Genomic DNA, 224,095 nt, shown 5'->3' with positions numbered 1-224,095 from the left:
CCGCTGTCGGTCCTCGTGCGCGCCGACGAAGTGATCGAGTGAGGCCATGCCTTCCCCCCAAGGGCGCGCTAGCGCGCCCGGAGGCGGGGAAGGGCGATCGCATGTGATCTGGCGGATGTCTTGGGGCCGCGCCGCTCCAGCGGCGCTCATGATGCGTCGCTGGAGCGACGCGGCCCGAACGGCGGCGAAGTCCGGCTGCTGAATTCTCTTCCCCCGGAGGGGGAAGCTGCCCGAAGGGCGGAAGGGGGATGTCGAAGACGGATACCTGATGTGTTGAGGCATCCCCCATCCGGCGCTGCGCGCCACCTTCCCCCTCCGGGGGAAGGTAAGACCTCAGCGGCCCCAGGCGCCGGCTTGCGGCAGGTCGCCGCCGAAATCGGCGTGGGCGACGGGGCTGGCCGGCGGCAGCTTGCGCGCGGTGAAGCGTACCGTGAGCTCGCGCCCGTCCTCCGTGCGCAGGCGCAGATGGCGCAGGCCGAAGGCGCGTGCCAGATCGTCCGGCGCCATGCGCAGCTCGCCCGAGGCGGCGATCTCGCCGGGCTTCAGCAGGTAGCCGTCGATCTCGTAGGCGGCGTCGCCCAGCGTGCCCTCGGGCGAGACGAGCGTGCCGCTGCCGCGAAGCGCGCCGAGGTACTTCATTTCCGCCTGCGCGCCGCGGCGAAGCCCACCATGCGGCCGCCTTCCTCGTCCCACAGCCAGCAGCCGCTGGAGCGCAGCGCCGCGCCCAGCCCGAGCGTCGGCACCCGCCGCAGCGCCGGGCTGGCGTCGTGGCAGTCGGCCAGCCGGTAGTTGGGGATGCGCGCGTTGAGATGATGGACGTGGTGATAGCCGATATTGCCGGTGAACCAGCGCAGCAGGCCGGGCAGGCGCAGAAAGGACGAGCCGCGCAGCGAGGCCGCCTGCGCGCTCCAGGTGTCGCGGCGGAACCACTGGGTGCCCTCGAAGCGGTGCTGCACCGAGAACAGCCAGACGCCGATGATCGCCGCGACGACCATGATCGGCAGCTGCACCAGCGCGACATTGGCGAAGCCCAGGGTCAGGCCCATCGTCGTGAACAGCGCGAGCAGCGCCAGGTTGGTGAAGTGCACCGACAGGCGCTCGCGCCGCCACGAGGCGGGCGTGTCGAACGGCACGCGGTAGAGCGCGACGAAGACCAGCGGCGGCAGCAGCACCAGGGCGATCAGCGGATGGCGCAGCAGCCGGTAGCCCAGGCGGCGCAGCGGCTTGAGCGCGCGGTACTCGGCGATCGTCAGGCAGGTCGAGTAGATGTCGGCGCCGCTCTCGCGGCGATCGAGGTTGTTCCAGTTGGCGTGGTGCAGCGCGTGCTGGCGCCGCCAGCTGGCGTAGGGCGTGAGCGTCACCAGCCCGCACAGCCGGCCGGTCCAGTCGTTGAGCCCCCTCGAGCGGAACAGCGCGCCGTGGCCGCAATCGTGCTGCAGGATGAAGATGCGCACGACGAAACCGGCGGCGGGCAGCGCCAGCGCCAAGGTCAGCCAGGTCGAGATGTCGGCCAGGACGTACATCAGCGCGCACAGGCCGATGAAGCAGGCGAACGAGACGGCGATCTGTCCGGCGCTGCGGCCGTGATGCGGTGCCTGGTGGGCGCGCAGCGTGCGGCGGATCGAATCGGCGTCGGCGGCGCTCAACTGAGGTCGGACTCCTTGACCATGCGTTCGTGGCCGTCGTCGACGAAGCGCACGCGGTACTGGTTGTGGTCGCCCTCCGGCGGCATCAGGCGGACGACCTGGTAGCGGCCGGGGGGCACCGCCGAGACGATGCGCGAGGCGATGCGCACATAGTCGCCGACCTTGAACTTGTGTGCCTTCATGGCTCGCTCCACCGATCCGAGGCGTCCGAAAGCGGGCGGACGCGTCCCGTGCCGCCGCGGCCCCTGCCGCGTCGGCCTCCCGGGCACTCGACGCCAGGCGATCGTCGTTCAGAAGATGAAGGTCGTCGATCCGGTGTCAGGCACAGCCGCCACGGGCACTACCGGGCAGCTCCAGCGCGATCACGGGCCTTCGTGCGTGTTCGTGTGGGACGGCGGGTGACGTTGCGGCGGCTCTGATCCGCGCGCAACGGCGTGAAGCCCGTCGCCGTGCTGTAGAAATAGGCCCCGGCGGGGACAATTACAATGGCGGTGCCGTTCGGGCCACTGCTGTCATCCCGAGCAAAGCGAGGGATCTACGGCCGACCTGGATCCCTCGCTGCGCTACAGGGGCCGCGGACGGCCCCGAGGATGACGGCGGGGTGTCACCCGCGACCGGCAGGCGATAGCATCGGGCATGAGCGACGATGCCGGGCCGTGGAGCCTGTGGGACTTCGCCCGCCGCCATGCCGGCGCGCCGATCGGGCGCAAGGCGGCGGGCTATCTGTGGCGCTTCGACGTGGCCGCCGTCACCCTCGACGAGGTGGCGCAGCGCCATGTCGCCTATGGCGTCAGGCGCGAGCATCCCGGCGCGCATGTCTATGGCAGCCTCGAGCCGCGGTTCCGCGAGGCCTGCGAGCTTTTCGCCGAACGGCTGCGGCTGCTGGCCTATCTGCGGCTCACCGTCGGCCTGCCGCGGCTCGTGAAGCGCGTGCTGATGGCCGGCCATCACGTCGTGACGGCCGAAGGCATCGGGCGGCGGCGCACGCTCTCGCCCGAGGACATCGCCACGCTCGACATCGACTTCGCCCAGGACGCGCTGGTCGGCCCGCGCCTGCGGTTCGATGGCGTGACGGTGGCGGCCAGGGCCGGCGGCGCGCGGGTCGGCGCCGGGCGGCCGGCCGAGTACGACTGGGAGGCGTTCGCGCGCTGGGCTGGAGCCACCGCCTACAACGAGGGCTTCCCCGAGCGGAAGGCCGATTTCGTGCGCAAGGCGCAGGCCTGGTTCATGAAGCAATACGGCAACGAGCCGGCCCAGAGCACCATCCGCGAGCGCATCGACGCGCTCTACGCGGCGCACGGGATTGACCGGAAATCCCGCAAAACCTGATTTCCGGCATTTCCGGCTTACCGGCAGAAATTTCTTTGGCTCACTCCGCCGCGTCCTTTGACGACGAGGTGGCAGATGGCCCGTATCCGAACGATCAAGCCCGAGTTCTTCCGTCACCACGGCCTGTGGACGGCCGAGCGCGAGAGCGGCCTGCCGCTGCGCGTGGCCTTCGCCGGCCTGTGGTGCGCCGCCGACCGCGAGGGCCGCTTCCGCTGGCAGCCGCTGGTACTGAAGCTCGACGTGCTGCCCTTCGACGATGTCGACTTCGCCGCCGTGCTCGAGGCGCTGCTCAAGCACGGCTTCGTGCGCCGCTACGCAGTGGATGGTGCGGCGTACGGCGTCATCCCGAGCTTCGCCAGGCATCAGCTGATCAACAACAGGGAGAAGCCGTCGACGCTGCCGGCACCCGTGGACGACGCGTGCGGCACGCGTGAGGGCAATGCTGAAGCGGAAGGGGAAAGGGAAGGGGAAGGGGAAGGGAACGGCGTTCCGTCGGAGACGGCCGCGGCGGACGCGGCGACGGTGGTTTTCAACCAGGGGCGCCAATGGCTGCAGCGTGCGACCGGCAAGCCCGACGGCCAATGCCGCAGCCTGCTTGGCAAGTGGCGGCGCGACCACGGCGATGCGGCGCTGATCGCCGTGCTGGGCGCCGCGCAGCGCGCCGGTCCGATCGACGCCGTGCAGTGGATCGAGGCCGCCCTGCGCAAGCCACCGCGCGGCCCGACCGCCGCCAGCCCAGGCTTCAACCTGTGACCGACCCCATCGACCTCCTGATCCGCGAGGGCATCCATGTCCGCCAACAACGCGACGGCACGCACCGCACGCTCTGCCCCCGATGCAGCCCACACCGACGACACCGCACCGAGCGCTGCCTCAGCGTCACCATCGAGCGCGACCGGGCCGTCTGGCTCTGCCACCACTGCGGATGGAAGGGCGGGGTACGAGCCTTTGACCGGGCGCCTGCAGGGCCTGCTCGATGGACGGCATCTCGACGTCGCGCTGCTGGCGAGGCTTGGCGTGGGCGCCTGCGCGCGGCTGGGCGCTGACTGGATCGCCATCCCCTATCTCGAGGGCGGCCGGCAGGTGAACACCAAGTACCGCACCCTGGGCGCCGAGAAGCGCTTCAGCCAGGACAAGGGCGGCCGGCAGATCCTGTGGAATGTCGACTGCCTCGCCGATCCGACCTTCGCCGAGGAGCCGCTGATCGTCACCGAGGGCGAGCTCGACGCCGTGGTGGCGCTGCAATGCGGCTTCCCGCGCACCGTCAGCGTGCCCGGCGGCGCGCCGATGGAGGCGCTGGGCGCCGACGACTCGGGTCGCAAATACGCCTATCTCGACGCCGCCGAGGCGCTGCTCAAGGATGTGCGCCAGATCATCCTCGCCGTCGACGGCGACGGGCCGGGCGCCAATCTGCTGGCCGACCTGGCGCTGCGCCTGGGCAAGTCGCGCTGCCGCTGGCTGCGCTATCCGCCCGAGTGCAAGGACCTCAACGACGTGCTGATGCGCCACGACGCGCGCGGCGTACGCGAGGCGCTGCGCGATGCGCCGTGGTACCCGGTGCCCGGCATCCATCGCCTCTCGCAGCTGCCGCCGCCCGACGTCTCGCCGGCGCTGCCGATCGGCGTCGCCGGGCTCGACGAGCACTACCGCGCGCGACGCGGCGATCTGGTGGTGGTGACCGGCATCCCCGGCCACGGCAAGTCGAGCTTCGTCAACGAGGTGTGCTGCCGGCTGGCCTGGCGGCACGGCTGGAACACCTGCTTCGCCAGCTTCGAGCAGCTGCCGCAGCTCGACCACCGCCGCGCGCTCCGCTCGTTCCACGCCGGCATCGCCGAACGCGACATGACCGAGGCGCAGCTCGCCGCCGCCGATGCGTGGATCGAGAAGCGCTTCTCTTTCATGGTGCCCGACGAGGACGAGGACGTCGATCTCGCCTGGGTGCTCGAGCGCGCCGCCGCCGCGGTGCGCCGCTTCGATGCCGACGTGCTGGTGATCGACCCCTGGAACGAGATGGACCACGTGCGTCCGCCCGACATGAACCTCACCGAGTACACCGGCTTCGCCATCAAGCAGTTCAGGAAGTTCGCGCGCAAGCACCGCGTGCACCTGATCGTCGTGGCGCATCCCGCCAAGCTGCAGCGCAGCCGCGAGAGCGGCCGCTACCCGACGCCCAGCCTCTACGACATCTCCGACTCCGCGCATTGGGCCAACAAGCCGGAGCTCGGCATCGTCGTGCACCGCGAGAGCCTGGGGCCCGAGGGCACGACCACGATCAAGGTGGCGAAGGTGCGCTATTGCGGCGTGATCGGCACGCCGGGCGAGGTGAGCGGGCTGCGCTGGAACCGGGAGGCGACACGCTACGAGAGACAGGAGACGAACGATGCTTGAGGTGGTGATCGACGGCGTGAGCCTGCAAAGCCGCTGCGGCCTGCGAAGCGAGATCGACGCCATGGCCCGCGTGCTGGCGGCGCTGCCCCACGACACGCGCCGCCGGCTGGCGACGATCTTCTGCGACTCCAAGGCCTGCGCGTTCTACGACGTCGAGGTGCAGGCGCGGCGCTGGGCCGACGGGCTGGAGCAGCTGCTCGACGACGCGTTCTATCGCCTGCTCGGCGGCCACAACGGCATCGCCATCGTCGAGCGCCAGCCTGCCTGCGACGCGCCGATGCCGCCGCTGCGCTTCGCCGCGACCGGCGCCGGCTTCTACGCCTCGCGCGAATGGCTGACGCTGCGCTACGACACGCTGCGCCGCCACGGCCCGCGCTGCCAGTGCTGCGGCGCCACCGGGCCGGAGGCGATCATCCAGGTCGACCACATCCTGCCGCGCCGCGACCACCCCGAGCTGGCGCTCGACCCGGGCAACCTCCAGGTGCTGTGCCGGCCGTGCAATCTGGGCAAGGGCGCGGACGACACGACCGACTGGCGGCCGCGGATGGCGTGGGTGGAGGGGCGGTGGAGGGGGGATGATGAGGAAGCGCCTTTGGATTCAGCCTGTTGATGCTACCGAACGGTGCCCATTGCGATAGGGCTTGCGGTGACACCGGCGCTTGCGCAGCCTGTTGCGCGCAAATGAAGGCAGCGCGAGGAGTAAAGTCACGATGGCCAAAGCCTATTGGGTCGCCATGTATCGATCGGTCAGCAACCCGGATGCGCTGGCCGCCTATGCCGAGCTCGCCGGCCCGGCGATCACCGCCGCCGGCGGGCGAATCCTGGTGCGGGGAATGCCGACGCACCTCTATGAAGCCGGCCTCCAGCAGCGCACGGTGGTCATCGAGTTCGACAGCGTGCAGCATGCCCAGGCGGCGCATGACAGCCCGGCCTACCAGAAAGCCCTGGCCGCGCTCGGCGGTGGAGCCGAGCGCGACATCCGCATCGTCGAAGGGGTGTAGGCGTCGTCAACGAGGTCTGCAGCCGGCTGGCCTGGCGGCACGGCCAGGCACCGGATTCGCCAGCGTCGAGCAGATGCCGCACTCGACCGCCGCTGCGCGCTGCGCTCCTCTCACGCGGGCACGGCGGGAGCGCGGCGCAGATCGCGGCCGCTCCTTCATGGTGCCGGGCGAGGACGTCGATCTCGCCCGGGTGCTGGAGCGCGCCGCCGCCGCGGTGCGCCGCTTCGACGCCGACGTTCTGGTAATCGACTCGTGGAACGAGATGGACCACGTGCATCCGCCCGACATGAGCCTCGCTGTGCACGATCCTCACCCCCGTCATTCCGAGCGAAGCGAGGAATCTCCTGCCATGGCGCACCAGCACCGCGTCCACCTGATCGTCGTGGCCCATCCCGCCAAGCTGCTGCGCGCGCGCGACAGCGGCCGCTACCCGACGCCCAGCCTCTACGACATCGCCGACTCCGCGCACTGGGCCAACAAGCCCGACATCGGCGTGGTGATCCACCGCGAGAGCCTGGGCCCCGACGGCACGACGACGATCAAGGTCGCGAAGGTGCGGTACTGCGGGGTGATCGACACGCCGGGCGAGGTGACGGGGCTGAAGTGGAACCGCGAGGCGACACGGTACGAGAAATGAGTCCCGGCTAAGCGGAAGCCCTAAGGCCCTAAGGATGCGAAGTTTTTCCACCTCTCATTGTCAATAAGAGTGGACCGCGCCACCCTAAGGTTTGAACAATCAGGAAGCTCCTTCAGAGTTGCTTTTGATGCCTCGTAAAGCGCCTTTGGCATCCATGGGCTCAAAGTGATCTTCTCAATCCACTTCAGATCTATTGGGTGATCTAGAAACTCATTCCGATCTGTTTTGGAGGTATAAACAATCCGATACTCCTTCTCGTCCACGTACGGCTTCCTCTTGAGGAAAGGAAGATCATCTGTTTTAACTTTGCGAGACCCCATCTCCGTGAGCGTAGCATACCGCACACTTCGATGAGTAATGTCAGAATTGGACTTTAGAGAGTTAAGGAGTTTTGTCTTAAGGAATCTAATGCAAACACCATTGGCGCCGTGCGAAAAGACACGCCAATGATGATAGGTCTCGGTGCACTCGGCAAAGCACAGAGCAAGTACGCTCTCTGCTTTCGCTCGTTGCTTGTATACAGACATGTAGTAGGCATCGTTACGATCGTCCCATGTCTGCGGATTGAGAAGGGTAATCCTCTTGGAGCGCAAAATATGCAGCAAAGCCGTCAGATCGGTGTATCGATTCACGAACGTCGCCATACTCTCCCCCTTTCCTCTTCGCAACACCGTGAAAGTAGCTAGGATTTCCTCCTTCTCGGCGTGGATTCGTGATCAAAGTGTACGTTTATATCTCTATAACTTCTGCTGCTCTTGAAGTAGTTATTCCATTCGCCTTTTGACAGTTTGGCTTTGGCCATGATGCTCAACATGGTCTTTACAGATTGGTCAAAAATCTTTGCGGCACCCTTCTCCCGGCGCATGACGGTCTTAAGGGCGCTGCGATAGTCTGCACTCCCGCTTGTTGGCCACTTCCCCGAGCCGAGAAGATGGCGTCCAAAGACAGAAGAAAGGTGAAACACCCCATACAGACCGAGGTTGTATTTGCGTGACGACTCCGTGCCTACCATAAGTTCTGCATCCGTCTGCTGCTGGCAGTATTTGACGATTGCATCCGAAAGAACGAAGTGACCAGGGTCTATCTTCTCGAAGATGCTGGTGTACCAGTCATCGTCGAAAACCTTATACTTCTGCGCTCGAGCAACGGTCGGTTGTCTTAGGCACACTGCAAGGTAGGCTTGTCCTGCCTTCTCATTATTTATGATCTTGGATCGGTCAATGTTCTGATCCTTAAATTCGTTGGCCTTGCGTTCATAGTGAAGCCCAAACTGATCCTTAATTGCTTGTTGTAAATGGAGCTGCGAGCGCCGATTCGAAAATAGATCTCTGTTCTTAATAGAGTTTTGCTGGTTGGTAGCAAGTACAATGCTATCTGTGAATTCCGGAGCATTTGTTTCATAAATCTTGAGCTGTACCTTTACGTCAGCCCTCAGCTTTTTGTCTTCGCTTGCTCTTCGAAGGGTCATGGACGTCTGACACCCGTTTACGATTTGAGCGTTCTCCACTCTTATGTTGGCCTTACCGGGCTCCAAGACGGGATCAAACTTGTCGCACGTCATCGTGATCCCATTGTTCATGAACCAAAAAAATTTGGATCTATCGGGGTTGGTGCAGGATTCGTAGATCTCTGAGTTTACCTTGCCCCTGAGGCCCAGATGCCTCCGTATGTTCCTTTCAAAAATTGAGTTTTCCGGCTGTAGAGATGCGAGCCTTGCGAGTTCAGCACCCGTGACCGTGCATAGTATCGACCGCACCCCTTCACTAACGAGTTGAAGGACCGAACCCTTGTTTACGTCATACTCGATCTTGATCCGCTCATTGATTGGAGCTGCGCCGTCGGCAATCTGCATACGCTCGATGATCTCGATGGCGCCCAGCTCATGAAGCGTGAAAGCACTAAAGTACCGATTAGACCATTTTTGGATGAATCGTGAGCGCTCCTCCTGATATTCATTTGAAAGATCTTTCGCGCTACCTTTTGTGACCATATATACGCGCACGGTTAATTTGCTCGGACCATACTCTTGCAGCAAGTCGCGGATTTCCGTGATCTTATTGCGGAGAGCAACATTCTTCAAACCGGCAAGCTTGTCTTCATCTGCTTCAAATACCCATGATAGTCCATTGCTCAGGAGCACCAGTGAATTTGACGAGAAGCCTCCCGTCCTCTTTGCTTGCAGGAAGGAGACCGTTGCACTTTCGCTCTGAGAGTCGTCGTCAACATTTATCGTGTCTAGCTGCTTCTCCCCGCTACCTTCGATCAGCTCACCCTTAGGAATTTCACCCTCGTCTGTATCAAATAGTAGAGAGTGTACCCATGTGAGAAAGGCCATGTCGGGCGGCAGGGAATTGGCCTTGCTGATGCGCTTCACGCGCTCTTCAATGATGGTGTCTTCAATCAAGGTTGCCATGAATCCCCCAGCACGCTTGATGATATGCTTGCCTAGGCGCTGTTTACAAACCGCAACAAGCGGCGGATGAGTGCCAAGTGTAGCGTGTCGAGGAAGGATCGGGCGAGCTTGTCGTAGCGGGTGGCGACGGCGCGGTTGATCTTGAGATGGCCGAAGCTGCGCTCGATGCGATTGCGCTGTTTGTAGTCGCGCTTGTTCCAGCGGATGTTGCCAGTCCGGTTCGAGCGCGGCGGTATGACGGCACGGATGTCGCGGCGCTTGAGGTCATCGCGGATGGCATTGGTGTCGTAGCCCTTGTCGGCGAGCAGTGCCTCGGGCGCTCGCTCAGGCAACTCGATCAGGACCTCGTACGCCTTGCAGTCGGCCGCTTCGCCGGGCGTGAGGTGGAAGCCGAGCGGGATGCCGCCAGCGTCACAGATACAGTGAACCTTACTGGTGAACCCGCCCCGCGACTGGCCAAAAGCCTGTTCGCGAGTCCCCCTTTTGCGCCGGCGGCCGACACATGCCCCCGAACCGTCGTGCTGTCGATGCTGTGATGGCGGTTATCGGCCATCGCCTGGGCCAGCGTGGTGGCGATCGCCTCCCACACGCCGGTCTGGCTCCAGCGTCGGAAGCGCTGGTAGACCTTCATCCACTTGCCGTACTTCTCCGGCACGTCGCGCCACGGCGTGCCAGTGCGGATGCGCCACAGGATGCCGTTGATCGTTCCGCGCAAATCCTCGGGCGGTCGGCCGGTTCGCCGCTTTGGCAGCGTCGCCTGCAAGATCCGCCACTCACCTTCGCTCAGATCGCCACGGCTCACGCTTCCCTCCTTCAGAGGGAATCCTTGAATCAATCCGCGATTCAGCCGTCAATAGCTTTGTAAACAGCGCCTAGCGCATCTGTAGATTACTGATTTTGGAGGTTTGCCGCATGTTGTGCAACCAGAGATGGACGCAAAGGGTGCTCACGGTTGGCGTAGTGGGTAGCTCAATCGAGACCCTCGGCAACTAGCGAGGTAATAAAGGGCCACAGCCCTACCGGCGCCGGTCCTCCGACGTGTTCCTCGGCACTACCCGTAGCCATTCGCGCGTGCTCACGTGCCACCACCACCGCATTTGCCTCCAACCCCATTCACCCCGACAATCGCCGGCCGTCATCCTCCCGCCGCCGGAGTTCCCATGCTGGTCAACGCTCTCTTTCCCACGCGCGACATCGGCACCGATCCCGCGAAGATCCGCGACTGGGCGCAGGCGGTCGAGGGCATGGGCTATCACTGCATCGAGGTCGCCGATCACGTCTTCGGCGCGGCGCCGCGCGGCGATTGGAAGCCGACCTACAGCGAGCACGATCCGTTCCACGAGACCTTCACGACGATGGCCTTCATCGCCGCCGTCACCAAGACCATCAAGCTGTGCAGTGGCGTGCTGATCCTGCCGCAGCGCCAGGCCGGGCTGGTCGCCAAGCAGGCGGCCCAGGTCGACGTGCTGAGCGGCGGCCGCGTGCGCCTGGGCGTGGGCGTCGGCTGGAACCACGTCGAGTACGAGGCGCTCGGCATGGACTGGAAGACGCGCGGCGCGCGCCAGGCCGAGCAGATCGAGGTGATGCGCCGCCTGTGGGTCGAGGACTTCGTCACCTTCGAGGGCCGCTTCCACAAGCTGACCGACGTGAACATCCTGCCGGCGCCGGTGCAGCGGCCGATCCCGATCTGGTTCGGCGGCTCGTCCGAGGCGGTGATCAAGCGCTGCGCGCGGCTGGGCGACGGCTGGATGCCGATCCTCGCCCCCGACGCGCAGGGCGAAGCCAAGCTCGCGCTGCTGCATCAGCACCTGAAGGCGTTCGGCCGCGATCCCCAGACGTTCGGGCTCGAGGCCTGGCTGCGCATGCACGAGCCCGACGAGGATCTCTGGGGCAAGGCGGCCGAGGGCTGGAAGCGGCTCGGCGCGCAGATGGTGATGCTGCAGCCGATGTACCGCCTGACGACGTTCGACCAGCAGGTCGAAACCATGCGCCGCTTCAAGGCCGTGGTCGAAGGTTAGGCCGCAAGCCGGTTGTTACAGTAAATCAAGGCCATGATAATATTAACTGGCTTCGCCCAGTGAGGAGGCAGGCATGCTTCGCACGCGCGGAATGGTCTTGGCGGTTTCGCTGACGATGTTGCCCGCTTCCGCGTCGCTCGCAGGAACGCCAACCCAATGTACCGAATACGCGAGAATTGCCGCGGAGGCTCAAGATGCCAATGAGCTTTGTGGCGGACAGCGGAGAGGGCCACGCTGGAGTATCAATAGAGATCAACATTATCGGTGGTGCATGGCGGTCACGCCTGATGAGGCTGTTCGGGAAACTCAGTTTCGCGAAGTCGACCTGAGAGAGTGCAGGGCCAAGATACAGGCTTGTCGCAATTACGCGGACGAGGCGGTCCAGCAGTTCAGGGAGGCGCGGGACGCACTCAGGTGCGGGTTTGGAGGAGATCAGTGGAGTGGCAACAGGATCAATCACTTATACTGGTGCGTGCGTGTCTCGACGGAGGCCGCGAAAGGGCAGAGCGCCATTCGCTCTCGCATGCTTCGGGAGTGCCGGGCTATGCGACGTTGATCCGTTGGGCCATGGCGTAGGTGTCGCAGTCCACCGCAGTCGGCGGCAACCTCGGTCAAATTCCAGGAGGAACCGACATGTCCCGCTTCGTCCGAGCCGCCGCGCTCTCGCCAGCGCTCCTGTCGCTCGCTTCCGTCGATGCCGCTGCCGCCGTGGAATTTACGGTCACCTGCTCGACTTCCGGTGGGGCCAACGTGACGATTACCAATGACACCGGCATGCAGATACCGAAGGGGTCAAGACTCTTTATCGACTACCACGTCAAAGGGAAATTCGACCGGAGGGAGATTTTGACCCTGGATTGGGCCATTCCTGTGAATGGCCTGGAGCGACTGAGTTATCACGGTCCTGCGCTTTCGGCGTGCGCTGCCGTGGTGAAGTTTCCAGCGCAATATGAGCCGAGGGTCAATCCCCATACGAAGGGCCGCTAGACGCGAAGACGGCTAAGCTTGGAGGTGGCTCCGGGTTACAGAAGCCGGTAGCTTCCCGATGCTGTCATCGGTGACTGTGAGCCCTTCCATGCCCGACACCCACACGATCTACCAGGCGCCGCGCCGCGCCGCGCGGCCGGGCGAGACGGTGGTCACCAGCACCTGCGGGCATAATTGCGGCGGCCGGTGCGTGGTCAACGCGCATGTCGTCGACGATCGCATCGTCAAGATCTCGACCGATCCGGCGCGCTGGCGACCCGAGCTGCCGCCGCTGCATGCCTGCGCGCGCGGCGTCGGCCAGATCGAGCGCGTCTATCATCCCGAGCGGCTGCGCCATCCGATGCGCCGCGTCGGCCCGCGCGGCTCGGGCCGCTTCGAGCGCATCGCCTGGGATGAGGCGCTCGACACCGTCGCGGCCGAGATGCTGCGCATCCGCGCCGCCCACGGCAACGCCGCGTTCCTCGACGCCTCGCGCTCGGGCAACCTCTCGATGCTGCACAGCTCGGCCGGCGCCAAGCGCTTCTTCAACAAGTTCGGGGGATGCACGCTTCTGTGGTCGAACATGTCGGCCGAGGCCGAGATCTTCGCCGTGCGCGTCACCTATGGCGGCGACTACAAGAGCGCCGGCCGCGAGCCCACCGACTACGTCAACTCGAAGCTGATCGTGATGTGGGGCTGGAGCCCGGCCGACGGCACCTTCGGCACCGGCACGAAGGAATATCTGCGCGAGGCGAAGAAGGCCGGCGTGCGCATCGTCTGCGTCGATCCCCGGCGCACGCGCACCTCCGTCGCCTTCGCCGACGAGCACATCGCCATCAAGCCCTCGACCGATGCCGCCGCGCTCATTGCGATGGCCTATGTCATCGTCAGCGAAGGGCTGCACGACCAGGCCTATTGCGATCGCCACGTGCTGGGCTTCGATGAGGCGCATCTGCCCGAGGGGGCACCTGCGGGCGCCTCGTACCGCGCGTACCTGATGGGCGAGGCCGACGGCGTGCCCAAGACGCCACAGTGGGCGTCGGCGATCTGCGGCATTCCGGCGGAGACCATCCGCCGGCTGGCGATCGAGTTCGCCACGACCAAGCCGGCGGCGCTGCAATGCGGCTACGCGCCCGGCCGCACCGCCTTCGGCGAGCAGTTCCATCGCGCGGCCTATGCGCTGGCCGCCATCACCGGCAATGTCGGCGTCGTCGGCGGCAGCTCGGGTTGCAGCAACGGCGCCACCGGCCGCGCCGGCATCAGGAGCCTGCCGCCGGGCACCAATCCGCTGAACGCGCGCGTCTCGACGCCGCTGCTCGCCGACCTGCTGGCGCGGGGGCGCAGCGGTGGCTATCCGGCCGACATCAATATGATCTATTCGGCCGGCGGCGATCTCTTCAACCAGTGCCCCAACGCCAACAAGATGGCGGCCTCGCTCGACGGCGTGGAGTTCATCGTCGCCCAGGATCACTTTTTGACACCGACCGCGCGGCATGCCGACATCGTGCTGCCGGCGACGACCTTCTGGGAGCGCAACGACGTGCACACGCCGTGGGCCGGCGCCGGACACTATGCGATCTTCATGAAGCAGGCGATCGCGCCGATGTACGAATGCCGCAACGACATGGACATCTTCGCAGATCTCGCGGTGCGGGTCGGCATCGCCGACTACAACGACAAGAGCGAGATGGAGTGGCTGCGCGCGCTGACCGCCGACGCGGTCGACGATTTCGAGCAGTTTGCCGAGAAGGGCGTCGCGCGCTTCGCGCCGCCGGCCGACGCGGTGGCCTTCGCGCCGCAGATCCGCGATCCCGACAACCATCCGTTCAACACGCCCTCGGGCAGGATCGAGATCTATTCGACGACGCTCGCGGCCAGGCCCGATCCCTACGGCCTGGGCGCCATCCCGCCGATCCCGACCTGGATCGAGCCGGTGAGCCCCGATCCGCGCCACCCGCTGATGCTGTGCAGCCCGAAATCGCGGGCGCGCACGCATTCGATCCACGGCAACCAGGCGCAGCTCGCCAGGATCGATCCCGACGACGTCTGGATCAATGTCGAGGACGCCGCCGCGCGCGGCATCGGCAACGGCCAGATGGTGCGGGTGTTCAACGACCGCGGCGCCACCTTGCTGCCGGCCAAGGTGACGAAACGAATCGCCCGCGGCGTCGTTGCCATCAAGGAGGGCGCCTGGTTCACGCCCAACGGCAACGGCGTCGACACGCGCGGTTGCGCCAACGTCCTGGCCGAGGACCGCTCCGCCCCCAGCGGTGCGACGACCTACAACACCAACCTTGTCGAAGTCGAGCCGGCGTAGTCTCCCTCTCCCCGCGCGCGGGGAGAGGGTCGGGGTGAGGGGCTGATTCAGGTTGCGCACGACGGCGGTGCGCCACTTGATGCGACCCCTCACCCCAACCCTCTCCCCGCAGGCGGGGAGAGGGGGCGATCAGCGGTGCGACGACCTACAACACCAACCTTGTCGAAGTGGAGCCGGCGTAGTTTCCTTGCCTTCCCCCGGAGGGGGAAGGTGCCCGAAGGGCGGAAGGGGGATGTCGAAGCCGAACGCAGCAATCCGTTTTCGACATCCCCCTTCCGGCGCTGCGCGCCACCTTCCCCCTCCGGGGGAAGACAGGAGAATGACCATGCGGCGTCTCCTCACCAGCCTGCTGCTTGCGTTCAGCCTCGCTGCCGCCGCGCCGGCGTCGGCCGGGCAGTTCGTCACCATCGAGGGCGGCACGCAGGAATCGCCGGTGCGGCTGATCGGCTACATGGCGCGGCCGCCGGGCGAGGGGCCGTTCCCCGCCGTCGTGCTGCTGCATGGCTGCGGCGGCTTCCACGCCTCGATGATCTCCTGGGCCGACCGGCTGTCGCGCTGGGGCTATGTCACGCTCGCCGTCGACAGCTTCGGCCCGCGCGGCTTCAGCGAGCTGTGCAGCGGCCAGGTCAGCACCTACCAGTCGATCGATGGATACGCCGCGCTGCGCCATCTCGCCGGCAAGTCCTTCGTGCGCGCCTCGCGCGTGGCCGTGATGGGCTTCTCGCAGGGCGGCTGGGCGGTGCTCGAGACGCTCGACAAGGGCGTGATGGAGCATCTCTTCCCGCACCGCTTCCGCGCCGGCATCGCCTTCTATCCGCTGTGCAAGTACGCCTCGGGCATCATGAGCAAGCCGGTGCTGGTGCTGGCCGGCGGCGCCGATACCTGGACGCCGGCGTCGCAATGCCAGGCCATGGCCGCCGGCCGCAGCGAGCCGGGCTCGCCGCGCAAGGAGGGCGACCGCTCGATGGTCGAGCTGGTGGTCTATCCCGGCGTGCACCACGGCTTCGACCTGCTCGACGTCTCGCTCTCGCCCGGCCGCGGCATCACCGCCCACGGTCACCGCGTCGAGTACAACGAGGAGGCGATGCGCGATGCCATGCGCCGCGTGCGCGCCTTCCTCGAGCGCACGCTCGACTGATTCTTCTCTTCCCCCGGAGGGGGAAGGTGGCGCGCAGCGACGGAAGGGGGATGCCTCAACGAAATCGCTGTCCGTCTTCGACATCCCCCTTCCGCCCTCCGGGCACCTTCCCCCTCCGGGGGAAGGAAATCACGCCTGCTTCAGCGTGATGTGCCCCCGGGAACATCCCGGGCGTGCCGTTGTCGCTAGCATGCGCTCCGTCGCACTGTGCGACGGGGGCACACCATGTCCACCGAGCTTCTTCGGCAACGCATGATCGGCATCCTGCGCAGCACGCCGTGCCGGTCGATCGACTTCCGCGTCGGCGGCTTCCGGGCGGATCCTCCCGGATACGAGAGGATCGCCAGGCTGCTGGGGCCCCGGGGTCCGATCAAGATCGACATCGAAGCCAACGACGAGGGCATCGCGTCCTACGACAGCAAGACGAACACCGTGTCCTTTCCCGAGCCGGGCTACGGCAGGGATGTCGCCGAGAGGGCGCTCATCGTGCACGAGCTGACGCACGCGCTCGAGGACGAGAGGCGGCGCACGATGGGTCAGCTCGAGCTCGAAGTCGCCGCCTATGTCGCCGGCGCGCTGTACGCCCGGTACGCCCGGCAACAATCGCCCGGCGCGAAGCTGTCGTGGCCGTCGCGGGGTGCGGCCGCCGGGCGATCGGGACGGGCTCGAGGCCTCGAGCTGGTGGACGCGGACGGAGCGCCGGTCCCGACATGGGAGCAGCAGACCGAGCGCTTGGGGGCCGCCGCCCGCGCCGCGGCCGCCAGCCTCGCCGGCCACCCCGGCGCGACCCTGTCGGCGCCGTTGTACCAGGCCCTGGCCAGCGCGGTGCGCGATCACGACGTCTACGCGGGCTCCACGGACAAGAAGACGAAGACGTTCGACGGCATTCGCTAGATGGAGCCTGTCATCCCGAGCGCAGCGAGGGATCCAGGGAGATGCCTGGATCCCTCGCTGCGCTCGGGATGACAGTCAGACGCGCTTCAGCTTCCCCGGCACGACGCGGACCTTGCCGGGGCTGGCGCGCCAGATGGCGAGGGCGGAGAGCACGCTGCAGGCGAGCGCGATGATGAAGGCCAGGCGGTAGCTCCCGGTGGCGTCGTGGATCACGCCGGCGGCGTACGGTCCGGCCGCGCCGCCGGCGATCGAGGCGACGTTGATCATGCCGAAGATCGCCGCGAAGTGCTTGCCCTCGAAGATCTCCAGCACGATCGGCCCCATCACCGAGGTCAGCGCGTAGCCGAGGAAGCCCTGGGTGAAGACCATCAGATAGAGCAGCGCCGGCGAGGGCGCGTGCTCCAGGGCGATCAGGGCGGCATAGCAGATGGCGAAGCCCATGCAGCCGGCGGCCCAGATCGCCTCGCGGCCGATGCGGTCGGACAGCCAGCCGAGGCCGATCTGGCCGGGGATCGCCACGACGCTGACGATGCCCAGGCTCCAAGCGGCGAGCGAGGGCGTGAAGCCGATCTCGACCAGGTACTTGGTCTGGTGCACCTGCACGGCGTACCAGGCGAAGAGCGCGCAGAAGAAGCCGAGGTTGATCCACCAGAAGCGCGCGGTGCGCGCCGCGCTGCCGAGCGTCCATTGCGTGCCCGCCCATTGCGCGTCGACGATGTTGCCGGCGTTGCGCTTCGCCGCGGCCGCCGCGACCTTGTCGCCGTCGGGCAGCAGGCCGATATCCTCCGGCTTGCGCCAGACCAGCAGGTTCAGCGGTCCCAGCAGGCAGAGCACCAGGATGCCCATGGTCCAGCACGCCTCGCGCCAGCCGGCGCGCTCGATGATCGCCTGCAGCCAGGGCAGCAGCACGATGGCGCCGACGCCGACGCCGGAGAAGGCGATGCCGATCGCCATGGCGCGCTTGCGGGCGAACCAGTTGGGCAGGAACTGCGAATGGACCGTGAAGCTCATCAAATTGGCGCCGGCGCCGACGGCGACGCCGAGCAGCAGGTAGAAGTGCCAGGGATTGGCGATGTAGCGCGCCAGCAGCAGGCCGGCGGTGACCACGGCGACGCCGAGCAGGATCAGCACGCGCGGGCCGCGCCGGTCCATCACGCGGCCGCTGATCGGGCTGATGATCGAGGACACCAGGAAGCCGAAGGAGAAGGCGCCGGCGACCAGGCCGCGATCCCAGCCGAACTCGTCGATCAGCGGCGGCAGCAGCAGCGAGAACGAGGTGCGCGCCGTCACCGCCACCGCCATGGTGACGAAGGCGATCAGGATGATCGCCCAGCCGTAGTAGAACGGCAGGCGCTGGGGCCAGTTCATCCCTGTCATCCCGAGCGCAGCGAGGGATCCAGGCCGGCCGTAGATCCCTCGCTACGCTCGGGATGACAGAGGTGCAGCGGCGCTTCACCGCGCGCGACGCGCTCGATGTTCCCGACGATCACCGCCGTGCGCGCCTCGATCATGCCCTCGGTCCAGCCCGAGACATGCGGCGTCATGATCACGTTGCTCAACGCATGGAACTCCCTGGTCGCCGGCGCGGCCGGCCCCGGCGCCTGGGGATAGCGATACCACACATCGAGCGCCGCGCCGCCCAGCCTGCCGCTGCTCAGGGCATCGTGCAGCGCCGCCTCCTCGACGATCTCCGCCCGCGCGACGTTGATCAGATGCGCGCCCGGCTTCATCAGCGCCAGCCGGCGCGCGTCGAGCAGGCCGCGCGTCGCATCGGAGAGCGAGAGCGTGATGGCGAGGTAGTCGGCGGCGCGCAGCACCTCGTCGAGCCGCTGCGGCCCGCCGACGAAATCGACGCCCGCGGGCGGCTTCTCCTGCGCGCGCGTCCTGACGGCACACACCCGCATATCGAAGGCCCGCGCTCGCTTGGCCAGCGCCTCCCCGATATGCCCGAAGCCGAGGATACCCAGCGTCTTGCCGCCGAGCTCCGGCCACAGGGGCGGCGCCGGCGTGCCGATCGCCCACTGGCTGTCCCACACACCCTCGCGCAGCCGCGCATCGAGCCGGGCGAAGGAGCGGGAAAGCGCGATCATCGCGCCGATGATGTACTCGGCGATGCCGGCGTCGTGGCCATAGGCATTGGCGAGATGGATGCCGGGCCGCAGCGCCGCGCGCTCGATGCGATCGAGCCCGGCGCCCGGCACCTGCACCAGCTTCAGCTTGGATGCCACCTGCGCCATCGCCGCGGTGAAGCCCATCGACACCAGCACGTCGGCGTCGGGCAGGTGCTTCAGGATCCCGGTCTCGTCGCCGGCGACGACGGCCGACGGAATCGACAGCCGCGCCTGCACCGCCTCGGCGAAGCGCACGGCGAAGGATCCGGCGAAGGCGATCTTCATGGTCTGCCTCTTGTCCTTCCCCCTCCGGGGGAAGGTATGATTTTGCGATCCGCGCATGGGCGTGCACTATCGGCGCGGCGCTTCAGGCGCTCAATGACTTGCCGGGTAATCGTGGTTGCCGCGTCCTCTTCCTCCGCACAATACGATTTCATCGTCGTCGGCGCCGGCTCGGCCGGTGCCGCGGTGGCGCATCGCCTGTCGGCCGATCCGCGCCACAGGGTGCTGCTGCTCGAGGCCGGCCGCGCCAGCCATCCCTGGACGCGCATCCCCGTCGGCTCGGCGCGGCTGATCACCAATCCCGCGGCCAACTGGCTCTACAGCGCCGAGCCCGAGGCCACGACCAACGGCCGCCGCATCCCGGTGCCGCGCGGCAAGCTCTTGGGCGGCTCGAGCGCGATCAACGGCATGGCCTTCGTGCGCGGCCAGGCGCAGGACTTCGACACCTGGGCGCAGATGGGCTGCCGGGGCTGGGCCTACGAGGACGTGCTGCCGTTCTTCAGGCGCATGGAGGCCTACCAGGGCGGCGAGGGCGATGACCGCTTGCGCGGCCGCGACGGGCCGATCCCGGTGACCAATCCCAAGCCGCGCGAGCCGATCTTCCAGGCGCTGATCAAGGCCGCGGCCGAAATCGGCATCGCCCACAACCCCGACTACAACGGCGCGACGCAGGACGGCATCGCCATGAGCCAGGCGTCGATATCGCGCGGCTGGCGCATGAGCACGGCGCGCTGCTATCTCGATCCGATCCGCAAGCGCGCCAATCTGCATATCGAGACCGACGCGCTGGCCGAGGCGCTGCTGTTCGATGGCACGCGCTGCATCGGCGTGCGATTCTCTGGGCGCGAAGCCCGGGCGGCGCGCGAGGTCGTGGTCTGCGGCGGCACGATCAACTCGCCGCAGCTGCTGGAGCTTTCCGGCATCGGCCAGCCCGAGCGGCTCGCCGCGCTGGGCATCGCCGTGCGCCAGGCGCTGCCCGGCGTCGGCGAGAATCTGCGCGACCATTACGCGCCGCGCACGCGCTGGCAGGTCGGCGCGAAGGGCTACACCTACAACGACACCGCGCGCGGGCTGCGCATGGTGCACCAGGCGCTGCGCTTCGCCTTCCTCAGCCGCGGCCTGCTGGCCTCGGTCGGCGCGCCGCTGCGCGCCTTCGTGCGCTCGCGCGAGGGCCTGGCGGCGCCCGACCTGCTGCTCGGCTGGGTGATGATGCTGACCGAGCCCGGGCCAAGGGGCCCGCGCATCAGCCGGCAATCGGGCATGACCTGCTACGCCCATCCGATGCGGCCGGAGAGCCGCGGCACGGTGCACATCACGTCGGCCGACGCGCGCCAGCCGCCTTCGATCCGTTTCAACTTCCTCTCCGCGCCTGTGGATGCGGAGCTCACCGTGCGCGCCATCCGCATCGCGCGCTCGATCATGCACGCGCCGGCGATGGCGCCCTTGAAGCTCAGCGAGCTCAGCCCCGGGCCGGCGGCGCAGGGCGACGATGAGATCCTCGACTGGGTCAGGCGCACCGCCGAGACCACCTATCACCCGGTCGGCACCTGCCGGATGGGCCACGATGCCTTGGCGGTGGTCGACGACCGGTTGCGCGTTCACGGCATCGAGCGCCTGCGCATCGCCGACGCCTCGATCATGCCGACCCTGACCTCGGGCAACACCAACGCCCCGGCGATCATGATCGGCGAGAAGGCCGCCGACATGGTGCTCGCCGACGCACGGTGATTCTCCTCCCTTCCCCCGGAGGGGGAAGGTGGCGCGCAGCGCCGGATGGGGGATGTCGAAGACGGACATCGATTTCGTAGAGACATCCCCCTTCCGCCCTTCGGGCACCTTCCCCCTCCGGGGGAAGGGAGATCAATCCGACGGCTCGCCCTCGACCAGCAGCCAGGCGTCGGGGATGCGGGTGATGTCGGTGGCGGCGAAGGCGTCGGGCGCAAAGGCCCGCAGGCTGTCGATCAGCGCGATGACGCGGGTGCGCGACTCCCAGAAATCCATCTCCTGCGTCGCGAGGAGCGGCGCGGTCAGGTTGAAGCAGCCCACGCTCGACAAATACGGCGTCGGCGGATGGCCGGGATGGATCAGGATGTCGGTGCGCGCTTCGGTGTCGCCGACGCGGATCGCCGGCATCCTGAGCGCGCCGGCAATCTCGAGGTCGAGCGAATAGCCGACCGAGGCGTACTTCACGCCGTGCCAGTGGGTGTAGAGCGGATAGCGGCCCGGCGCGATGCGCCTGCCGTTGTTGGGCGTGCCGTTGTCGCCCGGCCCGATCGCCTCGCAGACGAAGCCGGCCAGGCCCGCGATCGGCGTGCCGTTCAGGAACGTCTCGTAGCGCCCATAGGTGCGCGACCTGCCGGCGTGGTGCTGCTGCGCCAGCCGACGCACTACGATGACCCAGGCGATATCGGGTATTGTCATTGTCATTCCGAGCGCAGCGAGGAATCCAGGCGGCTTCCGTGGATTCCTCGCTGCGCTCGGAATGACAGAGCGCGTTCGATCACGCAAGGAGGGTCGACGATGTCGATTGTTGAGGCGAACACATCTGCGTCGGACGCCCTGATCCCCTCCGGCGTCGCCTTCGCTGACGGTGCCTACATGCCGGTCGAGCAGCTCAGCGTCTCGGCGCTCGACTACGGCTTCACCCGTTCCGACGTCACCTACGACGTGGTGCATGTCTGGAACGGAAGCTTCTTCCGGCTGGAGCATCACCTCGATCGCTTCACCGCCTCGATGGCCAGGCTGCGCCTCGATCCGGGCCACGACCGCGCGGCGCTGCGCGCGATCCTCATGGAATGCGTGCGCCGCACCGGGCTGCGCGAGGCTTACGTCGCGATGGTCTGCACGCGCGGCCGCCCGCCGCCCGGCGTGCGCGACATCCGGCAATGCCGCAACCGCTTCATGGCCTACGCGATTCCCTTCGTCTGGATCGCCAGCGAGGAGAAGCAGCGCACCGGGCTGTCGGCGGTGATCGCCTCGCGCCCGCGCATCCCGGCGGTCTCGGTCGATCCGACGGTGAAGAACTATCACTGGCTCGACATGGAGATGAGCCTGTTCGAGGCCTACGATGCCGGCGCCGACACGGTGATCCTGCCCAGCCTCGAGGGCACCGTCACCGAAGGGCCGGGCTTCAATGTCTTCGCCGTGCGCGACGGCACCGTGCTGACGCCGGACAGTGGGGTCCTGGAGGGCATCACCCGCGGCGCGGTGATCGATCTGTGCCGGCGCGGGCGCATTCCGATCGAGGTGCGGCCGGTGACGGTGGCCGAGTTCCGCGACGCCGACGAGATCTTCGCCGCCTCGACCGCCGGTGGCGTGATGCCGGTGACCAAGCTCGACGGCCGCATCCTGGGCAACGGCGCCCCCGGCGCGCTCACCTCGCGCATCCGCGAACTCTACTGGGCCTGGCACCAGGATCCCGGCGAGACCACGCCGGTGGCGTACGCGTAACCTGTCATCCCGAGCGCAGCGAGGGATCCAGGCTGGCCCTGGATCCCTCGCTGCGCTCGGGATGACAGATCCTAAAAGAACACCGTGAGGTTCTTGGCCAGCAGCACGTTCTGGTGGATGTGGATCTCGCGCCGGGCGAGCTTCCAGTCGGCCGGGGTGCGGCGGATGCGGTCGCGGCGGTCGCCGACGAACATGTACTCTTCGTGCTCGCAGCGGTTCTGGTAGATCAGGAAGCGGCTGACGACGTCGACCTCGACCTCGCCGCCGGCATTGGTCCCGATCGCGCTCAGCTGCACGTTGCTGACCATGCGGCAGACGCGCGACAGCGGCTCCTCGGCCCAGTGCACGCCGGTGGCGATCTGCGCCACCCGCTTGCCCAGGGTCCACTTGCCTTCGTGGAACCAGCTCATGTGCCGATCGCGCGTGGTGTGCTCGCGCGAGGCGTGCTGCCCGGCCTTCACGTTGAAGCTCATCGGCATGAAGTACTCGAGATCCTCGGCCAAGAGGTCGAGCCAGTCCTCGAAGCGGCGCTCGTCGAGCAGGTTGGCCTCGTCGAACAGGAACTCCTCGATCTCGCGCTTGGTCTCGTAGTAGCGCGCGTCGCGGGCGAGCGTCCTCGTCATGAGGATCCTCCGGCGTTGCTGGAAGGTCTGGGCGGAATCGGGCCGCCCTGCTGCGCGAAGCAGCCGACGTCGATCACCGTGCCCGATATGGTGGCGGCCTCGTCCGACAGCAGGAAGGCCACGGCGTTGGCGAGGTCCTGGCCGTCCATCGGCCGGCCGGCCACGGTGCCGGGGGCCGGCCGGCGCCGGTACGCGGCGAGATCGCCGCCCGAGCGGCCGACGCCGATGCCCGAGACGATGCCGCCGCCGCCCGGGATGGCGACGTTCACCCGCACGCCCTGATGGAAATGGTCGTAGGCCATGGCGGCGCTCAGCGACGCGATGGCGCCCTTGCTCGCGGCATAGGCGGCCATGTTCGGCTTGCCCCAGCCCGCGCCCGAGCCGATGTTGACGATCGAGCCGCCGCCCCGGCGGATCATGTGCGGCAGCACCGCGCGGCACATCAGGTAGGTGCCTTTCAAGTTCACCGCGACGATGCGCTCGAACATCGCCTCGTCGGTGTCCAGCACCGTGCCCAGCGGGCCGATCGCGGCGTTGTTCACCAGCCCGTCGATGGCGCCGAAGCGCTGCAAGGTGTGATCGACGACGCGCTGCACGTCGGCCGCCCGCGAGACATCGGCTTCGAGCACGTCGGCCGCGACCCCGGCGCGGTCGAGCTCGGCCAGCACGGAGTCGAAGCCCTCGGCGATGCTCGAGGGCTGGCGTTGCCTCAGCCCCAGCGCGACCACCTGGTGGCCGCGGCGCGCCAGGTCGACGGTGATCGACTGGCCCAGCCCGAAGGTGCCGCCGGTGACGATGACGCTGGCCATGGCGATCAGTCCGCGACGCTCGCCGGCGCCTGATCGTCGCGGCCGAGCAGGGCGTCCCAGCCGGCGCCGTTCATGTAGTCGCGCCAGCGGCGATAGAACTGCCGGGGATTCTCCTCGCTGACCTGCAGGCTGACATTGCCCGGCACCGGGCCGCCGGTGCGCACCTTGCCCAGCGATTGCTGGTAGTTGAACGGATAGCGCCGGGCGATCACGCCGCGGCTGCCCGCGGTGGCGTAGTTCCAGTTCTCCATGTCGTCCTGCTCGGTCATGCCGGCGGGACCGGAGTAGCGCATGTAGTAGCGGCGCAGGAAATCCTTGACCTCCTGCGGCGCGTCGGCGTCGACCAGGAAGAAGCGCCAGGCCTCGGTCGATTCCGGCCCGTGCGGATGCCACAGGCAGAGATTGCGCGGCTGGTTGCCGTGGAAGGAGACGTTGGGATAGATCGTGCCGACGAAGGGCACCAGCCGGTTGCGCTCGGCGCCCAGGCGGCGCTTGCGCTCCTCGTGGCAGTGCCGGAAGTAGGCCGCGACCACCGGATTGTTCTGGTAGGTGTCGATGAACTCGGTGCGCTCCGGCATCAGCGCGCTGTGCACGCCGTGGCCGGCCGGGAAGTTCACCCAGACGTGCTGCGCCCTGTCGAGCTCGTTGTCGCGGCGGCCCTTCACGCCGGCCTCGGCGCTGGGGCCGATGCCGACCATGTCGACCGAGCGGTGGCTGACGTTGTGATAGGTGTCGCCGAGGAAATTCTCGGCGGCGAACTTCCAGTTGCAGGGGATCACCCATTTGTGCACCCCGAACAGCACCTCCGAGCCGCCCTCGCGGCCGTCGCGGCAATCCAGCGCGAGGTCGAGATGCGCCCTGGCGTCGCCCAGGTAGGTGAGGAAGTCGGGCGCGTCCTTGTCCCAGGTCGCCCACACCGTGCCCTTGTAGACGGCCATCTTCGCCACCTCGATCAGCGACCATTGCGCCTTGTCGAGATGGCCCTCGTAGAGTTGCTGGTACTGCGGCACGCCGAACAGCGTGCCGTCGGTCGAGTACGACCAGGCGTGATAGGGGCAGGTGAAGGACAGCGTGTTGCCGTGGTCGTAGAGGCAGACCTTCATGCCGCGATGCCGGCACGAATTGAGGAACACGTGCAGCCTGCGCTCGCGGTCGCGGGTCAGGATCACCGACTCCGCGCCCATGCGCGAGGTGAAGAAGTCGCCGGGCTCGGGCACCTGGCTCTCGTGGCCGACGAACAGCCAGGCGCGGGTGAACAGCTTCTCGAGCTCGTCCTCGAAGACGTCGCGCGCCGAGAAGATCTCGCGGGCGATCATGCCGCGACGCAGATCGATCATCGCGTCGTAACGCGAGCCGGGCTCGTTGGCGATCATCGGGCACCTGCCGTTCGAATTCTCTTGTCCGTCAGATGGACATGTGATCCATTGTATGGACTAAGGGCGGCGTGAGTCAACCGATGGGCCAGACGGCGGAGAAGGCCGACAACGTACGGGCGGTCGGGCGCGCGCTGGAGATCCTGCTCGCCTTCACGCCGCAGGATTTCGAGCTGTCGCCGGCCGACCTGCTCAAGCGCGTCGATCTCTCGCGGCCGACGCTGTACCGGCTGCTCTACACGCTCGAGCAGCAGGGCTTCCTGGCTTCCAGAGGCGAGCCGCAGCGCTTCCGGCTCGGACCCAAGGTCGGCCAGCTGGCCCAGGCCTGGTCGTCCGGCGCCGATCTCCCGGCGATCGCCCAGCCCGTCCTGCGCCGCCTGTGGAGCCGCACGCAGGAGACCGTGGCGCTGTTCGTGCCGCAGGGCTCGCTGCGCCTGTGCCTCGCCGAGCTGCCCAGCCCGCAGCCGCTGAACTACAAGCGCGGCGTGGGCTACACCGAGCGCATCGTGCGCGGCGCGACCGGTCGCGCCATCCTCGCCTTCATGGAGGTCGGCGCGCCGGAGCGCCGCCGCTGGGCCGAGCAGGCCGGCATCGAGCCCGCCCGGCTGGAGGCGGAGCTGGCGCGCACCCGCCAGCGCGGCTACGCCACCAGCGCCGGCGAGCTGATCGACGGCGCCGTGGCGATCGGCGTGCCGTTCTTCGACCGGCACGGTGCGGTCGCCGGCTCGCTCGGCATCTTCGGGCCGGCGGTGCGCCTGAACGCGGCGACGCAGCAGGAGAGCGCTAGGCTGCTCAGGCGCGAGGCGAAGGCGCTGTCCAGAAGCCTCGGCGGCGCCTGACTCAGCTCGCCGCCAGCGCCTGCGTCAGGTCGGCGATCAGATCGTCGGGATGCTCGATGCCGACCGACAGGCGGATCGTCGTGTCGAGCACGCCGATGCGATCGCGCACGGCGGCCGGCACGCCGGAATGCGTCATGGCGGCGGGGTGACTGGCCAGCGACTCGGTGCCGCCCAGGCTGACCGCCAGCTTGAAGATCTGCAGCGCGTTGAGGAAGGCGAAGGCCTCCTTCTGGCCGCCCTTGATGTCGAAGGAGAAGGTCGAGCCGGCGCCGGTGCATTGCCGGGCGAAGACCGCCTGCGCCGGCGAAGCCTGCTCGAGGAACGCCAGGTAGTGCACCTTCTCGACCTTGGGGTGGTCGCGCAGATACTCGGCGACCAGCCTCGCATTGGAGTCGGCGCGCTCCATGCGCAGCCCCAGGGTCTCCAGCGAGCGGCCCAGCATCCAGCAGGAATGCGGATCGAGCTGCGTGCCGAGGCTGCCGCGCAGCGCCTTGATCGGCGCGATGGTCGCCTGGCTGCCGAGCGCGGCGCCGGCGATCAGATCGGAATGGCCGCCGACATACTTGGTCAGCGAGTAGACCGAGACGTCGGCGCCGTGGTCGAGCGGACGCTGGAACACCGGTCCGAGCAGGGTGTTGTCGCACACCAGCACGGGGCGGAAGCCCTGGGCGGCGCCGATCTCGTCGGCGATCCGGCGCAGCAGCTGGATGTCGACCAGCGTGTTGGTCGGGTTGGCCGGCGTCTCGGTCATGATCACCGAGATGCGGCCCTTGCCGCGCGCTTCGTCCACGGCGGCGCGGATCACCGTCTCGTCGACGCCGTCGACGAAGCCGACGGCGGCGATGCCGAAGCCGGCCATGGTGTTGGCCAGCAAGGTCTCGGTGCCGCCATAGAGCGGCTGGGAATGCAGGATGACGTCGCCGGGCCGCGCGAAAGCGAGGATGGTAGTGGAGATCGCCGACATGCCCGAGGAGAACAGCACGCAGGACTGCGCGCCTTCGTAGACCGCCAGCCGGTCCTCGACGATCTCGCTGTTGGGATGGTTGAAGCGCGAATAGACCAGGCCGGGCGCCGTGCCCTCGGGCGGCCGCCGGCGCCCCGCGACATAGTCGAAGAAGTCGCGGCCCTCCTCGGCCGAGCGGAACACGAAGGTCGAGGTGAGGAACACCGGCGGCTTGACCGCGCCTTCCGACAGGGCCGGATCGTAGCCGTAGCTCAGCATCAGCGTCTCGGGCTTCAGGACGTGGTTGCCGATGCGTGTCTTCGACGGACGGGGCGCGACCATGCGGATTCTCCTGTCACGTGAGGGCGACAAGAGTGGATGTAGGTCGCGAGGCGCCGATTTGCGACGGAGCGCGGGACCTGTGCTGCGAAGCGCGAGAGCGCGAAGCAGGATGGCGGACAGGGCGGGATTCGAACCCGCGGTGGCTGTTACACCACGCACGCTTTCCAAGCGTGTGCCTTAAACCACTCGGCCACCTGTCCCGCAGGCGGGCGCAACCTACACATCGCGCGCCGGCCTGCCAAGCGGCCGAGGATGCGGTCCGAGGGGCGCCCTACTGGAACAGCAAGCGGGCGGTGTAGCCGTCCAGCGGCGGGCCGTTGTAGCCGCGGATCACCACCGTCTGCACGACGCGATCCGGCCCTTCGAGACGCTGCTCGATGTGCAGATTGGCGCGGACGTTGCCGGCGAAGCCGACGCCGCTGCCGCTCATCGTGGCGCAGCATTGGCGCTTGGCAGTGGCCGGACGCAGGCTGATCGCCGTGGCGCGCGCCAGCTGCATGCGCAGCGTGTCGAACAGGTCCGGCACGTCGCTGGCATCGACATGGCTGGTGACGTTGGTGACCACCAGCTCGCGCTCGTTGGCGCGCCACATCACGGTCGTGTTGTGGACCCGGCCCGAGGGCGTGAGCACGCTCAGCGGCACCGAGCCCGACCGGTTGGCCTGGGCCGCGGCTTCCAGCGCGCCCAAGGCGATGAAGGCTGAAGCAAGCAGGGCAAATCGCCAGGGTCTAGGCATGTCCGAGGCCTCGAATTCGCGCCGCCGGGATGGAGGGCGGCGGCGAGCGCAAGATGCAGGACGCAGGAGCCGGCGGGAATCCGGGTCGGGTCCGGAGCGGATCGTTCATGGCTCGCGCAGGGAGGGGGTTGTCGGCGATTGTCTTGTTGGGCCGATCGGCCGTTTATGGAGTCTACATGAATTTTCCCCGGATGCAGGCAATTATCGCCTGCGCGCTGTTATTTGCAGGTATTTTCTCAATCCCCGCATCAGCCTACGCCCAAGGCGCGATCGCGACCTGGAACTGTCCCAAGCGCCTGGCCCATGCGCGCGCGACCACGCCGTCGCCGGCGCCGGCCCAGTACCAGGCCGTGCAGGAACTGGAGCGCTACGTCGCCCAGCTCCAGGCCGAACTGGCTAAAAGTGAGCGTTTACGATCAAAGCGGGCACGGTCTTCACGCTAAGCTTTAACAGCCTTACTGAATCCTCTATGCTGTCAAACTGTCGACATAGGCCCTCACCAACTTCCGGCGAGATAACGTCGGAAGGAGAGACTTAATGATTAAGCGCTCATTTACTTCGATTATTTTGGCTTCTGGCATTGTTCTTTCCGGCGTTTTGGCAGCACCCGCTTTCGCGCAGAGCTACGGCGCCATGCCCCGTGGCGCCTGTCCCAAATCGGCATCCGCGTCCTATGTGCCGAAGGTGCACGTCCAGCATCAGACCGCCTACGAGGCCGCCTATTCGGCGCCCGTGCGCGAGACCCGGCGTCCGCGCCGCTCGCGCGGCTTCGGCTCGCCGTTCTGATTCAGGGCACCGAGCGCAAGCCCGGAGGCAGCTGTCATCCCGAGCACAGCGAGGGATCCAGGTCCGCCGTAGATCCCTCGCTTCGCTCGGGATGACAGAGCGAATCTGACCACACGCGCCTCCTCTAACCGACGGCGCCGCCCATCGCGCCTTCGCCCGGCACCGTCTCGGCGGTGCCCAGCGAGTGCGCATGCAGCGGCGTCGCCATCGCCTGAACCTCGGGCAGCACCGTCTTCGCGAACAACTCGAGGCTGGCGCGCGCCTCGGAGGCCGGCTTCGAGCCGTGCTGGGGATGCAGGATCAGGTACTCCAGGCTGATGCGCTCCTGCACGCGCGCGATCTTCTCGAGGATCTCCTCGGGCGTGCCGATGAGATGTGAATCCTCGCTGAGGATGCTCTCGTTCTCCTGCAGCTCGCGGCCCTGCCGGAAGGCCTTGGCGTAGTCCTCGTAGCCCGGCACGTTCTCGAACGCCTCGGCATTCCACACCGCGTAGTGATTGCGCGCCGCCCAGCCCTGCTCGGCGGCGTAGGTGCGGGCGCGGGCGATCTCGGCTTTGTCGGTCGAGCAGTGCAGGTACATCATCACGGTGGGCTGGTTGGGCGGCAGGCCGTTCTTGCGCCTGATCGCGTTGAAGCGGCCCACGCCCTTGGCCATCACGTCGAGCGACGTCGCGGTGACGAACATCTGGCCCAGCCCGAGTTCGGCCGCGACCTGCATCGAGGACGGCGTGTTGAAGGCGCCCCTGATGTCGCCGAACAGCGAGCCGCGATGGCGCGCCGCGGGCCGCACCGTGGTCGGCGGCACGGTGTAGTGCTTGCCCTTGAACTCGAAGCGATCCGAATCCGATCGCTTGAGGATCTGGATCATCTCGGCGAAGCGCTCGCGCGACTCCTCGCGCGCCACGTTGAAGCCGGCATACTCGTGGCTGGAGATGCCGCGGCCGATGCCGATATGCAGCCGTCGGCCGTCGAGCAGCAGGTCGAGCATGGCGATCTCGTGCGCCAGCTTCACCGGCTGCCACCACGGCGCGACGATCACCGCCGTGCCCATGTCGACGCGCTCAGTGCGGCCGGCCCAGTAGGCCAGCCATTGCAGCGGATTGCCCTGCATCGAATAGGGCGAGCCGTAATGCTCGGCGCACCAGATCGCGTCGAAGCCCAGGGGCTCGACCATGGCGCCGAGCTTCATCGTCTCCTCGTGGATCTCGATGTCGCTGGTGGCGGGCGGCTTGTGGTAGTCGCCGGCGAGCATGCGGTCCCAGTCACGGTGATTGTAGCTCGTGACCATCACGCCGACCTGCATGCGCGCCTCCCTCGGTGCTGGCGCGAGAGTCGGGCGCTCGTGCAACACAGGCAACACCGTCGTGCGTGACGTTTCGCGTGCCGGGAGAGGGCCGTGCTGAAGCAAAAGGAGTCTTTATTGGCCCGGGGTGCTGGCATACTTTGCTAGCGTGAGCCTTTCGTTCGGCCTGATTGATGAGGTTGCTCGTGACTTCCTACTGGTCAAACCTCTTCACTGTAGAAACCTGGGCGGCCTTCGAAAGCCATGGCTCCAACATTAGCGGCTTCCGCGAACGGCAACGCACTACAGCTCTGAAGATTCAGCCCGGCGATCGCTTCATCTGTTATCTTGTCCACGTGTCAAGGTGGTGTGGTGTGTTCGAGATTGTCTCAGCCATGTTTGAGGATCGGACCCCTATTTTTGCTGATCCAGATCCCTTTGTATTGCGGTTTCGAGTTAAGCCCATTGTTGCTCTGAAGCCCCAATTTGCCATTCCGATCTTTGAGCCGGACGTTTGGAATGGTCTCCAGATCACGCGTGATCTGCCGATTCGAAGCCAGAGCTGGGCACAACATGCAAATCTGCGAGGATCACTTCGCCCCCTAACAGAGGCGGATGGGTCATTCCTGATTAGTCGACTGCAGCGCCAAGCCATAGAGCAGCGGCTATTTGAGCTGACGCCACAGGAATTGCGTCGAGTCGGCGGGCAATCTGAAGTACGGACGCTTGATCGAAAGGTACTGGTAGAGGTACCCGAAGATCGACCTGAAGAAGCGTTGGAAGTCGAAGTCGATGTAGAAAGTACGCGCGAGTCCCATCTGGTACAGGCCAAGGTGGCTGAGATTGGCGCAAAGATGAATTTCCGTATTTGGATTCCGCGGAACGATAGGCAGAAAGTAAAGGCGATTGTAGGGGCCGCGCACCATGCGGCGTTTCTTGAGGAGCTTCCGTTGAATTATGACGATGCCACTCTGCGTACGATCGAGCAAATCGATGTGATCTGGCTTCGCAATCGGTCTATGACCAGAGCTTTCGAGATCGAGCACACGACGGCAATTTATTCCGGACTGCTTCGGATGGCGGATCTCCTTGCTCTTCAGCCAAACATGGACATCGCGGTTAGTATCGTTGCGCCGGATGCCCGCCGGGAGAAAGTGCTGAAGGAAATCAAGCGCCCAGTCTTCTCACTATTGGAGAGCGGTCCGCTCTACGAGAGCTGTTCTTACATTCCATATTCCGCAATCGAAAGCATCGCTGCCGAGCGCTTCCTTGCACACATGAATGAATCAATCTTGGAAGAGTACGAGGACTTCGCCGAAGAGGTGTAGTCGAGTGCCGTGTCTGAACGAGACCAGAAAACGCAGGCGACTCCTTCGTCGGTGGCTTGTTCTGCGCTCGGCTGATACGATTCGGCGCATCTGGAACAGCATTGCGTATGCCAAGCATGATTGATGTTATCGAAGAAGCCATGAAGACCCTGCGGCCGTGGATCGGCAGCGTGCGGGTGATCGAGGACGATGTGGCGCTGCCGATGGTCAGGCGCGTGGCGGCCACCTTCGACATCGATCCGGACTCCATCAAGCAGGGCGCCGAGCTGCCGCCGCACTGGTTCTCGGTGTTCTTCGCCGACATCGCCAGGCAGGGCCAGCTGCGCGAGGACGGCCATGCCCAGGGCGGCGTGGTGCTGCCGCCGATCCCGATGCCGCGCCGCATGGGCGCCGGGCGGCGGCTGAAGCTGATGGCGCGGCTGCGCGCCGGCGAGAAGGCGGTGCGGCGCTCGGAAGTGGTCGACATCGTGCCCAAGACCGGTCGCTCGGGCAGCATCTACGTGCTCACCCTGCGCAACACCTACGAGCAGGGCGGCCGCGTGCTGGGCATCGACGAGTTCGACGCGATCTATCGCGAGGCGACGCCACCGGGGCAGAAGACCACCGCCACCGTGCCGGTGAAGGCGCCGACCGACCAGACCTGGGCCGATCCGGTGCTGCTGTCGGAGACGCTGAACTTCCGCTACTCGGCGATCACCTGGAACGCCCATCGCATCCACTACGATTCCGACTATTGCCGCCAGGTCGAGGGCTATCCGCACACCGTGCAGAACGGCGGGCTGACCATGCACCTGATGATCGACGCGGCGCTGAAGCGCGCGCCGGGCGAGCTGCGCGGGCTCACCGCGCGGCTGACCTCGCCGCTCTTCGTCGGCGATACGGCGACGATCTGCGGCTTCGAGCCCCGCGACGGCAGAATGCGCGTCTTCGTCGCCGACAAGAACGCCACGCTGTGCGGCGAGATGGATCTGGAGTTCGGCTGATGGTTGCGTCGGCTCTTACCTTCCCCCGGAGGGGGAAGGTGGCGCGCGAAGCGCGACGGATGGGGGATGTTTCAACACCGACGGTGTCCGTCTTCGACATCCCCCTTCCGCCCTTCGGGCACCTTCCCCCTCCGGGGGAAGGTAGGCGATATGAGGAACGGCCATGACCGGCGGGCCGCTTGACGGCGTGCGGGTCGTCGACCTCACCACCGTCGTCGTCGGGCCGATCTGCACCCGCACCCTGGCCGACCAGGGTGCCGACGTGATCAAGGTCGAGGCGCCCGGCGGCGATTTGCTGCGCACCATGGCGCAGGGCAGCCGCCATCCCGGCATGTCCGGCAAGTTCATCAACTTCAACCGCAACAAGCGCTCGATCTGCCTCGACCTCAAGCAGGCCCCGGGCATCGAAGCGATGCGCCGCCTGATCGCGGGCGCCGATGTCTTCGTCAGCAACGTGCGGCCCGAGGGCCTGACACGCGCCGGGCTCGATCACGCCAGCCTGTCGAAGGACAACCCGCGCCTGATCCATTGCTCGATCCTCGCCTTCGGCCGCGGCGGCCGCTACTTCAACCGGCCGGCCTACGATCCCATCGTGCAGTCGCTGTCGGGCGTCGCCGGCACCTTCGAGCGCGCCATCGGCGAGCCGCGCTTCGTGCCCATGGTGATGACCGACCACACGACGGGGCTGATCGCCGCGCAGTGCATCGGCTTCGCGCTCTATCGCCGCGAGAAGACCGGCGTCGGCGAGGCGATCGACGTCCCGATGTTCGAGAACATGGCCTCCTTCGTGATGAGCGAGCATCTCGGCGCCGCAACCTTCGATCCGCCGGTCGGGCCCACTGGCGACGGCAGGCTGCTCAGCCCCGACTACCGGCCGCTGCCGACGAAAGACGGCTACATCACCGTCGGGCCCAACACCAACCCGCAGGCCTTCGCCTTCTTCGACGCCATCGGCCGGCCCGAGCTCAAGACCGATCCGCGCTTCGACAGCGCCGCCTCGCGCACCGCCAATGCCGCGGCCTACTTCAAGGTGCGCATGGAGGGCCTGGCGCAGAAGACCACGGCCGAATGGCTGGCGATCTTCGAGACGCTCGACGTGCCGGCCGCGCGCTACAACTCGATCGACGATCTGCTGTCGGATCCGCATCTCGACGATGTCGGCTTCTTCCGCGCCGAGGAGCATCCCTCGCAGGGAAGGATCCGCCGCACCCGGGTGGCCAACACCTTCTCCGGCGGCGCGCGCAGCGACGAACGCCACGCGCCGGTCATGGGCGAGCACACCGCCGACGTGCTGGCCGAGATCGGCTACACGCGCGAGGAGATCGACTCGATGATCGCATCGGGCGCGGCGCATGCCTTTTCGTCGTCCTGAGCGCAGCGAAGGACCCGGCGGTGTTCGAAGACGAACGCCTCCGTTTGGTCGTCGCACCGAGAGATCCTTCGCTTCGCTCGGGATGACGTCTGCTTGATGGGAGTCCTCCGAATGCCGCCCCGCCCCGACCTGCCGACCTGGCGCTCGTTGATGTTCGTGCCGGCGACCAAGCCGAACTTCATCGCCAAGGCGCACACGCGCGGCGCCGACGCCATCATCCTCGACCTCGAGGATTCGGTCGCGCCCAACGAGAAGGAGCTCGCGCGCCGCGCGCTGCCCGAGGCGGCCGGGACCGTGGCCCAGGCCGGCGCCGATGTCGTGGTGCGCATCAACCGGCCGATGGAGATGTCGGTGCCCGACATCGCCGCGGCGATCATGCCCGGCGTGGCCGCGCTGATGCTGCCCAAGGTGATGGGGCCGGAGCACGTCAAGCTGCTGTCCGAGATCGTCGCCGTGCGCGAGGCGGCGCTCGGGCTGAAGCCCGGCCACACGCGCTTCATCGCCATCGTCGAGACGCCCGAGGCGCTGCCGTCGCTGGGCGCCATCGCCGCGGCCGATCCGCGGGTCGTGGCGCTGGGCATCGGCGCGGAGGATCTGTCGACCGAGCTGGGCGGCGCGCCGACGGGCGACGCGCTCTATGTCTACGCCATGATGGTGGTGGCGGCGGCGCGCGGCGCCGGCATTCTGCCGCTGGGCTCGGTCGGCCGCTTCGCCGATTTCTCCGACCTCGAGGGCTATCGCGAGAGCCTGAAGCGCTCGCGCGGCCTGGGCTTCGCCTGCACCGCCTGCATCCACCCGCTGCACGTGCCGATCATCAATGAAGAATACGGGGTGAGCGTCGCCGAGGCCGATCGCGCGCGCCGGCTGCTGGCGGCCTTCGACGCTGCGGTCGCGGACGGGCAGGGCGCCGTGGCCTTCGAGGGCGCGATGATCGACCTGCCAGTAGCCGAGCGGGCGCGGCGTCTGCTCGCACGTGTGCGCTGAACAGTCGCCCGGGGCATTTCCCGCTTCGCGACTGTGGATGGGATGCTAGTCTGCGCCCCGACCGGAGGGCGCCATGTGGATCTGGCGGCTGCTCGGGCTCGCCTTCGCTGCCGTGGCGCTGGGCGCGCTCGCGGCGGATCTCTTCAACCGGACGAAGGGCGGCGGGTTCCGCCTCTCCTCGTTCTCCGAATCATGGTTCGCCGTCAGCCCCCGGGCGCTGGAGGCGACGCAGCATTTCCTGCGCCGCAATCTGCCCGACGAGGCCATCGCCTGGGTGGTCGAGCCGCTGTTCCTCGTGCCGACGGCGCCTCTGTTCGCGATCCCCGCGCTGTTCTGCCTGTGGCGCGGCTTCCGCCGGCGCAAGCCGAAGGAAGGCCTGGCGCGCATCTTCTATCACCGCAAGCGGTGAGGCCGCCTCCGCTGTCATTCCGAGCGCAGCGAGGAATCCTTGAAGATCCCTCGCTGTCGCTCGGGATGACGGAGAAGGGAGATCAGCCCCCGGTCTTCAGCGCCGCGAGGAACGCCGACTGCGGGATCTCGACGTCGCCGATCTGGCGCATGCGCTTCTTGCCCTTCTTCTGCTTGTCGAGCAGCTTGCGCTTGCGCGAGATGTCGCCGCCGTAGCACTTGGCCAGCACGTCCTTGCGCAGGGCGCTGATCGTCTCGCGCGCCACGATGCGCCCGCCGATCGCCGCCTGGATGGCGATCTTGAACAGCTGCTTGGGGATCAGGTCCTTGAGCTTCTCGCACAGCACGCGGCCGCGGCTCTCGGCGTGGCTCTTGTGCACGATGATGGAGAGCGCATCGACCGGCTCGCCGTTGACCAGGATGCTGAGCTTCACCAGGTCGCCCTCCTCGTAGCCGGCGATCTCGTAGTCGAAGCTGGCGTAGCCGCGCGTCACCGATTTCAGCCGGTCGTAGAAGTCGAACACCACCTCGTTGAGCGGCAGGCGGTAGACCACCATGGCGCGCGTGCCGGCATAGGTCAGGTCCTGCTGCACGCCGCGGCGCTCCTGGCAGAGCTGCAGCACCGAGCCGAGATGCTCGTCGGGCACGATGATGGTGGCCTTGATCCACGGCTCCTCGATGCGCTCGATGCGCATCGGGTCGGGATAGTCGGTCGGGTTGTGCAGCTCCATGGCGGTGTCGTCGCGCAGCGCGATGCGATAGACCACCGAGGGCGCCGTGGTGATCAGGTCGAGGTCGAACTCGCGCTCCAGCCGCTCCTGGATGATCTCCAGGTGCAGCAGCCCGAGGAAGCCGCAGCGGAAGCCGAAGCCCAGCGCCGCGCTGGTCTCGGGCTCGTAGTGGAAGCTGGCGTCGTTCAGGCGCAGCTTCGCCAGGGAATCGCGCAGTTTCTCGTAGTCGTCGGCATCGACCGGGAACAGGCCGCAGAACACCACCGGCACCGAGGGCTTGAAGCCGGGCAGCGCTTCGGCGGCCGGCTTCTTGTCGTCGGTGATGGTGTCGCCGATCTTGCAGTCCGAGATGGTCTTGATGCCGGCGATGATGAAGCCGACCTCGCCCGGCCCGAGCTCGGCGGCGTCGACCGGCTTGGGCGTGAAGTGGCCGACCTTGTCGATGTCGTAGGCCGCGCCGGTCGACATCATGCGGATCTTCATACCCTTGCGCAGCACGCCGTCCTTGACGCGCACCAGGGTGACGACGCCGAGATACGGGTCGTACCAGCTGTCGACCAGCATGGCCTTGAGCTGCGTGTTGCGCTCGCCCCTGGGCGAGGGCAGGCGCGCGACCATCGCCTCCAGCACGTCGTCGATGCCGATGCCGGTCTTGGCCGAGATCAGCACCGCGTCCGACGCGTCCAGACCGATGACGTCCTCGATCTCCTGGCGCACGCGGTCGGGCTCGGCCGCCGGCAGGTCGATCTTGTTGAGCACCGGGATGATCTCGTGCCCGGCCTCGATGGCGTGATAGGCGTTGGCGAGAGTCTGCGCTTCGACGCCCTGCGAGGCGTCGACCACCAGCAGCGAGCCCTCGCAGGCGGCCAGCGAGCGGCTGACCTCGTAGGCGAAATCGACGTGGCCCGGCGTGTCCATCAGGTTCAGGACATAGTGCTGCCCGTCCCTGGCCTTGTAGTTCAGGCGAACCGTCTGCGCCTTGATGGTGATGCCGCGCTCGCGCTCGATATCCATCGAATCCAGCAGCTGGTCGTGGAACTCTCGGTCGGCGATGGCCCCGCAGCGCTGGATCAGGCGATCGGCCAGGGTCGACTTGCCGTGGTCGATATGCGCGATGATCGAGAAATTGCGGATCTGCGAAAGCTCGGTCATCGCGGGCTGGGGTTCCGTGGCCGGGGTTCAGGATCAAGGGGGCGCGCGGGGTGTAGCGGGATCGGGCCGCCGCCGCAACCGCCGGGCCGGTCTGGAAGTGGGGCAGGGACGCCGAAAACACAAGGGATAGTGGCTTGCGCCGCCGCCGCCGGCGCGCGAGGCTCCTGGGCGACCCCGGAGGGCACCATGCAGACCCAGCCTCCCTTCAAGGTTTTCTGGCAGCCTGGTTGAACCAGCTGCCTGAGACTCAAGGAGTTTCTATCGGCCCGTGCGGTCGACTATGTATCCGTCAATGTGCTCGATGACGAAGCCGGCCTGGCCGAGCTCAAGGCGCTGGGCGCGCGCTCGGTGCCGGTGCTCTCGCGCGGCGACAAGTACACCTACGCCCAGAGCCTGAAGGCGATCGTCGAGTTCGTCGGCCTGGACGAGAAGACGAGCCCCGACCTGACGCCGGCCGAGCTGCATGCGCGGCTCGACAGGTTCATGGACGCGGCCATCGCGCTCCTGCCGCTGATGCCGGCCGACCGCCTGGACATCCACGTTCCGGGCCGGCCGCGCAGCTACCGCCACCTGTCGTTCCACATGTTCCGGGTGGTCGCGGCCTTCCTCGACGCGATCGACGGCATCACCCTGGTGCAGGACGCCTTCCGCGAGGTGCCGGCCGAGGACGCCACCATGGAATGGGTCGCCGACTACGGTGCCCAGGTGAGGCAACGGCTCGACGCCTGGTGGGCGAAGACGTCGGACCGCGACGGCACGGGCACGCTCGACACCTATTACGGCCCGCAGACCATGCATGAGCTGTTCGAGCGCACGACCTGGCACTGCGGCCAGCATGTACGCCAATGGATGATGCTGCTCGAACGCGAGGGCGTGCCGCACGCGCCCCCGCTGGGTGACGCCGATTTCGCCAGGCTGCCGATGCCACAGAACGTCTGGGACGGCTGACGCCTTCCCTGGCATCCGATCAGGGCTGCTTGAGGCCCGTGATGCTGATGACCTTGGCTGTCTTCCAGCGTTCCTCGTCCAACATGCGCTTGCCATCGACGGTCTTGCGAGGAATGTCGCCGGTTCCGTTGATCCGGACCCGGAAGGTGCCCTGGATCGTCTTGTTGTCGACGGTCTCGCTGATGAACGTGCCGTCGCCCTTGGGCTTGCGTGACGAAGTCTTGCCGCAACCTCTGGGCCAGGTGCAGGCACCGCCCACCAACGTGACGGTCGCCCGCAGCTCGGCCCCGCCGCCGAGGATCTGCTTGCCGTAGGCCTCGCGATTGCGGTCGTTGATCTCGATGATCGCCGTGATCGACTGCTGGTTCAATCCGCTCTCGCAGAGGCACGTGGCCTTCCACTCGACGGGCTTGTCCTGCGCGAGCGCCGGCGTGGCGCCGCTGAAGCCGATCAGGATGCCGGCGATGCCAACGAGCGAGCCGACACCCCATATGCGCGCAAACTTGATCATGGTCCGTCTCCCCCGGTCACGCTCACGCCGAGAAGCCTAGGGGACATTCACACGCACTGCAACGACTGCGCCAGACCGCGCGGATCTATCCGCGCAGCGTCCCGCCGGCCTGCTTCGCCACCTGGGCCACGACCTTCTGGCCGATGGCCTCGATCTGGGCGTCGGTCAGCGTCTTGTCGATCGGCTGGATGGTGATCGACAGCGCCACCGATTTCTTGCCATCGGGCACGCCGGTGCCGGCATAGACGTCGAAGACCTGCGCGGCGACGATCATCTGGCGGTCGGCGGCGCGCGCGGCGCGGCTCAGCGTCTCGGCCGCCACCGCCGCATCGACGATGAAGGCGAAGTCGCGGTCCAGCGGCTGCAGCGGCGAGAGCTTTAGCATGCTGCGCGCCTTGCTGCCCCTGGCCTTGGGCGGCGGCGGTGCGTCGATGAAAACCTCGAAGGCGGCCACAGGTCCGCGCAGGTCGAGGTCGGCCAGGATTTCGGGATGGATCTCGCCGAAGATTGCGAAGGGCCGGTCGCCCAGCAGCAGGGTGCCGCTGCGCCCGGGGTGGTACCAGGAAGGCGCCGCCGCCTTGGTCTGCAGGTTCTCGACCGGCGCGCCGATCGCCGCCAGCGCCGCCAGCGCGTCGGCCTTGGCGTCGAAGGCGTCGGCGTTGCGCTCCGGGCCGGTCCAGCCACGCTGCACCGCGCGGCCGTAGCGCACGCCCGTCGCGACGAAGCGCTGCCCCCTGGGCGTCGGGTCCTGGTAGGTCGGGCCGACCTCGAACAGGGCGGCGTCCCGCAGGCCGCGCGCCTCGTTGCGGCCGCAGGCCTGCAGCAGGTTGGGCAGGATCGACGGGCGCATCACGTCGAGGTCCGAGGCGATCGGATTGAGCAGCCTCAGGGTGTCGGGCACGCCGCCGAACCTCGCCGCCAGCGCCGAGGACATGAACGAGAAGCTCATCGCCTCTTCCATGCCGCGGGCGGCCAGCGCGCGCTTGGCCTGCGGCACGCGGCGCTGCATGGCGTCGCGCACCGGCTTGGGCATGGTCGCCACCTTGGGCATCGACACCGCCGGCAGGTGATCGAAGCCGAAGACGCGCGCGATCTCCTCGACGAGATCGGCCTCGCCCTCGACGTCGCCGCGCCACGACGGCACAGCGACGGTCCACGGCCCGCTGCCCGAGGGCTCGAAGCCGAGCTTGCGCAGGATATCGACCTGCGTCGCCGGCTCGACCACCAGGCCGCCGAGGCTGGTGATGCGATCGGGCCGCAGCATGTAGCTGCGCTGCCAGGCCGGCATGGTGCCACTCGATGTGAGCTCGCTGGTCTCGCCGCCGCACAGCTCGAGGATCAGGCGTGCGGCGACCTCGGCACCCCACCACACCGACTCCGGATCGATGCCGCGCTCGAAGCGGTAACGCGCGTCGGACATGATGCCGAGCTTGCGGCCGGTGGCCGCGACGCTCTTGGGATCGAAGTAGGCGACCTCGAGGAACAACTCGGTCGTCGTCTCCGACACGCCGGAATGCTCGCCGCCCATGATGCCGCCGATGCCGTGCACCGCCTTGGAATCGGCGATCACTGCCATGGTCGAATCGAGCGTGTAGGTCTTGCCGTCGAGCGCCAGGATGGTCTCGCCGTCGCGCGCCTGGCGCATGACGAGGTCGCCCGACAGCTTGGCGGCGTCGAAGACGTGCAGCGGGCGGTTGAGGTCGAAGGTCACCAGGTTGGTGATGTCGACCAGCGCCGAGATCGGTCGCAGGCCGATATCGCGCAGCCGCTTCTGCAGCCAGGCCGGGCTCGGGCCGTTCTTGACATTGCGGAAGTAGCGGCCGACGACGATCGGGCAGGGCGACCCCGGCTTGACCTCGTAGCCATGCGTCCACTTCACCGGGCTGGCATAGCCGCCGGCGACCTTGGCGAGATCCGGCAGCTTGCGGCGGCCGATGCCGGCAGCCTCGAGATCACGCGCAATGCCGATCACGCCCAGCGCCTCGGCGTGGTTGGGCGTGGCCTTGATCTCGATCACCGGATCGTCGAGGCCCAGCGCCCGCGCTGCCGGCAGGCCGATCGGCGTGTCTTCAGGCAGATCGATGATGCCGTCGTGATCCTCGCTCAGCTCCAGCTCGCGCTCGGACAGAAGCATGCCGTTGCTGTCCTCGCCGCGGATCTTGCCCGGCTTGAGATCCAGCCTGGTGCCCGGGATGTACAGGCCCGGCGCGGCGAAGATGCCCTTCATGCCGGTGCGCGCGTTGGGCGCGCCGCAGACGACCTGCACGACGCCGTTGCCGGCGTCGACCTTGCAGACCCTGAGCTTGTCGGCGTTGGGATGCGGCTTGGCTTCGACGACATGGGCCGTGACGAAGCCCTTGAGCTTCTCGGCGCGATCGATCACCTGCTCGACCTCCAGGCCGAGCATGGTCAGCGTCTGCGTGATCTGCTCCAGCGAGGCCTCTGTATCGAGATGCTCGCGCAGCCAGGAGAGCGTGAACTTCATCGTCCCAGCCCTCCGGTGAGGCTTGGCACGTCCAGCGGGTTGAAGCCGTAGTGGCGCAGCCAGCGCAGGTCGCTTTCGTAGAAGGTGCGCAGATCGGGGATGCCGTATTTCAGCATCGCGATGCGCTCGATGCCCATGCCGAAGGCGAAGCCCTGGAACTCGCCGGGATCGACACCGCAATTGCTCAGCACGTTGGGATGCACCATGCCGCAGCCCAGGATCTCGAGCCACGAGTCGCCTGCGCCGATACGCAGCTCGCCGCCCTTCCACGAGCAGCCGATATCGACCTCGGCCGACGGCTCGGTGAACGGGAAGTAGGACGGGCGGAAGCGCAGCGGCAGATCGTCGATCTCGAAGAAGGCGCGGCAGAAATCAGTGAGGCAGCCCTTGAGGTGGCCCATGTGCGTGACGCGGTCGATCACCAGGCCCTCGACCTGGTGGAACATCGGGGAGTGCGTCTGGTCGCTGTCGACGCGATAGGTGCGGCCCGGCACGATCACGCGCAACGAGCCGCCGGCGGCCAGCATCTTCTTGGTCTCGGGATCGAGCAACGTGCGCGACTGCACCGGCGAGGTGTGGGTGCGCAGCACCATGGGCATGCCGTCTTCGCGCGGCGGCAGGAAGAAGGTGTCCTGCATCTGCCGCGCCGGATGGTCGGGCGGGAAGTTCAGCGACTCGAAATTGAGCCAGTCGTCCTCGATGTCCGGACCCTCGGCCCAGACGAAGCCCATCTCGCCGAACACGGCGCAGACCTCGTCCATGGTCTGGCTCAGCGGATGGATGTGGCCCGTGCGCTCGGGCCGCGTCGGCAGGCTGACATCGATGCGTTCGTTCTCGAGCTTTGCGGAAAGCGCCGCGCGGTCGAGCTCGATCTTGCGCGCCGAGATCGCCACCTCGATCTCGCTCTTCAGCGTGTTGACGCGCGCTCCGAAATGCTTGCGCTGGTCCGGCGTCAGGCTGCCCAAGGTCTTCATCTGGCCGGTGACGCGCCCGCTCTTGCCCAGGGCGGCGACGCGCACGGCGTCGAGCGCACGCAGATCGCCGGCAGCGCCGATGGCGGCCAGCGTCTCGTCGCGGATGGTGGAGAGATCGTCCATGGCAGGATCCTCAAACGCTGAGGTCAGGACACGAAAAGGGGAGGCCGGTCGCCCGGCGCTCCCCTTCGCTTCGGATGGACCCGGCGCAGGGCCGGGTACGAGGTTCAGAGCGCGGCCCGGGCTTGTTCGACCAGGGCCTTAAAAGCCTCGGGTTCGCGCGCGGCGATGTCGGACATCACCTTGCGGTCGAGCTCGATGCCGGCCTTCTGCGCGCCGTGGATGAACTGCGAGTAGGTCATGCCGTGCTCGCGCACCGCGGCGTTCAGGCGCTGGATCCACAGCGCGCGGAAGTTCCGCTTCTTGGCGCGGCGGTCGCGGTAGGCGTACTGAAGGCCCTTCTCGACCTTCTCGACGGCGGCGCGGAAGACGTTCTTGGAGCGGCCCCGATAGCCCTTGGCGAGATCGAGAACCTTCTTGTGGGCGGCGCGGGCGGTAACGCCCCGTTTGACGCGTGCCATGTTGGGTGTCCTCCGCTCAGCCGTTGGGCAGGAAGTTGCGCTTGATCTTGCGCGCGTCGCCTTCGAAAGCGATCACCGTGCCGCTGGCCTGGCGCAGGAAGCGGTTGGACCGCTTGCGCATGCCGTGACGCTTGCCGGCGACGGGAATCTTCACCTTCCCGGTGGCCGTCAGCGAGAAGCGCTTCTTGGCAGCGCTCTTCGTCTTCATTTTGGGCATTTGCATCCTCGTTCAAATAGTTAGCGCCCCTCTGGGGGCGCTGCCGACGTGCTCGTCGGCGGGATGTTTCCGAACCGCCATGGCATGCCCTTTACGCCAGGCCGTCCGAAAGGACGCGGGGTTATACAGAGGCGGGGAGGGGGGCGCAAGACGCCCGAGGCACCCTCTGCACGGCTCAGACCCTGGTGTTGTCAGCCGGCGGTTGCGGCGTGGCGGGCGGCGGCGATGGCGGCGGCGGCAGGTAGATCGCCGGGCATCCCTTGGCGCGCATGGCCCGGACAATTGCTTCCTGCTCGCCTTTATAGCGGGCGATCTGCGGCGCGATGCTCTGGCCCGACATCGATGCCACCGGCAGGCCGAGCAGAATCACGCCGGCGATGTCGTTGGAGCGGGCCGTGCTCTGCTGGTGCGATGCCGTGGCCAGCGCCGCGTGCAGCCGCAGCGTTTCCTCGCCGAGCTGCTGGCACGACCAGCTCTGGTACGGCACCTCGCTGACGTAGGCTGGCTGGATGCTCTCGGGCGTTGGTGCGCACGCCGACGCCGCGCCAGCCAGTACGATGATGACAAGCCGCTTCACAGTGCAAGCTCCGCGTGTATGACTGCATCGTCATGCAGCTCTACGGGGCGGGACGGCTTTTCATCCCCGAGTGCTGGTGGCTTCCGCCTCATCGAGCCGCTCGCGTAGCCGCTCCAGCTCCGCCTTTAATGCCTGCACCTCCTCCAGCGTGCAGCCCGTGGCGCCGAGCAGGCCGTGCGGCACCGCCTCGGCCTTCTTGCGCAGCGCTTCGCCCTTGACGGTCAGGCCGATGCGGACCTGGCGCTCGTCGCTGGTGTCGCGCTCGCGGCGCACCAAGCCGGCCGCCTGCAGCCGCTTGAGAAGCGGCGTCAGCGTGCCCGAGTCGAGGCGCAGGCGCTGGCCGATCTCCTTCACCGAAAGCCCATCGGCCTCCCACAGCACCAGCATCACCAGGTACTGCGGATAAGTCAGGCCCAGCGGCTCGAGCAGGGGCTTGTAGACGCGGTTCAGCGCATGCGCCGTGGAATAGACCGCGAAGCACATCTGGTTGGACAGGCTGAGGGCGGACATCTTGGTCATGTCGGTAATATGTCGTCGTCAATTCTATTGCGCACCATTTATTTGTGCTTGGGTCAATCACGGTTATATGATGTCCAATTAAATTGTACACAATCTAATTTGGCGCTATATACCGGGCATCGTTTCTGCCCGAGGAGATATCCAATGTCCGTGAAGGTTCTGTACCGCACTTCCGCCACCGCCACCGGCGGTCGAGATGGCCAAGCCGCTACCGAAAGCGGCAGCTTTGCCGTCAAGCTGGCCACGCCCAAGGAACTGGGCGGCGCGGGTGGCCCTGGCAACAACCCGGAGGAACTTTTCGCCGCCGGCTATGCCGCCTGCTTCATCGGCGCCATGAAGGCCGTCGCCGGCGGCAAGGTGCCGGCGGATGCGAAGGTCACCGCGTCGGTCGGCATCGGCCCGCGCTCGGAGGGCGGCTTCGGTCTCGACATCGATCTGGCGGTGTCGCTGCCCGGCCTGCCGGCGGATGAGGCGCAGGCGCTGGTCGAGAAGGCCCATCGGGTGTGCCCGTACTCGAACGCGACCCGCAACAATGTCGATGTGCGGCTGAAGATCGTCTGAGGTCGCGTCCGCCTGGAAGGCGCCGGCATGGTCCGGCGCCTCTCGGCGCTGAGCGTTACTTGGTGGTCAGCACCATCACCATCTGCCGGCCCTCGAGCCGGGGATAGGTCTCGATCTTGGACAGGTCGGCGAGCTCGTCGCGTACGCGCTCGAGCACCTTCACCCCGAGATCCTGGTGCGCCATCTCGCGGCCGCGGAATCGCAGCGTGACCTTGACCTTGTCGCCTTCCTCAAGGAACGAGCGCATCTGGCGCATCTTGACGTCGTAGTCGTGGTCATCGATGCCGGGGCGGAGCTTGATCTCCTTGACCTCGATCACCTTCTGCTTCTTGCGCGCCTCGTTGGCCTTCTTCTGCGCCTCGTACTTGTACTTGCCGTAATCGCCGATCTTGCACACCGGCGGATCGGCGTTGGGCGAGATCTCGATCAGGTCGAGACCGGCTTCCATCGCCATCTCCTCGGCCTCGCGGACGTCGAGGACGCCCACCATCTCGCCGAGTTCGTTGATCAGGCGGACCCGCTGGGCCCGGATCTCTCGATTCACGCGCGGCCCGTCGCGGGTCGGCGCGGATTGCTGCATCGGCCTGGCTATCGCTGCATCTCCATCTCCGGTTGCCGCCGGCGGATATCGCCGGCAGCTCTCACACAACGCACGAAAGGGCGCGCCGTTACAGCGGCGCGCGCGCCTCCTCCTTCAATCTATGGACGGCGTCCGCCAGCGCAAGGGTTTCCTGCCGATCGCTGCCCAATCTGCGGATGGAAACCGTGCGGCCCCCGACATCGCGGTTGCCGACGGCGATCAGCACCGGCGTCTTGGCCAGCGAATGCTCGCGGACCTTGTAGTTGATCTTCTCGTTGCGCAGATCGGTCTCGACCCGCAACCCGGCTTCGGCCAACGCCTGCGCCACCTCCTGCGCATACCCATCGGCGTCGCTGACGATCGTGCATACCACCGCTTGCGTCGGTGCCATCCACAGCGGGAAACGGCCGGCGTAGTTCTCGATCAGGATGCCGATCATGCGCTCCATCGAGCCGAATATGGCGCGATGCAGCATGACGGGACGATGGCGCGCGCCGTCCTCGCCGACATAGGACGCGTCGAGACGTTCCGGCATGAGGAAATCGACCTGCAAGGTGCCGCACTGCCAGTCCCGGCCGATGGCGTCGCGCAGCACGAACTCCAGCTTGGGCCCGTAGAACGCACCCTCGCCGGGATTGAGGATCAGCTCGATGCCGGCGGCCTTCGACGCGTCGCGCAGTGCCGCCTCCGCCTGGTCCCACACCGCGTCGCTGCCGGCGCGCACCGGCGGCCGGTCCGAGAACTTCACGAAGAACTCGGGGAAGCCGAGGTCGCGGTAGATGCCGCGCAGCAGGTCGCAGAAGCGGATCGTCTCCGCCTCGATCTGCTTCTCGGTGCAGAAGATGTGCGCGTCGTCCTGCGTGAAGTTGCGCACCCGCAGGATGCCGTGCAGCGCGCCGGCCGGCTCGAAGCGGTGGCACGAGCCGAACTCGGCCAGGCGCAGCGGCAGGTCGCGGTAGCTCTTGAGGCCCTGGTTGAAGATCTGCACGTGGCACGGGCAGTTCATCGGCTTGAGCGCGAAGATGCGCTCGTTCGGGTTGGCGACGAACGCGCGCAGGCCCTCCTCGTTCTCCGAGATGTACATGTTCTCGCGGAACTTCTCCCAGTGGCCCGACGCCTCCCAGAGACGGCGATCCACGAGCTGCGGTGTCTTGACCTCGACATAGCCGCCGGCGTCCAGACGCCGGCGCAGGAAGGCTTCGAGCGTGCGCCAGAGCTGCCATCCCTTGGGATGCCAGAACACCATGCCGGCGGCCTCTTCCTGCTGGTGGAAGAGGGCCATCTCCCTGCCGATGCGGCGATGGTCGCGCTTCTCCGCCTCCTCGAGCTGCGTGAGGTGCGCCTTCAGCTCCTTGTCGCTGAAGAAGATCGTGCCGTAGATGCGCTGCAGCTGGGCGTTCCTGGCGTCGCCGCGCCAGTAGGCGCCGGAGACGCGCATCAGCTTGAACGCCTTGCCGAGCTTGCCCGTCGAGGGCAGGTGCGGGCCCTTGCACATGTCCTGCCACGTGCCCTGGCGATAGACCGTGATCTCCTCGTTGGCCGGCAGTTCGTCGGACCACTGGGCCTTGAAGCTCTCGCCGTGCTCGACGAAGAACGCCTTCAGCCGGGCGCGGTCCCAGACCTCGCGCTCGATCGGCAGGTCGCGGTCGACGATCTCCGCCATCCGCTTCTCGATCTTCTCGAAATCCTCGGGCGTGAACGGCTCGGCGCGCGCGAAGTCGTAGTAGAAGCCGCTCTCCGTCGCCGGGCCGAAGGTGATCTGCGTGCCGGGATAGAGTTCCTGAACCGCCTGGGCCAGCACATGGGCGGCGTCGTGGCGCAGCAATTCGAGCGCGTCGGGATCCTTCGACGTGACGATGGCGACCTTGGCGTCGCGCTCGATCGGCCGGCCAAGGTCGCGCATCTCGCCATCGACCTTCACCGCCAGCGCCGATTTGGCGAGGCCGGGACCGATGCTGGCGGCGAGCTCGGCGCCGGAGACGGGCTTGTCGAACGACCGGATACTGCCATCCGGCAAAGACAGATTGATCATGGGATGAACTCGGAGAACGGGAGGCAAGGAACGGGCGTGCCTGATGGCATCACCCTGAAAAAGCGCGCCGTCTCAAGGAGTTGCGCGCCAGGCCGGTCTGTCCCCTGGACATGCCAAAGGGTCCGGCCGCCTCAAGTTCGGTCGGTCGACGTTCGACGGTGCGCACCCCACAGGCGCGCGATGGCTCGGTCAAAGTCGATCATGGGCATGGAGGTACTGATGGCCCTCAGCGCTGTCAAGGTGTCGCAGGCCGATCCTCAGCGATAGATCAGGCAGCCGCGCGCCTCGAGATCGGCGAACCAGGAAGGCGCCTGAAGCGTGGTCACCCAACGCAGATCGATCTTCTCCAGACGCGGCAGCGTGGCCAGGGCCGCGGGCAGATGGGCCAGCGGATTGCCGCGCAGATCGATCAGCCGCAGCTCGCGCAGGTCGCCCACGGCCTGCGGCAAGGACGACAGCGCATCGTTGCGCAGGTGCAGCTCGCGCAGGCTCGTCAGCCGGCCGATCGCTTCGGGCAGCGACGTCAGGGGATTGTCGGTCACGCGCAGCTCGACCAGGCCGGTCATGCCGGTCACCGCTTCGGGCAGGGCCGCGAAGGCGTTCTGGCTGATGTTCAGGTAGCGCAGCCGGGTCAGCCGCGCGAGCGATCGCGGCAGATCGCTGAGGCGATTGTTGTGGAGATAGAGGAAGTCGCTCAGGCCTTCGATCTCGCCCAGCGCCTCGGTCAGGCTCGTGAGCTGGTTGTGGCCAAGATCGAGCATGCGCAGCCGCTTCAGGCGGCCGACACCGTCCGGCACCTGCGACAGCTCGTTCTCCGACAGGACGAGGGTTTCGAGATCGCTCCGATCCCACAGCGGTTCGGGTACCGCGCGAAGGCTTTGCTGGCGCAACGAGACGTGCTTGCCGGTCATCGACATGGGGGTGCCGGCGGTCCCATCAGGGCACGGCCATCATGTCGGCATAGAGCGCCACGGTTTCGCGCCCCATGCGCTCGACGCTGAAGCGCTCGCGGATATGGGCGCGGGCTCGGGACGCCAGCTGGGCGCGCGCCTCGGCGTCGAGCGACAGCGCGCGCTCCAGGCTGCGGGCCAGGGCCGAAGCGACGCCCGGCGGCGCGCTCCAGCCGGTCACCTGCGCGACCATCGCCTCGACCGCGCCGCCGGCGGCGTCGCAGACCGCCGGGCGACCCATCGCCTGCGCCTCGGCGATGACGCGGCTGAAGCCTTCGCCATCGCCGCCGGCGACGACGACATCGGCCAGCATGTAGGCCGCCGGCATGTCCTCGCAGTAGGACGCGATGGCGGCGCGGCCACCCAGTCCCTTGGCCTCGATCAGCGCCTGCAGGCGACGCTCGAAGGCCGTGGCCGGAGTCTCGCCGCCGACGAACAGGCAATGGACGTCGTCGCGGTCGAGCTCGCGCAGAGCGTCGACCAGGCGCGCCTGGCCGCGGTCCTCGCTCAGCCGCGCCGGGAACAGCACGATCCGGCGATCGTCCGGCAGGCGCCATTGAGTCGCCAGCCGGATCACGCGGTCCGGCCGCACGGTCGCCGGATCGAAGCGATCGAGGTGGATGCCGGGGCGGATGGTCAGCAGTCGCGCCTCGGGAAGACGATGGCGCTGGCGCAGGTCGTGCGCGACGTGGTCCGACACGGCGATCACGCGGTCGGCCGCCGCCTGCGCCTCGTCGAGCCAGCGATGCGTCCAGGCACCGGCGCCACTGGGCGCGTGTGCAGTTGCGACGTAGCGCCTGCCATGCTCGCGCGCCAGGCGACGTGCCATCCACGCCGTCGCGGGCGAGCGCGCGTGGAGAATGTCGATCTCGCGGCCGGCCATGGCTTCGCGCAGCCGGCGCAGGCCGGCATAGGCGGCGACCAGGCCGTCGGCGTCGAGCGCCACGTCGAGATGCGTGATCTTCAGGCGGCGCAGCTCGCCGGCCATCGCCTGGCCGCCGCCGGCGATCAGCGCCTTGCCGCCGGCGGCGACGAGCGCGGCGGCGGTGTCGATGGCCGCACGCGCGATGCCGCCGCGGTCGAGCGCCGGCACGAGCTGCAGCACGCTGGGCGGGCGGCTCGCCGTCGTTACGTCGGAGATGGTAGGAACGTCGCTCACGGGCGCATCCGCCCGGTACGATCATCGCTTGAGAGAACGAAGCCGTGACGACAGGCAGCGACCATCCGCAAACACTAACACGGGCCGACGGCGCGACAATCGCGTACCATGTCGTCGGCGGGCAGTTGCCCACAGTCATTTTCTTCGGCGGCTTCCGCTCCGACATGACCGGCACCAAGGCGACGTCGCTCGACGCCTGGGCGCGGCGCACCGGCCAGTCCTATGTGCGCTTCGACTATTCGGGCCACGGCCAGTCGGGCGGCGAGTTCACCGACGGCACGATCGGCGTGTGGCTCGAGGATTCGCTGGCGGTGATCGAGAGGGCCGCGCGCGGCAAGCTCGTGCTGGTCGGCTCCAGCATGGGCGGTTGGCTGTCGCTGCTCGCGGCCAGGCGGCTGGGTGCGCGCGTCGCCGGCTGGATCGGCATCGCCGCCGCGCCGGACTTCACCGAGAAGCTGCTGCTGGCCAATCTCTCGCCGGCCGACCGCGCCGAGCTCGAGCGCGACGGCCGCCTGGTGCGCCCCAGCCAGTACTCGCCAGAGCCGACGATCCTGACGCGCACGCTGATCGAGGAAGGCCGCAACCACCTCGTGCTCACCTCGCCATTGCGGCTCGACTGTCCGGTGCACCTGTTCCACGGCATGAAGGATCCCGACGTGCCGTGGCAGCTGTCGCAGCGCCTGCTCGAGCACATCGAGGCGCCCGACATCGCCTTTACCCTGACCAAAGACGGCGATCACCGCCTGTCGACACCATCGGACATCGATCGTTTGCTCGCCGCGGTCGAGGGGATGTGTCGGCGGGCCGACTGACAGGCTGTCCCGTTCAGGGCTTCTCGAACTTCGTCGCGGTAAAGGAGTTCTGCTTCGGCGTGCCGCCGCGCAGGCGAATCGCCTCGCTGATGCCCTTCATCATGGCGGTCCAGCTCGCCATCTGCGGGCCGGCGCCGGCCAAGCGCAGGACGAAGTTGCCGGGACGCGACACGCCCCTCGTGTAGAACATCACGCCCTCCTCCACGTAGTGGAAGCCGAACTCGCGGGCGCCATTCTCCGGATGCGATCCGTACTTGTCACAACTGATCGTCTGGATGTCGAAGTAGCTGTCGCCCGATGTCTCGCCGAAGCCCTTCGACAACGCGACCAGCGCGATCGAGCCGTTGTCGGGTCCCAAGATGTCGATGTCGTAGATGTCGCCGATCTTCGGATCTGTCGACGTTCGCTTGGTGAACTTGTTGATGGTGTTGAACGCGCCATTGTTCACCGCCGCATTGGGGCTCTTGGCGAACTCCAGCATGTACTCTTCGGGGCTGAGGTCAGCGGGCATTTTCAGGATGGTGACGGTATACTCGTCGTAGACGTAGGTGCCGCTGCCATCGGCCAAGGTCTGGAACTTGGCGCTGCTGTCGGCAATCGCCTTGAGCACGGTCGCATCGGTCGTCCACGTCCCGCCGCGCAGACGCTTGAAGCTGTCCTTGCGCAGGCGTGCGAGGTCGTCTTCGCGATCCGTCATCGCTGGATCTCCCCCTCGAAGAATCGAGAGGCTACACGCCGGCGGCGGCGGGAGTCTATGGCACCGGCGCGGCTGCAAGGATCGCGCGCAGGCCTTCGCGATAGGTCGGATAGGTCAGTTGCACGCCGAGCTCCTGCTTGATCAGCCTGTTCCGCACGCGCCGGCTGTCGGCGTAGAACGAGCGCGCCATCGGTGTCAGCGACGGCGCGATCCGGTCGTAGGGGATGGCCGGCGGTACCGGCTGGCCGAGCAACTCGAAGGCATGGGCGATGACGAGGGCGTTGGGCGCCGGCTCGTCGTCGGCGACATTGTAGAGCGCGCCGCCGCGCGGCTTCTCGATCGAAGCCGCGAGTGTCGCGGCGATGTCCTCGACGTGGATACGCGAGAAGACCTGGCCGGGCTTGTCGATGCGCCGCGCCGTGCCGGCGCGCACCTGGTCGATGGCGCTGCGGCCCGGACCGTAGATGCCGGGCAGGCGGAAGACGTGAACCGGCGCGCCGTGGCCCTGCCACAATCCCAGCCATTGTTGCTCGGCGACCACGCGCCATTGCGAGCGGTCGTTGGACGGCGCCAGCGGCGAGGTCTCGTCGACCCAGCCGCCGGCGGTGTCGCCATAGACGCCGGTGGTCGAGAGGTAGCCGATCCAGGCGAGAGTGCCTGCATGAGCATCGAGCCAGTCGCGATGCAGCCGAAACGCCGGATCGCCGTCGTGGTCGGGGGGAACCGAGGACAGGACATGGGTGACACCGGCGAATGCTTCCTGAGCGACGGGTTGCCGACCATCGAACAGCAGCGGCTCGATGCCGGCATCGCTGAGCGCCGCCGTGCTCTCGGGCGTGCGACAGGTGCCGACGAGGCTCCATCCACGTCGCCGCAGGCGAGCGGCGAGATATCGCGCACTGTAGCCGAGGCCGAAGCAAAGAAGGCGGGAGGTCATGCGTCACCCTTGCCCGGCGCGCCGTCCTGGCGCAAGTGTGCGGCAATGATCGCGCGTCCGCTCGTCCTCACCCTCATCGCCGCGCTCGCCGCGCCGGCCGCGCCTGCCTGGGCGCAGGGGCCGTCGCTCGATCCGGCGCGGCGCTACAGCGCCTGCATGGCCCAGGCGCGGGCCGAGCCGGTCAAGGCGCTGAACGCGGCGCAGGAATGGCTCAAGGACGGTGGCGGCATGGCCGCGCGCCATTGCATCGCCATCGCGCTTTACGGCGCCGGCCAGTTCGTCGAGGCCGGCGCGCAACTCGAGCAGCTTGGCCGCGAGATGACCGGGCAGAGCGCGCAGTTGCGCGCCGAGGCCTTCGCCCAGGCGGGACAGGCCTACCAGGCGGCGCGCCTTGGCGAGAAGGCGCTGTCGATGCAAAATGCCGCCATCCTGCTCGACCCGCGCAACGCCGACATCTGGGTCGACCGCAGCATCACCTTCGCCGCGGTGTCGGCCTGGCGCGAGGCGGCGTCCGACCTCTCGCGCGCGCTGCAACTGTCGCCCGACCGTCCCGATGTGCTGGTCCTGCGCGCCGCGGCCTGGCGCAACGCCGGCGATTCCGCCAAGGCGCTGGCCGACGCCGAGGCGGCGCTGAAGCTGGAGAAGGACTATCCCGATGCGCTGCTCGAGCGCGGCCTGGCACGCCGCCTGCGCAACGACCGCGCCGGCTCCGATGCCGATCTCAAGCGGGTGATCGCGCTGGCAGGCGAGGACAGCGACCTCGGCAGGCGCGCGAAGGACGCGATGCGCGGCGCCGCGCTGGCGAAGCAGCCAGCGCCGCCGCCACGCAGGCCGACCCAGCCGGCGAAGAAGTAACGCCTTTCCTTCTCCCCGCGACGGCGGGGAGAAGGTGCCCGAAGGGCGGATGAGGGGCTTCGCGGAGTCTCGACAGCGACGGTGCTTGTCATTGCGCGAGGAAGCCCCTCATCCGCCTCGCTGACGCTCGGCACCTTCTCCCCGCCTTCGCGGGGAGAAGGGAAGGCCCTCTCCTACCTCACCAGAAGCCCGCTGCCCTGCTTCAGCGCGGCGATGGCGCGCTCGCGCAGGCCGGCGTCGGTCGCGCTGCTGACGGGGTGGTCGATGATGGCGAAGGCATAGCCGGGCATGCCCAGCACCTTGGCCATCAGCTCGGCGGCGCTGACGAAGTTGGTGGTCATCACGCCGAAGGCGGGCACGCCCTGGCGCTCGGCGGAGACAGCGTCGTGCAGACTGCACGATGAGCAGGAGCCTCAATCGCCTATGCCCGAGATCACCGCGTCCCAGCTTCGGATCTCGCCGACGATGCCGGCCGGCGCCGGTGCGCTGTAGTTGGGCTTGGTGCGCAGCACCACATTGGCGACGCCGTACTCCTTGCGCAGCACATCCTCCATGTGGGCGAAGAAGGCCTTGCTGCCTTCCTTGCCGTTGGAGATGAAGCCCACCGTCTTGCCCCTGAGCGTGTCCAGCCGCGGCGCCTTCTGGCCCACGGGCGCGGTCTTCTCGGGCGTGGGATCGAGGACGCGGATGATCATGGGACGCTTCCCTTGACTGAAGGCGGCGGCTCGCAATCGACGCAGGCGCCGATCGGCAGGGTGACGGCGTGGCTCTTGTCGCCGAGCCAGGGCGGGATCACGGCGCCGAAGCCGCCGGCCGGCCCGCCGGCGGCGATCACCAGCAACTGGTCGGCCGACTGCATTGCCGGATAGACGCTGTCGCCGCGGTCGCGCACGACGTTGCCCTTGCCGACATCGGCCCATTCGCGGCGATGGATGCGCGCGCGCTCGTGGATGAAGGCGGCGATGTCGCTCTTGCTCCAGTTCGCCGTCTGCAGATGCTCGCGCAGCTGCCGCGGGATGATCAGCGCGTAATTGCCGGGATGGATCGAGTAGTGGCGCAGATTGGCGCGCATCTCGGCGGCGAAGGTCTCGAGGATCTCCTCGGGCTTCGTCGTCCACTCGTTCATGATCTGGCGCGGCGCGCCGGCGGCCATCACGGTCACCGCCGAGGCCTCGCGCGGCAGGCCGCGCTGCTCGGCCAAGGTCGTCCAGGCGAGGTCGTCCTCGTCCTCGGCGACGCAGTAGCTGAACTTGCCGGGGTGGCCCAGGGTCGAGCGGTCGATCGCGCCGGGGCGCACGTCCATCAGGTTGATCAGGCAGAGCCGGATGGCGCGGCCGATCACCGCCGTGGCGCGGTCGCTGTTGCCCAGCGCGTTGAAGCTGCCCGTGGCGCCGATCTCCTGGCGGATCGGGCCGTTGATCACCACCAGCACGGCGCAGCCGCCGGTGCTGGCCGTGGCGCCGTGCATCAGGAACTCCTCGCGCATCATCGCCATCCAGGCGGTGACGACGACCGGAAAATGCATCGGCAGGCAGCCGGCCATCACGGCGTTGATGGCGAGCTTCTCGGCGACGATCGGCAGGCCGCGCACCGGCTCGATGCCGATCAGCTGATCGGGCGTCATCATCACCCGCTCGAGGCAGGCCAGCACCGCGTCCTCGGTCGGCGGCACGATCGGCAACCCGTCGGTCCAGCCGTTGGCGTGGTAGAGCTCCTGCACCGAGGCGATGCTGTCGGCTTCGTAGATGCGCGAGGCGAGCTGCATCCGGCAAGCATAGCGCCCGCCGGCGATATGCCAATCGGAACCCGATGCCGCCGATTGTTGCGGTTACGGCATCAATCCGAGCGCGACCATCGCTGGCGCAGAAGCGCCAGCAGGCCCGACGCGGCCGGCGTCGGCTCACGCTCGCGCAGCGCGATCAGGCCGATGCGGCGCATCAGCCGCGGCTCGAGCGGCACCACCCGCAACTGGCGGCCGAGCGGCCCGCGCACCGCGCCGCGCGGCACGATGCCCAGCCCGACGCCGGCCGCGACGAAGCTCAGCAAGGTGGCGATCTGCGTCACCACCACCAGTTGCCGCAGCGGCGCGCCCGCCATCGCCGCCGCTGCGTCGATGGTGCGCTGGGTTCGCGAATCGCCGGGCAGCGCGACGATGGGTTCACCGGAGATCGCCGACAGGCCGAGCGTGCGGCGCGCGGCAAGCTTGTGGCGCGCCGGCAGGACGACGCAGAAGGTCTCCTGGCCCAATGGCGTGCCGATCGCGAAATCCGGCAGCTCGTCGATATAGCCGATGCCGAAATCGGCCACGCCGCTGCGCACGTCCTCGAGCACCGAGCCGTGCACGCTCTCGCGCACCCGGATCTCGACGCCCGGCCGGTCGGCGCGATAGCGCGCGATCAGGCGCGGCAGGACCGCACCCGCCACCGACATGACGCTCGACACGACGACCAGGCCGCGGCGTTCCTGCGCCACCTCGCGCACGCTCTGCACGGTGATGCGCAGATCGTTCAGCATGCGGTCGGCGACCGCGGCGAACTCGCGGCCGGCGGGCGTGACCTGCACGCGCCGCGTCGTGCGGTCGAACAGCCGCACGCCGAGCTCGGCCTCGAGATGGGCGACGGTGCGCGTCAGCGCCGGCTGCGAGATGCGCAACCGGGCGGCGGCGGCGACGAAGCTGCCGTACTCGACCAGGGCCAGCACCGCCTCGAGCTGGCGGGCGGTGAAATCCGGGAGGGCTGTGCGATTGAGCTCGACGCGCCTGCTCACGCCGGCGCCGCGATGTCGTAGCGGCCGCCGACGCGGAAGCGGTCGAGGTACATCGGCAGGATCGCCTCGGCGCTGCGCGGCTGGATGCCGAGCTCGGCGAAGCCCTGGCTGCCCGGCCGCACGACGTTGTCGCGCAGCAGCAGGTCGAGCTGGTCGCGGGTGATCGGCGGGCTGGGCAGGAACTCGGCGAAGAAGGCGCCGATGCGCACCGGGAAGGCCGGCAGGCTTACGATGCGGCGCTTCAGCCCGGTCATGCGCAGCGTGAGCTCGACCAGCTCGCGATAGGTGTAGATGCGCGGGCCGCCCAGCTCGAAGACGGCGAACTGCGTGCGCTCCTCGGCCAGCGCGCGCACGACGGCTTCGGCGATGTCGCCGGCATGCACCGGCTGGAAGCGCGCGGTGCCGCCGTTGAACACCGGCACGACGGGCAGCATGCGCGCGCTGAGCGCCAAGCGGTTGAAGAACTTGTCCTCGGGGCAGAACACGACGCTGGGCCGCAGGATGGTGACGCTGGGGAAGGCGCGGTTCATCTGGTGCTCGGCCATCGCCTTCGAGGCGACGAGCCGGTTGCCCGGGCGGTGGTTGTCGGCGCCCAGCCCGGAGATGTGGATCACGCGCGCCACGCCCAGGTCGCGCGCCGCCTCGGCGATGTGGCGCGAGCCGTCGTCGTGCACCGCCTTGAATTTCTGTCGGCCGCGCTGGATCTGGATGCCGCAGGCGTTGACCACGGCCTGGCTGCCGGCGATCGCCGCGCGCACCGACTGCGGGTAGCGCACGTTGGCCAGCACGGCCATCACCTGGCCGACATCGCCGGCCAGCTTGGTGAAATCCGCCAGCTGGGGATGGCGCACCGCGACGCGCACGCGATAGCCGCGGGCCGCCAGCGCGCGCACGATGTAGCGGCCGATGACGCCGGTTCCGCCGAAAACCGTGACCTGCCGGATATCCATGGACCGCCCCGCTGCCGAATGCCTTGCTGGCGGGCGTATAGTACAGCCGCGGCCGTGACGGAACAGGCGGGGCAGGGAGGTGCGACGATGTTGAGGTTCGATCACCTGAGCCTGGCGGTCTCCGACTGGCAGGCCTCGCGTCGCTGGTACGTCGAGGTGCTGGGGCTCAGCGTCGAGTTCGAGATGCCCGACCGCCGCTCGGTGGCGGTGCGCGACGAGCACGACTTCACGATCTTCCTGGCCGAGGGCCCGGTGCCGGCGCATCCCGAGGCCTTCGCGCTCTACTTCCAGGTCGACGACGTGCATGCGTCTTACCCGGCAATGACCGCCAGGGGCGCCCGCGACGGCCATCCGCCGAAGAAGGTTTTCTGGGGCTTCGGCGCCGAGCTGCTCGATCCCGACGGCTACGCCGTCCGCCTGTGGGACGAGAAATCGATGAATGGTTGACATTGCTGGGCCCGGCCATTAACCGATGCGCCGGTCGGCGGTCCGTGCCCTGGTGGCGGAATTGGTAGACGCGCTAGTTTCAGGTACTAGTGCCGCGAGGCGTGGAAGTTCGAGTCTTCTCCAGGGCACCACCGACCGCCATGACAAACCATCTTCACCGCGGTGACCTGCCGGCCGGTCTCGACCTTGGCCCGGTGGTCGCCATCGATTCCGAGACCATGGGGTTGAACCCCCATCGCGACCGGCTCTGCGTGGTGCAGCTCTCGTCGGGCGACGGCGATGCCCATCTCGTGCAGTTCGCGCGCGGCCAGTACCACGCGCCCAACCTCGCCGCCCTGCTGGCCGATCCCGACCGGCTGAAGCTGTTCCATTTCGCGCGCTTCGACATCGCGGTGATGCGCCACTATCTCGGCGTCGTCACCCAGCCGGTCTACTGCACCAAGATCGCCGCGCGCCTGGTGCGCACCTATACCGACCGCTACGGCCTGAAGGATCTGTGCAAGGAGCTGCTGGGCGTCGAACTCAGCAAGCAGCAGCAATCCTCCGACTGGGGCGCCGATACCCTGAGCGACGAGCAGATCGCCTACGCCGCCTCCGACGTGCTGCACCTGCACAAGCTGAAGGCCCGGCTCGACGTCATGTTGCAGCGCGAAGGGCGCATGACGCTGGCCGAGGCGGCCTTCCGCTTCCTGCCGGCGCGCGCCCAGCTCGACCTCGACGGTTGGTCCGAGACGGATATTTTCGCCCATTAGAAACAAAAACGCCCAGGGGATGAGACAAGTTGGCGTGAAAATTGCTTTGACATCGGATTGACACAGCCGGCTAGATGGCCGGCATGAGCGGGATGGACGCCTCGGACGTCGCCACGCCGCCGGTGGATCGCCGGACAGCGCGCCGCCAGCGATTCGTCGCTCGGCCTGCCGCGCCGCTTCCCTTTCTGGTCCGCTACAGCACCCACCTCCAGATCGCCCTGCCGTTCTTCGCCCTGTTCATCGTCATGGCCGGGCTGGTCTGGCCGCTGATGGACGGCGAGGTCGTGCGCATGCCGGTGGGCCGCGCGCCGCTGACCGGCGATCGCACGGACTATGCCAGCCTCGAGCGGCCGCGACTGAGCGGCGTGGATCGTGCCGACCAGCCCTATTCCTTGGCCGCTGAGCGCGCCACCCAGCGCGGCCGGGACGACACGGTCATCGACCTGACCGCGCCGCGCATCGAGCTGACGGCGCGCAACGGGCGACGCATCGAGGTCTGGTCCGACACCGGCCGCTTCGACCGCACCGAGAGCCACATGGAATTCGCCGGCCACGTCACGGCGCGCGACGCCCGCGGCAATACCGTGGTCGCCGAACGCCTGCGCGTCGATCCGCGCGCCGGCAGCATGGTCAGCGACCGGCCGATCCGCGGCGACGGGCCGGACGGCGAGGTCGACGCCGAGGGCATCGAGGTGCGCGGCCATGGCGAACGCGTGATCTTCACCGGCCGGGTGCGCCTGCTGCTGCGTCCGGGCGACGAGGAGCGTTGAGATGCGCTGGCCCGTCCTGCTCCTCGCCTGCCTTTGGGCCATGATCCCCGGCGGCGTCGCGGCGCAGTCGGGCGAACGGGCCATCGAGGTCACCGCCGACCAGGGCCTCGAGTGGGACAAGACGCAGAAGCTCTACATCGCGCGCGGCAATGCCCGGCTGACGCGCGGCCGCACCTCGATCGCCGCCGGCATCCTGCGCGCGTGGTACCGCGACGACGGCTCGATGCGCGGCCAGGTCTACAGCGTCGAGGCCGAGGGCGATGTGCGCTTCACGCGCGACGATCTGGTGGCCACCGGCGGCCGCGGCACCTACGACACCGACAAGCGCGTCGGCCGGCTGAGCGGCGCGGGGCTCGCCGTGAGCAGCGGCGACGCGCGGCTGAGTGCCGGCGAGTTCATCGAGCTGCACGAGGACCGGCGCGTCGTGATCGCGCGCGGCGGCGTGCGGCTGGCGCGTCCCGGCGAGGAGCTGCGCGCCGACCTGCTGAGCCTGCACTTCGAGCCGGTCGAGACCGGTGGCCGCGGCCGCACGCGGCTGGCGCGCGTCGAGGCCGAAGGCAACGTGCGGGTCACCTCCTGCGCCGGCACGGTGCAGGCGAACCGCATCGTCTACGACCCGCGCAGCGGCGATGCGCAGCTTTCGGGCGAGGTGCGGCTGACGCGCGGCAACGACCGGCTTGAGGGCGCGGCGGCCGAGATCAATACCAGGGACGGCTCGATGCGCGTGACCTCCGCGCCGCGCGGGCGCGTCGCGGTGGTGCTGGACAAGGGCGGCGCGCCGAAGGGCGCGCCGTGCCGGTGACGACGATGAAGATGTCCTGGGTCGCGGGAGCGTGGTGATGGAGTGGGCTAGGCGGGCTGGGCCCGGGACACCGGGCGGACCGACGCTGCGCGCGGTATCGACGGATAGCGGGCTCGAGGCGGTGCGCCTCGACAAGCGCTACAACCGCCGTCCCGTCGTGCGTGATCTGTCGCTCAGCCTGCGGCGCGGCGAGGTGGTCGGGCTGCTCGGTCCCAACGGCGCCGGCAAGACCACGACCTTCCACATCCTCTGCGGCCTGATCTCCGCCGATTCCGGCGCCGTGCTGCTCGACGGGCGCGACATCACCAAGCTGCCGATGTTCCGCCGCGCGCGCCTGGGCATCGGCTACCTGCCGCAGGAATCCTCGGTGTTCCGCGGCCTGAGCGTCGCCGACAATCTGCGCGCGGTGCTCGAGCTCACCGAGCCCGATCGCGCCGAGCGCGAGGCGACGATCGCGGCCCTGCTCGAGGAGTTCGACCTCGAGCGCCTGGGCGATACGCCGGCGGCGGCGCTGTCGGGCGGCGAGCGCCGTCGCGTCGAGATCGCGCGCGCGCTGGCGGCGCGGCCGCGCTTCATCCTGCTCGATGAGCCGCTGGCCGGCGTCGATCCGATCGCCGTCGCCGAGATGCGCGGCCTGATCGGCACGCTGCGCGAGCGCGGCATCGGCGTGCTGATCACCGACCACAAGGTGCGCGAGACGCTGGAGCTGGTCGACCGCGCCTATGTGCTGCACGAGGGCGCCGTGCTGGCCGCCGGTCCGCCGGCCGAGCTGGTCGCCGACGAACGGGTGATCGACACCTATCTCGGCAGGGGCTTCCGGCTATGAGCGGCATGGGACGCATGTCGCTCGGCCCGCGCCTGGAGCTGGGCCAGCGCCAGTCGCTGGTGATGACGCCGCAGCTGCAGCAGGCGATCAAGCTGCTGCAGCTCTCGCAGATCGAGCTCGCGACCTATGTCGAGGGCGAGCTGGAACGCAATCCGCTGCTCACCGAGCTGAACGGCGCCGCCCTGTCGGACGCGCCCGAGCCCGAGGCGCCCGCGCCGGTCGAGCCGATGCCGTCGGCCGACTCCGCGACGATGCTGCGCGACGGCAACGCGGCGCTGGACGACGGTCCGGTGGCGCATGACGGCGAGGAGCATCGCGACCTCGGCGGCGACGGCTCGATCTGGAGCGGCGTCGGCGCCGGCGGCGGCCATGGCGGCGCCGAGGACTGGACCGACCCGCTCGCGCGCCTGCCCGACGAGGAAGACTCGCTGGTGCGCCACGCGCTGCGCCAGATCTCGCTGGAGTTCACCGACCCGACGGAGCGGCTGGTGGCGGCGGGGCTGGCCGATCTGCTCGAGCCTTCGGGCTGGCTGGGCGGTGACGAGGCGGAAGCGGTGCGGCTGGCGCTGGCCGTCGAGCGTGACCGTTTCGAGGCCATCCTGGCGCGCCTGAGGCGGATGGACCCGCCCGGCCTGTTCAGCCGCACGCTGGCGGAGTGCCTGGGCGCGCAGCTTGCCGATCGCAACCGGCTCGATCCGGCGATGACGGCGCTGCTCGACAATCTCGATCTGCTCGGCCGGCGCGACCTCGCCGCCCTGCAGCGGCGCTGCGGCGTCGACGCCGAGGATCTCGCCGACATGATCGCCGAGCTGCGCGCGCTCGATCCCAAGCCCGGCCTCAAGTTCGATTCGACCGGCAGCGTGACGGTGATTCCCGATCTCTTCCTGCGTCCGGCGCGTCATCCCGAGCAGGGCGAGATCTGGGAGATCGAGCTCAACAGCGACGTGCTGCCCAAGGTGCTGGTCGACCGGCGCTACGCCACGACGCTGTCGCGCTCGGCGCGCGACAAGGAGGCGAGGGAATTCCTCGCCGAGCGGCTGCAATCGGCCAACTGGCTGGTCAAGGCGCTCGACCAGCGCGCGACCACCATCCTCAAGGTGGCGAAGGAGATCGTGCGCCAGCAGGAGGGCTTCTTCCGCAAGGGCGTCTCGGCGTTGCGGCCGCTGGTGCTGCGCGACATCGCCATCGCGGTGGAGATGCACGAAAGCACGGTCAGCCGCGTGACCTCGCACAAGTACATGGCGACGCCGCGCGGCACCTTCGAGCTCAAGTACTTCTTCACCGCGGCGATTCCCTCGCGCGGCGGCGCCGAGTCGGTGTCGGCGGAGTCGGTGCGCTCGCGCATCCGCGGCCTGATCGCCGTCGAGCCGGCGAACGAGACCCTGTCGGACGATCGCATCGTCGAGCTGCTGCGCGGCGAGGGCATCGACATCGCCCGCCGCACGGTGGCCAAGTACCGCGAGGCCATGCGCATTCCCTCCTCGGTACAGCGCCGGCGGGAGAAGTCCATCCAGATCCCGGCGGCAGCTTCTATTCACATGAACGGGAGGTGAAATGGTGACATGAGGCGTGCATTGGCCGGTGAAATGCGTCTACCGGTGGCTTGCGGCGTTCCTTGACTCAATAGGGTCACCTCCCTATGGTCCGCCGCCTTCCGGCCGGGGACGTCCCCTTTAACGTCACCAGGTGTGGCATGAATCTCACCATCAGCGGCAAGCAGATCGATGTCGGCGATTCGCTGCGCACGCACGTCGAGCGTGAACTCGTGACATCGGTCGGCAAGTACTTCGGCACGGCGGTCGAGGGATCCGTCGTCTTCTCGCGCGACGGCTATCGCTTCCGCGCCGATGTCAGCGTGCATATCGGTCGCAACATCCTCGTGCAGGGCCAGGGCATGGCGACCGACGTCTATGCCGCCTACGAGATCGCCGGCGACCATGTCGCCAAGCGCCTGCGGCGCTACAAGCGGCGCCTGCGCGACCATCATCAGCGCGTCGGCCGCAACGGCCAGGACCTGTCGGCGCGGCATGTCGTGCTGGCGTCCGAGCCGGACGACGTGCCGGAGCGCGAGCCGGTCGAGCCCGGCCCGGCGGTGGTCGCCGAGATGCGCGTGGATATCCCCACCCTGACCGTGGGCGAGGCGGTGATGCGGCTTGATCTCGCGCACGAACCCGCGCTGATGTTCCGCAACAGCGCCAACGGTCTGATGAACATGGTCTACCGGCGTCGCGACGGAAACGTCGGCTGGGTCGATCCCGCCAACGCCCCGCATTGAGTCCAGGGTTCGTGTTCGATGGCCTCTGACGACAAGAGCAAGACCGATTCGGCCGCCCACCCCCCGGGCGAGAAGGAATGCAAGCGGATGGATATCGCCACGCTGCTCAGTCCACGCTCGGTGATCGCCGAGCTGCGCGCCACCGCCAAGAAGCAGGCCCTGCAGGAGCTGGCCTATCGCGCCGCCGCCGCCAGCGGCCTGCACGAACGCACCATCATCGACGCGGTGTGGGAACGCGAAAAGCTGGGCTCGACCGGTTTGGGCGGCGGCATCGCCATCCCGCATGCGCGCATCGCCGGCCTGGACACGCTGCACGGGGTGTTCGCGCGGCTGGTGACGCCGATCGACTTCGACGCGGTCGACGACCGCCCGGTCGACCTGATCTTCATGCTCATCGCACCGGAAGGCGCCGGAGCTGACCACCTGACGGCGCTGGCGCGGGTGTCACGGGCGATGCGGGACAGGGGATTGGTGGAGAAGGTTCGCGCCTCGTCGAACGCGGACGCGATCTACGCATTGCTGACTGGCTACGCCCGCTCGCAGGCGGCTTGAGCCGCCGTCTCCCCGCGCCAGGGCGGGCAGACGGCGGGCGCATTCCTCAGTGAACCAGGGCCGGCTCGAGATCGTTCTGGCGCACCAGCGCCTGGGCGAGTTCCGTCGAGGGCGCGGTCGCCAGCGGGCGTCCGTCGGCGGCGAAGACGCCGATCGCGTGCATGCCGTCGGGCAGCTGGACGGGACGGAGATAGGCGACCTGCTCGAGGCCGAAGGCCGCGAACTCCGCGGGCGTCAGATTGGTCTTGGGGGCAGCTGTCGCAATCATGGTTGGAGCCCTCCTTGGGCGCTCGCTGGTACGCCTGCTCAACGCGGGGGACTGACTACTTGGTGCTCTGCGGGCCGACATCAATGGTCTGCACGCCCGATGCACGGGCTGTGCCAGCTTTGCCACCGGCCTTCGACGCGGTCTCGATCGGGATCGAGCGCACCTTGGGCTCGATCTTCGGTCGCACCAGGTCGATCGACAGCAGCCCGTTGTCGAGCCTTGCGCCGGCGATCTCGATGCCCTCTGCCAGCATGAAGCTGCGCTGGAACTGTCGCGCCGCGATGCCGCGGTGCAGGTAGACCCGGTCGGGGTCCTCCTGCTGCTTGCCGCGAACCATCAGCTGGTGCTCGGCGAGCTCGATCGTCAGATCGTCCGAGGTGAATCCGGCGACGGCCAGCGTGATGCGCAAGCCGTTCTCGCCAATCCGCTCGATGTTGTAGGGCGGATAGCCATCGGCCGGATGCTTGGTCAGACGATCAAGCGTACGCTCGAGCTGGTCGAAACCCAGCAGCAACGGCGAACTGAACAGCGAGACCCGTGTCGTCACGACACCCCTCCTCCTAGAGCGGGCAGTCAAGCGGGGACCCAAATCTGGCATCCCCACATGTTGAATGTGGCCCCGTATGGTGGCGATTCAAGGGTCTTGCCTGGTCGCCATTGCCATGAATCACGAAACCAGACTGTGGTACAGGGGCTCAAGTCCTGTCCCCGATGCCGGAGATTTCCTTGTCCATTGCCGTCACCATCGCGCTCGAAGCCGGCGTGCTGTCGATCGTCATGAACCGTCCCGACAAGAAGAATGCGCTCACCCACGCGATGTACGCCGCCATGGCGGACGCGCTGGAGCGGGCCGAGCGCGAGGCGGAGGTTCGGGTCGCCCTGGTGACGGGCACCGGCGACGCTTTCACCGCCGGCAACGATCTCGGCGATTTCATGTCGGCGCCGCCGCAGGGCGAGGATGCGCCGGTGTTCCGCTTCCTGCGCGCCATCTCCTCTGCGTCCAAGCCGGTGATCGCCGCCGTCAACGGCCTGGCGGTGGGCGTCGGCACGACCATGCTGCTGCATTGCGACCTGGTCTACGCCGCACGTTCGGCCACCTTCACCGCCCCTTTCGTCAACCTCGCGCTGGTGCCCGAGGCCGCGTCCTCGCTGCTGCTGCCGCAGCGCATCGGCCACGCCAAGGCGGCCGAACTTTTCCTCCTCGGGGCCAGGCTGGACGCAGCCGGCGCCGAGATTGCGGGACTCGTCACGGCGGTGTTCGATGATGCCGCGCTGGCGACGGAGGCGACGGACCGCGCCAGGGCGCTGGCGGCGAAGGCGCCCAACGCCGTGCGCCTCACCAAGGCGCTGATGAAGCGTCAGCCGGAGCCGGTGGCCGCGCGCATGGCCGAGGAGGCGCGCCACTTCGGCGCCCAGCTCGCCTCGCCCGAAGTCCGCGAGGCGATCACCGCCTTCACGCAGAAGCGCGCGCCGGATTTCTCGGCGCTGTCGTAGAGCATGCGGTCCTCGGCGAACGATTCCTGGTTTCGCTCGGAATGACGGAGCGCGCTGGCTACAGCTGCGTCGCGGGCTTGCCGCTGGGCGATGCCTCGGTTGCCGGCTCGCGATCGCGCAGGCGCGAGGCGGCCAGCTCGCCGGCCTCCTCGAGGATGGGATAGGCGACCGAGGTCAGATGGCCGTTGATGCGCTTCAGATCTCGCACGATGTCCATGTGGATCGAGCTGGTCTCGAGCGATTCCGGCCTTCCCTCGCGCAGCCGCGCGAAATGACTCTCGGCGGCGCGCTGCTCGGCCTCGCGGATCGTCGCCTTGCTCGCCAGCAGGCGCCGCGCCAGCACGATGTCGCGCGTGGCGAAGACGTTGTAGGCCAGCCGCAGATTGTCCATCACCAGCTGGTGGAAGGCGCGCAGCTCGGCCAGTCCCTGGGCCGAGAACGACAGGCGGTTCTTGGCCTTCTTGGCCGACAGCTCCATCAGGTTCTTGTCGATGATGTCGCCGACATGCTCGAGGTTGGTGACGAAGGTCAGGATCTCGGCGGCCCGGCGGCTCTCCTCGAGCGACAGCTCCGTGCGTGAGGCGCCGATCAGGTAGAGCTTGATCGACTCGTAGAGCTTGTCGACCGAGTCGTCGGCGTTCTCGATCTCCTTGGTGAGCTTCAGGTCGGCGCGCTCGATCGCCTCCATGGTCTGGCGCAGCATGCGCTCGACGTTGTCGCCCAGGTGCAGCGTCTCGCGCATGGCGCAGGCCAGCGCCTCGCTCGGCGTGTCGAGCACGGCGGCGTCGAGATAGCGCGGCGCGCCGGCGTCCTCGGCCACGGGCTTCTCGGGCAGAAGCCGCGACACCAGCAGCGCGACCAGGCCGGTGAGCGGCAGGAAGATCAGCGCCGTGGCGAGGTTGAAGCCGGTATGGAAGTTGATCACGACGCGCGCCGGCTCGGGCTCGAGCTGCGCGAGATAGTGTGCGGCGAGCGTCAGGAAGGGCAGGGCGATCACGGCGGCGATGGCGCGCATCGCGACATTGCCCAACGGCACGCGCCGCGCCTTGGCGGTCTGGCCCGCCTGGTCGAGGAAGGGCGCGATGGCGCCGCCGAGATTGGCGCCCAGCACCATCGCCAGGGCTGTCGTCAGCGGGATCAGCCCGGCGGCGGCGAAGGACATCACCAGCAGCACGATCGACAGGCTGGAATGCGCCAGCCAGGTGATGATCGCCGCCAGCAGCAGCGCCAGGGCCGGCTCCTCGCCCAGCGCACCGGCGACGACGGCGAAGGCCGAGGAGTGCTTCAGGGGCTCGGCGGCAGTGCCCAGCAGGCGCAGGGCGAGCAGGATCAGGCCCAGGCCGATGGCGATGCGCGCGATGTGCCGGAAGCGATCCGATTCGGAGCCGAGGAAGGCGAAGACGCCGGCCGCGATCAGCAGCGGCGAGACCCAGCCGATGTCGAAGGAGAAGACCTGTGCGGCGATTGTCGAGCCGACATCGGCGCCCAGCATCACTGCCAATGCGACCGGAAGGGCGATAAGCCCGCGGCCGGCGAAGGACGACAGCAGCAGCGCGGTGGCGGTCGAGCTCTGCAGCAGGCCGGTGACGAACAGGCCCGAGCCAAAGGCGGTCACCCGGTTGCGGCCGCAGGCCTGGATGGCGCGGCGCAGCATGGCGCCGAAGGCGCGCGTCATGCCGGTGCGCACCATGCGCACGCCCCACAGCAGCAGCGCCACCGCGCCGATGAGATCGATGACCAGCCGAAGACCCTGCATGATCGTCCCGGGTCCCTCCTTGCAGCGACGTATACGCTCCGGAATCGTTCGTTACAATTTTGTTACGACCAAAAAGTGGCGATGGCGCGGGTTCTGCTATGACTGTCCAGCGCAATGCCGCGCACGAGGTTCCATGTTTCCCGCTTCCGTCTCCTGGGCGCAGGTCGCGCCTGTCGTCCTGTTGCTGATCTCCAACGTCTTCATGACCTTCGCGTGGTACGGCCACCTGAAATTCACCGACAAGCCGCTGTGGCTGGTGGTGGTGGCGAGCTGGAGCATCGCCCTCATCGAGTACTGCTTCGCCGTGCCGGCCAACCGCGTCGGCCACGCCACCTACAGCGCCGCCGAGCTCAAGACCATGCAGGAGGTCATCACGCTCGCGGTCTTCGCCGTCTTTTCGGTGCTCTATCTGAAGGAAACGCTGACGCTGAACCACGTCATCGGCTTCGCCTTCATCGCGCTGGGCGCGTTCTTCGTCTTCAAGGGCCCGATCGGGTGACAGTCAGAGTAGCGCCGACGACCCGTCACGACTCTTCCGGGAATCGCGGCATCGGTGACAATGACTCTCACGATGCCGAGCGGCGAGGGGTTCGTCTCAGGACGGCTCGCGCTGCCGCTATCGACCTCGTCCTGCCGGCGTCGGCGTCAGCGATCCCGCGGGTAATCGATGCATCGAGGGCAGCGAGCCTGCGCTCACGCTCGTCCTCTCGGTGCTGCCAGTCGCGCATCGCCTCGCGCACTACCTCGCTGGTCGAAGCATAGGCGCCGGACCGCACCTTCCTCCGGATCAGCCGCAGCATCTCCGGTGGTAGCGTAATGCTGACTTTGGCGGCACTCGACATCTGGCGGTCCTCGGCTGTGAGCACCTATGTGGTAGGATAAAATCCTACCACAAGTCCTCGCCAGATGCGGGCCGGAGTATCGAGTCATCGCAAGCGTCGCGCCGAAGGCGACACGAGGCGCCAGCGGGAGCCGCCCCACCGGAAAGGCTGTCGTGTGCGGGTCGTCGACCTCGAGGCGCGTGATGCCCAAAAGCGGTTGGTTCATGCGGGGCGCGGCGTCAACAGGCGCAGCAGGACGGCCGTCGTGACGACGCCGGCGGCGCCGGCGAGAAAGTCCCATACCGAGGCATGGCGCCCCGGCGCCACGAGCTGGCCCAGCTCCATCATCGCGGCGTAGGCGCAAAGGCCGCCGATCAGCGGCGGCGCATGGCGACGCGCCGGCCAGGCGAGGCCGCCCAGCAGCATCGTGCCGGCGTAGGCGACGAAGTGCTCGATCTTGCCGGCAAGCCCGGTGCGCGGCAGCTCCTCGCCCGGCAGCCATGACAGCACAGCCAGCAGCAGCAGGCAGACGCCGAATGCGTAAGGCAGCGCGCGACGCAGCGCCGTGCTCATCCGTCCGACCATTTCGGCGTGCGCTTGTTGAGGAAGGCGTCGACGCCCTCGGCGAAGTCGGCCGAGTCAGCCAGCTGCTCGACGGCCTCGAGCTCCATCGCCAGGCCCTCCTCGAAGCTCATGCCGCCGCCCAGCGTAATGGTGCGGCGGATGGCGGCCAGCGCCGCGGCCGGCTTGGCGGCCAACGTCTCGGCATAGGCCTGCACGTGGCGCCGCAGATCGGCCGGGGCGACGATCTCGTCGACCAGGCCCCATTCGAGCGCCCGCGCCGCCTCGACCATGGTGCCGTCGTAGAGATAGCGGATGGCGCGCGGTCGGCCGATCAGCCGCACCAGCGCCTGCGTCGTGGCGATCGGCGGGATGAAGGCGATCCTGATCTCGGGCTGGCCGAGCTTGGCGTCGGCCGCGGCGAAGCGGATATCGCAATGCAGCGCCATCTCCAGCCCGCCGCCCACCGCCGTGCCGTGGATCGCCGCCAGCAGCGGCTTGGGCGCATTGCGCAGCAGGCGCACGATGTCGTGGCACAGCTCGGCCCAGGCGCGCATCTGCGGGCCCTTCATGGTGGCGAAGGCCTTCAGGTCGGCGCCGGCGCTGAAATAGCCGTCGACCGCGCTGGCCAGCACCAGTACGCGCGCGTCGCGATCGGCGAGCGCGGCGGCGATGGCGGCGCGCGCCTCCTCGACCATCGGCTGGGTGAAGGCGTTGACCGGCGGGCGGTTGAACTCGAGCCAGGCGACGCGGTTCTCGGTCCGTCGGCGGATGGCGGCGCCGGCCACGGTCAGCCCTGCGCTTCCATCGCCCGGCGGTGGGCGGCGATCAGGCCGGGCACCCGCTCGGGATCGGTGCGGCCCCAGCCGCACTCGCTCGACAGGCCGAAGCTGGGCACCACCTTGCGCGCTGCTGACGCGCGCAGCATGTCGCCGCGATGGTCGTCGTAGTGGATCAGGCCGAGATAGAGCGCGGTCTGCCTGGGCAGTTTCAGATCCTGCAGCGGCGCGAAGTAGGCATCGTCGCTGCGGTCCTTCGGCACGGGCAGGTGCAGGAAGTCGAGCGGGCGCGCCAGAAGCGGGATGAAGTCGTTGGACATCTCGACCAGGATCGCCGTGTCCCGGGGCATCACCAGGTGCTCGTCGCGCGGCGAGCCGTAACACAGATGCACGCCCATCTCGACACCGGCGGGCACCGCGTTGCCCAACCGCGCCAGTTGCGCGTTGATCTGCGCCTTGTAGTCGGCCGGCCGGTGCTTGAAGTAGTTCTCGAACACCAGCACTTCCTGGCAGACATCCCACTGGATCGACAGGTCCTGGTGCGCGATCGCCGCGCAGATCTCGCCGAGCGCCTTGAGCAGCGAGCGCTCGTAGGCCGGCAGGTAGTCGGCGAGCGCGGCGGGACTGACATACATGTAGCCCGAGGCCATTGGCGTCGGCAGCGCCACCTGGAAGCGGACGCCCTCGGGAATCGCGCCGGCGTCGCGCAGCCGCCTGAACACGGCGTAGGACTCGATCGCCGCCGGGGCGTAGCCGGTTTCGTACTCGACGGTCTTCGGATCGACGCCGGGCCTGAAGCCGATGCGCTCGCTCTCGCGGATCAGCTGGCCGTCCCACTGGTAGAGCTTGAGCGTCTCGGCGTCCTTGTCGATCTGCATGGCGGGATGATCGAGCAGCATCTGCTGCTGCCAGAAGATCCAGCGGTGGCGTTTGCCGGTCTCGCCGTCGGGGATGCGCTTCAGCCACGGTCCGAGCTCGCCGGCGACGGCGCGGAACACGCTCTCGGCATCGGCCATGGCGACGCTGCCGATCAGATGCACGCCGGGATGGGCCATCGCGTTCCCCCTCGCCTTGCCTGGACCGCAGCATAGGTCGCGTCGATAGCTTGAGGCTATGCCGATCGGACTGGTGCGCGATGGCCATGAACCCCTTTTCTCCAACAGCGGCCTTGTGCGCCGGGCTGCGATGATTTATATGACTGACCGGTCAGTCGAGAAATGCCATGGAACGTCGCACGAGCAAGCCCCGGCCCCGTGGCCGGCCGCCCCGCGCCCCGCAGGAGAGTGAGGCGCGGCGGCAGGCAATCCTCGATGCCGCGCTGGTCGAGTTCGCCGCCCATGGCTTCGCCGCCGCGCGGCTCGACGACGTGGCGCGCCGCGCCGGCATCGCCAAGGGCACGCTCTATCTCTACTTCGCCGACAAGGAGGCGCTGTTCGAGGCGCTGGTGCAGGGCTCGATCCGGCCGCTGCTCGACAGGCTGCAGCGCGTCGCCGATCTGCCCGACGTGCCCACGCGCCAGGTGCTGAAGCTCTTGTTCGCGACCTTCGCGCGCGAGGTGCTGGGCAGCGACCGCAAGCTGCTGCTGCGGCTGCTGATCACCGAAGGCGCGCGCTTCCCGCGCCTGGTGAGCTTCTACCACGCCGAGATCGTCACCCCCGGCCTGGCGCTGATGCGCGGGCTGATGGACCGCGCCGCCGCGCGCGGCGAGATCGCCAGCGATGCGCCGGCGCGCTTCCCGCAGCTGGTGATGGCGCCGCTCCTGCTGGCGGTGGTCTGGGACATGCTGTTCGGCCGCATCGCGGCGCTCGATGTCGAGGGCCTGATCGAGGCGCATGTCGGCCTGCTGCTGGGGGAAGGGGGGGCCGCGTCATGAAGCGCGCCCGCGTGATCGTCGTGGTCGTCGTGCTGCTGGCCGTGCTGGGTGGCGGCGCCTGGTGGTGGCTCAAGCGTGCCGCGCCGGAGGCCGGCTGGCAGGGCTGGGTCGAAGCCGACTTCGTCTTCGTCGGCGCCGACGAGGCCGGCCGCCTCGAGCATCTCGCGGTCGGCGAAGGCCGCCGCGTCGCAGCCGGCGCGCCGCTCTTCGCCATGGAGCACGCGCTGCAGGACGCCGATCTGCTGGCGGCGCAGGCGGCGCTGGCCGAGGCCCGCGCCCGGCTGGCGCGCATCGAGGCGGCGGCGCAGCGGCCGGAGGAGATTGCCGTGCTGCGCGCCAGCGAGGCGCGCGCCAAGGCCGCTTCCGACCTGTCGGAGGCCGAGTACGAGCGCTCGAAATCGCTGGTGGCGCAGGGCGTGGCCACCCGCGCGCGGCTGGAGCAGGCCGAGGCGGCGCGCGATCGCGACCGCGCGGCGCTGGCCGAGGTGCAGCGCCAGATCCAGGTCGCGGGCCTGGGCGGGCGGGCCGAGGACATCGAGGCGGCCAGGCGCGCGGTGGCGATGGCCGAGGCCCGCGTGGAGTCGGCGCAGACCAGGCTGAAGCAGCGCACCGTGATGGCGCCGGTCGCCGGCCTGGTGCACGAGGTTTTCTATCGTCCGGGCGAGGTCGTGCCGGCCGGTCGGCCGGTGGTGTCGCTGCTGCCGCCGGCCAACGTGAAGCTGCGCTTCTTCGTGCCGCAGGCGAAGCTGCCGGGCATCGCCGCCGGCCAGAGCGTGCGCATCGCCTGCGACGGCTGCCCGGCCGACCTCACCGCGCGCATCAGCTTCGTCGCCAGCCAGGCCGAGTTCACGCCGCCGGTGATCTACAGCCGCGACGAGCGTGCCAAGCTGGTGTTCCGCGTCGAGGCGTATCCCCAGCAGCCCGAAGCGCTGCGCGTCGGCCAGCCGGTCTCGGTGTTCGTGGTGCCGTGATGGAGGAACCCAGGCTCTTTCCTTCCCCCGGAGGGGCAGGGTTATCGCATATGAGCGAAGAGGCTGAAGAGAAAGGCATCTTCCCATCCGGCGCGTTTGATCTTGGCGCGCAGAGAGGTCTTGTCGGGATGGGCTCTGAGTGCGTTGAGAGCGAGCTTTCTGACGATGGCGATGTTCTCTGGCCCATGCCCGGCACGGTTCCTGGCGGCGTCCTCGTTGAGAACGACGTCGAGGACCCAGTGGAGTTGGTTCTCGATGGACCAGTGATCGCGCACGACGCGCAGCAGGCGCTCGGCGGAGAGCGGCGAGGAGAGCAGAAAGTAGCGGGTGATGGTTTCGGCAGGCTTGCCGGCGGGCTGCCGGCGCGTGTCGATGCGGGCGACGGCGGCGAGGCCCGGGAAGTTGAGCGTGCTGGCCAGGGTGGGATCGGCGGCGACGAGGGCGCGCCGGCTCTCGCGACGATCGTGAGCGATCGAGGGACGCTGCACGGCACGATCGCCGCCGCGCCGCGCGAGAAGGCGCTGGGCGGCGGCGATCAGGGTGGGCTGGTTGTCCTTGAGCGCCAGGGCGTAGTGGCCGTTCTGGGCGAGAATGGCGGCGGCGATGTCGCGGCGGCAATGCAGGGCATCGGCGGTGACGATGCAGTGCTTGAGCGACAGCAGGCGCAGGGCGCGCAAGGCGCCGGCGACCTCGTTGCGGCCGGGCGCGGTGTACTGCGCCAGCGCCAGGCGGGCATCGACCGCCCAGACGTTGACCAGGTGCAGCGGCGAGGTCCGCTTGCCGCGCGTATAGGCGCCGCGCACCGCCTTGCCGTCGATCGCCACCACACCGCCGAGATGGCGCCCATCGCCAGCGTGAAGCGCCGGAAGACGGCCTCGAAGGCCTTGGGATCGAGCAGGCGAAAGACGCGGCTGAAGGTGTCGTGGCTCGGTACGCCGTACTTGAGCCGCAGCACCTGGCGCAACGCGCCCTCCTTGGCTCGGCCGAACAGCGCCATGTCGGCGCAGCTCTCCGCTCCGCACAGCGTCGCTGCCAGGGCGATGAACAGCACCTCGGACAACTCGTGTCGCGCGTTCAGCGCCCGGGGATCGGGAACCGCCGAGAAAAACTCTCGAAACTCTTCCAACTGGCTCTCCTTCCGCAGTCGAGAGCCAAAGAATCTTTTTCTTTCTCCGGCGCAATTCCTTCCCTCTATTCATATGCGATTCCCCTGCCCGGAGGGGGAAGGTGCCCGAAGGGCGGAAGGGGATGTCGAAGACGGACACCGGCCTTGTTGAGACATCCCCCATCCGGCGCTGCGCGCCACCTTCCCCCTCCGGGGGAAGGTTAAGTGTCGGGTCGCGTCATGAACGGTGATGTCGTCATCGACGTGCAGGGACTCACCAAGTCCTTCGACGGCCGCGTCGTGGTGGGCGACCTGTCGATGCAGGTCCGGCGCGGGCAGATCTACGGCTTCCTCGGACCCAACGGCTCGGGCAAGACCACGACCATCCGCATGCTCTGCGGCCTGCTGACGCCGGATTCCGGCCGCGGCACCTGCCTGGGCTACGACATCATCACGCAAAGCGCGCTGATCAAGCGCCGCGTCGGCTACATGACCCAGCGCTTCTCGCTGTGGCAGGACCTGTCGATCCGCGAGAACCTCGAGTTCGTCGGCCGCGTCTACGGCCTCGACAGGCCCAGGCAACGCGCGCGCGCGGCGATCGAGCGGCTGGGCCTGCGGGGCCGCGAGGAACAGCTCGCCGGCAATCTGTCGGGCGGCTGGAAGCAGCGCCTGGCGCTGGGCGCCTGCATCCTGCCCGAGCCCGAGCTGCTGCTGCTCGACGAGCCCACCGCCGGCGTCGATCCCAAGGCGCGGCGCGAGTTCTGGACCCAGATCCATCACCTCGCCGCCGACGGCCTGACCGTGCTGGTCTCGACGCACTACATGGACGAGGCCGAGCGCTGCCACGCGCTGGCCTACATCGCCTATGGCCGCCTGCTGGCGCAGGGCACGGTCGACGAGGTGGTGGCGGCGGCCGGGCTGACGACGTGGACGGTCGCCGGCGAGGGCCTCAACGAGCTCGCGGACCGGCTCGAGCGGCTGCCGGGCATCGACATGGTGGCGCCCTTCGGAACCTCACTGCATGTCAGCGGCCGCGACGCCGAGGCGCTCGATCGGGCGATCGAGCCCTTTCGCCACGACCCGCGCTGGCGCTGGACGCCGGGCGAGGCGACCCTGGAGGACGTGTTCATCGACCTCATGGCCCACGCCGAGGACAATTTCTGATGCTGGGCCGCGTGCTGGCGATGTTCACCAAGGAGCTGCTGCAGCTGCGGCGCGATCGCATCACCTTCGCCACCATGATCGCGATCCCGCTGATCCAGCTGCTGCTGTTCGGCTTCGCCATCAACACCACGCCACGCAACCTGCCGACCGCCGTGCTGATGCAGGAGGACAGCGACCTGGCGCGCTCGATCCTCGCCGGCCTGCGCAACACCGCCTATTTCGACGTGCGCCGTGTGGCGCGCAGCGAAAGCGAGATCGACCATCTGCTGAAGTCCGGCGCCGTGCTGTTCGTCGTCGAGATTCCGGCCGGCTTCGCGCGCGCGGTGCGCCGCGGCGATGCGCCGTCGCTGCTGGTGATCGCCGACGCCTCGGATCCCGTGGCCACCGGCGGCGCGCTCAGCGCCCTGGAGACGGCGGTGAGCGGCGCGCTGTCGCGCGATCGCGGCCTGCCGCGGATCGTCGAGGGCACCAGGCTGTTCGAGGTGCGCCAGCACCGGCGCTACAACCCCGAGGGCTCGACGCAGCTCAACATCGTGCCCGGCCTGCTGGGCACCATCCTGACCATGACCATGCTGATCTTCACCGCGCTCTCGGTGACGCGAGAGATCGAGCGCGGCACGATGGAGAGCCTGCTGTCGATGCCGATCCGCCCGGTCGAGATCATGCTGGGCAAGATCGCACCTTATGTCGTGGTCGGCTTCCTGCAGGCGCTGCTCATCCTGGTCGCCGGCGTCTTCATCTTCGACGTGCCGGTGGTCGGCAATGTCTGGCTGCTGGCCCTGCTGACGACGCTCTTCATCACCGTGAACCTGTCGATCGGCTACACCTTCTCGACCGTCGCCGGCAACCAGCTGCAGGCGATCCAGATGTCGTTCATGTTCTTCCTGCCCAACATCCTGCTGTCGGGATTCATGTTCCCCTTCGCCGGCATGCCGCGCTGGGCGCAGTGGATCGGCGAGGCGCTGCCGGTGACGCACTATCTCCGCATCGTGCGCGGCATCCTGCTCAAGGGCGCGACCATGGCCGATCTCGGCACCGAGGCGCTGGCGCTCACCGGCCTGATGCTGGTGGCCATGACCATCGCCGTCACCCGCTTCCGCCAGACGCTGGATTGAACCCATCCGAGCGTCGCGAGGGATCTTTTCAGCCGTCTCGAGACCCCTCGCTGCGCCCGGGGAGCCAAGCGGGAACCGCATGCAACGGCGTTCGTGGTCGATTGAGTCGGCAAAACGGCGATTCACGCCGCAATTCCGACGCTGCAACGGTCGAAGATTCAACACGTTGCCTGCACCGAGCCTGTTGTGCCTTAAGGGGGCACCGATGCCACTGGACTGCGCCATCTTCACCCGCGTCACCCACATGCGCGTGGGCGACCGCCTCTATCCGATCGACAGCTACGAACAGGCGTCGACGATGTTCCGCGCCGCGCTCGAGTCGTGGGAGGGCCCGCTCGACGCGGTGCCCGGTCCGGCATTGTGCGACGAGGACGGCCACGAGCTGGGCTATGTCAGCCACAGCGGCCGGTGCTGGATCGGCCGGCGCGAGGATTCCCACGCCACCTGCGTCTACGCGCCCTGATTTCCTGCCGTCTGGGAGCGCCGGCGGCTCGCCGACATCCTCCCACGTGCCGGCGCGACACCGGCGGCCCCAAGGAGGTTCCTCACTGCGCTCGGGACGCATCGGCTCGGCTTTTCGCCGGTCCCCTGAAGCCATCGCGACTCGACTCGTCGGTGAGGTTGTGAAACCCTGACTGCACGTTCTCGTCGGACGTGCCTACCATCGGGGGAGCGGCAGCGTGGGGCTGCCGAAGCCAGCCATGAGGGATGCTCTCGCAGCCGCGCTGGTCGCGGCGGCCTTGTGCCTGTCGGCACCGGCGGGCGCGGGACCGTTCGAGGACGCCGACGCGGCTGCGCGTCGTGGCGACTACGCCACGGCGCTGCGCCTGTGGCAGCCGCTCGCCGAGCAGGGCGATGTCTACGCCCAGTTCAACATCGGCCTGATGCACTTCAACGGCCACGGCGTGCCGCAGGACCATGCCGAGGCGATGCGGCTGTGGCTGCCCATCGCGCTGCTGGGCGATGCGCTGGCGCAATACAGCGTGGGCTTCCTGTACGACAACGGCCATGGCGTGGACGAGGACGTCGCCGAGGCGCTGCACTGGTACCGGCTGGCGGCGGCGCAGGACCACGCCAGCGCCCAGAGCGCGCTGGGCGACTTCCACGCCGAGGGCCGCGGCCTGCCGCAGGACCAGGCCGAGGCCTTGCGCTGGTACCGGCTGGCGGCGGCGCAGGACGAGCCCGGCGCGCAATTCGCCATCGGCTACGCCTATGCGCTCGGCAAGGGCGTGCCGCGCAACGACGCCGAAGCGGTGAGATGGTATCGGCTCGCCGCCGACCAGGACGATGTCGGCGCACAGGTCAATCTCGGTCTCATGCACTACAACGGCCGGGGCGTGCCGCAGAGCGACGTGTTGGCCTATCGCTGGTTCGCGCGGGCCGCGGCACAGGGCGACGGCATCGCCGACAGGCTGCGCGAGATGGTCGCCGCGAGGATGTCGCCCGAGCAGCTGGCCGAGGCGGAACAATCGCACGAACGCAACCTGGTTGCCCGTCGCCGGCCATAGCCCCCGGTCATGGTCATCACTCCCTTCCCCCGGAGGGGGAAGGTGCCCGAAGGGCGGAAGGGGGATGTCGAAGACGAACTGAGGAGTCCGTCTTCGACATCCCCCTTCCGGCGCTGCGCGCCACCTTCCCCCTCCGGGGGAAGGGAGGACAGATCCAATCCCGTGCCCGGCATGACAAGAGGGTCGGCCCGTTCTACGGTAGGCGGAGTTCCCACCGGTGGAGGTGGCCATGCGCTTCGACAGGGACCGCTTTATCGAGGCGTGCCGCGAGGCCGTCGAAAGCGACGACAGCCACGGGGCGGTACGCGAGATCGTCGCCCGCGCGGTGTCGGAGCCGGGCGAGGTGATCGCTGCGCTGGGCGAGCCGACCAGAAGCGGCATCGTCACGCTCCATCGCAGCGAGAAGCTCACCATCCTCAACATCAACTGGCCGCCGTTCATGACGGTCACCCCGCACAATCACAACATGTGGGCGGTGATCGGCGTGTACTCCGGCTGCGAGGACAACATCTTCTGGCGGCGCCAGGGCGAGGTGATCGAGGCGGCGGGTGCCCGGGCGCTGCGCGTGCGCGACGCGCATCCGCTGGGCCGCGACATCATCCACACCGTGACCAATCCGCTGCCGCGCATGTCGTGCGCGCTGCAGCTCTACGGCGGCGATTTCTTTGCCGCGCCGCGCAGCCAGTGGGATCCCGAGACCTTGCGCGAGGAGCCCTATGACGTGGCGCAGCGGGCCCAGCAGTTCCGCGACGCCGGCGCGCGCTTCGGGCTGGCCGGCGCATAGGGAAGGGTCCCTGTTCCGTAGCGCCATAGCCGCGATCATCCCTGCCCCCGAGCCGCTTCGGGGAACTTCCGCGATGGGCGCGACAGCCGGGCAATTCCGCTTCGTATCGAGCCGGGCGATCGATGCCAGCCTGCGTGAGCGGTTTGATGTGGTGCGCGATCCGCTGTCGATGGCGGCATGGTGGTCGGCGGTCTTCCTGCGCGTTGAGCTGCTCGTGCCCCGCGGCCCCGATTTCGCCGGACTCAGCGTTCGCCTCCACAGAAGGGGCTTCCTGCCGCACACTTTCGAGTCCGCATCTGGTGTCAGGCTTGCGTTATTGCGTTTTCCGGACCTCGCTCTGGCGTGTGCGTGCCGGTTGCCGAGAAACAACGCAATAACGCAAGCCTGACACCGATGGCCGATGGGTGCCACGCGGGGATCGAGGCCGTGCTCACGGCGCGCGGCGTGAGCCTGGTGGCCGGCGGGGCCCGGTCGGCGCCGGTCGGCCGGGCCTGCGGCCGAGACACACGTTACAAATTCCCCCGGCCCGCGAAATCTGCGCGAGACGTTCGGCCGATACCTTGCCCTCCTCGACGACGTGCACGGCGCGCCCGTCACGTGAGCCAAGGAGTAGCCCCGATGCTGAACGCTTGGGTCCTGTCGCTGATCGTCTGCTCGGCGACGCCGCTGGCCGACGGCAGCTATTGCGAGACGCGGGCGGTGGATTACGCGCTGAGCCGCGAGCAGTGCAAGGTGGCGCTGGCCGCCGAAAAGCCGCGACTGAGGGCGTCGATGCGCCTGGAATGCACCGAAGACCCCGCGCTGTCAGCCGCCCTTGAAGAGATGGATGGCCCAGGCGATGGCGCACCACCCCTGTCGCGGGCAGACATCCGCCGCGAGCGGTAGGACCGAGGATCCGCCGGCTGCGTACCAGGAAAAAACCAAAGGGCCTAGCCCGGATATCTCAAAGGTAAAGGGTGCATCGGAGTCCTGCCTCTGAGAAAGTTGTTGTGCCGCAACGACTTTCGCGAACAGAGGAAAGAACCCCGATGCCGACAGAGTGTATCGCGGAATTGTTTGGCTTTGCAGCCGTGGAAAGACGCGTGGTCGCGGCGTCGTTCGACGGCGGGTCGATGACGTCGGATGCCGGCGGGCTGCTGCTGGGGGCGACGGACCGGGCGCTGGGTCTGATCGAGCGCTTTGCCGGCTGCTTCGTCGATCGTCGGAACCGCGAGTTGATCGAGCACGAGGTTCGTACCCTGGTCGGGCAGCGCGTCTATGGCCTGGCGCTGGGCTACGAGGATCTGAACGACCACGACTGGCTGCGGCACGACCCTGTGATGGCGGTGCTGGCGGGCAAGCTTGCGGCGCGGCGCAAGGACTGTGCGGCGGTGGCCGGCAAGTCGACGCTGAACCGGCTGGAGCTGAGCCGGCCGGAGCCGACGCGCTACCACAAGATCGGCCACGACGCGGCGGCGATCGAGGCGCTGCTGGTCGAGGTCTTCCTCGAGGCGCATGCCAAGGCGCCCGAGGAGATCGTGCTCGACCTGGATGCCACCGACGATCCGCTGCACGGCGCGCAGGAAGGCCGCTTCTTCCACGGCTATTACGGCCATTACTGCTACCTGCCGCTCTACGTCTTCTGCGGCCGCCACCTGCTGGCGGCCAAGCTGCGGCCGGCCAACATCGACGCCGCGGCCGGCGCACAGGAGGAGATCGCGCGCATCGTCGCCCAGATCCGCGCCCGCTGGCCCGCGGTGCGCATCGTGCTGCGCGCCGACTCCGGCTTCGCCCGCGAGGCGCTGATGGCCTGGTGCGAGGCCAACGCCGTCGACTATCTGTTCGGCCTGGCGCGCAACGCCCGCCTGGTCGGCGAGATCGCCGCGGAACTGGCCATGGCCGCTGCCGAGAGCACCATCACTGGCGCCCCGGCGCGCCGCTTCAAGGACTTCCTGTGGACGACGCGCGACAGCTGGAGCCGCAGGCGTCGCGTCGTCGGCAAGGCCGAGCATACCCAGGACGAGGCCAACCCGCGCTTCGTCGTCACCTCGCTTGGCCCCGACCGCGCCGGCGCCCGCGCTCTCTACGAGGGCCTCTACTGCGCCCGCGGCGAGATGGAGAACCGCATCAAGGAGTGCCAGCTCGACCTCTTCGCCGACCGCACCTCCAGCGCCACCATGCGCGCCAACCAGCTGCGCCTGTGGTTCGCCTCGTTCGCCTATGTCCTGCTCGACGGCCTGCGCCGCATCGCCCTGAAGACCACCGCCCTGGCCGATGCCACCTGCGGCTCGATCCGGCTGAAGCTGCTCAAGATCGGCGCCCTCGTCCGCGTCTCCGTCCGCAGGGTCAGGATCGCCATGGCCTCAGGCCATCCCTGGCAGCGCGACTGGGCCATCGCCTACCACGCCATGGCCGCCGACGCCTGACACGAACCAGACACCGCACAGCCGACATACCTTCCGCTCACCGCTTCCGGCGGCCTTCATCCGCGCTCGCGATCCGGCCAAAATCACCGATATCACTCAGACCATCACGCCACACACCCTGCGCCCATCACTCCACTCTCTCACTTCTTCCCTGTGAGATATCCGGGCTAGCGGTCGCCCGCTAAGCCCTTGTTTCAATTGGTGGAGCCAAGGAGGATCGAACTCCTGACCTCTACAATGCCATTGTAGCGCTCTCCCAGCTGAGCTATGGCCCCGAAACTCCCGGCCGGCGCTGGGGCGCCGACGATGCGCGACTAGATATGAAGCGTCCGCGCGGCGCGCAAGCGGATTCGGCGACCGATCAGGTCTCCTCGTCGCTCTGCTTCTCCTCGATGTCGACCTCGAGCGCCGCATCCTCCTCGGCCAGGTCGTCGGTATCCTCCAGCGCGGCGTCATCCGCCGCCTCGTCGCCCTCGACCTCGGGCAGATCGCCGCCGTCGAGCGCGACGCCGTCCACGACCTCCTTGACCTTGCTCTTGGCCGCGGCGGCCTTGGCGGCGGCTGCCGCGGCGGCGCCGGCGGCGGCCCGGCTGCGGCGCGTCTTCACGAAATCCTCCGGATCGTGCGCATGATGGCACTTCGGGCAGACGATCGGTGAATTGTTCAGGTCGTAGAACCGAGCACCGCAGCTCTGGCAGGTGCGCTTGGTTCCCCACGCGGCTTTGACCATCTCGGCCTCTTGCTCGATGCGGAATTGGATGGCTCGCCCGGAGCGGCAGCATGGCTCCCGGCGGCAGGTCCGCGCGTTTGCCATGCGTGCCGGTCCCTGTCAAAAGCAAATTGCCGCGCCCTTCCGCCCGCCCGGCCGGCGGAAACGCCTCGGCGAAGGGAGTCATCGACGCGATGCGTGCCGCCGCCGCGCACAAGCTGAAGTCCTCGCCCGTGCCCCGGCTCGAGGGGCGCGCGCGGCTGCCCGGCGACAAGGCGATCTCGCATCGCGCCCTGATGCTGGGGGCGCTGGCGGTCGGCGAGACCACCATCCAGGGCACCAGGGAGGGTCACGACGTGGTCGCGACCGCGACGGCGCTGCGCCAGCTCGGCGCCAGCCTGGAGCACAGGGGCGGCGGTGAATGGCGGATCCATGGCGTGGGCGTCGGCGGCCTGCACGAGCCCGACGACATCGTCCATCTCGGCGATTCGGGCACCCCGGCGCGCATGCTGAGCGGCCTGCTGGCCACGCACGACTTCACCAGCTTCGTCACCGGCGGGCCCTATCTGCAGCGGCGCTCCATGGCCCGGGTGATCGAGCCGCTGACGCGCATGGGCGCGCGCTTCGTCAGCCGCAGCGGCGGGCGCCTGCCGATGGCGATCGTCGGGCCGCAGATGGCGATGCCGATCGAGCACCGCATGTCGGCGACGTCCTCCCAGGTGAAGTCGGCGATCCTGATGGCCGCGCTCAACGCGCCCGGCGAGACCACGGTGATCGAGCCCGAGCCGACACGCGACCACACCGAGCTGCTGATGGAGGGCTTCGGCGCCACCTTGCGCCGCCAGCGCCTCGAGGGCGGCGCGCTCGCCATCACCGTGGTCGGCCAGCCCGAGCTGAAGGGCCGCGCCCTGGTCGTGCCCGGCGACCCCTCGATCGGCGCCTTCGCCGTGGTCGCGGCGGCGATGGTCAAGGGCAGCGATGTCACCGTCATGAATGTCGGCGTCAATCCGCTGCGCGCCGGCCTGTTCGAGACGCTGGGCGAGATGGGCGCCGACCTGACCTTCACCAACCGCCGCAGCATGGGCGGCGAGCCGGTCGCCGACATCCGGGTGAAGGGCGGCGAGCTGCGCCACGTCGACGTGCCGGCGAGCCGGGCGCCGACCATGATCGACGAGTACCCGGCGCTCGCCATGGCCGCCGCCTGCGCCGCCGGCACCAGCCGGATGGAGGGCCTCGCCGATCTGCGCGGCGAGGATGGCGACAGCCTGGCCGGCGTCGCCGCCGGCCTCGCGGCCAACGGCGTGCAGACCGAGCTGGGCGCCGACTTCCTGCATGTCCATGGCATGGCCGGCACCGTGCCCGGCGGCGGCCTGGTGAAGACCGGCTTCGATCACCGCGTGGCCATGGCCTTCCTGGTGCTCGGCATGGCCGCCCGCGCACCGGTGTCGATCGACGACGCCACGCAGATCGACATCGGCTTTCCCGGCTTCATCACCATGATGAACGGCCTGGGCGCCCGCATCGGCGACGCCTGAGCGGCGGCGCCCGGCTCGGAATGCCCTTGGTCGCCTCCGCCGGCGATGCCAACATCGCCGCCATGTCGCCGCTCAGCCCCGCCGACCGCCGCCGCTTCGTCGCCGGCACCGACCTGTTCCGAAGCTGCGCGCCGGCCGAGCTCGATCGCGTCGCCGCGCTCTTGCGCGAGAGGCGCTACGCCGCCGGCCAGACCATCTTCCAGCGCGGCGACGACGGCTCGGGCATGCTGTTCGTGGTCTCCGGCCAGGTGCACATCGTCGTGTCCTCGGCCGAGGGCCGCGAGATCATCCTCAACATCATCGAGCCCGGACAGGAGTTCGGCGAGCTGGCGCTGCTCGATGGCGAGAAGCGCAGCGCCGACGCCGTGGCGCACGCCGACAGCGTGATCCTGTCGATCTCGCATGCCGAGTTCATGCCGCTGCTGGCGCGCAACCCCGATCTGGCGGCGGCCATCATGCGGGTCTTGTGTGGCCGGCTGCGGCGCACCAGCACCCAGCTCGAATCGGTGGCGCTGCTCGAGCTCGGCGCCCGGCTGGCGCGCCTGCTGCTGTCGCTCGCCGACACCGTGGGCGAGGCCACCAAGGCAGGGACCAGGCTGCGCCTGCGGCTGTCGCAGAGCGAGCTGGGCCAGCTGGTCGCCGGCAGCCGTTCCAAGGTCAACCGCCACCTGATGGACTGGCAGGCCAGCGGCGTGCTGGCGCGCGACGGCGGCTTCATCGTGGTGCGCGACCGCGACGCGCTCGAGGACATCGCCGCGGCGCTGAAGGACTGAGCCGTGGATTGGCGCACCCGGCTGCTCCGGCTGCCGCCGCTGGCGCTGGGCATCGTCGCCGTGCTGGCGCTGGCCGCGGCGCGGCTGGTCGACCCGGCGCCGCTGCGCGAATTGCGGCTGGCGCAGTTCGACGCCGCGCAGCGCCTGATGCCGCGCCCGCTCGCCGACCTGCCGGTGCGCGTCGTCGACATCGACGACGCTTCGCTGGCGCGCATCGGCCAATGGCCCTGGCCGCGCGATCGGCTGGCCACGCTGGTGACACGCCTGCACGAGGCCGGCGCCGCCGCCATCGCGCTCGACATCGTCTTTGCCGAGCCCGACCGCCTGTCGCCGGCGCGCATCGTCGGCGAGCTGGCGCGGCGCGGCGGCGATCCCTCCCTGGTCGAGGCGATGGGCCGCCTGCCCGACAACGACGCGCTGTTCGCCGCCGCGATCGGCGAGGCGCCGGTCGTGCTCGGCATGCTGCTGACCGCAGGACGGGGCGCGCCGGTGCAGCCCAAGGCGTCGCTGGCGGTGATCGGCCCGCCGCTGGCGGGGCACGTCGATCGCTTCGGCGGCGCGCTGCCGCCGCTGCCGGCGCTGCGCGCGGCCGCGCGCGGCCTGGGCAGCATCAGCATCGGCGAATCCGATACCGCGATCGTGCGCCAGGTGCCGCTCCTGCAGACCGCGGGCGACACGCCGGTGCCGGGCTTCGCCGTCGAGGCACTGCGTGTCGCATTGGGTGAGACGACCATCGGCGTGCGCGTCGCGCCGGTCGGCGGCGGCCGCGACGGCGTGCGCGCGCTGCGCATCGGCCAGCTCGTGGTGCCGACCGCGCCCGATGGCCACATCTGGCTGCACGGCGTCGATCCTGCCGCCGATCGCGCGCGCTGGCTGTCGGCCTGGCGCGTGCTGGCGGGCGAGCAGCCCGACGACCGCACGCGGGCCGAGCTCGCCGCGCTGGTCAAGGGCCGCATCGTGCTGGTCGGCGCCAGCGCCGCGGGACTGGGCGATCTGCGCGCGACGGCGATGGCGCCCTATGTGCCCGGCGTGTCGATCCATGCCCAGGCGATCGAGCAGATGCTCGCGGGCTGGCATCTCGAGCGGCCGTTCTGGGCCGACGGCGCGGAGCTTGCCGCTCTGCTGGCGGTCGGCCTGCTGGCGACCTGGGCGGCGGCGCGCCTGCGCGCCATGCGCGCGCTGCTGGCCGCCATCGCGCTCGACGCCGTGCTGATCGGCGCGGCGTGGTGGGCCTTCACCGGTCCGCGCCTGCTGCTCGACGTGACGGCGCCACTGCTGGCGGCGGTGGTCGGCTTCTCGCTGGCGGCGCTGGGCCGCTATGTCGGCGTCGAGGTGCAGCAGCGAAGGCTGCGCGCGCGCTTCAGCCAGTATCTCTCGCCCGACGTCGTGCGTCGCCTGGTGCGTCAGCCCGGCCTGTTGCGTCTCGACGGCGAGCAGCGCGACATGTCCTTCGTCTTCACCGACATCGCCGGCTTCACCTCGCTCACCGAGCGCGTCGGTCCGCGCCGGCTGATCGCGCTGCTCGACCGCTATCTCGACACGCTGTGCGAGATCGGCGTGCGCCATGGTGGCACGATCGACAAGATCGTCGGCGACGCGGTGCACGTGATGTTCAACGCGCCGCTCGACCAGCCCGACCATGCCGACCGCGCGCTGGCCTGCGCACGCGAGATGGATGTCGTGGCGCAGGCCTTCGCGCGCGACATGGAGCAGCAGGGCGAGATCTTCGGCGCCACGCGCATCGGTGTCAGCAGCGGCACTGCCGTGGTGGGCGACGTCGGCGGACGGCGGCGGCTGGACTATACCGCGCACGGCACGGCGGTGAACCTCGCCTCGCGCCTGGAGGCGGCCAACAAGGCGCTGGGCACGACGATCTGCGTTTCCGGGGCGACGCGCGAGCGCGTCGAGGGCGAGATGCTGCGACCGGCCGCCCGCCTGATGGTGCGCGGCCACGCCGATCCGGTCGATGTCTTCACGACGATGCCGACGGGCGCGCCCGACTCCTTCGCCGAAGCCTGGAGCCAGGCCTACATCGCGCTCGCGACCGGCGAACCCGAGGCGCGCGCCATGCTGGTGGCGCTGGACGCCAGCCAGCCGAACGATCCGCTGGTCACCCTGCACCTCAAGCGCCTCGACGCCGGTGCCCGCGATGCCGTCATCGATCTGCGCGGCTGAAGCCCGATCCCTGGCGCGCCATCCTGTGCTTCCGATCCCCTTCCAACCCCCCCCCGGTGCCTCACTTTCAACCCCCCACCTCCCGCCAACGGGAGGTCGGGGGTTGGAAGGGAGGTCAAGACGCTCCGCTGGGGCTACGCGCTTGACCTGAGCGCGACCGGCGAAACGGGGTCGACGCAATGCGGGCTACACAGCCCGCCGAGTTGATGGCGATCGAGCTTCATCGTGGCCAGCGAGCGAGGCTCGGCACCGGGGTTGGGCTGTCGGCGCACCGTCTTTTTGGGGGACGGCCTGGGCATGGTCTTCAACGCCCATACCGTCGACGCCCACGATGAACGGCGGCGACGGCCTATCCTGCGACTTCACGGACCGTGATCCGGCTCCATCGGCCCCGCATCGGCGCCACTGGCGATGCGGTCCCCGGCTCGCCCGCCGTGCGCCCTCTCGATCAGAGCCACGGCGGCGGTGTGCTTGGCCGGTATATGCACGGCGCGGCCGTGCTGACGAGGCGGATTCAGTCTGTGCATAGTTCGCAATTTCTGTAAAGACGAAAGTATCTATTGCCAGAGGGGTTTCTAGCGCGCGCCGACGCTGGCCAGGGCGCGGTCGATCTTGGGCTGGCCCCAGACGCGCTTGGGTTGCGGCTTGTCGCCGGGCGCCTTGATCATGGTGCCTTCAGTCGCCGCGAGCGGCAGGGTTTCGCCGCCCGCGGCCACGGCGACGCGGCCCTCGCGTACGAAGACGCCGTACTCGCCGTCGATCGGCCCGGCGAAGAAGGCGGTGCCGCGCACGCCGAGCAGCGCGTGCGGCGAGCGGATCTCGACCCGGGCGTTGGGCATCGACTCGGTGCGCCCGCCGACGAAGAAGAAGCCGCCCTGCAGCGCGCGTCCCAGGAACTCGCCCTTGCTCGAAGCCGGGTCGAAGGCGAAGCGGTCGACGGCGAAGCGGGCATTGGGGCCGAGGTTGAGCGCCGTGCCGTCGTTGAGGCGCACCGCGAGCGTGGCGTCGGCCGCCGTCTCGATGACGTCCGCCAGGCGGATCACAGCGCCGGTACCCAGCGCCTGCCTGGCGCCGGCGGACTCCACCGTTGCCTTGCCCTGCAACGACTCGACCGTGCCGACGACCGGCTGCTGTGCCGCCGCCAATGGTGCGGTCAGGGCCAGAAGCGCCGCGATTCCCATCGCGGCCGCCATGCTGCTCCAGCGGGCCATGGTGTCCCCTCATTCGATAAAGTGAGCAAACGCTCGCAACGCTTGTTTGACTTAGGCGCAGACCGTGACCAAAGGATGGCGCGGATGATCATAGCACTCGACGGGCCGTCGGCGGCCGGCAAGGGCACCCTGGCCCGTCGCCTGGCGGCGCACTACGACCTCGCCCATCTCGACACCGGCTCCCTCTACCGCGCCGTCGGCGGGCGGGTGCTGCGCGAGGGCGGCGATCCGGCCGACGTCGCGCGGGCGGTAGCCGCTGCTGCGGCGCTGACCGAGGCCGACCGCCTGGCCGGCGATCTGCGCAGCGAAGCCGTCGGGCAGGCCGCCTCGAAGGTCGCGGTGATCCCCGGCGTGAGGGCCAAGCTGCTGGATTTCCAGCGCAATTTTGCCCGAAACCCACCCGGTGGCCGGGCCGGCGCGGTGCTCGACGGGCGCGACATTGGCACGGTGATTTGCCCGGATGCCGATGTGAAACTGTTCCTCACGGCGAGCCTCGAGGCACGCGCCGAGCGGCGATTCCGTGAGTTGCAAGCGGCCGGGGCGGCGCCTATAAAGCGCGCCGTTCTGGAAGAGATGACGTTGCGGGACCGCCGCGACAGCGAACGCCAAGCGGCGCCGCTGAAGCCGGCCCACGACGCGTTCGTGCTCGATACGAGCGATCTCGACGCCGATGCGGTTTTCGCCGCCGTCGTCGGGCACATCTCCGAAAGGACTCGTTCGCGCCGGGCCTGAAGCCTTCGGCAGCGCGAGCGGGAGTTGGGTACCGAAGGCTGCGGCCGGATGTGCGTGGAGAGAGCGCATGTCGCGGGCCGGCGGCGTCAACAGGCAGTGGATCCGCCGAATCAATCGGCTGGCCGACGGACAGCAACCTGGTCCGGGATCGTTGTGAAGGAGATGAAATGGCCAAACGTACCGCCTTGCGGGAAGCCGATCCCGCGACCGCCGATTTCGCGGCGATGCTCGATGACGCACTCGGCAACTCTTCTGGATTCGAAGGCCAGGTCGTGCGCGGCCAGGTCGTCAACATCGTCGGCGATTTCGCCATCGTCGACGTCGGCCTGAAGTCGGAAGGCCGCATCGCGCTTCGCGAGTTCGCCAATGGCGGCGGCGCGCCCGAGATCAAGACCGGCGATTTCGTCGACGTCTTCGTCGACCGCATGGAGAACAAGGACGGCGAGGCGATGCTGTCGCGCGACAAGGCGCGGCGCGAGGAAGCCTGGACCATCCTCGAGAAATCCTTCAACGACCAGCAGCGGGTCAACGGCGTGATCTTCGGCCGCGTCAAGGGCGGCTTCACCGTCGACCTCTCGGGCGCCGTGGCCTTCCTGCCGGGCAGCCAGGTCGATGTTCGCCCGGTGCGCGATGTGACGCCGCTGATGGGCACGCCGCAGCCGTTCCAGATCCTCAAGATGGATCGCCGCCGCGGCAACATCGTGGTCTCGCGCCGTGCCGTGCTCGAGGAGAGCCGCGCCGAGGACCGCAACCGCCTGATGGGCCAGCTGAGCGAAGGCCAGGTGCTCGACGGCGTGGTCAAGAACATCACCGACTACGGCGCGTTCGTCGATCTGGGCGGCGTCGACGGCCTGCTGCACGTCACCGACATCGCCTGGAAGCGCATCAACCACCCGAGCGAGGCGCTCACCATCGGCCAGCAGGTCAAGGTGCAGGTCGTGCGCTTCAACCCCGAGACGCAGCGCATCTCGCTGGGCATGAAGCAGCTGATGAGCGATCCGTGGGACGGCGCAGCGGCCAAGTACCCGGCCCAGGCTCGGGTCAAGGGTCGCGTCACCAACATCACCGACTACGGCGCCTTCGTGGAGCTGGAGCCGGGTGTCGAGGGTCTGGTCCATGTCTCGGAGATGAGCTGGACCAAGAAGAACGTGCACCCCGGCAAGATCGTCTCGACCAGCCAGGAGGTCGAGGTGATGGTGCTGGACGTCGACATGACCAAGCGGCGCATTTCGCTGGGTCTGAAGCAGTGCCTCGACAATCCGTGGGACACGTTCTCCGACAAGTACCCGGCGGGCACCGAGCTCGAGGGCGAGGTGCGCAACATCACCGAGTTCGGCCTGTTCGTCGGCCTGCCCGGCGACATCGACGGCATGGTCCATCTCAGCGACCTGTCGTGGGACCAGGCGGGCGAGGAGGCGATCCGCAACTTCAAGAAGGGCGACGTCGTCAAGGTCAAGGTGCTCGACGTCGACACCGACAAGGAGCGCATCTCGCTGGGCATCAAGCAGCTGCTCAACGACCCCTTCGAGAAGGTCAACGCCATCAAGAAGGGCGAGGTGGTCACCGCGGTGGTTTCGGCCATCCAGGAAGGCGGCCTCGACGTCACGGTTGCCGACGGCATCCCGGGCTTCATCCGCAAGACCGAGCTCAGCCGCGACCGCTCCGAGCAGCGCCCGGACCGCTATGCGGTGGGCGACAAGATCGACGCCAAGGTGACCAACATCGACCGCGCCGCGCGCCGCGTCGTGCTGTCGGTCAAGGCGCGCGAGGCCGACGAGGAGAAGCAGGCGATGGCCGATTACGGCTCGTCCGACTCCGGCGCCAGCCTCGGCGACATCCTGGGCGCCGCGCTGAGCCGGGCGCGCAAGCCGTCGGAGGAAGACGACGCCAAGTAGTCGCCACTGACGTTCATCGTCATTCGATACCGATGGCCGGCCCGTCCTCCAGGACGGGCCGGTTGTCGTTTCCAGTCCCCGCATCGGGCCGGCGGCAAAAACGCCAATGTTCCAAATGACTTAGGGTTGACGCTGGGGGGTTGCGTCGGCATACTGCGACAACCTGTTGAATTGTCCATCGAACGGAACCGATCCCGTCGCATGACCAAGTCGGAACTGATCGCCAAGCTGGCGGCGCTCAACCCGCATCTGTACCAGCGGGACGTCGAGCGCATTGTCGCGACGATCTTTGACGAGATCGCCGTGGCCCTGGCGCGCGGCGACCGCGTCGAGTTGCGCGGCTTCGGCGCATTCTCGGTGAAACAACGCGAGTCGCGCACCGGCCGCAATCCACGCACCGGCGAGACGGTGGCCGTGTCGCAGAAGCGCGTGCCCTATTTCAAGACCGGCAAGGACCTGCGCGACCGGCTGAACAAGAGCATTCAGGGCGGCGCTGGTGCCTCTGGTGCCGGCGCCCAGGCGCCGCGCAAGCCGGCGGACTGAGGCGACCGCGCCCGCCGCGAGGATGGCCCGCTTCGGCGGGCCGTTTCGTTTCAAGGGGATGGCGCGCACCTGACATCCCGCGCGAAGCAAGGGATCCAGGTCTTCGCGGACCACCGGCGTCCCGCCGGCATTGCCGTTGACTCACCGACAGAGCGCCGGCGAGACGACGGCGGTCCCACCGAAGACGCTGGGCGTTGTCGCCAGGGGCGGGCCTCGCGTAGGGTGGATCGATGAAGACGCTGTCGCGTATCCTTCTCGGGCTGTTCCTCGCCATCGGCGTGCTGGTGGCGGTCAGCAACCGCGAGCCGGTCGAGCTTGCCCTGTGGCCGCTGCGCGAGCGGCTGGTGGCGCCGCTCTTCATCCTGATCGTCTTCCTGCTGCTGGTCGGCGTGCTGGTCGGGCTGCTGATGGGCTGGTTCTCCAACCGCCGTCACCGCACCCGGGCGCGCCACCGCGGCGCCGAGGTCGAGCGCCTGGAGCGCGAGGTCGCCAGGCTGAAGGGCGAGCTCTCGACCTACACGGCGCGGGCCGAGACCGTCGAGCCGCCCAAGCCGGCCGACAGCCGCGCGCTGGCGCGCCAGCAGGCGCTGGTCGATCCCGATTCCGTGGTGCCGATCACGAGGGCGCGCTGATGCGCTTGCTCGATGCGGCGGCCGTGGACGCCGCCCTGGACGACATCGCCCTGGTCGATCGCCTGGAAGCGCTGTTCCGCATCGGCTGCGAGATGCCCGTCCGCCACCATCACCCGATCAAGGCGCCGACCGGCCCGGGCTCGTCCGATGCCATGCTGCTGCTGATGCCGGCGTGGAACTCGGCCGGCGCCACGCGGCGCCATATCGGCGTGAAGATCGTCACGGTGTTCCCGGACAACGGCCTGAGATCGCTGCCGGCGATCTATGGCCAGTATCTCCTGCTGTCCGGCGAGACCGGTGAGCCGCTGGCCCTGCTCGACGGCGCCATGCTGACCAAGCGCCGCACCGCCTGCGCCTCGGGCCTGGCCTCGCGCTATCTCTCGCGCCCCGACTCCCGTTCGCTGCTGATGATCGGCACCGGCGCGCTGGCGCCGCAGCTCATTCGCGTCCACTGCAGAATCCGGCCGATCGAGCGCGTGGCGATCTGGGGCCGCACCGCCGCGCACGCGCAGTCCCTCGCCCGCCAGCTGGCCGACAGCCTGCCCCAGGCGCTGGGCCGCGCCGTCGCGGTCACCGCCGTCAGCGACCGCGCCGCCGCCGCACGCGAGGCCGACATCATCTCCTGCGCCACGCTGTCGAAGACGCCGCTGGTCGAGGGCGCCTGGCTCAGGCCGGGCCAGCACGTCGATCTGGTCGGCGCCTATACGCCCGAGATGCGCGAGAGCGACGATGCCGCCGCCCGCGCCGCCCGCATCTTCGTCGACACCAGGGCCGGCGCGATGAAGGAGGCCGGCGACATCGTCCTGCCGCTGCGCGCCGGCGAGATCGGCGAGGACGACGTGCTGGCCGACCTCTACGACCTGACCCGCGGTCATCACGACGGCCGCAGCAAGGGCGATACGCAGTCGATCACGCTCTTCAAGTCGGTCGGCGCGGCGCTCGAGGATCTCGCCGCGGCGGAGCTCGCGGTGGAGCGGGCATGAGGATCGCCGCGGTCTCCGACATCCACGGCAACCGCTTCGCGCTCGAGGCGGTGCTCGAGGACATCGCGACGCGCGATGTCGACGTCACGGTCAATCTCGGCGACATCCTCTCGGGGCCGCTCGACCCGCTCGGCGCGGCCGCCGTGCTGATGCCGCTGAACCTGCCGACCATACGCGGCAATCACGAGCGGCAGGTGCTCGACGATCCGGCGGAGAAGCTGGGCAGGACCGATGCCTTCACCCGCGGCGTGCTCACGGCGAAGGAGCGCGACTGGATCGCCTCGTTGCCGCAGACGTTGCCGGTGTCCGACGAGGTGTTCCTCTGCCACGGCACGCCCACCAGCGACCTGGTCTATTTCATGGAACGCATCGACGGCGATCGCACCCGGCCGGCCGATCTGGCGACGGTCGAGCGCCACGCCGGCGATTGTCGCGCGGCGCTGATCCTGTGTGGCCACACCCATGTGCCGCGCAGCCTGTACCTGTCGGACGGCCGCCTGGTGGTGAACCCCGGGAGCGTCGGGCTGCAGGCCTATGACGACCTCGAGCCGTCACCGCATTGCGTCGAGGTCGGCTCGCCGCACGCGCGGTACGCCGTGATCGAGAAGCGTCGGCATGGCTGGCGGGCCCTGCATGTCGAGGTCGACTACGACTGGCAGGCCGCCGCGCGGCAGGCGGCCGGGCATGGTCGCGAGGATTGGGCGCAGCGCCTGCTGACGGGCTGGGCGTGAGCGGCGAGCCCGGCCTGCGCGACGCGGTGCGCGAGGACGCCGCGACGCTGACCGATCTGTTCCTCGCGTCGCGGCGGCAGGCGATGCCGTGGCTGCGCGAGGTGCATGGCGAGACCGAAACCCATTGGTGGATGGCCAACGTCGTGCTGCGCGATCTCAGCGTGCGCGTGGCGACGCTGGATCAGCGCATCGCCGGCTTCGCTGCGATCCGGCCGGGCTGGCTCGACCATCTCTATATCGCACCGGCGCATCAGCGTGCGGGGCTGGGTACGCGATTGCTGGCCGAGGCCAGACGCATCGGCGGCGTGCCTCTGCGGCTCTGGGCGTTCCAGCGCAATCATGCGGCGCGTGCCTTCTACCGGCGTCATGGCTTCATCGAGGAAGAACTCACCGACGGCGCCGGCAACGAAGAGCACGAGCCCGACGTGCGCATGATATGGTCCGCGCCATGTACGTCGTAATCGTCGGCGCCGGCATCGCCGGCCTGGGCGCGGCCTGGGCGCTCACGCGCCAGGGCCATCACGTCACCGTGCTGGAGCAGGGGCCGATTCCCAATCCGCTCGGCACCTCGGTCGATTCGCATCGCCTGATCCGCAGGCCCTACGGCACCGAGGTCGGCTACATGCGCATGATCACCGATGCCTATGCCGCGTGGAACCGGCTGTGGGCTGATCTTGGCGTCAAGCTGTGCGTCGACACCGGCTCGCTCTCGCTCACCACCGAAGATGGCGACCGCCAGGCCCAGTCGCTGCGGCTGATCAAGGCCGACGGCTTTCCGGTGGTCGAGATGGACGCCGCCGAGCTGGCCCGGCGCTATCCGCTGATCGATCCCGATGGCGTGAAGACGGCGTTCCTGTCGCCCGAAGGCGGCGTGCTGCTGGCCGATCGCATCGTCGCGGCGCTGGCGAAATGGCTCGGCGAGAAGGGCGCCCGGCTGCGGCCGATGTCGCGCGTGCAGGCGGTCGACGCCGATGGCGGCGCCGTGACCCTGGCCGGCGGCGAGCGCGTGGCCGGCGATCTGGTGCTGGTGGCGGCCGGCGCCTGGGTGCGCGAGCTGGTGCCCGGCATGGGCGAGTACGTCGAGCCGTCGCGCCAGGTCCTGGCCTATGTCGACCTGCCCGACGACCTGGCGACGGCCTGGGCGAGCCATCCTTCGCTGCTGTCGGTCGGCGAGGATCGCGGCTTCTACCTCGTGCCGCCGGTGGTGCGGCCCGACGGCAGCCGCACGCGGCTGAAGATCGGCGATCACCTGTTCAGCCGGGAGGGCGACGCCGCCAGCGATCCGCGCATCGCCGCCTTCGACGAGGTGCGCCGCGTGTGGGCGCAGGCGCGCGGCCGGCTGCGCAACCTCGATCGTTATCGCCTCGCCGAGGGCAAGGTCTGCTACTACACCGTCGATCGCCGCGCCGGCCGCGAGACGTTCCGCTCCCTGCCGATCGGCAAGGCGGCCTGGGCGATGTCGAACTGTTCCGGGCATGGCTTCAAGTTCGGCGCCTGCCTGGGCGAGGCCTTCGCCGACATGGCCGCCGGCCGGCGCTCGGCCGAGGCGTTCACGCGCTACGTCGCCGGGGAGGCGGCCTGATGTCGGTGGTGGCGTTGCGCAAGATCGTCACCTCGATCGAGGAGACGACGCACGACGGCGGCGCGCCTCTGGCGATGCCGGTGCGCAAGGGCGCGATCGGCGGCGTGGTGCGCAACCCCTATGCCGGGCGCCATGTCGAGGACATCGCGCCGATGATGGAGGCGCTCAGGCCGCTGGCCTTCGACCTGACGACGCGCCTGCTGGCGACGCTGGGCGTCGCGGGCAGGGAGGTCGACGGCTACGGCAAGGCGGTGATCGTCGGCATCGCCGGCGAGCTGGAGCACGCCGCGCTGTGGCATCAGCCCAGCGGCTGGGGCATCCGCGAGGCAATGGGCGGCGCGAAGTCGATCGTGCCCTCAACGGTGAAGGTCGCGGCCGCCGGCGCGCGCATTGACGTGCCGCTGCATCACGCGCACGCCGCCTATGTGCGCAGCCATTTCGACGCCATCGAGTTCGCGGTGCCCGACGGGCCGCGACCCGAGGAGATCGTCTTCGTCGTGGCGCTGGCGATCGGCGGCCGGCCGCATCCGCGCGTCGGCGGCCTGAAGGCCGACGAGATCAAATTGTGGGACGGCCAGCGCTGAGCGATCGAACGCAATGTCATCCCGAGCGCAGCGAGGGATCCAGGGAAGCCGCCTGGATCGCTCGCTGCGCTCGGGATGACAGGGGACTCCGAGCGGCTTGCAATCAGCCGCGATTGGCATATCGTTTGCGTACGAACGAGTTGCGTGTTGGTGCCCTTGTGCGGCGCACCAAGTTCTCATCATGCTCAGCGATCCTGTTGGGGAGACCGTCGTCATGAAACGCAGAACCATCCTCGCCCTGGCCGCCGGCGCGGGCGTGTCCGGTGCCCTTCCGGCATTGGCGCAGCAAGGGCCGATCCGCATCGGCGAGCTCAACAGCTACAAGAACTTCCCGGCCTTCCTCGAACCCTACAAGAAGGGCTGGGAGCTGGCGGTCGAGGAGTTCAACAAGGCCGGCGGCGTGCTCGGCCGGCAGATCGAGATCGTCTCGCGCGATGACAGCGGCACGCCGGCCGACGCGGTGCGCGTCGCCGAAGAGCTGCTGAGCCGCGAGAAGGTCGCCTTCCTGATCGGCACCTTCCCCTCGCATGTCGGGCTGGCGGTCTCCGACTTCGCCAAGCAGCGCAAGACGCTGTTCATCGCCGCCGAGCCGCTGACCGACAAGCTGGTCTGGGACTCGGGCCATCGCTACACCTACCGTCTGCGCGCTTCGACCTACATGCAGACGGCGATGCTGATTCCCGACGCAGTCAAGCTGAAGAAGAAGCGCTGGGCGATCGTCTACCCCAACTACGAATACGGCCAGTCGGCGACCGCGGCGTTCAAGAAGCTCCTGAAGGCGCAGCAGCCGGACGTCGAGTTCGTCACCGAGCAGGCCTCGCCGCTGGGCCGCATCGAGGCCGGCGCCGTGGCGCAGGCGATCGCCGACGCCAAGCCGGACGCGATCTTCAGCTCGCTGTTCGGTCCCGACCTCGCGAAGTTCGTGCGCGAGGGCAACAGCCGCGAGCTGTTCAAGGGCCGCGAGGTGTTCAACCTGCTGGCCGGCGAGCCCGAGTATCTCGATCCGCTGAAGGACGAGACGCCCAAGGGCTGGTACGTCACCGGCTATCCGTGGAACGAGATCACCACGCCCTCGCACAAGAAATTCCTCGACGCCTACCAGGCGAAGTTCAAGGACTACCCGCGCCTGGGCTCGGTGGTGGGTTATGCGACCGTGCAGTCGGCGGTGGCGGCGATCAGGAAGGCCGGTTCGCTCGACCAGGAGAAGCTGGTCGACGCCATGGCCGGGCTGACGCACGACACGCCATTCGGGCCGATCACCTACCGTGCGCTCGACCATCAATCGACCATGGGCGCCTATGTCGGGCAGATCGAGGCAAAGGGCGGCAAGGGCGTGATGGTCAACTGGCGCTACGTCGACGGCAAGGACGCGCTGCCGCCGGACGACGAAGTCAGGAAGATGCGGCCCGCCAACTGACTGGCCAACTGATCGGTGTCGTTCGCCTCTATCATCGCGCAATTGCTCAATGGGCTGGCCGGCGCGTCATCGCTGTTCATGGTGGCTGCCGGCCTGTCGCTGATCTTCGGCGTCACGCGCGTCGTCAACTTCGCGCACGGCTCGCTCTACATGCTGGGGCTCTACGTCGCCTACTCGGCGGTTGAGTTCCTCGGCCGCACGCCCCTGGGCTTCTGGGGCGGCATCGTCGTCGCCACGATCGCGATCGGCGCGCTGGGCGCGCTGATCGAGATCGGCATCCTGCGCCGCATCTACCGTGCGCCTGAGCTGTTCCAGCTGCTCGCCACCTTCGCCGTCGTGCTGGTGGTGAAGGACGTGGCGCTGGCGATCTGGGGCGCCGAGGAGCTGGTGGGGCCGCGCGCGCCCGGCCTGTCGCGCACGGTCGAGATCATGGGCCGCCGCGTGCCGCAATACGACCTGGCGCTGATCGCCATCGCGCCGCTCTTGCTGCTGGGCCTGTGGCTGGCGCTCGCCCGCACCCGCTGGGGGGCGCTGGTGCGGGCGGCGACCCAGGACCGCGAGATGGTGGGCGCCCTGGGCGTCGACGAGCGCAAGCTCTTCACCGGCGTGTTCTTCGTCGGCGCGGCGCTGGCCGGGCTGGGCGGCGCGCTGCAGCTGCCGCGCGAGCCGGCCAATCTCGGGCTCGACCTGTCGGTGATCGCCGACGCCTTCGTGGTGACGGTGGTCGGCGGCCTGGGCAGCATTCCCGGCGCCTTCCTCGCCGCCATCCTGATCGGCGTGGTCAAGGCGTTCTGCATCGCACTGGGCACCCAGAGCTTCTTCGGTTTCGAGGTCTCGTTCTCCAAGCTGACCCTGGTGGTCGAGTTCCTGGTCATGGCCGTCGTGCTGGTGATCCGGCCCTACGGCCTGCTCGGACGGCCGCCGGCGCAGCAGCGCGCCGTCGGCGAGATCACCACGCTGCCCGGCATGCCGGACTGGCGGCGTTGGCTGCCCTTCGTCGCGCTGCTGGCGCTGGTCCCCTTCGCCGCGCCCGACGATCGCTACCTGCTGGTGCTGCTCACCGACATCGCCATCCTCTCGCTCTTCGCCGTCAGCCTGCACGTGCTGATGGGCCCCTCGGGCATGGTCTCGTTCGGCCACGCCGCCTATTTCGGCGTCGCCGCCTATGCCGCCGCGATCCTGTTGCGTAAGGCCCAGCTGCCGATGGAGGTCGCGGTGCTGTCGGCCCCGTTCGTCGCCGGCGCGGTCGCGCTGGTCTACGGCTGGTTCTGCGTGCGGCTGTCGGGCGTCTATCTCGCGATGCTGACCCTGGCGTTCGCGCAGATCACCTGGTCGGTGATCTACCAGTGGGACTCGCTGACCGGCGGCAGCAATGGCCTCACCGGGGTCTGGCCGCCATCGTGGCTCGGCGCCAAGAGCGACTATTTCTGGCTCTCGCTGACGCTCTGCGCATTGGGCATCGGCCTGCTGTGGCGCATGCTGTTCTCGCCCTTCGGCTACGCGCTGCGCGCCGGTCGTGACTCGCCGCTGCGCGCCGAGGCGATCGGCATCGACGTGCGTCGCCTGCGGTGGTTCGCCTTCGCGCTGGCCGGCGCCTTCGCCGGGCTTGCCGGCGCGCTCTTCGCGTTCTCCAAGGGCAGCATCTCGCCCGAGCTGGCGTCGATCGCGCAGTCCACGGACGCGCTGGTCATGGTGCTGCTGGGCGGCGTCGAGACCATCACCGGTCCGATCGCCGGCGCGGCGATCTTCACCTGGCTGAAGGACGAGCTGGCGCGCAACACGCAGTACTGGCGCAGCGTCTTCGGCCTGGTGATCCTGGCCCTGGTGCTGCTCTTCCCGCAGGGCGTGGTCGGCGGTCTGGCGCTGCTGTGGCGCCGCGTGAGGCAGGCGGCATGAGTGCGCCGGTCCCCATTGCACCCGTCCTCGAGGTCGCCGGCCTCTTCAAGTCCTTCGGCGGCGTGCGCGCGGTCGACGACGTGTCGTTCGCCGTCTCCGCCGGCGAACTGCTGGCGATGATCGGGCCCAACGGCGCCGGCAAGTCGACCTGCTTCAACATGCTCAACGGCCAGCTGCCGGCCGATGCCGGCAGCGTGCACCTGCTGGGCCGCGATATCCTGGGCCTGAAACCGCGCGCGATCTGGCGGCTGGGCGTGGGCCGCACCTTCCAGATCACCGCGACCTTCACGTCCATGACGGTGCGCGAGAACGTGCAGATGGCGCTGCTCTCGCACCGCCGCGGCATCGGCTCATTGCTGTCGCGTGCCTCGGCGCGGCATGTCGAGGAGGCCGACGCGCTGCTCGAGCGCGTCGGCATGCGCGAGCAGGGTGACCGGGTCTGCGGCGTGCTGGCCTATGGCGACCTCAAGCGCGTCGAGCTGGCGGTGGCGCTGGCCAACGATCCGAAGCTGCTGCTGATGGACGAGCCCACCGCCGGCATGGCGCCCAAGGAGCGCATCGATCTGATGGCGCTGGCCGCCTCGCTGGCGCGCGAGCGCTCGGTCGCGGTGCTCTTCACCGAGCATGACATGGATGTCGTCTTCGCCCACGCCGATCGCATCATCGTGCTCGACCGCGGCCGGCTGATCGCCCAGGGCAGGCCCGAGGTGGTGCGCGCCGATCCGCAGGTGCAGGCGGTTTATCTCGGCAGCGGCGCCATGTTCGCTCACGAGGTGCAGGCATGATGCTGCATGTCGAGGGCCTGCACAGCCACTACGGCCGCGCCCACATCTTGGCCGATGTCGGGCTCGACGCGCGCGAAGGCGAGGTGCTGGCGCTGCTCGGCCGCAACGGCGCGGGCAAGTCGACGACGCTGAAGTCAGTGATCGGCCTGGTGCGGCCCAGCGCCGGCACCATCACCTTCGCCGGGACCCGCATCGACGGGCTGTCGCCCTTCCGTATCGCGCGGCTCGGGCTGGGCTTCGTGCCCGAGGATCGCCGCATCTTCACCGACCTCTCGGTGATGGAGAATCTCGAGGTCGGTCGCCAGGCGCCGCGCGCGGGGGCGCCGACCTGGACTCCGGATCGGCTGTTCGAGCTCTTCCCCAATCTCGGCCGCATGCGCGACCGGCCGGGCGGGCGCATGTCCGGCGGCGAGCAGCAGATGCTGACCATCGCGCGCACCCTGATGGGCAATCCGCGCTGCGTGCTGCTCGACGAGCCGTCCGAGGGCCTCGCGCCGCTGATCGTCGAGCAGATGGCGAGGACGATCCGCACGCTCAAGGCCGAGGGGCTGAGCGTCGTGCTGTCGGAGCAGAATCTGCATTTCTCGGCCATGGTCGCCGACCGCGCCGTGATCATCGAGAAGGGCCGCGTGCGCTTCACCGGCACCATGGACGAGCTGCGCGCCGACGAGAGCGCGCGCACCCAGTATCTGAGCGTGTGAACGTGATCAAACGATTTGCTCTTACCTTCCCCCGGAGGGGGAAGGTGCCGAAGGCGGATGGGGGATGTCGAAGACGGACTCCTGCGTTCGTCTTCGACATCCCCCATCCGTCAGCGCTATGCGCTGCCACCTTCCCCCTCCGGGGGAAGGTAGGGAGCCCGACATGAGCACGAATCCCACCACCATCGTCGGCATCGATGTCGGCGGCACCTTCACCGACCTGCTGGCGCTCGACACGGCGTCGGGCGCGGTGTCGCTGGCCAAGGTGCCGACGACGACCGACAACCAGGCCGTCGGATTCGTCTCGGCGATGGCGGCGGCCCATCTCGATGCGCGCGCGCTGCAGGCCATCGTGCACGGCACGACCACCACCACCAACGCGCTGCTCGAGCGCAAGGTGGCGCGCGTCGGGCTGATCACCACGCTGGGCTTCCGCGACGTGCTGGAGCTCGGCCGCCGCACGCGGCCGAAATCGTACGGCCTGACCGGCTCGTTCGAGCCGCTGATCCCGCGCGAGCTGCGCATCGAGGTGCCCGAGCGCATGGACGCCGAGGGTGGCATCGTCACGCCGCTCGACGAAGCCGCCGTGCGCGAGGCGACGCGCCGCCTGCTGGCCGACGGTTGCGAGGCGGTGGTGATCCACTTCCTGCACAGCTACATCAACCCCACGCACGAACGGCGCGCCGAGGCGATCGTTCGCGAGGCATGGCCCAACGACTACGTCACCGCGGGCCATCGCGTCGTGTCGGAGTATCGCGAGTTCGAGCGCGGCACGACGGCGGCCGTGAACGCTGCGATCCAGCCGGTGCTCGACCGTTATCTCGGCCGCCTCGAAGCGGAGCTGAAAGCGCTGGGCTTCGCGCGCGACCTGCTGGTGATGCAGGGCAATGGCGGCACGGTGTCGGCGCGCGCGGCGGCCGAGGCGGCGGCGCACACCGTGATGTCCGGGCCGGCCTCGGGCGTGATGGCCGCCGCCTATACCGGTCGCGCCTGCGGCCAGCCGGACCTGATCACCTACGACATGGGCGGCACCTCGACCGATGTCGGCCTGATCCGCGAGGGCGTGCCGCAGGTGTCGAGCGAGCTCGACCTCGAGTACGGCATGCCGATCCACGTGCCGATGGTCGACGTGCACACCATCGGCGCCGGCGGCGGCTCGATCGCCCATGTCGATCCATCCGGCATGCTGCGTGTGGGGCCGCAGAGCGCCGGCGCGACGCCGGGCCCGATCTGCTACGGCCGCGGCGGCGAGAAGCCGACCATCACCGACGCCAATCTCGTGCTCGGCCGGCTCAATCCCGACCGGCTTCTTGCCGTCGACAATCCCGTGTCGCTCGAGCACGTGCGCGGGCGCATCGCCGATGAGGTCGGCAAGCCCCTGGGCCTCGACTGGGACCAGGCGGCGGCGGCGATCCTGCGCATCGCCAACGATCGCATGGCCGGTGCGATCCGGCTGGTGTCGATGGCGCGCGGTCACGACCCGCGCGACTTCGCGCTGTTCGCCTTCGGCGGCGCCGGCCCGCTGCACGCCACGGCGCTGGCGCGCGAGCTGGCGCTGCCCAGGGTGCTGGTGCCGGCGCGGCCGGGCATCACCAACGCGCTGGGCTGTGTCGTCGCCGATCTGCGCCGCGACTTCGTGCGCACCATCAACAAGCCGCTGCCGGTGCTCGACGCCGCCGAGGTGCGCGCGACCCTGGAGGCGCAGATCGCCGAGGGCGAGGCGATGCTGGCGAAGGACGGCGTGGCGGTCGACCGCGTCGACCGCCTGCATCTCGCCGACATGCAGTTCCAGGGCCAGAGCCACATGCTGCAGGTGGCGCTGCCGCGCATCGACGTCAGCGTCGCCGAGCTGCGCACGATCTTCGAGGAAGCCTACTGGCGCCGCTTCGGCGTCGAGCTGCCGGAGATCCGCGCCGTGCTGGTCAACCTGCACACTGCGGTGATCGGCAGGCGCCCCGGCATCGACCTCGCCGCCCTGATGCGCGGCGAAAAGGCGAAGGACGCAGCCGCCGCCCGGACCGGCACGCGCGAGGTGTGGTTCGAGCGCGGCGGCTGGACCGCGACGCCGATCTACGCCCGCGACCGCCTGCCGCTCGACCAGCAGCTGGTCGGCCCGGCGATTCTCGAGCAACTCGATACAACCATCGTGGTCGAGCCCGGCGATCGGGTAAGCTGCGATGCGATCGGCAACCTCGTCGTGGAGGTCGCGCCATGAGCGCCATCGATCCCGTCACCTTGGCCGTGATCCAGAACGGTCTCGACCAGGTCTGCAACGAGATGGACCTCGCCTTTGTGCGCAGCGCCTTCTCGCCGGTGATCTCCGAGGGCATGGACCGCTCCGACGGCATCTACGACGCCGTCGACGGCGCGCTGATCGCCCAGGGCGAGCTCGGCCTGCCGGTGTTCGTCGGCACCATGCAGTTCTCGACCCGGGCGGTGATCGACCGGGTGAAGACGCATTACGACGGCCATGTCGATCCCGGCGACGTCTTCATCGTCAACGACCCCTATCTCGGCGGCACGCACCTGATGGACGTGCGCTTCGTGAAGCCGTTCTTCTATCGCGGCAGGCTCTTCGCCTGGCTGGCCAACACCGGGCACTGGCCGGATATCGGCGGCATGGTGCCGGGCGGCTTCTCGGCCAGCGCCACCGAGGTCGAGCAGGAGGGACTCCGCCTGCCGCCGATCAAGTTCTTCAAGAAGGGCGTGATGGACCGCGAGATCCTCGCGATCCTGATGAGCAACATGCGCATTGCCGACCAGCGCATCGGCGACATCAAGGCCCAGGCCGCCGCGCTCGACACCGGCGAGAAGCGGCTCACGGCGCTGATCGACCGCTACGGCGAGGACACGGTCAAGAGCGCCATCGCCGAGCTGCGCGAACGCTCGGCGCGGCAGATGCGGGCGAAGATCGCGACGATTCCCGACGGCGTGTACGAGGGCGCCTCGGTGGTCGATTCCGACGGCGTGGTCGACCAGCCGCTGCATATCCGCATGAAGATCACCAAGGCGGGCGAGCGGCTGGCCTTCGACATGTCGGGCTCGAGCCCGCCCTGCCGCGGGCCGATGAACAGCGTGATCGCCACCACCAAGTCGGCGATCTATCTCGCCATCAAGCACGTCTTCCCCGACGTGCCGATCAACGCCGGCACCTTCGAGCCGCTCGACATCGTCGAGCCCGAGGGCACGTTCCTTTACGCGAAGTACCCGCGGCCGGTGTCGGGCTGCGCCGCCGAGGTCAGCCAGCGCATCGCCGAGGCGGTGTTCGCCGCGCTCACCAAGGCGATCCCCGATCGGCTGTTCGCCGCACCGGCCGGCACGTCGGGCAATCTCGGCGTCGGCGGCTATGATCCGGCGCGCGATCGGCACTACATCATGTATCTCTTCACCGGCGGCGGGTACGGCGGCTCGTACGAGGGCGACGGGCTGTCGAATGGCTGCTCGACCATCGGCATCTCCAAGATGCCGCCGGTCGAGGTGCTGGAGCAGTACTACCCGATCCTGTTCGAGGAGTTCGCGCTGGCCGAAGGCTCGGGCGGCGCCGGCGCGCATCGCGGCGGCTTCGGCATCCGCTACGCCATCAGGATCCGTCGCGGCGAGGCGCGCGTGTCGATGGTGATGGATCACGGCCGCGTCGGTCCGCAGGGCGCGCTGGGCGGACGCGACGGCGGCGTCAACACCGTGCTGGTCGAGCAGGGCGGCAAGGCCTATCGCCCGCCGCACCTGTCGAAGGACCAGGACATCGAGGTCGGCCCGGGCGACGTCGTGCGCGTCTCGACGCCGGGCGGCGGCGGCTACGGCGATCCCGCCAAGCGCTCGCCGGCGCTGATCGAGCGCGATCTGCGGCGCGGCTACTACACGCCCGAGCAGGTGCGCACGCTGTTCGGCGTGCAGACCATGCCAAGAGCCGCAGAGTAATTGGGGCCGCCGGCGTCTCGCCGGCTCATGGCGGAAGAGCCGGCGGGACGGCGGCGGTCCCAGGAAGACTCAAGCCGCTCGCTTCAGCCGGCCGAGATTCTCGATCGTCGCGACGCAGGCCGCGGCGGCTTCGGCGCCCTTGACCACGAAATGGTGGCTGAAGAAGGCGCGGTGCTCGTCGTGCTCGTGGAAGCGCTGCGGCGTGAGCACGGCCGAGATCATCGGCACCTCGGTCTCGATCTGCACGCGCATCAGCCCGTCGATCACCGCGTCGGCGACGAACTCGTGGCGGTAGATGCCGCCATCGACGACGAAGCCCGATGCCACCACGGCGGCGTAGCGGCCGGTGCGCGCCAGCATCTTGGCGTGCAGCGGGATCTCGAAGGCGCCCGGCACCTCGTAGAGATCGATGCGGTCCTTGCCGTAGCCGCGCGCGGCCATCTCGGCGAGGAAGGAGTCGCGACAGCGATCGACGATGTCGCGATGCCAGCACGATTGCACGAAGGCGACGCGCGGGCCGTTGTCGTTGCGGGGATTGCTGCTGCTGTTCTGGATGCTCTGATTCACGACGGTCTCCTGGAGACGGTTGAATCAGGGCGCACGAGTCGACGAAAACGCGCGACTCGCCTGCGCGAATCGACGCGTCTACGCCACTTCGTTCTCTTCCATCCGGACTGTGACCGTCGGCCCCGGAATCGCACCGGATCTGCTGACCCTGCCGTACGCCACGCTGGCAGGCGCTCGCGGGCTTGCGCTCAACTCACTCAGCGCTTACCGCCGGTGGGGACTTCCACCCCGCCCTGAGAACGCACGCCGCACGACCAACGCTGTGCGGCGGACCGACACTACGACGGACATGCCCGCAGGGATCGCGCAATCTCGTCATGGCCGATTTGCGCACCGCGCTGGCGCCTATCGCGGGGCGAAAGTCGGGGCCGCCCGTGATAGCGTCGCGCCCGCGACAGGAGGTGACGGCGATGACGCTATCGGCCGGAGGGGGCAGATTCTACGCGATGCGTGGAGCGGAGCGTCTGCCCGTGCGCGCACCCATCGACGTGAAGCCGTTTCTTGGCAAGCCTGATCTCCATTGGAAGGTTGGGCGCTCGGCCTACGAACTTGCGACGAGCTGGTTGGCGGCTGACGGTGTGCCGACGGTCGTCCGCGCCGTCCTCGACCAGGCGCCTGAGTGGCGCTCGGCCTCGCTGAACGAGGCGGCATTCGAAAAGCAGGTCGAGCTGCGCACGAGAGGCGCAGCCAGCCAGACCGATCTGATGGCCTATATGAGCTTGGCCGATGGACCCGGAATCCTCGCCATCGAGGGCAAGGTGACCGAGACCTTCGGGCAGCGGGTCGACGATACCGGCATGTCGAAAGGGCAGAAAGCGCGCGCGGCCGATCTATGCGGCATGCTGGGAATTTCTATCGCCGATGCCGGCAGCCTCCGGTACCAGCTACTCCATCGCACTGCATCGGCCGTCATAGAGGCACAACGCATCAAGGCCCGGCATGCCATGATGCTGGTTCATTCGTTCGACGTGGGCCAGGCAGGACGCTCCGACTTCGAAACCTTTGCGCAAAAGCTCGGCGTTTCCGGCGCGGGTGCCAATCGAATCTCATCGTCGAAGACGATCGAGGGTGTCGAGCTCCGCCTCGCATGGGTTGCGGATCGCCCGCATCACCCGCGTGTCGAATACTTCGCCCTTGGCGGCACGATCGCGACGATGCCGGCCGAGTCCGGGGCGATGAAGCAGGGGCTGGGCGCCGATGACCTGATCCGCATGGTGCCGGCCCTGGCCGAGGTCGCCGACGTGCGCGGCGAGACGATCGAGCGCGTCGGCAGCAGCAATCTTACGGTCGATCTGACGCTGAAGCTGGCGCAGCGCATCGAGGCGCTGCCGCGCGCGGGCGCCGATGCGCCGGTGGGCGTGGTGGTCTCGCAGGGCACCGACACGCTGGAGGAGACCAGCTTCATCCTCGACTGCGTGCTCGATGCGGGCTTGCCGGTGAGCCTCACCGCGGCGATGCGCAACCCGCGGCTGACCTCGGCCGACGGCGCGGGCAACCTGCTGGCCTCGGTGCGCGTGGCCTCGTCGGCGTGGATGCGCCAGCATGTCGGGGAGATCGGTGTCGTGGTCACCTTCCTCGATCATGTCTATGCGCCGTTCGATGTGGTGAAGAGCGAGACCAGCCGCATCGACACCTTCCGCAGCCCGGCGACGGGCCCGCTGGCGACCCTGGTCGAGGATCGCGTCATCCCGCTGTCGCTGCCGGTGCGCGACTGGAAGCGCGCCGTCGACGCGGCGCTGGGGCCGAAGCCCTCGACGCGCCTGCTCGCCGCCGGGCGCAAGCCAGTGGCGCTGCTATGGGCGGCGATGGACGATACCGGCGGCCTGCTCGATGCGCTGCTCGCCGATCCCGGACACCTGGGCTACGCGGGTATCGTATTCGCCGGCACGGGCGGCGGCCATGTGCCTGAAGTCTTGGTCGAGCGCCTGGTCAGGCTGAACCGCTCGATCCCGGTGCTGATCGCGCCGCGCACCGGCGCCGGACCGCTGCTGGCGGCGACCTACGAAGGTCCGGGCTCGGAGATCGGACTGCGCCAGGCGGGGATGATCTTCTGCGGCCGCCTGCATCCGCTGAAGTCCCGCCTGCTGCTCGAGCTGCTGCTGCGTGCCGGCGTCGATCGCTCAGGCATCGCGCGCGTCTTCGCCTCGTGCGGCTGAGCGCGGCGATGGCGGGCAACACGATCCTGATCGCCGGCGCATCCGGCATCGTCGGCCGTGCCGCCGTGGCGCGGTTCAATGCGCTGCCGGGCTGGACGGTGATCTCGGTATCGCGCCGCGCGCCCGATCTCGAGGGACCGCACGAGCATCTCGCGCTCGATCTTTCCGACGCCGCCGCCTGCGAGGCGGCATCGGCCAAGCTCGCGGGCGTGACGCATGTCGTCTTCGCCGCGCTCCACGAACTGCCCGGCCTGGTGGCGGGCTGGCGCGAGACGACGCAGATGGAGATGAACCTCGCGTTCCTGACGAACCTGATGACGCCGCTCCTGCGCGTGACGAAAGATCTCCGGCACGTCACCTTGCTGCAGGGCACCAAGGCCTATGGCGCGCATATTGCGCCGATCAAGGTGCCGGCGCGCGAGCGCTGGCCGCGGCACCGGCACGCCAACTTCTACTGGCTGCAGGAGGACTGGCTGCGTGCGGCGCAGAAGGGCCGCGACTGGAGCTTCAGTATCCTCAGGCCGCAGATCGTCTTCGGCCACGGGCTGGGCAGCCCGATGAACATGCTGGCGGCGATCGGCGCCTATGGCGCGCTGTCGAAGGCGCGCGGCGAGAAGCTGCACTGGCCGGGCGGCCCGCCCTACGTCGCCTCGGGCACCTGCGCCAACCTGCTGGCGCGCGCCATCGAGTGGGCGGGCACCAGCCCGGCGGCGGCCAACGAGACCTTCAACATCACCAACGGCGACGTCTATGTCTGGCGCAATTTGTGGCCTGCGATCGCCCAGGCGCTGGGCATGGAGGAGGGCGAGCCGCGGCCGATGAAGCTGTCGGACGAGATGCCGACGCGCGAGGCACAGTGGGCGGCGCTGGCGCGGCGCCACGGGCTGCGGCCCTGGACCTTGCAGGAGTTCGTCGGCGACTCGTTCGTCTATGCCGATTGGCAGTTCGCGTACGGTCGCGAGCGGCCCGGGCCGCCGGTGATCGTGAGCTCGGTGAAGTCGATGCAGGCTGGCTTTCACCACGTCATCGACACCGAGGACATGCTGGCCGATTGGTTCGAGGAATTCCGCCGGCTGAAACTCCTGCCGCCGCTGTCGTGATAGAGCAATCCTGTCATCCCGAGCGCAGCGAGGGATCTAGGGCGCTGACTGGATCCCTCGCTGCGCTCGGGATGACAGCAGGCTGAACTACGCTCCAGGAACGGGCCATGATCCCGCGCACGCTGTTTCCCGCCGACTACGAGATCTTCCGTGACTCCGTGCGCCGCTTCGTCGCCGAGGAGATCACGCCGCACTATGTGCAGTGGGAGAAGGACGCGCGCGTGCCGCGCGAGGTCTGGCGCAAGGGCGGCGCGGCGGGCCTGCTGTGCTGCGAGGTGCCGGAGGAATATGGCGGGCCGGGCGGCGACTTCCTGCACAGCGTCGTGGTGATGGAGGAGCTGGCCGACGCCGGCGCCACCGGCGTGTTCTTCGGCCTGCATTCGGACATCGTCGCGCCCTACATCCTGAAGTACGGCTCGCCGCAGCAGAAGACACAGTGGCTCACGCGCATGGCCTCGGGCGAGGCGATCGGCGCCATCGCCATGACCGAGCCCTCGGCCGGCTCGGACCTGCAGGCGATCCGTACCACGGCGCGGCGCGACGGCGACGACTACGTCATCAACGGACAGAAGGTGTTCATCTCGAATGGGCAGCAGGCAGACCTGGTGATCGTCGCCTGCAAGACCGACGCCACCAAGGGCGCCAAGGGCATGAGCCTGATCGTCGTCGAGGGCGACCGGCCGGGGTTCCGTCGCGGCCGTCAGCTCAAGAAGCTCGGGATTCACTCGCAGGATACCTCCGAACTGTTCTTCGAGGACGTGCGCGTGCCGGCGGCGAACATCCTCGGCAACGAAGGCCAGGGCTTCACGCTTCTGATGAACGAGCTCTCTCAGGAGCGCCTGACCCAGGCGGTGCGCGCCATCACCGCGTCGGAGGCGGCATTGCGCTGGACGATCGACTACGTCCAGCAGCGCCAGGCCTTCGGCAAGCCGATCGCCGCCTTCCAGAACACCCAGTTCAAGCTCGCCGGGCTGAAGGCGGAGATCGTGGCCCAGCGGGTGCTGGTCGACCGCTGCATCGAGCTGCATCTGAAGCGTGCGTTCGACTCGGTCGACGCGGCGATGGCCAAGATGACGACCACCGAGCTGCAGGCGCGCGTCGTCGACGAGTGCCTGCAATTGCACGGCGGCTACGGCTACATGAGCGAGTTCCCGATCGCCCGCGCCTTCGTCGACGCGCGCTACGCCCGCATCGCCGGCGGCTCGATCGAGGTGATGAAGACCATCATCGCGCGCAGCCTGTTCGGGCGGTGAAGTACAGCTGTCATCCCGAGCGCAGCGAGGGATCCAGGCTGACACTGGATCCCTCGCTGCGCTCGGGATGACAGGTTGCTTAGCCTTTCGCCCATTGCACGATGAACGCCGCCACGGCGGCGGCGTCATCGAGGTCGAGCCAGCGATGGCCGTCGCCGTCCTTCCAGTCCGGGCGCGGCGCGGCGATGGCCAGCAGGCCGGCATCGTCGCCCGAGCGCAGCGCCTTGCCCTCGGCGGCGCGCCAGACCTCGATGCGCGCGTGCGGATGGTTGGTGAAGCCCTCGACCAGCACCAGGTCGACCGGTTCGAGCCGCGCCACGAGTTCGTCGAGCGTGGTCTCGGCGCCGGAGCGGTTCTCGCGCATCAGCGCCCAGCGCAGGTCGGAGGCGACCAGCACCTCGTGCGCACCGGCCTTGCGGTGGCGCCATGAATCCTTGCCGGGCTTGTCGACGTCGAAACCGTGATGCGAGCGCTTGATGGTCGAGACCGTGAGCCCGTGCCCGGCGAGCAGGGGGAGCAGCTTCTCCACCAGCGTGGTCTTGCCGCTGCCGCTCCAGCCGACGATTCCCAGGAGGTGCATCATTCCACCGTGACGAGTTGGGCCGAATTGCCGGCGCGCGCGACGGCGCGGCCGATGAGCGCCGCATCCGGCGTGCCGCCGGCGCGCAGCCTGTCGACCAGTGCTCCGGCGCGATCCGCGGCGATGCCGATCAGCAGGCCGCCGGATGTCTGCGGATCGAACAGCAGGTCGTAACCGGTCGACGTCTCGCGGCGATCGACGGCGCCGACCATGGCGACGTTCTGGGGCGCCAGCGTGCTGCGTGTGCCGCGCGCCAAGGCGGCGAGGGTGCCGGGCAGCGCCGGAAGCGCCGACAGCGAGATCTCGGCGTCGAGGCTGGAGGCGCGCAGCATCTCGACCAGATGCCCGCCCAGGCCGAAGCCGGTGATGTCGGTGCAGGCCGTGGCGCCGGCCTCGCGGGCCATCGCGGCGGCGCCGGCGTTGGACACCAGCATCGAGCGGATCGCCGCCTCGATATCGGTGCCGCGCGAATCGCCGGTCATGTCGGCGGCGAACAGGACTCCGGTCCCCACCGGCTTGGTGAGGATCAGCGCGTCGTCCGCACGCAGGCCACCCTTGCGCATCAGCGCCGTGATCTCGGCCGTGCCGTTGACCGTCAGGCCGATCGCCATGTCGGGACCCTCGATGGTATGGCCGCCGATCAGCACGGCGCCGGCGCGGTTGAGCTCCTCGACCACGCCGCGCAGCAACTCGCCGAGATCGCGTTCCTGCAGCGCGCCGCCGGCATAGGGGATCACCGCGGTCATCAGCGCGCTGTGCGCCCGCGCGCCCTTGGCGAAGAGGTCGGACAGCGCGTGCAGGGTGGCAACGCGGCCCAGACGCAGCGGATCGTCGAACAGCGCCGGGAAGTGGTCGACGCTCTGCAGCAGGGCGCGGCCCGGCGGCACGAGGATGGCGCTGGTGTCCTCGCCGTCGCGCACGCCCAGCGGAATGTCGTGGCGCGCCGGGATGTCGAGATCGGCCAGCGCGCGCCGCAGCGTGTCCGCACCGATCTTGGCGCCGCAGCCGGCGCAGCGCATCAGCATCGGCGCCGCCATCGCCGCCATATCGGGCATGGTCTTCTCCGGCAGATCGCCATGCGCGGCCATGCGTCCGCCGGGACGCAGGCGCTGGTACATCGCCATCCAGCGCGTGTCGATGCGCCGCTTCCAGCGCCACACCCAGTCGCCCTCGATCGACAGCCCGCCGCGCGAGGCCACGGCATGCCTGTCGCCGGTCGTGATCATGCTGAGGAAGCGGCGCTGCGGCCTGTAGCGCTCGAGCGGCCGATCCTCGGACGCCAGCAGGTTGTGCGCCAGGATCGGCCCTTCGCGCACCGCGAAGACGCCGGCCTTGGGCAGCGGCGAGGCGTCGAAGGCGGCGACGTCGCCGGTGGCGAAGACGTTGGCGTGCGAGACCGATTGCAGGCTCTCGTTGACGCGCACGAAGCCGCGCTCGTCGAGCGCCAGGCCGGTATCGGCGAGCCAGGCGGCCGGCGCGGCCTGCGTGACCCAGACGGTCAACGCACTGCGGATCGTCGCGCCGCCCTGCAGCGTCACCGCGTCGGCGTCGACCCGGGTGACCGGCTTGCCGAGCACGACATCGACGCCGCGTGCCTTCAGCGTGCGCATGAAGCTGCGGCGCACGGCCCGCGGATGCGTCGGCAGGATCTCGGCGTCGGCCGAGACCAGGGTGAAATGCGGCTGCGCGTCGCCCGCCGTCTTCAGCGCCCATTGCATCGACAGGCAAAGCTCGACGCCGCCCGCGCCGGCGCCGACCACGATAATGCGCTCGGGCCGCGACGCGCCCTCCCTGATCGCACGCCAGCGCGCCAGGAAGGCCGCCACGGGCTTGACCGGCAGCGCATGACGATCGGCGCCGGGGATGTTGAGCATCGACGGCGACGAGCCGATATCGAGCGCTACGGTGTCGAAGGCCACCGGCGGGCGGCTGCCGCAGATCACGCGCTGCGCGGCGAGATCGAGGCCGATCGCCGTATCATGGTAAAGCCGCGCGCCCGCGGCGCGGCACAGCGGCCGCAGGTCGATATGCGCCTCCTCGAAGCGGTAGTGATCGGCGACGAGGCCCGGCAGCATGCCCGAATACGGCGTGTCGAGCTCGCGCGCGATGACGGTCAGGCGCACTTCAGGCGAGCGCTTCATCGCCGCCCGGCGCAGCACCTCGACATGCGCATGTCCACCGCCCACCAGGACGACGTCGCGGCGCACCACGCTCGCGTCAGCCATTGGCGATTGGGCCTTTCTTCGAACCTCGATTGTGCTTAGGTGTCGGGGAGCACGGCGCTGCGGCCCGAGGCAGGGGCCGATTTCCCGCCGCGTCGGAGTGATTTCTTTTCGGCAACCCGGAACTATCCAGTCGAATGCACATTTAGAGCCATTGCTGGTTGTGAACCGTCGGTCTCATCCAGAGGTGGAGACGCCGACACGGAGCGGATGGTAGCCCGGCGGCGACCGCCATTCGCCACCAATTTCTTGAAGTCATTGCAGGATTCAATCCGCTTGCGAGACGCTCCCATCTCCTCTCGGCGCAGTCCCTCCGGAACGGGCGGCAGTGAACTGCAACGCCTGCAGGAGTGGCTCGAGCTCGCGCGGCAGTCGGCCGGGATCGTCCTGTGGGAATGGGACACCCGCGCCGGGCTCTTCAGGATCTCCGACCATTGGCACGAGGAGGGGTCCGTCGGCCAGCAGGCCGGATCGATCAGCCTCGACCAGTGGCTTCAGCTCGTCCATGTCGAGGACCGGCCGACCTGCGAGCGCTTTCTCGCCAGCCTCGCCAACGGCGCCGGCGTGCCGCAGCAGGCCGAGTTTCGCGTCCGCCGCCCGGATGGCTCGTTCGCCTGGCAGCGCGGCAAGGGTCGCATGATGCCCGGGCCGCGCGGTGCGGGCGGGTCCGTCATCGGCGTCCTGGTCGAGATCACGGCCGAGCGCGAGGCGCTGGAGCATCGCCATCAGATCGATCGCCTGGAGGCGGTGGGCCAGCTCACCGGCGGCCTGGCGCATGACTTCAACAATCTGCTGACGGTGATCCAGGGCAACGTCGACCTGCTGCACGACGATCTCGGCGACGACGCCGCCAGCGCCGCGATCCTCAGCGAGATCAGCGCCGTGGTCGATCGCGGCGCGGCGGTGACGCGCCGGCTGCTGCGCTTCGCCCGCTCCGACCTGCCGGCGAAGACGGTGTTCAATCCCGACCGGCTGCTGCGCGGCCTGCTGCCGCTGCTTGCCCATACGCTGGGCGGCACGGTGGCGCTGCACATGAATCTCGCGGCGCGCGGCGCGGCCGTGAGCGTCGATACGCGCGAGTTCGAGAACGCGATCATCAACCTCGCGATCAACGCGCGCGACGCGATGCCGGCGGGCGGCACGCTGGCGCTGTCGACGCGGCAGGCGTGGCTGCAGGCAAGCGACGTTGATGTCGAGCGCGGCGAGGCGCCGGGCGCCTATGTCGAGATCGCGCTCGCCGACACCGGTCACGGCATGCCGCCTGACGTGCTGTCGCGGATCTACGAGCCGTTCTTCACCACCAAGGCCGACAAGGGCACCGGGCTGGGCGTGCCGATGGTGGCGCGCTTCGTGCGCCACAGCGCGGGCTGCATGCGGGTGGAAAGCGCGGTCGGTACCGGCACGACGGTGCGGCTCTATCTGCCGCTGCCGGTCGCCGACGAGTGATCTCGTCTGCGCCCTTGCTCGCTGCGCTACAGGGGCCGCGGACGGCCCCGAGGATGACAAGGCGACTCAAATTTGTCGCGCGCTGCTCAAATTTCCTAACAGCTGGCCCGGAGAGGGAGCGGGCCGCAAATCTCTGGCTTGTCTATGGGGAGATTCGCCGAATCAGGCGGCGGCGCGGGTGGTGGTCTCGTGCGCCATGTACTTCTGCACCAGCTCGACGGTGCGCTCTGTCGGTCGAACCCACAGACGCCGCGCGTCGCCGGGATCGCGCTCCTTGGCGATGTAGCCGTCGCCCATCAGCTCGCCCAGTCGGCGCAGTGCCGTGGTCTGCGGCACGCCGGAGGCCGCGCACAGCGCCGACACCGGAACCTTCTGGCCGCTCAGCCGGGCATGCATCAGCTCCATGATCATGTTCCAGCCGGGCTCGTCCTTGAAGCCTTCACCCATGATCTTCTCGCGCGCCGCGCGCCCCTTGCGCTCGCGCAGCAGCCAATGGGCCTGGCTGGCGACCGTCGCGGTCGGCACTTCGGGCTCCGGCGTCGCCACCGGCACGACGGCACGGTTCGGCACCGGCTCGGCCAGCAGCTTGGTGACGCGCTCGGCCACCTGGCGCGGGCGCACCGGCTTGGTGAGGAAGTCGCTGGCGCCGATGCGCAGCGCGGCGACGGCCAGATCGATGGTCGCCTGGCCGGTCATGAACAGCACCTTCAGCGGCTGCTCGGCGGCGTGCGAGTTGGCGAGATCGATGGCGAACTCGATGCCGGACATGTCGGGCATGCGGATGTCGCTGATCAGCACCTTGATGGTCTCGTGCCGATCAAGCGCCTCGCGCGCGGCGGCGACGTTGGTGGCCGGGACGGCCGGGATGAAGTTGCGGGTGAGATAGCGCGCGAGTTCCTGGGCGCAGACCGGATCGTCGTCGAGGACCAGAGCCACCGGGTTCGCGGGTTCTGTTTCGCTGTGCATCGACATGACTTGTGCCCCACTGATCAAGAAAAGGAATGTCGACTGGACGAACGGCAAGATGGAATCGCCCGCGACTGCACGCTACGCGAGAAATGTCCATTCTGGACGGGACGCTCGCGGACCCTTGATTCACAGTCGAATCGGAGCCTTCGCGATGCGTGGAACTTGCTGCGGCAGACCACCCGAATCATCCCAAGTGTAAGTAAGCGACGCCTTCCAAAGGCTTCGAGTCGTTGGGAGAATCGACCAACCTTGAAGTGACTTTCCTGCGGTGTCGCTGCAGCGCCACCGAGCGGTGCGAACACAGCCAAACTGGACCTTTCGGCACCACGAGCGCGCTCGTTCGCACCGATGCGGAGCGGGATCGGTGCGTTCGGTCCGTGTTGGCGGTGGCTTCACCCCGCGTCGGACCGTACTCGAATTGAGTGCCGGCGTGCCGAGGCATAGATCGTCTGCAGCCCAACGCACACGGAGCTGCACGCCGATGTCCTTCAGATCTTTCGCCCGTCGAATCGCCGCGGCGCTCGCGCTGTCGCTCGCCGCCACCTCGGCGATCGCCGGCGATCTCGTCGTCAAGCAGGTGAGCGGCGACACCTTCCATTACAGCGTCGCGACGCCGGCCGACGGCCAGGTCGACGCCGACCGCGCCAGGATCATGCGCGACGCGCAGAAGCTCGCGGCGGCGATGGGCGCCGCCGGCTACGCCATCGTGCGCGAGAGCAGCCACAATGTCGGCGGCTCGCTCGTGCGCACCATCGACATCAAGCTCGACGGAGTGGCCCGCCGCTGATGTGAAGCCGCGGCCGTCACCATAAGCGGCGGCCGCGATCCGGAGACGATGAGCGGCGCATTTCTCCCGCCGCTCACCGGCCTCCGGTCGGGTGCAGACGCAATTGCCGCGTCCGTCCTCGCGCTTCGGCGGCGAGGAGCGCCGGTCTGACATTCAAGCAAAGGAATAATTGTCATGCGGATTCTCGCCAGGGCGCGCAGCGCGTTCGGATTGATCCCGGTTTGCTTCGGACTTCTGCTCGGCGCCTGCGGACAGGCGCCTGACCGCCCCACCCTGGGCCTCGGCCAGTTCGACACGATGTCCTACGCCGCGCAGCCCTCTGCCGCGAATGTCCCCTCGATGTCGATGCTGGCGCCGACCTCGTGGAAGGCGGTCACCGTCGGCGCCGACCGCTCGCTGTTGCTCTACGACAACGCCGCCAGCGACATGGCTTCGCAGCTGCAGGCCAGCGGCGCGCGCGTCGCCGTGCTGCATGCCGCCAACGGCTCGGCGCGTCGCGCCAACATCCAGGGCGCGCTGCGCGGCCTGGGTCGTCGCAACGGCGAGGCCTGCCTGGTGTTCGTCACCTCGCACGGCAACACCCGCGGCCTGCTGTTCCAGACCGAGGGCGGCCGCGCGCTCAGTCCCTCCGACCTAGACAGCATGGTCGATGCCGAGTGCGGCGACGCGCCGACGGTGCTGATCCTGTCGGGTTGCAACAGCGGCACCTACGTCACCTCGCGCCTGACGACGCGCAACCGTATCGTCATCACCGCGTCGTCGCGCAGCCGCGTCTCCTACGGCGCCAAGCTGAGCGAGCGTCACGTCAACTTCGATCGCTGCATCCTCAAGGCGATGAACGAGGGCGCGACCACCTGGGCCGATGTCTTCGCCCGCGCCAGAGCCTGTGCCGCCGAGCGCGAGGCCTGGCTGGGCGTCGCCGCCTCCGACCCGCAGGCTCACTTCGGTCGCGACGTCGCCCAGCTTCGCCTGCCCGGCCGTTGATCTCGACGAATCTGCCGCGGGTGGGGACGTCCCCGCGCAGGCTCCGTGTGCATCGGCGTCCCACGCATGGTCACACTTGCCCGGCCCGCGGCTGCCCCCGCGCGTGCCGGGCGCTTTTTTCATCGCACGTGAAATGCAGGCTGTTCGACGATTCGTCCAACTTGGACCCTTCGCGCGTTGAGTGCAGCGAGCCAGGCGCCTAAACCGGAAGTGCATCAACGGGAGATGGAAGCGATGCGCAGGAATTCAGTTCTCGTGGCCGACGCCGACACGATCCGTCGCGATCGTCTGATGGTCTGGCTCGGCGCGCAGGATGTCAGCGCGATCGCCGCGTCGGATGATGACGCCGAAGGGCTTGGCCGCGAACTCACGCCGCGCCTCGTCGTCTGCCGCCACGACCCGGTCGGCATCTCGCTGTGCCATTCGCTGCGCGAGCTGCCCGAGCCGCCGATGTTCGTCGTCGTCTCCGACGATCCGGCGACCGAGGAGCATGTCTACTTCGACGGCCGCGCGGTGGTCGCCGTGGTCGGCGCCCTGGTCGAGACCGGCGCGCTCGCCCGCTTCATCGACACCGCCTTGGGCGCCGCCGCCCGCCTCGATTCAGGCCGCAAGGGCACGCGGCGCGCCAGGGCCGCCAGCCGCGCCAGCCGTCTTCCCGAGCCCACCGTCGCCGCCTCGCGCGCGGTGCACTGAGCCTCTTTCCTCCCCCAGAGCGACTCGACGCGCCGGCCGCAGGGCCGGCGCTCTTTCTTTGGCCGCCGGTCGCCTACATGACTCCGTGCGATCAAGTCACACGGGCGACGGCTGAGTGCGCCCCGTCGCCAACTCGTGAGCCACGCCGATAAGCCCTATCGACTGGCGGCCGTTATGGGAGGGCGGCACTCGACCCATCTTCGGTGAGCGCGCCTGCGCAATCGCCGATAGGGGTCCACATGAAACGTCTCGCGATGATCGTCACATCGCTTTCGCTGCTGGCGCCGCTGTCGGCCCAAGCGGAGAAAGCCAATCCCATGCCGAACACCAGTGCCCAGCTCGCGCGTACCCTTGACGACATACGTCAGGTCGCACCGGGTCTCGAACGCTACGCGCAAACCCGCCTGTTTGGCGACCTGTGGAAGCGCCCTGACCTGTCGCCGCGCGACCGCAGCCTCGTCACGCTCGCGGCGCTCATCGCGCGCGAACAGGCGATCGAGATGCCGTACTACCTGAACCTCGCCCTCGATCACGGCGTCGCACCGAAGGAGATTTCGGAGCTCATCACCCACCTCGCGTTCTATTCCGGCTGGCCGAACGCTATGACGGCAGTCGCGGCGGCGAAGGAGGTCTTCACCCGGCGTGGGATCGGCACCGATCAGTTGGCCGCCGTGTCGCCGCCGCTCCTGCCGCTCGATGCGGCGGCCGAGGCGCAGCGCGCCGAGCGCGTCGGCCAGCAGTTCGGCACGGTCGCGCCCGGCATCGTACAGTACACGACCGACATCCTGTTCCGCGATCTGTGGCTGCGGTCCGATCTGGCGCCGCGCGACCGCAGCCTGGTGACCGTGAGCGCCCTGATCTCCGCCGGCCACGTCGGACAGATCCCCTACCATCTCAACCGCGCGATGGATTACGGCCTGACACAGGCCCAAGCGGCCGAAATCATCACCCATCTCGCGTTCTATGCCGGCTGGCCCAACGCCTTCTCGGCGTTGCCCGTCGCAAAGGACGTGTTCGAGAAGCGTCAGGCGCGATAGCGCAGCGCCTCGACCAGCAGCTTGAACGCGGCGGACGACTGGCGGCGGCTGGGATAGTAGAGGTGATAGCCTGCATAGGGCGGACACCACTCCTCCAGCACGCGTCGCAATCGTCCGCCAGCGATGTGGGGCAGCGCCTGTTCCTCCGGAACATAAGCCAGGCCGAGCCCGGCCAGCGCGGCGGTGAGCATCTGTGCCGTGTTGTTGCAGACGATCTGCCCGTCGACCCGCACCCTCAACTCGCGTCTGTTGCGCTCGAATTCCCAGGCGTAGATGCCGCCGTGGGTCGGCAGTCGCAGATTGATGCAGCTGTGGCCGATCAGGTCTTGCGGCCGCGTCGGCTCTGCCTTGCGCGCGAAGTAGGAAGGCGAGCCGACTACGGCCATGCGCAGGTCCGGCCCGATGCGCACCGCGATCATGTCCTTGGCGATCTGCTCGCCGGATCGCACCCCGGCGTCGAAGCGTTCGGCGACGATGTCGGTCAGGCCGTAGTCGATGATGATCTCGAGCTTGATGCCGGGATGGTCGCGCAGCAGCGGCGCCAGCTTCGGCCACAGGATCGTGTCGACCGCGTACTCCACCGTCGTGATCCGGATGGTGCCGGCCGGCTTGTCGCGGAAGTCGCTCAGCGCCTCGATCTCGCCTTCGATCTCCTCGACGCGCGGACCGACGGTCTGCAGCAGGCGCTCGCCGGCTTCGGTCGGCGACACGCTGCGCGTGGTGCGGGTCAGCAGCCGCACGCCCAGGCGCGTCTCGAGGCCGCGGATCGTATGGCTGAGCGCCGACTGCGACACGCCCAGCTGGGCCGCCGCCCTGGTGAAGCTGCGCTCCCGCGCCACCACGAGGAAGGCAAGAATGTCGTCCAAATCGCCGCGCTGCATTTATCGCCGCCACTCATCAGTCCATGCGGATTATGCCGGCTAGTTGCGCCGGGTGCGCGCGCTAAATCATCAGGCGCAGGCATCAGGGAGGCCGATCATGGAAATCAGGCGCGGCGGCTCGCAACCATCCGCCAAGGGGCCGACGAGTTTCTTCACCGGCACGGTGCGCGTCGATCCGCTGTTCCAGGCGGGCGATCCTGCGCGTGTGTCGTGCGCCTACGTCACCTTCGAGCCCGGCGCGCGCAGCAACTGGCACACCCACCCGCTGGGCCAGACGCTGATCGTCACATCGGGCTGCGGCTGGGTGCAGTGCTGGGGCGGGCCGGTCGAGGAAATTCGGCCGGGCGACGTGATCTGGACAGCGCCGGGCGAGAAGCACTGGCACGGCGCCAAGGCGACCACCGCCATGACTCACATCGCCATTCAGGAGGCGCTGGGCGGCAAGGCGGTCGATTGGCTCGAGAAGGTCGGCGACGACCAGTACCCGAGCTTCTGAGGGGAAGGGCTGGCATGAACATGTGGACTGCGACCCTCGCGTCGTTTCTCGTGACAGCGTCGCTGTCGGCAGCGGCCCAAGGGCCGGGACTCGACATCCAGCGCAACGGCTCGCTGCCCTCGGCCAAGGGCCCGGCGGACTATTTCACCGGCGCGGTGCGCGTCGATCCTCTGTTCCAGATGCCCGCGCCGTCGCGCACGCGCGCCGGCGTGGTGACCTTCGAGCCCGGCGCGCGCAGCGCCTGGCACACGCACCCGCTGGGCCAGATCCTCGTCGTGACGGCGGGCGTCGGCCTGGTGCAACGCTGGGGTGGCCCGATCCAGGAGATCCGGCCCGGCGACGTGGTATGGATTCCACCTGGCGTGAAGCACTGGCACGGCGCTGCGGCGACGACGGCCATGACCCACATCGCCATTCAGGAACACCTCGACGGCAAGGTCGTCGACTGGATGGAAAAGGTCAGTGACGAGCAGTACGGCCGACGATAATCCCGGTGCGGTGGACCTGGCGCTCGCGGCGGCGGAGCGCCGGGGATTTCGGCTCGGCGTTATCGGCCGGACCTGCGCACTTGTCGCTATCGCCGCCTTCTATCTGATCGCCATCTCGTGGCCCAACAATCTGCTCCCGGCCGCCGCGTTGCTGGCGGTCGCGGGCATCGGGCTGGTGCCCCTGGTACTGGTCGGCGGGCGCTACGAGCGCGCCGCGCGCTTCGTCATCTTCGCCTGCGACATGGCGGCGATCAGCGCTGTTCTGGCCTTCGCGCCGATCAGCACCGGCGGCGACGTTCCGCAGAACTTCGTCTTCCTGACCAGCCGGCCTGCCTACTACTACGTCGTGCTGGCGGTTTCGATCCTGTCGCTCTCGCCGGCGCTCGTGTTGTGGACGGGCTTGTGCGCGGTGCTCGGCATGACCGGCGCCACGGCCTGGATCATGTCCGGCATGGAGCAAGTCGTCAGCTATGGCGGCCTGCCGGCCTCGCCGACGCGCGATCAGTATCTCGCCGTCGTGCTGAACTTGAACTTCCTCGCCCTGCCAACGCGCGTCGCCGAGGCGCTGGTGATGGCGCTGTCCACCGGCATCGCCGCGCTCGCCGTGCATCGCGCGCGCAACATGGTGCGCGACCACGCCGCCGTCGAGGAAAAGCGCAACCGCGTGCAGCGGCTGCTCGGACGCTACGTGCCCGAGCAGGTGGCCGAGCAGCTCGTCGACAGCGGCCAGCTGGCGCCGCAGCTGCGCGAGGCCAGCGTGCTGTTCGCCGATATCGAGGGCTTCACCGGGCTGTCCGAGCGCCTCTCGCCGCACGAGCTGATCGCGGTGCTCAACAGCTTCTTCGGCGCCGCCACCGCGATCGTCGACGAACGCGGCGGCATCGTCGTGAACCATGTCGGCGACGCGCTCATCGCCGCCTTCAACACGCCGATCGCCGTTGCCGGGCATGGCGCGCGGGCGATCGATGCCGCCTGCGCGCTGCAGGCGCTGATGGCGGCGCGCGACTTCGAGGGACATCGACTGCGCTTGCGCATCGGCGTTGCCACCGGCCCGGTTGCGGCCGGCGCCGTGGGCGATGCCCGGCGGCAGACCTACACGATCTACGGCGATACGGTGAACCTGGCGCAGCGCCTGGAGCGGCTGAACAAGGATTTCGAGACGCACACCCTGGTCTGCGGCGCGACCTTCGCCGGCGCGAACGCGATGGAGCTCACCGCCGAGCGCATGGGGACGGTGCAGGTACGCGGCCGCGAGAGCGCCGTCGAGGTGTTCGCCCTGCGCTGAGGCTCAAGCCCTTCCGGCCGGCGGCAGGTCGTCGAGGCTGACATGGCGCGGGCGGTCGGACCGGGGCTCGTCCTCGGCCGGCGCCTGGACGATGCGGCCGCTGACGTCGAGCAGCAGCTTGACGAGTCGGGCCATGCCGGCGCCGTCGACCGGCGCGTGCATCACGGCAGTGAGCGACTTGCCGTCGCCGTGCACCTTGCCGGGCTGCGCCGGCTCGTCGCTGAGGATCAGCACGATCGGCTGGTCCTTGAGGTTCTGCAGCCAGTGGAACACCGCGACGCCACTGGAGCCGGGCTTGCAGATGACGATGCGCGGCGCCCTCTCGCCGTTGAGCGCGGCCAGCGACGTCTCCGACGACAGATAGGGGAAGACGTCCTGCGCGCCCAGCCAATGGGCGATCTGCCGCTCGCCCAGGGCGTCGTCGTCGACCACCAGTACCGCGTCCCGATCCATCCTGAACCTCGCAAACTCGATGGCTCAGGATTAGCCAGCACCGGGTGCGGCGGCCATGTGCGATCGGTCCGTCTTGGACGGGTCCGCGGCGCGATCGATCCGGGTCGGAACGGTGCAGCGAGGCTGAATCAGGCCGCCTGGACGGCGCTGGCGCGGCTGGGTCGCGCGCGCGGCAACAGCAGGGTCACCGTGGTGCCGGTCTCGGGATTGCTGGCGAGATCGATCGAGCCGCCCGATTGGCGGGCGAAGCCGTAGACCATGCTGAGCCCCAGGCCACTGCCGCGGCCGACCCGCTTGGTGGTGAAGAACGGCTCGAAGGCGCGGCGCAGCACCTCGGGCGTCATGCCGCCGCCGGTGTCGGTGACGCGGATGCGCACGTGGTCGCCCACCACCGTCGTCTCCAGATCGTCGGCGGCGGCCTCTCCCGCGCCGTGATTGTCGATGTCGATCAGGATCTGGCCGCCCTCGGGCATGGCGTCGCGGGCGTTGGACACCAGGTTGAGCATCGCCGTCTCGAGCTGGCCCTGGTCGACATGGATCGGCCAGGCCTCCTCGACGCTCGTCACCTCGAGCTCGATGTTCTTGGGCAGGAAGCGGCGCAGGATCGGCTCGATCGCCGCCATGGCCCCCTCGACCGACAGGGTGCGCGGCGCCGACGAGCCGCTGCGCGAGAACGACAGCAGATGGCCGATCAGCTCGGCGCCGCGCTGGCTGGCCTCGCCGATCGCCGCCAGCGGCTCGCGCGCGGCGGCGACGGCGCCGACCTCCTCGGCCAGGATCTCGGTGTTGCCGAGGATCACGGCCAGCGCGTTGTTGAATTCGTGCGCGATGCCATCGGCGAGCTGGCCGATGGCTTCGAGCCGCTGGGCGCGGCGCAGCTTCTCCTCGGTCTCCGCCAGCCGCGCCTCGGCGCGCCGCTTCTCGGTGACGTCGCGCACCAGCGACAGCCAGGCCGGCCGGCCCTCGAAGGTGATGCGATAGGGCATCACCTCGACGTCGCGGATGTCGCCGTCGCGCGTGCGGTGGCGCCAGAACTCGACGCCGCCGCGCGGCGAGCGGCCGGCGGCCATGGCGTCGGCGACGCGCGCGACATCCTCCGGCGGGCGGATGTCGGGCAGGCGCATGGCGAGGAACTCCTCGCGGCTGTAGCCGTAGGCGGCGATCGCCGCACCGTTGACCGACACGAAGCGCAGGCTCGTCTCGTCGACCACCCACATCGGGTTGGGGTTGTTGGCGAAGAGATAGCGCAGATTGTCGCGCGTCTCGCTCAGGCTGGCCTCGGCCTGCTTGTGCGCCGAGATGTCACTCAGCATCACCAGCGTGCCGTCGGTGTCGTAGCCCTCCGCCCGCATCGGCCGCATGCTGACCATGACGCTGAGCGCAGTGCCGTCGGCGCGCCGCAGGACGAGCTCGACCGGCCGCAGCGGCGGCTCGGCGATGATCGCGACGAAGGCCGGGCCGTCTTCGACGAAGGGGCCCATCGCCACGCCGCCGAGCTCCTCGACGGTGCGGCCGACCATCTCGGCGAAGCGCTGGTTGGCGTAGCCGATGCGGCCTTCGGCATCGAGCACGACGACGCCCTCGGCCGTGGTGCGCACGATCGAGCGGAAGCGCCCTTCCTGGCGCGCGGCGCGGGTTTCGGCGGCGCGCAACGCCGAGATGTCGCGCGAGACGCCACGATAGCCGAGGAAGGTGCCGTCGGCGGCGAAGCGCGGCCGACCACTGGATTCGAAGACGCGACCCTTGCCGGCGCGGCCCGAGGTGTACTCGAGCCCGGAGAACGGCCGGCGCGCGTCGAGGTCGGCCTTGTGCTCGCGCCAGCGGTGCTCCTCGAGCGAGGAGCCGGCGAGCTGCCAGCGCGTCATGCCCAGCACCTGGTCGGGCCGCTCGCCGCGTGCGCCGCTGGCCGGGTTCTCGAGCAAGGTGAAGCGGTGCTCGGCGTCGGTCTCCCACAGCCAGTCGCCGGCGATCTCGGTGAAGTCGCGGAAGCGGCGCAGGCTGAGGATGGCGGCGTTGCGGCGATGCATGCGCTCGACCAGGCCGGCGGCCAGCGGCGCCGCGTGGCGCAAGGCGTCGCGCGCCGGCCGCGGCGCCGGCGCCCCGGTGTGCAGGCAGACGATATCGACGACCGGATCGCCGGACAGCACGGTGAGCGCGACGACGCCCGGCGGCCACGCCGCGGCATCGCTGCCGGAATGCGCATCGCGCGTCAGCTGGGCGAGGGCGGGCTGGGCGCCGATGGCGCCGAGCAGCCGTCGCGCGTCGGCCGGCGAGACGGTCAGGCGATCGTCGCTCCAGCTCGTCTGGCGTGGCGCGCGTTCGCCCGGCCAGGGCTGGCGCGGCACGATCACGGCCGCCGCAGCGCCGCTCTGCTCGGCGGCGAAGCGCGCCAGCAGCGGCAGGGCCTGCGCCGGATCGACGACGGCATTGATCGTCGTCGCCAGCTCGGCGAGACGCTCGAACGGATCCGAGCCGGGTGTGGTGGTCAAGCGGACGATTTCCTCAGGGCCGCGACAGCGCCGAGGCGATCGCCTCGGCCAGCTCGGCGCGGCGATAGGGCTTGGGCAGCACCGGGTAGGAGCTGCCGACGCTGGCGAAATCCTCGGTGCGGGCGTGGCCGGAGGTCAGCAGCACCTTCATGTCGGGCCGCTGGCGCAGGGCGATGTCGGCCAGCGCCGGGCCGCTCAGCCGCCCGGGCATGCGCACGTCGGCGAACAGCAGGTCGATCTTGCGCCCGTCGCTCTCCAGCAGCTTGAGCGCGGAGTCGCCGTCATGCGCGTCGATCACGTCGTAGCCCAGGCGCTGCAGACCCTGGCAGGCGATGCGCCGCACCAGATCCTCGTCGTCGACGACGAGGATCAGGCGCCTGGGCGCTTCCTGAACTTGTGCGCTCATCATTCCGTCTCCGCGGCGGCGACCCGGCCGCCTAATCGTTCTGCCTGCTCATCTCTTGCTCGCCGCCGTCCATGCAGGCGCGCAGCACACCCTGGCCCTTCTCCGTCAGGCTGACCCACGACCGCCGTGCGTCGGCGCCGTCGGCGACCCGCTGCACCAGCCCCTGGTCGACCAGCTCCGACAGGCGCCGCAACGCGGTGCTCGTCGGCGCGCCCGACGCGGCGCACAGCGCCGACACGTGATAGGGCCGCTTCTGCTGCTCGGCGTGCAGCAGCTCCACCAGCATCACCCAGGCCGCGTCGGGATCGAGCAGGCCGGGCATCACCTTGCGTCGCTGCGCCAGCGACAGACGTTCCTTCTGCAACCAGATGCGGTTGCGCAGATCCGCGTCGCGCCGCTTCCAGCTGTCCTGCGCCGCCTCGACCCTGGCCGGCGTCTGCAGGCCCAGCAGCGTCCGAATCCGCGCCACCAGCTGCGCCGTGCGCACCGGCTTGGGGAAGAAGTCGACCACCCCCAGGCCCAGCGCCGCCACCGGCATCGCCATCTCCGAGCGGCCCGACATGAACAGCACGTGCGGCGCCTCGCCGTCGCGCTGGCGGATCGCCGCCGCGAGGTCCAGGCCGCTGAGTTCCGGCATCGCCACGTCGGAGACCACGACCTTGATCGAGGGCTGCCGGTCGAGCGTCGCCAGCGCCGGCGCCACACGCGTGAAGTGCAGCGAGGGCAGCCCCGAACGTCCCATCACGTCGGCCAGCGCACGCGCCGCCGTCTCGTCGTCGTCGACCACGATGGCGATGGGACGCGTCAGATCGCTCGTGTTAGGCTCCGCCATTCGTCACACCCGGCGTAGCTTCGAAACCTCTACAGTGACGCCGAATCTACCACGACACGTCAGGCTAAGGTTCAGTTATGTCCAATCTGAACTCTATTTGTCGTGCCGCATGTATATTGTTCGACCACAAATGGTGAGACACCGCGCTGCGGTGCAACCATGCCAGGCTGGATGGGAGACCCGGACATGACCGAGACGTCACCCGCGCATACCGGCGTGATGAACTCGCTGCGGCGCGTCATTGCTGCATCCGCCCACGAACTCAACCAGCCGCTGAACGCGATCCAGCTGCTCGCCGACAATGCGTTGGACGAGCTCAACGATTTCGGCGCCGGCGATCGCGACACCGAGGTGCTGTCGCTGGCGCAGCGGCTCGAGGCCATCGCCGATCAGGTGCAGCTCGCGGCCGAGATCATCCGCGGCTTCCGCGAGTTCGGTCCCGCCCAGGCCGGCCGTGTCGCCGGGCCGAGCGACGTGACCCGCCTGATGGACCGTTTCCAGCGCCTGTTCGCCAAGGAAGCCAAGCTGCTGGGCGTCGAGCTCGAGGTCGTCGTCGCCGAGGACCGGCGCTGCGGCGTCATCGACGAATGGCTGCTGCAGCTGGCGATGATCGAGCTGATCTCGGCCTGGGGAGATCGCGAGCGGGCGGCCGGCGATGCCAAGGCCCCGGTGCGCATCGAATACCTCGACGGCGAGGACGGCGCCCCGGCGGCGTTGGCGGTGAGCGGCCCGGCGCCCCTGCCGGCATCGGTCGCCGGCTCGGCGGTCGAGGCCTGGGGCAAGGCCCGAGGCTGCGGCACCCGTCCGGCCCAGGCCGGCGACAGGGTCACCCTCGAGCTGCTGCTGCCCGACTGATCATCGCGCCTCTCGCGGGAGGATGAGGAATTACCTTCCCCCGGAGGGGGAAGGCGGCGCACAGCGCCGGAAGGGGGATGCCGCAACAAATCCGGTGTTCGTCTTCGACATCCCCCTTCCGCCCTTCGGGCACCTTCTCCCTCCGGGGGAAGGCAGGATCAAGGCTGGCGCCGAGGGGCGGGCGGCGTGGGAGGTTGCCCCGCCGGGGCGAAAGGCGGTAGGGAATCGGCCCGTCTCGCGTGCGAGCCCCGTCTTTGACCAGCCCAACCGCTTCCCGCCTTCCCGCCGTCGACCGCGTCCTGCGCCATGCCGATACCGCGCCGCTGATCGAGCGCCACGGCCGCCTGCCCGCGACCGAAGCGGTGCGCTGGGCGCTGGCCGATCTGCGCGCCGCCAGGGCCGTCGCCGACGAGGCCGGCGTCGCCGCCATGGCCGCCCGCCGCCTGGCCGCCGAGATGGCGCCCTCGCAGCGCCGCGTCTTCAACCTCACCGGCACGGTGCTGCACACCAATCTCGGCCGCGCGGTTCTGGCGCGCGAGGCGCTGGAGGCCAGCGACGCCGTGCTCGGCGCGCCGTCCAATCTCGAATACGTCGTCGAGAAGGGCGCGCGCGGCGAGCGCGACGATCACGTCAGGGGCTGGCTGCGCAGGCTGACCGGCGCCGAGGACGCGGTCGTCGTCAACAACAACGCCGCCGCCGTGGTGCTGGTGCTCAACACGCTGGCGCTCGGCAGGGAAGTGCCGGTGTCGCGCGGCGAGCTGATCGAGATCGGCGGCGCGTTTCGCATGCCCGACATCATGGCGCGCGCCGGCTGCGTGCTGGTCGAGATCGGCACCACCAACCGCACGCATCTCAGGGACTACGAGGGCGCGATCGGCGAACGCACGGCGATGCTGATGAAGGTGCATCCCTCGAACTACGCCGTCGTCGGCTTCACCACGGCCGTGCCGGAGAAGGAGATCGCCGCGCTGGCGCGGGCGAAGGGCCTGCCCTTCGTCAACGATCTGGGCAGCGGCCAGCTGGTCGATCTCGAGCGCTGGGGCCTGCCGCACGAGCCCACGGTGCGCGAGGCGATCGAGGCCGGCGCCGATCTCGTGACCTTCAGCGGCGACAAGCTGCTGGGCGGGCCGCAATGCGGCATCGTCGTCGGCAGAAGCGAGCTGGTGCGCAGGCTGGCGAAGAATCCGCTGAAGCGCGCGCTGCGCCTCGACAAGGGACGGCTCGCGGCGCTCGAAGCGACCTTGCGTCTGTACGCCGATCCCGATCGCCTGCCCGAGAGGCTGCCGACCCTGCGCCTGCTGACGCGCGCCACCGCCGACATCGCGGCGCTCGCCACGCGCCTGCTGCCGGTCGTGACGCAGGTGCTCGCCGGCCGCGCGACGGTCAGCATCGAGCCGTGCCGCAGCCAGATCGGCAGCGGCTCGCTGCCCGTCGACCGGCTGGCCAGCGTCGCGCTGTCGCTGACGCCCGTCGGCAAGGTGAGCGGCGGCGTGGTCGACCAGCTCGCCGCCGCCTTCCGCGCCTTGCCCGTGCCGGTGATCGGTCGCATCGAGGACGGCAGCCTGAAGCTCGACCTGCGCTGCCTCGAGGACGAGGCCGGCTTCGCCGCGCAGCTGGCGGGTTTGACGTGAGAAGAGTCGTTGGTCTTTACCTTCCCCCGGAGGGGGAAGGTGGCGCGCAGCGCCGAATGGGGGATGTCTCAACAAGGCCGGTGTCCGTCTTCGACATCCCCCTTCCGCCCTTCGGGCACCTTCCCCCTCCGGGGGAAGGTAGGACCGAGGCACATCGGCCTTTTGCGATCGCCCCGCCCCTCCGGGGGAAGGCAGGTGCGTCATGATCGTCGGCACCGCGGGGCATATCGATCACGGCAAGACGACCTTGGTGCGGGCGCTGACCGGCATCGATACCGATCGGCTGCCGGAGGAAAAGGCGCGCGGCATCACCATCGATCTCGGCTTCGCCTATCTGCCGCTCGCCGACGGCCGCGTCGTCGGCTTCGTCGACGTGCCGGGCCACGAGCGCTTCATCCACAACATGCTGGCCGGCATCGGCGGCATCGACTTCGCGCTGCTCGTCGTCGCCGCCGACGACGGCGTGATGCCGCAGACGCGCGAGCATCTGGCGATCCTCGACCTGCTGGGCGTCGACCGCGGCGCCGTCGTGATCACCAAGGCCGATCTCGCCGGCGCCGAGCGGCTGGCGGCGCTCGAGGACGAGATCCGCATTCTGCTCTTGGACACCAGCCTGGCCGAGGCGGAGATCACCACCGTCTCGGCGCAGAGCGGGCAGGGGCTCGACGACCTGCGCGCGCGGCTCGAGCTGGAGGCCGAGGCGACGCAGGAACGCGCCACGGCGGGACGCTTCCGGCTGCCGATCGATCGCTGCTTCACGCTCAGCGGCGCCGGCACCGTGGTCACCGGCACGGTGTTCGCCGGCGAGGTGCGCGAGGGCGACCAGCTGGTGATCGCCTCGTCGGGCGCGGCGGCGCGCGTGCGCTCGCTGCATGCGCAGAACCGCGCGGCCGAGGTCGGTACGGCCGGCCAACGCTGCGCCATCAACATCGCCGGCCCGCAGATCGCCAAGGACTCGATCCATCGCGGCGACTGGCTGCTGGCGGCGGCGCTGCGCAAGCCCGCCGATCGCATCGATGCGCGCATCCGGCTGCTGAAGGACGAGCCGCGGCCCCTGCGCTCGTGGACGCCGGTGCATCTGCATCTCGGCGCCGCGCACGCCATGGCGCGGGTCGTGCCGCTCGACACCGACGCCATCGAGCCCGGCCAGCGCGCGCTGGTGCAGCTCGTGCTCGAGGCGCCGATCGGCGCGCTGCACGGCGACCGGCTGATCCTGCGCGACCAGTCGGCCCGGCGCACCATGGCCGGCGGCATGGTGCTCGATCCCTGGGGGCCGGCACGCTATCGCCGCCGGCCCGAACGGCTGGCCGCCCTGAACGCGCAATCCGACATCGATCCGGTCACGGCGCTGAAGGCGCTGACCGAGCTGGCGCCGCAGGTCGTCGATCTCGGCCTGTTCGGCATCGCGCGCAACCTCAGGCGCGAGGCGCTCGACGATGTCGTGGCGCATGCCGGCGCGGTGGCGCTGCCGGCGCCGGGAGTCGAGGGCGGGCCATTCGCCTTCGCCGCGGCGCGCTTCGCCGAGCTCGAGGCCGCGAGCCTGGCCGCACTGAAGGCGCATCACGAGAAGAACCCCAACAGCGCCGGCATGGAGCCCGCGAAGTTGCGGCTGGCATTGCCGACCCGCGTGCCGCCGGCGCCGTTCAGCGCCGTCTGCACGGCGCTGCTCAAGAGCCGGAAGGTCGAGGCCGACGGCCCATGGCTGCGCCTGCCGGGACACAGCGTGCGGCTCTCGCCGCAGGACGAACGGCTATGGGCGCGGATCGAGCCGGTGCTGAAGGCGGCGCGCTTCGGCCCGCCGCGCGTGCGCGACTTCGCCCAGGAATTCGACTTCGCCGAGAACCAGGTGCGCGATCTGATGCGCCGGCTGAGCCGCATGGCCGTGGTCTGGCAGGTGGCGCCCGATCACTTCTTCCTGCGCGACGCGGTGGCCGAGATGGCGCGCATCGTCGAGGAGCTGGCGACCACGGCGCCCGACGCCACCTTCAAGGCGGCGGAGTTCCGCGATCGCATCGGCGGCGGTCGCAAGGTGGCGATCCAGATCCTGGAGTTCTTCGACCGCGCCGGGCTGACCGCGCTGAAGAACGAGCGGCGCACCATCGACAAGGTGAAGCTGGACCGCTTCGTCAGCCGGGTCGGTGCTTGATCACGATCCGGAATGGGTGGCCGTGGCCAAGGACAGCATGCGGCTGCCGCTCGGGAGGGCAGGCGTCTCCAGCTTTCCGCTCGATGCCTTGGCGAAGCGCCCTCCTTCGCCAGGGCTTCGCAGGGCACGGCTTGGCACATGAGCGACGAGACCCGTCCAGCGGAGCGCGAAGCGGGGTGGCGGAAGAGAGTGGGAGTCGAACCCACGAAGAACCGTCCGACGGCCCTTACCGGGTTTGAAGTCCGGCCGCCCCACCGGGAGCGATTCCCTTCCCCGCGATCGTGTCGTGGGTGACACTACGACGTTCGACGCGGCGGGGAAAGTCATGAACAAAGTCGTCCTGGTCACCGGCGCGGCGCGCGGCATCGGTCTCGCCACGGCGCGCCGCTTCCTCGACGAGGGCTGGCGGGTGGCGATGCTCGACGTGCTGGGCGATGCGCTGGGCGAAGCCGTCGCGGCGCTCGACCGCGCGGGCGACACGCTGGCGCTGCCCGCCGATGTATCGCACCCCGATGCGGTGCTGTTCGCCGTGCAGCGCACGTTGAGCCGCTTCGGCCGCATCGATGCGCTGGTCAACAACGCCGGCATCGCGATCTTCAAGCCGATCCTCGACGTCAGCCTCGAGGAATGGCAGCGCGTGCTGGCGGTGAACCTGACCGGCCCGTTCCTGATGAGCCAGGCGGTGGCGCCGATCATGCGCGAGCAGGGCGGCGGCGCGATCGTCAACGTCACCTCGATCTCGGGCCTGCGTGCCTCGACCCTGCGCGTCGCCTACGGCACCAGCAAGGCGGCGCTGGCGCATCTCACGCGCCAGCAGGCGGCGGAGCTGGGCGAGTACGGCATCCGCGTCAACGCGGTGGCGCCGGGGCCGGTCGACACCGCCATGGCGAAGGCGGTGCACACCCAGGCGATCCGCGCCGACTACCACGACCACATCCCGCTCAACCGCTACGGCCTGGAGGCCGAGCTCGCGAACGCGATCCTGTTCCTCTGCGGCGAGCAGGCGGCCTACATCACCGGCCAGGAGCTGGCGGTCGACGGCGGCTTCGACGCATCGGGCGTCGGCCTGCCGACCTTGCGTGCCGAGCGGCGCAATACCTGATCTGCTACGCTGCGATTGGTGTCGATGTGCCTTGGTCTTGCCTTCCCCCGGAGGGGGGAAGGTGCCCGAAGGGCGGAAGGGGGATGTCGAAGACGGACACCGGTTTCGTTGAGACATCCCCCATCCGGCGCTGCGCGCCACCTTCCCCCTCCGGGGGAAGGGAAATCCAGATGCGAAAGCCCTGCAGGGCGGGGGACCACTTGAGAGGACGGCGCTGGTTCATCGGCCTTATGGGCGGCGGCGCGCTGGCGCTGACGGCGCCGGCCCGGGCGCAGACGGCCGCGCGGCGCATCGCGGTGCTGGGGCCGGCCGAGGAGCCGCGCTTCTCGCAGGTGGTCGACGGGCTGCGACGCGGGCTGCGCGAGCACGGCCACGCCGATGCTGCGCTGGCGGTCCTCGAGTACAGGGTGACGCGCGGCGATGGCGCGGCCGCCGCCGCCGCCGTCGCGCGGGCGATCGAGCGCGGCGTCGCCGTGCTCTTCGTCATCGGCTCGGAACTGGTGCGGGTGGCGCGGCGCGTATCCGCCGACCTGCCGATCGTCTTCATCACGCCGGGCGATCCGGTGGCCGCGGGGCTCGTCGCCAGCCTGGCGCGGCCCGGCGGCAACACCACGGCGATGACGTTCGAGTACCCCGAGCTCTCCGGCAAGCGCCTGGAGCTGTTGAAGACGATCGCGCCCGGCGCGCGTCGCGTGCTGGTGCTGCACGATCCGGCCGACGCCTCGCCGCGCCAGGGCCTCGCCGCGGCCCGCCGCGCATCGGCGCAGCTCGGCCTGACGCTGCTCGATGCGCCGCTGCGCGCCGCCGCCGATGTCGCGCGCGTGGTCGAGGCGCTGGGCGCCGCCGATGCGCTGCTGGCGATTCCCGGCGGTGGCACCCCGGCGCACTACCGCGAGATCGTCGCCGCCGCCAATGCCAGGCGCCTGCCGACCTTCTTCCACGCGCGCACCGGCGCGACGTCCGAGGCGCTGGCGACTTACGGCGCCGACGACCTCGACATCGCGCGCGAGGCGGCGCGCCTGCTCGACAAGGTGCTGAAGGGCGCCAAGGCCGGCGACCTGCCGGTCGAGCGTCCGACGCGGCTGGAGTTCGCGATCAACCTGAAGACCGCGCGGCTGATCGGCCTCGACATCCCGCCGATGGCGATCGCCCGCGCCGACCGGGTGATCGAGTAGGCCGTTTCACTCGAAGAGATCGTTGGCGCGCACGAGGATCGAGGGCGGCAGGGTCAGGCCCAGCGCCCGCGCGGTCTTCAGGTTGATCGACAGGGCGATCTCGGTCGGCTGGTCGACCGGCAGGTCGCCGGGCCTGGCGCCTTTCAGGATCCTGTCGACGTAGTCCGCCGCGGCACGGTAGTTGGCCGCGGCGTCGGCGATGTAGGACAGCAGGCCGCCGGCCTCGACCTGCTGGCGTTGCGACACCATCATCGGCAGGCGCCGCTCGGCGGCGAGCGCGATGGACGGCGGCACGAGCGCGGTCTCCTGGCCGGCGAGCCACCACGCGGCGTCGGCGCGCCAGTGCGTCAGCTCGGCGAACGCCGCGGCCACGCCCTCGGGGCTGCGCACCGCGATGAAGCGGACCTCGACGCCGATCTGCGTGACCGCGCGCTCGACCTGCCGGCGCTGCGGCGTGGTGTTGGGATCGTCGGGATTGAACAGCACGGCAATCCGCCTGGCGTGCGCGACGATCTCCTTCAGCAGCTGCAGTCGCTTGGCGGTGAGGTCGGTGCCGAGATTGGCCCGCCCGGTGACATTGCCGCCCGGCCGCGAGAGGTTCTTCACGAAGCCCTGGCCGATCGGATCGCCGACCAGGGTCATCACGATCGGAATCTCCTTGGTAGCGTTGATCGCCGCGCGCGTGGGCGGCGTGTTGATCGTCAGGATGACCGCCGGCTTCATCTGCACCAGCTCCGCCGCCAGCGCCGGCAGTCGATCGAGCTGCCGGTCGGCCGACTTGATGACGATGCGGGCGGAGCGTCCGTCCTCGTGGCCCAGCTCGGCGAGCCTGTCGATGAAGGCGGAAAAGGTCCGGTCCAGCGTGTGCGGCCGCAGCACGCCGATGATCGGCATCCTGCCGGCCGGCTGCGCCAGACCGGCGCGCGACAGCGCGAGCAGCCCGGCACCGGTGCCCAGCGCGAAGACGCGGCGCGGGATCATGCGTTGTTTCGCTCCCCGCCGCCATTGGATCGCCCGGGTGAAGCGTTGACAACAGGATTGTGCGGGCAGGTGGTTGATGTGATCGATGATCGCGCGTGGCGAGCCACCGTATACCGCGCCGTCATTTCCTACCTTCCCCCGGAGGGGAAAGGTGGCGCGCAGCGCCGGAAGGGGGACGGCTCAACGAAACCGGTGTCCGTCTTCGACATCCCCCTTCCGCCCTTCGGGCACCTTCCCCCTCCGGGGGAAGGCAAGAACAATCGACGCGTGCCCTCTAGCGATACAGGTGGCAGGCGACCAGGCGGTCGTCGACCTGGACCAGCGGCGGCGCCTCGATGGCGCAATGCGGCATGGCGTGCGGGCAGCGGGGATGGAAATGGCAGCCCGAGGGCGGGTCGAGCGGGCTCGGCACCTCGCCCTGCAGCACTGCCTCCTCCTGCCGCTCGTCGGGATGGCTCGGCAGGGCGGCGGCGAACAGCGCCTTGGTGTAGGGATGCCGCGCGTCGCCGGCGATCGCCTGCGCATCGCCGCTCTCGACGATCTTGCCGAGGTACATGACGACGATCTCGTGGCTCATGTGCGCCACGGCGGCGAGATCGTGGGCGATGAAGAGGTAGGAGAGCCCGAGCCGCGCCTGCAGGTCGCGCAGCAGGTTGAGGATCTGGGCGCGGATCGAGACGTCGAGCGCCGACACCGGCTCGTCGAGCACGACCAGCCGCGGCGACAGCACCAGCGCGCGGGCGATGGCGATGCGCTGGCGCTGGCCGCCGGAGAACTCATGCGGGAAGAGATCGGCCGAGCGCTCCGGCAGGCCGACCAGGTCGAGCAGCTCCAGGGTGCGGCGGCGCACCTCGGCCGCGCCGACCGTCTCGTTGGTGGTCAGCGGCTCGGCGATGATGGCACCGACGCGCATGCGCGGGCTGAGCGAGGCGTAGGGGTCCTGGAACACCGCCTGGACGGATTTGCGGTAGTGCCGGCGGCCGCTCTTGTCGAGCGTGCCGAGATCGCGCCCCTCGAAGAGGATGGCGCCGTCGGTCGGCTCCTCCAGCCCGAGCACCAGCTTGGCCGTGGTCGTCTTGCCGCAACCGGATTCGCCGACCACGCCCAGGGTGCGGCCCTGCTCGATGGCGAAGGAGATGCCGTCGACCGCGCGCACCGTGCCGCGGCCGCCGCCGAAGATGCCGCGCCGCGCGGCAAAGTGCTTGCACAGATCGGCGGCTTCGAGGACGGCGCTCATGCCACGGCCTCCGTCGCCGGCGCGGCCCGGGCTTCGGCGCCCTCTGCTGCCAGCCAGCAGCGCGCACTGTGCCCCGTGCCGACGTCGAACTCCGGCGGCGCCTCGTCGCGGCAGCGGGCCATCGCCGCCGGGCAGCGCGGCGCGAAGGCGCAGCCGGGCGGCATGGCGGAGAGATCGGGCGGCTGGCCGTCGATGGCGGTGAGACGCGCGCGGCTGTCGGTCATGCGCGGGATCGAGCCGAGCAGCGCCTTGGTGTAGGGATGCACCGGCTCGGAAAAGACCCGCGACACCGGCCCCTTCTCGACCATCCGCCCGGCGTACATCACGGCGAGCTGGTCGCACATCTTGGCGACGATGCCGAGATTGTGCGTGATGAAGATCAGCGCCAGCCCGTGCTCGCGCTGCAGGTCGCGCAGCAGGGCGAGGTACTGCGCCTGGATGGTGAGGTCGAGGCTGGTGGTCGGCTCGTCGGCGATCAGCAGGCGCGGCTCGCAGGAGATGCCGATCGCACCGACGATGCGCTGGCGCATGCCGCCCGACATCTCGTGCGGGAACTGCGTCACGCGGGTCGTGGGCGAGGCGATGCGCACCGACTTCAGCAGGTCGATGGCACGCTTCCAGGCGCTGGGGGCGCTGGCGCCCTCGTGCACGCGGATCGGCTCGCCGACCTGGTTGCCGATGGAGAACAGCGGATTGAGCGAGGCCATGGGGTCCTGCAGGATCATGGCGATGCGCTTGCCGCGCACGCGGCGCATCTCGGCGTCCGACTTGTCGAGCAGGTTCTCGCCCTCGAACATCATGCGCCCGCTGACGATGCGCGCCGCCGGCGGCAGCAGGCGCATGATGGTCAGCGCCAGCGTGCTCTTGCCCGAGCCCGATTCGCCGACGATGCCCAGGGTCTCGCCGGCGCCCAGGCTCAGCGTCACGTCGTCGACGGCACGCACGACGCGCGTGCCCTGCTGGGAGACGTAATGGGCGGACAGGTTCTCGAGCGACAGCAGCGGCGCGTTCGGCATGGCGGCGATCACAGCTGGCGCAGTTGCGGGTCGAGCTTCACCCGCAGCCAGTCGCCCAGCAGGTTGGCCGACAGGACCATCAGCATGATGCAGATGCCGGGCAGCACGGTGAGCCACCAATGGCCGACCATCAGGCCCTGCTTGCCGTCCGCCATCATCAGCCCCCAGGCCGGCTTGGGCGGCGGCACGCCGACGCCGAGGAAGGACAGCGCCGCCTCGGTGACGATCACGACACCGAGCATGAGGGTGCCGATCACCACCGCCGAATTGACCACGTTGGGCAGGATGTGGCGCCACATGATGACGCGGTGGGGACAGCCGGCGACGACGGCCAGGCGCACGAACTCGCGCTGCTTGAGCGACAGCACCTCGCCGCGGATGACGCGGGCGTAGCGCGTCCAGTAGACCAGGCCCAGGATGATGACGATGTTCATCTCGCTGGGGCCGACGATGGCGGTGAGGAAGATGGCGAAGGTCAGCGCCGGCAGCGCCAGCCAGGCGTCGGAGACGCGCATGATCACCTGGTCGACCCAGCCGCCGAGATAGCCCGAGAGGATGCCGAGCAGCGTGCCGACGGCGCCGGCGAACAGCACGGCGGTGACGCCGACGATCATCGACACGCGCGCGCCGAAGATCAGCCGCGACAGCACATCGCGGCCGACATGGTCGGTGCCGAGCAGATGGGCCATGCTGCCGCCCTCCTGCCAGAACGGCGGGCGGAAGCGGCGCGACAGGCTGCCGATCTGCGGATCGTAGGGCGCCAGCACGTCGGCGAGGATGGCGACCACGACGATCACCAGCAGGATCAGCACCGGGATCAGCGGAAAGCCTTCCAGCCACTTGAAGGAGGGGCGCGCGGGCAGCGCGGCGACGTCGATCGGGGCGGATGTGACGGCCATGGAACGTCAGCTCTCCAGGCGGATGCGCGGATCGATCAGCGCGTAGAGGATGTCGATCAGCAGGTTGACCACGATGATCATGCTGCCGCCGATCACCACCACGGTCTGCACGACGGGGAAGTCGCGGAAGGTGACGCCCTCGTAGAGCAGCCGGCCGATGCCGGGCCAGGCGAAGATGGTCTCGACCACCACCGCGACGTTGATCATCACCACGAGGTTGATGCCGGCCAGGGTGATCACCGGGATCAGCGCGTTCTTGAAGGCGTGCTTGCCGATGACCAGCGCCTCGGGCAGGCCCTTGAGCCGGGCCAGCTTGACGTACTCCGAGCCCAGCACCTCGAGCATCGAGGAGCGCGTCAGCCGCATGTGCGCGGCGGCGAAGTACCAGCCCAGCGTGAAGGCCGGCATCAGCAGATGCGCGGTGGTGCCCGCGCCGGAGGACGGCAGCCAGCCGAGATAGACGGTGAAGACCAGGATCAGCACCAGGCCGATGAAGAACGAGGGCAGCGACAGGCCGAGCAGGGTGAAGAGCTTGCCGGCGCTGTCCCAGAAGCCGCCGACGCGGACCGCCGCCAGCACGCCGCTGGGGATGCCGATGACCAGCGACATCACCATCGCCACGGCGGCGAGCAGCAGCGAGTTGGGCAGCCGGTCGAAGTACAGGTCCAGCACCGGCGTGCGGTAGTAGAACGACACGCCGAGCTCGCCGGTGAAGAAGCTGCGCACGAACAGCCAGTACTGCACCCACAGCGGCTGATCGAGACCGAACTGGCGGCGCAGGCTGTCGATGTCGGCCTGGCTGGCGCCCGGCTCGACCAGCAGGGCGGCCGGGTCGCCGGTCACCCGCACGAACAGGAAGATGGTCAGCGACAGCAGGAACAGCGAGAGCAGCGAGTAGCCGACGCGGCGAACGATGTAATGCTTCATGGCACGCTGTTCCTGCGACGGGTGATCTACTTCTTGATCGTCACGTCCTCGTACGGCGCCGAATAGGCATAGCCCTTGATCAGGCCGAGCCCGGACTCGCCGACGCGCTTGCCGTGGCCGTTGAGGAAGGCCAGCTGCCAGATCGGCGCGTAGACGCTGTTCTCGTGGATGAACTGCTGCGCCTTGTGCAACAGCTCGGTGCGCTTGGCGACGTCGATCTCGGATTCCTGCTTGGCGAACAGCTCGTCGAGCTCGGGGTAGTTGCCGTAGGCGTAGGCGCCGCCCTTGACGGCGAAGGCCGCCAGCCGCGTCGCGGCGTTGCCGAACGCGCCGGACGCGCCCTGGATCAGGTTCTTCAGCTTCTTCTGCGAGTAGGAGCTGAAGAACGCCGCGCGCTCCAGCGGCCGCAGCTTCACGCGGATGCCGGCCTCCTGGAGATAGTTGATGATCGCCTCGCCGATGTTGGCGTAGGACGTGTCGCAATAGTAGTCGCCGGCGTCGAAGCCGGCGCGGTGCCCCGCCGCGGCCAGCAGTTCCTTGGCCTTCTTCGGGTCGTACACCGCCGGCGGCGGCTTCCAGTAGAACTCGAAATTGTCGGGGATGATGCTGTTGGTGATCGGCGAGTAGCCGAGCGTCAGCGCCTCCGAGACCGCCTTGTAGTCGATCGCCATGCGCGCCGCCTCGCGCACGCGCTTGTCGTGCCACGGCGACTTGGCATCCCACTGGTCGGCGAAGTAGAGCCAGAACGGCGCCTGCAGCACGACCGCCTTCAGGGTCAGCCCCTGCGTCTTGCGCAGCTGCTCGGCCAGCTCGCCGCGGATCGAGTAGGCGACGTCGACCTCGCCGCGCGTCAGCGCCGCCAGCCGCGTCGCCTCTTCCGGGATCACCTTGAAGACCAGCCGCTTGACCGTCGGCTTCTTGCTCCAGTAGCCGTCGAAGGCCTCGAACACCAGCTCGACGCCGGGCGTGAAGGACACGAACTTGAACGGTCCGGCGCCGACCGGCGCCTTCTTGAACTCCTCGGCGCCGACCTTCTCGACCTGCGCCTTGGGCACGATCCAGCCCGCGCCGGTGGCCGAGCTGTAGAAGGTCAGGAAATCCGGCCACGGCGCGTTGAGCACGAAGCGCACGGTGCGCGCGTCCGGCGTTTCCACCGCCTTCACCCGTTCCTTCATCAGCGCCGCCGAGGTGCCCTTGTAGCGCTCGAAGGAGAACTTCACGTCCTCCGCCGTCACCGGCTCGCCGTTGTGGAACTTCACGCCGGCGCGCAGGGTGAAGGTGTAGCTCAGCCCGTCCGGCGCCTGCTTCCAGCTCTCGGCGAGGCAGGGCGCCGCGGCGCTGCCCGGCATCGGCTTCACCAGGGCGTCGTGCAGCGCGTACATCAGCATGAAGGGCGTGATGATGCCCGGCGTCTCGGCCGGATCGAACCAGGTCGGCGCCAGCGAAACGTGCACCGCCCAGGTCAGCTGCCCCTCGGGCCCCGCCGCCATCGCCGAGCGCTGGCCCAAACTCGCGATGCCCAGCGCCGACAGCGCCAGCGTCATCTCGCGGCGGGTGAGCCCGCCGTCCTGCCGCCCCAACGCATTGCCCTTTGTCTTCCTCGCCATCGTCGCCTCCCGTTGACACGCACTCGGGGACTACGCGCTCGCACTCAAGGCATTGGCGTCGCCAACGATGGCGCACGCCCAGGGCCGCTGCCGACTGGGGTTCCGTGACTCCTTCAGGCCGTCCAGGACGGCGCTGGATCCTTCCGTCTGGTCATTCGGCGCTTCCCTGTCCTCTGTCGCCCGCTTCGCCGCGGGGCGATGGTCCTCATGGGACCTTGTCAGGGACGTTACGGGCAGGAACGGAGGGAACGCAATGAAATTCGGTGTGACCATGATTCAGCGATCGCCGTCACTCCCTCTCCCCGCTTGCGGGGAGAGGGAGCATAAGGCTCCTGCTCCTTCCGCCCTTCGGTATAGTGCGCGCATGACCGCAGCCATCCGCCCCTTCACCATCGCCGTCCCCGATGCCGTGCTCGCCGATCTCAGGACACGGCTGCGCAACACGCGCTGGCCGGAGGCCGAGCTGGTGGCCGACTGGAGCCAGGGCGCGCCGCTGGCCTGGATCCAGGACATCTGCCGCTACTGGGCCGAGACCTACGACTGGCGCGCGCGCGAGGCGCTGCTCAACCGCTTCGCGCAGTTCGTCACCGAAATCGACGGGCTCGACATCCATTTCCTGCACGTGCGCTCGCCGCACGCGGACGCCCTGCCGCTGATCATCACCCATGGCTGGCCGGGCTCCTTCGTGGAGTTCCACAAGGTCATCGAGCCGCTGACCGATCCGACGAAGCACGGCGGCCGCGCCGAGGACGCCTTCCACGTCGTCTGCCCGTCGCTGCCCGGCTTCGCCTTCTCCGGCAAGCCGACGACCACCGGCTGGGGCGTCGCGCGCATCGCGCGCGCCTTCGCCAGCCTGATGGCGCGCCTGGGCTACGCGCGCTACGGCGCGCAGGGCGGCGACTGGGGCTCGGCGGTGACCACGGCGCTGGGCGCGCTCGACGCCCAGCACTGCGCCGCCATCCACGTCACCCTGGCGATGGGCACGCGGCCCAGGGTCGAGGGCGAGCCGTCGCCAGAGGAGGCGCGCGCGCTTGAGGGCATCAAGCACTACGCCGACTGGGATTCAGGCTACTCCAAGCAGCAATCGACGCGGCCGCAGACCCTGGGCTACGGGCTGACCGACTCGCCCGCCGGCCAGGCGGCGTGGATCCTCGAGAAGTTCTGGGCCTGGACCGATTGCGACGGGCACCCGGAAAACATCCTCGGCCGCGACGAGCTGCTCGACAATCTGATGCTCTACTGGACGACGGCGACGGCCACGTCGTCGGCGCGGCTCTACTGGGAGAGCTTCCGGCCGGAGAGCCGCGCGCCGGTCACGGTCACGGTGCCGACCGGCGTCGCGGTGTTCCCCAGGGAGATCGTCGCCCCGGTGCGCAAGTGGATGGCGGCCGGCAGCTTTCCCAACATCACGCACTGGAGCGAGATGGCGAAGGGCGGGCACTTCGCGGCCTTCGAGCAGCCGGCGGCGTTCGTCGGCGAGGTGCGGACGTTCTTCGCGACCGTGCGGTGAGGTTCGCCGCTTGCGTCGCCGGCGGTTTCCCCGGCATCCTTGGAGCCATGAAGCTGCACTACTATCCGGAGACCGACTCGCTATACATCGAGCTGCGGGCCGGGCCGGGCGCGTCCACGCGCGAGATAGCCAGCGGTCTGGTGGCCGACCTCGACGCGCGGGGCGATGTCGTCGGCCTCGATATTGACCGCGCCTCGACGCGCCTCGATCTGACGACGCTGGAAACGGTGGCGCTGCCCTTCAAGTCGAGCAAGGCGGCGTGAGGCGCGCGCTCGTGGCCGAAATCCGGACGTTCTTCGCGACGATGCTGTGACACGCCTTAGCCGCCGCGAGCGCGACCGCGCCGCGCAGGTGCTGCGCCTGCGCCACGACGCAAGACGTGCGCGCATGCACGCGGCCAGTGTCACCGACGCGGAGGACCTGCAGCTCTATCGCCAGCTGGCGGATGAGTGGGATCGCGAGGCCGATGTGCTGGAGAACGCCGGAGCCGACGATCGCCCGGCGCGCCGCTGAGTGTGCGACTATTACTGTCATCCCGAGCGCAGCGAGGGATCCAGGGTGTCTTCCCGGGAGTGCCGGCGTCTCGCCGGCGCTTCCAATGAGATCCCTCGCTGCGCTCGGGATGACAGGAGTGCCGATGACCACCACCCCGCCGACCCTGCAGCACCGCTACGCCGAGATCGGCGAGGTGATGCTGCACTACGTGATCGCCGGCAGCGGGCCGCCGGTGGTGCTGATCCATGGCTGGCCGCAGACCTGGTACGAGTGGCGCCACACCATCGCCGCCCTGTCGCCCCGCTACACCGTGATCGCCCCCGACATGCGCGGGCTGGGCGATTCCTCGCGGCCGCTCGGCGGCTACGACAAGCGCACCATCGGCAACGACATCTGGCGCCTCGTCAGCGAGACGCTCGGGCACCAGCGCTTCCGCCTGGTCGGCCACGACTGGGGCGGGCCGACGGCCTATGCGATCGCGGCCGATCACCCCGAGGCGATCGAGCAGCTCGTCGTCGTCGATGTCGTCATTCCCGGCTGCGGCGGCGATTTCAGCCAGGGCGGCCGGCGCTGGCACCACCAGTTCCACGTCACGCCCGACCTGCCGGAGGCGCTGGTCCAGGGACGCGAACGCCTCTATCTCCAGTGGTTCTACCAGACCTTCGCCTACTTCCCGGGCGCCATCACCGAGGCCGACCTCGACGAGTATGTCCGCACCTACAGCCAGCCGGGCGCGATGCGCGCCGGCTTCAACCTCTACCGCGCGATCCCGCAGGACGCCAAAGCCAACGCGACGCAACTGGCGACCGGCTTCCGCCTGCCGATGCCGGTGCTGGCGATCGGCGGCGCCAACAGCTACCCGCACGCGCGGGGGCGGGGGAAGGAGGTGGAGGAGAGCATGCGGCGCGTCGCGACGGATGTGCGCGGCGCGGTGATCGAGGAGTGCGGGCACTTCGTTCCGGAGGAGCAGCCCGGGGTTCTTAATCGGCTGATGATGGAGTTCTTCGGCGGCAGCGGGAGAGGATCCTGATGGCGCGAAGACTTAGGTGCTGTTTACAAAGGTATTGACGGCTGAATCGTAGATTGATTCAAGGATTCCCTCTGTAGGAGGGAAGCGTGAGCCGTGGTGATCTGAGCGAAGGCGAGTGGCGCACGTTGCAGGTGGCGCTGCCGATGGTCCGGACTGGCCGGCCTCCGGAAGATTTGCGGCGAACAATCAACGGCATCCTGTGGCGCATCCGCACCGGCACGCCGTGGCGCGACGTGCCGGAGAAGTACGGCAAGTGGATGACTGTCTACCAGCGCTTCCGACGCTGGAGCCGGACCGGCGTGTGGGAGGCGATCGCCACCACGCTGGCCCAGGCGATGGCCGACAACCGCCATCACAGCATCGACAGCACGACGGTACGGGGGCATGTGTCGGCCGCCGGCGCAAAAGGGGGACTCGCGAACAGGCTTTTGGCCAGTCGCGGGGCGGGTTCACCAGTAAGGTTCACTGTATCTGTGACGCCGGCGGCATCCCGCTCGGCTTCCATCTCACGCCCGGCGAGGCCGCCGACTGCAAGGCGTACGAAGTCCTGATCGAGCTGCCCGAGCAGGCGTCCGAGGCGCTGCTCGCCGACAAGGGCTACGACACCAATCTCGTCCGCGACGATCTCAAGCACCGCGGCATCCGCGCCGTCATCCCGCCGCGCTCCAACCGCGTCACCACGATCCGTTGGAACAAACGCGACTACAAGCAGCGCAATCGCATCGAGCGGACCTTCGGCCATCTCAAGATCAACCGCGCCGTCGCCACCCGCTACGACAAGCTCGCCCGCTCCTTCCTCGACACGCTACACTTGGCTCTCATCCGCCGCTTGTTGCGGTTTGTAAACAGCGCCTAGCGCGAGATACCCAACTCCGCCGCAGTAAACGCTTTGCCGACGGCATCCTGATAAAGCCTGTCGAGCTCGGGGCCGAGCGCAAGCAACGCAGCGATCCTTTGAATGATTGTGCGGAACCATCTGCGTTCATCGTTGGACAGCGGTGCGCCAGCACGCCGATCAGCCTGCCTGTATCCAAGCCACTTCTTGAGAACTGGATATCCGCCGACCTGATACGTCCATACTGCCTCGGGAACGTTGGCAAAGAATGTCGTCTCGTTGATGAACAGATCGCCCGTTCGTTCACCCCACGCACCGAGCGCCTGTTCGGTCGATAGGAATGGCCGTGGCTTCCAACGTCCCTTGCCGCCGCCCCAATAAGTGACTGTTACACGTAGGTCGGTCGGCTTGACCTGGCCGCCATCGATGAGGTGTAGGCCGCCAAGCGCGGTGCTTCGCTCCTTGCCCAACACAGCTTCAATGATGTCGGCGGCATCTCTGTTGGCGTCGATCAAGCGGGCCACACGTTCACCGGCGTCAGCTAGTGAGTCGAAAAGCGGCTTCTCCTTGGGGACAGGTAGATGTGCCCAATCGGACGCCAATGCGCTGGCATGTTCGCGTTGATACGCAGGAGCGTGCATCACCGCGAAGGCCAGACGAAACAACCGCCTTACGAGGCGACGAGCGGCATCATCACGACGAAGCCCCTCAAGGCCGAAGTGGTGCTGAAGCGTTCTCCAAGCCTGTTCATGAATGTTGGCGTTTCGATCCGCCAGCACGACAACCTCGGCAGGAAACGCCGCCGACCCTCGCTCATGTACATGGTGGTTCATGAGAACAGTTGAATACACGGGAAGTGCTTCAGACACCTTCCGCGGTTCGGGAACAGTGATAAAGAACTCATTCTCCCCTACACAATCGAACAGATCGGGGCGAGCTTCGTTGAGCCATTTATGCTGGTCGGCGTAGTAGATGAATCGCTGATCGAAGGGAAACGTCAGAAAAGAGACTATCGATTCCGCTCGATAGTGACCTTCACTCTTCAATTTACGCCACGCATTCTCGGGATTGTATCGAGCACGTTCAGTGGCAATCTCGGGTGATGTCTGTTTGGCCTCGTCAAACGTCTCAGCAGAAAAGTACTCTTGGACACGTTTCCGAAGATCCTCAGCATTGGTGTCCACAATGCTTCCCTCGTAACCACGATTGTGATTCACCCCCTGCAAACTCAATGGAAACAATTCATCTAAGGCGGGCCATGCTTCGAACCCACCTTCAACGGTTCTCGGTGCCAGCCGCCAGCGCGCTTCAACTGTCGAAGTAATCTGCGAGTACGACGGGATGCTCGAACCTGCGGGACCATCGCCCGTTGGTAGGCTGGTTACTAACTGTCTACGCTTACTCGCGGCAAGGCCCCAAAAGTCTCTGTATCGCAGTGTTGCAATCCCATTCTTCTTTGGCGTCGTCGGCGCGTTGTGCACCTTCGCCGCCGGTCGTTTGATCCACGTGACAATGGCCGTGCCCGGCTGGATGCCGCGCGGGTCGAGCGCCGTCGTGAAGACGCTTTGATCTGCTGAGCCACCGCCTGGCAAACCCTGCGGAATCAGTTTGCCAGTGCGGTATTTGTCGCCGTTGAGGTTATCGATCCATGCCTCGTGGAAATTCGACAACAGCGATCGACGCATTAGGGGATGCGAACGCCCTGTTAGGTAGGAGGAGTTACTGATGAAGGACACAATTCCATAGTCGGCAGCTTCGCCAATGCGCTGTTCGGCCAGACGCAGAAAGCGGATATAAAGATCGTCGAGCAAACTTTTTCGCACGCCATACTCCAGATACAACAACCCTTTGCCCTGCTGCTTCATCTGCGGCGCGCCGAATTCGTCACGCTTGATTGTCCCGTCTTTTCTGTTCCGGTCGACCACAAGCTTGATGCCCTTGTAATGGGCAACTAGCTCCTTCTCTTCGGATTGTGCCGCGCCGGCAAAGCGATCGTAGGGCGGATTGCCCAAGATCACGATGATCCGAGCGTTGCGCTTGACGCTACGCGAGGCATCGTATTCCTGTCGCATCTCCGGGAAATGCAGCTTTATGTCGTCCGCTGCGTTCCAGCCCGACAGTGCGTTAGTAAGATAGACAGCGAGGCGCTTGTCCTCTCTGGGCTGTGCGCCAAGTGACCGCAGCAACATGTGTAGCTGCAACTGTGCAATAGCGAAGGGAGCAGTAAGAATCTCAAATCCGATGATTCGACTCTGGAATGCACGGGTCAGTTCCAACCCGACGGTAGACTCGTCGCCCGATGCCTTAAGTTCGGCGGCAATGCAGCGCGCAACCTCAAGCAAGTAGGCTCCGGTCCCGCAGCAGGGATCGAGTACGTAGACGTCCGGGTCAGCAAGTCCGAGTGGTCTGCCGAGTTCCGACTTTAGGAGGTAGTGAACCCTGCCAACCTGATACTGGACGATTTCCGGTGGCGTGTACCAAACGCCAAGGTCTTCTCGGAGCTGAGGGTCGAATGCTTCCAGAAACGGCTCATAGAAGTAGGTTATAGCCGCGACGGCGGTTTGCTCGTCGAGAGCGGGAAACGTCATTCGTGCGCGAAACAGCTTGCGGTCTACACGGTTCAACGTGGCAATGGCACGACCAAGCTGTGCGTCAAGACCGAGCCACTTGCTCCGTTGTGGGTGACGAAGGTCGTGGAGTAGGGCCGAGAGAAACGGGATTGCTAGATGCTGGGCCGCTTCCTCGATGGTGAAACTCGCATCGGCAGGAGCGTCCCGGTCCCAAAGCACCCAGGCCGCAAAAACACTGTAAAAAGCTGTCTGCACCAGTGACGAACGAAAGAAGCGGTCGCCTTTGGGATCATCAATGGAGAACGCCAGACCCAGCGCACCGCGATAGTCGTCGAGAAGAGACTGCACCGGCTTAAGATCTTCCGGCAGTGCGTCCTTAGCGTCGCGTGCCTGCCGCGCTAGCACCTTTGCGAGATCGGCAGGATCGGCAATGGGCGCGTAATCTGTGATTGACCGCTCAACGATCTCCACCAACGTGGCAAGCGCACTTTCATCGACTTTATTTTTGGTCTTGCTACCGCTGACCGCAGACCAAAGGTCGACGGACTTGATGAGTTCTCGGCTTGATGGCGGGACGGTCGTTGCCAACCTCCGTTCATAGCCGGGTGCGCAGGCCAGTAGACCGAAGCTACGGACATTGCAAAGAAGCACCACTCCAGTGCGGGCAAGATAGCGGCCGATTTGGTCATTTTGTTCTGCTGATGCTGCTAAGTCGTCCAGGGGCACGGTCGCCCGCTTAACTTCACCGTAGACACCGACGAACGCCGCTTTGTCGCCGAGCACAAAGTCAGGCATGTCAGTGCCACCCTGCTTTGCTTCAGATGTATTGGTTCGCACTTCGAATGGTAGTCGGCGCTGGTCAAGGATAGAGGATAGAAGCGAACGAATCGCAGGATAGAATGTCGCTTCGGTCGACGACGGGATGCTTTCAAGCCGTCGGGTTTCCGATACGTAGGTAGTGATTGCCGCCGCGATATCCTGCATGTGCTCTCGCAGGTTGGGTATTCATTGACAGATTAGCCACCGGAGAGGGAGCGCGCTACAAGCGGCACGCTCATAAGCAGGCAACTAGCGCTCGCGGTGAAAGTGCTTCGAGCATTCGCGATATCCTTGTGGCGGGCGACGCGGCGCGGAGCGGTCACGACCTGCCACCTTTCCAAATCGCTGTTTCACCGTCACAGTCCTTCCAAAGCGGGGAGGAGCGTAGTCAGTCAATGACCACCACCAACACCTACGACTTCATCGTCACCGGCGCCGGCTCGGCCGGCTGCGCCGTCGCCGGCCGCCTCTCTGAGGACGGCAAGTTCCGCGTCCTCCTCCTCGAGGCCGGCCCGAAGGACTCCTACCCCTGGATCCACGTCCCGCTGGGCTACCACAAGACCTACAACAACCCGCGCGTGAACTGGATGTTCGAGAGCGAGGCGGAGCCCGAGCTCAACGGCCGCACCATGTACCAGCCGCGCGGCAAGGTGCTGGGCGGCACCAGCTCGATCAACGGCATGGTCTACATGCGCGGCAACGCCGCCGACTACGACCAGTGGCGCCAGCGCGGCTGCGAGGGCTGGGACTACGATTCGGTGCTGCCCTACTTCAAGCGCGCCGAGGACAATGTGCGCGGCGCCGACGACTGGCACGGCGTCGGCGGCCCGCTGCGCGTGTCGGATCATCGCTGGCAGCCGCCGCTCGCCAAGGCGCTGCACGACGCGGCGATCGAGGCCGGCATCCCCGCCAATCCCGACTTCAACGGCCGCGCCCAGGACGGCGTCGGCTACTACCAGACCACGATCAACAACGCGCGGCGCTGGTCCTCGGCGCGCGCCTACCTCAAGGACGCCAAGGCGCGGCGCAACCTGGTGATCGCCACGTCGGCGCACGCCACGCGCCTGCTGATCGAGAACGGCCGCGCCGTCGGCGTCGAGTATCGCACGCCGGCGGGGCTGGTGACGGCGCGCGCGGCGCGCGAGGTGATCGTCTCCGGCGGCGTCTATGGCAGCCCGCAGCTGCTGATGCTCTCCGGCCTGGGGCCGGCAGCGCATCTGCAGCAGCACGGCATCGCGGTCGTCAGGGACATGCCGGGCGTCGGCAGCCACCTGCACGATCACTTCAACACCTACGTGTCCTACAAGTGCACGCAGCCGATCACCATGAACGACCTCGCCAATTCCTGGCCGCGGCGCATGCTGGCGGGCATGCAGTACGTCTTCGGCCGCACCGGCCCCCTGTCGGCCATGGGCCTCTATGTCGGCGCGCTGGTGAAGAGCGACCAGCGGCTCGAGCGGCCCGACCTGCAGATCAACATGTTCGCCTGGGCGGTGAAGGAGCGGAACCGCAACGGCGTGGTGCCGCAGCCCTATTCGGCGTTCTGCCTCTCGCCCGTGCACCTGACCCCGGAAGGCCGCGGCACGGTGCGCCTGAAGTCGCCCGACCCGCTGGCCGCGCCCGAGATCCGCTTCAACTTCCTGAAGAGCGCCAACGACTGGAACGCCATGCTGCGCGGCATGGAGATCTGCCGGCGCATCGGCAGCCAGAAGGCGCTGAAGCCCTACGTGGTCGAGGAGATCGACCCCGGCCCCGGCGTGGTCGAGGAACCCGGCCTGCGCGACTACATCCGCGCCACCGGCGTCTCCAACCTGCACCCCGTCGGCACCTGCAAGATGGGCCGCGAGAGCGACGCCGTGGTCGACCCCCAACTGCGCGTGCACGGGGTGGAGCGCTTGCGCATCGCCGACGCCTCGATCATGCCCAGCATCGTCGCCGGCAACACCAACGCCCCCTCCATCATGATCGGCGAAAAATGCGCCGACATGGTCAAGCAGGCCGCCCAATAGCGATTGCCTACACGTTCTTCCCTTCCCCCTCCGGGGGAAGAATGCACTTCCCTTCCCCCGGAGGGGGAAGGTGCCCGAAGGGCGGAAGGGGGATGTCGAAGCCGAACGCGGTGCCCATTGCGCCATCCCCCTTCCGTCGCGCTGACGCGCGCCACCTTCCCCCTCCGGGGGAAGAATTCACTTCCCTTCCCCCGGAGGGGGAAGGTGCCCGAAGGGCGGAAGGGGGATGCCGAAGCCGAACGCGGTGCCCGTTGCGCCATCCCCCTTCCGTCGCGCTGACGCGCGCCACCTTCCCCTCCGGGGGAAGAATGCACTTCCCTTCCCCCGGAGGGGGAAGGTGCCCGAAGGGCGGAAGGGGGATGCCGAAGCCGGACTCCTGCGTTCATCAGATTGAATAACCGTGTACCTATTCCCGCCATGATTGCCGCCTACCTTTCGGCGATGCGCCCCGAATCGACCACACCAGCCCGTCTCAACGCACGCTCTCTCCGACGCGAGCTGACCGAAGCGGAGCGCGCTTTGTGGCGGCGCCTGCGCCGCCGGCAATTCCTGGATGCCCGCTTTCGGCGCCAGGTCCCCATCGGTCCCTACATCGCCGACTTCGCTTGCCTGAAGTCCAGGCTGATCATCGAGCTCGACGGCAGCCAGCACGTCGAGGCTGCGTCCTACGACACGCGGCGCGACGCCTTCCTCGGGCGTGAAGGCTTCACCGTCCTGCGCTTCTGGAACGGCGACGTTCTCGCGCGCCCGGACTCGGTGATGGAAGCGATCTTCGTCGCGCTGGACCGGGTCCGTCTTCGACATCCCCCATCCGCCCTTCGGGCACCTTCCCCCTCCGGGGGAAGATAAGGGCGCAGGCAACGCGCTTCGAACCGGGCCGTTAGGCCGGCATGTCCGCCCGAGCCGATCGGGCCGCGCTCGCCGCCCTTGCCGAAGACGCCAAGTCGTGCACGCGCTGCCCGCTCTACCGCAACGCCACCCAGACCGTGTTCGGCGAAGGTCCGGCGGACCATCCGCTGATGCTGGTGGGTGAGCAGCCGGGCGATCGCGAGGACATCGAGGGCCATCCCTTCGTCGGCCCCGCCGGCAAGCTGCTCGACCGCGCGCTTGCCGAGGCCGGCATCGAACGCGACGCGACCTGGCTCACCAACGTGGTCAAGCACTTCAAGAACGAGCCGCGTGGCAGGAAGCGCCTGCACCGCCGGCCCGACCGCTACGAGATCGACCGCTGCCGCTGGTGGCTCGACCAGGAGATCGCGCTGGTGAAGCCCAGCCTGATCGTCGCGCTGGGCGTCACCGCCGCCGAGGCGCTGACCGGCCGGCGCGTGGTGCTGTCGCGCCTGCGCGGCGGCGCGATCGAGCTGCCCACCGGCCACCGCGGCCTGATCACGACGCACCCCTCCGCCATCCTGCGCGTGCCCGACGCCGCCGCCAAACGCACCGCCTTCGCCGCCCTGGTGAAAGACCTGAAGATCGCCCAACGCCTCGCCGCCTGAGTCTTCCCCCGGAGGGGGAAGGTGGCGCGCAGCGCCGGAAGGGGGATGTTTCAACGCACGCGGTGTCCCTCTTCGACATCCCCCTTCCGCCCTTCGGGCACCTTCCCCCTCCGGGGGAAGGCAAGAGGTCATCCCTTCCCCCGGAGGGGGAAGGTGGCGCGCAGCGCCGGAAGGGGGATGCTTCAACGCACGCGGTGTCCCTCTTCGACATCCCCCTTCCGCCCTCCGGGCACCTTCCCCCTCCGCGGGAAGGGAAATTCGACAGCGTAAGCGGGCGGGAAGATCCTTGTCCGTCAGCGCTCTATGGCGAATCTCGACACGCGTAGGGGTGGAAATAGGAGTCCGTGGCTTTCGGGGTTACACCGGCTGCAGTCACCACTGGAGTCCGCCTATGGCCCGCGACCGTGTTCTTTCCTCCGATTTCTGGACCCGCGAGGACGTCATCAAGTGTTCGCCGATGGCCCGCCTGCTGCTGCTGGGTCTGGGCAATTTCGCCGACGATCACGGCGTGCAGCCGCTGCGCCCGTGCAGCATCCGCCTGCGGGTGTTTCCCGGCGATTCGATCGACGATGCCGCCCTGCGCGCGCTGATCGAGGAGCTGCTGGCGAAAGGGCTGCTGCGGCGCTACGAGGCCGAGGGCTGCGACTACATCGCCATCGTCGACTGGCACCGGCATCACCGCGTCGGCAAGCGCGCGCGGCGGCGCTATCCGCGCGATCCGTCCCTGCCGCCCGAGCCGGTGGCCGAGGTGGCGCCCGCACCGACGCCGCCGCCGGCCCCGCCGCCCGTCGAGCAGCCCTCGGTGCCGCCCGAGATGTCGCGCTGGCGCAAATCGGTCGGCCGCGCGCTGCGCCACTTCCTGCCCCATGGCGGTCCGCCGGCCGACACCGAGGTGTGGATCGAGCGCTGGATCGCCGATGGCTGCGATCTGCGCTGCGATGTGCTGCCGGCGATCAGCGTCGCCTGCCGGCCCTCGCCCGATCACGAAGGCCCGCCCGGCCTGGCCGCCGTCGGCGCCTATGCCGAGGCCAATCGCGTGCGGCGCCTGGCGGTGGCGTACTCTAGTCTGGTGGCATGATCGCCATCGACGACGCCACGCCTGCCGATATTCCCGCGCTCTGCGACCTGCTCGGCCTGCTCTTCGCCCAGGAAGCCGATTTCACCCCCGACCGCGCCCGGCAGGAACGCGGCCTGCGCCTGATCCTCGACGATGCCCGGGTCGGCGCCATCCTGGTGGCGCGCGACGGCGGACAGGTCGTCGGCATGGTCAACCTGCTGTTCACCGTCAGCACGGCGCTGGGCGCGCGCGTCCTGCTGCTCGAGGACATGATCGTGCGGCCCGACCATCGCGGCCGGGGCGTCGGGCTGAAGCTGATCGAGGCGGCGATCGCGCGCGCCACCCGCGAAGGCTGCGCCCGCATCACCCTGCTGACCGACGAGGACAACACCCAGGCGCAATGGTTCTACGCCCGCGCCGGCTTCCGCCGCTCGGCGATGATCCCGATGCGGCGGGCCGTGCCGTGACCCACCCCCGCCGTCATCCTGAGCGCAGCGAAGGATCCAGCGGTATCGCGGCCAATCGGCGGCGTTGTGCCGGTCGCACCACCGCGAGGTCCTTCGCTGCGCTCAGGACGACACGAGGCTCAGCGATTGAGGTTGATGATCGGTGTCTGGATATTGCCGCAGATGTAGCAGCAGCTGCTGCAGCTCTTGCGGTTGTTGCGACCGCCGCCCCAGTAGGAGCTCTCGGTGCCGCGCACCCAGGCGCCGTAGCAGACCTTCTCGCCCTTGATGCAGGAGATCCGGACGTTGTGCGCGTTGTAGTCCTTGAGCGACCAGACCCGGCCGTTGCCCGGCCAGACGATGTTGCGCCCCGAGGCATAGAGCTGCACGTCGACGATGTTGGCGTGATGGCTCTTGAAGCGCCAGGTCATGGTGTCGGCCATCGCCGCGCCGATCGACAGGATTTGCGCCGCGACCAGCACGAGTGCGGCGAGCAGAGTCTTCTTCATTGGGCACACCCCCAAAACTAACGGAGCACTCACTTTGCACCCGTCCGCCGGCACAATCAAGCGCCTGTCATCCCGAGCGCAGCGAGGGATCCAGGCTGGCCGTAGATCCCTCGCTGCGCTCGGGATGACAGGGGTGTCCATTCGAGGGCGTGGTGCTCTAGATTGGACGGCGCCACGAATTCCAGGAGGCCGGCCATGACGAGCATCGGCTGGCGGGGCGTCTTCCCCGCCGTGACCACGCAGTTCCGCGACGATTTCAGCCTCGACCTGGCGGCGACCCAGCGGGTCATCGACGCGCTGATCCGCGACGGCGTCTCGGGCCTGATCCTGTGCGGCACGGTGGGCGAGAACACCTCGCTGCAGCCCGACGAGAAGCGCGCCGTGCTGGCCGCGGCGAAGGAGGTCGTCGCCGGGCGCGTGCCGATCATCTCCGGTGTCGCCGAGTACACGACGGCGATGGCCTGCGCCTACGCGCGCGACGCGGCGAAGATCGGCATCGACGGGCTGATGGTGATGCCGGCCATGGTCTACTCGGCCAAGCCGCGCGAGACGCTGCATCATTTCCGCGAGGTCGCGAAGGCCAGCGACCTGCCGATCATGGTCTACAACAACCCGCCGATCTACAAGACCGACGTCACGCCCGACATGCTGATCCAGCTGGCCGATTGCGAGAGCATCGTCTGCGTCAAGGAAAGCTCGGGCGCCACGGCGCGCTACACCGATCTGAAGCGCGCGCTGGGCGATCGCTTCGTGCTGTTCTGCGGCCTCGACGACGTCATCGTCGAATCGGTGATGCTGGGCTGCGTCGGCTGGGTCTCGGGCATGTCCAACGCGTTTCCCGCCGAGGGCAACCGGCTGTTCGCGCTGGCCGCCGCCGGCCGCTACGACGAGGCGCGCGCGCTCAACGAATGGTTCATGCCGCTGTTGCACCTCGACGCGCGGCCCGACCTGGTTCAGTGCATCAAGCTCTGCGAGCAGATCATGGGCCGCGGCTCGGAGGTCACCCGCCCGCCGCGCCTGAAGCTCGAGGGCGCCGAGCGGGCGGCGGTCGAGGCGATCATGGCCGAGGCCTTGCGCACCCGGCCCGTCGTCAAGATGGCGGCCGAATGAGGAGGCTGCTGCTCGCCCTGCCGCTGCTGCTGCTGCCCGGCCTGGCCTGGGCGCAGCCCGGCCAGTTCGACGGCGTCTGGACCGGCCAGGCCGGCGACTGGAAGATCCGCCTGCAGGTCGCCGGGCTGAAGGGCCAGATCGCGCTGACCTGCACTACGATCGTGCATCGCTTCGACATCCCGGTCGCCGCCGACGGCACCATCGTCGTCTGGCTGAGCTCGGCGACCTTCGGCCGCCGCCAGGTCGCCGGCAAGCTGCCGCACCTGATCATCCCGACCGGCGGCACCTGCAAGGGCGGACCGACCAACCTCAGCCGGTGATTGGAATGCTGCAGCGCAATATGGCAGTCTTCGCGCATGCAGCGCATCGCCATCGTCGGCACCACCGGGTCGGGCAAGAGCAGGCTGGCCGAACGGCTGGCGCCGCTGCTCGACGCCGAGCATGTCGAGCTCGACGCGCTGTTCTGGACCCCGGGCTGGCGGCCGGTGCTGGCCGAGCTCTTCCGCCAGCGGGTCGACGCGGCAACCTCGGGCGGGCGCTGGATCGTCGCCGGCAATTACGGCCAGGTCCGCGATCTCGTCTGGGGCCGGGCCGACACCCTGGTCTGGCTCGACTTCAACCTGCCGCTGGTGCTGCGCCGCCTGGCGCTGCGCACCGTCCGCCGCGTGGTCACCCGCGAGGAGCTGTGGAACACCGGCAACCGCGAGTCGCTGCGCGGCGCGCTCGGCCGCCAGTCGATCCTGCGCTATGCCCTGCGCACCCATCGCGCCAACCGCGCCCGCTTCGCCGCCGACCTCGCCGATCCGCGCTACGGCCATCTGGCGGTCCATCGCTTCGACGATCCGCGCGCGCTCCAGCAATGGGTTGAGCGGCTCAAGGCGCGATGATGCAGCACAGCTTCACCTGCCTCGACGGCCACACCTGCGGCAACCCGGTCCGCCTGGTGACCGGCGGCGCGCCGATCCTCAGGGGCGCGACGATGAGCGAGCGGCGCGCCGACTTCCTCGCCCGCTTCGACTGGATCCGGCGCGCCCTGATGTTCGAGCCGCGCGGCCACGACGTGATGTCGGGCTCGATGCTCTACGCGCCGACGCGGGCCGACTGCGACATCGCCATCCTGTTCATCGAGACCTCGGGCTGCCTGCCGATGTGCGGCCACGGCACCATCGGCACCGTCACCATGGCGCTGGAGAACGGGCTCGTCTCTCCGGCGCGCGAGGGCGAGGTGGCGCTCGACGCGCCGGCCGGCCGCGTCGTGGCCCGCTACCGGCGCGAGGGGCGTTTTGTCGAATCGGTCCGTATTACCAACGTCGCCTCCTACCTCGCGGCGAGCGACATCCGCATCGACGTCCCTGATATGGGCGAGCTGGTGGTCGATGTCTCGTACGGCGGCAACTACTACGCCATCGTCGAGCCGCAGAAGAACTTCGCCGGGCTGGAGTCGATCTCGGCCGGCGACGTGCTGCGGCTCTCGCCCATCGTGCGCAACCTCGTGCGCGAGAAGCTCGATCCGGTGCACCCCGAGGATCCCACCATCCGCGGGGTGAGCCACGTGATGTGGACCGGCAAGGCGCGCGAAGCGAAGGCGCATCTGCGCAACGCCGTGTTCTACGGCGACAAGGCGATCGACCGCAGCCCCTGCGGCACCGGCACTTCGGCGCGCATGGCGCACCTGGTGGCCAAAGGCCGGCTGAAGGTCGGCGACGACTTCGTGCACGAGAGCATCATCGGCACGCTCTTCGAGGGCCGCGTCGAGGCCGCTTCGCGGGTCGGCAACCACGACGCCATCATCCCCTCGATCGCCGGCTGGGCGCGCCAGCACGGCATCAACACCATCTTCGTCGACGACCGCGATCCGTTGGCGCTTGGCTTCAGCGTGATCTGACGTGCCCTCGATCCTGACCTGGCTCCTGCGCCTGCCGCCCAACGTGCAGGGCGCGTTGTGGCTGATCGCCGGCGGCTTCATCTTCACGACCACGAGCGCGATGATCCGCCTGCTGTCGGAGCAGATCGAGAGCATCCAGACCGCCTTCTTCCGCGCCATCATCGGCGTCATCCTGCTGATCCCGCACATGGCCTCGGGTCGCGTGCAGCCGTGGAAGAGCCCGCGCATCGCCGGCCACTTCTGGCGCACCGTGGTCGGCACCACCTCGATGGTCTGCGGCTTCTACGCCGTGGCGCTCTTGCCGCTGGCCGACGCCACGGCGCTCTCCTTCTCGCAGCCGCTGTTTTCCGTCGTCATCGCCGCCCTGGTGCTGCACGAGACGGTGCGCTGGCGGCGCTGGAGCGCCACCATCGTCGGCTTCATCGGCGTGCTGATCATGGTGCGGCCGGGCGAGGGCTCGCTGCAGCCCGGCGCGCTGATCGCGCTGGCCAACGCGCTCCTGGTGGCGATCTCGATCCTGATGGTCAAGCGGCTGTCGGCCACCGAATCGCCGATGATGATCCTCACCATGTTCGCGCTGTTCTCGACCGTGCTGTTGGCCGGCCCGGCGATCTGGGTGTGGCGCTGGCCCGATCTCGCGGGCTGGCTGCTCGCCGTGGGCATCGCGCTCACCGCCACGGTCGGGCAGTATTTCTGGGTCCAGGCCTTCCGCGTCGGCGAGATGTCGATGGTGGCGCCGTTCGAGTATCTGCGCCTGCCCTTCGCCGTCTTCGTCGGCTGGCTGCTGTGGCAGGAGATGCCGGTGATCTGGACCTTCGTCGGCGCCGCCATCGTCATCGCCTCGGCCATCTACATCATCCGCCGCGAGGCCAGGCTGGCGCGCGAGCGGCGCTGGCAGCAGCCCAAACCGTGAGTGCGAGTAGCGTGTCCATGGCCATGACCTTCACCCGCCAGACCATCCGCCGCTTCACGCGGCTCGGCCTGCTGGCGGCGCTGCTGAGCTGGCCCGCCGTCTGGGGCTTCTCGACCTGGCTCAGCGACTCGCGCGCGGCGGCGATGGAGCGCATCCGCACCGAGGGCGTCGAGGTCGAGGCCACGCCGCTGTCGATCACCGGCTCGCTGGGCTGGCAGAAGCGCGACATCGGCTACGACTTCACCTACCGCTTCACCGACAAGGCCGGCCGCATCATCGTCGGCAGCGACCAGGTGCGCGTCTCGGTCAACAGCATTGCGCGCGGCCAGTACGAGGCGATGCGCGATGCCAATGCGCCCAACGGCATCCGGCCCGACGCGCGCATCGCGGTGGTCTACCTGCCGTCGAAGCCGGAAGTGAACGGCATGCGGCTGCGCTTCGATTCGACGCGCGTGCCCGACGGCTCGTGGGCCTTCATGGCCGGCTTCGGCACCGCCCTGGTGCTCGGCGCCATCGTCATCGGCGTCGGCTCCTTCATGGAAAAGCGTTTCCGGCCGGGCTGATGGCTTGCGTTGGCCCTGTCGCTCTTCCATGGTCTGCGCCCGCGGGGTGTCGGATGGCGGTGTTGATCCGGGTGATGGCGCTTGTCTGCGCGATGCTCACGTACGCCGTGGGCAGCGCGGCGGCGCGCGACCTGCGCATCGGGCTCGCCGCCGACGCCACCTCGCTCGATCCGCACTACGACAATTTCCCCGCCAACAACCAGATCGCCCGGCACCTCTTCGAGGCGCTGGTGGCGCAGGACGAGCACCAGCGGCTGGTGCCGGCGCTGGCCACCGGCTGGCGCGCGCTGGACGAGCGGACCTGGGAGTTCCGGCTGCGCGAGGGCGTGCGCTTCCACGACGGCTCGCCGTTCACCGCCGACGACGTCCTGTTCAGCCTCGATCGCGTGCCGCGCGTGCCCAACGCGCCGTCGCCCTTCACGCACTTCACGCGCCAGATCCTCGAGGTCGAGATCGTCGATCCGCTGACCGTCCGCCTGCGCACCGCGGCACCCGCGCCGCTGCTGCCGCGCGAGCTCAGCGCCATCTTCATCCTGTCGCGCCGGGCGGCGTCGGGGCCGGCGCCGGAGGGCAAGACGACCGGGCAGCTCAATCGCGGCGAGGGCCTTGTCGGCACCGGTCCGTTCCGCTTCGTCTCCTGGGATCGCGGCCGCCAGCTCGTGCTGGCGCGCCATGAGGATTACTGGGGCCCGAAGCCGGCCTGGGCCAACGTCGCCTTCTATCCGATCGCCGACGCCACGACGCGGCTGGCCGCGCTCGATTCGGGCGACCTCGACGTCGTCGAGAACGTGCCGACGCAGGATCTGCCGCGCCTGCGCCGCGACGAGCGGCTGCGCATCGTCACCGCGACGTCGAACCGGGTGATCTACCTGCATCTCGACCATCACGCCGAGCCGTCGCCCGGCATTCCCGACACCGGCGGCAAGAACCCGCTGAAGGATCGCCGGGTGCGCCAGGCGCTCAGCCTGGCGCTCGACCGTGATCGGCTGGTGCAAGAGGTGATGGCGGGCGACGCCGTGGCCGCCGCCGACCTGCTGCCGTGGCCGATGTCCGGCGCGCGGCGCGACACCGTGGTCGGCGTGCCCGACCTCGAGCGCGCCCGCCGCCTGCTCGGCGAGGCCGGCTACCCCGATGGCTTCTCGATCATCCTGGGCGCGCCCAACGGCCGCTACGTCAACGACCTGCGCGTCGCCGAGGCGGTGGCGGCGGGCTGGACGGCAATCGGCGTGAAGACGCGGGTCGAGGCCAGCCAGCCGCAGGCGTTCTTCCAGAACCGCGACGCGCATCGCTACAGCGCCTATCTCGCCGGCTGGGCCACGGCGGCGGGCGAGGCCGGCGATCCGCTGCGCGCGCTGGTGGCGACGCCCGACCGCGAGCGCGGCCTGGGCGGCACCAATCGCGGCCGCTATTCCAATCCCGCCGTCGACGGGCTGCTGATCGAGGCGCTGCGCACCATCGACGCCGAGCGCCGCGCCACCTTGCTCGAGGACGCCGCGCGCCTGGCGCTCGACGATTTCGCCGTGCTGCCGCTGTACTTCGAGGTGGCCGGCTGGGCGATGCGCCGCGGCTTCACCTATGCCGGCCGCACCGACCAGTTCACGCTGGCCACCTCCGTCACGCCGGCGCCGTGACGCCACGGAAATGTCCAGAATAGGGCGGGGCACCGGCGGCCGCCCGGCGCGTTGCTTCCGTGCGCCCGAACGGGCGGCACTGGAGGTGATCCATGGTCAGCCATAGCCGTCGCCGGATCGTGATCGGCGGGGCGGCCCTGCCGTTCGCCGGCCTGCTGGCGGCCTGCGCCGGCGAGCCGCCGGCCGAGAAGGTCGCCGTCAACGAAGTCATCGCCCCGCGCGCCCCGCCGCCGCCGATCTACGAAGCCATCCCGCCGATCCCGCCGGGCCACGGCGACATGGCGACCTGGATGCCGGGCTACTGGCGCTGGGACGGCGTCACCTATGTCTGGGTGCCGGGCGCCTATGTCGACCGCCCGCGCCGCGAGGCTTACTGGGTCCCGGCCCGCTGGGAGCAGCGCGGCAACAGCTGGGTCTACTTCCAGGGTCATTGGGGCTGATCGCACGCGCACCCTTGGGGTGACAATTGTCACCCCAAGGGATATCCTGCGCCCATGAAAACGGTCACCATTCGAGACTTTCGCTCCCGACCGCGCGCGGTTCGGCAGGCGCTTTCGGGTGAACGCGAGGCGATCCTGACGGCGAACGGCCAGCCCATCGCGCTTCTCGTGCCCGTCGATGCCGCGACGGTCGACGAGACGGCCGAGGACATCAGACGCGCCCGAGCGATGCGTGCTCTCCAGGCGATCCGACGCAAGGCCGCGCGGGACGGTACCGATCGCCTGACAATGCGGGAAATCGACGCCGAGGTAGCCGCCGTACGGGCGGCCAACGCGGTACGCGCTCGGCGCACCGGGCGCGCTTGATTCGAGTTGTCCTCGACACTAACATCATCGTGTCGGCGATGCTGTCGCCGCAGGGGCCTCCCGGTCTGATCCTGGAGCTGGTGATCGATCGCGGCTTGGACGTGGCGCACACGCCGCGCATCGTGGCGGAGTACCGGGGAGTGCTGGCTCGACCGCGGCTTGCGCTCGACCCGGCCGACGTCGAGCGCGTTGTGAACATCCTCGAAACCGCGGGAACCCCGGCAATCGCCCCGCCTTGGCCGTTGGCGCTGCCGGATCCGGCCGACGGTGAGTTTCTCGCTTGCGCCGCCGCCGCGAGAGCGATCCTAATCACGGGCAATCTCAGACATTTTCCCGCAGCTTCACGGCGCGAGGTCGAGGTCATGTCGCCGCGCGCCTTCGTCGATCGCCTGCAACTTTCCGTGTGACAGCCATGGCCGATGTGCCGCGTATCGCCCGCAAATCCTTCGACCCGCGCGCGTCGGGGCCGCTCGACGGCGTGCGGGTGATCGACATGTCGCGGCTGGTGGCGGGCAACATCGTCACCCACGCGCTGGCCGATTTCGGCGCCGACGTCATCAAGGTCGAGCGGCCCGGCGCCGGCGACGATCTGCGCAACTGGCGGGTGCGCGGCCATTCCGTCTTCTGGAAGACCTACTCGCGCAACAAGCGCTCGATCGCGCTCGACATCAAGGACGCCGGGGGCCGCGCCATCCTCGAGCGGCTGATCAAACAGGCGCATGTGCTGGTCGAGAACTTCGTGCCCGGCACGATGGAGAAGATGGGACTGGGCCCCGAAATGCTGCTGGCGATGAACCGCAGGCTGATCGTCGTGCGCGTCTCGGGCTGGGGCCAGACCGGGCCGTGGAAGGACAAGCCGGGCTTCGGCACCCTGGTCGAGGCGATGTCGGGCTTCGCCCACATGAACGGCTTCGCCGACAAGCCGCCGGCGGTGCCGCCGCTGGCGCTGGCCGACATGATCGCCGGCCAGACCGGCGCCTTCGCGGTGATGACCGCCTTGCGCGAGGTCGAGGTCAAGGGCGGCGAGGGCCAGGTGATCGACCTGTCGCTGTTCGAGCCGATCTTCTCGGCCGTCGCCTCGGAGGCTGGCGTCGCCAGCATCGAGGGCAAGGGCGCGATGCGCGCCGGCAACACCGCCAGCCACACCGCGCCGCGCAATCTCTACCTCTGCGCCGACGGCAGGTACGTCGCGCTCTCGGGCTCGATGCAGGCGATGGCCGAGCGCATCCTGCGCAGCATCGGCCGGCCCGAGCTGGTCGCCGATCCGCGCTTCGCCACCAACGATGCGCGTGTTCGTCATCGCGACGAACTCGACGCGATCATCGGCGGCTTCATCGGCGCGCGCACGCAGGAGGAGAACCTGGCGCTGTTCGAGGCCGCCGGCGTCACCGTCGGTCCGGTCTGCGCCATGGAGGATCTGCTGGTGCATCCCTATCCTGTGGGACGCGAGGCGATCGTCGCGGCCGACGATGCCGATCTCGGCAGCCTGCCGATGCACAACGTCGTGCCGCGCCTGTCGCGCACGCCCGGCACCTTCCGCCGGCCGGCACCGGCGGTGGGCGCCGACACCGAAGAGGTGCTGGCCGACCTCGACCGCTGGGAGCGCGACCTCTAAGCTGTCCCGGTTGCCCGCTTCAGCGTTCGGCAGGTGTCGATGTCGCATCACGATCACTTCTCGCCCGACTACCGGAGCGCGCGCGCGAAGTTCCGCGCCGCCTGCGCCGAGCAGAACGTCGAGGTCACCAGCTGGCCGCATCCGCTGAAGGGTTTCGACGGCGAGGAGCTGGCGACCGACGCCGCCTGGGTCGGCCCGCGCGATTCGTCCAGGATACTGGTGCTGTGCAGCGGCACGCATGGCGTCGAGGGCCTCTACGGCAGCGGCGTGCAGACCGGCTTCCTGCGCGACGGGCTGCATCGCGAGCTGCCGCCGGGCGTCGCGGCACTGCTGGTGCATGCGACGAATCCCTGGGGCTTCTCGTGGCTGCGCCGGGTCAACGAGGACAACATCGACATCAACCGCAATTTCCGCGACTTCCACGCCAAGCTGCCGCCCAACAAGGGCTATCTCGACATCGCAGCCTACCTCGAGCCGCGCGAGTGGAACGACAAGGTGCGCGGCGACCTCAACAAGCGGCTGCGCGACTTCGCCGCCGCCAACGGCATGGCCGCCCTCAACGCCGCCATCGCGGCGGGCCAGCACACCCATCCCAACGGCGTGTTCTACGGCGGCACCGGCCCGTCGTGGTCGAACCGCACCATCTTCGAGATCGTGCCGCACTTCCTCGCCGAGGCCGACGCCGTCTGCGTGCTCGACCTGCACACCGGGCTGGGCCCCTTCGGCTATTCCGAGCTGATCTGCCGCCACGCGCCGGGCAGCGCGGCGCTGAGGCTGGCGCGCCAGTGGTTCGGCGAGGCGGTGACCTCGCCGCAATCGGGCGAATCGCAATCGCCGGTGATCGAGGGCAATCTGCGCATGGCCTTTCCGCAGATCCTGCCCGAGGCCACCGTGGTCGCCTCGGCGATCGAGGTCGGCACGCTCTCGGCCACCGAGGTCAACGCCGCCCTGTTCGCCGACAACTGGCTGCACCTGCACGGCGATCCGCGCTCCAAGCAGGGCGAGGAGATCCGCCGCCAGGTGCGCGACGCCTTCTATCCCGACAGCGCCGACTGGCGCGACCTCTGCTACCCGCGCGCGGTCGAGATCCAGCGCGCGGCGCTGGCCGGGCTGGCGGGGCTTTGACCTTGCCAAAGCGACGTCCGATCAATCGAGCACACCTGTCACCCGGAGCGCAGCGAGGGATCCAGGCAAGACGCATGGATCCTCGCTCCGCTCGGGATGACAGCGGCGCCCCGACTCGGCCGGATGAGGCGCAAAGGGTGTCAGGCTTGCAAAGGGTGTCAGGCTTGCGGTATTGCGTTATTCGTCGTTGCAACGGATCGGATCCAATGGTGTCAGGCTTGCGTTATTGCGTTATTCGTCCGACGAAAGGGTGTCAGGCTTGCGTTATTGCGTTATTCGTCATTGCAACGGATCGTGGTCTGGCGCAGCGACCAGCGAATTCAAGGCGCGCGTTTCTGGATAGGGACAATGGTGTCAGGCTTGTAGGGACAATGGTGTCAGGCTTGCGTTATTGCGTTATTCGTCGTTGCAACGGATCGTGGTCTGGTGCAGTGACTGGCGAAGGCGAGGAGAGTGCTTCTGAATATAATGCAATAACGCAAGCCTGACACGGACCTTCGGACACGGATCTTCGGATCTTGCGCGATCTATTTGATCCATCTCCCATACGCATGAAAGGCAGCTCCTCCAACGCCGAGCCCAAAGTGTCTCAGCTGCGTTCGCTTGAACAGGTTCTCGGCGGAAATGAGCAGTACCCCGGCCTGGAAGACAATGCCGCCTAGCGTCATCCCCATGAGCTCCCCTTTCCGTCCATGGAGATCATTGATGCTGAAGGATGTTTCACACCTCAGGCTGGTCCACAGCCAAGCGGCGTCGGACCCGGCGCTGGCGCCCACCCGTTGCCCATAGCCGAAAAACGCGAGGTCTCGTTCTTCGTTCGCTACCTTACTTCCGAACCTGAAGACCTGATGGACGACTCCTAGGACTTCCACGTTATGCTTCCAACGGACTTTCCAATCAGACGCTTGCGTGTCGGCAGGCATGATGGACCTCCAGTATGTGGAGTCGCGCAACACTAAAAGTTGATTGCTCACTTATAATATTGCGAGGCAGACGTTGCAACGAAAAGTCGTCGTGACGACATGAGTTTCGCGCCCAGCGGTGCACCGTCGCGTCCTCCCGAGCTCCTACGCTGGCGGCGCATGTGGAGGTGAGCAGAGAGACCTCGTGCATTTCATGTCAGCGGTAAAGGGCCCCGATATCGACCTCTGCTACCCGCGCGCCGTCGAGATCCAGCGTGCGGCGATGGCCGAGCTGGCGGGGCTTTAACTTTGTCAAAGCGACGTCCGATAGATCGAGCAAACCTGTCATCCCGAGCATAGCGAGGGTGTGAGCAAGACGCATAGATCCCTCGCTACGCTCGGGATGACAGCGGCGACTCGACTCAGCCGGATGGTGCTCTAGCTTCCCTCGCGTGTATCACTCGCCAAGAATGCCCGCCGACCGATGGAAGCTGCTGCGCTGGCTCGTCTCGTCCGCCACGTTCGCCGTGCCGCAGGCGGCGGGGCCGATCGCGTTCGCCTTCGTCGCCCTGAGCCTCACCGGCGACACCAGGGGCGGCGCCGCCCTGATGCTGGTGATGACCCTGGCGCAGGTGGTCGGCGCCATCCCCGTCGCCAGGCTCGGCGGGACCCTGCCGCTGGCGACCTACCTGCGGCTGCTGGTGGTCGTTCGCACGGCGGCGCTGGCGTCCATCGCCGTGCTCACGGCATACCAAGCGGCCTTCGCCTGGCTTCTGCTGGCGGCGGCGATCGCCGGATCGGTCAACGGCGCGGCCTTCGGCTACCTGCGTTCCCTGCTCAACCACCTGGCGCCCGTCTCGCAGTTTCCCCGCGCCCTCGGCATGGCGGCGACGCTCAACGAGCTGACCTTCGTGCTGGCGCCCGTGGCGGCTTCCGGCCTGGGCACCGTCTCGCCGGTCCTCGGCGTGCTGGCGCTCGCGGCCGTGGGCGCCGTTCCGGCGTTGCTGGTGCCGCACACCGGCCCGGCCCCCATCGAGGGCCTGCACCGCGCCGAGGGCTCGGTCCTCAGCCGGCCGATCCTGCTGTGGCTTCTGTGCGCCGCGTCGGGCGGCGCCACGGTCGCCTCCATCGAGGTCGGCGCCGTGGCGCTGGCGCTGAGCTTCGGCTACGAGCCGGCGCTGGCCATCGCCTTCACCATTCCCCTTTGTGTGGCGTCGGTCGCCGGCGGGATTTGGGTCAGCGTGCGCAACCGCATGGCGACGCGCACGGCCGTGCTGGCCCATCTCCTCGTCATGACGCTGGGATCCGCCCTCGTCGCGCTCGACCTGTCGATCACGACGACAATTCTCGGCACCGTCCTTGTCGGCGCCAACCTGGCGCCGCTGGCGACATACTACTCGCTCGTCCTCGACACGCTGGCGCCGGCGCAGCGGCGACCGGAAGTCTTCGCCCTGCTGCGCACCGCGAACGCCATCGGCGTCATCTTCGCCAGCGCGATGCTGACCGCGGTTTCCCTGTCCGTGGCCTTGATCCTCGTCACCGGCCTGATGGGCATCGCCGCGCTGGCGGTCGGACTCTCGTCGGCCAGACGCCCGCCGTCGGGTTGACGCTGCGGCATGCGGCTTGCGATGGTCGAGACACCGCCGCGCCAGCCCGATCACAGGACGCACACCATGCTCGACGCCTCGCTCACCACGCAGATCATGAACGCCGTCGACGAGAAGGCCGACGAGCAGACCTCGGTGCTGGCCGATCTCGTGAAGATCCCCTCGACGCGCTACAGGGAAGCGCCGGCGCAGGACATGATGGCGCGCCTGTTCCGCGACGAGAAGCTGTCGGTCGATCGCTGGCAGGTGCATATCGACGACATCCGCCACATGCCGGGCTTCTCGCCCAAGCACCAGGATTACGACGATGCCTGGAACGTCGTCGGCGCCTGGCGTCCCACCCATCCCAAGGGCCGCTCGCTGATCCTCAACGGCCATATCGACGTGGTGCCCGAGGGGCCGCACGAGATGTGGACCGCGCCGCCCTTCGAGCCGCGCATCAAGGATGGCTGGCTCTACGGCCGCGGCTCGGGCGACATGAAGGCCGGTCTGATCCTCAACCACTACGCCCTGCTCGCACTGAAGCGAATCGGCTGGCGCCCGGCGGCCGACGTCTACATGCAGTCGGTGGTCGAGGAGGAGTGCACCGGCAACGGCGCGCTCGCCTGCCTGCAGCGCGGCTATCGCGCCGACGCAGCCCTGATCCCCGAGCCGTCGAGCCACGTGCTGACCGTGGCCCAGGTCGGCGTGATGTGGTTCCAGGTCAAGGTCACCGGCCACCCCGTGCATGTCTACAAGGCCGATGCCGGATCGAACGCCATCGAGTCGGCCTATCGCCTGATCCAGGCGCTGCGCGAGCTGGAGAAGAAGTGGAACGCGGCCAAGAAGGACGACAGGCATTTCTGCGATCACCATCACCCGGTGAACTTCAACGTCGGCAAGATCGCCGGCGGCGACTGGGCGAGCTCGGTGCCGGCGTGGTGCACCTTCGACATGCGCGTGGGCGTGCTGCCGTCGATGACGCTCGAGCAGGGCCGGCGCGAGATCGAGGATTGCGTCCGCCAGGCCGCCGCGCGCGATCCCTTCCTCGGCAACTCGCCGCCGACGGTGACCTGGGAAGGCTTCCAGGCCGAGCCCTTCGTGCTGAAGAACCACGAGGCGGTGCGCGACGTGCTGGCCGGCGCGCACCAGGCGGTGTTCGGCGAGGCGCTGCTCGACAAGACCTCGACCGGCACCGCCGACAACCGCTTCTTCGGCCTCTACGCCGGCATCCCGGCGCTGGTCTACGGGCCGAAGTCGGACGACATCCACGGCTTCGACGAGCGCGTCGAGCTCGAGTCGATCCGCCGCATCACCCAGGCGACGGCGCTGTTCATCGCCGAGTGGTGCGGGCTGGAGCGCGTGTAGAGCAAAGTCCGCGCCCGAGACACTCTGTCATTCCGAGCGCAGCGAGGGATTCAGCGGCGATGCCTGGATTCCTCGCTGCGCTCGGAATGACAGAGTGATTCTGCCCCTGCGCCCGCCGCTCAGGCATCTGACATGCGCGCCTGACGCGCCAGCCCTGCTCGGCTGATGCTGGTGCGCAGTGTGGGACTGTCGGACGACTCCCGGCGGTTTTTCCGGGAGCAGCTTTGTGTTCGGTAGTGAGGTAGTCCGGCGTCGCGCGCCCTGCGCGGCGATCGCGCTGGCGTTGTGCGTCACCCTAGTCGCGGGCGGGCCGGCGCTGGCCGAGGGCGGCGTGCGCACCTTCCTGATGGGCGACAGCTTCGCCGTCGGCATGGCGCCGCTGATGCGTGCCGACAAGACCGTGGCGATGATTGGCGGCAGCGCGCGCTACCGCTGGGAAAACGTGCCCCATGTCGATCGCGGCGCGCGCGTCGTGCTGGTGCTGGGCACCAACGATTCGGTCGAGACCGGCCCCGAGGGCGCCGCCAACTACGGTTATCGCGTGCGCGAGATCGCCCGCAGGCTCGCCGAGCGCGCGCGCGAGGTGGTGTGGGTCGGCCCGCCCTGCATCCTGCCCGGCCATCCGGTGATCGACGACGGCCATCTGCGCGAGATGAGCGAAGTGCAGCGCGACGCCGTGGTCGGGCTCGGCAAGGCGAACCTGCGCTGGATCTCGATGCGGGCGCTGACCGAACGCGATGGCGCCTGCGTCGAGGACGATCGCACCGTCGACCAGGTGCATTTCACCGCCGCCGGCTACGCGCGCATCGTGCGCGCCATCCGCGCCGCCTCCGGCATGCAAGCGCGTTGAAGAGGGGATTCGTTCTACCTTCCCCCGGAGGGGGAAGGTGGCGCGCAGCGCCGGATGGGGGATGCCTCAACACACTCGCTGTCCGCCTTCGACATCCCCCTTCCGCCCTACGGGCACCTTCCCCCTCCGGGGGAAGGGTGGAGCCGAACGCCTTCAGCCGGTAGGCAACCTGCTCTAGGATCGCCGGCATGACCGCGACACTCGATGCCGACCAGACCTATGACGGCAGCGGGCTGCTCTGTCCGCTGCCGGTGCTGCGCGCCAATCGCGCGCTGCGCGCGCTGGCGCCCGGGCAGACGCTGAAGGTGCTGGCGACCGATCCGGCGGCGGCGCAGGACTTCCCCGCCTATTGCCGCCAGACCGGTCACGAACTGGTCGCGACCGGCAACGAGGGCGAGACCCTGGTGTTCGTGATCCGCAAGCGCGCCGCATAGATCCTTCTCCCCGCGAAGGCGGGGAGAAGGTGCCCGAAGGGCGGATGAGGGGCTTCGCGGAGTCTCTACGGCGACGCTGCTTGTCGTTGCGCGAGGAAGCCCCTCATCCGCCTCGCTGACGCTCGGCACCTTCTCCCCGCCTTCGCGGGGAGAAGGGAGACCTTGCGTGGCGTCGGCGTGGTGGCTAGAGCAAATTCCCCTGTCATCCCGAGCGCAGCGAGGGATCTAGTCTGCACCTGGATCCCTCGCTGTGCTCGGGATGACAGTTTCTCGGCAGCAGGATTCCCAATGCCCGATTTCAGGACTCTCGACGATGCCAGGGTCGGCGGCCAGCGCGTGCTGATCCGGGTCGATCTCAACGTGCCGATGGAGAACGGGCGCGTCACCGACATGACGCGTATCGAGCGCGTCGCGCCGACCATCGCCGAGCTCGCCGACAAGGGCGCAAAGGTCGTGGTGCTGAGCCATTTCGGCCGGCCGGGCGGCAAGCCGGTGCCCGAGATGTCGCTGCGCCCGCTGGTCGAGCCGCTGGCCGCGACGCTCAAGCGGCCGGTCGGCTTCGTCGAGGATTGCGTGGGCGGCAAGGCGCAGCAGGCCGTCGGGCTGATGAAGGCCGGCGACATCGTGCTGCTGGAGAATCTGCGCTTCCACAAGGCGGAGGAGAAGAACGAGCCCGGCTTCGTCGACCAGCTCGCGGTGCTGGGCGACGTCTATGTCAACGACGCCTTCTCCGCCGCCCATCGCGCGCATGCCTCGACCGAGGGCCTGGCCAACCGCCTGCCGGCGATCGCCGGCCGGCTGATGCAGGCCGAGCTCGAGGCGCTCGACAAGGCGCTGGGCAAGCCGAAGCGGCCGGTGGCGGCGCTGGTCGGCGGCGCCAAGGTGTCGAGCAAGCTCGAGCTGCTGGGCAACCTCGTGGGCCGCGTCGACCGCCTGGTGATCGGCGGCGGCATGGCCAACACCTTCCTGTTCGCGCAAGGCATCGCCGTCGGCAGGTCGCTGTGCGAGAAGGACCTCGCCGACACCGCGCGCGACATCCTGGCGAAGGCGCAGAAGGCGAATTGCCGGATCGTGCTGCCGCTCGACGCCGCGGTCGCCGCCGAGTTCAAGGCCGGCGCCGCCAGCCGCGTCGTCGACATCGCCGCGGTGCCCGAGGACATGATGATCCTCGACATCGGCCCGCGCTCGGTCGAGGCGCTGAAGGCCGAGCTGGCGCAATGCGCGACCCTGGTGTGGAACGGTCCGCTGGGCGCCTTCGAGATCGCGCCGTTCGATGCCGGCACGACGGCGGTGGCGCGCGAGGCGGCCGCGCTCACCGAGGCGGGCAGGCTGCTCTCGGTCGCCGGCGGCGGCGATACTGTCGCCGCGCTCGCCCATGCTGGCGTCGAGGAGAAATTCACCTATATCTCGACAGCGGGCGGCGCCTTCCTCGAATGGATGGAAGGCAAGGAACTGCCGGGCGTCGCCGCGCTGATCCGCGCGGCCTGAGCCCGCGCGCCGGGAGGCGACGATGGCGGCTTTTCTTCCCGTCCCCCGGAGGGGGAAGGTGGCAGCGCGAAGCGCTGACGGAAGGGGGATGTCGCAACGACTTCCGAATCCGTCTTCGACATCCCCCTTCCGCCCTTCGGGCACCTTCCCCCTCCGGGGGAAGGGAACTGCCATGACGGCTCTCGTCGTCGCGCTCCTCGGTACGGCGGCGTACGCGCAGGAGGAGCGCAACCTGGCGCCGGGCACGCGCATCCGCATCGAGGCGGCGAGCATGCCGGCGCCGTTCGCCAGTCCCAGCGTCGCCAATCCGGCCGATCGCATCCGCCGCCCGGCCAACGCCACGCTGCGCGTGCCGCAGGGCTTCACCGCCCAGCTGTGGGCCGACAATGTCGGCAATGCGCGCACCATCGTCTTTGCCGCCAACGGCGACGCGCTGATCGCCGATTCGAGCGCCGGCCATATCGGCGTCCTGCGCGACGCCGATCGCGACGGGCGCGCCGAGCAGCGCTCGATCCTGGTCGAGGGCTTCGAGCGGCCCTTCGGCCTGGCGATCCGGCCCGAGGGTCTCTACGTCGCCGATACCGCGGGCGTCTGGCGGCTGGACTACCAGCCCGGCGACCTGAAGGCGCGCGGCAAGCCGGTGCGGCTGACGCCACAGGGCGCGCTCGGCCCGGGCACCGGCCACTGGACGCGCAGCCTCGCTTTCCATCCCGACGGCGAACGCTTCTATGTCAGCGTCGGCTCGCGCGGCAATATCGGCGAGGAGCCCTCGCCGCGCGCCACGATCCAGGAATTCCGCCGCGACGGCTCGGGCCAGGCGACCTTCGCCAGCGGCCTGCGCAACGCCATCGGCATCGCCTTCTATCCCGGCACGCCGCGGCTCTACGCCGCCGTCAACGAGCGCGACGGGCTGGGCGACGAGCTGGTGCCGGATTACCTCACCTTGGTCGAGCGCAATTCCTTCCACGGCTGGCCCTACGCCTATGTCGGCGGCCGGCCGCAGCCGGGCCTGGCCGAGAAGCGCCCCGACCTGGTGGCCAGGAGCGTGATGCCGCAGCTGCTGATCCGCTCGCACTCGGCGCCGATCCATCTCGCCTTCTACGACGGCACGCTGTTTCCCGAGCGTTATCGCGGCGGCGCCTTCATGGCCCTGCAGGGCTCGTGGAACGCCGACAAGCCACGCGGCTATCTGCTCGCCTTCGCGCCCTTCGTGAAGGATGCGCGCACCGGCATCGAGAAGCCGGCGGGCGACTACGAGGTCTTCGCCAGCGGCTTCTGGGTCTCGGGCAGCGAGCGGGCGACGATCTGGGGCAAGCCGGCGGGCGTCGCCGTCGCGCCGGACGGAGCGCTGTTCCTGAGCGACGACGTCGGCGGCACGATCTGGCGCTTCGCGCCGCAGGGGCGCTGAGCGCGTTCACTGATTCGCGCGGCACCCGCGGAATCCGATCCACTCTGGATGCATCCTCCTCCGCAGCTCGCAGTTTGACTGTAATCATCCGCGCGTGCGCCGGACCGTCCGGCGCGCGCCTTTCCGGATGCTCGCCGCGCATGCCCGCACAGGGTACCCCGTCCAACGATGGCCGCATCGGCCGCAGGCTGATCCTGTGGCTGCCGCTGACCTATGTGCTGATCTCGGGGCTGATCCTGCTGGCGCTGCTTGTCCAGCTGCATCGGCAGGCAATGGAATCGGGCGAGCAGCTGATCGGCTCCTTCGCGCGGCTGGCCAACGAGCAGACCAGTCGCACGATCCAGACGACCGCCACGACGGCGCAGATCATCGAGGCGCGGCTGAACGCGCCGATCCCGGTCACCGAGCCCGCCTTCAGCAACCGGCTTCGCGAAAGCCTTGCCAGCCGTCCCTTCATACGCTCGATCTGGGTGCTCGATTCCGCCGGCAAGGTGATCCACGGCGCCGGTGGCGACTTCGTCACCGATCACGCCGATCGCCCGTATTTCCGTCATTACCAGGCCAACCCACAGTCCGGCCTGGAGATCTTTGCGCCGGTGCGCAGCCGCGCGAGCAACGAGTGGCTGATCCCGGTCGCCAAGGCCTGGCTGCGGCCGGACGGCTCGTTCGCCGGCGTGATCGTCGTCAATCTCGATCCGCGCTACTTCGACCGGACCTGGTCGCTGGGCGAAGCCGATCGCGATCGGAGCGTCGCGCTGCTGCGGCGCGACGGCATCCTGCTGACGCGCAGCCCGCACGATGACGCCGCCATGGGCCGCTCCTTCGCCGAGGGCATGCTCTTCACCCGGCTTCTGCCGGCCAGCCCGGTCGGCACCTTCCGGGTCGAGGCCGCGGTCGACGGCCGTGCGCGCCTGCTGGGCTATCACGCGGTGAGCGAGTTCCCCGACCTGGTGATCGTCGTCGGCCACACGGTCGATCATGTGCTCGCCGGCTGGCATCGCACGGTGTTCATCGTCGTGATCGGCTGGCTGGCGGCGTCGGCGGCGCTGGGTGCGATGGCAGTCGTGCTGTGGCGCGAATGGGGACGCCGGCAGCAGAGCGAGGCGCGCTACCGCCTGCTGTTCGACGCCAATCCGCACGCCATGGCCGTGCACGATCCGCAGAGCCTGCGCTTCCTCGCCGTGAACGCCGCCGCCGTGCGCCAGTACGGCTGGACGCGCGAGGAGTTCCTGGGCATGACGCTGGCCGACATCCGCCCGCCGCAGGAGGTCTCGCGGTTGCGCGCGACGGTGCCGCGGCAAATCGGCGAGCACCGCATGCGCCACTGGCGCAAGGACGGCTCGGTCTTCGAGGTCGAGGCCGTTGTGACGCCCATCACCTTCGACGGCCGGCCGGCGATGCTGGGGCTGGCCCAGGACGTGACCGAGCGCAACGTCACGCGGCAGCGGCTCGACGACGCCATCCGGGCGTTTCCCGGCAGCTTCCGGCTGTTCGACCGCGACGAGCGGCTGGTGCTGAGCAACGGCGTGCGCTGGGGCACCAGCCAGATCGAGCTGCCGCCGCCGCCGATCGGCGACACCTTCGAATCGATGGCGCGCCTCGCCGCCGAGCAGGAGCTCGACGTCGCCGCGGTCGGCCGGCGCGAGGAATGGCTGCGCGAGCGCCTCGCCCAGTTCCGCCGCGGCGACACGAACGTCGAGGTCCAGTGGCGCGACGGCCGCTGGTTCCAGCTGCTCGAGCGGCGCACCTCCGACGGCGGCACCATCAGCCTGCGGCTCGACATCACGGCGCGCAAGGCGGTCGAGGAGCAGCTGCGCCAGTCGCAGAAGATGGACGCGATCGGCCAGCTCACCGGCGGCGTCGCGCACGACATCAACAACATGCTGACGGTGATCATCGGCAACGCCGAGGCGCTGCTCGAGCAGCGCTCGCTCGAGGCCGACGCGCGCGAGACGCTGGAGCTGATGCTGCGCGCCGCCGAAGGCTCGGCCGAGCTCACCAACCGCCTGCTCGCCTTCGCGCGGCGCCAGCCGCTGCGGCCCAAGCAGCTCGACGTCAACGGCTTCATCGGCCGCATGGAGGGGCTGCTCAGGCGCTCGCTCGGCGAGCAGGTCGAGGTCGTGCTGGCGCGCGCGGCGGATCTGTGGCCGGTGAGCATCGATCCGGGGCAGCTCGAGACGGCGATCCTCAACCTGGCGATCAACGCGCGCGACGCCATGCCCGGCGGTGGCCGCCTGACCATCGCCACCGGCAACGCCATCGTCGACGCCAGCTACGCCACCGGCCGCCACGACGTGGCGATCGGCGACTACGTCGTCGTGTCGATCTCCGACACCGGCACCGGCATGACGCCGCAGACGCTGGCGCACGCCTTCGAGCCGTTCTTCACCACCAAGGATGTCGGCAAGGGCACCGGGCTCGGCCTGAGCATGGTCTACGGCTTCGTCCAGCAATCCGGCGGCCACGTCACGATCCACAGCGAGGCGGGCGAGGGCACGACGGTGCGCATGTACCTGCCGCGCGCCAGCGACGCCGACGGCGCGCCGGGCAACGGCGAGACGCAGGCACCGCTCTCGACGGCGCGCGGCGAGACGATCCTGCTGGTCGAGGACGACGATCTCGTGCGCGGCCATGTCGTGACGCAGCTGCGCCAGCTCGGCTATCGCGTGACGCCGGCGTCGGACGGCCGCCAGGCGCTCGCGCTGCTTGCCGGCGAGGAGCCCGTCGACCTGCTGTTCACCGACATGGTGATGCCCGGCGGCATCGGCGGCCGCGAGCTGGCCGAGCAGGCCCGTCGCCTGCGGCCCGGCATCCGCACGCTGTTCACCACCGGCTACAGTGCCGACGCGGTGGCGCGCGCTGGACGGCTGGAGCTCGACGCGCCGCTGCTCGGCAAGCCCTACCGCCTGCGCGAGCTCGCCGAGCGCATCCGCGAGGCGCTGGACCGGAGGTAGTGCAGGTCCGGCGCGGCTGGACAAGCATGCCGACCCGGTCCGATGATCGGGCCATGTCCGAGACTTCCGACAGCAAGCCGCCGCGCCCGGCCTGGGCGCCGCCCGACAATTTCCGGCGACGCGTGCCCGACGGCGACACCCACGAGCGCCTCGTCTGCGACGATTGCGGCTTCGTCTCCTACGAGAATCCCAAGATCGTCGTCGGCGCGGTCTGCCTGTGGGAGGACCGCATCCTGATGGCGCGCCGCGCGATCCATCCGCGCAAGGGCTACTGGACCCTGCCGGCCGGCTTCATGGAGCTGAAGGAGACCACCGAGGAGGGCGCCCAGCGCGAGGCGTGGGAGGAGGCCTGCGCGAAGATCGAGATCGACGCGCTGATCGGCGTCTACAGCATCCCGCGCATCGGCCAGGTGCAGATGATGTATCGTGCCAGGCTGGTCTCGCCCGATGTCGCGCCGGGCATCGAGAGCCTGGAGGTCGCGCTCTTCGCCTGGGACGAGATCCCGTGGAAGGAGCTGGCCTTCCCCAGCGTCACCTGGGCGCTGAACCACTGGCGCGAGACGCGCCACCTGGCGGCCTTCACGCCCTTCGTCTCGCCGGCGGATTATCCGGGCTTGCGGTGACAGCAGGACCTCAATCCTTGCGCTCGGGCGCGAAGGGGTTGTCGTCGCCGTCCCAGTGACGCTTCAGCAGGGGCGTCTGCGCCAGCGCGAAGACGATGGTCAGCGGCATGCTGAGCGCCATCTTCGAGGCGATCCACGTCTCGGTGCTGAAGAAGCGCCACATCACCTCGTTGACGGCGGCCAGCACCAGGAAGAACACCGCCCAGCGCCTGGTCAGGATCGTCCAGCCGAGATCGGTGAGCCGGAAGGCGGCGGCGAACATGATCTTCAGCAGCGGCCGGCCGAACAGCAGGCCGGCGGCGAGGATGGTGGCGAACAGGCAATTGACGATGGTCGGCTTCATCTTGATGAAGGTCTCGTCCTGCAGCCACAGGGTGAGCCCGCCGAACACCAGGATGAAGAAGCCGCCGACCAGCGGCATGATCGGCCAGCGCCGCTCGAGCACGCGGTAGATCGGCAGCACGATCACCGTGGTGACCATGAACACCGCGGTGCCGGCGAACAGCCGTTGCGTCTCGCCGGCGCAGTAATCGAGCAGGCGCTGGCAATTGCCGTTGGTGACGAAGAAGGCGAGCAGCGGCCCGAGCTCGAGCAGCGGCGGCACCAGCTTGCGCCAGGCCGGCACCTCGGCCTTCTCGCTGCGTCCGCTCATGCCGCCTCCAGGCCCATCAGGCCGCGCGCGAACTGCCGGGCATCGAAGGGCCGCAGATCGTCGATGCCTTCGCCGACGCCGATCGCCACCACCGGCACCTTGAACTTCTCGGCCAGCGCCACCAGCACGCCGCCCTTGGCGGTGCCGTCGAGCTTGGTCAGCACCAGGCCGTCGACCTGCACCATCTCGCGGAACACCTCGACCTGGCTATGGGCGTTCTGGCCCACCGTGGCGTCGAGCACCAGCAGGCAGGAATGCGGCGCGCCCTCGTCGAGCTTGCGGATCACGCGCACGATCTTGGCCAGCTCCTGCATCAGCCCGGCCTTGTTCTGCAGGCGGCCGGCGGTGTCGATCAGCAGCACGTCGGCCTGCGCGTCCTGCGCGGCCTTGAGCGCCTCGAAGGCCAGCCCGGCGGCGTCGGCGCCGGTCTCGCGGGCGATCACCGGCACCTTCGAACGCTCGCCCCAGATCTTGAGCTGCTCGACGGCGGCGGCGCGGAAGGTGTCGCCGGCGGCGATCATCACCTTGCGGCCTTCGTCGGTGAACTGGCGCGCCATCTTGCCGATGGTCGTCGTCTTGCCGCTGCCGTTGACGCCGACCACCAGCACGACATGCGGCTTCCTCGCGCTGTCGATCGTCAGCGGCTTGGCGACCGGCGTCAGGATGGTGGCGACATCGTCGGCGAAGGCGCCGCGCACCTCCTCGTCGGTGACCTCCTTGTCGAAGCGCGTGCGCTTGAGGTTGGCGACCAGCTGGCCGGCCACCGCGACGCCGAGATCGGCCTGGATCAGCACGTCCTCGAGCTCGTCGAGCGTCTTCTGGTCGAGCTTCTTCCGGGTGAAGAGCCCGGTGATGCCCTGGGTGATGCGCTGCGTCGATTTGGTCAGGCCTTCCTTCAGCCGGCCGAACCAGGACTTCTTGGGCTCGCTCATGCCGCGACGCGCTCCACTGAAACCGCGGTGAGATGGCCCCCGGCGACGCCGTCGACGCGCAACGGCACGACCCTGCGCGCGGGCAGCCGCACCGAAGGACGGACCGGCGCGAAATGCGCCGTGCGGCCGGTGCCGTCAAGCTCGATCAGCGCCTCGACCGTGCGGCCGAGCTGCGCGCGCAGGAAGGCGTCGGCCCGCCGCGCGCCCGCCGCGCGCAAGCGCGCCGCGCGCGCGCGCCGGACATCGCCCGGCACCGGGGGCATGCGCGACGCCGGCGTGCCGGGACGCTCGGAATAGGGAAAGACGTGCAGCCAGGTCAGGCCGGCCTCGTCGATCAGCCGCAGCGTGCGCTCGAACATCGCCTCGCTCTCGGTCGGAAAGCCGGCGATCAGGTCGGCGCCGAACACGACATCGGCGCGCCGTGCCCGCGCCCGCTCGACCAGGCGCAGCACGTCGTCGCGCAAATGCCGGCGCTTCATGCGCTTGAGCACGAGATCGTCGCCCGCCTGCACGCTGAGGTGCAGGTGCGGCATCAGCCGCGGCTCCTCGCCCAGCAGCGCCAGCAGCTCGTCATCGATCTCGACCGGATCGAGCGAGGACAGGCGCAGGCGCGGCAGCGCCGGCACCAGCTTCAGGAGCCGCCGCGCCAGCGCGCCCAGCCGCGGCGCGCCCGGCAGGTCGTGGCCCCAGGCGGTGAGGTCGACGCCGGTCAGCACCACCTCGTTGTAGCCGGCCTCGACCAGCGCGCGGGCCTGCGCCACGACGTCGCCGGCCGGCACCGAGCGGCTGGGGCCGCGGCCGAAGGGGATGGCGCAGAAGGTGCAGCGGTGGTCGCAGCCGTTCTGCACCTGCAGGAAGGCGCGGCTGTGTCCGGCCAGATCGGTCAGCAGGTGGCCGGCGGTCTGGCGTGCGGCAGCGATGTCGTCGACCTGGGTGCGCGCGCCGTCCTCGGCATACGAGCCGGCGCTGAGCTTCTCGACATTGCCCAGCACGCGATCGACCTCGGGCATCGCCGCCCAGGATCGCGGATCGATCTGCGCGGCGCAGCCGGTGACGATGATGCGCGCCTGCGGCCGCTCGCGCCGCAGGCGGCGCACGCTTTGGCGCGCCTGGCGCTCGGCTTCCGCCGTGACGGCGCAGGTGTTGACCACGATCGTGTCGGGCGCGCCGGCGGCCCTGGCGCGGATCACCTCCGACTCCACGGCGTTGAGCCGGCAGCCGAAGGTCACGACCTCGACGGCGCGGCTCATGCCAGCAGCGCGGGGTCGAGCGTGCCGGTGAAGGACTGCGCCACGCCGCCGGTCATCAGCACGTGGCCGTCGCGCAGCCACTCCATGACCAGCGTGCCGCCATCCATGACGACCTCCGCCTTGCGCGACGTCAGCCCGCGCCGCGCCGCCGCGACGATCGCCGCGCAGGCGCCCGAGCCGCAGGCCAGAGTCTGCCCGGCGCCGCGCTCCCACATGCGCAGGCGCAGGCGATCGGTGCCGGTGATCCGCGCGAAGCCGATATTGGCGCGCTCGGGAAACAGCGTGTGGCTCTCCAGTCGCGGGCCGAACTCGCGGATCCGGACGTCGTCGAGCAATGCCGGGTCGTCGACGAAGAACGTCGCGTGCGGATTGCCCATCGAGCAGCCGACCGGATCGCCGTAGGGACCTATCGAAAGCGGCAGGTGCAGCGTGTCGCAGGCCAGCGACACCGGCACGTCGCGCCAGTCGAGCTTCGCCGGGCCCATGTCGACGCTGATCACCGGCAGGCCGTTGGCGCCGGTGCCGACCTTCTCCGCCTCCAGCAGCCCGGCGATGGTCTGCACGATCGCTTCATCGCTGCCGCGCTCGGCCATCAGCACCGAGGCGACGCAGCGCGTGGCATTGCCGCAGGCGCCGGCCTCGCTGCCGTCGGGGTTGTAGATGCGCATGAAGACGTCGGCGCCGCGCTCGCCCGGCGGCTCGAGCACGATCAGCTGGTCGCAGCCGACGCCCAGCTTGCGGTCGGCGACGATGCGCCGGCCCTCCAGTGACAGGCCCAGCGCCCGCGCGCGCGCGTCGAGCACGACGAAGTCGTTGCCCAGCCCATGCATCTTGCGGAACGGCAATCCGGCGGCGGCGTTCATGCGCGGCTATATGGCGTGCGGCCGGGAGCGAGTCCATTGCGGGGTGCACCAAATGCGAACGATTCTCAATCAGGTTTCCAGATAGTTGCGGCCAGACAGACGGACTGTGATCTCAAGAGATCGGTCCGCGTGAGGCGGAGATGGCAGCCGCTATTCGATCACCTCGGTGGCGGCGATTTGCAGTGACACTGGCACGGTCAGACCAAGGGTCTTCGCCGTCTTGAGGTTGATCGCCAGCTCGAATGTGGTCGGCTGCTGTACGGGAAGCTCTGATGGCTTGGCACCTTTGAGAATCCGGCCGGCATAGGCACCTGCTTGGCGATATGCGTCCGTGAAACTCGACGAGTAACTGATCAGTCCGCCTGCGGTGACCATGCTCCGCAGATCGTAGACCGCCGGAATGGCGTGACGAGCCGCGAGTGCAACGATTGTGGTGCGCTCGCTGGTGAAAAGGGGGCTGCCGCTCACCAGGAGTGCGTCCGCCTTAGCCTGCGCGACCTTCGCGAACGCGGCTTCCAATTCCGTCGATCGCGCCAGTCTGATGACGACGATCCGCATTCCCATTGCGCGCGCCGCAGCCTCGATGCCCGGCAGCCCAGCGTCGAACGCGGAAAAGCTGGAATCGCCAAACACAGCAACCGTCGTGGCCTTGGGCACGAGTTCGCGCAGCAACTCCATCCGCTTGGCATTGAGCTCGCTGCCGCCGAAGAATGTCACGCCGGTGAGGTTGCCACCTGGCCGGCCAAGACTCTCCACCAGTCCGGCCGCGACGGGATCCTCGCCAACAACAAACACAATCGGCGTGTTCGGGGCTGCGGCCTTGGCCGCCCGGACCGCCTGCAGATTGCCAACGATCACCGCTGCCCGATGGCGAACTAGATCGAGGGCAAGGTGCGGCAGGCGGTCGAGTTGGTTGTCGGCCCAGCGCTGCTCGATGGCAACATCTTGTCCTTCGACGAAACCAGTGTCGTTCAGACCGAGGCGCAACGCGACCAAGAGATCATTGAAGGGCTCTGCCGGCGTGCTTCGCAACAGGCCGACCACCGGCATCGCCGGCCGCTGCGCACTTACCGCGAACGGCCGTGCGCTGACTACACCGCCGAGAAGCGATATGAGCTCGCGCCGCCTCATAGGCTTCCTCGCCGCGCCGAGGGGTACCCCAGCACGTCTCGGATCAAGAGCTACGGCGGGGCTTTCGCACAGACTTGGCTTATAGCCGACCTGCGTAGGCGGGCCAATGGCGCTACGGATTGAATCCGCCCGGGGTCGGCGGGCGGATGCGGTCTTCACCCGGCGGCACATAGCGCACCGTCATCCAGCGCGTGCCGCCACCCAGCTGGGCGATCTCGAAGCTGGGCGTGGTCTTGGTGTAGATCGTCAGATGCAGGATGCCGAGCGGCAGGTGCGGCAGGTGCGGCTCGACGAACAGGCCGCGCGATTCATCCCACGCCGGCAGGGCGTGGTGGACCGCCCAGTTGCACAGGCTGGGCAGCGGCTCGTGCCTCAGGCCGCGCTCGTAGACCGCCACGTTGAGCGCGATCTGGTCGACCATGTTGGTCGAGCGCTGGAGGCCCTCGCGCAACGTGTCCGCCCAGATGCGCCAGCCCGGCGAATCCGCGCGCATGGCGAAGACACCGGCGTTGATCAGCGGGTAGCGGATCAGTTTGTCGGCCTTCTCCTGGCCGAAGGCCTCGGCATAGGCCGCGCCGTTGATGCCGCTGAACTCGGCCCAGGCGTGATAGTAGTTGCGGAAGGCACGGTGGATCTCCGGCGCCACGGCGATGTCGGCGCGCCGCGCGCCCTCGAGGAACAGCTCGATCGCGCTCCATTCCTGCACCCAGACATCGGCGTCGAGCCACAGGTAGATATCGTGGCCCGGCGCGTAGCGCGGCAGGAAGGGCCGCGCGGTCAGCGACTTGAAGGCCTCGCCGACGCGCTCGCGGCCGGGGAAGTCGAAGTCCCATTCGGCGCGCAGCAGCGTGGCGCCGATCTCATCGCGGCACCACCGCGCCTGCTCGTCGGTGAGGCCGACATCGAAGATCGCGATCGGCACGTCGCGTCCCTCGGGCTTGTCGCGCAGCGAGCGCAGCATGCCGCTGAGCAGCTCGAAATAGCCGGCGTCGGATGCGCTGAGGATCAGGACCTTCTCGCTCATGGCTGACGGTATGCCATAGCGCGGCCGCTCGCGGGGAGACCAAGCCGTTGGATCACCGCTGTCATCCCGAGCGCAGCGAGGGATTCAGGGACGCTGCCTGGATCCCTCGCTGCGCTCGGGATGACACGTGATACGTGCCCGTTGCGGGTCGAGGGCGGCGATGATTGGATGCGCCCCGCTTCAACGGGGATCGCAGCATGGCCAAGCACGTCGACTACTACGTCTCGCTGAACTCGCCGTGGACCTATCTCGGCTCGGCGCGCTTCGAAGCGATGTCGGCCAGGCACGGCGCCGACGTGACGATCTGGCCGGTGTCGTTCGGCGACGTCTTCGCGGTCTCCGGCGGCCTGCCGCTGCCCAAGCGCGCGCCGCAGCGCCAGGCCTATCGCATGATGGAGCTCAAGCGCTGGCGCGAGCATCTCGGCATCCCGATCACGCTGGAGCCAAAATTCTTTCCCAGCAACGAGGTACCGGCGGCGCATGCGGTGATCGCCGTGCGCGAGAGCATGGGCAACCCGCCAGCGATCAGGCTGGCGCACGCGGTGCTCAAGGCGCTGTGGGAGGAGGAGAAGAACCCCGGCGATGCCGCCACGCTGAACGCCATCATCGCCTCGGTCGGCCTCGATCCGGCGAAGGTGACGACGATGGCGGCCGATCCGAAGGTCGCGGCGCGGCGCGAGGCCGATACGAAGATGGCGATCGAGCGCGGCGTGTTCGGCGCGCCGAGCTACGTCATCGACGGCGAGATCTTCTGGGGCCAGGACCGCGTCGAGTTCGTCGAGCGCAAGCTGGCCCGGGGCTGATCACCCTCTGTCATTCCGAGCGCAGCGAGGAATTCAGGCCGTTCGCTGGATTCCTCGCTGCGCTCGGCATGACAATCGCATTTCACCCCAGCAGGTACGACGCGAGCACCGCCACGGTGTTGTTGGCGACGTGGGCGGCGATGGCCGGCCACAATGAGCCGGTGCGCATGCGGGTCCAGCCCAGCAGCACGCCGATCGGCAACACCAGCGCGACGTGGATCGGCTCGATGTGCGCCGCGGCGAAGGCCAGCGAACTGACGATCAGCGCCGCCTCGCCGCCGAAGCGGCCCTCGACATAGCCGTAGAGCAGGCCGCGGAAGACCAGTTCCTCGACCAGCGGCGCCAGCACGCCGATCACCAGGATCGCCAGCAGCGCACGCCCGGGCGTGGTGGCGATCTCCGCGATCACGGCGTTGACCGTGGGCAGGATCTCCGACCCGGCGAACTCGCGCACCAGGCGCAGAATTCCCTCGTCGACGACGAAGGAGAGGACCAGGACCGCGATCGGCGCGAGCCACAGCCAGCGACCGCCGGGGTGGTGCAGGCCCAGCAGCACGGGCGCCGCGCGGCCATGGCGCACGACCGCCAGGCCGACGGCCGGCAGGCCGGTGAAGAAGAGCACCGCCAGCAGGGCCAGCAGCGCCATCGGATCGCCGCCGCCGGCCTCCGGCATCGCCCCGGCGATCCGTTCCGGCCCCAGCAGGGCGGCCAGCAGCACGGAGGCGCCCATCGCGAGCGCGAGCAGGCATCCCAGGAAGATCAGCAGGTCGACGAATCGGAGGCGTCGCGGCAGCGGATACTCTTTGAAAGTCAATGGCTTACTCCATCCGGGCGCCCCGATGCGAGGGCGGCGTCCGGCGATTTGACTCGGGACGCGTGCGCGGCGTATACCCCGGCCCGTCCAATCGGGAAGCAGTTTTCCCGGTCCGCACCGGCTCAAGGCCGGAGGGGGCCCCGCCGATCCGCGAGTGTTCGCGCATCGGTGCGTTCCGCGTTTGGGCGACGGGTTGGAGGCCGCAAGGTCGATGTTCGAGGGTCTGAGCAAGAAGCTGGGCGACGTCTTCGACCGCCTGCGCGGTCGCGGCGCGCTGAGCGAGGCCGACGTCGACACGGCGCTGCGCGAGGTGCGCGTGGCGCTGCTCGACGCCGACGTGGCGCTGCCGGTGGTGCGCGACTTCATCGACGGCGTGCGGGCCAAGGCGATCGGCGCCGACGTCATCCGCTCGGTCACGCCGGGCCAGATGGTCGTGAAGATCGTCAACGACCACCTCGTGGAGATGCTGGGCGGGCAGGCCAGCGAGCTCGACCTGGTCGCCGTGCCGCCGGTGGTGATCCTGATGGTCGGCCTGCAGGGCTCGGGCAAGACCACGACCACGGCCAAGATCGCCCATCGCCTCAATCTCGGCCCGCAGGGCATGGCCGCGGGCGCCTTCGGCGGCTCCTTCAAGGAGCGCAAGAAGGTGCTGATGGCCTCGCTCGACGTCAGCCGGCCGGCGGCGCAGCAGCAGCTCGCGATTCTCGGCCAGCAGGCCGGCGTCGCGACGTTGCCGATCGTGCCGTTCGAGATGCCGCTGGCGATCACCCGGCGCGCCATCGAGGAGGGCCGCAAGGGCGGCTACGACGTGGTGATGCTCGACACGGCGGGCCGCCTGTCGATCGACGAGCAGCTGATGGCCGAGGTCGCCGCCGTGCGCGATCTCGCCAAGCCCAAGGAAACCCTGCTGGTCGCCGACGCGATGACCGGCCAGGACGCGGTCAACACCGCTCGCGCCTTCAACGAGAAGGTCGGCGTCACCGGCATCGTGCTGACCCGCGTCGACGGCGATGCGCGCGGTGGTGCTGCGCTGTCGATGCGCGCGGTCACCGGCCGGCCGGTGAAGCTGATCGGCGTCGGCGAGAAGATCGACGCGCTCGAGCAGTTCTATCCCGACCGCATCGCCAACCGCATCCTCGGCATGGGCGACATCGTCTCGCTGGTCGAGCGCGCCGCCGAGACGATCGAGCAGGAAGACGCCGAGAAGCTCGCCGCCAAGGTGCGCAAGGGCCAGTTCGACCTCGACGACCTGCGCAAGCAGCTCCAGCAGCTGCGCAAGATGGGCGGCATGCAGGGCCTGCTCGGCATGCTGCCGGGCGCCGCCCAGGCCAAGGCGGCGATGGCCAAGAACAATCTCGACGAGAAGCTGCTCAAGCGCCAGGAGGCGATCATCGGCTCGATGACGCCCAAGGAGCGGCGCAACCCCGACATCATCCATGCCTCGCGCAAGAAGCGCATCGCCGCCGGCGCGGGCATGCAGGTGCAGGACATCAACAAGCTGCTCAAGCAGCACGCCGAGATGGTCAAGATGATGAAGCGCGTGAACAAGCTCGGCGAGAAGGGCTTCATGCGCAGCATGGGCAACATGATGCCGCCGGGCTTCCCGCGCGGCTGAACCGATTCGAAGGAGAAAGACGGAATGCTGGCTATTCGCATGGCACGCGCGGGCGCCAAGAAGCGCCCCTACTACAACATCGTCATCGCCGATTCGCGCTCGCCGCGCGACGGCCGCTTCCTCGAGAAGGTCGGCACCTACAACCCGATGCTGCCGCGCGAGCACGCCGAGCGCATCAAGCTCAACACCGAGCGCCTGACCCATTGGCTGGGCGTCGGCGCGCGGCCGAGCGATCGCGTCGCCAAGTTCCTCGCCGGCGCCGAGCTGATGAAGCCGCGCGAGCGCCGCGAGCAGACCAAGAAGCCGCTGCCCAAGGCCAAGGCGCAGGAGCGCGCCAAGGCCGCGGCCGAGGCGGCGGGCAAGACGGAGGAAGCGGCGGCGAGCTGAGGTGCGTTGGTTCTGTCATCCCGAGCGCAGCGAGGGGTCCAGGACCGGCCTAGATCCCTCGCTCCGCTCGGGATGACAGTCAATGTCGGTTGACCGACGCGTGCTGCTGGGAGTGGTCGTCGCGCCGCATGGCGTTCGCGGCGAGGTGCGTATCCAGAGCCACTGCGAGGATCCCGCCGACATCGGATCGTATGGCGCGCTGACCGACGAATCGGGCAAGCGCAGCTTCACGGTCCATCCGCTGGGCGAGGTGCGCGGCAACGTGCTGGCGCGCATCGACGGCGTGACGGACCGCAACGCGGCGGAAAGGCTGCGCGGTCTTCGGCTCTACGTGGCGCGCGAGGCGCTGCCGCCGGCGGCCGAGGGTGAGTGGTACCACGTCGATCTCATCGGCCTGCGGGCCGTGGGCGTCGACGGCAAGGAGTACGGCAAGGTGCTGGCGGTCGAGGATTTCGGCGCCGGCACGTTGCTGGAGGTGGGCGACGAAGCGGGCGGCCGCTCGTTCCTGCTGCCCTTCAGCGATCAGGCGGTGCCCACCGTCGACATCGCCGGAGGCGTGGTGAGGATTGATCCGCCGGTGGGGTTGCTCGAGCCGGTGCGGAAAGGAGAGAGGTAGGACCTGTGTGGCGGGCGGTGGCCCTGTCGATCTTCCCCGAGATGTTCCCGGGGCCGCTGGCGATGAGCCTGGCGGGCCGGGCGCTCAGCGAGGGGATATGGTCGATCGACGCCATCGACATCCGCGGCTTCGCCAGGGATCGCCACGGCAGCGTCGACGACACGCCGTTCGGTGGCGGGGCGGGCATGGTGATGCGCCCGGACGTGCTGTCCGACGCGATCCAGGCCAGCCGCATTCCCGGCACGCCGGCGATCTATCCCAGCCCGCGCGGCGCGCCGCTCACGCAGGCGCGCGTGCGGCAGCTGGCGGCGGGGCCGGGGGTCACCCTGGTCTGCGGCCGCTTCGAGGGGATCGACGAGCGCGTGATCGAGGCGCACGGGCTGGAGGAGGTGAGTGTCGGCGATTTCGTGCTCTCGGGCGGCGAGATCGCGGCATTGGCGTTGCTGGATGCCTGCGTGCGGCTGCTGCCCGGCGTGATGGGCGCGGCGCAATCGCTGGCCGAGGAGAGTTTCGAGGACGGATTGCTCGAGTACCCGCTCTACACGCGGCCGGCCACCTGGACCGGTCCGGATGGCGGGCAAAGGGCGGTGCCGGAGATGCTGCAGTCGGGCCATCACGCGAGGATCGCGGCCTGGCGGCGCTCGATGGCGGAAGAGATCACGCGACGGCGGCGGCCGGACCTGTGGGACCGGTACGACGCGCGACGCAAGCAACGAGAGACAGAGAAGAAAGGATCCACACGATGAACGCGATCAAAGAGATCGAAGCCGAGCAGATCGCCAGGGTCGAGGCTGACCGCAAGGTGCCGCGCTTCGAGCCGGGCGACACGCTGAAGGTGCATCTCAAGGTCCAGGAAGGCTCGCGCGAGCGCATCCAGGTCTACGAGGGCGTCTGCATCGCGCGCAAGAACGACGGCATCAACTCCTCGTTCACGGTGCGCAAGATCTCCTACGGCGAGGGCGTCGAGCGCGTCTTCCCGCTGCACAGCCCGCAGATCTGGGAGGTCGAGGTGGTGCGCAAGGGCATCGTGCGCCGTGCCAAGCTCTATTACCTGCGCAACCTGCGCGGCAAGGCCGCCCGCATTGTCGAGGACACCGAGGCGCAGCGCGAGATGATCGCCGAGCAGCAGGCCTCGGGCTACCAGCGCCGCGAGAAGATCAAGAAGGAGCGTCCGGCCGGCGAGGGCCGCGTGCGCGCCGCCAAGGGCGGCAGGAAGTAGTCTTTTCCTTCCCCCGGAGGGGGAAGGTGCCCGCAGGGCGGATGGGGGATGTCGAAGACGAACGCAGGAGTCCGTCTTCGACATCCCCCATCCGTCGCTTCGCGCCACCTTCCCCCTCCGGGGGAAGGTAGTAATTTAGAGACCCGTCGTAGTGGGAGGAAAAGCAAGATGGCGAAGAAGCCCGCGCCGCCGCCGGCCCCGTCCGGACCGCCGCGCACCCTGTTCGACAAGATCTGGGACGCCCATGTCGTGGAGCGCCGCGACGACGGCTCAAGCCTGATCTATGTCGACCGCCATCTCGTGCACGAGGTGACCAGCCCGCAGGCCTTCGAGGGCCTGCGCATGACCGGGCGCAAGGTGCGCCGGCCCGACCTCACCATCGCGGTGGCCGACCACAACATCCCGACGCTCAACCGCGCCGCCGGCATCGACGACGAGGAATCGCGCATCCAGGTCGAGACGCTCGAGGCCAACGTCAAGGAATTCGGCGTTCCCTATTACCCGGTCGACGACGTGCGCCAGGGTATCGTGCACATCATCGGGCCGGAGCAGGGCCTGACCCTGCCGGGCATGACCATCGTCTGCGGCGACAGCCACACCTCGACGCACGGCGCCTTCGGCGCCCTGGCCTTCGGCATCGGCACGTCGGAGGTCGAGCACGTGCTCGCCACCCAGACGCTGATCCAGCAGCCGGCGAGGAACATGCGCGTGCTGGTCGACGGCGACCTGCCGCTGGGCGTCACGGGCAAGGACCTGATCCTGAAGATCATCGGAACCATCGGCACCGCCGGCGGCACCGGCCATGTCATCGAGTACGCCGGCAAGGCGGTTCGCAACCTGTCGATGGAAGGCCGCATGACGGTCTGCAACATGTCCATCGAAGGCGGCGCGCGCGCCGGCCTGATCGCGCCCGACGAGACCACGTTCCGCTACCTCGCCGGCCGGCCCTATGTGCCCAAGGGCGGCGCCTGGGAGATGGCGCTGTCGGCCTGGCGCCGCCTGCCGTCCGACAAGGACGCGCAGTACGACCGCGAAGTCGTGATTGCGGTCGCTGATATCGATCCCCAGCTGACCTGGGGCACCAGCCCGCAGGACGTCGTGCCGATCACCGGCATGGTGCCCAACCCCGACGATGCGCCGGACGAGGATCGCCGCGCCGCCTGGGCGCGCTCGCTGGAGTACATGAACCTGACGCCGGGCACGCGGATGAGCGACATCCGCATCGACAAGGTCTTCATCGGCTCGTGCACCAACGGCCGCATCGAGGATCTGCGCGAGGCCGCCGCCATCGCCCGTGACCGCAAGGTGGCCGATCACGTGCACGCCATGATCGTGCCGGGCTCCGGCCTGGTGAAGGAGCAGGCCGAGCGCGAAGGTCTCGACAAGGTCTTCACCGCCGCCGGCTTCGAATGGCGCGAGCCCGGCTGCTCGATGTGCCTGGCAATGAACGCCGACAAGCTGAAGCCCGGCGAGCGCTGCGCCTCGACCTCGAACCGCAACTTCGAAGGCCGTCAGGGCCGCGGCGGGCGCACCCATCTGGTCAGCCCGGGCATGGCCGCGGCGGCGGCGATCAAGGGCACCTTCGCCGACGTGCGCGACTATCAGTGAGATGGTAGCGTGATACCGGCGGCCGCCTGTCGCGGCCGTCGGATCCGGGGGAGCCTATGAGTCAGATTCCACCGCCGCCGCCGCCCAACTGGCAGCAGCAGCAGGCCCAGCCCTACCAGCCGCAGCCGCCGATGCCGCAGCAACACGGCGCCCCGCCCTATGCCGCGGCGCCGCCGGCCGGGCAGTTCGGCGGATTCTGGATCCGATTCGTCGCCTATTTCCTCGACGGCATCATCATCGGCATCCCGATGTGGATCATCATCGCCATCTTCGCCGGCGGCATGGTCGCGGGCTTCTCCGGCACATCGACCGAGGAGGAGCAGATCGCCGCCGCGGCGGCGGCTGGCCTCTCGGTCTTCCTGATCGTCATCGTCGCCTTCGTCGGCGTCTGGCTCTACGAGGCGCTGATGACCAGCTCGGAGCGTGGCGCGACATTGGGCAAGCGGGCGCTGGGCCTGCGCGTGCTGAAGTCCGACGGCACGCGGCTGACCTTCGGCCGCGCCACCGGCCGGTTCTTCGCCAAGGCGTTCATCACCGGCCTGATTCCCTTCGGCATCGGCTACATCATGGCCGGCTTCACCGACCGCAAGCGCGCGCTGCACGACATGATCGCCGACACGGTGGTGGTCAAGGTCTGACGCGCCGGAACCGGTCTCGGCCGGGGACGTTTCCCCGGCATGAGCCGCTTGCAGATTCCGTTCGACACGTGGGTGCTCGTCGCCGACGGCCGCAAGGCGCTGCTGCTGCGCAACGCCACCGACGAGGTGCGGCCCGACCTCAAGGTGCTGAAGGTCATCGAGCAGCCCGACAATCCGAAGACGGCCGAACACGGCACGGATCGTCCCGGCCGCCGCGCCGACAAGGGCCCGAACCAGCGCTCGGCGATGGAGCAGACCGACTTCCACGACCTGGCCGAGAAGGACTTTGCGGCCGAGGTCGCGGGCGAGATCGAGCGCCATCACCGCGATGGCGACTTCAGGAAGCTGATCGTCGTGGCGCCGGCGCGCACCCTGGCCGAATTCCGCAATCGCTTCTCGAAGGAAGTGCACGCCACGGTGCTGGCCGAGCTCGACAAGGACCTCACCAAGCATCCCGTGCACGAGATCGAGCGCGTGCTGACCCAGACCTGATCGCCGCCCGCTTCAGCGCGATCCCCGCTTCAACACGATCCAGGTCGGCGCGTGGTCGCTGCTTCTGGGCCATCCGCGCACAGCGCGGTCGACGCCGGCGCCCTTCAGCCGGCCGGCGAGCGTCGGGCTGAGCAGCAGGTGGTCGATGCGGATGCCGGCGTCGCGCGGCCAGGAGTTCCGGAAATAGTCCCAGAAGGTGTAGATCCGCTGGTCGGGATGCAGGTGGCGCACCGCGTCGGTCCAGCCCTGCGCGACGAGGCGGCGGAAGGCGGCCCTCGATTCCGGCAGGAATAGCGCGTCGTCGATCCAGCGCTCGGGCTTGTAGACGTCGAGATCGGTGGGGATGACGTTGAAGTCGCCGGCGAGCACCACCGGCGCGCCGCTCCTGATCAGGCGGCGGCCATACCGGATCAGCCGTTCGAGCCAGCGCAGCTTGTAGTCGAACCTGGGACCCGGCGCCGGATTGCCGTTGGGCAGATACAGGCAGCCGATCGCCACGCCCTCGATCGCCGCCTCGATGTAGCGCGATTGCCGATCGTCCGGGTCGCCCGGCAGGTCGCGCCTGGTTTCGACCGGCGCAGCCCCGCGGCGCAGGATGGCCACCCCGTTCCAGCTCTTCTGGCCGCTCCAGATGGCGCCATAGCCGGCGTCCGCCAGCGCCGACGCCGGGAAGCGCTCGTCGGGTGCCTTCAGTTCCTGCAGGCAGACCACGTCCGGGCGGTTCTCGTCCAGCCAGCGCAGCAGGACGGGCAGGCGGCCATTGATGCCGTTGACGTTGTAGGTGGCGATCTTCATGGCTGGCAGCCCAGCAACGCGGCCGGGACGGGGCCGTTGCCGGCTTGACCGCACCCGGCTTCCCCCGCTAAGTGCCCCGGTTGCGCCGGGAGGAAATGGGTCATGGAGAAGTTCACCACGCTGACGGGCGTCGCCGCGCCGCTGCCGATCGTCAACGTCGACACCGACATGATCATTCCCAAGCAGTTCCTCAAGACCATCAAGCGCACCGGCCTGAAGGACGGGCTGTTCTACGAGATGCGCTGGTCGGCCGACGGCCAGAAGCTCGATTTCGTGCTCGACAAGCCGGCCTACCAGAGCGCCAAGATCATCGTCGCCGGGCCGAATTTCGGCTGCGGCTCGAGCCGCGAGCACGCGCCCTGGGCGCTGCTCGATTTCGGCATCCGCTGCGTCATCGCCGAGAGCTTCGCCGACATCTTCTACAACAACTGCTTCAAGAACGGCATCCTGCCGATCAAGCTGCCGCGCGAGGACATCGCCAAGCTGATGGACGACGCCGAGCGCGGCGCCAACGCGGTGGTCACGGTCGACCTGGTCAACCAGGAGATCAAGGGACCCGACGGCGGCACGGTGAAGTTCGAGATCGACGCCTTCCGCAAGAAGTGCCTCCTCGAGGGTCTCGACGAGATCGGCACCACGATGCAGAGCGGCGAGTCCATCGAAGGCTTCGAGACACAGCGCAACGCCAGCCAGCCCTGGCTGGTGCCGCCGATCGCCGCCTGAGCTTCACACCCATCACACGACGACGAGCGCCCGAGGGGGCGCTCGTGCTCTTTCGGAGGAAATGAAATGGCCGGCTCCAACCGCAATCTCCTCGTGCTGCCGGGCGACGGCATCGGGCCGGAGGTGATGAACGAGGTGCGCAAGGTCATCGCCTGGCTGGGCAAGAAGCGCGCTGTCGGCTTCGACATCCAGGAAGACGTGGTCGGCGGCTCGGCGCTCGACCGGCACGGCGTGCCGCTCGCCGACGCCACGATGAAGACCGCGCTGGAGGCGGATGCCGTGCTGTTCGGCTCGGTCGGCGGCCCGAAATGGGACAACGTCGAGTTCGACAAGAAGCCGGAGCGCGGCCTGCTGCGCCTGCGCAAGGAGATGGATCTCTTTGCCAATCTGCGCCCGGCGAAGGTGTTCGACGCGCTGGTCGACGCCTCGGCGCTCAGGCCCGAGATTGTCAAGGGCCTCGACATCATGATCATCCGCGAGCTGACCGGCGGCGTGTATTTCGGCGAGCCGCGCGGCGTGACCACCTTGCCCAACGGCGAGAAGGAAGCCATCGACACCCAGCGCTACAAGACCAGCGAGATCCGTCGCGTCTGCGCCGTGGCCTTCGAGCTGGCGCGCAAGCGCAAGAACAAGGTCTGCAGCTCGGAGAAGGCCAACGTCATGCACACCGGCGTGCTGTGGCGCCAGGAGGCGACCAAGCTGCACCAGGAGAGCTACAAGGACGTCGAGCTCAGCCACATGTACGCCGACGCGCTCGCCATGCAGCTGGTGCGCTGGCCGGCGCAGTTCGACGTCATCGTCACCGACAACCTGTTCGGCGACATCCTCTCGGACGAGGCCTCGATGCTGACCGGCTCGCTCGGCATGCTGCCCTCGGCCTCGCTCGGCGCGCCCGACGCCACCGGCCGGCGCAAGGCGCTGTATGAGCCGATCCACGGCAGCGCGCCCGACATCGCCGGCAAGGGCCTGGCCAACCCGATCGCCGAGGCGCTCTCCTTCGCCATGATGCTGCGCTACTCCTTCGACCTCGGCACCGAGGCCGACCTGGTCGAGAAGTCGATCGAGAACGTGCTCGCCGCGGGCTACCGCACCGCCGATCTGCTGGGCGGCAAGAGCGAGGGCGTGAAGAAGGTCGGCACCCAGGAAATGGGCGACGCCATCGTCAAGGAGCTCGACCGCCTGGCGTGAGCTCGGTCCCGCGTCCTGTCATCCCGAGCGCAGCGAGGGATCCAGGGCGGTTGCTGGATCCCTCGCTGCGCTCGGGATGACACGGTGGCTCGACCGGCCCATCTTCGCCTCACAATGGCCAACGCCGTCCCAGCCCGCCGAACCTGTTCAGCACGTTGAACAGAATGCGCGAGACGTTGTTGTCGTAGTCGGCGTGGCTGAGGCTGCCGCAGAAGGTGATCGAGCCGGTCGAGAACACCGCGCCACCGCCTGAGACGTCCATGTAGGTCATGTCGGCGCGGATCAGCCTGTCGGCCGGCTCGCCGTTGGTCGTGTTGTAGATGCCCAGCACGTCCTCGGGCACGGCGACGAAATGCGATTGGTGCTTTTCCGACGTGGCCAGCACGATGGCGTTGCGCGGCGTGCCCAGCAGCACGTCGGCGCGATCGAGCTCGAAGCCCGCCGCGCCGCCGCCGCTCAGGCCGAAATCGCCGAGGATCTCGTCGCCGACGCCGTCGAATATCCACGCCACGCGCGGATCATCGGCGGCGGGCAGGCGGCGATAGTACGAGCCTTCGAAGCGTCCCTGGCCGGAGAAGCCGACTCCTGCCAGGCGCTGCGGCGGCCGGCCGCTGTGGCGCCATAGCCCGCCGAGCTGGCCGTCGAAGGCGTTGTAGTGCTCGCCCGGCTCGGCCGCCCAGGTGCGGATCGCCGGACCGACGCGGCGGATCTCCAGCGTGCCGGGCAGTCGCGCGGAGCGCGCCACCTTCCAGTAGAAGCCGTTGCCGCCGAGATAGGCGAGCTTGCCGCCGCCATCGACATAGGCCTGGATCGCATCGAGCGTGCCGGGCGTGTGGTACTCGGGATGCGAGCCGGTGACCAGGCAGGCATAGGGCTTGATCAGCGCGAGGCCGAGATCGTCGAGATCCTCGTCGGTGATCACGTCGAACTCGATGCCCATGCGCTCGAGCCAGTCCGCGAGATGCGTGTCGGCCGGGAAGTGGCGCAGGCCCGAGCCCCTGGCGTCGTTGAAGGTGAGGAAGCCCGGCCGGATGGTGAGCTGCGGACGCAGACGCGTGGAGTAGCAGACGCCGCTGCGGTCGAGATGGAAGTTGTAGGTCGAGCGGCCGTATTGCGGGTACTCGTCGGGATTCCACGGCGAGGCGCCCCACGCGGTCATGCGCGCGCGGAACGCCTCGTCGAACTGGCTGCGCATGTGGTTGGTGTAGACCTGATGCGTGAAGGTCGAGGCGAGCACGGCGATCCTCGCCGTCGGCTTGCCGATCTCTGGCCGCACGTAGAACGGGATGGTGTCGTTGCTCTCGGCGCTCTTCAGCCGCATGCCGTAGACGCCGCTGCGCAGGCCGGCGGGGACCGTGAAGCTGAAATCGGTCGACCAGCGGCAATCGTCGAGATCGTCGGCGTGGAAATGGATCGCGGCGTAGTCGCGCGGCGCGTCGGTCCAGCGATGCGCTCGACCGCTCCAGGCCGAGCCGGTGACGGCGCGCGTCGGCAGGTTGACCAGCACGCCGTGCAGATGGTTGGGGCCGACGTCCTCGACGTCGAGCGTGTCGATGCCGCGCGAGAAATCCCAGGCGGCAAGCGTGCCCAGCGGCGGGCGCGCCGGATCGAGACGCTGCCCGACGATCTCCCGATGCGCGCCGGCGACGATGACGGGATCCTCGATGCGGCCGTTGAAATGCCGCGCCGAGGGCCGCGCCTGCTGCGCGCCGATGAACAGCGGCCGGCGCGCGTCGTGCGCCAGCGTCGCGTCGAGCGGCGACCAGGCATCGCCCGCATCGTCCCAGCCGGCTTCGGCGCGCAGGGGCGCCTGACCCAGCCGAACCGAGCGCGACGCCGGATCGACGATCAGCCAGACGCGATACCACGCGTGCGCGCGCAGCTTCCTGCCGGTGGCCAGACGCAAGGTCGGCGCGCCGATGCGGCCGATCTCGGCGGCGAAGCCGTCGGCCGTGGCCAGCAGCGCGAAGCCGGTCGCGGTGTCGGCGTCCCAGCGCCCGATCACGCACTGGTCGTCGGCGTCGGGCAGGGTGGGGCAGACCAGAACGCTGATCGTGATCGCGCCCAGCGGTGACAGCGCGGTGGCGCCGTCGACGCGGACATACGAGCCCATCTCGATCTTCTGCTCGCGCGCCTCGAAGGTCGTGGTGAACGTCGAGGACAGGTCCTCGATCTTCATGCCCGGCCCGGCGGGATTGGGATCGGCGTGGATGATGCGCACCAGCGTGGCGGTGCAGGGGCCGGGCGTCCGGCTCGAGACCTTGAAGGCGATGCGATCACCAGCCGCGCCGGACACCTTGTCGACGTAGCCCGTCAGCGGAACCATGTGCTCTCCCCCTCACGGCAGGTTCAGCTGCCGCGATACCCCGTAGCGATCGGAAACCCAGGCGAACTGCTTGCTGAAGCCGTAGTCGTCCGGCGGCATCAGGACCGCGCCACCTTCGGCCAGCGATGCTGGCGTCGGGAAGCAGCGAGCAATAGAACTGCATCGCCTCCCGGGCCTTGCCCTCGAACATCAGAAAGGGTCGGATCGTGGCTGGCATGGCCGAACCGTAGGCGGCCGACCGTCTGAGCCGCAAGGAGTTCGAGCATGCGCATGCCTGTCCTCGCCATTCATGGCGGCTGCGGCGTTCCGCCCATGGGTTCGCTGAGCGGAGCGCAGGAGCGCCACGCGCGCGAAGGTCTGAAGGATGCGCTACGTGCCGGCTGGTCGGTGCTGAAGGACGGCGGCGTGGCGCTCGATGCAGTCGAGGCGGCGGTGATCGCGCTGGAGGAGCACACCGCGTTCAACGCCGGCCGCGGCGCGGTGTTCAATGCTGACGGCAAGCACGAGATGGACGCCGCGATCATGGACGGGCGCGATCTGAAGGCCGGTGCCGTTGGCGGCGTCGCGCGCATCCGCAATCCGATCCGCGCCGCGCGCGCCGTGATGGAGCGCACCGACCACGTGCTGCTGATCGGCGAGGGCGCCGAGACGCTCGCCGCACGCGCCGGGCTGGAGATGGTGGCGCCGGACTGGTTCTCGACCGAGGAGCGCCGCGCCTCGCTGCTGCAGATGAAGGCGCTGCAGGCCGGAGGCGATGCCTCGCAGGCCAGCGAACGGCTGAAGCACGGCACGGTGGGCGCGGTGGCGATCGACCGCGCCGGCCATCTCGCGGCGGCGACCTCGACCGGCGGCTATACCAACAAGCTGCCCGGCCGTGTCGGCGACACGCCGCTGATCGGCGCCGGCACCTACGCCAACGACGCGACGCTGGCCTACTCGGGCACCGGCAAGGGCGAGATCTTCATGCGCTCCGTGTTGGGCCACGAGCTGCACGCGCGCATGGCCTACAAGGGCGAGCGCCTGACCGACGCCTGCGACGCCATGGTGTTCGGCGAGCTCAAGCGCCTGGGCGGCGGCGCCGGGCTGATCGCCGTCGGCCGCGACGGCACCGTCACGCTGCCCTTCAACACCGCTGGCATGTATCGCGGCGTCGCGTCGGAAGGTGAGGGCTGGGTCTCGATCTACGACGAGCGCGAGGCGCTCTAGCAGCATCGAGCGGTTGGTCGGACGCACCTGTCATCCCGGGCGCAGCGAAGGATCCGGCCAACCTCTCGGGCTTCCCCCAAGCTGCGCTCGGGATGACAGGGCGGCACCGATATCGGGCTCGTCGCTCTAGCCGCGGAACGGGATGACCTTGCGGTACTGCACCAGCTCGCCGTAGGGCGCCGTCGTGTCCGGCGGCAGGGTCGCCAACCAGATGACATCGGCCGCTGCCTCGTCCGGCGTCTTGGCGCTCACCTCGGGCATGCTCGCGAGGTAACCACGTGTCGCATCGGTGATCGTCCAGCCCGGGCACACGGCGTTGAGCAGCACGTCCTTCGGCATGTCAGGGTCGGCGCGCCATTGCCGGGCCGCGGCGCGCGTCAGCGCCACCTGGCCGACCTTCGACGTGACGTTGACCCAGTCGGGCCAGCCGCGCTCTCTGGCCGTGCCGCCCTCGACCGCCTCGACATAGGAGTCCATCGCCGCCTCTATCTCGTCCGGCGTTCGTTCGTCACCGTCGAGCATCGGCTGCAGATGCTCGGGCAGCCGCGACAGCGTGCCGAATCCGCTGGCGACGACCAGCATGCGGGCGCTCTCGCGCAGCAGCGGCCGGAAGGCGCGCAGCATGCGCCAGGAGCCATGGTTGTTGGCCTCGATCATGGGCCGTGCGTCGGCGTATGCCGGCGATCCCGGTGCCGGCGCGTAGGCGCCGTTCTGGATCACGACGTCGATGCCACCATGCGATCGGCCGATGTGCCGCGCGAGCGCCGTCACGCTGTCTTCACTGGCAAGGTCGAGGCGGTGATATTCCGGCGACAGGCCTTCGCCGCGTAGCAGCGCTATCGCCGCGTCGCCGTCGCTGTCGCGGCGCGCGGTGAGATAGACCACGCCACCACCACCCCACAGGCGACACAGGCCTCGCACCAGCGCCAGGCCGATCCCTCGGTTGGAGCCGGTGACGACCGCGATCTTCGTCACTTCAGGATCGAACCCAGCACGCCGCGCAGCAGCGAGCCGGCGATGCCGCCGCCGCGACCGCCGATCATCGCCTTGGTCGCTTCGCGCACGGCGATGTTGGTGGCGGTGCGCGCCGCGCTCTTGACGATGGTGGTACCCAGGCTGTCGGAGCGTGATCCGGCGGGCGCGCGGCCGCGCGGGCCCGGCTGCTCCTCGGGCGGCAGCGAGTGACGCAGGCGCGGCTGGCCGCGCTGCGGCGGCGGCTCCCCCGCGGGCGGCGCGCCGTGTCCCCAGGACGATGACGGCGGCGGCGAGTCCAGGGGCGGCGGCGGTGGCGGTGGCGCGCCGTACTGTCCGCGACGACGGGTACCGCCGGACTCGGCGGGCGCCGGTTGCGCCTGGGCGCGCCCCATCAGCACCTCGAAGGCCGAATCGCGATCGACCACCTGGTCGTACTTGCCGGCGATCGGGCTGGCGCGGGCGACGGCGTTGCGCTCGGCATCGCTGAGTGGCCCCAGACGCGATTGCGGTGGCGCCACGAAGACGCGCTCGACCGGGCTCGGCACACCCCTGGCGTCGAGGAAGGAGACCAGTGCCTCGCCGACGCCGAGCTCGAGGATCGCCTTGGTGGCGTCGAAGGCGTCGTTGGCGCGGAAGGTCTGCGCCGCCGACTTCACCGCCTTCTGGTCCTTCGGTGTGAAGGCGCGCAGCGCGTGCTGGACGCGGTTGCCGAGCTGGCCGAGCACGCTCTCCGGCACGTCGAGCGGGTTCTGGGTGATGAAGTAGACGCCGACTCCCTTCGACCGGATCAGGCGCACGACCTGCTCGATCTTCTCGACCAGCGCCTTGGGAGCGTCGTCGAACAGCAGATGCGCTTCGTCGAAGAAGAAAACGAACTTCGGCCGGTCGAGATCGCCGACCTCGGGCATGCTCTCGAACAGCTCCGACAGCATCCACAGGAGGAAGGTGCCGTAGAGCCGGGGGTTCTGCATCAGCCGGTCGGCGGCCAGCACGTTGATGTAGCCGACGTTGCTGGAGTCGCGACGGAACATGTCGTGCAGGTCGAGCGCCGGCTCGCCGAAGAAATGCTCGCCGCCCTGCTGCTCGAGCACCAGGAGCGCACGCTGGATGGTGCCGACGCTCGCCTTGCTGACGTTGCCGTATTGCGTGGTGAGCTGACCGGCGTTCTCGCCGCACCATTGCAGCAGCGCGGTGAGATCCTTGAAGTCGAGCAGCAGCAGGCCCTGCTCGTCGGCGATCCTGAAGACGATATTGAGCACGCCTTCCTGGGTCGGGTTGAGATCGAGCAGGCGGGCCATCAGCAGCGGGCCGATCTCCGACACGGTCGTGCGCACGGGATGGCCCTTCTCGCCGAACAGATCCCAGAGCACGACGGGAAAGGCGCGACCGGCGAAGCCGTCAATCTTCAGCTGCCGGGCACGCTCGACGATGCGCGGATTGTCGCCGCCCCTCTGCGCGATGCCGGCGAGATCGCCTTTGACGTCAGCCATGAACACCGGCACGCCGAAGGCGGCGAAGCCTTCGGCGATCGTCTGCAGGGTGACCGTCTTGCCCGTGCCGGTGGCGCCGGCGATCAGGCCGTGCCGGTTGCCGTACTTCAGCAGCAGGAACTGGTCGTTGTCGTTCGTGCCCGCACCCACGAAGATCGAGAGGTCGTCGCTCATGGAGACTCCGGTTCCCTGTCCCGCCTGCCGGCAGTAAACCAGATCGGGGGCAGGAGGGTCCAATGCTTGGTCATCTGTCATTCGGCGTCGAAGACCTGACGCGCGCCGCGGCGTTCTACGACGCGGTGATGGCGCCGATCGGCTGGGCCAGGGTCTGGGACAGCGTCAAGGGTGTGGGCTACGGCCCGCCAGGCCAGGGCGACAAGCTGGCGCTCTTCCCGCGCCCCGGCCAGGTGGTGGCGCCGGGCGCCGGCTTTCACCTCGCCTTCGACGCCCCGAACCGCGCGGCGGTCGACGCCTTCCACGCCGCGGCGATGGCGCATGGCGGCCGCGACCTCGGCGCGCCGGGCTTGCGCGCTCACTACGGCCCGACCTACTACGCGGCCTTCGTGGCCGATCCCGACGGCTACAAGATCGAAGCGGTGCATCAATGACCGGCACGCCCCTGGAAATGCCGCGCCTCTTGCTGGCGGTGATCGGCGACGAGATCGGCCCGTCGCTCGACGACATGATCGATTTCTGTGCCGAGAACGGCGTGAGCCGGCTGGAGATGCGCACGGTCGGCGGCCGCAACCTCCTGGGCATGGAGCTCGACGAGATCGCCGAGATCGCCGCGCGCATCCATCAGGCGCGGCTCACGGTGCCGACCTTCGTGTCGCCGGTCCTGAAGTGGCGGGCGCCAGGCCAGGCCGACAAGGGCGGCAAGGTCGATTTCGCCTTTGATCCCGATTCCTGTCCGACCGGCGATCCGTTCCAGCATGCCTTCGACATCTGCATCATGCTGGGCGCCACGCGGCTGCGCATCTTCTCCTGGCTGAAGTACGACGACTACCAGGCCGGTGACCTCGCCGGCCCGCTCGGCCAGCTCTGCGATCTCGCTGACGAATACGGGGTCGACCTGCAGGTGGAGAACGAGCCCGTCTGCAATGTCGCCTCGATCGCCGATCTCGAGGCGCTGATGAAGACCTTCACCCATCGCCGCATCCGGCCGCTGCTCGATATCTGCAACGCCTTTGGCATGGGCCAGCCGCCCACCGTCGAGGAGCTCAAGGCGCTGGCGCCGCGCACCGACCATCTGTCGTTCAAGGATCGCAAGCTGGCGGAACGCCGGACGGTTCCGGTCGGGCAGGGCGACGTGCCCTATGCCGAGTTGCTGCCGGTGATCCTCGCCGGCACCAAATCGCGCGAGGTGCTGGCTTCGATCGAGACCCACGTGCCAGACGATCCGCGCAACGCCACGCGCCAGAACGTGCACGCGCTGCGCCATCTCGCCGGGCATCTCGGCGTCGAGATCGTCTGACTGGGACTGCCGGCGTCCGGCATCACCGTCGCTTTGGCCGTCTGCGTTCGGGCACGCAGATCAGATCAATTCCGGCCCGCGCGATGTCTCGAAGCATGGTCTCGGGATCGCCGGCGCGCGAGCGCAGGGCCAGCGTGTGCATCACTGCCGACGCAATCCTCGCCAAGGCGGCAGGATCGGCGTCGGCGGCGATCTCGCCTTGCTCGCGGGCCTGCGCGAGACGCGCCTCGAAGACGCTGTCATAGAGCCTCAGCGCATCGCGCAACCGCTTGCGCACGTCGGCATCCTCGACCGATTCCGTGGTTGCCGTGCCGATCAGGAAGCAGCCACGCGCGGCTTCATCGGCCGGCAGGTAGAACCGCAGCGCCGAGTCGTAGACGCGCTGCAATCCATCGCGCAGCGGAAGATCGGGGCGCAGCGCCTCGACCATGGTGACGCGACCAGCCTCGGTGTAGCGCTCGAGGGCCGCGAGATAGAGCGCGCGCTTGTCGCCGAAGGCGCCGTAGAGGCTGGGCTTGTTCATGCCCGTCGCCGCCGTCAGGTCGTCGAGCGAGGTCGCCGAATAGCCGGCGCGCCAGAAGGTCGCCGTGGCGCGGTCCATGGCGCGCTCGGGGTCGTAGGCGCGCGGCCGGCCGCGCGGACGCCTCTCGTCTTTTTTTACCATATCGGACAAAATTCGTTGACTCGGGTTATTTATATCCTCGATAGTACAAAAATCAATCGAGGAGGGTTCGACGATGAATCTCTATTTCGCCCCCATGGCCTGCTCGCTCGCCACCCGCATCGCCGCCTACGAGGCCGGTGCACCGGTCGATTTCACCCAGGTCGACACGCGGCGCAAGAAGGTCGCCGATGGCTCGGATTTCTTCGCCGTCAACCCGATGGGCCAGGTGCCGGCGCTGCGCCTCGACGACGGCTCGATCCTGACCGAGAACACCGCGGTGCTGCCGTATATCGCCGATCGCTTCCCGGCCGCCGGGCTGATGCCGGCCGGAGGCGACGAGCGTGCCCAGGCCCAGCAATGGCTGGGCTTCATCGGCACCGAGCTGCACAAGGCGCTGTTCGTGCCGCTGCTCGATCGCCAGGCGCCGGAAGCGATGAAGGCCTATGTGCGCGACAAGGCCGGTCTGCGGCTGGGCCTGCTGCAGACGCATCTCGAGGGCCGCGCCTTCATGCTCGATCGCTTCACCATCGTCGATGCCTACCTCACGACGGTGCTCAACTGGGCGCCCTATGCCGGCGTCGACCTCGCCGCCTGGCCGGCGGTGCAGGCCTATCACCAGCGCATGCTCAAGCGCCCCGCCGTGGCGCGCGCCGTCGGCGAGGAGTTCGCGCTGTACAAGGCGGAGGTTGCGAAGGCGGCATGAGTCTTCCTGGGAGCGCCGGCGTCTCGCCGGCTCTTCTCATGATGCCGGCGGGACGCCGGCGCTCCCAAAGACTAAGCCGCCGTGACGACGTAGCCGGCGCGCGGGAAGTGCACGACCAGCTCGCCGGTCTTCTCGTCGCTGCGGCGCACGGCGATCTCGTGGGCGCTGAGCGTCACGAGCTCGCCGCTGACCGGGATCTTGCCGGTGTCGTCGGGCGTGACGGAGACCGTCGCGCCGGCCTTCAGGCCGCTGGGATCGCCGGCGTCGACGCCGGCCGGTGTGTCGGGCGCTGCGGCGCGGGCGATCTCGAGCGCGTCGGGGCCGCTCAGCTCGCTGTTCACGCCATGGCCGAAGCGCGCCATGCGGGTGGCCCATTCGCCGATCAGCGGCAGGCGGTCGAGCGGCGCCGCGGTGGGCGACAGGCGCTGGCGCACGAACCACACCGGGTTGTAGACCGCGACATCGGCCAGGGTGGGCTGGTCGCCGAGCAGGAACGGGCGCTTATCGGCGAGCATCGCCTCGGCATGGCAGAGGCTGGCATAGAACTGGTCGCGTACGACGGGGACCATGGCCTTCAGCGAGGCCGCGTCGAAGTTGCGGCCGGAGAACGCGCTGCGATCCTTCTTGAAGGCATCGGGCAGCTGATCGCCGATCTGGCCCATGACCACGCCGACGCCGGCCCAGAACAAGGTGCGGTCGGCCCAGAACGACAGCGCCTCGGTGACGCCCTCCAGCCCCGCCGGCTTCAGCCTCATGGCCGGAAAGCGCCGGTCGATCTCGCGCATGATGATCTGCGTGTCGCAGTAGATGTCGGCGCCGATCTGCATGACCGGCGTCTTGCGGTAGCCGCCGGTCAGCGGCATCAGGTCGGGCTTGGGCATGATGTTGGGGATGATGACCGACTTCCAGGTGATGCCCTTGATGCCGAAAGCCAGCCGCGTCTTCTCGGCGTAGGGCGAGGTCGGGTAGTGGTGCAGGATGATGTCGGCCATCGCTCTCTTTCCGCTCTGATTGCACATCGGATACGACCATAGCGGCCGCCCGGGATGCGTTCGAGCAACGATTGGGCGGGCGGCGATTGACTCGGGCGGCGACTGGCCTCACATCAGGGGCCTGTCCCGGAGACCGCCATGGCCAGCGCCGCGCCGCAAGCCTCGCCTGCCGCCAATACCAAGACCCTGGTGCTCACCGGCGCCAGCCGCGGCATCGGCCACGCCACGGTCAAGCGCTTCGGCATGGCCGGCTGGCGCATCATCACCATCTCGCGCCAGCCCTTCAGCGCGCTCTGCCCGTGGCCCGGCGGCGGCCAGAACCACGTGCAGCTCGACCTCGCCGACCCGGTCGATATCGGCCGCGGCGTCGAGATGATCCGCGCCAAGCTGGGCGACGGCAAGCTCGACGCCCTGGTCAACAACGCGGCGATCTCGCCCAAGGCGCCGGGCGGCGCCCGGCTGGGTGCGGTCGACACCCCGTTCGACCTCTGGCAGCACGTCTTCAACGTCAATTTCTTCGCGCCCGTCATGCTGGCGCGCGGCCTGATCGACGAGCTCTCGGCGGCCCGGGGCTGCGTCGTCAATGTCACCTCGATCGCCGGCTCGCGCGTGCATCCCTTCGCCGGCACGGCCTATGCCACCTCCAAGGCGGCGCTCGCCGCCTTGACGCGCGAGATGGCGCATGATTTCGGCCCGCGCGGCATTCGCGTCAACGCCATCGCGCCGGGCGAGATCGACACCGCGATCCTCTCGCCTGGCACCGACAAGATCGTTGCCGAGCAGATCCCGATGCGCCGGCTGGGCACGACCGACGAGGTCGCCGACGTCATTCATTTCCTCTGCGAGTCCGGCTCGTCCTACGTCTCCGGTGCCGAGATCCAGATCAACGGCGGCCAGCACGTCTGATTGTGGGACCGCCGGCGTCAGCGGTCCTCGACGCGCCGCACGATGGCGGCGATCTCGCCGGGCGCGAATACCGGCAGCGAGCAGGCGCCGTTGGCGCAGGCGAAGGCCGCGGCCTGCGGCAGGTCGGGATACTCGACATCCGGATTGGGCATCGGCCCTTCGCGCCTGTCGATCCATTCGATCCTAAGGTAGCGCGTTGGATAGCGGCGCGCCGCGGCATACAGCGCCTGCGCCTCGGCATCGTCCTTGCGGCCCATGATGGTGACGTGCATCGGCTCGCGCGACAACTCGGCGTCGGCGATCGCCGCGCCCGGCAGCACGATGTCGTTGTCAGCCAGCGCCACAAGCCAGGCCATGCCATGGCGCGCCGCCGCGTCGAACGTATTGTCCCCGCTGTAGTGGCGCACGAGATTGAGGAAGCGTACGACGGCGACATTCTCGTCGACCTGCTTCACCGGCTTGCGCAACACGCCGATGGCACCCGGGTCGGGCTGGCGCACGACGAAGCCGCCCTCGGCGTCGCGGAACTGCATGTCGATGGCGCGCGCGGTGTCGATCGCCAGGGTCAGCCAGCGCCGTTCGCCGGTGGAACGCCATAACGCCAGCGCCGCCTCGCCGATCGACAGCGTGTCGCCGAGATGCGTGTCGTCGTCGGCCGCGCGCGCATGCCCAAACGCGCCGTTGGGCGCGCGACGGTTCGCCGCCGCCCAGTCGACGGCGCGCGTCGCGGCATCGAGGTAGCTGGCCTCGCCGGTGACGTCGTGGAGAGTCGCCAGCGCAGCGGCGGCCCAGCCGGTTTCGCGGGCATAGAGGTTGCGATCGATGGTCGGCTCGCGGCCGAGCCTGCGGCGGCCGGCATCGTCGAGCGCGTAGAACGTCTTGCCGGTGACGGTGCGATCGAGATCGGCGTCCTGGCTGACATAGAACGCGCCTTCGGGCGAGCGCATGCGCTGCATCAGCCAGCGGGCGATGTCGCGCGCGGCGGCGAGGTCGGCAGCGTTGCCGTCGATCTGCCAGGCCAGAATGTAGGCGCGGATGGCGTCGCGCTGGATGTTCAGCAGCTTCTCGTAGTGCGGCGAGGACCAGTCGAGCATGTCGGAGTACTGGTACATGCCGCCCCAGGCGGGATCGATCAGCCGGCGCGCGCCGTCGAGCGTCCTGCGCGTGACCGAAGCGTAGAAGGCGCGATCGTGGTTGCGCTTCAGCCCGCGGCCGCGATCGAGCATGAACTCCAGCGTGTCGGCGTGGATGAAGCGGTGCACGCGGCCGAAGCCGCCGTTCTCGCTGTCGAGCTGTCCGCGGACGTTCGCTTCGAGCTTGCGCCGCGTCGCCTCGTCGAGCGCATGGCGGCCGGCATCCGCCGTGGCGTCGGGGCCGGCGGCGGGCAGGGCCGACGGATCCTCGATCACCGCGGCCAGCAGCTTCACGTACAGGTCCGGCGGCAGATAGCCCTGGCGCCTGAATATCTCGTTGCCGTCCTTGTCGAACATGATGGTGGCGGGCCAGCCCCAGCTCTCGTAGCGGTAGGACAGCTCGGGATGGGAATCCTGGTCGACGCGCACCGGGATGTACTTCTCGCCGATCAGCTTCAGCACGGCGGGGTCGCGGTAGGTCGTGCCTTCCATGACGTGACACCAATGGCACCAGACGGCCGCCATGTGCAGCACGATGTAGCGGTCCTCGCGCGCGGCGCGCTCGAAGATCGCCGGCCCCCAGTCCTGCCAGCCGATGGGATGGGTCCCGGGGTCCCCGTCGGCCTGCGCCGGCGGCGCGAGCAGCAGCAGGGCGAACAGGGCCAGGACTTGCCGAAATGCGCGCATGCGATCCCCCGCGATCGTGACCGGGAGAATACGCGCGGTCGCGCCGGGCCGACCGCGCGGTCACGCGCTGTTGATCAGCCTTGCGGCGGCAGCTCCGGGAAGACCGGCAGGCCGTCGGCGAACTTCATCCACGGCAGGCGCCGGCTGTCCCAGTAGTGCAGCTGGGGCTCAATCGCCGCCGGATCGTCGAGGCTGCCGATGGTGATGTCGATCAGGCCGGGAATGAACGTCGCGGTGAAGCTGATCGGCGTGCCGCAATGCGGGCAGAAGCCGCGCTGCGCCGGCGGCGAGGAGGCGTAGGTCCTGGGCTTGTCCATGGGAAACTCGACCTGGTCCTCGCCGAACATCGCCCAGGCCACGGCCGGTGCGCCACCGGCGCGGCGGCACATCGAGCAGTGGCAGATCGCGGCGAAGACCGGCTCGCCACTGATGCGATAGCGCACGGCGCCGCACTGGCAGCCGCCTTCAAGCTTTTGCGTCGCCATCGGTTCCTCCTGAAGCAGGTGTGTCGGGTGACATTTCCTGCCGCAAGGTGACCGTGACTTCAACCTCCATGCCCTGGAAATCCTCGGCCGCGCCTTCCCACGAGCCGTTGACCGGTGAGGCCTGCTCAGGCTCGCGCACGATGGCCACGGGGATCAGCTCGGCGTCGCTCTGGAGCGCATTGGTCGGATCGAAATGCGTCCAGCCGGCGCCTGGGATGTAGACCTGCACCCAGGCGTGCGTGGCGCCGCCGCCGACGATTTCGGCGCCGCCGTCCGCCGCCGGATCGCGCGAACCGTCGTAGATGTAGCCGCTGACGAAGCGCGCGGCGAGACCAATACTGCGCGCGCCCTCCATCATCAGATAGGCAAAGTCGCGACAGGTGCCTCGCTTGCTCTCCAGCGTCTCCAGCGGGCTCTGCGTGCCATAGGCGTCGCGCGCCTGGTACTCGAAATCGGCCTTGATGGCCTCGGTCATGGCGCTGAGCACCTGCAAGGTATCGGGCAGCCCGCCGCCGTTCTCGGGCATCACGAGGAAGCCCTTGGCCCATTGGTCGATGACGTGATCCGGATCCGGCACGTGCCGTTCCTGCAGGCCGGCGAGGTCTCGGATCTCCTCGGCCGAATAGGCCAGGGGCAGCGTGCGCGCATGCTCGGCCACGAGATGCTCGACATCGACGAAGGCGAAGCGCTCGACGTCCAGCGTGCTGTCGATCGTGAGCTCGGCCGAAGGCTCGGCGAATTCGACCTGCGCCACGCTGTTGCCGAAGACGTCGTATTGCCAGACCACTGCGGCCGGCGGCGTGAGCCCGAGCGTCGCCTCGTGCAGCTTCATCTCGTGGGAATCGCGCGGGCGGATCATCAGCCGATGGCGCCCGAGGTTGACCGGCCTGGCGTAGCGGTAGGTCGTCCTGTGCCGCAGCAGGAAGCGCATGGTCAGGGCGAACGGATCTGATGCTTCATCAGTTCCTTGCCGAGCTGGCCGGTGGCGAACAGGCCGAACATCTTGTAGTCGGAGATGAGCGACCACACCGGGTAGGTGAAGGTCGCCGGCCGATTCATCTCGACGAAGAAATGCGCGAACCAGGCCGGCGCGTAGCCGAACACCGGCACGGCCAGCAGCCACCACCATTGCTGGGTGGCAACCGCCCAGACCAGCACCAGCGGCGCCAGGATCGTGCCGACGTAGTGGATGCCGCGCGTCTGCGGCCTGGCGTGCTCGCGTAGATAGAACGGCCAGAATTCGGCGTAGGTCTGCAGCTTGCCGGCCATCGCGTCCTCCCGAAGCTGATAGCCGGTTCACTAGCATAATGGCGGTGCCGCCGCGTGGTTGAGACGGCGTATTGACATGAGACAGTAGTCTCATTATAGATACATTGTATCAATATGGGAGGCGGGCAATGGTAATGACGATGACGCGCGCGGAAATGGACCGCCGAATGGACGAGCATTTCCGCTTCGAAGCCACCGACAACATCGAAGGCGTGCTGAAGACACTGGCGCCCGATGTCGAGCACGACGTGGTCGGCTGGCCGACCGGTCCGGCGCGTGGCCGCGACGCTACGAAGCCGTTCTACGATGCGCTGTTCGCCGATCTCGCCGACGGCAAGGTCGAATGCCTGCGTCGGCTCTACGGCGTGGATTTTCTGATCGATGAATCGCTGTGGAAGGGCCGCGCCCGCGGCCGGCCTTTCGGCCTGGAGGGTAGGGACCGGCCGCTGGCGTTCCGCCTCCTGCACGTCATCGAGTTTGCCGGCAATGGCGACATCAAGCGCGAAAACGTCTGGGTCGATCTCGCCGCCATCATGCAGCAGCTGCCGCAGGACTGAGATGGCGGAACGCCCCAACCAGCGCCGGCGCACGCGCAAGGACCTGCTGCAGGCGGCGGCGCGGCTGATGAAACAGGGCGGCGCGCCCGGCCTCGAGCAGATCGCCGAGGAGGCGATGGTCTCGCGCGCCACCGCCTATCGCTACTTTCCGAGCGCCGACGCACTGCTGCTTGAGGCCTCGCTCGACATCGCGTTACCCGAGGCCGATGCCATTCTTGGCAGCAATGCGCCCGCCGATCCCGTGGCGCGTCTCGATCTCGTCGAATCGACAATGAATGCCATGCTCACGGCCAATGAGCCCGGACTGCGGCGCATGTTGATCCATTCGCTGGAACGCAAGTTGCGTGGCGAGGGCAATGGTGACGCACCGGTGCGCCAGAACCGGCGTACGCCGCTAATCGATGCGGCGCTCGAGCCGGCGCGCAAGGAGTTCAAGCCAGCGGCGCTGGCCAATCTGCGGCACGCGCTGGCGCTGGTGATCGGCACCGAGGCGATGGTGGTGTTCAAGGACGTGCTGCAGGTCGACGATGCAGAGGCACGACGGGTGAAGCGCTGGGCGATCCGCGCCCTGGTGGCGGCGGCGCGCAAGGCAGATTGAGGGGACCGACAATGGATATCGCAATCCGCCCGCTCGATGGGCGCGACGTGGCCGAGGCCGACCGCATCTTCCGTGTCGCCTTCGGCACCTTCCTCGGCCTGCCCAGGCCGGAATCCTTCATGGGCGATGCCGATCTCGTGGCCACGCGATGGTGGGCGGAGCCATCGGCGGCGTTCGGCGCCTATGCCGGCGACGAGTTGGTCGGCTCGAACTTCGCCGCCAACTGGGGCAGCTTCGGCTTCTTCGGGCCCCTCACCGTGCGGCCCGCTCTGTGGGATCGCGGCATCGCCCGGCGCCTGCTCGACACGACCATGGATCTCTTCGCCCGCTGGGGGACGCGCCAGGCGGCGCTGTTCACCTTCCCCGACAGCCCCAAGCACATCGCGCTGTACGAGAAGTTCGGCTTCCGCCGCCAGGCGCTGACGCCGGTCATGGCCAAGGCGGTCGGCGGCGCTGCCGGCGGCGGGCAATGGTCGACCTTCTCGGCCATGCCGCGGCCCCTGCGGGCGCCGACCCTGGCGGCCTGCCGGGCGCTGACGGAGGCGATCTATCCCGGCCTCGACGTGACGGGCGAGATCCGCGCCGTGTGCGACCAGCGCATCGGAGACACGGTGCTGGTCCGCGAGGGCCGCGATCTGGTCGCCTTCGCGATCTGCCATCAGGGTGCCGGCAGCGAGGCCGGCTCAGGCACCACCTTCATCAAATTCGGCGCCACCCGTCCGGACCACGATGCTGTCCGGCGTTTTGACCGCCTGCTGGCGGCCTGCGAGGCTTTGGCACAAGTGAAGGGGTCCAGACAGCTCCTGGCGGGCATCAATGTAGCGCGGTCCGAGGCCTACAAGATCATGCGCCAGCATGGCTTCGAGACCACCCTGGAAGGGGTGGCGATGCACCGGCCCGACGCGCCCGGCCACAACCGGGCGGACTGCTTCGTCATCGACGACTGGCGCTGAGCCGCCGGCTTGCCAAGCCCCGGGCGCACGGCTACACCGCCGGCTCCCAATTGGAGCGTCAGGTCATGGGCTACAGGGTCGCCATCGTCGGCGCCACCGGCAACGTCGGTCGCGCCTTCCTCGACATCCTCGCCGAACGGCAATTCCCGGCGGACGAGATCGTGCCGCTGGCCTCCTCGCGCTCGGTCGGCAAGGAGGTCTCGTTCGGAGACTCGGCGAAGCTGAAGGTGCGGGACCTCGCGACCTACGACTTCAAGGGCATCGACATCGTGCTGTCCTCGCCCGGCGCCAAGGTCTCGGCCGAGAGCAGCCCGCGCGCGGCCAGGGCCGGCGCGGTGGTGATCGACAACACCTCGCATTTCCGCATGGACCCCGACGTGCCGCTGGTCGTGCCCGAAGTCAATCCGCAGGCCATCGCCGGCTGGACGAAGAAGGGCATCATCGCCAACCCCAACTGCTCGACCATCCAGATGGTGGTGGCGCTCAAGCCGCTGCACGACGCCGCGACGATCACCCGCGTGGTCGTGTCGACCTACCAGTCGGTGTCGGGCGCCGGCAAGGAAGGGCTCGACGAGCTCTTCAACCAGTCCAAGGGAGTCTTCGTCTCCAACCCGGTCGACCCGAAGAAGTTCACCAAGGCGATCGCCTTCAACGTCATCCCCCACATCGACGTCTTCATGGAGGACGGCTCGACCAAGGAAGAGTGGAAGATGGTGGTCGAGACCAAGAAGATCCTCGACCCCAGGATCAAGGTCACCGCGACCTGCGTGCGCGTGCCGGTCTTCGTCGGCCACGCCGAGGCCGTGAACATGGAGTTCGAGCGGCCGATCGACGAGACCGAGGCGCGCGCGATCCTGTCGCGCGCCAGGGGCGTGCGCGTGCTCGATCGCCGCGAGGACGGCGGCTACGTCACGCCGATCGAGATCGCCGGCGAGGACGGCGTCTTCGTCAGCCGCATCCGTACCGATGCGACGGTCGAGAACGGTCTGAACATGTGGGTGGTCAGCGACAACGTGCGCAAGGGCGCGGCGCTCAACGCCATCGAGATCGCCGAGCATCTCATCAAGGGCCAGATGCTGCGCAAGGCGGCGTAGCCGTCAATCACCCTTCCCCGGAAGGGGAAGGTGACCGCAGGGCGGATGGGGGATGTCGAAGACGAACACCGGAGTCCGTCTTCGACATTCCCCATCCATCGCGTTGCGCGCACCACCTTCCCCCTCCGGGGGAAGGTAGATATCGTGCGATATGTCTTCCTCTCCGGCCGACTTCTCGCCGCGCGGCATTGCCCCCATAGCGACTGTCCCCTCGCTGCCGGCGGCGCCGAAGTCCGCCGCTCAACAGCAGCCGCAGCGTGGTCCGGCCGCGCCGGATGACATCAAGCGCTGGCTGCGCGACGCCTTCGAGAAGCAGAGGAAGGACGACCTCGACGGCGCGATGGCGGATTACCGCCGGGTGCTGGCGGTGCAGCCGACCAACCGCGTCGCCTGGGGCAATCTTGGCGTTGTCTACCGCAAGGCCAAGCGGCCCGACATGGCGGTGGCCTGCTACACGCGCGCGCTGGAGGGCGACGAGAATGACGCCGGCGTGCAGGGCAATCTCGGCAACGCCTACAAGGATCTCGAGCGCTTCGAGGAATCGTGGGCGGCGCATCAGCGCGCCATCGCGCTCGATCCCATGTCGACCGGCCTGCTGCACAATTACGGCGTGGCGCTCTCCGAAGGCGGCATGCCGCTGGAAGCGCGCCGCGTCTTCGATCGCGTGCTGGAGATGGACGATGGCCATGTCGACACGCATTGGGACCGCGCCATCTGCTCGCTGCGGCTGGGCGATTTCAGCCGCCAGGCGTGGGACGACTATGAATGGCGCTGGAAGCTGCAGGAGCTCGGCAGCTATGTCTCGCCGACATCGGCTCCGATCTGGCGCGGCGAGAAGCTCGAGGGCCGCACCCTCCTGGTCTATTCCGAGCAGGGCTTCGGCGACACGCTCTTCGCCCTGCGCTATCTGCCCAGGCTCAAGGGCCTCGACGGCAAGGTGATCCTGCGCTGCCAGCCCGACCTGATGCGGCTGGTGAGGGACGTCGAGGGCTGCCACGAGCTGGCCTCGACCAAGGACAAGGTACCGCCGCACGACCTGGCGATGCCGATCATGAGCCTGCTCGGCCGCTACACGCGCTCGATCGACGACATCCCGCCACCGGTCAGGCTGACAATCCCCGCCAGCGCCGGCGCCAGGGCGCTGCCGCGCATCGCCGCTGCGGGCTCGAAATTCAAGGTCGGCATCGTCTGGTCGGGCAGCGTCACCTTCCGCGGCAACCTCAGGCGGGCGGTGACCCTGGACCGCTTCATGCGCTTCGCCGAGGTGCCAGGGGTGCAGCTGTTCAGCCTGCAGAAGGGGCCGCCGTTCGAGGAGTACCGCAAGCTCGCGCCGCATCCGCTGATCGTCGATCTCGGCTCGACCTTCGACGATTTCGCCGACACCGCCGCCGCGCTCCGCCAACTCGACCTGGTGCTGATGACCGATTCCTCGGTGGCGCATCTTGCCGGCAGCCTCGGCGTGCCGATCTGGGATCTGGTGAACTTCAACACCTACTGGATCTACTTCATGGATCGAGACGACTCGCCCTGGTACCCCTCGATGCGCCTGTTCCGGCAGAAGAAGCCGGGCGACTGGGACGAGGTCTTCGAGCGCGCGGCCCAGGAACTGGCCCGCCATGTGGCCGAGGTCCGGCGGGCCTGAGTGGAAATTCCTCGCCGAATCCATTGGAATAGGGTGTAACCTTAGCGTGCCACTTCGGCTCTTGCCGGAAAGAACCCTGCCCCGTGAAGGACAACTCGGCCCTGGAGAACGGTGACGCCGACATCTCGTTGGCCGAGCAGCCGATCGCGCTGTTTCGCACCGAGGACGAGAGCTTCCACCAGCAGATGCGGCTGGCGGCGGCGGCGCATCGCGCCGGCCGGCTCGACGAGGCGATCAGTTCCTACCTGCGCCTGCTGGCGGCCAAGCCCTACAATTCCGAGCTGCACAACAACCTCGGCGTGGCGCTGCGCCTGATCGGCAAGCTTGACGCTGCCGTCGCCCATCACCGCCAGTCGCTCGAGCTCGACCCCGACAACCCGGCGCTGCACTCCAACCTCGGCAACGCCCTGCGCGTCGCCAACCGCACCCGCGAGGCGGTGCGCCATCACCTGCAGGCGGTGGCACTGAAGCCCGACTACGCCGAGGGCTTCTTCAATCTCGGCCTCTGCCTGCGCGATCTGGGCCGCGCCGACGAGGCGCTGGCCTGCCTGTCCAAGGCGCTGGCGCTCAGCCCGCAGAACAAGCGCGCGCGCGTCGAAATCGCCATCACCCGGCTGACGCAGGGCGACCTCGTGCGCGGCTTCTCCGAGTACGAGTGGCGCAAGCAGCTCGACGATGTGCCGGCGCCGGAGTTCCGCCAGCCGGCCTGGACCGGCGACGATCCGGCCGGCAAGCGCATCCTTCTCTATCCCGAGCAGGGCCTGGCCGATGTGCTGATGTTCGTGCGCTACGCGCGCGAGCTGAAGCGGCGCGGCGCCACGGTGCTGGTGCTCTGCCAGGCGCTGCTCAAGGAACTGCTGACGCGGCTCGACTATCTCGATGGCGTGGTCGCCGAGGGCGAGCAGCTGCCGGAGTTCGACCTGCACGCCTCGTTGCTGTCGCTGCCGCATCTGTGCGGCGTCGACGTGCCGGCGGCGATGTCGACGGAGCCCTATCTGCTGCCGCCGGAGCGCGGGCGCATCAAGCTCGGGCGCCTGCCGCGCGCCAAACTGCGTGCCGGCATCTACTGGGCGGCGATGCCCGGCCAGGCGCTCGATCGCCAGCGATCGGTGCCGTTCGCGCAATTCATGGCGCTGGCCGGCGATCCCGAGCTGCTGTTCTTCTCGCTGCAGGGCGGCACGCACCAGAAGGACATCCTGGCGCACGGCGCCAGCGGCCTGGTACACGATGTCGGCCGCGGCATCTTCGATTTCGCCGAGGCGGCCAGCGCCCTGGAGCAGCTCGACCTCCTGATCACCATCGACGCGCCGATCGCTCATCTCGGCGCCGGCATGGGCATGCCGACCTGGCTGCTGCTGCCCACGGTGCAGGACTGGCGCTGGCAGCAGCGCCGCGAGGACAGCCCTTGGTATCCCAGCCTGCGCATCTTCCGCCAGACCACGCCGGGCGACTGGGATCCGGTGTTCGCCCGCGTCGCGGCGGAGATCGAAGCGCTGAAAAAGGCTGCTCCCACGTCGTCCTGAGCGCAGCGAAGGACCTCGCGGTGGTCCGATCGAATGCGGGCGGCGCCGCGGACCATCCGGCGCCGCAAGTCCTTGACCGCTCGATCGCGAGGTCCTTCGCTGTGCTCAGGACGACGCGGCCTGCTCAGACCGGCGTGAAATCGGGCGGCGGGTAGTAGGGCTTGGCGCCCAGCGCCTGGACCCGCTGCCAGAAGACCGGGCCACTGGCCTTGCCGACCTCCTCGAGATCGGCCGCCTGGCGCCACATGTTCCACGAATCGGGATGCAGCCGGCTGGCCTCGCCCAGATGCCGGTCGGCCTCCGCCGCGCGGCCCTGCGCGCGCAGCCAGACGCCGAGCCTGAAATGCGCGTGCGCCTCGGCGATCTGCGGCGTGTTGGCCGGCAGGCGCCTGCGCGCGGCGTCGGCCGGCAGCGCGTGCTTGCCCGTTGTCGCCCAGGCCTTCACCGCGTCGAGATAGGCGGCGCGCGCGGCGTTGCGCGCCGCCTGGTCCTCCGGCGCCATGGTGCGCGTCTTCAGGTCCATGCGGCGGAAATGGTCGGTCGAGCCTGTCGTCTCCGGCGGCCGCACGATGCGGCCCCGCTCGTCGATCCACACCGATTGCGGCACGTTGACCATGCCGTAGAGATCGGCGACGCGATGATCGGTGTCGATCAGGCACCAGTACTCGGCCTTCGCGTGCTCGATCCATTGCCGGGCGTGCTCCGCACCGCGGCTCTCCTCGGCGATGGCCACGACCATCGTGCCGGTGCCTCTGATCTCTTCGTACAGTTGCTGCCACACGGGCAAGTCGAACCTGCAGCCTCACCAACTGGCCCAGGTGGCGAGGAACACCTTCCTGCCGCGCAGCGAGGAGAGCGTGTGCGGCGTGCCCGCGAGATCGGGCAGGGTGAAGTCGGGCGCCTCCAGCTCCTCCAGCGCGGCGCGACGCGCCTCGACGCCGGTGCCCAGTATCCAGACATCGCCCGACTCGCTGGACAGCACGGGATTTCCGAGATGGCGCCAGAAGGCGGCGAGATCGACGCGGCCGTCATTCGCCGTGCCGGCCGGCAACGGCACGCAGATCTCGTCGCGGCACATGCCCTCGGGCTTGAGCGTCCAACCGGTCGCGCGCTCGGCGTCGGCGGTGCTGACCTTGAGGCCGTCGCGCGCGTCGACCTGGGCGTCGCCGCGGTCGGTGAGAATGGTTGTCATGATGGGGCACCTCCTGTTGCGGCGGACGCTAGCGCGACGGCCGAGATCGGCGAAAGCCTCCAGCCTCACATTGCCGTGAACCGCTTCGCCCGTATCGGTGCACTCCACCCGCGTCGTCCTGAGCGCAGCGAAGGACCTCGCGATGGTGCGAAGGGAAACTGCGCTTGAAGGTGGCCGCGATACCGCGAGGTCCTTCGCTGCGCTCAGGACGACGGGAAAGCTCAGTTCAAACCCAGCGTATCGCCGAACCAGCGCCAGTTGATCGGCAGGAGCGACAGCGTCGCGGCGACGCCGAAGCCGGCGAGCGCGATGCCGGAGACGCGGTTGAGCCAGATCAGGCCGCCGCCCGTGAACCAGACGCGCGCAACCCAGGCGATGCCGCAGAGCGACGTCCACCAGGCGAAGGCGCCGACGAAGACGGCGGCGATCAGCACCAGTGCCGCCGTCAGGTCGCTGCCGACATTGCTCAGGCCGCGGCTGGCGAAGACGGCGCCGAAGGCCATCACGGTGAGCGGATTGAACACGGTGATGAAGAAGCTCGAGCTCATGAAGCGCGCGGTCGTGAGATAGGGATGCGCGCGGTCGGCGGCGACCGGATCGCCGACGCTCGGCGGGCGATGGGTGATGTAGGACCAGCCCATCACGCACAGCACCACGCCGCCAACGCCGCGGATCCACGCCTCGTTGCGCACGATGAAGTCGTTGACGAAGGTCAGGCCGAAGGCGGCGGCGGCGCCGAACAGCGTGTCGCCCAGCGACGCGCCGATGCCGGTGACCACGCCGGCGACAATGCTGGTCGAGATGGTGCGGCGGATACAGAGGATGGCGGCGGGACCGACCGGCACGGCGATGAGGAAGCCGATGATCGCGCCCTCGATGAAGAGCAGCAGGGGCTCGAGTCCCAGTCCCGACACGCGCCGCGCCTCAGGCGTCCAGCTGCACGGCGCTGAAGCGCCGCGGCGACGACACCAGCATGTCCTGCGCCGTCACCAGCCGCAGCTCGCGGTCGCCCGAGGCCAGGGTCGCCTCGAGCACGGCGTAGATCGAGGCCGCGACCTCCTCCAGTGCACGCCCGACGTCGCGATGGGCGTGCCAATGCGCGAGGAACAGCGCCGCCACCGCGTCACCGGTACCGTTGGGCGCGATCGGGAAGGCGAGCTCGGGCGTCGATACCAGCCACGCGGCCTCGTGCGTCAGCGCCAGCATCTCGACGGTTCCCGCGGGCGCATCGCTGCGCCGTAGGCTGGTCACCAGCAGGATCGAGGGATGCGGCCCGGCGCGCATCAGGCTGCGCGCCGCCGACATTGTGTCCTTGAGGGTCGAGACTTTGCGGCCGCTGAGCCATTCGAGCTCGAAATGATTGGGCGTCAGGATGTCGCTCAGCGCCACGATGCGGTCGCGGAAGAACTCGGGAATGCCGGGCCGCACATAGACCTGGCGATCGATGTCGCCGATCACCGGATCGCAGCACCATACGGCGCGCGGATTGGCCGCACGCACCATCGCCACCGCCTCGAGCACGACCTCGCCCAGGGCGGCGTCGCCCATGTAGCCGGTGAGGATCGCATCGCAGCTCGAGAGGGCGCCGCGCTCGGCGATGCCGGCGATCACGTCGCGCACCTGCTCGGGCGCGGCGACCCGGCCCTTCCAGGCGCCGTAGCCGGTGTGGTTCGAGAACTCGACCGTGTTCACGGCCCAGACCTCATGGCCCAACCGTTGCAAGGGGAAAGTCGCGGCGCGGTTGCCGACATAACCATAGGCAACGTGGGACTGGATCGATAGGACGCGCATCACCGTCGGCCGGCGATGGCATTGCCCGGCCCCCGTCGATATATAGTCTCCCTCGCCCAGAGCGGGGAGAAGATTTCACGACGATGACAGCGACAGTCCGCCCGCGCCGCAGCGTGCTCTACATGCCCGGCGCCAATACCCGTGCGCTGGAGAAGGCCCGCAGCTTGCCGGCCGACGCGCTGATCTTCGACCTTGAAGATGCGGTCGCGCCCGACGCCAAGGAGGCCGCGCGCGCCAACGTCGTGGCGGCGGCGAAGAGCCGGGCCTATGGCAGGCGCGAGATCGTCATTCGTTGCAACAGTCTCGGCACCGAATGGGGCCGCGCCGATGTCGCGGCGATCGCCGCCTCGGGGGCCGATGCCATCCTGGTGCCGAAGCTCGAAATCGCCGCCGACGTCGCCAACGTCGTCGCCCTGCTCGACGCCGCCGGCGCGCCTTCGTCGATGGCTGTGTGGGGCATGATGGAGACCCCGCGCGGCATCCTCAGGGCCGAGGAGATCGCCGGCGCCTCGCCGCGCCTGGCCTGCCTGATCATGGGCACCAACGATCTGGTGAAGGACCTGCGCGCGCAGCACACGCCTGTGCGGCTGCCGATGGTGGTGCCGCTGGGCCTCACCCTGCTCGCCGCGCGCGCCAACGGGCTGGCGATCCTCGATGGCGTCTACAACGACATCCAGGACATCGAGGGCTTCAAGGCGTCGTGCCGGCAGGGGCTGGAGTTCGGCTTCGACGGCAAGACGCTGATCCACCCGACCCAGGTCCAGCCCTGCAACGAGATCTTCGCGCCCAGCGCCACCGAGCTGGCGATGGCCGAGAGGATCGTCGCCGGCTTCGAGAAGGCGCGCGCCGAGGGCAAGGGCGTGGTCACGGTCGACGGCCGCATGATCGAGAACCTGCATGTCGAGCAGGCTCAGCGCCAGCTTGCGCTGGCGGCAGCGATCCAGGAACTCGCGGCGTAGCTTGACGCTCGCCGGACTTGGGGCGAGCTGTTCGTGTGGCCATCCAGGGCGTGCGCATGCATTATCTCGAGCGGGGGTGGGACTGCGGGAGGCTTCGATCATGCGGTACCTTGGTGAGCGTGAAGTCGGCTTTGATCCGTCCGGCCTCGGCTTTCCCAGCCTCGATGGCTGCCAGGCGATCGTCTATCAGACGGACAATGGCCTATTCGGCTACCACAATTTCGGCGGCGCCGACTCCGTGTCGTGGCCGGAGCGTTCGGCGGCCTTCGGCAGCTTTGTCAACGAGCACTTCATGCGCGCCAAGGGACGCGTCCTCTACGGCGTGTGCTATGTCACGACGGCGCGGGGCTACGGCAACAAGAACACCCAGCAAAAGTGGAAGGGCGAGCTGAAGTCGTTCGCCGACGCGGTGGGATTTGACGGGCCGATCTGGGGCTACAATCTCTCCAATTCCGGCGTCGCGCCCGGCGCCTACGTCGAACTGCGCAAGAACGGCAACGGCTGCGACATCTGGGCCAAGCACTGGAGCGATGCCGATCGCACCAAGGGCACGAACACCGGGCCGATGTATCACAAGATCATCATGCGCCGGCAAAAGCCGGACGGCTCGGGCTACGACACCAAGGTCGAGTCTCAGAACCTGCAGATCGCGACCCACGTCAACCCCGCGGGGATGACCCAGTTCCAGCCCGAGCGGCTGCGCAAGTAGCGCGGACTTCGCGCGGGTCGCTGTGGAAAGGGGCTACGCCAGGCCGTGACTTACGCGGCTGACGCCGCTATAGGCTGAAGCCAACGCCGCGCCCGACGGCGGGTCAGGGAAGCATCGCCCGAGCACAACCAGCGCCGTCTCGTCGAGGCGGCGCCGACCCGTGCAGGCGACCATGTCCCGCAACGCCCCGGCCAAGACCAACCCCGGCAACTATTTCGAGGACTTCACGCTGGGCCAGGAGCTGGCACACGCCACGCCGCGCACCGTGACCGAAGGCGACGTCTCGCTCTACACCGCGCTCTACGGCACGCGCTTTGCCGTCCAGTCCGCCGATGCCTTCGCGCAGTCGGTCGGCCTGCCTGGCGCGCCGGTCGACGACCTCCTGGTCTTCCACATCGTCTTCGGCAAGACCGTGCCCGACGTCTCGCTTAACGCCGTGGCTAATCTCGGCTACGCCGAATGCCGCTTCGGCGTGCCGGTCTATCCCGGCGATACGCTTATGGCGCGCTCCACGGTGATCGGCCTGCGCGAGAACAGCAACCGCGAGAGCGGCGTGGTCTATGTGCGCTCCGAGGGCGTCAACCAGGCCGGCGAGACGGTGCTGGACTACGTGCGCTGGGTGATGGTGCGCAAGCGCGACAAGGATGTCCCCGTCGCGGCGGCCAGCGTGCCGAAGCTCGCGACTTCGGTCGCCGCCAACGATCTCGTGGTGCCGGACGAGCTCTCGCTCGAGGGCTATGACGCGACGCTTGCCGGCTCGCCACATCGCTGGTGCGACTACGCCATCGGCGAGCGCATCGACCATGTCGACGGCATGACCATCGAGGAGGCCGAGCACATGACGGCGACGCGCCTCTACCAGAACACGGCGAAGGTTCACTTCGACCAGCGCCTTGCGGCTGGCTCGCGCTTCGGCCGGCGGCTGATCTATGGCGGCCACGTGATCTCGATGGCGCGCGCGCTGTCGTTCAACGGCCTGGCCAATGCCTTCAAGATCGCCGCGATCAACGCCGGCAGCCACACCAACCCGACCCTGGCGGGCGACACGATCTATGCCTGGTCGGAGGTGGTCGAGAAGGCCGAACTCGAGGGCCGCGACGACGTGGGCGCGCTGCGCCTGCGCACCCGGGCGGTGAAGAACGCCGATGCCGCGTCCTTTCCCGACAAGGGCGCCGACGGCAGGGCCGATCCGTCGGTCGTGCTCGATCTCGACTACTGGACGCTGATGCCGCGCTGATATGCTCTAACGGTCGCCGCGGCCGCCCTGGTCACGCTTCGTCCTGCGCCGGCGCTCCTGCGCCCTCGGGCGGCCGGCGTCGTCGCTCTCGACAAATGATGCGCCCAGCGCATGGCGGCGCACGTAGCGCTTGTCCGTGCCGGCGTCGATCAACTCGCGACGCGCGGCGCGACGCTTGGCAACGACCTTGCGGCGCGCGATCTTCTTGGCGACCTTCTTCGACACTTTCTTCCTGGCAGCCTTCTTCCTCGCGGCCTTCTTCACCGCGCGCTTCCGCGCCGACTTCGCGAGGTTCACCGCGCGCCGCTTCGCGGCCTTCTCCTTCGCGGTTGGTGCGAGCTTCTTCCCTACCGCCTTCTTCCCTACCGCCTTCTTGCCTGCCGCCATGTCGTATCCCTCCCTGTTCAACAAGGGCAGAACGAAAAGTGTGCACCGATGTTCCTGGCGCGCGAAGCCCGTGTAGCGGAGATTTGCCAGTATCCGAGGCGATCATGGGCGAGCTCGTTGTCGTCGGCTTCGACAATCCGCACGATGCCGATTGCTCACGGGGAGGTCATCGCCTGCACTTTCAGCCACTCGACGAAGTCGCGCACGGCGGGGCGGCGCATGTGGTTCTGCGGCGCGACCGCCCAGTAGCTCCATTCGGCCGGCCATTCCTGCTCGAGCACGCGCACCAGACGGCCGCGCGCGAGATGCTCGTGCACCATCGGGCCGCGGCCCAGCGCGACACCCTGGCCGTCGATCGCTGCCGACAGGAGCACCATCGAGTCGTTGAAGAACAGGCCGGTCGACGCGGCAGCGGGCGACAGGCCTTCGCGCGCGAACCACGCCTGCCAGCTCATCCAGGGCTGGCGTGGATGGGCATCGGTGTCGTGCAGCAGGGTGTGGCGCTGAAGATCGGCGAAGCCGCGCAACGGGCGCTGTCCGTAGGCCAACGCCGGACTGCACACTGGGAATACGGTCTCGCCCATCAGGCGGTGTGCCACCAGATCGCGGAACGGGCCGCCGGCGAAGCGGATGGCGAGGTCGACATCCTCGCGGGTGAAGTCCACCAGCAGGCGCTCGGCACGCACATGCAGCTCGATGCCCGGCAGGTCGACGCGCAGACCACGCAGGCGCGGCACCAGCCAGGCGGCGGCCAGCGAGGGCAACAGACTCACCGCCACGCGCGTGCGCTTGCGTCGCTCGCCCAACGACTCGCCGACGGCGGCCAGCCGGTCGAAGGCGTCGGTCAGCCCCGGCAGCAGGGCGGCCCCCTCGCTGGTGAGCGTCACGCCCTGGGCGCGGCGGTGGAAAAGCTTCACGCCCATCCGGGCCTCGAGCAGGCGAACCTGCTCGCTCACCGCCGAAGGCGTGACCGCGAGCTCCTCGGCCGCCCTCGCGATGGCGCCGTGGCGGGCGGCGGCCTCGAAGGCGCGCAGGGCGTTGAGCGGCGGCAGGCGGCGCGGCATCGGTATAGGATAGGAAATTCCGATGCTCGGCGACAGGCCTTCCTGTTTGTATTCAACAACTGCGGGAACGAGATTGACGTTGCGACAGGAGATTCCGATGCTGACGCTCTACGACTATCTCGATTCCGGCAACGGCTACAAGGTGCGCCTGCTGCTGGCGCAGCTCGGCATGCCCTATGAGCTGGTCGAGCTCGACATCATGCAGGGCGCCACGCGCACGCCCGAGTTCCTGGCCAAGAACCCCAACGGGCGCATCCCGACCCTGGAACTCGGGGACGGCACGTTCCTCGCCGAGTCCAACGCCATCGTCTGGTACCTCGCCGAGGGCACGAAATTCGTGCCGTCCGACCGCCTGGGCCGGGCGAAGGCGCTGCACTGGATGTTCTTCGAGCAGTACAGCCACGAGCCCTACGTGGCGACGCCGCGCTTCATCCTGCGCCATCTGCCTGCCGACCATCCGCGTCGGGCCGAGCTGCCGGCGCGCCAGGCGCAGGGCAGGGCGGCGCTGGGTGTGATGGAGGGCCATCTGGCCCGCCATGACTTCCTCGCCGGCGCCTACTCGATCGCCGACATCGCGCTCTACGCCTACACCCATCGGGCCGGCGAGGCCGGCATCGACCTCGGCCCGTTCCCGGCGGTGCGCGCATGGCTGGCGCGGGTGGTCAGCCAGCCGGGCTACGTGGCGATGCTGCCGTAACCACCGTAGGGGTGAAAACTGAGTTCCGGACGGGTTGCGGCACGATGTGACTGTCGCGCCGACGCGGCGCCCGACCCATCCGCTGGAGCCATTGCCAACCATAGTAGTTGTCGCAACCGGCCGTCCGACGGACCGCAGAGCGACCCCGGGTTCGTCCGCGCAACGGACCCTTTCGTTGACTTGCCAAGGCCAAGGCGTACATTGCCCCGCGTCGGCCGGATCCCACGCTGAATCGAACGATCCGCGCGGTCCGGCGCCATGGTTTTCGGGGACGGCATGAGTTCAGCCAACCGCTCGGCGCGACCACTCTCGCCGCATCTGCAGGTCTACAAGCCGCAGCTCACGTCGGTCCTGTCGATCACCCATCGCGGCACCGGCATCGCGCTCTCGGTGGGCATCGTCTATCTGGTGGCCTGGCTGTGCGCGGCCTCCTCGGCGAGCGGGACCTACGCCATCTTCGCCTGGTTCAACGGCTCGGTGGTCGGCCGCATTTGCCTGTTCGGCTGGACCTTCTGCCTGTTCTTCCATCTCTTCAACGGCATCCGGCACCTGTTCTGGGACGCCGGCTACGGCTTCGAGCTGAAGACCGCGTACAATTCCGGCTGGGCCGTCGTGGGCGGGTCCGTGGTGGCGACAGTCGGCGCCTGGCTGCTGGCCTACGCGGTGAGGTGATCCCGATGGCCGACCTCCGCTCCCCCGTCGCCCGCGTCCGCGGTCTGGGTTCCGCCAAATCTGGCACCCAGCACTGGTGGCACCAGCGCGTCTCCGCCGTCGCGCTGATCCTGCTGACCAGCTGGTTCGCCGTGTCGCTGATTCTCAACGCCCCGGCCGACCAGGCGCATGTGCGCGCCTGGGTGTCCTCGCCGGTGACCATGGTCATGCTGATCGCGACCATCCTGTTCGGCCTGTGGCACGCGGCGCTGGGCATGCAGGTGGTGATCGAGGACTACGTCCACAGCGAGGGCATGAAGATCGGCCTGATCCTGCTCATCAAGTGCGGCGCGGCCGTGCTGGCGGTGGCGGCCGTGGTCGCCCTGTTCCGCATGGCTTTCGGAGGTTAGTGCGATGCCCCTCGACGAGGCCAACAAGCCGGCCGGCACGCCGGGCACCGTCACGATCGGCGATCGCGCCTACACGGTCGTCGACCACGTCTACGACGTGGTGGTGGTCGGCGCCGGCGGCGCCGGCCTGCGCGCCACCTTCGGAATCGCGGCCAAGGGCCTGAAGACCGCCTGCATCACCAAGGTGTTCCCGACGCGCAGCCACACCGTGGCGGCGCAGGGCGGCATCTCGGCGGCGCTGGGCAACATGGGCCAGGACGACTGGCGCTGGCACATGTACGACACCGTGAAGGGTTCGGACTGGCTCGGCGACCAGGACGCCATCGAGTACATGTGCCGCGAGGCGATTCCCGCGATCATCGAGCTCGAGCATTACGGCGTGCCGTTCAGCCGCACGCCCGAGGGCAAGATCTACCAGCGCCCGTTCGGCGGCATGACCACCGAGTTCGGCAAGGGCATCGCCCAGCGCACCTGCGCTGCGGCCGACCGCACCGGCCATGCCATCCTGCACACGCTCTATCAGCAGTCGCTGCGCAATCATGCCGAGTTCTTCATCGAGTACTTCGCGCTCGACCTGATCATGGACGAGGGCGTCTGCCGCGGCGTGATGGCCTGGAACCTCGACGACGGCACGATCCATCGCTTCCGTGCCCACATGGTGGTGCTGGCGACCGGCGGCTACGGCCGCGCCTACCAGACCGCGACCTCGGCCCATACCTGCACCGGCGACGGCGGCGGCATGGCGCTGCGCGCCGGCCTGCCGGTCGAGGACATGGAGTTCATCCAGTTCCACCCCACCGGCGTCTATGGCGCGGGCTGCCTGATCACCGAGGGCGTGCGCGGCGAGGGCGGCTACGTCACCAATGCCAACGGCGAGCGCTTCATGGAGCGCTACGCGCCGTCGGCCAAGGATCTCGCCTCGCGCGACGTCGTCTCGCGCTCGATGACCATCGAGATCCGCGAGGGCCGCGGCTGCGGGCCGAAGGGCGAGTACATCGACCTGCACATCGAGCATCTCGATCCCAAGGTGATCCACGAGCGCCTGCCGGGCATCGCCGAGACCGCACGCATCTTCGCCGGCGTCGACGTCACCAAGCAGCCGATCCCGATCCTGCCGACCTGCCACTACAACATGGGCGGCATCCCGACGAACTTCCGCTGCGAGGTCGTCACCATCAAGGACGGCGATCCCAACCATGTCGTGCCCGGCCTGATGGCGATCGGCGAGGCGGCCTGCGTGTCGGTGCACGGCGCCAATCGGCTCGGCTCCAACTCGCTGCTCGACCTCGTGGTCTTCGGCCGCTCGGCCGCGATCCGCGCCGGCGAGGTGGTGCAGGCCGGCGCCGCGCACAAGCCGCTGGCCAACGCCGGCGAGCACGCCATCGCGCGCCTCGACCGCCTGCGCCACGCCAAGGGCGGCACGCCCACGGCGCAGCTGCGCGACGTCATGCAGAAGGCGATGCAGAACGACTGCGCCGTGTTCCGCATGCAGCAATCGATGGACGAAGGCTGCGCCAAGCTCGACAAGGTGTTCGGCGGCAAGCCCGACATCTCGGTCAAGGACCGCTCGCTGATCTGGAACTCCGACCTCGTCGAGACGCTGGAGTTCGAGAACCTGCTGCTGCAGGCGCAGGCGACGATCCGCTCGGCCGCCAACCGCCGGGAAAGCCGCGGCGCGCACGCGCGCGAGGACTTCGCCGAGCGCGACGACGAGAACTGGCTGAAGCACACGGTCATCTGGGTCGAGGACAACGGCAAGACTCGCATCGACTACCGGCCAGTGAAGCTGCAGCCGATGTCCAACGACGTGCAGTCGTTCCCGCCCAAGGCACGCGTGTACTGAGCAGCGCGGACATAAGAGGAAGAGATGGCCGAGTTCGCCCTGCCCGCCAATTCGAAGATCCGCAAGGATGGCGATACCTACAAGGCGCCCGCCGATGCCAAGAACGTCAAGGCGTTCAGGGTCTATCGCTGGAGCCCCGACGACGGCAAGAACCCGCGCTGGGACACCTACGAGATCGATCTCGCCGATTGCGGGCCGATGGTTCTCGACGCGCTGATCAAGATCAAGAACGAGGTCGATCCTTCGCTTACCTTCCGCCGGTCCTGCCGCGAGGGCGTGTGCGGCTCCTGCTCGATGAACATCGACGGTACCAACACTCTGGCCTGCACCAAGTTCATCGACGAGGTGAAGGGCGACATCAGGATCGCGCCGCTGCCGCACATGCCGGTGGTCAAGGACCTGGTGCCGGACCTCAGCGTCGCCTACGCCCAGCTCGCCTCGATCGAGCCGTGGCTGAAGAACGACACGCCGGCGCCCGAGCGCGAACGGCTGCAGTCACCGGAGGAGCGCGCAAGGCTCGACGGGCTGTGGGAGTGCATCCTGTGCTTCTCCTGCACCACGAGCTGCCCGAGCTACTGGTGGAACGGCGAGCGCTATCTCGGGCCGGCGGTGCTGCTGCAGGCCTATCGCTGGATCGTGGATTCACGCGATGAAGCCACGGGAGAGCGGCTCGACCAGCTCGAGGATCCGTTCCGCCTCTATCGCTGCCACACCATCATGAACTGCACCAAGACCTGCCCGAAGAGCCTGAACCCGGCAAAGGCGATCGCCGAGATCAAGAAGATGCTGGTCGAGCGGGCAGTGTAGAGGGCGGCGTCAGCGGCCGGCGGCCGCGCACTTGGTCTGGCACTGCTTCACCAGCGCGTCGATGCGGGCGCGCTGCGACTCGGGATAGTAGTCCCACTCGTCCTTGACGCAGTCCTTCACGCGAAAGGTGACCTCGCCGATGATCGAGATGAAGCGCTGCGGCTCGGGCGCGCAGGCGTTGTCGGTCGTCGGCACCACGTAGGTCTGCGGTCCCTGCGGGGTGTCGTACCGGATGGCGTGCGGCATCCCGGCCGAGCCGCCCGACGCCGAGGTCGGCTCTCCCGACCCGCCTCCGCCGCGTGGCTCGCACGCGCCGATCGCCAACGCGATCGCAAGACATGTGAGAACTCTGTTCATTTGATGTGGCCCCAACAATCGTCCGGAAGGAGCCCCATGCGCCGGCCCTCCACCAACAATATATTACATTAATCCTGTCAAATGAACCCCTTGCCCGGCGAGCGGTTGTCGCAGGCCGGCAGTGAATTCGGCTGCATTCACGACAAAATGGGCCCATGCTCACATTGGTCATGACCACGGGGGAGACCTGATGGGTACCGGCGGCTGGATTTTCCTGGGCGTCATCGTCGCCCTCGTGGCCTGGGCGATCAGCGCCTACAACCGCATGATCGCGGCCAGGAACCAGGTCGACAATGGCTGGTCGCAGATCGACGTGCAGCTCAAGCGCCGCCACGACCTGATCCCCAACCTGGTGCAGGTGGTGAAGGACGCGATGGGCTACGAGCAGGAGACGCTCAGGGCGGTGATCGAGGCGCGCAACACGGCGATGTCGGCCAAGGGACCGGCCGAGATCTCGCAGGCCGAGAACGCGCTCACCATCGCCACCGGCAGGCTGTTCGCGCTGGCCGAGGCCTATCCCGATCTCAAGGCCACCACCAACATCGGCCAGCTGCAGGAGGAACTGACAGCGACCGAGAACAAGATCTCCTTCGCGCGCCAGTTCTACAACGACAGCGTCATGGCCTTTAACAACGCGCTGCAGATGTTCCCCAACAACCTGATCGCGCGCCAGTTCGCCTTCACGCCGCGCGAGTACTTCGAGGTGCCGGAAACCGAGAAGGCGGTGCCGCAGGTCAAGCTGCGCTAGGCCCGGCGTGGTCGACATGGCGCCAGCGGCGGCGGCCGGCACCGACTTCTTCGCCGCGCAGCGGGCCAACCAGCGCGCCACGAACATCCTGTTGGCGACGCTGACGCTGCTGGCCGGCGGCCTGGGCTATCTCGCCGGCTGGGCGCTGGAGGCCAACCATGCGGCGCCGGCCTCGTATGCCGCGCCGCGCAGCATCTGGTTCTTCAGCGCCTGGGGCCTGTGGAGTGCGCTTGCCGTCGCCGCGGTGAGCCTGGGCTGGAGCTGGATCTCGCTGCGCTGGGGCGATCGCATGGTGCTGGCGATGACCGGCGGCAACGAGGTCAGCAAGGAACAGGAGCCGCGGCTGCACAACATCGTCGAGGAGTTGGCGATCGCCGCCGGTCGCCGGCCACCGCGCGTCTATGTCGTGGAGACCGACGCGCTCAATGCCTTCGCCACCGGCACGTCCGAGCAGAACGCCGCGATCGGCGTGACGCGCGGGCTGCTCAAGGCGCTCAACCGCGAGGAGCTGCAGGGCGTTATCGGCCACGAGATGGGCCACGTCGCCAATCTCGACACACGCTACATGACCATCGTCGGCGTCACGGTCGGGCTGATTGCGCTGATCGCCGACCTGATCCTGCGCGGCACGCGGTGGGGCATCGGCGGACGGCGGCGGTCCGACAGCAAGGGCGGCGGCGGCGCGGCGATCCTGCTGCTGATACTCCTCGTCGTCGCGCTGCTGGCGCCGCTGGCGGCCAACCTGGTGCGCATGGCGGTGTCGCGCCAGCGCGAATATCTCGCCGACGCCACCTCGGTGCGCTTCACGCGCAATCCTGCCGGCCTGCTCTCGGCCCTGAGGAAGATCGATACCGGGGCCAACAGCTTCCCCGGCGTCAGCAAGGCTACCGAGCACCTTTTCATCATCAACCCGGTCCACAAGATGACCGCGCGGACCTCGGCGCTGATGGCGACCCACCCCGACACCGCCGCCCGGATCGAACGGCTGCTGAACCTGGGCATCGGATAGGGCTTGCATTCAGTCGAATTCTGTATACAGAATTCAGTTATGCCCTTGGATCGTCTCGCCGCACCGCCGGACCTCGCCCAGCGCGTCTATGACGCCCTGTCCGATGCGATCGGCTCTGGCGCGCTGGCACCGGGCGAGCGGGTGACCCAGGAGGGCCTGGCCGAGCGCTTCGGCGTGTCGCGCCAGCCGGTGCTGCAGGCCCTGCTGTTGCTGAAGCGCCAGGGGCTGATCGTCGATGCCGGGCGCAAGGGCGTCATGGTGGCACCGCTCGATCCGGCCCATGTGCGCCGGCTCTATGAGGTGCGCGCCGCGCTCGACGGAGCCGCCTGCCGGTTGGCGGCGCGACGCATGGACGATGATCTCAAGGCACGCGGGCGCGCGCTGCTGGCGGCCGGCGACAAGGCGATGGCGGCGGACGATCCGGCAGCGATGATCGCGGCCGACATCGACTTCCACCTGTTCCTCTATGAAGCCTCGGGCAATCCGCTGTTCGCCGAGACGGCGGCGCCGCACTGGCGGCATCTGCGGCGGGTGATGGGCGCGGTGCTGCGCGGCCACGAAGCCTACGCGACCGTGTGGCGAGAGCACGGCGCGATCCTCGCGGCGCTGATCGCAGGCGACGGCGAGCGCGCCGCGCAGCTCGCCACGTCGCATGCCTTTGACGCCGCGACGCGGCTCGCGGGCCCACTCGAAACCGCTGAAGAATCCACGGGAGCGAAACCATGAAACTGACAGCCGAGCAGCTCAGGCAGTTCGACGAAGAGGGCTACCTCTTCTTTCCCGACTATTTCCCGGCGGAGGAGATGGCGATCCTCAAGGGCGAGGTGCCCGGCATCCTGGCGCAGCGTCGCGAGGAGAACGTACGGGAGAAGACCGGCGACGTGGTGCGCACCGCCTTCGCCGTGCACACCTACAACCGCGTCTTCGAGGCGCTGATCCATCATCCGCGCTTCGTCGAGCCGGCTGAGCAGATGCTGCGTGACCGCACCTACATCCACCAGTTCAAGCTCAACGGAAAGGCCGCCTTCGACGGCGACGTCTGGCAGTGGCACCAGGACTACGGCACCTGGAAGGCCGACGACGACATGCCCGAGGCGTGTGCCATGAACCTCGCGGTCTTCCTCGACGAGGTCAACGAGTTCAACGGCCCGCTGTGGTTCATCCCGAAATCCCACAAGAAGGGCGCGATCGAGGCCAAGCACGACCTCACCACGACGTCCTATCCGTTGTGGGTGATCGACAACGACACCATCGCCAAGCTGGTGCAGCAGGGCGGCATCGTGGCGCCCAAGGGCGGCCCGGGCTCGGCGATCTTCTTCCACGGCACGCTGGTGCACGGCAGCCCGCCCAACATGTCGCCGTGGGATCGCCAGATCGTCTATGTCACCTACAACGCGGTCTCCAACGCCATCCGCCGCTTCAAGCGCCCGGCCCACATCGCCCATCGCGACTTCACGCCGATCGACGCCTGGAGCGAGGATTGCGTCTTCCAGGCCGCCACGCGGCGCGCTGCGGAGTAGGTGTATGTTCCCTTCTCCCCGCGAAGGCGGGGAGAAGGTGCCCGAAGGGCGGATGAGGGGCTTCGCGGAGGCCCAATAGCGACAGCGATGGGCGTTGCACGAGGAAGCCCCTCATCCGCCTCGCTGGCGCTCGGCACCTTCTCCCCGCCTTCGCGGGGAGAAGGAAAGACAGGACGCAAAGAAAGGTCGGACGATGAACCTCCACAGCATGCTTCAGCGTCGCGCGGCCGAGGGCAGGCCGTTGCGCATCGGCGTGATCGGCGCCGGCAAGTTCGGCTCGATGTACCTCTCGCAGATCCCGACCACGCCGGGCGTCCACCTCGTGGGC

Annotated in this window: 227 protein-coding genes, 4 tRNA genes, 4 pseudogenes and 1 riboswitch (2 of these 236 cut by a window edge); of the genes and pseudogenes, 146 read left to right on the top strand and 89 right to left on the bottom strand. The window is 68.6% G+C overall.

All coding sequences use genetic code 11. From position 1 onward, the window contains the following. Positions 1–42, top strand: partial view of an ABC transporter substrate-binding protein gene (locus KF889_08050; protein MBX3499379.1) — the end only. The gene continues 906 nt to the left of window position 1, outside the view; only the last 42 of its 948 coding nucleotides appear in the window; its start codon lies beyond the left edge, outside the window; it ends in the stop codon at positions 40–42. Positions 43–333: 291 nt separating this feature from the next. Here the strand turns inward: KF889_08050 and KF889_08045 are convergent, their stop codons facing one another. From KF889_08045 to KF889_08035, 3 genes are all read right to left on the bottom strand, one after another. Next, a complete protein-coding gene (locus KF889_08045; protein MBX3499378.1) occupies positions 334–639 on the bottom strand; it encodes a hypothetical protein in 306 nt (101 codons plus the stop codon). Continuing rightward, positions 636–1,523 carry a fatty acid desaturase gene (locus KF889_08040; protein MBX3499377.1) on the bottom strand — a complete coding sequence of 296 codons (888 nt, stop codon included), beginning with the start codon at positions 1,521–1,523 and terminating at the stop codon, positions 636–638. Before KF889_08040 ends, KF889_08045 begins: the two co-directional genes overlap by 4 nt. A gap of 119 nt (positions 1,524–1,642) precedes the next feature. Then, positions 1,643–1,828: a DUF1918 domain-containing protein gene (locus KF889_08035; protein MBX3499376.1), complete on the bottom strand. Its 186-nt coding sequence runs from the start codon at positions 1,826–1,828 to the stop codon at positions 1,643–1,645. A gap of 454 nt (positions 1,829–2,282) precedes the next feature. Between KF889_08035 and KF889_08030 the strand changes: the two genes are divergently transcribed. The 6 genes from KF889_08030 to KF889_08005 all read left to right on the top strand — a co-directional run bounded on the left by KF889_08030 (position 2,283) and on the right by KF889_08005 (position 7,001). Continuing rightward, positions 2,283–2,975 carry a hypothetical protein gene (locus tag KF889_08030; GenBank protein ID MBX3499375.1) on the top strand — a complete coding sequence of 231 codons (693 nt, stop codon included), beginning with the start codon at positions 2,283–2,285 and terminating at the stop codon, positions 2,973–2,975. Between the two features lie 75 nt (positions 2,976–3,050). Continuing rightward, the gene (locus KF889_08025) at positions 3,051–3,728 is read left to right on the top strand and encodes a hypothetical protein (GenBank protein ID MBX3499374.1); all 678 of its coding nucleotides are present in this window, start codon (positions 3,051–3,053) and stop codon (positions 3,726–3,728) included. Positions 3,729–3,923: 195 nt separating this feature from the next. Then, positions 3,924–5,363, top strand: a complete 1,440-nt coding sequence (locus KF889_08020; protein MBX3499373.1) for an AAA family ATPase — start codon at positions 3,924–3,926, stop codon at positions 5,361–5,363. Next, positions 5,356–5,973 carry an HNH endonuclease gene (locus KF889_08015; protein MBX3499372.1) on the top strand — a complete coding sequence of 206 codons (618 nt, stop codon included), beginning with the start codon at positions 5,356–5,358 and terminating at the stop codon, positions 5,971–5,973. The genes KF889_08020 and KF889_08015 overlap by 8 nt, the downstream gene beginning before the upstream one ends. Positions 5,974–6,073: 100 nt before the next feature. Further along, positions 6,074–6,364 carry a DUF1330 domain-containing protein gene (locus KF889_08010; protein ID MBX3499371.1) on the top strand — a complete coding sequence of 97 codons (291 nt, stop codon included), beginning with the start codon at positions 6,074–6,076 and terminating at the stop codon, positions 6,362–6,364. 73 nt (positions 6,365–6,437) lie between these two features. Further along, positions 6,438–7,001: a hypothetical protein gene (locus KF889_08005; protein MBX3499370.1), complete on the top strand. Its 564-nt coding sequence runs from the start codon at positions 6,438–6,440 to the stop codon at positions 6,999–7,001. A gap of 682 nt (positions 7,002–7,683) precedes the next feature. Here KF889_08005 and KF889_08000 read toward each other — a convergent pair. Then, positions 7,684–9,414 carry an AIPR family protein gene (locus tag KF889_08000; protein MBX3499369.1) on the bottom strand — a complete coding sequence of 577 codons (1,731 nt, stop codon included), beginning with the start codon at positions 9,412–9,414 and terminating at the stop codon, positions 7,684–7,686. Positions 9,415–9,446: 32 nt separating this feature from the next. Then, a pseudogene (locus KF889_07995) lies at positions 9,447–10,216 on the bottom strand (IS5 family transposase). A 358-nt stretch (positions 10,217–10,574) separates the two neighbouring features. On the opposite strand from KF889_07995, the gene KF889_07990 reads away from it, so the two are divergent. From KF889_07990 to KF889_07970, 5 genes are all read left to right on the top strand, one after another. Next, positions 10,575–11,432 (top strand): LLM class F420-dependent oxidoreductase, encoded by an 858-nt coding sequence (locus tag KF889_07990; GenBank protein ID MBX3499368.1) that lies wholly within the window; start codon positions 10,575–10,577, stop codon positions 11,430–11,432. A 633-nt stretch (positions 11,433–12,065) separates the two neighbouring features. Further along, positions 12,066–12,419, top strand: a complete 354-nt coding sequence (locus KF889_07985) for a hypothetical protein (GenBank protein ID MBX3499367.1) — start codon at positions 12,066–12,068, stop codon at positions 12,417–12,419. 88 nt (positions 12,420–12,507) lie between these two features. Next, on the top strand, positions 12,508–14,715 hold the full coding sequence (locus KF889_07980; GenBank protein ID MBX3499366.1) for a molybdopterin-dependent oxidoreductase: 2,208 nt from the start codon (positions 12,508–12,510) through the stop codon (positions 14,713–14,715). Between the two features lie 325 nt (positions 14,716–15,040). Continuing rightward, entirely contained in the window at positions 15,041–15,853 is an 813-nt protein-coding gene (locus tag KF889_07975; GenBank protein ID MBX3499365.1) for a dienelactone hydrolase family protein, read from the top strand. A 225-nt stretch (positions 15,854–16,078) separates the two neighbouring features. Then, positions 16,079–16,747, top strand: a complete 669-nt coding sequence (locus tag KF889_07970; protein MBX3499364.1) for a hypothetical protein — start codon at positions 16,079–16,081, stop codon at positions 16,745–16,747. A gap of 75 nt (positions 16,748–16,822) precedes the next feature. On the opposite strand, the gene KF889_07965 is transcribed toward KF889_07970, so the two are convergent. Both KF889_07965 and KF889_07960 read right to left on the bottom strand, forming a co-directional pair. Beyond that, complete coding sequence (locus KF889_07965) at positions 16,823–18,115, bottom strand: MFS transporter (GenBank protein MBX3499363.1); 1,293 nt, start codon at positions 18,113–18,115, stop codon at positions 16,823–16,825. 5 nt (positions 18,116–18,120) lie between these two features. Then, complete coding sequence (locus tag KF889_07960; GenBank protein ID MBX3499362.1) at positions 18,121–19,143, bottom strand: hypothetical protein; 1,023 nt, start codon at positions 19,141–19,143, stop codon at positions 18,121–18,123. Between the two features lie 93 nt (positions 19,144–19,236). On the opposite strand from KF889_07960, the gene KF889_07955 reads away from it, so the two are divergent. After that, complete coding sequence (locus KF889_07955; GenBank protein MBX3499361.1) at positions 19,237–20,868, top strand: GMC family oxidoreductase N-terminal domain-containing protein; 1,632 nt, start codon at positions 19,237–19,239, stop codon at positions 20,866–20,868. A gap of 132 nt (positions 20,869–21,000) precedes the next feature. Here KF889_07955 and KF889_07950 read toward each other — a convergent pair whose 3' ends face one another. After that, entirely contained in the window at positions 21,001–21,561 is a 561-nt protein-coding gene (locus tag KF889_07950; protein ID MBX3499360.1) for a hypothetical protein, read from the bottom strand. Between the two features lie 99 nt (positions 21,562–21,660). On the opposite strand from KF889_07950, the gene KF889_07945 reads away from it, so the two are divergent. Further along, positions 21,661–22,590, top strand: a complete 930-nt coding sequence (locus KF889_07945; protein MBX3499359.1) for an aminotransferase class IV — start codon at positions 21,661–21,663, stop codon at positions 22,588–22,590. A gap of 71 nt (positions 22,591–22,661) precedes the next feature. On the opposite strand, the gene KF889_07940 is transcribed toward KF889_07945, so the two are convergent. Genes KF889_07940 through KF889_07930 form a run of 3 tightly spaced genes read right to left on the bottom strand, consistent with a single transcriptional unit; the run spans position 22,662 to position 25,395 of the window. Continuing rightward, a complete protein-coding gene (locus KF889_07940; protein MBX3499358.1) occupies positions 22,662–23,213 on the bottom strand; it encodes a 3-phenylpropionate/cinnamic acid dioxygenase subunit beta in 552 nt (183 codons plus the stop codon). Then, positions 23,210–24,022, bottom strand: a complete 813-nt coding sequence (locus tag KF889_07935) for an SDR family oxidoreductase (protein MBX3499357.1) — start codon at positions 24,020–24,022, stop codon at positions 23,210–23,212. The genes KF889_07940 and KF889_07935 overlap by 4 nt, the downstream gene beginning before the upstream one ends. A gap of 5 nt (positions 24,023–24,027) precedes the next feature. After that, on the bottom strand, positions 24,028–25,395 hold the full coding sequence (locus tag KF889_07930; GenBank protein ID MBX3499356.1) for an aromatic ring-hydroxylating dioxygenase subunit alpha: 1,368 nt from the start codon (positions 25,393–25,395) through the stop codon (positions 24,028–24,030). An 83-nt stretch (positions 25,396–25,478) separates the two neighbouring features. Here KF889_07930 and KF889_07925 point away from each other — a divergent pair, with 83 nt between their 5' ends. Continuing rightward, a complete protein-coding gene (locus tag KF889_07925) occupies positions 25,479–26,234 on the top strand; it encodes an IclR family transcriptional regulator (protein ID MBX3499355.1) in 756 nt (251 codons plus the stop codon). Between the two features lies 1 nt (position 26,235). Here KF889_07925 and KF889_07920 read toward each other — a convergent pair whose 3' ends face one another. The 3 genes from KF889_07920 to KF889_07910 all read right to left on the bottom strand — a co-directional run bounded on the left by KF889_07920 (position 26,236) and on the right by KF889_07910 (position 28,255). Next, on the bottom strand, positions 26,236–27,519 hold the full coding sequence (locus KF889_07920) for a cystathionine gamma-synthase family protein (GenBank protein MBX3499354.1): 1,284 nt from the start codon (positions 27,517–27,519) through the stop codon (positions 26,236–26,238). Positions 27,520–27,629: 110 nt separating this feature from the next. Next, positions 27,630–27,719 (bottom strand) — tRNA-Ser (locus tag KF889_07915). Between the two features lie 71 nt (positions 27,720–27,790). Further along, positions 27,791–28,255 carry a hypothetical protein gene (locus KF889_07910; protein MBX3499353.1) on the bottom strand — a complete coding sequence of 155 codons (465 nt, stop codon included), beginning with the start codon at positions 28,253–28,255 and terminating at the stop codon, positions 27,791–27,793. Positions 28,256–28,431: 176 nt separating this feature from the next. Between KF889_07910 and KF889_07905 the strand changes: the two genes are divergently transcribed. Both KF889_07905 and KF889_07900 read left to right on the top strand, forming a co-directional pair. Further along, a complete protein-coding gene (locus KF889_07905) occupies positions 28,432–28,698 on the top strand; it encodes a hypothetical protein (GenBank protein ID MBX3499352.1) in 267 nt (88 codons plus the stop codon). Between the two features lie 94 nt (positions 28,699–28,792). Further along, positions 28,793–29,041, top strand: coding sequence for a hypothetical protein (locus KF889_07900; protein MBX3499351.1), 249 nt, complete (start codon positions 28,793–28,795; stop codon positions 29,039–29,041). Positions 29,042–29,165: 124 nt separating this feature from the next. Here KF889_07900 and KF889_07895 read toward each other — a convergent pair whose 3' ends face one another. After that, positions 29,166–30,344: an LLM class flavin-dependent oxidoreductase gene (locus KF889_07895; GenBank protein MBX3499350.1), complete on the bottom strand. Its 1,179-nt coding sequence runs from the start codon at positions 30,342–30,344 to the stop codon at positions 29,166–29,168. Positions 30,345–30,529: 185 nt separating this feature from the next. Here KF889_07895 and KF889_07890 point away from each other — a divergent pair, with 185 nt between their 5' ends. The 5 genes from KF889_07890 to KF889_07870 all read left to right on the top strand — a co-directional run bounded on the left by KF889_07890 (position 30,530) and on the right by KF889_07870 (position 35,399). Then, positions 30,530–31,651 carry an EVE domain-containing protein gene (locus KF889_07890; GenBank protein ID MBX3499349.1) on the top strand — a complete coding sequence of 374 codons (1,122 nt, stop codon included), beginning with the start codon at positions 30,530–30,532 and terminating at the stop codon, positions 31,649–31,651. Positions 31,652–31,767: 116 nt separating this feature from the next. Next, positions 31,768–32,634, top strand: coding sequence for a hypothetical protein (locus tag KF889_07885; protein MBX3499348.1), 867 nt, complete (start codon positions 31,768–31,770; stop codon positions 32,632–32,634). A gap of 163 nt (positions 32,635–32,797) precedes the next feature. Further along, on the top strand, positions 32,798–34,006 hold the full coding sequence (locus KF889_07880) for a CoA transferase (GenBank protein MBX3499347.1): 1,209 nt from the start codon (positions 32,798–32,800) through the stop codon (positions 34,004–34,006). A 111-nt stretch (positions 34,007–34,117) separates the two neighbouring features. Then, positions 34,118–34,990 carry a CoA ester lyase gene (locus tag KF889_07875; GenBank protein ID MBX3499346.1) on the top strand — a complete coding sequence of 291 codons (873 nt, stop codon included), beginning with the start codon at positions 34,118–34,120 and terminating at the stop codon, positions 34,988–34,990. A gap of 73 nt (positions 34,991–35,063) precedes the next feature. Further along, on the top strand, positions 35,064–35,399 hold the full coding sequence (locus tag KF889_07870) for a hypothetical protein (protein MBX3499345.1): 336 nt from the start codon (positions 35,064–35,066) through the stop codon (positions 35,397–35,399). Between the two features lie 82 nt (positions 35,400–35,481). Here KF889_07870 and lepA read toward each other — a convergent pair whose 3' ends face one another. Next, on the bottom strand, positions 35,482–37,281 hold the full coding sequence (gene lepA, locus KF889_07865; GenBank protein ID MBX3499344.1) for a translation elongation factor 4: 1,800 nt from the start codon (positions 37,279–37,281) through the stop codon (positions 35,482–35,484). 294 nt (positions 37,282–37,575) lie between these two features. Here lepA and KF889_07860 point away from each other — a divergent pair, with 294 nt between their 5' ends. Next, on the top strand, positions 37,576–38,229 hold the full coding sequence (locus tag KF889_07860) for a DinB family protein (protein ID MBX3499343.1): 654 nt from the start codon (positions 37,576–37,578) through the stop codon (positions 38,227–38,229). Positions 38,230–38,248: 19 nt separating this feature from the next. Here the strand turns inward: KF889_07860 and KF889_07855 are convergent, their stop codons facing one another. The 7 genes from KF889_07855 to KF889_07825 form a co-directional block, all read right to left on the bottom strand. Further along, entirely contained in the window at positions 38,249–38,740 is a 492-nt protein-coding gene (locus KF889_07855) for a hypothetical protein (protein MBX3499342.1), read from the bottom strand. Between the two features lie 85 nt (positions 38,741–38,825). Beyond that, the gene (gene pheT, locus KF889_07850) at positions 38,826–41,225 is read right to left on the bottom strand and encodes a phenylalanine--tRNA ligase subunit beta (protein ID MBX3499341.1); all 2,400 of its coding nucleotides are present in this window, start codon (positions 41,223–41,225) and stop codon (positions 38,826–38,828) included. Further along, positions 41,222–42,322: a phenylalanine--tRNA ligase subunit alpha gene (gene pheS / locus KF889_07845; protein MBX3499340.1), complete on the bottom strand. Its 1,101-nt coding sequence runs from the start codon at positions 42,320–42,322 to the stop codon at positions 41,222–41,224. The genes pheT and pheS overlap by 4 nt, the downstream gene beginning before the upstream one ends. Before the next feature lie 104 nt (positions 42,323–42,426). Continuing rightward, positions 42,427–42,780: a 50S ribosomal protein L20 gene (gene rplT / locus KF889_07840; protein MBX3499339.1), complete on the bottom strand. Its 354-nt coding sequence runs from the start codon at positions 42,778–42,780 to the stop codon at positions 42,427–42,429. A 16-nt stretch (positions 42,781–42,796) separates the two neighbouring features. Next, complete coding sequence (gene rpmI, locus KF889_07835; GenBank protein MBX3499338.1) at positions 42,797–42,997, bottom strand: 50S ribosomal protein L35; 201 nt, start codon at positions 42,995–42,997, stop codon at positions 42,797–42,799. 175 nt (positions 42,998–43,172) lie between these two features. Beyond that, on the bottom strand, positions 43,173–43,574 hold the full coding sequence (locus tag KF889_07830; protein MBX3499337.1) for a hypothetical protein: 402 nt from the start codon (positions 43,572–43,574) through the stop codon (positions 43,173–43,175). Positions 43,575–43,634: 60 nt separating this feature from the next. Continuing rightward, positions 43,635–44,093, bottom strand: coding sequence for a MarR family transcriptional regulator (locus KF889_07825; GenBank protein MBX3499336.1), 459 nt, complete (start codon positions 44,091–44,093; stop codon positions 43,635–43,637). A gap of 144 nt (positions 44,094–44,237) precedes the next feature. Between KF889_07825 and KF889_07820 the strand changes: the two genes are divergently transcribed. Next, a complete protein-coding gene (locus KF889_07820; GenBank protein MBX3499335.1) occupies positions 44,238–44,654 on the top strand; it encodes an organic hydroperoxide resistance protein in 417 nt (138 codons plus the stop codon). A 55-nt stretch (positions 44,655–44,709) separates the two neighbouring features. On the opposite strand, the gene infC is transcribed toward KF889_07820, so the two are convergent. The 4 genes from infC to KF889_07800 all read right to left on the bottom strand — a co-directional run bounded on the left by infC (position 44,710) and on the right by KF889_07800 (position 49,375). Further along, a complete protein-coding gene (infC, locus tag KF889_07815; protein ID MBX3499334.1) occupies positions 44,710–45,234 on the bottom strand; it encodes a translation initiation factor IF-3 in 525 nt (174 codons plus the stop codon). Positions 45,235–45,322: 88 nt separating this feature from the next. Beyond that, complete coding sequence (gene thrS / locus KF889_07810; protein ID MBX3499333.1) at positions 45,323–47,266, bottom strand: threonine--tRNA ligase; 1,944 nt, start codon at positions 47,264–47,266, stop codon at positions 45,323–45,325. 257 nt (positions 47,267–47,523) lie between these two features. Then, the gene (locus KF889_07805; GenBank protein ID MBX3499332.1) at positions 47,524–48,177 is read right to left on the bottom strand and encodes a leucine-rich repeat domain-containing protein; all 654 of its coding nucleotides are present in this window, start codon (positions 48,175–48,177) and stop codon (positions 47,524–47,526) included. 25 nt (positions 48,178–48,202) lie between these two features. After that, on the bottom strand, positions 48,203–49,375 hold the full coding sequence (locus KF889_07800; protein ID MBX3499331.1) for a glycosyltransferase: 1,173 nt from the start codon (positions 49,373–49,375) through the stop codon (positions 48,203–48,205). 164 nt (positions 49,376–49,539) lie between these two features. Between KF889_07800 and KF889_07795 the strand changes: the two genes are divergently transcribed. Then, entirely contained in the window at positions 49,540–50,187 is a 648-nt protein-coding gene (locus KF889_07795; protein MBX3499330.1) for an alpha/beta hydrolase, read from the top strand. Positions 50,188–50,200: 13 nt separating this feature from the next. Here KF889_07795 and KF889_07790 read toward each other — a convergent pair whose 3' ends face one another. Together KF889_07790 and KF889_07785 are read right to left on the bottom strand one after the other, a co-directional pair. Continuing rightward, positions 50,201–50,884, bottom strand: coding sequence for a hypothetical protein (locus KF889_07790; GenBank protein ID MBX3499329.1), 684 nt, complete (start codon positions 50,882–50,884; stop codon positions 50,201–50,203). Positions 50,885–50,939: 55 nt separating this feature from the next. Beyond that, complete coding sequence (locus KF889_07785) at positions 50,940–51,821, bottom strand: SDR family oxidoreductase (protein ID MBX3499328.1); 882 nt, start codon at positions 51,819–51,821, stop codon at positions 50,940–50,942. 45 nt (positions 51,822–51,866) lie between these two features. On the opposite strand from KF889_07785, the gene KF889_07780 reads away from it, so the two are divergent. Next, on the top strand, positions 51,867–52,676 hold the full coding sequence (locus tag KF889_07780) for a tetratricopeptide repeat protein (GenBank protein MBX3499327.1): 810 nt from the start codon (positions 51,867–51,869) through the stop codon (positions 52,674–52,676). A 173-nt stretch (positions 52,677–52,849) separates the two neighbouring features. On the opposite strand, the gene KF889_07775 is transcribed toward KF889_07780, so the two are convergent. The 5 genes from KF889_07775 to KF889_07755 form a co-directional block, all read right to left on the bottom strand. Continuing rightward, positions 52,850–53,035 carry a hypothetical protein gene (locus tag KF889_07775; protein MBX3499326.1) on the bottom strand — a complete coding sequence of 62 codons (186 nt, stop codon included), beginning with the start codon at positions 53,033–53,035 and terminating at the stop codon, positions 52,850–52,852. A gap of 54 nt (positions 53,036–53,089) precedes the next feature. Next, on the bottom strand, positions 53,090–53,371 hold the full coding sequence (locus KF889_07770) for a hypothetical protein (GenBank protein ID MBX3499325.1): 282 nt from the start codon (positions 53,369–53,371) through the stop codon (positions 53,090–53,092). Continuing rightward, positions 53,368–54,441 carry a hypothetical protein gene (locus KF889_07765; protein MBX3499324.1) on the bottom strand — a complete coding sequence of 358 codons (1,074 nt, stop codon included), beginning with the start codon at positions 54,439–54,441 and terminating at the stop codon, positions 53,368–53,370. Before KF889_07765 ends, KF889_07770 begins: the two co-directional genes overlap by 4 nt. 71 nt (positions 54,442–54,512) lie before the next feature. Next, on the bottom strand, positions 54,513–55,442 hold the full coding sequence (locus tag KF889_07760) for a LysR family transcriptional regulator (GenBank protein MBX3499323.1): 930 nt from the start codon (positions 55,440–55,442) through the stop codon (positions 54,513–54,515). After that, entirely contained in the window at positions 55,439–56,392 is a 954-nt protein-coding gene (locus KF889_07755; GenBank protein MBX3499322.1) for a complex I NDUFA9 subunit family protein, read from the bottom strand. The genes KF889_07760 and KF889_07755 overlap by 4 nt, the downstream gene beginning before the upstream one ends. Before the next feature lie 87 nt (positions 56,393–56,479). Between KF889_07755 and KF889_07750 the strand changes: the two genes are divergently transcribed. The 9 genes from KF889_07750 to ptsN all read left to right on the top strand — a co-directional run bounded on the left by KF889_07750 (position 56,480) and on the right by ptsN (position 62,816). Further along, entirely contained in the window at positions 56,480–56,839 is a 360-nt protein-coding gene (locus tag KF889_07750; protein ID MBX3499321.1) for a VOC family protein, read from the top strand. A 46-nt stretch (positions 56,840–56,885) separates the two neighbouring features. Continuing rightward, a tRNA-Leu gene (locus tag KF889_07745) sits at positions 56,886–56,970 on the top strand. A 9-nt stretch (positions 56,971–56,979) separates the two neighbouring features. Continuing rightward, positions 56,980–57,591: a ribonuclease D gene (locus tag KF889_07740; GenBank protein ID MBX3499320.1), complete on the top strand. Its 612-nt coding sequence runs from the start codon at positions 56,980–56,982 to the stop codon at positions 57,589–57,591. 83 nt (positions 57,592–57,674) lie between these two features. Then, entirely contained in the window at positions 57,675–58,361 is a 687-nt protein-coding gene (lptC, locus tag KF889_07735; GenBank protein MBX3499319.1) for an LPS export ABC transporter periplasmic protein LptC, read from the top strand. 1 nt (position 58,362) lies between these two features. Then, positions 58,363–59,163, top strand: coding sequence for a hypothetical protein (locus tag KF889_07730; protein ID MBX3499318.1), 801 nt, complete (start codon positions 58,363–58,365; stop codon positions 59,161–59,163). 37 nt (positions 59,164–59,200) lie between these two features. Then, positions 59,201–59,989 carry an LPS export ABC transporter ATP-binding protein gene (gene lptB, locus KF889_07725; protein MBX3499317.1) on the top strand — a complete coding sequence of 263 codons (789 nt, stop codon included), beginning with the start codon at positions 59,201–59,203 and terminating at the stop codon, positions 59,987–59,989. Between the two features lie 14 nt (positions 59,990–60,003). Then, entirely contained in the window at positions 60,004–61,542 is a 1,539-nt protein-coding gene (rpoN, locus tag KF889_07720; GenBank protein MBX3499316.1) for an RNA polymerase factor sigma-54, read from the top strand. A gap of 140 nt (positions 61,543–61,682) precedes the next feature. Then, positions 61,683–62,264, top strand: coding sequence for a ribosome-associated translation inhibitor RaiA (gene raiA / locus KF889_07715; GenBank protein MBX3499315.1), 582 nt, complete (start codon positions 61,683–61,685; stop codon positions 62,262–62,264). A gap of 87 nt (positions 62,265–62,351) precedes the next feature. After that, the gene (ptsN, locus tag KF889_07710) at positions 62,352–62,816 is read left to right on the top strand and encodes a PTS IIA-like nitrogen regulatory protein PtsN (GenBank protein MBX3499314.1); all 465 of its coding nucleotides are present in this window, start codon (positions 62,352–62,354) and stop codon (positions 62,814–62,816) included. A 46-nt stretch (positions 62,817–62,862) separates the two neighbouring features. Here the strand turns inward: ptsN and KF889_07705 are convergent, their stop codons facing one another. Continuing rightward, positions 62,863–63,084 (bottom strand): DUF1150 family protein, encoded by a 222-nt coding sequence (locus KF889_07705; GenBank protein MBX3499313.1) that lies wholly within the window; start codon positions 63,082–63,084, stop codon positions 62,863–62,865. A gap of 55 nt (positions 63,085–63,139) precedes the next feature. Next, positions 63,140–63,631 (bottom strand): Hsp20 family protein, encoded by a 492-nt coding sequence (locus KF889_07700; GenBank protein MBX3499312.1) that lies wholly within the window; start codon positions 63,629–63,631, stop codon positions 63,140–63,142. 164 nt (positions 63,632–63,795) lie between these two features. Here KF889_07700 and KF889_07695 point away from each other — a divergent pair, with 164 nt between their 5' ends. Beyond that, positions 63,796–64,578, top strand: a complete 783-nt coding sequence (locus tag KF889_07695; GenBank protein MBX3499311.1) for an enoyl-CoA hydratase — start codon at positions 63,796–63,798, stop codon at positions 64,576–64,578. Positions 64,579–64,636: 58 nt separating this feature from the next. Here the strand turns inward: KF889_07695 and KF889_07690 are convergent, their stop codons facing one another. After that, on the bottom strand, positions 64,637–66,334 hold the full coding sequence (locus KF889_07690) for a Na/Pi cotransporter family protein (GenBank protein MBX3499310.1): 1,698 nt from the start codon (positions 66,332–66,334) through the stop codon (positions 64,637–64,639). Between the two features lie 133 nt (positions 66,335–66,467). Here KF889_07690 and KF889_07685 point away from each other — a divergent pair, with 133 nt between their 5' ends. After that, on the top strand, positions 66,468–66,833 hold the full coding sequence (locus KF889_07685) for a DMT family protein (protein ID MBX3499309.1): 366 nt from the start codon (positions 66,468–66,470) through the stop codon (positions 66,831–66,833). A 67-nt stretch (positions 66,834–66,900) separates the two neighbouring features. Here the strand turns inward: KF889_07685 and KF889_07680 are convergent, their stop codons facing one another. The 4 genes from KF889_07680 to KF889_07665 form a co-directional block, all read right to left on the bottom strand. Further along, the gene (locus KF889_07680) at positions 66,901–67,176 is read right to left on the bottom strand and encodes a type II toxin-antitoxin system ParD family antitoxin (protein MBX3499308.1); all 276 of its coding nucleotides are present in this window, start codon (positions 67,174–67,176) and stop codon (positions 66,901–66,903) included. Between the two features lie 201 nt (positions 67,177–67,377). Next, complete coding sequence (locus tag KF889_07675) at positions 67,378–67,728, bottom strand: VanZ family protein (GenBank protein MBX3499307.1); 351 nt, start codon at positions 67,726–67,728, stop codon at positions 67,378–67,380. Further along, positions 67,725–68,504 (bottom strand): enoyl-CoA hydratase/isomerase family protein, encoded by a 780-nt coding sequence (locus tag KF889_07670; GenBank protein ID MBX3499306.1) that lies wholly within the window; start codon positions 68,502–68,504, stop codon positions 67,725–67,727. Before KF889_07670 ends, KF889_07675 begins: the two co-directional genes overlap by 4 nt. Positions 68,505–68,506: 2 nt before the next feature. Beyond that, complete coding sequence (locus KF889_07665) at positions 68,507–69,550, bottom strand: hypothetical protein (protein MBX3499305.1); 1,044 nt, start codon at positions 69,548–69,550, stop codon at positions 68,507–68,509. A gap of 167 nt (positions 69,551–69,717) precedes the next feature. On the opposite strand from KF889_07665, the gene KF889_07660 reads away from it, so the two are divergent. Together KF889_07660 and KF889_07655 are read left to right on the top strand one after the other, a co-directional pair. Then, complete coding sequence (locus KF889_07660) at positions 69,718–70,368, top strand: TetR/AcrR family transcriptional regulator (protein ID MBX3499304.1); 651 nt, start codon at positions 69,718–69,720, stop codon at positions 70,366–70,368. Next, positions 70,365–71,339: an HlyD family efflux transporter periplasmic adaptor subunit gene (locus KF889_07655; protein MBX3499303.1), complete on the top strand. Its 975-nt coding sequence runs from the start codon at positions 70,365–70,367 to the stop codon at positions 71,337–71,339. The genes KF889_07660 and KF889_07655 overlap by 4 nt, the downstream gene beginning before the upstream one ends. A gap of 41 nt (positions 71,340–71,380) precedes the next feature. On the opposite strand, the pseudogene KF889_07650 reads toward KF889_07655, so the two are convergent. Further along, a pseudogene (locus KF889_07650) lies at positions 71,381–72,465 on the bottom strand (ISAs1 family transposase). 219 nt (positions 72,466–72,684) lie between these two features. On the opposite strand from KF889_07650, the gene KF889_07645 reads away from it, so the two are divergent. From KF889_07645 to KF889_07610, 8 genes are all read left to right on the top strand, one after another. After that, a complete protein-coding gene (locus KF889_07645) occupies positions 72,685–73,608 on the top strand; it encodes an ABC transporter ATP-binding protein (GenBank protein ID MBX3499302.1) in 924 nt (307 codons plus the stop codon). Further along, positions 73,608–74,723, top strand: coding sequence for an ABC transporter permease (locus KF889_07640; protein MBX3499301.1), 1,116 nt, complete (start codon positions 73,608–73,610; stop codon positions 74,721–74,723). The genes KF889_07645 and KF889_07640 overlap by 1 nt, the downstream gene beginning before the upstream one ends. 205 nt (positions 74,724–74,928) lie before the next feature. Beyond that, positions 74,929–75,186 carry a hypothetical protein gene (locus KF889_07635; GenBank protein ID MBX3499300.1) on the top strand — a complete coding sequence of 86 codons (258 nt, stop codon included), beginning with the start codon at positions 74,929–74,931 and terminating at the stop codon, positions 75,184–75,186. Between the two features lie 238 nt (positions 75,187–75,424). Beyond that, positions 75,425–76,231, top strand: a complete 807-nt coding sequence (locus KF889_07630; GenBank protein MBX3499299.1) for a sel1 repeat family protein — start codon at positions 75,425–75,427, stop codon at positions 76,229–76,231. Between the two features lie 229 nt (positions 76,232–76,460). Continuing rightward, positions 76,461–77,015 (top strand): hypothetical protein, encoded by a 555-nt coding sequence (locus KF889_07625; GenBank protein MBX3499298.1) that lies wholly within the window; start codon positions 76,461–76,463, stop codon positions 77,013–77,015. A gap of 73 nt (positions 77,016–77,088) precedes the next feature. Next, positions 77,089–77,403, top strand: coding sequence for a hypothetical protein (locus KF889_07620; GenBank protein ID MBX3499297.1), 315 nt, complete (start codon positions 77,089–77,091; stop codon positions 77,401–77,403). Positions 77,404–77,633: 230 nt separating this feature from the next. Beyond that, positions 77,634–77,900 carry a hypothetical protein gene (locus KF889_07615; GenBank protein MBX3499296.1) on the top strand — a complete coding sequence of 89 codons (267 nt, stop codon included), beginning with the start codon at positions 77,634–77,636 and terminating at the stop codon, positions 77,898–77,900. A gap of 143 nt (positions 77,901–78,043) precedes the next feature. After that, a complete protein-coding gene (locus KF889_07610) occupies positions 78,044–79,420 on the top strand; it encodes an IS1380 family transposase (protein MBX3499295.1) in 1,377 nt (458 codons plus the stop codon). 199 nt (positions 79,421–79,619) lie between these two features. Here KF889_07610 and KF889_07605 read toward each other — a convergent pair. Both KF889_07605 and KF889_07600 read right to left on the bottom strand, forming a co-directional pair. Next, positions 79,620–79,695: transfer RNA gene (locus tag KF889_07605), tRNA-Ala, on the bottom strand. An 86-nt stretch (positions 79,696–79,781) separates the two neighbouring features. Next, the gene (locus tag KF889_07600) at positions 79,782–80,150 is read right to left on the bottom strand and encodes a TIGR02300 family protein (GenBank protein ID MBX3499294.1); all 369 of its coding nucleotides are present in this window, start codon (positions 80,148–80,150) and stop codon (positions 79,782–79,784) included. A 173-nt stretch (positions 80,151–80,323) separates the two neighbouring features. On the opposite strand from KF889_07600, the gene aroA reads away from it, so the two are divergent. Genes aroA through KF889_07585 form a run of 3 tightly spaced genes read left to right on the top strand, consistent with a single transcriptional unit; the run spans position 80,324 to position 84,612 of the window. Beyond that, positions 80,324–81,664 carry a 3-phosphoshikimate 1-carboxyvinyltransferase gene (gene aroA / locus KF889_07595; protein MBX3499293.1) on the top strand — a complete coding sequence of 447 codons (1,341 nt, stop codon included), beginning with the start codon at positions 80,324–80,326 and terminating at the stop codon, positions 81,662–81,664. 26 nt (positions 81,665–81,690) lie between these two features. Continuing rightward, complete coding sequence (locus tag KF889_07590) at positions 81,691–82,437, top strand: Crp/Fnr family transcriptional regulator (protein MBX3499292.1); 747 nt, start codon at positions 81,691–81,693, stop codon at positions 82,435–82,437. Between the two features lie 3 nt (positions 82,438–82,440). Beyond that, on the top strand, positions 82,441–84,612 hold the full coding sequence (locus tag KF889_07585; protein ID MBX3499291.1) for an adenylate/guanylate cyclase domain-containing protein: 2,172 nt from the start codon (positions 82,441–82,443) through the stop codon (positions 84,610–84,612). 575 nt (positions 84,613–85,187) lie between these two features. Here KF889_07585 and KF889_07580 read toward each other — a convergent pair. After that, positions 85,188–85,823: a FecR domain-containing protein gene (locus KF889_07580; protein ID MBX3499290.1), complete on the bottom strand. Its 636-nt coding sequence runs from the start codon at positions 85,821–85,823 to the stop codon at positions 85,188–85,190. Between the two features lie 75 nt (positions 85,824–85,898). On the opposite strand from KF889_07580, the gene cmk reads away from it, so the two are divergent. The 15 genes from cmk to KF889_07505 all read left to right on the top strand — a co-directional run bounded on the left by cmk (position 85,899) and on the right by KF889_07505 (position 102,222). Continuing rightward, on the top strand, positions 85,899–86,555 hold the full coding sequence (cmk, locus tag KF889_07575) for a (d)CMP kinase (protein MBX3499289.1): 657 nt from the start codon (positions 85,899–85,901) through the stop codon (positions 86,553–86,555). Positions 86,556–86,722: 167 nt separating this feature from the next. Further along, positions 86,723–88,450, top strand: a complete 1,728-nt coding sequence (gene rpsA / locus KF889_07570) for a 30S ribosomal protein S1 (GenBank protein ID MBX3499288.1) — start codon at positions 86,723–86,725, stop codon at positions 88,448–88,450. A 201-nt stretch (positions 88,451–88,651) separates the two neighbouring features. Beyond that, positions 88,652–88,993, top strand: coding sequence for an integration host factor subunit beta (ihfB, locus tag KF889_07565; protein MBX3499287.1), 342 nt, complete (start codon positions 88,652–88,654; stop codon positions 88,991–88,993). Positions 88,994–89,223: 230 nt separating this feature from the next. Then, on the top strand, positions 89,224–89,625 hold the full coding sequence (locus tag KF889_07560) for a DUF1049 domain-containing protein (GenBank protein MBX3499286.1): 402 nt from the start codon (positions 89,224–89,226) through the stop codon (positions 89,623–89,625). After that, positions 89,625–90,608, top strand: a complete 984-nt coding sequence (locus tag KF889_07555; protein MBX3499285.1) for an ornithine cyclodeaminase family protein — start codon at positions 89,625–89,627, stop codon at positions 90,606–90,608. The genes KF889_07560 and KF889_07555 overlap by 1 nt, the downstream gene beginning before the upstream one ends. Beyond that, the gene (locus KF889_07550) at positions 90,605–91,339 is read left to right on the top strand and encodes a metallophosphoesterase family protein (GenBank protein ID MBX3499284.1); all 735 of its coding nucleotides are present in this window, start codon (positions 90,605–90,607) and stop codon (positions 91,337–91,339) included. The genes KF889_07555 and KF889_07550 overlap by 4 nt, the downstream gene beginning before the upstream one ends. Positions 91,340–91,422: 83 nt before the next feature. Continuing rightward, positions 91,423–91,800, top strand: a complete 378-nt coding sequence (locus tag KF889_07545; GenBank protein MBX3499283.1) for a GNAT family N-acetyltransferase — start codon at positions 91,423–91,425, stop codon at positions 91,798–91,800. Beyond that, positions 91,788–92,921 (top strand): FAD-dependent oxidoreductase, encoded by a 1,134-nt coding sequence (locus tag KF889_07540; GenBank protein ID MBX3499282.1) that lies wholly within the window; start codon positions 91,788–91,790, stop codon positions 92,919–92,921. Before KF889_07545 ends, KF889_07540 begins: the two co-directional genes overlap by 13 nt. After that, complete coding sequence (locus KF889_07535; GenBank protein MBX3499281.1) at positions 92,921–93,505, top strand: amino acid synthesis family protein; 585 nt, start codon at positions 92,921–92,923, stop codon at positions 93,503–93,505. The genes KF889_07540 and KF889_07535 overlap by 1 nt, the downstream gene beginning before the upstream one ends. Positions 93,506–93,719: 214 nt before the next feature. Next, the gene (locus KF889_07530) at positions 93,720–94,922 is read left to right on the top strand and encodes an ABC transporter substrate-binding protein (protein ID MBX3499280.1); all 1,203 of its coding nucleotides are present in this window, start codon (positions 93,720–93,722) and stop codon (positions 94,920–94,922) included. A 15-nt stretch (positions 94,923–94,937) separates the two neighbouring features. Further along, positions 94,938–96,818: an ABC transporter permease gene (locus tag KF889_07525; protein ID MBX3499279.1), complete on the top strand. Its 1,881-nt coding sequence runs from the start codon at positions 94,938–94,940 to the stop codon at positions 96,816–96,818. Beyond that, positions 96,815–97,603 carry an ABC transporter ATP-binding protein gene (locus KF889_07520; GenBank protein ID MBX3499278.1) on the top strand — a complete coding sequence of 263 codons (789 nt, stop codon included), beginning with the start codon at positions 96,815–96,817 and terminating at the stop codon, positions 97,601–97,603. The genes KF889_07525 and KF889_07520 overlap by 4 nt, the downstream gene beginning before the upstream one ends. Next, complete coding sequence (locus tag KF889_07515; protein MBX3499277.1) at positions 97,603–98,304, top strand: ABC transporter ATP-binding protein; 702 nt, start codon at positions 97,603–97,605, stop codon at positions 98,302–98,304. Before KF889_07520 ends, KF889_07515 begins: the two co-directional genes overlap by 1 nt. Positions 98,305–98,467: 163 nt before the next feature. Next, positions 98,468–100,519 carry a hydantoinase/oxoprolinase family protein gene (locus tag KF889_07510; protein ID MBX3499276.1) on the top strand — a complete coding sequence of 684 codons (2,052 nt, stop codon included), beginning with the start codon at positions 98,468–98,470 and terminating at the stop codon, positions 100,517–100,519. Beyond that, entirely contained in the window at positions 100,516–102,222 is a 1,707-nt protein-coding gene (locus KF889_07505; GenBank protein MBX3499275.1) for a hydantoinase B/oxoprolinase family protein, read from the top strand. Before KF889_07510 ends, KF889_07505 begins: the two co-directional genes overlap by 4 nt. A gap of 69 nt (positions 102,223–102,291) precedes the next feature. Here KF889_07505 and KF889_07500 read toward each other — a convergent pair whose 3' ends face one another. Next, positions 102,292–102,777 carry a 6,7-dimethyl-8-ribityllumazine synthase gene (locus KF889_07500; protein ID MBX3499274.1) on the bottom strand — a complete coding sequence of 162 codons (486 nt, stop codon included), beginning with the start codon at positions 102,775–102,777 and terminating at the stop codon, positions 102,292–102,294. A 98-nt stretch (positions 102,778–102,875) separates the two neighbouring features. Next, positions 102,876–103,034: riboswitch (FMN riboswitch) on the bottom strand. Between the two features lie 225 nt (positions 103,035–103,259). On the opposite strand from KF889_07500, the gene KF889_07495 reads away from it, so the two are divergent. From KF889_07495 to KF889_07485, 3 genes are all read left to right on the top strand, one after another. After that, entirely contained in the window at positions 103,260–104,945 is a 1,686-nt protein-coding gene (locus KF889_07495; GenBank protein ID MBX3499273.1) for an asparaginase, read from the top strand. Positions 104,946–104,953: 8 nt separating this feature from the next. Further along, positions 104,954–106,045, top strand: coding sequence for an SDR family oxidoreductase (locus tag KF889_07490; GenBank protein MBX3499272.1), 1,092 nt, complete (start codon positions 104,954–104,956; stop codon positions 106,043–106,045). 107 nt (positions 106,046–106,152) lie between these two features. After that, complete coding sequence (locus tag KF889_07485) at positions 106,153–107,298, top strand: acyl-CoA dehydrogenase family protein (GenBank protein ID MBX3499271.1); 1,146 nt, start codon at positions 106,153–106,155, stop codon at positions 107,296–107,298. 79 nt (positions 107,299–107,377) lie between these two features. Here the strand turns inward: KF889_07485 and mobB are convergent, their stop codons facing one another. Together mobB and selD are read right to left on the bottom strand one after the other, a co-directional pair. Then, positions 107,378–107,878: a molybdopterin-guanine dinucleotide biosynthesis protein B gene (mobB, locus tag KF889_07480; GenBank protein MBX3499270.1), complete on the bottom strand. Its 501-nt coding sequence runs from the start codon at positions 107,876–107,878 to the stop codon at positions 107,378–107,380. Further along, positions 107,878–110,103, bottom strand: a complete 2,226-nt coding sequence (selD, locus tag KF889_07475) for a selenide, water dikinase SelD (protein ID MBX3499269.1) — start codon at positions 110,101–110,103, stop codon at positions 107,878–107,880. The genes mobB and selD overlap by 1 nt, the downstream gene beginning before the upstream one ends. Before the next feature lie 273 nt (positions 110,104–110,376). On the opposite strand from selD, the gene KF889_07470 reads away from it, so the two are divergent. Next, on the top strand, positions 110,377–111,546 hold the full coding sequence (locus tag KF889_07470; protein ID MBX3499268.1) for a PAS domain-containing protein: 1,170 nt from the start codon (positions 110,377–110,379) through the stop codon (positions 111,544–111,546). A gap of 162 nt (positions 111,547–111,708) precedes the next feature. On the opposite strand, the gene KF889_07465 is transcribed toward KF889_07470, so the two are convergent. Further along, positions 111,709–112,482 carry a response regulator gene (locus tag KF889_07465; protein MBX3499267.1) on the bottom strand — a complete coding sequence of 258 codons (774 nt, stop codon included), beginning with the start codon at positions 112,480–112,482 and terminating at the stop codon, positions 111,709–111,711. Positions 112,483–112,996: 514 nt separating this feature from the next. Between KF889_07465 and KF889_07460 the strand changes: the two genes are divergently transcribed. From KF889_07460 to KF889_07445, 4 genes are all read left to right on the top strand, one after another. Next, positions 112,997–113,302 (top strand): hypothetical protein, encoded by a 306-nt coding sequence (locus tag KF889_07460; GenBank protein MBX3499266.1) that lies wholly within the window; start codon positions 112,997–112,999, stop codon positions 113,300–113,302. Positions 113,303–113,476: 174 nt separating this feature from the next. After that, positions 113,477–114,286, top strand: a complete 810-nt coding sequence (locus KF889_07455) for a hypothetical protein (GenBank protein MBX3499265.1) — start codon at positions 113,477–113,479, stop codon at positions 114,284–114,286. A 234-nt stretch (positions 114,287–114,520) separates the two neighbouring features. Beyond that, positions 114,521–114,979: a hypothetical protein gene (locus KF889_07450; protein MBX3499264.1), complete on the top strand. Its 459-nt coding sequence runs from the start codon at positions 114,521–114,523 to the stop codon at positions 114,977–114,979. A gap of 239 nt (positions 114,980–115,218) precedes the next feature. After that, a complete protein-coding gene (locus tag KF889_07445) occupies positions 115,219–116,016 on the top strand; it encodes a carboxymuconolactone decarboxylase family protein (GenBank protein MBX3499263.1) in 798 nt (265 codons plus the stop codon). On the opposite strand, the gene KF889_07440 is transcribed toward KF889_07445, so the two are convergent. Next, positions 116,004–116,897 (bottom strand): LysR family transcriptional regulator, encoded by an 894-nt coding sequence (locus KF889_07440; GenBank protein MBX3499262.1) that lies wholly within the window; start codon positions 116,895–116,897, stop codon positions 116,004–116,006. The genes KF889_07445 and KF889_07440 overlap by 13 nt on opposite strands. A 97-nt stretch (positions 116,898–116,994) precedes the next feature. On the opposite strand from KF889_07440, the gene KF889_07435 reads away from it, so the two are divergent. Genes KF889_07435 through KF889_07425 form a run of 3 tightly spaced genes read left to right on the top strand, consistent with a single transcriptional unit; the run spans position 116,995 to position 119,166 of the window. Then, positions 116,995–117,393, top strand: a complete 399-nt coding sequence (locus KF889_07435; GenBank protein ID MBX3499261.1) for a cupin domain-containing protein — start codon at positions 116,995–116,997, stop codon at positions 117,391–117,393. A gap of 14 nt (positions 117,394–117,407) precedes the next feature. After that, a complete protein-coding gene (locus KF889_07430) occupies positions 117,408–117,881 on the top strand; it encodes a cupin domain-containing protein (protein ID MBX3499260.1) in 474 nt (157 codons plus the stop codon). A gap of 10 nt (positions 117,882–117,891) precedes the next feature. After that, a complete protein-coding gene (locus KF889_07425) occupies positions 117,892–119,166 on the top strand; it encodes an adenylate/guanylate cyclase domain-containing protein (GenBank protein MBX3499259.1) in 1,275 nt (424 codons plus the stop codon). 3 nt (positions 119,167–119,169) lie between these two features. Here KF889_07425 and KF889_07420 read toward each other — a convergent pair whose 3' ends face one another. The 4 genes from KF889_07420 to KF889_07405 all read right to left on the bottom strand — a co-directional run bounded on the left by KF889_07420 (position 119,170) and on the right by KF889_07405 (position 123,346). Then, positions 119,170–119,619: a hypothetical protein gene (locus KF889_07420; protein ID MBX3499258.1), complete on the bottom strand. Its 450-nt coding sequence runs from the start codon at positions 119,617–119,619 to the stop codon at positions 119,170–119,172. 128 nt (positions 119,620–119,747) lie between these two features. Further along, a complete protein-coding gene (locus KF889_07415; GenBank protein ID MBX3499257.1) occupies positions 119,748–122,108 on the bottom strand; it encodes a PAS domain S-box protein in 2,361 nt (786 codons plus the stop codon). Positions 122,109–122,121: 13 nt separating this feature from the next. Beyond that, positions 122,122–122,514 (bottom strand): response regulator, encoded by a 393-nt coding sequence (locus tag KF889_07410; protein ID MBX3499256.1) that lies wholly within the window; start codon positions 122,512–122,514, stop codon positions 122,122–122,124. A gap of 31 nt (positions 122,515–122,545) precedes the next feature. Beyond that, positions 122,546–123,346, bottom strand: coding sequence for a response regulator (locus KF889_07405; GenBank protein MBX3499255.1), 801 nt, complete (start codon positions 123,344–123,346; stop codon positions 122,546–122,548). A 186-nt stretch (positions 123,347–123,532) separates the two neighbouring features. Here KF889_07405 and KF889_07400 point away from each other — a divergent pair, with 186 nt between their 5' ends. The 3 genes from KF889_07400 to selB all read left to right on the top strand — a co-directional run bounded on the left by KF889_07400 (position 123,533) and on the right by selB (position 127,978). Next, on the top strand, positions 123,533–124,201 hold the full coding sequence (locus KF889_07400; GenBank protein MBX3499254.1) for a HAMP domain-containing histidine kinase: 669 nt from the start codon (positions 123,533–123,535) through the stop codon (positions 124,199–124,201). 254 nt (positions 124,202–124,455) lie between these two features. Then, positions 124,456–125,832 (top strand): L-seryl-tRNA(Sec) selenium transferase, encoded by a 1,377-nt coding sequence (gene selA / locus KF889_07395; GenBank protein MBX3499253.1) that lies wholly within the window; start codon positions 124,456–124,458, stop codon positions 125,830–125,832. A 202-nt stretch (positions 125,833–126,034) separates the two neighbouring features. Then, the gene (gene selB / locus KF889_07390; protein ID MBX3499252.1) at positions 126,035–127,978 is read left to right on the top strand and encodes a selenocysteine-specific translation elongation factor; all 1,944 of its coding nucleotides are present in this window, start codon (positions 126,035–126,037) and stop codon (positions 127,976–127,978) included. A gap of 177 nt (positions 127,979–128,155) precedes the next feature. Here the strand turns inward: selB and KF889_07385 are convergent. Further along, positions 128,156–128,251 (bottom strand) — tRNA-Sec (locus KF889_07385). A gap of 52 nt (positions 128,252–128,303) precedes the next feature. Here KF889_07385 and KF889_07380 point away from each other — a divergent pair. Together KF889_07380 and KF889_07375 are read left to right on the top strand one after the other, a co-directional pair. After that, positions 128,304–129,080 (top strand): SDR family oxidoreductase, encoded by a 777-nt coding sequence (locus tag KF889_07380; GenBank protein MBX3499251.1) that lies wholly within the window; start codon positions 128,304–128,306, stop codon positions 129,078–129,080. 200 nt (positions 129,081–129,280) lie between these two features. Further along, positions 129,281–130,255 (top strand): ABC transporter substrate-binding protein, encoded by a 975-nt coding sequence (locus tag KF889_07375; protein MBX3499250.1) that lies wholly within the window; start codon positions 129,281–129,283, stop codon positions 130,253–130,255. 6 nt (positions 130,256–130,261) lie between these two features. Here the strand turns inward: KF889_07375 and KF889_07370 are convergent, their stop codons facing one another. The 6 genes from KF889_07370 to KF889_07345 form a co-directional block, all read right to left on the bottom strand. Then, on the bottom strand, positions 130,262–131,236 hold the full coding sequence (locus KF889_07370) for an ABC transporter substrate-binding protein (GenBank protein MBX3499249.1): 975 nt from the start codon (positions 131,234–131,236) through the stop codon (positions 130,262–130,264). Positions 131,237–131,510: 274 nt separating this feature from the next. Continuing rightward, positions 131,511–132,473: a dipeptide ABC transporter ATP-binding protein gene (locus KF889_07365; protein MBX3499248.1), complete on the bottom strand. Its 963-nt coding sequence runs from the start codon at positions 132,471–132,473 to the stop codon at positions 131,511–131,513. Continuing rightward, positions 132,470–133,489: an ABC transporter ATP-binding protein gene (locus KF889_07360; GenBank protein MBX3499247.1), complete on the bottom strand. Its 1,020-nt coding sequence runs from the start codon at positions 133,487–133,489 to the stop codon at positions 132,470–132,472. The genes KF889_07365 and KF889_07360 overlap by 4 nt, the downstream gene beginning before the upstream one ends. A gap of 8 nt (positions 133,490–133,497) precedes the next feature. Further along, positions 133,498–134,388, bottom strand: a complete 891-nt coding sequence (locus KF889_07355) for an ABC transporter permease (GenBank protein MBX3499246.1) — start codon at positions 134,386–134,388, stop codon at positions 133,498–133,500. 6 nt (positions 134,389–134,394) lie between these two features. Beyond that, positions 134,395–135,315: an ABC transporter permease gene (locus KF889_07350; GenBank protein MBX3499245.1), complete on the bottom strand. Its 921-nt coding sequence runs from the start codon at positions 135,313–135,315 to the stop codon at positions 134,395–134,397. A 26-nt stretch (positions 135,316–135,341) separates the two neighbouring features. Then, entirely contained in the window at positions 135,342–136,922 is a 1,581-nt protein-coding gene (locus KF889_07345; GenBank protein MBX3499244.1) for an ABC transporter substrate-binding protein, read from the bottom strand. Between the two features lie 364 nt (positions 136,923–137,286). Here KF889_07345 and KF889_07340 point away from each other — a divergent pair, with 364 nt between their 5' ends. The 5 genes and pseudogenes from KF889_07340 to KF889_07320 all read left to right on the top strand — a co-directional run bounded on the left by KF889_07340 (position 137,287) and on the right by KF889_07320 (position 140,813). After that, positions 137,287–138,432, top strand: a complete 1,146-nt coding sequence (locus tag KF889_07340; protein ID MBX3499243.1) for an alpha/beta fold hydrolase — start codon at positions 137,287–137,289, stop codon at positions 138,430–138,432. 47 nt (positions 138,433–138,479) lie between these two features. Then, positions 138,480–138,695, top strand: a complete 216-nt coding sequence (locus KF889_07335) for a DUF2283 domain-containing protein (protein MBX3499242.1) — start codon at positions 138,480–138,482, stop codon at positions 138,693–138,695. Positions 138,696–138,741: 46 nt separating this feature from the next. Continuing rightward, a complete protein-coding gene (locus KF889_07330) occupies positions 138,742–138,945 on the top strand; it encodes a hypothetical protein (GenBank protein MBX3499241.1) in 204 nt (67 codons plus the stop codon). A 124-nt stretch (positions 138,946–139,069) separates the two neighbouring features. Further along, positions 139,070–139,957 (top strand): alpha/beta hydrolase, encoded by an 888-nt coding sequence (locus KF889_07325; GenBank protein MBX3499240.1) that lies wholly within the window; start codon positions 139,070–139,072, stop codon positions 139,955–139,957. A gap of 86 nt (positions 139,958–140,043) precedes the next feature. After that, positions 140,044–140,813 (top strand): annotated as a pseudogene (locus tag KF889_07320) (IS5 family transposase). Here KF889_07320 and KF889_07315 read toward each other — a convergent pair. Continuing rightward, positions 140,810–144,346, bottom strand: a complete 3,537-nt coding sequence (locus KF889_07315) for an N-6 DNA methylase (GenBank protein ID MBX3499239.1) — start codon at positions 144,344–144,346, stop codon at positions 140,810–140,812. The pseudogene KF889_07320 and the gene KF889_07315 sit on opposite strands and share 4 nt — an antisense overlap. Before the next feature lie 230 nt (positions 144,347–144,576). Here KF889_07315 and KF889_07310 point away from each other — a divergent pair, with 230 nt between their 5' ends. The 5 genes from KF889_07310 (at position 144,577) to KF889_07290 (ending at position 149,210) form a co-directional block, all read left to right on the top strand. Beyond that, positions 144,577–146,190, top strand: coding sequence for a choline dehydrogenase (locus tag KF889_07310; protein MBX3499238.1), 1,614 nt, complete (start codon positions 144,577–144,579; stop codon positions 146,188–146,190). Positions 146,191–146,631: 441 nt separating this feature from the next. Next, positions 146,632–147,039 (top strand): endonuclease domain-containing protein, encoded by a 408-nt coding sequence (locus KF889_07305; GenBank protein ID MBX3499237.1) that lies wholly within the window; start codon positions 146,632–146,634, stop codon positions 147,037–147,039. Between the two features lie 41 nt (positions 147,040–147,080). Then, positions 147,081–147,686, top strand: a complete 606-nt coding sequence (locus KF889_07300) for a UdgX family uracil-DNA binding protein (protein MBX3499236.1) — start codon at positions 147,081–147,083, stop codon at positions 147,684–147,686. Between the two features lie 391 nt (positions 147,687–148,077). Next, positions 148,078–148,764 carry a hypothetical protein gene (locus tag KF889_07295; protein ID MBX3499235.1) on the top strand — a complete coding sequence of 229 codons (687 nt, stop codon included), beginning with the start codon at positions 148,078–148,080 and terminating at the stop codon, positions 148,762–148,764. Next, positions 148,761–149,210, top strand: a complete 450-nt coding sequence (locus tag KF889_07290) for a GNAT family N-acetyltransferase (protein MBX3499234.1) — start codon at positions 148,761–148,763, stop codon at positions 149,208–149,210. Before KF889_07295 ends, KF889_07290 begins: the two co-directional genes overlap by 4 nt. A 119-nt stretch (positions 149,211–149,329) precedes the next feature. Here KF889_07290 and KF889_07285 read toward each other — a convergent pair whose 3' ends face one another. Beyond that, positions 149,330–149,686, bottom strand: coding sequence for a hypothetical protein (locus tag KF889_07285; GenBank protein ID MBX3499233.1), 357 nt, complete (start codon positions 149,684–149,686; stop codon positions 149,330–149,332). A gap of 207 nt (positions 149,687–149,893) precedes the next feature. Here KF889_07285 and KF889_07280 point away from each other — a divergent pair, with 207 nt between their 5' ends. The 12 genes from KF889_07280 (at position 149,894) to KF889_07225 (ending at position 159,346) form a co-directional block, all read left to right on the top strand. Beyond that, a complete protein-coding gene (locus KF889_07280; protein MBX3499232.1) occupies positions 149,894–150,808 on the top strand; it encodes a dihydrodipicolinate synthase family protein in 915 nt (304 codons plus the stop codon). Further along, on the top strand, positions 150,805–151,128 hold the full coding sequence (locus tag KF889_07275) for a hypothetical protein (GenBank protein ID MBX3499231.1): 324 nt from the start codon (positions 150,805–150,807) through the stop codon (positions 151,126–151,128). Before KF889_07280 ends, KF889_07275 begins: the two co-directional genes overlap by 4 nt. A 51-nt stretch (positions 151,129–151,179) precedes the next feature. Further along, positions 151,180–151,695, top strand: coding sequence for an adenylate kinase (locus KF889_07270; GenBank protein ID MBX3499230.1), 516 nt, complete (start codon positions 151,180–151,182; stop codon positions 151,693–151,695). Continuing rightward, complete coding sequence (locus KF889_07265; GenBank protein ID MBX3499229.1) at positions 151,692–152,693, top strand: 4-hydroxyproline epimerase; 1,002 nt, start codon at positions 151,692–151,694, stop codon at positions 152,691–152,693. The genes KF889_07270 and KF889_07265 overlap by 4 nt, the downstream gene beginning before the upstream one ends. Position 152,694: 1 nt before the next feature. Then, positions 152,695–153,606 (top strand): DMT family transporter, encoded by a 912-nt coding sequence (locus tag KF889_07260; protein MBX3499228.1) that lies wholly within the window; start codon positions 152,695–152,697, stop codon positions 153,604–153,606. A 17-nt stretch (positions 153,607–153,623) separates the two neighbouring features. Next, a complete protein-coding gene (locus KF889_07255; protein ID MBX3499227.1) occupies positions 153,624–154,169 on the top strand; it encodes a hypothetical protein in 546 nt (181 codons plus the stop codon). 92 nt (positions 154,170–154,261) lie between these two features. Continuing rightward, positions 154,262–155,800 carry an ABC transporter substrate-binding protein gene (locus KF889_07250; protein ID MBX3499226.1) on the top strand — a complete coding sequence of 513 codons (1,539 nt, stop codon included), beginning with the start codon at positions 154,262–154,264 and terminating at the stop codon, positions 155,798–155,800. 92 nt (positions 155,801–155,892) lie between these two features. Beyond that, a complete protein-coding gene (locus tag KF889_07245) occupies positions 155,893–156,240 on the top strand; it encodes a YXWGXW repeat-containing protein (protein MBX3499225.1) in 348 nt (115 codons plus the stop codon). Between the two features lie 54 nt (positions 156,241–156,294). Then, on the top strand, positions 156,295–156,606 hold the full coding sequence (locus KF889_07240; protein ID MBX3499224.1) for a type II toxin-antitoxin system Phd/YefM family antitoxin: 312 nt from the start codon (positions 156,295–156,297) through the stop codon (positions 156,604–156,606). Between the two features lie 29 nt (positions 156,607–156,635). Beyond that, positions 156,636–157,013 (top strand): PIN domain-containing protein, encoded by a 378-nt coding sequence (locus tag KF889_07235; GenBank protein MBX3499223.1) that lies wholly within the window; start codon positions 156,636–156,638, stop codon positions 157,011–157,013. A 5-nt stretch (positions 157,014–157,018) separates the two neighbouring features. Beyond that, positions 157,019–158,221: a CoA transferase gene (locus tag KF889_07230; protein MBX3499222.1), complete on the top strand. Its 1,203-nt coding sequence runs from the start codon at positions 157,019–157,021 to the stop codon at positions 158,219–158,221. Positions 158,222–158,260: 39 nt separating this feature from the next. Further along, entirely contained in the window at positions 158,261–159,346 is a 1,086-nt protein-coding gene (locus KF889_07225; protein ID MBX3499221.1) for a M14 family metallopeptidase, read from the top strand. Between the two features lie 527 nt (positions 159,347–159,873). Here the strand turns inward: KF889_07225 and KF889_07220 are convergent. Beyond that, positions 159,874–160,269 (bottom strand): hypothetical protein, encoded by a 396-nt coding sequence (locus KF889_07220; protein ID MBX3499220.1) that lies wholly within the window; start codon positions 160,267–160,269, stop codon positions 159,874–159,876. A 449-nt stretch (positions 160,270–160,718) separates the two neighbouring features. Between KF889_07220 and KF889_07215 the strand changes: the two genes are divergently transcribed. From KF889_07215 to KF889_07180, 8 genes are all read left to right on the top strand, one after another. After that, complete coding sequence (locus tag KF889_07215; protein MBX3499219.1) at positions 160,719–161,855, top strand: MFS transporter; 1,137 nt, start codon at positions 160,719–160,721, stop codon at positions 161,853–161,855. Positions 161,856–161,921: 66 nt separating this feature from the next. Further along, positions 161,922–163,202 (top strand): ArgE/DapE family deacylase, encoded by a 1,281-nt coding sequence (locus KF889_07210; protein ID MBX3499218.1) that lies wholly within the window; start codon positions 161,922–161,924, stop codon positions 163,200–163,202. Between the two features lie 226 nt (positions 163,203–163,428). Next, positions 163,429–164,052 carry an SGNH/GDSL hydrolase family protein gene (locus tag KF889_07205; protein ID MBX3499217.1) on the top strand — a complete coding sequence of 208 codons (624 nt, stop codon included), beginning with the start codon at positions 163,429–163,431 and terminating at the stop codon, positions 164,050–164,052. A gap of 188 nt (positions 164,053–164,240) precedes the next feature. Further along, complete coding sequence (locus tag KF889_07200) at positions 164,241–164,486, top strand: sulfurtransferase TusA family protein (GenBank protein MBX3499216.1); 246 nt, start codon at positions 164,241–164,243, stop codon at positions 164,484–164,486. Between the two features lie 288 nt (positions 164,487–164,774). Then, on the top strand, positions 164,775–165,974 hold the full coding sequence (locus KF889_07195) for a phosphoglycerate kinase (protein MBX3499215.1): 1,200 nt from the start codon (positions 164,775–164,777) through the stop codon (positions 165,972–165,974). Positions 165,975–166,146: 172 nt separating this feature from the next. Further along, the gene (locus tag KF889_07190; GenBank protein MBX3499214.1) at positions 166,147–167,382 is read left to right on the top strand and encodes a PQQ-dependent sugar dehydrogenase; all 1,236 of its coding nucleotides are present in this window, start codon (positions 166,147–166,149) and stop codon (positions 167,380–167,382) included. Positions 167,383–167,522: 140 nt separating this feature from the next. Next, positions 167,523–170,336 (top strand): PAS domain S-box protein, encoded by a 2,814-nt coding sequence (locus tag KF889_07185; protein ID MBX3499213.1) that lies wholly within the window; start codon positions 167,523–167,525, stop codon positions 170,334–170,336. Positions 170,337–170,389: 53 nt separating this feature from the next. Then, positions 170,390–170,959, top strand: coding sequence for an NUDIX hydrolase (locus KF889_07180; protein MBX3499212.1), 570 nt, complete (start codon positions 170,390–170,392; stop codon positions 170,957–170,959). A 10-nt stretch (positions 170,960–170,969) separates the two neighbouring features. On the opposite strand, the gene KF889_07175 is transcribed toward KF889_07180, so the two are convergent. The 6 genes from KF889_07175 to KF889_07150 all read right to left on the bottom strand — a co-directional run bounded on the left by KF889_07175 (position 170,970) and on the right by KF889_07150 (position 176,811). Beyond that, the gene (locus KF889_07175) at positions 170,970–171,611 is read right to left on the bottom strand and encodes a septation protein A (protein MBX3499211.1); all 642 of its coding nucleotides are present in this window, start codon (positions 171,609–171,611) and stop codon (positions 170,970–170,972) included. Beyond that, a complete protein-coding gene (ftsY, locus tag KF889_07170) occupies positions 171,608–172,543 on the bottom strand; it encodes a signal recognition particle-docking protein FtsY (protein ID MBX3499210.1) in 936 nt (311 codons plus the stop codon). Before ftsY ends, KF889_07175 begins: the two co-directional genes overlap by 4 nt. Continuing rightward, positions 172,540–173,793 carry a tRNA (N(6)-L-threonylcarbamoyladenosine(37)-C(2))-methylthiotransferase MtaB gene (gene mtaB, locus KF889_07165; GenBank protein ID MBX3499209.1) on the bottom strand — a complete coding sequence of 418 codons (1,254 nt, stop codon included), beginning with the start codon at positions 173,791–173,793 and terminating at the stop codon, positions 172,540–172,542. The genes ftsY and mtaB overlap by 4 nt, the downstream gene beginning before the upstream one ends. After that, positions 173,790–174,656 carry a diaminopimelate epimerase gene (locus tag KF889_07160; protein ID MBX3499208.1) on the bottom strand — a complete coding sequence of 289 codons (867 nt, stop codon included), beginning with the start codon at positions 174,654–174,656 and terminating at the stop codon, positions 173,790–173,792. Before KF889_07160 ends, mtaB begins: the two co-directional genes overlap by 4 nt. Positions 174,657–174,806: 150 nt before the next feature. Next, entirely contained in the window at positions 174,807–175,787 is a 981-nt protein-coding gene (locus KF889_07155) for an ABC transporter substrate-binding protein (GenBank protein ID MBX3499207.1), read from the bottom strand. Positions 175,788–175,899: 112 nt separating this feature from the next. Continuing rightward, a complete protein-coding gene (locus KF889_07150; GenBank protein MBX3499206.1) occupies positions 175,900–176,811 on the bottom strand; it encodes a hypothetical protein in 912 nt (303 codons plus the stop codon). Positions 176,812–177,008: 197 nt separating this feature from the next. On the opposite strand from KF889_07150, the gene KF889_07145 reads away from it, so the two are divergent. Continuing rightward, positions 177,009–177,614 (top strand): 2-hydroxychromene-2-carboxylate isomerase, encoded by a 606-nt coding sequence (locus tag KF889_07145; GenBank protein MBX3499205.1) that lies wholly within the window; start codon positions 177,009–177,011, stop codon positions 177,612–177,614. Between the two features lie 82 nt (positions 177,615–177,696). Here the strand turns inward: KF889_07145 and KF889_07140 are convergent, their stop codons facing one another. Next, positions 177,697–178,428 (bottom strand): CPBP family intramembrane metalloprotease, encoded by a 732-nt coding sequence (locus KF889_07140; GenBank protein ID MBX3499204.1) that lies wholly within the window; start codon positions 178,426–178,428, stop codon positions 177,697–177,699. Positions 178,429–178,639: 211 nt separating this feature from the next. On the opposite strand from KF889_07140, the gene ffh reads away from it, so the two are divergent. The 8 genes from ffh to KF889_07100 all read left to right on the top strand — a co-directional run bounded on the left by ffh (position 178,640) and on the right by KF889_07100 (position 185,003). Beyond that, positions 178,640–180,043: a signal recognition particle protein gene (gene ffh / locus KF889_07135; protein MBX3499203.1), complete on the top strand. Its 1,404-nt coding sequence runs from the start codon at positions 178,640–178,642 to the stop codon at positions 180,041–180,043. Positions 180,044–180,067: 24 nt separating this feature from the next. Then, positions 180,068–180,430: a 30S ribosomal protein S16 gene (gene rpsP / locus KF889_07130; GenBank protein ID MBX3499202.1), complete on the top strand. Its 363-nt coding sequence runs from the start codon at positions 180,068–180,070 to the stop codon at positions 180,428–180,430. Positions 180,431–180,512: 82 nt separating this feature from the next. Beyond that, a complete protein-coding gene (rimM, locus tag KF889_07125; GenBank protein MBX3499201.1) occupies positions 180,513–181,046 on the top strand; it encodes a 16S rRNA processing protein RimM in 534 nt (177 codons plus the stop codon). 41 nt (positions 181,047–181,087) lie between these two features. After that, positions 181,088–181,792 carry a tRNA (guanosine(37)-N1)-methyltransferase TrmD gene (gene trmD / locus KF889_07120; protein ID MBX3499200.1) on the top strand — a complete coding sequence of 235 codons (705 nt, stop codon included), beginning with the start codon at positions 181,088–181,090 and terminating at the stop codon, positions 181,790–181,792. Beyond that, the gene (gene rplS, locus KF889_07115; GenBank protein MBX3499199.1) at positions 181,789–182,265 is read left to right on the top strand and encodes a 50S ribosomal protein L19; all 477 of its coding nucleotides are present in this window, start codon (positions 181,789–181,791) and stop codon (positions 182,263–182,265) included. Before trmD ends, rplS begins: the two co-directional genes overlap by 4 nt. A gap of 168 nt (positions 182,266–182,433) precedes the next feature. Continuing rightward, complete coding sequence (gene leuC / locus KF889_07110; protein ID MBX3499198.1) at positions 182,434–183,873, top strand: 3-isopropylmalate dehydratase large subunit; 1,440 nt, start codon at positions 182,434–182,436, stop codon at positions 183,871–183,873. A gap of 131 nt (positions 183,874–184,004) precedes the next feature. Further along, entirely contained in the window at positions 184,005–184,511 is a 507-nt protein-coding gene (locus KF889_07105; GenBank protein ID MBX3499197.1) for an RDD family protein, read from the top strand. Positions 184,512–184,550: 39 nt separating this feature from the next. Continuing rightward, entirely contained in the window at positions 184,551–185,003 is a 453-nt protein-coding gene (locus tag KF889_07100) for a host attachment protein (protein MBX3499196.1), read from the top strand. Positions 185,004–185,015: 12 nt separating this feature from the next. Here KF889_07100 and xth read toward each other — a convergent pair whose 3' ends face one another. Next, the gene (gene xth, locus KF889_07095) at positions 185,016–185,798 is read right to left on the bottom strand and encodes an exodeoxyribonuclease III (protein MBX3499195.1); all 783 of its coding nucleotides are present in this window, start codon (positions 185,796–185,798) and stop codon (positions 185,016–185,018) included. A 102-nt stretch (positions 185,799–185,900) separates the two neighbouring features. On the opposite strand from xth, the gene leuD reads away from it, so the two are divergent. Further along, positions 185,901–186,521: a 3-isopropylmalate dehydratase small subunit gene (gene leuD, locus KF889_07090; protein ID MBX3499194.1), complete on the top strand. Its 621-nt coding sequence runs from the start codon at positions 185,901–185,903 to the stop codon at positions 186,519–186,521. Positions 186,522–186,587: 66 nt separating this feature from the next. Further along, positions 186,588–187,709 carry a 3-isopropylmalate dehydrogenase gene (gene leuB, locus KF889_07085; GenBank protein ID MBX3499193.1) on the top strand — a complete coding sequence of 374 codons (1,122 nt, stop codon included), beginning with the start codon at positions 186,588–186,590 and terminating at the stop codon, positions 187,707–187,709. A 109-nt stretch (positions 187,710–187,818) separates the two neighbouring features. Here the strand turns inward: leuB and KF889_07080 are convergent, their stop codons facing one another. Both KF889_07080 and KF889_07075 read right to left on the bottom strand, forming a co-directional pair. Next, the gene (locus tag KF889_07080) at positions 187,819–190,035 is read right to left on the bottom strand and encodes a N,N-dimethylformamidase large subunit (protein ID MBX3499192.1); all 2,217 of its coding nucleotides are present in this window, start codon (positions 190,033–190,035) and stop codon (positions 187,819–187,821) included. 12 nt (positions 190,036–190,047) lie between these two features. Beyond that, a pseudogene (locus tag KF889_07075) lies at positions 190,048–190,252 on the bottom strand (VOC family protein). Positions 190,253–190,299: 47 nt separating this feature from the next. Here KF889_07075 and KF889_07070 point away from each other — a divergent pair. Continuing rightward, complete coding sequence (locus tag KF889_07070; GenBank protein ID MBX3499191.1) at positions 190,300–191,241, top strand: isoaspartyl peptidase/L-asparaginase; 942 nt, start codon at positions 190,300–190,302, stop codon at positions 191,239–191,241. Positions 191,242–191,367: 126 nt separating this feature from the next. Here KF889_07070 and KF889_07065 read toward each other — a convergent pair whose 3' ends face one another. Continuing rightward, positions 191,368–192,216, bottom strand: a complete 849-nt coding sequence (locus KF889_07065) for an SDR family NAD(P)-dependent oxidoreductase (protein MBX3499190.1) — start codon at positions 192,214–192,216, stop codon at positions 191,368–191,370. Continuing rightward, complete coding sequence (locus KF889_07060; protein ID MBX3499189.1) at positions 192,213–193,880, bottom strand: DUF853 family protein; 1,668 nt, start codon at positions 193,878–193,880, stop codon at positions 192,213–192,215. The genes KF889_07065 and KF889_07060 overlap by 4 nt, the downstream gene beginning before the upstream one ends. Positions 193,881–193,942: 62 nt before the next feature. Here KF889_07060 and KF889_07055 point away from each other — a divergent pair, with 62 nt between their 5' ends. Further along, positions 193,943–194,314, top strand: coding sequence for a VOC family protein (locus KF889_07055; GenBank protein MBX3499188.1), 372 nt, complete (start codon positions 193,943–193,945; stop codon positions 194,312–194,314). After that, positions 194,311–195,180: a sugar phosphate isomerase/epimerase gene (locus tag KF889_07050; GenBank protein ID MBX3499187.1), complete on the top strand. Its 870-nt coding sequence runs from the start codon at positions 194,311–194,313 to the stop codon at positions 195,178–195,180. Before KF889_07055 ends, KF889_07050 begins: the two co-directional genes overlap by 4 nt. A gap of 22 nt (positions 195,181–195,202) precedes the next feature. On the opposite strand, the gene KF889_07045 is transcribed toward KF889_07050, so the two are convergent. After that, positions 195,203–195,844, bottom strand: coding sequence for a TetR/AcrR family transcriptional regulator (locus tag KF889_07045; GenBank protein ID MBX3499186.1), 642 nt, complete (start codon positions 195,842–195,844; stop codon positions 195,203–195,205). Between the two features lie 73 nt (positions 195,845–195,917). Between KF889_07045 and KF889_07040 the strand changes: the two genes are divergently transcribed. Next, the gene (locus KF889_07040) at positions 195,918–196,547 is read left to right on the top strand and encodes a glutathione S-transferase N-terminal domain-containing protein (GenBank protein MBX3499185.1); all 630 of its coding nucleotides are present in this window, start codon (positions 195,918–195,920) and stop codon (positions 196,545–196,547) included. A gap of 71 nt (positions 196,548–196,618) precedes the next feature. On the opposite strand, the gene KF889_07035 is transcribed toward KF889_07040, so the two are convergent. Further along, positions 196,619–197,539: a glutathione S-transferase family protein gene (locus KF889_07035; GenBank protein MBX3499184.1), complete on the bottom strand. Its 921-nt coding sequence runs from the start codon at positions 197,537–197,539 to the stop codon at positions 196,619–196,621. 138 nt (positions 197,540–197,677) lie between these two features. On the opposite strand from KF889_07035, the gene KF889_07030 reads away from it, so the two are divergent. Continuing rightward, a complete protein-coding gene (locus tag KF889_07030) occupies positions 197,678–198,445 on the top strand; it encodes an SDR family oxidoreductase (GenBank protein ID MBX3499183.1) in 768 nt (255 codons plus the stop codon). 17 nt (positions 198,446–198,462) lie between these two features. Here KF889_07030 and KF889_07025 read toward each other — a convergent pair whose 3' ends face one another. From KF889_07025 to KF889_07010, 4 genes are all read right to left on the bottom strand, one after another. After that, entirely contained in the window at positions 198,463–200,265 is a 1,803-nt protein-coding gene (locus KF889_07025) for a thioredoxin domain-containing protein (protein MBX3499182.1), read from the bottom strand. Between the two features lie 74 nt (positions 200,266–200,339). Next, entirely contained in the window at positions 200,340–200,750 is a 411-nt protein-coding gene (locus tag KF889_07020; protein MBX3499181.1) for a GFA family protein, read from the bottom strand. After that, positions 200,731–201,681 (bottom strand): transglutaminase family protein, encoded by a 951-nt coding sequence (locus KF889_07015; protein MBX3499180.1) that lies wholly within the window; start codon positions 201,679–201,681, stop codon positions 200,731–200,733. The genes KF889_07020 and KF889_07015 overlap by 20 nt, the downstream gene beginning before the upstream one ends. A gap of 2 nt (positions 201,682–201,683) precedes the next feature. Then, positions 201,684–202,019 carry a DUF962 domain-containing protein gene (locus tag KF889_07010; GenBank protein MBX3499179.1) on the bottom strand — a complete coding sequence of 112 codons (336 nt, stop codon included), beginning with the start codon at positions 202,017–202,019 and terminating at the stop codon, positions 201,684–201,686. Positions 202,020–202,153: 134 nt separating this feature from the next. On the opposite strand from KF889_07010, the gene KF889_07005 reads away from it, so the two are divergent. The 6 genes from KF889_07005 to KF889_06980 all read left to right on the top strand — a co-directional run bounded on the left by KF889_07005 (position 202,154) and on the right by KF889_06980 (position 208,386). Next, positions 202,154–202,576 carry an ester cyclase gene (locus tag KF889_07005; GenBank protein MBX3499178.1) on the top strand — a complete coding sequence of 141 codons (423 nt, stop codon included), beginning with the start codon at positions 202,154–202,156 and terminating at the stop codon, positions 202,574–202,576. A gap of 1 nt (position 202,577) precedes the next feature. Then, positions 202,578–203,174: a TetR/AcrR family transcriptional regulator gene (locus KF889_07000; GenBank protein ID MBX3499177.1), complete on the top strand. Its 597-nt coding sequence runs from the start codon at positions 202,578–202,580 to the stop codon at positions 203,172–203,174. Between the two features lie 11 nt (positions 203,175–203,185). After that, positions 203,186–204,127 (top strand): GNAT family N-acetyltransferase, encoded by a 942-nt coding sequence (locus KF889_06995; protein MBX3499176.1) that lies wholly within the window; start codon positions 203,186–203,188, stop codon positions 204,125–204,127. A gap of 65 nt (positions 204,128–204,192) precedes the next feature. Continuing rightward, positions 204,193–205,221 (top strand): aspartate-semialdehyde dehydrogenase, encoded by a 1,029-nt coding sequence (locus KF889_06990; protein MBX3499175.1) that lies wholly within the window; start codon positions 204,193–204,195, stop codon positions 205,219–205,221. 151 nt (positions 205,222–205,372) lie between these two features. Next, a complete protein-coding gene (locus KF889_06985; protein ID MBX3499174.1) occupies positions 205,373–206,863 on the top strand; it encodes a tetratricopeptide repeat protein in 1,491 nt (496 codons plus the stop codon). Positions 206,864–206,946: 83 nt separating this feature from the next. Further along, positions 206,947–208,386 carry a tetratricopeptide repeat protein gene (locus KF889_06980; GenBank protein MBX3499173.1) on the top strand — a complete coding sequence of 480 codons (1,440 nt, stop codon included), beginning with the start codon at positions 206,947–206,949 and terminating at the stop codon, positions 208,384–208,386. A gap of 124 nt (positions 208,387–208,510) precedes the next feature. Here the strand turns inward: KF889_06980 and KF889_06975 are convergent, their stop codons facing one another. The 4 genes from KF889_06975 to pdxY form a co-directional block, all read right to left on the bottom strand. After that, entirely contained in the window at positions 208,511–209,167 is a 657-nt protein-coding gene (locus KF889_06975) for a redoxin domain-containing protein (GenBank protein MBX3499172.1), read from the bottom strand. 21 nt (positions 209,168–209,188) lie between these two features. Beyond that, on the bottom strand, positions 209,189–209,578 hold the full coding sequence (locus KF889_06970) for a hypothetical protein (GenBank protein ID MBX3499171.1): 390 nt from the start codon (positions 209,576–209,578) through the stop codon (positions 209,189–209,191). 221 nt (positions 209,579–209,799) lie between these two features. Further along, positions 209,800–210,492, bottom strand: coding sequence for a LysE family transporter (locus tag KF889_06965; GenBank protein MBX3499170.1), 693 nt, complete (start codon positions 210,490–210,492; stop codon positions 209,800–209,802). Positions 210,493–210,502: 10 nt separating this feature from the next. After that, on the bottom strand, positions 210,503–211,369 hold the full coding sequence (pdxY, locus tag KF889_06960; protein ID MBX3499169.1) for a pyridoxal kinase PdxY: 867 nt from the start codon (positions 211,367–211,369) through the stop codon (positions 210,503–210,505). Positions 211,370–211,452: 83 nt separating this feature from the next. Here pdxY and KF889_06955 point away from each other — a divergent pair, with 83 nt between their 5' ends. The 3 genes from KF889_06955 to KF889_06945 all read left to right on the top strand — a co-directional run bounded on the left by KF889_06955 (position 211,453) and on the right by KF889_06945 (position 214,274). Next, entirely contained in the window at positions 211,453–212,328 is an 876-nt protein-coding gene (locus tag KF889_06955; GenBank protein MBX3499168.1) for a CoA ester lyase, read from the top strand. Positions 212,329–212,428: 100 nt separating this feature from the next. Then, entirely contained in the window at positions 212,429–213,037 is a 609-nt protein-coding gene (locus KF889_06950; GenBank protein MBX3499167.1) for a hypothetical protein, read from the top strand. 172 nt (positions 213,038–213,209) lie between these two features. Continuing rightward, positions 213,210–214,274, top strand: a complete 1,065-nt coding sequence (locus tag KF889_06945) for a MaoC family dehydratase (GenBank protein ID MBX3499166.1) — start codon at positions 213,210–213,212, stop codon at positions 214,272–214,274. Positions 214,275–214,280: 6 nt separating this feature from the next. Here the strand turns inward: KF889_06945 and KF889_06940 are convergent, their stop codons facing one another. Together KF889_06940 and gcvA are read right to left on the bottom strand one after the other, a co-directional pair. Next, complete coding sequence (locus KF889_06940) at positions 214,281–214,475, bottom strand: hypothetical protein (GenBank protein MBX3499165.1); 195 nt, start codon at positions 214,473–214,475, stop codon at positions 214,281–214,283. Between the two features lie 341 nt (positions 214,476–214,816). Continuing rightward, positions 214,817–215,725 (bottom strand): transcriptional regulator GcvA, encoded by a 909-nt coding sequence (gcvA, locus tag KF889_06935; protein MBX3499164.1) that lies wholly within the window; start codon positions 215,723–215,725, stop codon positions 214,817–214,819. Between the two features lie 97 nt (positions 215,726–215,822). Here gcvA and KF889_06930 point away from each other — a divergent pair, with 97 nt between their 5' ends. The 5 genes from KF889_06930 (at position 215,823) to KF889_06910 (ending at position 220,133) form a co-directional block, all read left to right on the top strand. Continuing rightward, positions 215,823–216,422: a glutathione S-transferase family protein gene (locus KF889_06930; GenBank protein ID MBX3499163.1), complete on the top strand. Its 600-nt coding sequence runs from the start codon at positions 215,823–215,825 to the stop codon at positions 216,420–216,422. A gap of 276 nt (positions 216,423–216,698) precedes the next feature. After that, entirely contained in the window at positions 216,699–217,094 is a 396-nt protein-coding gene (sdhC, locus tag KF889_06925; protein MBX3499162.1) for a succinate dehydrogenase, cytochrome b556 subunit, read from the top strand. Positions 217,095–217,099: 5 nt separating this feature from the next. Further along, positions 217,100–217,483 (top strand): succinate dehydrogenase, hydrophobic membrane anchor protein, encoded by a 384-nt coding sequence (gene sdhD, locus KF889_06920; GenBank protein MBX3499161.1) that lies wholly within the window; start codon positions 217,100–217,102, stop codon positions 217,481–217,483. A 4-nt stretch (positions 217,484–217,487) separates the two neighbouring features. Further along, positions 217,488–219,326 (top strand): succinate dehydrogenase flavoprotein subunit, encoded by a 1,839-nt coding sequence (locus tag KF889_06915; GenBank protein ID MBX3499160.1) that lies wholly within the window; start codon positions 217,488–217,490, stop codon positions 219,324–219,326. A 24-nt stretch (positions 219,327–219,350) separates the two neighbouring features. Then, positions 219,351–220,133, top strand: a complete 783-nt coding sequence (locus KF889_06910) for a succinate dehydrogenase iron-sulfur subunit (protein ID MBX3499159.1) — start codon at positions 219,351–219,353, stop codon at positions 220,131–220,133. Between the two features lie 9 nt (positions 220,134–220,142). Here the strand turns inward: KF889_06910 and KF889_06905 are convergent, their stop codons facing one another. Next, the gene (locus KF889_06905) at positions 220,143–220,379 is read right to left on the bottom strand and encodes a hypothetical protein (GenBank protein MBX3499158.1); all 237 of its coding nucleotides are present in this window, start codon (positions 220,377–220,379) and stop codon (positions 220,143–220,145) included. 301 nt (positions 220,380–220,680) lie between these two features. Between KF889_06905 and KF889_06900 the strand changes: the two genes are divergently transcribed. The 5 genes from KF889_06900 to KF889_06880 all read left to right on the top strand — a co-directional run. After that, on the top strand, positions 220,681–221,238 hold the full coding sequence (locus KF889_06900; protein ID MBX3499157.1) for a LemA family protein: 558 nt from the start codon (positions 220,681–220,683) through the stop codon (positions 221,236–221,238). Positions 221,239–221,254: 16 nt separating this feature from the next. Beyond that, positions 221,255–222,247, top strand: coding sequence for a M48 family metallopeptidase (locus tag KF889_06895; GenBank protein MBX3499156.1), 993 nt, complete (start codon positions 221,255–221,257; stop codon positions 222,245–222,247). Positions 222,248–222,292: 45 nt separating this feature from the next. Further along, positions 222,293–222,973, top strand: coding sequence for a GntR family transcriptional regulator (locus tag KF889_06890; protein MBX3499155.1), 681 nt, complete (start codon positions 222,293–222,295; stop codon positions 222,971–222,973). Then, positions 222,970–223,767, top strand: coding sequence for a phytanoyl-CoA dioxygenase family protein (locus KF889_06885; protein MBX3499154.1), 798 nt, complete (start codon positions 222,970–222,972; stop codon positions 223,765–223,767). The genes KF889_06890 and KF889_06885 overlap by 4 nt, the downstream gene beginning before the upstream one ends. Positions 223,768–223,960: 193 nt before the next feature. Then, positions 223,961–224,095, top strand: partial view of a Gfo/Idh/MocA family oxidoreductase gene (locus tag KF889_06880; protein ID MBX3499153.1) — the beginning only. The gene runs 1,227 nt beyond the window's last position; only the first 135 of its 1,362 coding nucleotides appear in the window; it begins with the start codon at positions 223,961–223,963; its stop codon lies off the right edge, out of view.

The organism is Alphaproteobacteria bacterium (assembly GCA_019635875.1).
In the GTDB taxonomy this organism is placed as follows: domain Bacteria; phylum Pseudomonadota; class Alphaproteobacteria; order Reyranellales; family Reyranellaceae; genus JAFAZJ01.
Note: the sequence above shows the minus strand (reverse complement) of the source record. Positions and strands in the feature narration are given on the sequence as shown.

Bases quoted from the DNA above. Each gene is read 5' to 3' on its own strand.
- KF889_08045 (MBX3499378.1), bottom strand. From the start codon at position 639: ATGAAGTACCTCGGCGCGCTTCGCGGCAGCGGCACGCTCGTCTCGCCC.
- KF889_08040 (MBX3499377.1), bottom strand. From the start codon at position 1,523: ATGTACGTCCTGGCCGACATCTCGACCTGGCTGACCTTGGCGCTGGCG.
- KF889_08035 (MBX3499376.1), bottom strand. From the start codon at position 1,828: ATGAAGGCACACAAGTTCAAGGTCGGCGACTATGTGCGCATCGCCTCG.
- KF889_08030 (MBX3499375.1), top strand. From the start codon at position 2,283: ATGAGCGACGATGCCGGGCCGTGGAGCCTGTGGGACTTCGCCCGCCGC.
- KF889_08025 (MBX3499374.1), top strand. From the start codon at position 3,051: ATGGCCCGTATCCGAACGATCAAGCCCGAGTTCTTCCGTCACCACGGC.
- KF889_08015 (MBX3499372.1), top strand. From the start codon at position 5,356: ATGCTTGAGGTGGTGATCGACGGCGTGAGCCTGCAAAGCCGCTGCGGC.
- KF889_08010 (MBX3499371.1), top strand. From the start codon at position 6,074: ATGGCCAAAGCCTATTGGGTCGCCATGTATCGATCGGTCAGCAACCCG.
- KF889_08005 (MBX3499370.1), top strand. From the start codon at position 6,438: ATGCCGCACTCGACCGCCGCTGCGCGCTGCGCTCCTCTCACGCGGGCA.
- KF889_08000 (MBX3499369.1), bottom strand. From the start codon at position 9,414: ATGGCAACCTTGATTGAAGACACCATCATTGAAGAGCGCGTGAAGCGC.
- KF889_07990 (MBX3499368.1), top strand. From the start codon at position 10,575: ATGCTGGTCAACGCTCTCTTTCCCACGCGCGACATCGGCACCGATCCC.
- KF889_07985 (MBX3499367.1), top strand. From the start codon at position 12,066: ATGTCCCGCTTCGTCCGAGCCGCCGCGCTCTCGCCAGCGCTCCTGTCG.
- KF889_07980 (MBX3499366.1), top strand. From the start codon at position 12,508: ATGCCCGACACCCACACGATCTACCAGGCGCCGCGCCGCGCCGCGCGG.
- KF889_07975 (MBX3499365.1), top strand. From the start codon at position 15,041: ATGCGGCGTCTCCTCACCAGCCTGCTGCTTGCGTTCAGCCTCGCTGCC.
- KF889_07970 (MBX3499364.1), top strand. From the start codon at position 16,079: ATGTCCACCGAGCTTCTTCGGCAACGCATGATCGGCATCCTGCGCAGC.
- KF889_07965 (MBX3499363.1), bottom strand. From the start codon at position 18,115: ATGAACTGGCCCCAGCGCCTGCCGTTCTACTACGGCTGGGCGATCATC.
- KF889_07960 (MBX3499362.1), bottom strand. From the start codon at position 19,143: ATGAAGATCGCCTTCGCCGGATCCTTCGCCGTGCGCTTCGCCGAGGCG.
- KF889_07955 (MBX3499361.1), top strand. From the start codon at position 19,237: ATGACTTGCCGGGTAATCGTGGTTGCCGCGTCCTCTTCCTCCGCACAA.
- KF889_07950 (MBX3499360.1), bottom strand. From the start codon at position 21,561: ATGACAATACCCGATATCGCCTGGGTCATCGTAGTGCGTCGGCTGGCG.
- KF889_07945 (MBX3499359.1), top strand. From the start codon at position 21,661: ATGTCGATTGTTGAGGCGAACACATCTGCGTCGGACGCCCTGATCCCC.
- KF889_07940 (MBX3499358.1), bottom strand. From the start codon at position 23,213: ATGACGAGGACGCTCGCCCGCGACGCGCGCTACTACGAGACCAAGCGC.
- KF889_07935 (MBX3499357.1), bottom strand. From the start codon at position 24,022: ATGGCCAGCGTCATCGTCACCGGCGGCACCTTCGGGCTGGGCCAGTCG.
- KF889_07930 (MBX3499356.1), bottom strand. From the start codon at position 25,395: ATGATCGCCAACGAGCCCGGCTCGCGTTACGACGCGATGATCGATCTG.
- KF889_07925 (MBX3499355.1), top strand. From the start codon at position 25,479: ATGGGCCAGACGGCGGAGAAGGCCGACAACGTACGGGCGGTCGGGCGC.
- KF889_07920 (MBX3499354.1), bottom strand. From the start codon at position 27,519: ATGGTCGCGCCCCGTCCGTCGAAGACACGCATCGGCAACCACGTCCTG.
- KF889_07910 (MBX3499353.1), bottom strand. From the start codon at position 28,255: ATGCCTAGACCCTGGCGATTTGCCCTGCTTGCTTCAGCCTTCATCGCC.
- KF889_07905 (MBX3499352.1), top strand. From the start codon at position 28,432: ATGAATTTTCCCCGGATGCAGGCAATTATCGCCTGCGCGCTGTTATTT.
- KF889_07900 (MBX3499351.1), top strand. From the start codon at position 28,793: ATGATTAAGCGCTCATTTACTTCGATTATTTTGGCTTCTGGCATTGTT.
- KF889_07895 (MBX3499350.1), bottom strand. From the start codon at position 30,344: ATGCAGGTCGGCGTGATGGTCACGAGCTACAATCACCGTGACTGGGAC.
- KF889_07885 (MBX3499348.1), top strand. From the start codon at position 31,768: ATGATTGATGTTATCGAAGAAGCCATGAAGACCCTGCGGCCGTGGATC.
- KF889_07880 (MBX3499347.1), top strand. From the start codon at position 32,798: ATGACCGGCGGGCCGCTTGACGGCGTGCGGGTCGTCGACCTCACCACC.
- KF889_07875 (MBX3499346.1), top strand. From the start codon at position 34,118: ATGCCGCCCCGCCCCGACCTGCCGACCTGGCGCTCGTTGATGTTCGTG.
- KF889_07870 (MBX3499345.1), top strand. From the start codon at position 35,064: ATGTGGATCTGGCGGCTGCTCGGGCTCGCCTTCGCTGCCGTGGCGCTG.
- lepA (MBX3499344.1), bottom strand. From the start codon at position 37,281: ATGACCGAGCTTTCGCAGATCCGCAATTTCTCGATCATCGCGCATATC.
- KF889_07855 (MBX3499342.1), bottom strand. From the start codon at position 38,740: ATGATCAAGTTTGCGCGCATATGGGGTGTCGGCTCGCTCGTTGGCATC.
- pheT (MBX3499341.1), bottom strand. From the start codon at position 41,225: ATGAAGTTCACGCTCTCCTGGCTGCGCGAGCATCTCGATACAGAGGCC.
- pheS (MBX3499340.1), bottom strand. From the start codon at position 42,322: ATGGACGATCTCTCCACCATCCGCGACGAGACGCTGGCCGCCATCGGC.
- rplT (MBX3499339.1), bottom strand. From the start codon at position 42,780: ATGGCACGCGTCAAACGGGGCGTTACCGCCCGCGCCGCCCACAAGAAG.
- rpmI (MBX3499338.1), bottom strand. From the start codon at position 42,997: ATGCCCAAAATGAAGACGAAGAGCGCTGCCAAGAAGCGCTTCTCGCTG.
- KF889_07825 (MBX3499336.1), bottom strand. From the start codon at position 44,093: ATGACCAAGATGTCCGCCCTCAGCCTGTCCAACCAGATGTGCTTCGCG.
- KF889_07820 (MBX3499335.1), top strand. From the start codon at position 44,238: ATGTCCGTGAAGGTTCTGTACCGCACTTCCGCCACCGCCACCGGCGGT.
- infC (MBX3499334.1), bottom strand. From the start codon at position 45,234: ATGCAGCAATCCGCGCCGACCCGCGACGGGCCGCGCGTGAATCGAGAG.
- thrS (MBX3499333.1), bottom strand. From the start codon at position 47,266: ATGATCAATCTGTCTTTGCCGGATGGCAGTATCCGGTCGTTCGACAAG.
- KF889_07805 (MBX3499332.1), bottom strand. From the start codon at position 48,177: ATGACCGGCAAGCACGTCTCGTTGCGCCAGCAAAGCCTTCGCGCGGTA.
- KF889_07795 (MBX3499330.1), top strand. From the start codon at position 49,540: ATGACCGGCACCAAGGCGACGTCGCTCGACGCCTGGGCGCGGCGCACC.
- KF889_07790 (MBX3499329.1), bottom strand. From the start codon at position 50,884: ATGACGGATCGCGAAGACGACCTCGCACGCCTGCGCAAGGACAGCTTC.
- KF889_07785 (MBX3499328.1), bottom strand. From the start codon at position 51,821: ATGACCTCCCGCCTTCTTTGCTTCGGCCTCGGCTACAGTGCGCGATAT.
- KF889_07780 (MBX3499327.1), top strand. From the start codon at position 51,867: ATGATCGCGCGTCCGCTCGTCCTCACCCTCATCGCCGCGCTCGCCGCG.
- KF889_07770 (MBX3499325.1), bottom strand. From the start codon at position 53,371: ATGATCATCCGCGTCCTCGATCCCACGCCCGAGAAGACCGCGCCCGTG.
- KF889_07765 (MBX3499324.1), bottom strand. From the start codon at position 54,441: ATGCAGCTCGCCTCGCGCATCTACGAAGCCGACAGCATCGCCTCGGTG.
- KF889_07755 (MBX3499322.1), bottom strand. From the start codon at position 56,392: ATGGATATCCGGCAGGTCACGGTTTTCGGCGGAACCGGCGTCATCGGC.
- KF889_07750 (MBX3499321.1), top strand. From the start codon at position 56,480: ATGTTGAGGTTCGATCACCTGAGCCTGGCGGTCTCCGACTGGCAGGCC.
- KF889_07740 (MBX3499320.1), top strand. From the start codon at position 56,980: ATGACAAACCATCTTCACCGCGGTGACCTGCCGGCCGGTCTCGACCTT.
- lptC (MBX3499319.1), top strand. From the start codon at position 57,675: ATGAGCGGGATGGACGCCTCGGACGTCGCCACGCCGCCGGTGGATCGC.
- KF889_07730 (MBX3499318.1), top strand. From the start codon at position 58,363: ATGCGCTGGCCCGTCCTGCTCCTCGCCTGCCTTTGGGCCATGATCCCC.
- lptB (MBX3499317.1), top strand. From the start codon at position 59,201: ATGGAGTGGGCTAGGCGGGCTGGGCCCGGGACACCGGGCGGACCGACG.
- rpoN (MBX3499316.1), top strand. From the start codon at position 60,004: ATGTCGCTCGGCCCGCGCCTGGAGCTGGGCCAGCGCCAGTCGCTGGTG.
- raiA (MBX3499315.1), top strand. From the start codon at position 61,683: ATGAATCTCACCATCAGCGGCAAGCAGATCGATGTCGGCGATTCGCTG.
- ptsN (MBX3499314.1), top strand. From the start codon at position 62,352: ATGGATATCGCCACGCTGCTCAGTCCACGCTCGGTGATCGCCGAGCTG.
- KF889_07705 (MBX3499313.1), bottom strand. From the start codon at position 63,084: ATGATTGCGACAGCTGCCCCCAAGACCAATCTGACGCCCGCGGAGTTC.
- KF889_07695 (MBX3499311.1), top strand. From the start codon at position 63,796: ATGCCGGAGATTTCCTTGTCCATTGCCGTCACCATCGCGCTCGAAGCC.
- KF889_07690 (MBX3499310.1), bottom strand. From the start codon at position 66,334: ATGCAGGGTCTTCGGCTGGTCATCGATCTCATCGGCGCGGTGGCGCTG.
- KF889_07685 (MBX3499309.1), top strand. From the start codon at position 66,468: ATGTTTCCCGCTTCCGTCTCCTGGGCGCAGGTCGCGCCTGTCGTCCTG.
- KF889_07680 (MBX3499308.1), bottom strand. From the start codon at position 67,176: ATGTCGAGTGCCGCCAAAGTCAGCATTACGCTACCACCGGAGATGCTG.
- KF889_07675 (MBX3499307.1), bottom strand. From the start codon at position 67,728: ATGAGCACGGCGCTGCGTCGCGCGCTGCCTTACGCATTCGGCGTCTGC.
- KF889_07665 (MBX3499305.1), bottom strand. From the start codon at position 69,550: ATGGCCCATCCCGGCGTGCATCTGATCGGCAGCGTCGCCATGGCCGAT.
- KF889_07660 (MBX3499304.1), top strand. From the start codon at position 69,718: ATGGAACGTCGCACGAGCAAGCCCCGGCCCCGTGGCCGGCCGCCCCGC.
- KF889_07655 (MBX3499303.1), top strand. From the start codon at position 70,365: ATGAAGCGCGCCCGCGTGATCGTCGTGGTCGTCGTGCTGCTGGCCGTG.
- KF889_07645 (MBX3499302.1), top strand. From the start codon at position 72,685: ATGAACGGTGATGTCGTCATCGACGTGCAGGGACTCACCAAGTCCTTC.
- KF889_07640 (MBX3499301.1), top strand. From the start codon at position 73,608: ATGCTGGGCCGCGTGCTGGCGATGTTCACCAAGGAGCTGCTGCAGCTG.
- KF889_07635 (MBX3499300.1), top strand. From the start codon at position 74,929: ATGCCACTGGACTGCGCCATCTTCACCCGCGTCACCCACATGCGCGTG.
- KF889_07630 (MBX3499299.1), top strand. From the start codon at position 75,425: ATGAGGGATGCTCTCGCAGCCGCGCTGGTCGCGGCGGCCTTGTGCCTG.
- KF889_07625 (MBX3499298.1), top strand. From the start codon at position 76,461: ATGCGCTTCGACAGGGACCGCTTTATCGAGGCGTGCCGCGAGGCCGTC.
- KF889_07620 (MBX3499297.1), top strand. From the start codon at position 77,089: ATGGGCGCGACAGCCGGGCAATTCCGCTTCGTATCGAGCCGGGCGATC.
- KF889_07615 (MBX3499296.1), top strand. From the start codon at position 77,634: ATGCTGAACGCTTGGGTCCTGTCGCTGATCGTCTGCTCGGCGACGCCG.
- KF889_07610 (MBX3499295.1), top strand. From the start codon at position 78,044: ATGCCGACAGAGTGTATCGCGGAATTGTTTGGCTTTGCAGCCGTGGAA.
- KF889_07600 (MBX3499294.1), bottom strand. From the start codon at position 80,150: ATGGTCAAAGCCGCGTGGGGAACCAAGCGCACCTGCCAGAGCTGCGGT.
- aroA (MBX3499293.1), top strand. From the start codon at position 80,324: ATGCGTGCCGCCGCCGCGCACAAGCTGAAGTCCTCGCCCGTGCCCCGG.
- KF889_07580 (MBX3499290.1), bottom strand. From the start codon at position 85,823: ATGGCCCGCTGGAGCAGCATGGCGGCCGCGATGGGAATCGCGGCGCTT.
- cmk (MBX3499289.1), top strand. From the start codon at position 85,899: ATGGCGCGGATGATCATAGCACTCGACGGGCCGTCGGCGGCCGGCAAG.
- rpsA (MBX3499288.1), top strand. From the start codon at position 86,723: ATGGCCAAACGTACCGCCTTGCGGGAAGCCGATCCCGCGACCGCCGAT.
- ihfB (MBX3499287.1), top strand. From the start codon at position 88,652: ATGACCAAGTCGGAACTGATCGCCAAGCTGGCGGCGCTCAACCCGCAT.
- KF889_07560 (MBX3499286.1), top strand. From the start codon at position 89,224: ATGAAGACGCTGTCGCGTATCCTTCTCGGGCTGTTCCTCGCCATCGGC.
- KF889_07555 (MBX3499285.1), top strand. From the start codon at position 89,625: ATGCGCTTGCTCGATGCGGCGGCCGTGGACGCCGCCCTGGACGACATC.
- KF889_07550 (MBX3499284.1), top strand. From the start codon at position 90,605: ATGAGGATCGCCGCGGTCTCCGACATCCACGGCAACCGCTTCGCGCTC.
- KF889_07545 (MBX3499283.1), top strand. From the start codon at position 91,423: ATGCCGTGGCTGCGCGAGGTGCATGGCGAGACCGAAACCCATTGGTGG.
- KF889_07540 (MBX3499282.1), top strand. From the start codon at position 91,788: ATGTACGTCGTAATCGTCGGCGCCGGCATCGCCGGCCTGGGCGCGGCC.
- KF889_07535 (MBX3499281.1), top strand. From the start codon at position 92,921: ATGTCGGTGGTGGCGTTGCGCAAGATCGTCACCTCGATCGAGGAGACG.
- KF889_07530 (MBX3499280.1), top strand. From the start codon at position 93,720: ATGAAACGCAGAACCATCCTCGCCCTGGCCGCCGGCGCGGGCGTGTCC.
- KF889_07520 (MBX3499278.1), top strand. From the start codon at position 96,815: ATGAGTGCGCCGGTCCCCATTGCACCCGTCCTCGAGGTCGCCGGCCTC.
- KF889_07515 (MBX3499277.1), top strand. From the start codon at position 97,603: ATGCTGCATGTCGAGGGCCTGCACAGCCACTACGGCCGCGCCCACATC.
- KF889_07510 (MBX3499276.1), top strand. From the start codon at position 98,468: ATGAGCACGAATCCCACCACCATCGTCGGCATCGATGTCGGCGGCACC.
- KF889_07505 (MBX3499275.1), top strand. From the start codon at position 100,516: ATGAGCGCCATCGATCCCGTCACCTTGGCCGTGATCCAGAACGGTCTC.
- KF889_07490 (MBX3499272.1), top strand. From the start codon at position 104,954: ATGGCGGGCAACACGATCCTGATCGCCGGCGCATCCGGCATCGTCGGC.
- KF889_07485 (MBX3499271.1), top strand. From the start codon at position 106,153: ATGATCCCGCGCACGCTGTTTCCCGCCGACTACGAGATCTTCCGTGAC.
- mobB (MBX3499270.1), bottom strand. From the start codon at position 107,878: ATGCACCTCCTGGGAATCGTCGGCTGGAGCGGCAGCGGCAAGACCACG.
- selD (MBX3499269.1), bottom strand. From the start codon at position 110,103: ATGGCTGACGCGAGCGTGGTGCGCCGCGACGTCGTCCTGGTGGGCGGT.
- KF889_07460 (MBX3499266.1), top strand. From the start codon at position 112,997: ATGTCCTTCAGATCTTTCGCCCGTCGAATCGCCGCGGCGCTCGCGCTG.
- KF889_07455 (MBX3499265.1), top strand. From the start codon at position 113,477: ATGCGGATTCTCGCCAGGGCGCGCAGCGCGTTCGGATTGATCCCGGTT.
- KF889_07450 (MBX3499264.1), top strand. From the start codon at position 114,521: ATGCGCAGGAATTCAGTTCTCGTGGCCGACGCCGACACGATCCGTCGC.
- KF889_07445 (MBX3499263.1), top strand. From the start codon at position 115,219: ATGAAACGTCTCGCGATGATCGTCACATCGCTTTCGCTGCTGGCGCCG.
- KF889_07440 (MBX3499262.1), bottom strand. From the start codon at position 116,897: ATGCAGCGCGGCGATTTGGACGACATTCTTGCCTTCCTCGTGGTGGCG.
- KF889_07435 (MBX3499261.1), top strand. From the start codon at position 116,995: ATGGAAATCAGGCGCGGCGGCTCGCAACCATCCGCCAAGGGGCCGACG.
- KF889_07430 (MBX3499260.1), top strand. From the start codon at position 117,408: ATGAACATGTGGACTGCGACCCTCGCGTCGTTTCTCGTGACAGCGTCG.
- KF889_07420 (MBX3499258.1), bottom strand. From the start codon at position 119,619: ATGGATCGGGACGCGGTACTGGTGGTCGACGACGACGCCCTGGGCGAG.
- KF889_07410 (MBX3499256.1), bottom strand. From the start codon at position 122,514: ATGAGCGCACAAGTTCAGGAAGCGCCCAGGCGCCTGATCCTCGTCGTC.
- KF889_07405 (MBX3499255.1), bottom strand. From the start codon at position 123,346: ATGGCGGAGCCTAACACGAGCGATCTGACGCGTCCCATCGCCATCGTG.
- KF889_07400 (MBX3499254.1), top strand. From the start codon at position 123,533: ATGACCGAGACGTCACCCGCGCATACCGGCGTGATGAACTCGCTGCGG.
- selB (MBX3499252.1), top strand. From the start codon at position 126,035: ATGATCGTCGGCACCGCGGGGCATATCGATCACGGCAAGACGACCTTG.
- KF889_07380 (MBX3499251.1), top strand. From the start codon at position 128,304: ATGAACAAAGTCGTCCTGGTCACCGGCGCGGCGCGCGGCATCGGTCTC.
- KF889_07370 (MBX3499249.1), bottom strand. From the start codon at position 131,236: ATGATCCCGCGCCGCGTCTTCGCGCTGGGCACCGGTGCCGGGCTGCTC.
- KF889_07365 (MBX3499248.1), bottom strand. From the start codon at position 132,473: ATGAGCGCCGTCCTCGAAGCCGCCGATCTGTGCAAGCACTTTGCCGCG.
- KF889_07360 (MBX3499247.1), bottom strand. From the start codon at position 133,489: ATGCCGAACGCGCCGCTGCTGTCGCTCGAGAACCTGTCCGCCCATTAC.
- KF889_07355 (MBX3499246.1), bottom strand. From the start codon at position 134,388: ATGGCCGTCACATCCGCCCCGATCGACGTCGCCGCGCTGCCCGCGCGC.
- KF889_07350 (MBX3499245.1), bottom strand. From the start codon at position 135,315: ATGAAGCATTACATCGTTCGCCGCGTCGGCTACTCGCTGCTCTCGCTG.
- KF889_07345 (MBX3499244.1), bottom strand. From the start codon at position 136,922: ATGGCGAGGAAGACAAAGGGCAATGCGTTGGGGCGGCAGGACGGCGGG.
- KF889_07340 (MBX3499243.1), top strand. From the start codon at position 137,287: ATGACCGCAGCCATCCGCCCCTTCACCATCGCCGTCCCCGATGCCGTG.
- KF889_07335 (MBX3499242.1), top strand. From the start codon at position 138,480: ATGAAGCTGCACTACTATCCGGAGACCGACTCGCTATACATCGAGCTG.
- KF889_07325 (MBX3499240.1), top strand. From the start codon at position 139,070: ATGACCACCACCCCGCCGACCCTGCAGCACCGCTACGCCGAGATCGGC.
- KF889_07315 (MBX3499239.1), bottom strand. From the start codon at position 144,346: ATGCAGGATATCGCGGCGGCAATCACTACCTACGTATCGGAAACCCGA.
- KF889_07310 (MBX3499238.1), top strand. From the start codon at position 144,577: ATGACCACCACCAACACCTACGACTTCATCGTCACCGGCGCCGGCTCG.
- KF889_07305 (MBX3499237.1), top strand. From the start codon at position 146,632: ATGCGCCCCGAATCGACCACACCAGCCCGTCTCAACGCACGCTCTCTC.
- KF889_07300 (MBX3499236.1), top strand. From the start codon at position 147,081: ATGTCCGCCCGAGCCGATCGGGCCGCGCTCGCCGCCCTTGCCGAAGAC.
- KF889_07295 (MBX3499235.1), top strand. From the start codon at position 148,078: ATGGCCCGCGACCGTGTTCTTTCCTCCGATTTCTGGACCCGCGAGGAC.
- KF889_07290 (MBX3499234.1), top strand. From the start codon at position 148,761: ATGATCGCCATCGACGACGCCACGCCTGCCGATATTCCCGCGCTCTGC.
- KF889_07280 (MBX3499232.1), top strand. From the start codon at position 149,894: ATGACGAGCATCGGCTGGCGGGGCGTCTTCCCCGCCGTGACCACGCAG.
- KF889_07275 (MBX3499231.1), top strand. From the start codon at position 150,805: ATGAGGAGGCTGCTGCTCGCCCTGCCGCTGCTGCTGCTGCCCGGCCTG.
- KF889_07265 (MBX3499229.1), top strand. From the start codon at position 151,692: ATGATGCAGCACAGCTTCACCTGCCTCGACGGCCACACCTGCGGCAAC.
- KF889_07255 (MBX3499227.1), top strand. From the start codon at position 153,624: ATGGCCATGACCTTCACCCGCCAGACCATCCGCCGCTTCACGCGGCTC.
- KF889_07250 (MBX3499226.1), top strand. From the start codon at position 154,262: ATGCTCACGTACGCCGTGGGCAGCGCGGCGGCGCGCGACCTGCGCATC.
- KF889_07245 (MBX3499225.1), top strand. From the start codon at position 155,893: ATGGTCAGCCATAGCCGTCGCCGGATCGTGATCGGCGGGGCGGCCCTG.
- KF889_07240 (MBX3499224.1), top strand. From the start codon at position 156,295: ATGAAAACGGTCACCATTCGAGACTTTCGCTCCCGACCGCGCGCGGTT.
- KF889_07230 (MBX3499222.1), top strand. From the start codon at position 157,019: ATGGCCGATGTGCCGCGTATCGCCCGCAAATCCTTCGACCCGCGCGCG.
- KF889_07225 (MBX3499221.1), top strand. From the start codon at position 158,261: ATGTCGCATCACGATCACTTCTCGCCCGACTACCGGAGCGCGCGCGCG.
- KF889_07220 (MBX3499220.1), bottom strand. From the start codon at position 160,269: ATGCCTGCCGACACGCAAGCGTCTGATTGGAAAGTCCGTTGGAAGCAT.
- KF889_07215 (MBX3499219.1), top strand. From the start codon at position 160,719: ATGCCCGCCGACCGATGGAAGCTGCTGCGCTGGCTCGTCTCGTCCGCC.
- KF889_07210 (MBX3499218.1), top strand. From the start codon at position 161,922: ATGCTCGACGCCTCGCTCACCACGCAGATCATGAACGCCGTCGACGAG.
- KF889_07200 (MBX3499216.1), top strand. From the start codon at position 164,241: ATGACCGCGACACTCGATGCCGACCAGACCTATGACGGCAGCGGGCTG.
- KF889_07195 (MBX3499215.1), top strand. From the start codon at position 164,775: ATGCCCGATTTCAGGACTCTCGACGATGCCAGGGTCGGCGGCCAGCGC.
- KF889_07190 (MBX3499214.1), top strand. From the start codon at position 166,147: ATGACGGCTCTCGTCGTCGCGCTCCTCGGTACGGCGGCGTACGCGCAG.
- KF889_07185 (MBX3499213.1), top strand. From the start codon at position 167,523: ATGCCCGCACAGGGTACCCCGTCCAACGATGGCCGCATCGGCCGCAGG.
- KF889_07180 (MBX3499212.1), top strand. From the start codon at position 170,390: ATGTCCGAGACTTCCGACAGCAAGCCGCCGCGCCCGGCCTGGGCGCCG.
- KF889_07175 (MBX3499211.1), bottom strand. From the start codon at position 171,611: ATGAGCGGACGCAGCGAGAAGGCCGAGGTGCCGGCCTGGCGCAAGCTG.
- ftsY (MBX3499210.1), bottom strand. From the start codon at position 172,543: ATGAGCGAGCCCAAGAAGTCCTGGTTCGGCCGGCTGAAGGAAGGCCTG.
- mtaB (MBX3499209.1), bottom strand. From the start codon at position 173,793: ATGAGCCGCGCCGTCGAGGTCGTGACCTTCGGCTGCCGGCTCAACGCC.
- KF889_07160 (MBX3499208.1), bottom strand. From the start codon at position 174,656: ATGAACGCCGCCGCCGGATTGCCGTTCCGCAAGATGCATGGGCTGGGC.
- KF889_07155 (MBX3499207.1), bottom strand. From the start codon at position 175,787: ATGAGGCGGCGCGAGCTCATATCGCTTCTCGGCGGTGTAGTCAGCGCA.
- KF889_07150 (MBX3499206.1), bottom strand. From the start codon at position 176,811: ATGAGCGAGAAGGTCCTGATCCTCAGCGCATCCGACGCCGGCTATTTC.
- KF889_07145 (MBX3499205.1), top strand. From the start codon at position 177,009: ATGGCCAAGCACGTCGACTACTACGTCTCGCTGAACTCGCCGTGGACC.
- ffh (MBX3499203.1), top strand. From the start codon at position 178,640: ATGTTCGAGGGTCTGAGCAAGAAGCTGGGCGACGTCTTCGACCGCCTG.
- rpsP (MBX3499202.1), top strand. From the start codon at position 180,068: ATGCTGGCTATTCGCATGGCACGCGCGGGCGCCAAGAAGCGCCCCTAC.
- rimM (MBX3499201.1), top strand. From the start codon at position 180,513: ATGTCGGTTGACCGACGCGTGCTGCTGGGAGTGGTCGTCGCGCCGCAT.
- trmD (MBX3499200.1), top strand. From the start codon at position 181,088: ATGTTCCCGGGGCCGCTGGCGATGAGCCTGGCGGGCCGGGCGCTCAGC.
- rplS (MBX3499199.1), top strand. From the start codon at position 181,789: ATGAACGCGATCAAAGAGATCGAAGCCGAGCAGATCGCCAGGGTCGAG.
- leuC (MBX3499198.1), top strand. From the start codon at position 182,434: ATGGCGAAGAAGCCCGCGCCGCCGCCGGCCCCGTCCGGACCGCCGCGC.
- KF889_07105 (MBX3499197.1), top strand. From the start codon at position 184,005: ATGCCGCAGCAACACGGCGCCCCGCCCTATGCCGCGGCGCCGCCGGCC.
- KF889_07100 (MBX3499196.1), top strand. From the start codon at position 184,551: ATGAGCCGCTTGCAGATTCCGTTCGACACGTGGGTGCTCGTCGCCGAC.
- xth (MBX3499195.1), bottom strand. From the start codon at position 185,798: ATGAAGATCGCCACCTACAACGTCAACGGCATCAATGGCCGCCTGCCC.
- leuD (MBX3499194.1), top strand. From the start codon at position 185,901: ATGGAGAAGTTCACCACGCTGACGGGCGTCGCCGCGCCGCTGCCGATC.
- leuB (MBX3499193.1), top strand. From the start codon at position 186,588: ATGGCCGGCTCCAACCGCAATCTCCTCGTGCTGCCGGGCGACGGCATC.
- KF889_07080 (MBX3499192.1), bottom strand. From the start codon at position 190,035: ATGGTTCCGCTGACGGGCTACGTCGACAAGGTGTCCGGCGCGGCTGGT.
- KF889_07070 (MBX3499191.1), top strand. From the start codon at position 190,300: ATGCGCATGCCTGTCCTCGCCATTCATGGCGGCTGCGGCGTTCCGCCC.
- KF889_07060 (MBX3499189.1), bottom strand. From the start codon at position 193,880: ATGAGCGACGACCTCTCGATCTTCGTGGGTGCGGGCACGAACGACAAC.
- KF889_07055 (MBX3499188.1), top strand. From the start codon at position 193,943: ATGCTTGGTCATCTGTCATTCGGCGTCGAAGACCTGACGCGCGCCGCG.
- KF889_07050 (MBX3499187.1), top strand. From the start codon at position 194,311: ATGACCGGCACGCCCCTGGAAATGCCGCGCCTCTTGCTGGCGGTGATC.
- KF889_07045 (MBX3499186.1), bottom strand. From the start codon at position 195,844: ATGGTAAAAAAAGACGAGAGGCGTCCGCGCGGCCGGCCGCGCGCCTAC.
- KF889_07040 (MBX3499185.1), top strand. From the start codon at position 195,918: ATGAATCTCTATTTCGCCCCCATGGCCTGCTCGCTCGCCACCCGCATC.
- KF889_07035 (MBX3499184.1), bottom strand. From the start codon at position 197,539: ATGGCCGACATCATCCTGCACCACTACCCGACCTCGCCCTACGCCGAG.
- KF889_07030 (MBX3499183.1), top strand. From the start codon at position 197,678: ATGGCCAGCGCCGCGCCGCAAGCCTCGCCTGCCGCCAATACCAAGACC.
- KF889_07025 (MBX3499182.1), bottom strand. From the start codon at position 200,265: ATGCGCGCATTTCGGCAAGTCCTGGCCCTGTTCGCCCTGCTGCTGCTC.
- KF889_07020 (MBX3499181.1), bottom strand. From the start codon at position 200,750: ATGGCGACGCAAAAGCTTGAAGGCGGCTGCCAGTGCGGCGCCGTGCGC.
- KF889_07015 (MBX3499180.1), bottom strand. From the start codon at position 201,681: ATGCGCTTCCTGCTGCGGCACAGGACGACCTACCGCTACGCCAGGCCG.
- KF889_07010 (MBX3499179.1), bottom strand. From the start codon at position 202,019: ATGGCCGGCAAGCTGCAGACCTACGCCGAATTCTGGCCGTTCTATCTA.
- KF889_07005 (MBX3499178.1), top strand. From the start codon at position 202,154: ATGACGATGACGCGCGCGGAAATGGACCGCCGAATGGACGAGCATTTC.
- KF889_07000 (MBX3499177.1), top strand. From the start codon at position 202,578: ATGGCGGAACGCCCCAACCAGCGCCGGCGCACGCGCAAGGACCTGCTG.
- KF889_06995 (MBX3499176.1), top strand. From the start codon at position 203,186: ATGGATATCGCAATCCGCCCGCTCGATGGGCGCGACGTGGCCGAGGCC.
- KF889_06990 (MBX3499175.1), top strand. From the start codon at position 204,193: ATGGGCTACAGGGTCGCCATCGTCGGCGCCACCGGCAACGTCGGTCGC.
- KF889_06985 (MBX3499174.1), top strand. From the start codon at position 205,373: ATGTCTTCCTCTCCGGCCGACTTCTCGCCGCGCGGCATTGCCCCCATA.
- KF889_06970 (MBX3499171.1), bottom strand. From the start codon at position 209,578: ATGACAACCATTCTCACCGACCGCGGCGACGCCCAGGTCGACGCGCGC.
- pdxY (MBX3499169.1), bottom strand. From the start codon at position 211,369: ATGCGCGTCCTATCGATCCAGTCCCACGTTGCCTATGGTTATGTCGGC.
- KF889_06955 (MBX3499168.1), top strand. From the start codon at position 211,453: ATGACAGCGACAGTCCGCCCGCGCCGCAGCGTGCTCTACATGCCCGGC.
- KF889_06950 (MBX3499167.1), top strand. From the start codon at position 212,429: ATGCGGTACCTTGGTGAGCGTGAAGTCGGCTTTGATCCGTCCGGCCTC.
- KF889_06945 (MBX3499166.1), top strand. From the start codon at position 213,210: ATGTCCCGCAACGCCCCGGCCAAGACCAACCCCGGCAACTATTTCGAG.
- gcvA (MBX3499164.1), bottom strand. From the start codon at position 215,725: ATGCCGCGCCGCCTGCCGCCGCTCAACGCCCTGCGCGCCTTCGAGGCC.
- KF889_06930 (MBX3499163.1), top strand. From the start codon at position 215,823: ATGCTGACGCTCTACGACTATCTCGATTCCGGCAACGGCTACAAGGTG.
- sdhC (MBX3499162.1), top strand. From the start codon at position 216,699: ATGAGTTCAGCCAACCGCTCGGCGCGACCACTCTCGCCGCATCTGCAG.
- sdhD (MBX3499161.1), top strand. From the start codon at position 217,100: ATGGCCGACCTCCGCTCCCCCGTCGCCCGCGTCCGCGGTCTGGGTTCC.
- KF889_06915 (MBX3499160.1), top strand. From the start codon at position 217,488: ATGCCCCTCGACGAGGCCAACAAGCCGGCCGGCACGCCGGGCACCGTC.
- KF889_06910 (MBX3499159.1), top strand. From the start codon at position 219,351: ATGGCCGAGTTCGCCCTGCCCGCCAATTCGAAGATCCGCAAGGATGGC.
- KF889_06905 (MBX3499158.1), bottom strand. From the start codon at position 220,379: ATGCCGCACGCCATCCGGTACGACACCCCGCAGGGACCGCAGACCTAC.
- KF889_06900 (MBX3499157.1), top strand. From the start codon at position 220,681: ATGGGTACCGGCGGCTGGATTTTCCTGGGCGTCATCGTCGCCCTCGTG.
- KF889_06895 (MBX3499156.1), top strand. From the start codon at position 221,255: ATGGCGCCAGCGGCGGCGGCCGGCACCGACTTCTTCGCCGCGCAGCGG.
- KF889_06885 (MBX3499154.1), top strand. From the start codon at position 222,970: ATGAAACTGACAGCCGAGCAGCTCAGGCAGTTCGACGAAGAGGGCTAC.